Origin of the sequence: Rhodococcus koreensis (assembly GCF_017068375.1) — a bacterium.
In the GTDB taxonomy this organism is placed as follows: Bacteria; Actinomycetota; Actinomycetes; order Mycobacteriales; family Mycobacteriaceae; genus Rhodococcus_F; species Rhodococcus_F koreensis.
The window spans coordinates 7,459,215-7,689,900 of the sequence record NZ_CP070609.1 but is presented as its reverse complement, the minus strand read 5'-3'; the positions used below and the strand labels follow the sequence as shown (position 1 = coordinate 7,689,900).

Sequence of the window (230,686 nt, the reverse complement as noted above, 5' to 3'; positions counted from 1 at the left end):
CCACCACACGGACTGCGGGATGCTCACGTTCACCGACGACGACTTCAAGAAGTCCATCCAGGACGAGGTCGGGATCAAACCGGCCTGGTCAGCCGAGGCGTTCTCCGACCTCGACGAGGACGTCCGGCAGTCGCTGCGCCGCATCCAGGCCAGTCCCTTCGTCACGGCGACCACCTCTCTCCGCGGGTTCGTCTTCGACGTCGCCACCGGCAAGCTCGCCGAAGTGAAGATCGACTGAGGTCCGCGCGGGCGCGGTACGACCGCGCGGTACGAGTAATCTGTGCGACCGTGACCGATCTCGACGCCGACCTGCAGCTCGCCCTCCGAATCGCCGACGAGGCGGATGCGATCACGAGGGCCCGCTTCGGGGCACTCGACCTGTCGGTGGACGACAAACCCGACCTCACCCCGGTCACGGACGCGGACCTGGCGGTGGAACGGGCGGTCCGGGCGACGCTGGAATCCGAGCGGCCCGCCGACGCCGTCCTCGGTGAGGAGTTCGGCGGCGACGCGCAGTTCTCGGGTCGGCAGTGGGTGGTCGACCCGATCGACGGCACCAAGAACTTCGTGCGGGGCGTCCCCATCTGGGCCACGCTGATCGCGCTGCTCGAGGACGGCGTTCCCACCGTCGGCGTCGTGAGCGCCCCGGCACTCGCGCGCCGCTGGTGGGCGGCATCGGGTCGCGGCGCCTGGTCGACGTTCGACGGCTCCGAGCCCACTCGGATCGCCGTCTCGGCCGTCGACCGTCTCGGTTCGGCCAGCCTCACGTTCTCGAGCCTGTCCGGATGGAAGGAACTCGGCATCCGCGAGCAGTTCCTCTCCCTCACCGACGACGTGTGGCGGGTCCGCGGATTCGGTGACTTCTTCTCCTACTGCCTGCTCGCCGAGGGCGCCGTCGACATCGCCGCCGAGCCCGAGGTGTCGTTGTGGGACCTCGCGCCCCTCGACGTCCTGGTGCGCGAGGCCGGCGGCCGGTTCACCAATCTCGCCGGCGCCGACGGCCCGCACGGCGGCAGTGCGCTGGCCACCAATACTCTGCTGCACGACGAGGCGCTGTCCCGACTGCGCTGATGCAGTAATACAGGCAGCAGTCCTGACAAGGCCTCCGCCCTCCTCGGCTCCCGAGGAGGGCGGATTTCGTATGTCCGCTGTCTGCACCCCCCGCCCCCGAGAATCGGGCTCGAACCCGACGCGGTGGGGAGCTCGTGGGCACCGGAACTTACTCGATAGTAGACACCCACCTTACTGCTAAGTAAGATAGTTGGTGTCCACGCCCGAACACCGAGAAACAGCTGGTGATCATGAGCAAGCAAGACACTGTTGCCCCCAACGGCAGAGCGAAGCGGAACCCCCGTGACACGTCCGCCGTCGGACTGAATCCCGTCAAGCGCGACGCCATGGGTGCCGCGATGCGCGTGCTGACCAAGATCACCGGATCCGATCTGGCCGAGAAGTACAACCTGCGCCAGACGATCGACCGGGTGACCTACGAAGGCACGAAGACCGGTTTCAAGACGCTCGGCGCCGCGACCCGCGGATTCCAGAAGGTGTCCGGCGGCGGCGCACCGAAACGCCTGCCCGACAACCCGACCGCCAAGGCCGGCTACTTCGACCTGACCCCGAGCGACGAGCAGCAGATGATCGTCGAGACCGTGCGCGAGTTCGCCGCCGAGATCCTGCGGCCCGCCGGCCACGACGCCGACGCTGCCGCCGCCGCACCGGCGGATCTCGTGAAGCGCGCCGCCGAACTCGGCATCACCCTGATCAACGTTCCCGAGGAACTCGACGGGGCCGCCAGCGAGCGCGGGGCCGTCACCAACTCCCTCGTCGCCGAGGCCCTCGCCCACGGCGACATGGGGCTCGCGCTGCCGATTCTCGCGCCGAGTGGCGTCGCGGTCGCCCTCACCCAGTGGGGCACCGACTCCCAGCAGAAGACCTACCTACCCTCGTTCACGGGCGAGCAGGTTCCGAACGCGGCCGTGGTCGTCAACGAGCCCCGCGCACTGTTCGATCCATTCGCGTTGCAGACCAAGGCAGTCCGCTCCCCCAGCGGCTACAGGCTCAACGGCGTCAAGAGCCTCGTTCCCGCCGCGGCCTCGTCGGAACTGTTCATCGTGGCGGCCGAACTCGACGGCAAGCCCTCCTTCTTCATCGTCGAGGCCGACACCAAGGGACTCGTCGTGGAGTCGGACCCGAGCATGGGCCTGCGCGCCGCGGGGCTCGGCCGGCTCAACCTCACCGATGTCGCCGTGCCCGAGTCGGGTCTGCTCGGCGCCGCCGACGCCGACGCGCGGAAGGCCGAATACGCCGACGCCATCCGGCTGGCCCGCCTCGGCTGGGCGTCGCTCGCGATCGGCACCGGGCAGGCCGTTCTCGACTACGTGATCCCCTACGTCAACGAGCGGGTCGCGTTCGGTGAGCCGATCAGCAACCGTCAGGCGGTCGCGTTCATGGTCGCGAACATCGGCATCGAACTCGACGGCCTGCGCCTGGTCACGTTGCGCGGCGCCTCCCGCGCCGAGCAGGGGCTCTCGTTCGCCCGCGAATCGGCCCTCGCCCGAAAGCTGGCGTCCGAGAAGGGCATGCAGATCGGTCTCGACGGCGTCCAGCTGCTCGGTGGCCACGGTTACACCAAGGAACATCCCGTGGAGCGCTGGTACCGCGATCTGCGCGCCATCGGCGTCGCCGAGGGCATCGTCCTGATCTGAGCGGCCGGATTCGAACTAAGGAAACAGTCATGATCAACCTCGAACTTCCCAAGAAGCTCAAAGCCTCCGCGAACCAGGCGCACCAGGTTGCGGCAGAAATCTTCCGGCCGATCTCCCGCAAGTACGATCTCGCGGAGCACGCCTACCCCAAGGAACTCGACACCATGGCCGCCATGGTGGAGGGCCTCAACGACTCCGGTAAGGGGGCGGCGGGAGCCGCCCTCGGACGCGGCGACGAACCGAAGGTCATCGGGAACGTCAACGGCGGCAACATGTCCTCGCTGATGAATGTCATCGAAACCTGCTGGGGCGACGTGGGCCTCACACTGGCGATCCCGTACCAGGGTCTCGGCAACTCGGCGATCGCGGCGGTCGCCACCGACGAGCAGCTCGAGCGTTTCGGCAAGGTGTGGGCGTCGATGGCGATCACCGAACCCGGTTTCGGTTCCGACTCCGCCGCCGTCACCACCACCGCGGTCCTCGACGGCGACGAATACGTCCTCAACGGTGAGAAGATCTTCGTCACCGCCGGCGAGCGGTCCACCCACATCGTCGTGTGGGCCACCGTCGACAAGACCAAGGGCCGCGCCGCGATCAAGTCGTTCGTCGTCCCGCGCGACGCCCCGGGCCTGAGCGTCGCCCGCCTCGAGCACAAGCTGGGCGTCAAGGCGTCGGACACCGCAGTGCTGCTGCTGCAGGACTGCCGGATCCCGAAGGACAACCTGCTCGGCACGCCGGAGGTCAACGTCGAGAAGGGCTTTGCCGGCGTCATGCAGACGTTCGACAACACCCGCCCGATCGTCGCCGGCATGGCCGTCGGCCTGGGCCGCGCCGCGCTCGAGGAACTGCGCAGCATCCTCTCCGACGCCGGTGTGGAGATCTCGTACGACACCCCCGCATACAACCAGCACGCGGCCGCCGCCGAGTTCCTGCAACTCGAGGCCGACTGGGAAGCCGCCTACCTGCTCGCCCTGCGGGCAACGTGGATGGCGGACAACAAGAAGCCGAACTCACTCGAGGCGTCGATGTCGAAGGCGAAGGCCGGCCGCACCGGAACCGCCATCTCCCTCAAGGCCGTCGAACTCGCAGGCACATGGGGATACTCGGAGCGACCGCTGCTCGAGAAATGGGCACGCGACTCGAAGATCCTCGACATCTTCGAGGGCACGCAGCAGATCCAGCAGCTGATCGTGGCCCGCCGTCTACTCGGGAAGTCGTCGGCAGAGCTGAAGTAGCACCGGCGCACGGCTCATGCCGTCCGGAAACGGGATTCACGCGAGATCGCGCCACCGGACGAGAACCTCGTGCACCGCCTCGGCGCCCTGCAGAGGGTTCGGTGGCGCGGGCAGGTCCGCGGGATACAGCAGGAACGGCGTGTTCTGGGGTCCACCGAGCCCGCCGTGCGATCCGACCTGGTCTTCGAACGCGGCGACCTCCCGGGTGTCCGGCCAGTACCGCCCGCCCACCATCAGGTCGGCGACGTTGTCGAACGTGTCCGTGCGGCGGACCCGGTCGAGGGCGCCGGGCCCGAAATCGGCGAGCGGATCGACGCCGTCGACCTCACCGGTGGCGACGTCGGCGCTGCCGGCAGATCCGAGCACGACCGAGCCGTCGTCGTCGCGGGCCACGAGCACGAACCCGATACCGGGATGTGTGACGAGCGCCGGAATCAGGTCCGGGTAACGGGCGTCGATCCATTCGCGGGTGGCCCGGCCCGGCACCCGCGGGAAGCTGACCAGCCCGAGATTGCCGGACGCGAGAACCACCGGATTCTCGCCCGGGGTGACGACGTCGGGACTCGCTTCCGACCGGAGGCTGGCCTCGGCATAGCCGAGGCCCTCGGCGCCGCGCCCTCGGCTGCCGAGCGTGACGGAGTCGCCCTCACGGCGACCCGGGGCGTGGCAGGCGTCGAGCACGACGTCCTCGAGGCCCTTGCCGTAGCGGTCGCGGAACGTGGAACCCTGACTCTGCCCGTGATCCGACAGCACGACGATGCGGTAGGGCCTGCCCGCCTGGGCGGCGACGGCGGCGATCATCCCGATCTCGTCGTCGAGTGTGCGCAGGACCTTACGCGTCTCGGGGCGTTCGACACCGGAATGGTGGGCGACCTCGTCGTACCCGACCAGGTCGACGTACACGGGGCTGCGGCCCGCGATGAGATCACCGACGACCGCGGCGACGACGACGTCCGTCTCGACGACCGTCGTGAACGCACGGACCAGCGGATACAGCCCACCCCGCCGGACGCGCGGGGTGACGTCGGCGCGGCGTTGCCGGTACGCCTGCACGTTCTCCCGCAGCACCTCGGCGACGAGCCGAACCGCGGTGCGCACGGCGCTCGCCGGGTCGACGAAGTAGTCGGCGTATCCGGTTGCCCTGCCCCCCATCCGGGCGCCTCGCATACGGCTGACCACGAGGACGTTGTCGTCGGCGCCGCCGGTGACCAGGTTGCCGCGGCTGGCGCCCCCGGTGAGGAGACCGGGCCGGTGCGCGCGCTCGAGTTCGCGGGCGGCGTTGTCGGCGGGATTGCTGAAGACGGCGACGGTGCCGCGGGGCTTGTCGTACCACCGGAACGCGGGCACGTTGTGGTTGTCACCGTGCAGGATCCCGAGCTGGCTCGCACCGGTCTGACTGCTCCAGTCCGTGTGCCAGGACGTCAGGACGTGGGAGCCCCGGTGCACGAGCCCGGCGAGGTGCGGCGTGACGCCGTCGCGGATCGCGCGTTGCAGCACCGCGTGGCCGAGGCCGTCGATCTGGATGCAGAGCAGTCCGGGTTCCCCCGCCGCCGCGTCCGCACCGCCGCGACGTCGTAGCCGGGACCGGTTGCGGCGCACCAGCATCAAACGGTACGTGTCGTCGCGCCTGGCCGCGATGGCTCCGGCGACACCGGAACCGACGACGGACATCACCAGGGCCAGCACCAGCACGTCGGCGACCCGTTCCGTGGTGGCGACCGGTACGACCCGCACGGCGAGCACCATGATCAGCCAGTTCCCGGCGAACACGCCCAGGAACAGCAGCGCCGGACCGACCCACAGCATCGCGCGCACGAGCAACGGCCACAGGGTGACCGACAGCAGTCCGTACACGAGGGCGAGGAACAATGCTGCCGGGATGGTGTCGAAGGGGCCGCCCGCAGGTGTCGGACGCAGCCGGACCCCCGGCAGGATCAGGTCGGTCAGGACCAGTGCGACGGCGGAGACGAGCCACAGCACGAGAAATTCGGTGACCGTCCTGGCCGCCGAGCCCAGAGAGCGCATCGCAGACCTCCCTTTTGGGGGATCGTAAGGTCTGACAGGGAGTGGCGCGGCGGAACTCATCGCAGCAGCGTCACCGCGACGAGCGAACGGGACCGCCATGACCGAGAACGCAGGGGTGCTCATCCGGTGGCGGGGGCATGCGACGGTCGAGATCACGGACAGCGGGACGACGATCCTGACGGACCCGGTGCTGACGGCACGGGTGGCGCACCTGCGGCGTCGCCGCGGCCCAGACCCGATGGCCGACCCGGTGCGGCCGGACGCCGTGCTGCTGTCCCATCTGCACGCCGACCACACCCACCTGCCCTCGCTCGCCCTGATCGGGAACGACATTCCGATCGTCGTTCCCCGCGGCGCGGTGGACGCGTTTGCGGGACTGCGGGTGTTCGGCGACCGGCTGATCGAGATGTCGCCCGGGCAGGACGTGCGACTCGGTTCGGTGACGGTGCGCGCGGTGCCGGCCGTGCACGACGGCAGACGGTGGCGCCGTGGCCCACAGCGGGCGCAGGCGCTGGGGTACGTCGTCGACGGCGCGGCGTCCACGTATTTCGCCGGTGACACCGCCCTCGATCCCGCGATGGCGGAGTGGGTTCCGCGCTGCGACGTCGCGCTGCTGCCGGTCGGAGGGTGGGGGCCGAATCTCGGACCGGGACACATGGATCCGGAATCGGCCGCCGCCGCGGCGAGGTCCGTGGCCGCCGTGGTGTCGATCCCGATCCACTTCGGCACGCTGTGGCCGATCGGAATGGACGCGGTCCGGCCTCGCCGGTTCCACGGCCCCGGTCGCGAGTTCGTCCGTCGCGCGGACGCGGACGGCCTGAGGGCCGTCGAACTGGACCCGGGCGAGGCATTCCGGTGACTTTCGGTTACGACCGGCACCGGTGCCGCTGTCCTCTACCCTGACTGGTGACACGGTCCGCCTATCCGAAGGGTTCGACATGTCAGTGCAGCACGTTCTCACCAAGCTGACGGACGCCGTGGGAGCTGTACGGGTGATGAACCGCGCAGGCCTCGTTCCGTTTCCCCGCGTCGACCAGGGTGTCCGATCGATTCTGGCGGTGCGGAAGTACGGCCCGTTCGCAGGACCCGTCCACGCGAACGCCGAGGCGGGCCTGGATGCGGTGGCCATCATCGACGAGCGCGGCGCCCTCACCTACGCCGACATCGAGGAACAGTCCAACGCCCTGGTGCGTGCGTGGCAGACCGACGGCATCACTGCGGGCTCCGTCATGGGATGCATGTGCCGCAATCATCGTGGCCTGGTGCTCACGATGCTCGCCGCCGCCAAGAACGGCACCAAGCTGGTGCTGATGAACACCGGTTTCGCCCGGCCGCAACTCGTCGACGTCGCCGCCCGCGAGCAGGTGCAGGCCTTCGTGTACGACGACGAATTCCACCAGGTCGCCGAGGCCCTCCCGGACGAGGTGATCGTCTATCGTTCGTGGGCGGAGGAAAATTCGACGTCCCGGGTCCGCACGCTCGACGACGCGATGGAGGGCCGAGACCGCGCTTCGCTGCCCGCACCGTCCGCGCTCGGTGGATTCGTCCTCCTCACCAGTGGCACCACCGGCACACCGAAGGGCGCTCCCCGCGGACACACGTCGCCGCTCGCGTCGGCACAGTTCCTCGACCGGGTTCCGCTGCGGCGCGGCCAGACGATGATGATGGCGGCCCCCGCCTTCCACGGGACGGGAGTCTCCCAGTTCGCACTCGCGCTGGCGCTGGGCCAGACCGTGGTGATGCATCGGAAGTTCGATCCGGAGAACACGATTCGCCTGGTCGAGAAGCACCGGTGCGACACGCTGGTCGTCGTTCCCACCATGCTGCAGCGCATCATCGATCTCGGACCGGAGACCTTGGCGAAGTACGACACGTCGAGCCTGAAGATCATCTTCGCGGCCGGGTCCGCGCTCTCCCCCGACCTCTGCAAGCGCACCACCGCCGCGTTCGGCACGGTGCTCCACAACCTGTACGGCTCCACCGAGGTCGCCGTCGCCACCGTCGCGACACCCGCCGACCTCGAACTGGCGCCGGGTACCGCGGGACGGGCACCCGTCACGTGCCACGTGGAGCTGTACGACGAGTCGGGTCGGCGGATCACCGAACCCGAGACCGTCGGACGCATCTTCGTCGCCAGCGGTCTCAGCTTCTCCGGATACACCGACGGTCGCGACAAGGAGCGCATCAACGGCCTGCTGTCGACCGGCGACGTCGGGCACTTCGACCGCAACGGCCTGCTCTTCGTGGACGGCCGCGACGACGACATGATCGTCTCCGGCGGCGAGAACGTCTACCCGCTCGAGGTCGAGAACCTGCTCGCGGACCGCGAGGACGTGCTCGAGGCCGCCGTGATCGGTATCGAGGACTCCGAGTTCGGCCATCGACTCAGGGCTTTCGTCGTGCCCGCCCCCGGGTCCGCGAAGGACGCCGAGGAAATGAAGGCTCACGTCAAGTCGAACCTGGCGCGGTACAAGGTGCCCCGCGAGATCATCTTCATCGAGGAACTACCCCGCAACGCGACGGGCAAGTTGCTGCGCCGCGTCCTGATCGAGATGGACGTCACGGAAAGCTGATCCACCGGCCTGCGCCCCACCCGGCGCTCCGTCGCCGGCCACGGAACTGAATACGGAAACAAAAAAGAACCGGTGCCCTGGATTCCAGGACACCGGTTCTTCGGTGGTAGCGGGGACAGGATTTGAACCTGCGACCTCTGGGTTATGAGCCCAGCGAGCTACCGAGCTGCTCCACCCCGCGCTGCATGAACAAAGTTACACGAGCGAACGAACGGATTGCAAATCGCCCGGAAAGAGGCCGACTAGCAACCTTTCAGCACCACCCGAGTCACATCCGTTACCTAAAAGTTATGACCTGCGTCACACTTTTGGGAAAATCTGTAACGTTTTCGGAATCCGCAACTAGTGGGTCGACCTGCGAAAACACCGTGCGTTCATCCCAGTATTTGGACGCCCGTCACAGAAAATCGGCCCGTGACCATTCCGTGATCGCCGCGTACGTTCGTTGCCAGCCCGAAACCAACGGGCAACGCCGACCCGCCGCAGCTCGACCTGCCCCAGCGGGATCCGGAATCCCGACACCTCGAGGGGCAGGACGAGGACAGATCGACCAGCGGGTCGGCACACCAGCCGTCATCCACACGACCACCTCGTCGGCAGGCGCGGAGAGGAATCAACCACATGTTCAATTCCAGCATCGTCAAGCGGACCATGGGCGCAGTCGCACTCACCGGAGCAGTCATCGGAGTGCCGCTCGGCCTGAGCACCGGCACCGCTTCGGCCGCTTCCGGAGACTGGGACGCTGTCGCAGCATGCGAGAGCAGCGGCAACTGGGGCGCCGACACCGGAAACGGCTTCTCGGGCGGCCTGCAGTTCACCGACAGCACCTGGGCCGCGAACGGCGGCTCCGGCTCGCCTTCGAACGCCTCGCGCGAGGAGCAGATTCGGGTTGCCGAGAACGTCCTGGCGACCCAGGGACCCGGCGCCTGGCCGGTCTGCGGACAGTACCTCTGATCTGCACCCCACACTTGCCCGAGCGCCCTGGCGCGCAGCACGACTGCGCGCAGGGCGCTCGGGCATTGCACGGCATCGACCTACACCACCGAGATCCGTTTCCCCGCCATTTACGCGTGAGCCGCTGCACAAATTAGCAGTGATCCCCGCCACATAACAACGGTGTAACGAATCGACTCCGAAACGATATCAAGCGCTTCTGAACTGCGGAAACAGGGAAAATTCGCCCTCGACGCCGGACACCTGTCCACCATTTTCGCCAGGTGAACTGCGGGCGAAGCTCCCGTACGGTCGCTCTCGGCCCGAAACAACCGGGCGAAAGCCGGCCCGCCGCTGCTAGCTCTGCCCCGCGGGTTCGGAATCCCCGAAACCTTCGAGGGGCAGGGACGCGGCACAGAATCGCAGCCCGGCGCGACGACGCGAACGTCGTCGCCCGCAGGCCGGCCACGCCAGCAAGCGCGGAGAGGATTGACCCCGCATGACCAATCACAGCATCAGCAAGCGTGCCCTCGGATGGATCGCCGTCACCGGAGCCGTCGTCGCCGTTCCGCTCGGCCTGAGCACCGGCACCGCCTCCGCCGCCTCCCACAACTGGGACGGCGTCGCAGCGTGCGAGAGCGGCGGCAACTGGGGAATCAACACCGGAAACGGCTACTACGGCGGCCTGCAGTTCTCGCAGAGCACCTGGGAGGCCAACGGCGGCAGCGGCTCGGCGTCGAACGCCAGCAAGGCCGAGCAGGTCCGTGTCGCCGAGAATGTTCTCGCGACGCAGGGCCAGGGTGCCTGGCCGGTGTGCGGTCAGTACCTGACCACCGGTGGCGGCGCCGTCGCCGAGGCCCCCGCGCCCGCTCCGGCGCCCACCCCTGCGCCCGCCCCCGCGGCACCGGCACAGGTCCAGGCGCCCGCTCCGGTCCAGCCCGCCGCGCAGCAGGCACTGGACGCCGCGCGTCAGGTCGCCGAGCAGAACGGCTACGGACAGCAGTTCCAGCAGCTGGTGAACGCCAACCCGCAGCTGGTCGACGCACTGCGCTGATCTTCCGCTCGTATACGACGAGGCCCTGTCATCCGGTTCGGATGACAGGGCCTCGTTCGCTCTCCGGTGAAACGCCTCTACTTCGGGATCGCCTCGTACGCGGCGACCGCCTTCTGCACCCGGGCGAGGGCCGCACCGTACGCCGCGAAGTCACCGCTGCGCTGCGCCGACGTCAACGCGTCGAGCGACGCATCCAGCTCCGCCACAGCCGCCGAGACGTCCGTGCCGGACGGCGGAGTCGCCGGTGCGGTGGGCGCTGCCGGGGCCGCACCCTGGGCGACGGGCGGCGTCGTGCCGGTCTCCGGAGGTGTCCCCTCCTCGGCGCTGGGCGCCGTGGCCACCGAGCCCGTTCCCGCACCGAACACCTGGTCGAGCGCCTGTGCCAGAGTCGGGGCGTACCCGACGCGCACACTGTTACTCGGCGGCGGCTCGCGGTAGCTCACCAGCACTCGGGACAGCTGCGGGAACGTCGACGTGTTCGGGCCCGTCGAACTTCGCTCCGTGTACATCGGTTCGACGTACAGGATGCCGCCGTTCGCGATCGGCAGTGTCAGCAGGTTGCCGTACTGAATCTTGTTCGATCTCTCGAGCAGCGTTCTCTCCGACGCCACCCGCGGATCGGAGATCATCGAGTTCTGCGTCTGCTGCGGACCCTGGGTCTGGGTGTCCGTCGGCAATTGGAGCACCGTGAACTTGCCGTAGTTCTCCGGGTCCGATTTCACCGACAGATAGGCGGACAGGAACTCGCGGCTGTAACCCACCATCGCACTGGTCAGGTTGAACGACGGTTTTCCGGTCTCGGGATCACCGACCAGCACGTAGTACGGCGGCTGGTTCGCGCTCGTGTCGATCGTGGGATCGCTCGGCACCGACCAGAACGCGTTGTTGGTGAAGAACTCCTTCGGATCGTCCACGTGGTACTTGGCGAGCATCTCGCGCTGCACCTTGAACAGGTCCTCGGGATAACGGAAGTGCGCGCGCAGTTCGTCCGGAATCGAGTCCGCAGGCTGAACCGCGTCGGGGAACACACCCATCCACGCGTCGAGCACGGGATCGTTCTGGTCCACCTGGTAGAGCTTCACGGTGCCGTCGTACGCGTCGACGGTGGCCTTCACCGAGTTGCGGATGTAGGACACCTCCTTGCGGGGCAGCAGGCGGCCGGTGTTCTGGTCGATGCTGTCCTCCACCAGTCCGTCGAGCGAACTGCGCTGAGCGTACGGGTAGTCCTGCAGCGTGGTGTAGGCGTCCACGATCCACACGACCTTGCCGTCGACGACGGCCGGGTAGGAGTCGCCGTCCGCGGTCAGCCACGGTGCGACGTGCGTGACCCGGTCCCGGGGGTCCCGGTTGTAGATGATCTTCGAATCCGAACCGATGGCACCGGAGAACAATATGTTGCGTTCGGTGTACTTCGCCGCGAACGCCAGCCGGTTGAACCAGTTGCCGATCGGCACACCACCCGAACCGGTGTACGTGTAGCGCGAGGTGTCGGTGTCGTACTCCCGCGGATCCGAACCCTGGGAACCACCGACGATCGCGTAGTCGGCATCGGTGTCGGCGATGACCTCGCCGTAGTAGATGCGCGGCTGCTCGACCGGGATGACCTGATTTCCCGCGGCCTGTGAGGCGATGTCGCTCACCATGTAGACGGGGTAACCGCTGTTGCTGTTGGCGGCTTCCTCCGCGGACTCGCCTGCGGCGGCGTTCACCCGGTTCGCGGGGGCCGCGACCAGTCCGTTGCCGTGCGTGTAGACGGTGTGCTTGTTGATCCAGTCCGTCTGGTTGCCCGTCAGGCTCTTCGACGACAACTCGCGGGCCGCGACGATGTAGTCACGCATCTCCCCGTCGATGTCGTACCGGTCGATGTCGAGCGTCGGCGGGAAACCGTAGAAGTTCTTCAGCTGCTGCTGCTGGGTGAACGTCCGCGACAGGATGTTCGGGTCGAGCAGTCGCGTGTTCGCGATCGTCGTCACGTCGGCGGGCACGTCGCGCGGCGGCGTCGTCCCGTACCCCTGGTAGTCCTGGTACTCGACCTTGTCGTCGGTGATGCCGTACGCCTGCCGGGTGGCGGCGATGTTCCGCTCGATGTACGCGCTCTCCTTGTCGGCGGCGTTGGGGCGCACCGAGAACTGCTCCACCACGAGCGGCCACACCGCGCCGACCAGGATCGACGAGAGCACGAGAAGGGCTGTGGCCATTGCGGGAATCCGCAGATCGCGCAAGAAGATCGCCGCGAAGAACGCGCCCGCGCAGATGACCGCGATGGCCAGCAGGATCAGCTTCGCCTGCAGCACCGCGTTCATGTCGGTGTAGCTACCACCGGTGAACGTGGGCTCCTTGCGGCTGCTCGACAGCAGGGAATACCGGTCGAACCAGTACGCGACGGCCTTGAGGAGAATGAACGTTCCCGCCAGCACTGCCAACTGGACTCGCGCCGCATTGGTCAGCGCGCCGCCCCGGCCCGCGAGCTTGAGCCCACCGAAGATGTAGTGCGTCACCAGGCTCGCGAAGAACGCCAGCAGCACCGCCACGAACAGCCAATTGAGGACGAAACGGTAGAACGGCAGATCGAACGTGTAGAAGCCGACGTCGAGGCCGAATTCGGGATCGGCGACGCCGAACGCGCCGCCGTTGACGAACAACTGCACCGTCACCCAACTGGACTGGGCGATCAGGCCGGCGAGCAGTCCCACCGCGATCGGAATCGCGAGGCCGAACAGACGCAGCCGGGTCATCACCGTGGTGCGGTACCGCGCCACCGGATCGTTGGGACCCGACACCGGGACGAACACCGGCCGCGAACGGTACGCGAGCAGCAGTGCCAGCCAGACGATTCCGCCGACCACCACCCCCACCACGAGGAAGAGCAGCAGACGGGTGACGAGGACCGTGGTGAAGACACCACGGAATCCGACCTCACCGAACCACAACCAGTCCGTGTACGTGCTGATCAGCCGAGGACCCACCAGCAGCAGGGCCGCGACGACAAGCGCCAGCACCAGCAGCACTCGACTGCGTTTGGACAACGACGGTAAACCTGCGGGGGGCCGCATGCCCACGTGCCACACTCCAAGAACTCGGCGACGTTCTCACGCCGCGGTCAACTGCACCGTTCGGTCGTCCACACCCCGAACAGCGAGGGCGTGACCGTTTCGTCCCACTCTACGTAACAACCGAGAGTTGGCGCCGTCGGTCCTGTTCCGGGGGTGCGAAGATGGGTCCTGTGAGTGAAGAGAATGTGAACCGAGAGACGGACGCCCTCGCCCGCTGCGTGCGTGAGGTGGTCGAATTCGTCGATGCCGGAGGGTGGGATCAGCCGCCCCAGATGTTCGCACTCGTCCCGACCGAACTCCTCGCGGCCGCCGAACCGAGCCTGCTCGACCAACTCGCCGACGGTGCGGAATTGACCCCGGTGGAACAGGATCCGTTCCCCGGCGACATCGACGGCGGGTCACGCGCACTCGACGAATTCCTCGCCACCACCAGCTGGCCCGAGTCCGTGGTCGGGTGCGCCCTCGTCCAGGAGATCGTGGTCCTGCCTCCCGAGGCGGAATCCGATCTCGACGACGCGCTCGTCCCCCTCCTGTCCGACCGCGACGCCGCCGACGACGCCGCACGGGCCGCGGCCGAGTCGCATCCCGACCGCCGGGCCGCCCGGCTCATCGCCGCCGTGCTGCGCGACGGACCGTCGCTGTGCCTGATGCAGTTGCGCCCCGACGAGGACGCCGACCCGTACGCCGGAATCGAACTGCTCACCTACGAGGACCTGGCGCCGAATCTCGTCAGCGCGCTGTACGCCACCCTCGACGCGACCGAAGAGGACTGACCGCTCCGCAGTCGAGAAGGACCGACCGCGCCGCAGTCAGCAGTGCGGCGCGTCGGCTCCGGCGTTGACGGCCTCGAGCGCGTCGACGGCCCCGTCGAGGTTCTCGACCTTCACCAGCCGGAGCCCGTCGGGTGCCCCCTGGCGTGCCTCGTCGCAGTTCTTCGCCGGCACGAGGAATGTCTCGGCGCCCGCTTCGGACGCGGCGATCAACTTGTACTTGATGCCGCCGATGGGGCCGACGTCGCCGTCGGAGTCGATCGTGCCGGTGCCGGCGACGAACTTGCCGCCGTTGAGTTCGCCCGGGCTGAGTTTGTCGATCACGGCGAGCGTGAACATGAGTCCCGCCGAGGGGCCGCCCACGTCGGCGAGGTTGAAGTCGATCGTGAACGGGACGTCCGGGACCTCCTCCGGCGTGATCCCCAGGTAGCCCTTGGCCTCGTCGTCCGGGCGGGCACCGAGCACCACCCGCACCGTGGTCTCGGCGCCGTCACGCCGGATCACGATCGGCACCTCGGTGTTCGGGGGCACGTCGGCCACCGCCTCCTGCACGCCGCCGACAGTCGACACCGGCTTTCCGTCGACACTGACCAGCACGTCGCCTTCGCGCAGCAGCCCCTGGGAGGGGCCGTCCTCACCGACCTTGGCGATCCGCAGGTCCACCGGCTTGCCCAGGAAGTGGAGCGCCGCGAGTTCGGCGCTGTCCTCCGACTGCTGGAAGTCGGCGTCGTTCTCCTGCTTGACCTCGTCCTTCGACTTGTCCGGCGGGTACACCTCCTCGCGGGGCACGATGCCCTGGCGTCCACTCGCCCACAGTCCGAACGCTTCGAACACGTTGAGGTCGTCGCGGACGGCGACCGTCGTCATGTTGAGGTGGCCGGTGGTGTCGTCCACGTCCGTCCCCGCGATGGCGACGACCTGCTCACCACCCACTTCGCCGAGGGTGTTGAACGTGGGTCCCGGCCCGAGAGCCACGAACGGCACCGTGATCACGGTGCCGAGAATGCCGAGTACCACGATCGGGGCCAGCGCAGCCAGAAGCGTCACGATCCGTCGATTCACCTGGACCAGCGTAGAGCGCGAACCGGCGGGCACCGCTGTCGGCCGTCCGCGTGTTCGCCGTCAGCGTGACGCGGTCGGCAGCCACCGAACCATGCGCCTTGTACCGTTGAGTCATGAGCAATCCGCCCTTCGGCTTCTCCAAACCCGACGACGATCCCGATCGTGACAAGAACACGGGGGATCAGAACGGGCCCGACCGCGACAAGAACGCGGGCGGTTCCGGCGACTTCGGTTTCGGGGCGGGTGGTTTCCCCGCCGGGGGCTTCGACCCGGCCGCCCTCGGCCAGATGCTCACCCAGTTCGGCCAGATGCTGAGCGGGATGGGCACGTCGATGGGGTCCGGGGAGCAGACCGGCCCGGTCAACTACGAGGTCGCGAAGAAGCTCGCCCGCCAGCAGATGGGGTCCGTCGCTCCGATCACGCAGGGCAATTCCGAGGCGATCGCCGACGCCTCGCGGCTCGCCGAACTGTGGCTGGACGCCGCGACGACGCTGCCTGCGGGCGCGTCGAAGACCGTCGCGTGGACGCCCAACGACTGGCTCGACAACACCCTCGACACCTGGAAGCGGTTGTGCGACCCGGTGGCGGAGAAGGTGTCGGGCATGTGGGTGCAGGGGCTGCCCGAAGAGGCGCAGCAGATGGCAGGACCGATGCTCGGCATGATGAGCCAGATGGGTGGCCTCGCGTTCGGCTCCCAGCTCGGCCAGGCGCTGGGCCAGCTGTCGAAGGAGGTCCTCACCTCCACCGACATCGGTCTCCCCCTCGGTCCGGCGGGCACGGGCGCATTGCTTCCCGCAGCGGTGGAACGGTTCAGCAAGGGGCTCGAACAGCCCGACCGGGAGATCCTCGTCTTCCTCGCCGCACGTGAGGCCGCCTACCAGCGCCTGTACAGCCACGTCCCGTGGCTGCGTCAGCGTCTCCTCGCCACCGTCGAGGAGTACGCCCGCGGCATCACCATGGACTTCTCCGCCATCGAGGACATGGCGAAGGGGCTCGATCCGTCCGCGCTGACCGATCCGTCGCAGCTCGAGAACATCCTGCAGCAGGGTGCCTTCGAACCGCAGACCACACCCGAGCAGAAGCAGGCCCTCGAGCGACTCGAGACACTGCTCGCCCTCATCGAGGGCTGGGTCGAGGTCGTCGTCGCGTCGGCGTTGAACGACCGCCTCCCCGGCGTCGCGGCACTCAGCGAGACGCTCCGCCGCAGGCGCGCGACCGGCGGACCCGCCGAGCAGACGTTCGCGACACTCGTCGGACTCGAACTGCGTCCCCGCAAGGTCCGGGAGGCGGCGCAGCTGTGGACGCGCCTGACGTCCGAGTCGACCGTCGACGCCCGTGACGGCGTGTGGGCCCACCCCGACCTGCTGCCCGACTCGTCCGACCTCGACAGCCCGGACGCGTTCGTCGAACGGGTACTCGGGGGCGGCGACGGCGGCGACTTCGACAATCCGATGGCGCAGCTGGAGGCGACGGAGGCCCGCGAGCGGGCCGAGGAGGCCGAACGCGGCAAGTCCGGTAAGGACGACGAGCCGGAGTCCTGACCCCCTGATCGCACCAATGTGTCGGTAGCGGGAAGTCCGCAGGTCGGAGCACGTTTCGACCTGTGGACAACTCGCCTTTTCCGGGCCGGCGACCAGTCGTGGCCTGGAATCCTCGGTGCGTGACCATCTCGCACCCGCACCCCGTCGGTGTCACCCTCGATCCTCGGATCGCCGTGCTCGTCCGCCCCGACGGGCGGGTGCAGTTCGGCTGGGATCCCGAGCGCGCACTCGTCCTCTCCCCACCGCCCGGAGTCCGGACCGAGCAACTCCTCGCCGTCGTCCGACTGCTCGACGGCAAGAACACGCGGCCGTACATCCTGTGGACGGCCGTCGGATACGGCCTGGCGCCCACGGACGTGTCGAAGCTGCTCGGCGATCTGGACCGCGCCGGTCTGATCGACGTCGCGGGCACCTCCCCCGTCGCGGACACGATCACCATCCGCGTACACGGGCGCGGACCGCTGTCGGATGCGGTGTCCACCGGGCTCACCGACGGCGGCATCCGGGTCTCCCGCTCGTTCCGCTACTCCGCCGACGGCGATGTCCGGCGGTGGAACGCCCTGTGCGTCGTGCTCGCGGACGACCTGGTGGCGGACCCTCGCCTCGCTGCGGATCTGGTCCAGAACGGGATACCGCACCTGCAGGTCCGGCTGCGGGACGGTCGCGGTGTGGTCGGTCCGCTCGTGCTGCCGGGCCACACGAGTTGCCTGCGGTGCGCCGATCTCCTCCGCGCCGCGTACGACGAGGACTGGCCGCACCTGTCCGCTCAGCTCCTGGGGACGGTCGGGCATGCGAGTCCCGCCGTGATCATGGCCACGGCCGCAGTCGCCCTCGGCCAACTCGAGGCCGTGCTGTCCGCCCCGCGCGGCGCGCCGCCCAGCAGTCTCGACGCCACGCTCGAGATCGATCTGGGGGCGCACCGTCTGGTGACGCGGCGCTGGCCGAGGCAGGCGAGTTGCAGCTGCACGTATCTGGCGCCCGCCGTGGGCGAATCGAACCGGCATCGGTGATGATGCATGATGGTGGGGTGCCCGACATCCCCCGCAGGAGTTCTGCCCGCACCGCGAAACTCGCGAGCATCCCGTTGGGGATCGCGGGGCGTGCCGCGATGGGGTTCGGCCGGAAGCTGACCGGCGGCGACAGGGACGAGATCGACGCCCAGCTGAGCGCGAAGGCCGCCGAGCAATTATTCGCCGTCCTCGGCGAACTCAAGGGCGGCGCCATGAAACTGGGCCAGGCGCTCAGCGTCATGGAGGCGGCAATCCCCGAGGAGTTCGCGGAACCCTACCGTGAATCGCTGAACAAGCTGCAGGCGCAGGCACCTCCGCTGCCCGCGAAGGCGGTCCACCGGATGCTCGACCAGCAACTGGGCACCAAGTGGCGGGAGCGGTTCCAGTCGTTCGACGACACCCCGACCGCGTCGGCCAGCATCGGCCAGGTGCATCGCGCCGTGTGGGCCGACGGCCGCGACGTGGCCGTCAAGGTTCAGTACCCCGGCGCCGACGAAGCGCTGCGCGCCGACCTGAAGACACTGGGACGATTCGCGGGTCTGTTCGCTTCGGTCATGCCCGGGGTCGACGTGCGGCCGGTCATCGACGAATTCACCGCCCGCACCGAAGAAGAACTCGACTACCGGATCGAGGCGAACAATCAGCGCCGCTTCGCGAAGGTGTTCGACGGGGACCCGCAGTTCGCGATTCCGCACGTCGTCGCCAGCGCCCCCAAGGTGGTGGTCACCGAATGGATGTCGGCGAAACCGCTGTCGGCCATCATCGCCGACGGCACCCCCGAGGAACGCAACACTGCCGGCGCACTGCTCGCGGAGTTCCACTTCGCCTCCCCCACCCGCGTCGGCCTGCTCCACTGCGACCCGCATCCGGGTAACTTCATGCTGCACAGCGACGGCCGCCTGGGGGTCATCGATTTCGGTGCCGCGGCACCGTTTCCGCACGGTCTCCCACCGGTGCTCGGGGCGATGGTCCGGCTGGCAGTCCACGAGCAGTTCGACGAACTGACGGAGTTGCTGCACGCCAACGGATTCGTCCTGCCGGGCAGGACGGTGACCGACAAGGAGATCGCCGACTACCTGCGTCCCGTCACCGATCCGATCCGTACCGAATCGTTCCACTTCACCCGCGCCTGGCTGCAGAAGGCGGCGGGTTCCGCGACCGACTTCAACAGTGCGCAGTTCCGGACCGCCCGGGCGCTGAATCTGCCCGCCGAGTATCTGATGATCTTCCGGGTTCTCGTCGGCTCGGTGGGGATCTGCGCCCAACTGGACGCGTACGCGCCGTACATGGCGATCCTCACCCGGTGGCTCCCCGGGTTCGTGGCCCCCGACCTGTGAGTACTTGTTAACCGCGGGGGGGCTGTTGCAAAATTCCGGGTCGGGGTGTCCGCGTGTCACCATGGTCTGACCTGGGGTTTCCTGGATAATGTGTTGGTGGCCAAGGGATATCGACCGGTGAATCGTGATCAGCAGTTCCTGTTGCCGCCGGACATGCGGGAGTGGGTGCCGCCCACGCATCCGGTGTGGACGGTGATCGAGATCGTCGACGAGCACCTCGACACCTCGGCGTTCCACGCTTCTCGTCGCACCGGGGGCGCCGGCCGGGCCGGGTACGACCCGGACATGCTGGTGACCCTGCTGATCTGGGCGTGGTCGCGGGGGATGCGGTCCTCCCGGCAGATCGAGCGGGCCTGCACCGAGGTGGTGTCCTACCGGGTGATCTGCGCCGGCGACACCCCCGACCACGTGACGATCTCCCGGTTCCGCAAGGACAACCACACCGCCTGTCAGGACCTGTTCACGCAGGTCCTGATCCTGGCGGCGTCGCTGGGGTTGGGGCGGCTCGAAACGATCGCGTTGGACGGGGTGAAGATCGCCTCGAACGCCTCGAAGGACGCCAACCGCACCGAGGCCGGGCTCCGCAAGGCCGCCGCCGCCGAGGCCGCGCGGATCGCCGCGGCCGCCGCGGCGGCGCACGCGGCCACCGATGACGCCGAGGACGACCTCTACGGCGAGGACGATCCGGGCCCGGGCCAGGTGCCGGCGGAGTTGGCCGATCCGGGCACCCGGTCGGCGCGGATCGCGGAGGCGTTGGCGCAGCTCGACGCGGACAAGCAGGCCGAGCAGGCCGAGCGGGACGGGAAGTCACGGCACTACCTGGCCCGGCTCGACGCCGGCCAGACGGTGATGGGCCGGGTCCCGGTCGGGGCCGAGGTCGCCGCCGCACGCCGGCGGCTGGACGCGGCGGTCACCGCCCAGCAGGCGGTGCTCGACCGATACGAGGAGCGCACCGCGTCCGGGGCCCGGGGCGGGTTCGTCCCGAAACCGGTCGACGAGCACCACCTGGTCCGGCGGCGGCGCACCGAACTCGACACCGCCCTGCGCAAGCAGGCCGCACGCGATGCCACCGCCGGGCAGCGTCGCCGCAACACCACCGACCCCGACTCGCGGCTGCAGCCACTACGCGGCGGCGGCTGGCTGCAGGGCTACAACTGCCAGGCCTTCACCAGCGTGGACGGGGTGATCCTGGCCACCGGGGTCGGGACCGGCCCCGCCGACTACGACTACTTCCCCGAGATGGTCGACAAGGCCGGTAAGGCCGCGCAACTGATCGACACCACCCGCCGCCACACCAACCCGAACCCCGCCCCCGCTCCGGCCCCGGCCCCGGCTCCGGCCCCGGCTCCGGCCCCGGCTCCGGCTCCGGCTCCGGAGGAGTTGATCGGGGTGATGCTCTTCGACGCCGGCTACTGCTCCCGCGAGAATCTGACCGCCCCGGGCCCGGACCGGTTGATCGCCACCGGCAAAGCCCGTGACCTCGAAACCGCGGCGGCCGAGAACCCGGTCACCGGATCCCCACCACCACAAGCCGATCCGATCGCAGCGATGACCCACCGACTGCGCACCGAGGCCGGCATCGCCACCTACCGCCAACGCTCACCCATCGCCGAAACCGTGTTCGGGCACGCCAAACACAACCTCGGATTCCGCCGGTTCACCAGCCGCGGCCTCGACCGGGCCCGCAGCGAATGGGCCTTCCACGCCGCGGTCCACAACATCGGCAAGATCCTCACCCACCTGACCGCAGGAAACACCCTCCCGGCCACCACCTGACCAGGCGGGGCCACCCCCGCCCGCACCGGCACCCGCCCAACGCGCCGAACACAGCCACACCACCGTCACTCAATTCCGCAACATCCCCCGGGCGGTTAACAAGTACTCACAGGTGCTACGCACACACCAGAGCCGGCGTCTTGCGCGGACGTCCACGGGGACGCTTGCGGGCGATCACGACACCCTGGTCGAAGATCTCCCCACCCCACACGCCCCACGGCTCACCTCGATCGAGAGCGGCGTCGAGGCAGCGGGAGCGGATCGGGCAGGACGCGCACAGCGCCTTCGCCTGCTCCAGCTCGGTGGGAGAGTCCGCAAACCACAGGTCGGGGTCGTCGACCCGGCACGGCAGGTCACCACGTGCGGTAGCGATCTGAACAAATCCGCTTGTGGCGGTTGAGGTTTCGGATACCCCTCGGCATGTCACGGTAGACACGTCGTTCTCCTCTGCTCTCATTGCGACGGTTATTCTCTTCGGTTCGTTGAAATGGATGCGAACCAGAGCCGAGGCTGCGAGCGGGAAGGGTGCTCGAACTACGAAGGCCACGGTCCGCGATGCGGGTCCGTGGCCTTGAAAAGACGGTGGGAGTTGATCTATCGAGGAATTCCTCGACAACTCCGATACACGGACTCGACTGCTGTTGCGGGACGACGACGGGCTGCCGACCAGACGATCGCCGGTGCCTGTTCCGCCGCGTTCATGCCGAACAACGCGGAGGCAGCAGCGACTGCCGTCTCATGTGCTTGGAACTTCGTCATTTCACTGCCACCTCCATTTCTTCTCGATCCGATGTGAACCACACGGGTCTCCCCGCGCACTGAAACCACAGTAGGCAATTCTCCAGAACCGCACAACCTATTTTTGACCTGCAGTGATGCGTGCTACTTCGCCCGTGTGCGGGAGTCGTTCAGCGAGTACCGCTTCCCTTGATCACACCGAGGACGTCTTCGCCGAACTGCTCGAGCTTCTTCGCACCGATCCCGGGGATCGCGACGAGCCCGCGATCGTCCTGCGGGCGCTGCTCGGCGAGAGCCGTCAACGTGTTGTCGCTGAACACCACGTACGCCGGGACCTTCAGCTCCCTCGACTTCTCGAGCCGCCACGACCGCAGCGATTCGAGCAGTTCCACGTCGACGTTCGACGGGCACCCCTCGCAGCGACCGAGCATGGTCGCGGTCGTCCCGATCAGCTGTTTTCCGCACAGCCGGCACCGGGGACGCTTCTTGTTGCTCTTGACGGGCGCCGCGATCCGCGAGGCCGGTGAGTCTTCGGGGATGAGCCCGTGCAGGAACCGCGAACGGCGCCGCGACTTGCGGCCGCCCTCGTTCCGGGACAGCGCCCACGACATCTGCAGGTGCTCACGGGCGCGGGTGACGCCGACGTACAGCAACCGGCGTTCCTCCTCGACGGCCGCGTCGTCGGGTGCCGAGTTGGAGTCGCCGAGCACGTGCTGGATGGGCAGTGTTCCGTCGGTGAGGCCGACGAGGAACACGGCGTCCCATTCGAGACCCTTCGCGGCGTGCAGGGACGCGAGGGTCACGCCCTGCACGACGGGTGGGTGCCGCGCCTCCGCCCGCAGACTCAGCTCGCGCAACAGTGCGTCGAGGGTCAACTCCGGATCCTGGGTCAGCTGTTCCTCGGTGAGCGCGACGAGCGCCGACAGGGAGGCCCAGCGCTCGCGGGCCTGCGCACCCGCCGGTTCGGCGTCCGTCAGCCCCAGCGGAACGAGGACGGCGCGGACGAGCGTGACGAGGTCGGCGCCGACCGCGTCGGGCAGGTCGTCGCGGCCCGCGGCCTGGCGCAGCGCCGCCACGGCCTGACGCACCTCGGTGCGGGTGAAGAAACCCTCACCGCCACGCACCTGGTACGGGATGTCGAGTTTCGTCAGCGCCTGCTCGTGCACCTCGGACTGGGCGTTGATCCGGTACAGGACCGCGATCTCCGCCGCCGGGGTGCCGGACGCGATGAGCCGCTTGATCGTGCGCGCCACCCCGGCGGCCTCGGCCGGTTCGTCGTCGAACTCGACGAAACTCGGTTCCGGCCCGGAGTCGCGCTGCCCGATCAGTTGCAGACGGGTGCCCGCGATCCGGCCGCGCGCCGCTCCGATCACCCGGTTCGCCATCGACACGACCTCGGGGGTCGAACGATAGTCGCGCTCGAGGCGCACGACGGTGGCCTCGGGGAACCGGCGCGAGAAGTCGAGCAGGTAGTTCGGGGTGGCGCCGGTGAACGAGTAGATGGTCTGGTTGGCGTCGCCGACGACGGTGAGGTCGTCCCGCTCGCCGAGCCAGGCATCGAGGACACGCTGCTGCAGCGGGGTGACGTCCTGGTATTCGTCGACGACGAAGCAGCGGTAGCGGTCGCGGAACTCCTCCGCGACGGCCGAATGCTCTTCGAGTGCCGCCGCCGTGTGGAGCAGGAGGTCGTCGAAATCGAGGAGCATCCCGTCCTGGCCGCGGGCCTTGAGCTGTTCGTAGCCGTGATAAACCTCGGCGACCTTGGCGGCGTCGACCGGCGCTTCCCGGCGTAACTTCGCCACCGCCCGCGGGTAGTCCTCGGGCGCGATCAGCGAGGCCTTGGCCCACTCGATCTCACTCGCCAGGTCCCGGATGCTCTCCGTGCTGGTGGACAGGCCGACCCGTCCGGCTGCGGACGACACGACCGCGAACTTGCGGTCCAGCAGCCGCCATTCCGTGTCGCCGACCACCTGCGGCCAGAAGTACCGCAGCTGCCGCAGCGCGGCGGCGTGGAAAGTACGTGCCTGGACCTGCGCTCCCCCGTCGCCGATGCCCAGGCTGCGCAGCCGCCCGCGCATCTCGCCTGCCGCGCGCGCCGTGAACGTCACCGCCAGCACCTGCCCCGCGGCGACGTGCCCACTGGCGACGAGGTGCGCGATCCGCCGGGTGATGGTCCGGGTCTTGCCTGTTCCGGCACCGGCCAGCACACACACCGGCCCCCGGGGAGCGAGGACCGCTGCGGACTGTTCGGGATCGAGACCGGTAGTCGTCACCTCTGCTGCGCCGGCTGCTGACATGGCGTCCATCATGACAGGGGCGACCGACACGGCGCGAAGCGGACGAACACCGCAGTGGGAACACACGGCGGACTCGTGGTGTTATATCCGCCGTGACTGCTACCCACACCCCGGCCCTGACCATCTACTCCACCACCTGGTGCGGCTACTGCCGGCGCCTGAAGACGCAGCTGGACGAATCCGGCATCGGCTACGTGGAGATCGACATCGAGGACGATCCGGCGTCGGCGGAGTTCGTCGGCAGCGTCAACGGCGGCAACCACGTCGTGCCCACCGTCAAGTTCGCCGACGGCAGCACCGCCACCAACCCGTCGTTGGCGCAGGTCAAGCAGCTTCTCGGCGTCTAGGACCCCGTCGCTGCCGCAGCCCAGGACTCGATGATTCCGCGCGCGATGGATATCGAGCCCGGCAGCAGCAGCGTGGCGTCGGTATCCGACGCCCAGTCACCGAGTTCGAGTGCCGTGCGCACCTCGTCCCGGGTGAACCACCGGGCCTCGGCGATCTCGCCGTCCGCGAACGTCAGCGGGGCGTCGGGATCGCCGACGGCCGCGAACCCGATCATCACCGAACGGGGGAACGGCCACGGCTGGCTGCCGAGGTAGCGCACGTCACGGACGTCGACGCCCACCTCTTCCTTGATCTCGCGGACGACGCACGTCTCGAGGGATTCTCCGGCCTCGACGAATCCGGCCAGGATCGAAAACCGCCGCGGCGGCCACGTGGGCTGCCGGGCCAGGAGCACACGGTCTCCGCCGTCGTGCACGAGGCAGATGACCGCCGGATCGGTGCGGGGAAATTCCTCGTGACCGGTGCTCGTCGAGATCCGCGACCATCCCGACATCGTCGGTTCCGACGCCGCGCCGTCGAGCGCGCTGAAGCCGGCACTGTCGTGCCAGTTGAGCATCGCGAGGGCGCCGGTGAGTACACCGGCGTCGGCGTCGTCCAGCGTGCCGCCCAGAATCCGGAGATCGGCCAGCTCGCCGGTCAGCGCCTGCACCCGCACCGCCCACACGTGCCGGTCCTTGCGAATGCCGAGGAACACCGCCCCCGGTTTCGGTTCGGGGCCGAGTTCGGTGGCCTCCGCGAACACCAGACCGTCGTCCCCCACCCGCACCTGTCCGCGGTGATTGACGCGCAGCAGCAGCGCATCCCGCCAGCCCGCACGCAGCGCGTCCGTGTCCGAACGCAATTCCTCGGCCCGCCCGACGGCGGAGCGGGACAGGAGCGGGGTGTCGTTGAGCCGGAATGCAGTCACGCCGTCGACACTACTGCCGATCAGTTGGCGACCCGACGGATGTACAGCAGTCGGTCGTTCTCCTCGATCGAATCGACCTCCGGCGAGCCGACCCGGATCAACCGGCCGTCCCGCACCACACCGAGCACGATGTCCGCGAGGTGGCGTGGGGAGCCGCCGATCTCGTCCCGCTCCACGGGACGTTCCGCGATCGCGAAACCCGCCTCCGGAGTCAGGAGGTCCTCCATCATCTCGACGACGCTCGGCGTCTTCGTGGCGATGCCGAGGAGCCGGCCCGCGGTCTCGGAGGACACGACCACCGAGTCGGCGCCGGACTGGCGGAGCAGATGCGTGTTCTCGGATTCGCGGATCGCGGCGACGATCTTCGCCTTCGGTGCGATCTCGCGCGCCGTCAGCGTCACCAGCACCGCGGTGTCGTCGCGGTTGGCGGCGACGATGATCGCCGACGCGTTCTGCGCGCCCGCCAACCGCAGCACGTCCGATTTGGTGGCGGACCCGTGGACCGTGACGAGGCCCTTGCTGGCCGCCGAGTCGAGCACGGCGTGGTCGGTATCGACCACCACGATCTCCGACGGCGGAACGTCGTCGCCGAGCATCGCGTCGATCGCGGTGCGTCCCTTGGTTCCGTAGCCGATCACCACGGTGTGATTGCGCACGTGCTGCCTCCAACGCTGAATTTTGAACGCCTGCCGGGAGCTCGCCGTGAGCGCGGAGAGAGTCGTACCGACCAGGACGATGAGGAAGAAGATTCGAAGGGGCGTGATCAGGAGGACGTTGACGAGCCTCGCCGACGGTGTGAACGGCGTGATGTCGCCGTATCCCGTCGTCGACAACGACACCGTCGCGTAGTAGATGCAGTCGAGCAACGACAGTTCGTTGTCCTGCACGTCGCGATAGCCCGCCCGGTCGATGTAGACGATGAGGACCGCCAACGCCAACGCCGCCAGGGCGATCCCCACCCGGCGGTAGATCGCCCGCGCCGGACTCGTCTGCAACTCCGGAATCCGCAGCACACCCACCAACGCGAAGTCCGGCCGGTCGGTGAGGGTGTCCGACCTGCTCAATCTCTCACGCAGCCTACCGGCCATATGTTCGTCTCCACGTTGCACTGAACTCCGACATCGGCTGGCAGCCTAACCCCGATTGTCCCACCGGACACACGTCGGAGCCTCGTTGTCGCGAACAGGGTGGTTCGGGCAAGCTGGCGTCATGCAACGAGAGAGCGTCACACCACGACCGAGCCAGAAGCCCGCACTCCGTCTCGCCGCACTGCTGCTGGGCGCGGGCACGATGCACTTCGCCGCCCCGAAGTTCTTCGATTCCACGGTCCCCACACAGTTGCCGGGCGACGCCCGCACCTACACCTATGTGTCCGGGGTCGCCGAGCTCGCGATCGGCACCGCGCTGGCCGTGCCGCGCACGCGCAGGCTCGGCGGCGGTCTCGCCGCACTGCTGTTCGTCGCCGTCTTCCCCGCCAACATCAACATGGCAGTGGACTGGCTGAAGAGCCCGAAGACGACGACCGTGCAGAAAACCGGTGCGCTGCTGCGTCTTCCGCTGCAGATCCCGTTGATCACCGAGGCCCTCAAAGCTCGGCGTCACGCCTGAGCTCGTCTTCGGGACCTCCGTCGGCGGGATCCGGTTCGCCGGCGCCGGCGGTACGGAGGAGTCGGGCGAGCGCGTCGGCGCCGGGGAGGCGGTCCGGCGCGATCGTCCGTCCGGTCCGCACGTAATGGAATGCGGCGCGCACCCGCTCGATCGGAACGTCCATCAGTTCGGCCCACGCCAGCCGGTACGCGGCGAGCTGCATCACGACGGCCTTCTCGTTGGCCGCGCTCGGTTCGGCGCCGGTCTTCCAGTCGATCACCGTCCACCCGCCGTCGGGGTCGGTGAACACCGCGTCGATCCGGCCCCTCAGCACGGTCCCCGCCACCGAGGTCTCGAACGGCACCTCGACCTCCGTCGGGTTGCGGTCGGCCCACGGCGAGCGCAGGAACGCGTCCTGCAAGGTCGCGAGATCGGCGTCCGGGCCCGCACCCGTGTCTGCGGCACCGGGCAGCTCGTCGAGATCGAGCAGCCGGGTGGCCCCGAAGCGGCGCTCCACCCATGCGTGGAACGCGGTGCCGCGCCGCGCGAGCGGATTCGGCGGGAACGGCAGCGGCCGCCGCAGCCGGGCGGCCAGGGCGTCCGGGTCGGCCTCGAGTTCGACGAGCTGGCTCACCGAAAGCTGGCCGGGTAACACCACCTCGGTCCGGGCGTTCGCCCGCGCTTCCCGCTCCGCGAGGAGGGCGTCGACGTCGGCTGCCCAGTTCTCGGGGTCGTCCTCCTCGTCCGCCGGCGCCTGCTTGCCGACGTTCTTCAGTGCCGCGACGACCAGCGCCGCACCACGCTCGACCGCCTCCCGGCGGAGACCGAGCGGATCCCGCGGCCACACAGCCGACTTGGGAGTGCTGGTCAGCGGGTTCTGCTCCTCAGGTTCGGGCGTGGGCGCCCAGAGATCGACGATCCCGATACCCTCGTGCTCCTCGTCCGTCACCGTGTCGCGCAGTTCGGTGAGGAACTCCGACGGCCCCTTCGGCTCGGTTCCCGATTCTGCCCAGTGGTGACCCGAAGCGAACAGCACCCGTTCGGTGCGGGTGAGGGCGACGTAGAACAGCCGGCGGTCCTCGTCCAGTCTGCGGGCCGCCAGCGCCGACTTGTGCGCCTTCACGGCCTCCTCGAGGTCTTTCCGGTCGTACAGGTTCTCGAGTTCGAGGACGGGTACACCGTCTGCCGACTCACCCGGCCGCTCCCGGTCTCCGCGCAGCGACGGCGGCAGTTCGCCGAGCGCACCGAGCCAGGACCCGGACGCGGTCCGCGACGGAAAGACACCGGCCGTGAGGTGCGGCACCGCCACCACTTCCCACTCCAGCCCCTTCGCGGAGTGCACGGTCAGCACCTGGACGCGGTGCGGGTCCACTTCGACTTCGCCGGGCGCCAGGCCTTTTTCGACCGATTCCGCGGCGGACAGGAAGGCGAGCAGTCCGGTGACGGTGGCCGACGTGCGGTTCGCGTAACCGGCGACGACGTCGGCGAAGGCGTCGAGATGTTCCCGGCCCGCACTCCCCCGCGCCGACTGCCGCGTCCGGGCCTGCGCTTCGATGCCGATCCCCAGCACCCGTTCGACCTCCGCCACCAGTTCGGTGAGCGGCTGCCCGATCCGCTCGCGCAGGGACGCCAACTCCGCCGCCACCGCGGTGATCCGTGCGTAGCCGACCTGCGAATAGCGTTCTGCGGGGCCGGGATCCGCCAGCGCGTCCGCCAGCCCCGCCTGCTCCGCGTGTTCACCGGGCAGCGCCTCGCCGACGGCGTCGGCGAGGGCGGCCGAATCCGTGACGGCGCCGGTGGTTCCGTAGCCCGTTCCGATGGCCAGTTCGGACGCTCGCCGCGACAGCGCCGTCAGGTCGGCGGCCCCGATCTGCCATCTCGCGCCGGTCAGCATCCGGACGGCGGCACTGCCCGCCATCGGGTCGGCGACGACCCGGAGCATCGCGATAACGTCGGCCACCTCGGGCGTGTGGAGCAGACCGCCGAGACCGACCACCTCGACCGGCAGACCCCGCGACCGCAGCACCTCCGCGACCGGTGCCGCGTCGGCGTTGCGGCGGATCAGCACCGCGGCGGTCGGCGGATCCTCGCCCCGGTTCGCGGCGTCCGCGTACTGTTCGGCGATGCGGTCGGCCACCCATTCCCGTTCCTGCACGACGTCACCGGTGAGGGCCAGCCGCACGTCCCCGGGTACGGCCTGCGGTCGCGCCCGCAGCATGCTGACCGCCACGCCCCGCTCCCGCAGGGACGCCGACGCCATGTTGGCCAGCGCCAGGGCCTCCGGCGGGTTGCGCCAGCTGGTGAGCAGTTCCAGCGTCGGCGCCGGATCCCCGTTCGTCAGCGGGAAATCCGTGGCGAAGCGGGGCAGGTTGGCCGCCGACGCACCGCGCCAGCCGTAGATCGACTGCATGGGATCGCCCACCGCGGTCAGCGCAAGTTCGCCGTCGAGTCCGCCGCCGAACAGCGACGACAGCAGCACCCGCTGCGCGTGTCCCGTGTCCTGGTACTCGTCGAGCAGCACCACCCGGAAACGGGTGCGCTCGGTGAGGCCGACCTCGGGGTGGTCCGCGGCGACGCGTGCCGCCAGCGACATCTGACTGCCGAAGTCGAGCGCGCCTTCCCGTCGCAGGGTGTCCGCGAGCCGCTGCACCAGCGGCAAGAGTTCCACCCGGCGGTGCTGGGTGTCGAGGATGTCGAGCAGTTCCTTACCGGGACCACCGCGCTGCCGCGGTCCGGCGGGCAGGGTGTGGACGAGCTTGTCGAGTTCGGTGTGCGCCTCCCGCAGGTCGTCCGGTTCGACGAGGTGCTCGGCGAGCTGCCCGGCCAGCGCGAGGACCGCCTCGGTGACGGACGCCGGATTTCTATCGGTGTCGAGGTCGCCGTCCCACGAGCTGACCACCCGGTGCGCCAGCTGCCACAGTTCCGTCTCCGACAGCAGCGTCGCCGACGGTTCGATGGGCAACAGGAGCCCGTGCTCGGACAGCAGTCGCCCGGCGTAGGAGTGATACGTGCTGACCTCCGGTTCGCCGGCGAGGATGCGCGACCGGAGGTCACCGCTCGGGTCGACCCGGCGGAGCAGGTCCGAACCCGCCAGACGGGCAAGGCGTTTCCTGATCCGGGCGGTAAGCTGCTGCGCCGCCTTGCGGGTGAACGTCAGACCCAGCACCGCCTCGGGGTCGACGACCCCGTTGGCCACCAGCCACACGACGCGGGCGGCCATCGTCTCGGTCTTGCCCGCGCCTGCCCCCGCGACGACGAGGGTCGGGCCGAGGGGGGCCGCGATGACGGCGGCCTGTTCCGGGGTCGGCGGATGCTGCCCCAGTCCGATCGCGAGTTCCACCGGGTCGATTCGGATGGTCATTCCGACGTCACCTGCCGTCCCTCGTCGTGCGCGGGACAACTCGTCCGCACCGGGCAGTGCCTGCATCCGTCGTTGACGCGGGCGAGGAACTCCGGCCCCTTGGTGGCGGCCGCCGCCGCATGGATGACCGCGAGCCACGTCTCGAGGTCCTCCTCCGACAGCGGTGCCTGCACCCGCTGCGTCGCGCCTTCCTTCTTGTGTGGTTTGGCGACGAAGACCAGCCGCGCCCCACCGGGTTTCGACGCCGGCTCCCCGTCGATCGCACCGGTGGCCGCCGCCACCTGGTACGCCGCCAGCTGGGCGTGCTGCTGGGCGTCGTCCTTGGTGACGGGTGAGCGGGCGGTCTTCACGTCGACGATCACGGGCCTGCCCTCGGCGTCGCGTTCGAGCCGGTCGATCCGCCCCCGCAGCCGGATTTGCGGGGAACCCTCCTCCCGCGGCTCGAGGACGCCGTCGACGGCCACCTCGACTCCGACCTCGGTGAGTTCGGACCGGGTGTTCCCGAGCCAGGCGGTGAACGTGGCGAGCATGTCCCGGGTGCGGTCGAGTTCGCGCCGCGAGTACCACTGGGAGCCGAGATCGATCGACTCCCAGGCGTTCTCGAGCGCACGTTCCACCTGATCGGGTGGGATGCGGCCTGCGAGCGCCTGCACCAGCGTGTGCACGAGCGTTCCGGCGATGGCGTGGGTGTTGTCGCCGTCCCGGCCGCCGTGGCGTTCGAGCAGCCACCGCAACGGGCAGGTGTTGAGCAGGTCGACGGTGGACGGCGACAGCGACACCGGTCCGTCCTCCGCGTTCCACAACGCCACGCCGGTGCTCGGTTCGGCCGTGCCGTACCACTGGTCCGGGTGGGCGCCGCGCACCCCGGCTTCGGCGAGCCGGGCGAGTTGGCGAGCGGCGCGTTCCTGGCGGGCGGGGTCGGATTCGGCGACGTCCGGATCGCAGACCACGCTGCGCAATTCGGCGACGAGGGCGGGCAGGGCCAGGACCCGGGTCGCCGGATCCTCCGCAGGAACCACCACCTCTTCGGCGTCCGAATCCTGTTCTCCGGCGAGCAGTTCGTCGACGAAACGGGAGTGGACGAGATCGGCGTCGCCGCTGGCCGAGTCGACCGCGGTGACCAGCAGACTCCGCCTCGCCCGGCTGCACGCCACCAGGAACAGCCTGCGTTCCTCGGCCAGCAGCGGTGCGGTGCGCGACATCCGGTCGGCGGCGGTCTCGCTGCCGTCGGACACGCCGCCCGTGAGGTCGATCAGCGCCTCGGTGCCGAGCAGGCTTCCGCGCGCCCGCAGGCTCGGCCACAGCCCTTCCTGCACACCCGCGACCGCGACGACGTCCCACTCCCGGCCGGCCGCCGAGTGGGCGCTGAGCACCGACACGGCGTCGCCCGGAACGACGGAGACGGTGCGCGCGGTGGGAATCGCCTGCCCGGTCAGGTAGTCGACGAACCCGGCGAGCTGCGCGCGAGGGAGACGGTCGACGTAACTCGCCGCGGCGTCGAACAGGGCGACCACGGCGTCGAGGTCGCGGTCGGCCTGCGCCCCGATCGGACCGCCGCGGGCGGAGGCCGCCGACCAGCGACGTTCGAGTCCGGTGGCCTGCCACGCCGCCCACAGCACGTCCTCGATGCCGCGCCCCCGCTCGAGCGGAACCCTCGCCTTGCGCAGCACGGACAGCACCCGGTTCAGGGACGCCGCTTCGACGTCGGTCAGCTTCGCCGTGACCCTGCGGGTGCTGCCCGTCTCGCCGACCAGCAGGAGACGGAGCAGTTCCGCGGAGTCACGGTCGCCGCCGGAGGCCAGCTCGGCGCGCCGCAGACCCCGGCGAAGACGCCGGAGCGCCACGGGTTCCGCGCCGCCGACCGGGCCTGCGAGCAGGGCGAGCGCGTCCTCGCCCGTGAATTCCTGCCCCGACAGTGCCCGCAGCACCAGCATCAGCCCCGACACCCCGTGCTGACGAGCCAGCGGCAACTCGGACGCCGCGGTGGTGACCGGCACACCCGCACCGAGCAGCGCCCGCCGGAGCGGAGCCAGCGCCCGCGGAACCGAGCGCACGATCACCGCCATCTCCGACCACGGCACCCCGTCGAGGAGGTGGGCGCGGCGCAGGGTGTCGGCGATCAGCGCCGCCTCCTTCGCCGCGGTGCCCAGGACCCGGACCGACGTCCTGCCGCCGTCCTGAGACGGGGTCCAGATCCGGTGGGGCAGATGCCCTGGCAGGCGGGACGTGATCCGGGCCGCAGTGGTCGCGACCTCCGCCGAACTGCGGAAGTTGACCGGTAACAGCACCTGCCGGGGATCGCCCTTGTCGGCCAGGTCGGCGAGGAACGTGGGGTCGGCCCCGCGGAACCCGTAGATCGACTGGTCGGGGTCGCCGGCCACGACCGTGGTGCGGGTACCGGTGCCGACGAGCCGGACCAGTTCCGCGGCCTGCGGATCGAGGTGCTGGGCGTCGTCGACGAGCAGGTGCCGCACCCGGTCCCGTTCCGCGCGCAGCAGGTCCGGGTCGGTGGCGAACGCGGTGAGGGCCGCACCGATGAGTTCGGCCGCGTCCAGCGCCGGCGCCGTGGCCTCGGGGGCCTCGACACCCACCGCTCCGCGCAGCAGCATGCCGTGCTCGTACCGGGCGGCGAACATGCCCGCCGCCACCCACTCGGAGCGGTCGTGCCGCCGGCCCAGCGTGATCAGATCTTCCGGGCCGAGGCCCCGCTCGCTCGCGCGCAACATGAGGTCGCGCAGTTCGACGGCGAAGCCGCCCAGCGCCAGTGCGGGACGCAGCCGTTCGGGCCACATCTCGCCGCCGTCCGCGATGTCGCCCTGCAGCATCTCGCGGAGCACGGCGTCCTGCTCGGCGCCGGTGATGAGGCGCGGCGGCGGATTGCCGTGGGCGGCGGCCTGCAACCGCAGCACCGCGAACGCGTAGGAGTGGACGGTGCGGACGAGCGGTTCGCGCGTGGCCCGGGGCCCGTGGTGCTCGTCGTGGCCGATGAGGGCGGCGGTCACCTCTTCGCGCACCCGGCCCGCCGCTCGCTTCGACTGCGTCAGGACGAGCACCGACTCCGGGTCCTCGCCGCCGGCGATCCGGTCCACCGCGACGTCGACGAGTAGCGACGTCTTGCCGGTTCCCGGGCCGCCGAGCACCTGCCAGGGATTCCAGCCCATGCCGAGGGGCGGTGCGGTGAGGACCCGCTGCGTGGAGTCGTCCCACACCCGGGCCGGGCGGTCGGGGCTCGGGCGGTGCACGAGCCGGGCCCGGGGAGCCGACGTCCTGGTGCGCACCGCCGATTCCGTCATGGGCAGCATTCCACCAGAACGGTCCGACATCTCCTGCGGCGGCCCGATCCGGCATCATGGGTCACGTGTCAGCACTGAATACGTACCTGTTCGGCGCCGAGGACGGCACGGAGATCCTCGCCCTGCACGGACTCACCGGCCACGGCAGACGGTGGGAGGCGCTGGCCACCGACCAGCTGCCCGACGCCCGGTGGATCTCCCCCGACCTGCTCGGGCACGGCCGCTCGACGTGGTCGCCGCCGTGGAACCTCGAGGCCCACGTCGCGAGCCTCGTCGACACCCTCGACGCGCACGCCCGGGGACCGGTCCTGGTGGTGGGCCACTCGTTCGGTTGCGCCCTGGCGCTGCACCTGGCACGCGCGGTCCCCGACCGGATCCGCGGCCTCGTGCTGCTCGACCCGGCGATCGGGCTCGACCCCGCGCAGATGCAGTCGGTGGCCGATCTCACCATCTCCTCCCCCGACTACACCGACGTCGAGGAGGCCCGGTCCGACAAGCTGCACGGCTCGTGGGGCGAGGTGGCCCGCGACGTCCTCGAGGACGAGATCGCCGAACACCTGGTGCCCCTCGAGAACGGCCGGGTCAACTGGCGACTGTCCACCCCCGCCGTCGTCACGGCGTGGGGCGAACTGGCCCGCGAGGCGGTCCTGCCGCCCGCGCATCTGCCGACCGTGCTCGTGCAGGCGTCGAAGGTGCAGCCGCCGTACGTCACACCCGCGTTCCGCAAGGCCCTCGTCGACCACCTGGGCGGCAACCTCACCGCCGTCGACCTCGACTGCGATCACATGGTGCCGCAGGCCCGGCCCGACGAGGTGGCCGAGCTCATCCGCACACTTCTCTGATGGTCGCGACGACGGAGGAACAGGTCGAGGCGGTGCGCGCGCTGGTCGCGTCGATTCCGCCCGGCCGGGTGGCCACCTACGGCGACATCGCCGCGGCGGCCGGGCTGTCCAGTGCGCGGACGGTGGGCTGGATCATGCGCACCGACTCCGCCGACCTCCCCTGGCACCGCGTGCTGGGCGCCTCGGGGCGGCCGGCGCCGCACCTCGCGCACAAGCAGATCGCGAAGCTCGAACTCGAGGGCGTGCCCATCCGGGACGGCCGCGTGGATCTCGCGGCGGCGCGGTACCGGTTCGATCCGCCCGGCTGACGGTTCCACCCGCCTCAGCAGGTGCTCGGCGCGGGGTCGCCGCGGAACCGGGCGTCCATCCAGTCCAGCCCCTGGGGCAGTCCCAGCGCCGCCGCCGACAGATGGTCGGGTGTCGGCGTGAGCAGCGTCTGCACCGGGGTGCCCGCGTCGCAGTACCGCCGCAGGGTGGTGTCGATCGAATCGACAGGGATCAGCGCGTCCGTCGGACTGTGCCATTCGAAGATCGGTACGGTGGGCACGCCCGGGTACAGCTCCAGGCTGTTCTCCTCCATCACCTTCCACGCTTCCGGGTCGTCCATGAAGTTCTGGTTGTCGGTCATTTCCGAAGCGCTGTGCCCGATTCCGAACAGCATGATCTCGTTCGTGCATCCGTTGCCGATCATCTGCTTCATCCGGCGGCCCTCGTCGTTGAGTTGGCCGCTGACGTCGACGCGATCCGGGTATTCGCGTTCGAGACCCAGTGCGGCGGCCATCGCGAGACCGAACGCGGGGTGCGGATTGGTGCCCAGCGCCTCCGCCATCTTCACCAGGTTCATCGGGGTTCCACCCTCGGCGGCGCCGACGAGGTTCAGTTCGGGGGCGTAGCTCGGCGCCAGCGCCGCCGCCCATGCCGTCGCCATGCCGCCACCGGAGTACCCGCCCAGTCCGACCTTGCTGTTCTGTACCTGCAGTTCGGGGACCCGCTGGACGGCACGGATGCCGTCGAGCGTGATCTGGCCGCCGAGTTTGGCTGCGCCGTACGCCATCCGCGGTCCCAGATGGTCGGGCAGCGCCACCGCCCACCCGCGCGCGAGAGCGATGTTGAGGCCTGCCGCCTCCCGGATCTGGTGCAGGGGGTCGGTGGTGTACAGCTCGGTGACGATCTTGCACTTGTTGCCCAGTGAATTGATGATGTGCTGGTACGACACCAGCGGGCCGTCCGGGACGTGGTTCGGGGGCAGCACATACGTGGTGTTCGCCGCGATCGGTCTGCCCTCGGAGTCGGTGGTCCGGAACAGCAACTCCCACATCGCACTACCGGGGAAGTAGTACGACGGCGGCAGCTGGCGGATCTTCAGCACGTCACCCGGGGCGTGGTCGGCGATGTCCGTGGGCTGGATGTAGAAGGGGTCCGGGTCGGCGACCGGGAAGATCACGTCGGCAGCGGGCGGGGTCGGCAAGGGCGGCAACGGCACCAGCGGTTGTGCCGCGGAAATTCCTGCGCCGACGAGGGCGGCAGTCAGGGCGAGGACCGGGCCGACTACGGCGGTGCCGAAGGATCTGCGGAACAACGAGCCCATGACATACCCCACATTTCAGCGACGGGTCGACGGCATCACTATGCCAGAGCGTCGATAAAGATCCGCCCCTTTCCCGGTACCGAACAGGTCTCTGACCGATACTTCGATTTACAGATACTTTTCCGTGACACACCCGCGCGTCACACGACGAGCGTCGGCGTCACGGACATCGAGGCGTTGGCGGACACGACCAGCGTGGCAAGGACATTCACGGCGGCGGTCAGTTCGGACACCGGCCGTGTGAACGGCATCCGCTGATGGTCGTCGAACAGATGGCCGGTGCCGAACCGCGGCCCCGGCGCCAGCAGCAGCCCCCGCGACCGCGCGGCCGCGACGAGGTCCGTCGAACTCGTATCGGCAGGCAGCCTGCACCACAGGGACAGTCCCCCGGCGGGCAGCACGTAACTCCACCCGGGCAACCGCTCGTCGACCGCCGCCGCGAGCGCGTCCCGCTGCACCCGGAGGTCGCGGCGGCGCTGCGCGACCAGTCGATCGTGCCAGGCGAACAGGCGCACGGCCGCAAGCTGATCCAGCACGGAGACCGACAGCTGCCTGCGGGCCATGATCTTGGCCAGCTGCGCGGTGCGGGCAGCCTCCGCACGCACCCAGCCGATGCGGATACCTCCCCACACGGTCTTGCTGAGGCTGCCGATCGCCACCGTCGCCGATTCCGGGACCGGGACACCGAACGGCTCCAGGTCGTCCGGACCGTCCAGCACGATGTCCGCCGCCACTTCGTCCACGACAGTCACCACTCCGTGGCGGGCGAGGGTCGCGGCCAGCCGCCGTCTGCCCTCCGGAGTTGCCCTGGCTCCCGAGGGATTGGAGAAGTCCGGCATCACGTACGCCACCGTGGGGGCACTCTGCCGGGCGGCCCGGTCCGCGTCGGCGACGAACGCGTCCGGGTCGGTCGCGTCGATCGGCACCGGAACGGGTCTGCCGCCGGCCGCCTGCACGGATTCGACCGCGCCGGGGTAGGTCGGGTGCTCGATCAGGACACGGTCGCCCGCCTCGACCAGTGCCTCGAACACCACCTCGGTGGCGTCACCCGCGCCCCCGGTGACGAGGATCTGGTCCGCGATGGTCGGGCGACCGCGGCGCCTGTAGCGGTCTGCTATCGCCGCCCGGAGTGTGGTCAGTCCGCCGGGGTGGTAGCCGTGCTGGGGCATGAAGCGGGGCAACTCGTCGACGGCGTCGAGGTACGCCTCCTTGAGTTCAGGAGCGGCCGCCGGTGCGGCGTTGACGAGGTCGATCACGCCGTCGACCGGCGCCCCGACCATGGTTCCCCAGGCGGGCGGACCCGACGGCATCGCCACGAATGTCCCCGATCCGTGCCGCGCCGACGCCCAACCGGCCTCTCGCAGTTCGCGATAGGCGGCGCTGACGGTCACCCGGCTGAGCCGGAGTTCCTCCGCGAGGGCCCGTTCGGCGGGCAGCCGGACTCCGACGGCCATGGACCCGTCGGCGACCCTCTCGCGCAGGGCGTCGGCGAGCCCGCGGTACAGGGGCTGCCCGCCGGCGGGCGCCGCACCGAGCAGCACCGCCAACTCGGCCGCGGAGACGGTTCGGACCGGTTCGCTACTCATACAGGCCACTTTTCCACAGAGGACTGGAAATCGCGGTCCACTTCCGGCCGACAATCGATTCATGTTGGTAATTGGAATCCTCTCGGCCCTCAGTCTGGCGTCGGTGGCCTGGCTCTGCGTCAGCACGGCGCAGGGCGGACGGTCCGGGCCGGCAGGCCCTCCGCGCAGCCACCTGCACAGCGACTGAGGGAGTGCGGCAGCATGAGGGAATGAACTCTGCCGCGCCCGTTCACGCGATAGTCCTCGCCGGTGGACGAGCCACTCGGATGGGCGGCGTCGACAAACCGGCCGTAGTGGTCGGCGGACGCCGGATGCTCGACACCGCCCTCGACGCCGTCGACGACTGTGAGCGCATCGTCGTCGTGGGACCTCGCCGCGCCGACCTCGATTCGACGGTGCTCCAGACGCAGGAGACGCCGCCGGGCGCAGGCCCGGTCGCGGGGGTGGCCGCCGGGCTGGCCGTGCTCGACGCCGACCCGGCCGACCGGGTGATCCTGCTCGCGTCGGACCTGCCGTTCGCGGAACCGGCGATGGCCGAGGCCCTCGCCGCCGCCGTGCAGGACGCCGACACCGTGTTCGCGGTCGACGAGTCGGGCCGCCTGCAGTTCCTGTTGTCCGCGTGGCGCGTCGGCGCGCTCACCGACCGGCTCCGCGCGCTCGGCTCCGCCGTGAACCAGCCCATGAAGGCCCTCGTTCCGGAATCGTTCGGAACGGTGCTCTTCCGCGGCGTCACCGACTGCGACACACCGGAGGACGTCGAGCGGGCCCGGAGCACGTCCGCGGCGGCGCCGGTCACCATCGCCGAGGCCCGCACCGCGATCCAGGCCGCGGTCCCCCCACTGCCACCGCGCGCCGCGGCGCTCGGCACGTCGCTCGGCGCCACGCTCGCCGAGCCGCTGCTCGCCGCCGACGCCCTGCCGCGCATCGCGGTGTCCGCCATGGACGGGTACGCCGTCGCGGGCGACGGTCCGTGGGTGCTGCGCGACGCCATCCGGTACGCCGGCAGCGACGAGGAACTCGAACTGGCAGAGGGCGAGGCGGCGCGGATCGCGACCGGTGCACATCTGCCCAGCGGCGCCTCCACCGTCGTGCGGGACGAATTCGCCGTGACGACAGACACTTCCGAGGGGCCGCGACTGTCCCGCAGACACGGCGTTCCCGTGCGCGACGACGCGCGGCGTCGCGGTGAGGACTGGCACGAGGGGTACCGGCTCGCGGCGGAGGGAACGGCCGTCACGCCCGCGCTCGTCTCCGCGGCCGCGAGCGCGGAGGTGACCACCGCCGGGGTCCGCGGACCGGTCCGCGCGCACGTCGTGGTCACGGGCGACGAGATCCGGCGCGACGGCCCGCTGCGCCACGGGCAGACCCGGGATGCACTGGGACCCGTTCTCCCCCAGTTCCTCTCGTGGTGCGGCATCCACACGGTCGCCGACACGCACCTGCGGGACACGTCCGACAGCTTCGATGAGCTGTTCCGGGAAGTCCGCCGGCCCGACCTGATCGTGATCGTGGGGGCCACCGGCGGCGGCGCGGCCGACCAGCTGCGTGCGGCGCTCGACCGTGCGGACGCCCGGATCGTGGTGGGGAGGGTGCGGTGCCGCCCGGGCGGTTCGCAGGTGACCGCCCTGCTGCCCGACGGCCGGGTGGTCCTCGGGCTGCCCGGCAACCCGTACGCCGCGGTCGTGACACTGCTGACCACGGTTCCGTTCATCGCAGCCGCGCTCACCGGTCGCACCCCGGCACCGATTCAGCTGGGGCGCATCGCGAATGCGTCCGAGGTCAGCGGCGACGCCACCCGCATCCTGCCCGCCGTCCCGCAACCGGACGGCACGTGGCGCGTGGACCCCGGAATCCGGACGGCGCATCTCGCGGGCCTGATCGACCGCGAGGCGCTGGCGCTGGTCCCGGCGGGGGCCGCCGACGGTGATCTCGCCGAGCTGGTGCCCCTACCGCGCTGACCGGACGGTTCAGCGCTGGTACGACAGCGCGCGGACCGCGGCCGGGATTCCGCTGCGGTAGCGGTCCGCGACGAGATCGACGATCGCCGGATCGACGCCGAGCGGCTCGGCCACCCCGTCCGCACCGGCATCGGCGAGGCGGGCGTGGAACAGTCCGTGGGCCAGGAGGTACGACGCGACGAACACCCGCTTCTCGCCGCCGGCCCGCAATCCTTCGACCACGTCCGGGACGCGCGGCTGCGCGGTCGCGACGTAGCCGATCCGGACCCGCGACGCGACGAGTTCCGACAGCATCGCCGCGGCGCGCCGGACGTCGCGCAGCGCCCGCGGGTCGGACGAGCCTGCCGCGGCGAGCACGACCGCGTCGCCGGGCCGCCAGCCCGCGTCGACGAGACGCCGCAGCAGGACGTCCGCGAGAACGGGGTCCGGTCCCAGCGCCCGGGTCACGGCCACGGAGGGATGGCCGCTGTCGGCGACCTCCCGCGGAACGTCGGTGTGGACGTGGTAGCCCGACGCGAGGAACGCCGGCACCACGACGGCGGGCCCGGTGATGTCGCGGAGCACCTCGGCGGGTGACGGCCCGAGTACATCCACGAAGGACACCCGGGTCGGTCCGACCTGCTCGGCGACGGCGTCGGCGAGCGCGGCGATCATTTCCACGCCTCGGGGACTCCGCGTTCCGTGTGCCACCAGTACCAGTGCTGTCTCGTTCATTGCTGTCCCTCCTCACGTGAATCGGCGCAGTCGACGGGATCGAGCGCGAGGCGGTATCCGCGCTTGACCACCGTCTGGACTGCCTTCGGTGCGCCCAGGGACGCGCGCAGTCTGGCCACCGCCGTCTCCACGGCGTGGGTGTCGCCGCCGCCGCCGGGCAGTGCCGCGAGCAGTTCGTCCCGGGGGACGACCCGGCCGGGCCGGGCGCCGAGCGTGCGCATCAGCGACATCGCGGCGGGCGGCAGCTGGCGCACCTCGCCGTCGACGACGACGCATCCGCCGCGGATGCTCAACTCGTGTCCGGCGGTGTGGATCTTGTTCGCCCGCCGCGGCAGCTCGTCGGCGATGTGCCGGGCGAGCGCACCCAGTCGCGAGCGTGCCGGCATCGTCGTGGGGACCTCGAGTTCGCGGAGCGGTCCGGCGGTGACCGGTCCGACGCAGGCCGCGAGAACCCGGTGCCGGAACGAGTGCAGCACCATCTCGATCATTCCGGTCTCCTTGGCGCGGGTCAGCAGCGAGGCCACCGCCGGTGCGCTGGTGAAGCTGACCGCGTCGAGACCGCCGGAGGCGATCAGTTCGATCATCCGGTCCATCGGGGCCTGGTCCTCGAGCGGCGTCCACCGGTAGACGGGGACTGCGATCACGTCGGCGCCCGCGCAGCGCAGCACCTCGCAGAAGTCCGCGACCGGCTCCCATTCCGTGGTGGCGCCGTGCAACTGGACCGCGATGCGCTTGCCTTCGACGCCCTCGCCGAGCAGGTGATCGAGCACTTCGGCCGACGACTCCGACGCGGGCGACCACTCCTCCCGCAGGTCCGCCGCCCGGATCGCGCCCTTCGCCTTGGGTCCGCGGGCCAGCAGGCGGCTCGCGGCCAGGGCCCGGCCCAGCTCCTCCGCTTCACCCCAGCCGTCCGCCGCCTCCATCCAGCCGCGGAAACCGATCCCGGTGGTCGCGACGACGATCTCCGGCGGGTTGTCGATGATCTGGCGCGTGACCCGCTCGAGTTCCGTGTCGTCGGCCAACGGGATGATGCGGATGGCCGGAGCGTGCACCACGGTGGCACCGCGCCGCGTCAGCAGCGTGGCGAACTCTTCCGCACGCCGGGACGCCGTGATCCCGATCGTGAACCCGCACAGCGGCGCCGCGTCGTTCACGCGTGCGTGCTGTGGACCTGGACGACGCCGGCCCACACCCGCACGTCGTACACGGGCAGCCGCACCGACTCGTCGTCGAGGCAGCGACCGTCGACCAGCGAGAACACCTGCTTGAGCAGGGGCGACGCCACGGTGGGCTCTCCTGCCCGGTCACCCACGAGGCCGCGGGACATCACGGCCGCGCGCCCGAACGGGTCGATGTTGCCGACGGCGTGCAGGGACCCGTCCTCGAGAAGGAACAGTGCCACCTGCTCTCCGCCCCGCAGCAGCACCGCCACCCCGAGACCGGGGATCAGCTGGCTGAGCGGACACGCGGACGTCCATTCGAGACGGCCTGACTTGACGCTTTCGAACCTGGTTCCACTGGCACTGTGGACGTTCATGTCGACGACGGTCATCACAGTCCTCCTTCGGGCTGGTGTGTATCCGTGCTTGGATACATAGTTCGTGGTGGGTGTTTCCGCAGCGTTAAGCGGGGATTACTCCGATGTAGAAGCTGCGAATTTCGGCATTCCCATCAACACCGGGACCTTCCGGACACCCGTGTCGTCGAACGCGACGGTCGGATCGGCCTCGTCGGGCGCGTTGACGAACGAGACGAACCGCGACAGCTTCTCCGGGTCCTCGAGCACACCCGCCCACTCGTCCTTGTATCCCAGAACGTGCTTGGCCATGGCCGCCTCGAGATCGGCGGCGATGCCCAGGCTGTCCTCGCACACCACGGCCTTGAGGTGGTCGAGCCCGCCTTCGAGGGACTCGACCCACGGCGCGGTGCGCTGGAGCCGGTCCGCGGTGCGGATGTAGAACATCAGGTACCGGTCGATGTACCGGATCAGGGTCTCGTCGTCGAGCCCGCCTGCGAGCAGCTGGGCGTGCTTCGGGGACTGGCCACCGTTGCCGCCGACGTACAGGTTCCAGCCGTTCTCGGTGGCGATGACGCCGACGTCCTTGCCGCGCGCCTCGGCGCATTCACGGGCACAGCCCGACACACCGAACTTGATCTTGTGCGGGGACCGCAGGCCGCGATACCGGTTCTCCAGGTCGACCGCCATACCCACGGAGTCCTGCACGCCGTACCGGCACCAGGTGGATCCGACGCAGCTCTTCACGGTGCGCAGCGACTTGCCGTACGCCTGGCCCGACTCCATGCCGGCGTCGACGAGGCGCTTCCAGATCGCGGGCAGCTGCTCGACGCGGGCGCCGAACAGGTCGATGCGCTGACCGCCGGTGACCTTCGTGTAGAGGCCGAAGTCGCGGGCCACCTCGCCGATGACGATGAGCTGTTCGGGCGTGCATTCGCCGCCGGGCATCCGCGGCACCACCGAGTAGGTGCCGTTCTTCTGGATGTTGGCCAGGAAGTGGTCGTTCGTGTCCTGCAGTCCCGCCTGGTTGCGGTGCAGAATGTGGTCCGAGTCGGTGGACGCCAGGATCGACGCGACGACGGGCTTGCAGATGTCGCAGCCCGAGCCCGTTCCGTACTTCGAGATCAGCGCGGAGAACGTGCGCGTGTCGGTGGCCTGCACGATCTCGAACAGCTCGGCACGGGACTGCTCGAAGTGCTCGCACAGCGCCTTCGACATCACCACTCCGGACGACGCGAGCAGCTGCTTGATGGTCGGCAGGCAGCCACCGCACGTGGTGCCGGCGTTGGTGCAGCTCTTGACCAGCGCGATGTCGCAGGCGCCGTCGGCGATGGCCCCGCAGATCGCGCCCTTGGTGACACCGTTGCAGGAGCACACCTCGGCGTCGTCGGGCAGGGATCCGGCGCCGGGCTTCTCCCCCGCGGGCGAGATGAGCGAGGCCGGATCGCCGGGCAGTTCGCGGCCGACGAGGGGACGCAGCGACGCGTACGCGGAGGCGTCACCGACGAGGATGCCGCCGAGCAGCGTCTTCGCGTCGTCGGACACGACGAGCTTGGCGTAGGTGCCCTTGGCGGCGTCGCTGAGAACCACCTCCAGCGCGCCGGGGGTCTGAGCGTGGGCGTCGCCGAAGCTGGCGACGTCCACACCCATCAGCTTGAGCTTGGTGGACAGGTCGGCGCCGGGGAACTCCGCCGCCCCGCCGAGCAACCGGTCCGCGACGATCTCCGCGGTGGTGTACCCGGGAGCGACGAGGCCGTAGCACCTGCCCTCCACCGCGGCGCACTCGCCGACCGCGTAGATGTTCTCGTCCGACGTGCGGCACCCGAGGTCGGTGATGATCCCACCGCGCTCACCGACCTCGAGTCCCGCGTCGCGGGCCAGCTGGTCCTGCGGCCGCACACCCGCGGAGAACACCAGCAGCGCGGCCTCGATCACCGAGCCGTCGGACAGTTCGACGCTGATCCCGTCCGGGCCCTCGGTGATGCCTGCGGTGCCGACACCCGCGTGGACGGTGAGACCCAGGTCGGTGACGAGGTTGGCGAGCAGCGCGCCGCCGCCCTCGTCGACCTGCAGCGGCATCAGCCGGGGAGCGAACTCGACCACGTGCGGGGTCATGCCCATCAATTTGAGGGCGTTCGCGGCCTCGAGTCCGAGCAGACCACCGCCGACCACGACACCGACGGCGCCGGGCCCGGCCGCGTCGGCACGCTTCCGGATGCCGTCCAGGTCGGCGAGCGTGCGGTAGACGAAGCACTCCGGCCGGTCGTGGCCGGGGATCGGCGGCACGAACGGATACGAACCGGTGGCCATCACGAGAGCGTCGTACCCGACGACCTCACCCGAATCGGTGGTGACCTTGCGGGCCTCCCGATCGATGGTCGCGGCCCGGCGGCCGATCCGGAGGTCGACGAGCGCGTCGTCCGGGTAGTCGTTACCCGCGAGCGCAAGCTCCTTGGGGTCCCACGCCCCCACGTAGGAGGACAGTCCCACCCGGTCGTACGCGGGGAGGGGCTCCTCGCAGAGCACCGTCACCGACCAGTCGTCCGACTCGTCGCGTGCACGCAACGCCTCGACGAATCGATGTCCGACCATTCCGTGTCCGATGACCACTGCTGACTTGCGGCTCATGCCGTCGCTCCTTCTAGCTGAATTACTCGAGTTCATGCGGTACTGCGGGAGGTCACGCCGAGACCGACACCTTTTCGTCGTCGCCGTCGGTGACGGTGAGCGCACGAGTGACGGACGGGCGGCGCAGGAAGACGAACCAGGTGACGAGGATGCAGGCGAGGTAGAAGGCGAGGAACACCCAGAACGCCATGGTCGCCGACTTCGCGGTGCCGCCGTAGGACGCGCGGAGCACCAGGTTGATTCCGACGCCGCCGAGGCCGCCGATGGCGCCGGCGAAGCCGATGAGGGCCCCGGACATCGCCCGCGACCACGCCGCCTTGGCGTCGCGGCTCAGTCCTTCGAGCCCCTGCGCCTTGGCCTCGAAGATCGACGGGATCATCTTGTAGACCGAGCCGTTGCCGATGCCTGCCAGCAGGATCAGGGTGATGAAGCCGACCACGAACGCCACCAGCACTCCGGCCGTGGCCGCGCCGGGCGTGCCGTCGTCGACGGTGCCCGCGGTCACCAGCACCGCGGCGGCGAGCGCCATGGCGACGAAGGTGTACAGCGTGATCTTGCCGCCGCCGATGCGGTCGGCGAGCTTGCCGCCCATCGGCCGGGCGATGGAGCCGAGCAGCGGTCCGATGAAGGCGATCTGCGCGGCGTGCAGGGCGGCCGCCGCGGGGGTGGCGCCACCGGCGAGGAAGTTGATCTGCAGCACCTGGCCGAACGCGAAGCTGAATCCGATGAACGATCCGAACGTGCCGATGTAGAGGAAGCTGATGACCCACGAGTCGGAGAACTTCAGCGCCTTGGCCATCGCCCGGAGATCGGACTTCTGGTTGCCGAGGTTGTCCATGAACAGGGCCGCGCCGACCGCGGCGACGGCGATGAAGACCAGGTAGACGGCGCACACGATCCAGGGGTCCGTGTTGCCCACGGTGGCGATCACGAGCAGACCGACCACCTGGATCACCGGGACACCGATGTTGCCGCCGCCCGCGTTGAGACCGAGTGCCCAGCCCTTGAGCCGCTGCGGGTAGAACGCGTTGATGTTGGTCATCGACGACGCGAAGTTTCCACCGCCGACGCCGGCGAGTGCCGCGACGAGGATGAACGTCGTGTACGACGCCCCCGGGTTCATCATCAGGTAGAGGGTGAACAGTGTCGGGACGAACAGGACGAGGGCGCTGAAGACGGTCCAGTTGCGGCCACCGAAGCGGGCCGTCGCGACCGTGTACGGGATCCGCAGGATCGAGCCGACGAGAGTGGGGACGGCGACGAGGAAGAACTTGCCCGCCGCGTCGATCCCGTAGATGTCGGTCGGCATGAACAGCACCATGACGGACCAGATCGACCAGACGGAGAAGCCGACGTGCTCAGCGACTACCGACCAGATCAGGTTCCGCTTGGCGATGTCCTTGCCGCCCGCCTCCCAGGCGTCGACGTCTTCCGCGTCCCAGTGCTCGATGTAGTGCTTCTTCACCCGGGCCTCCTCGTTGTGTGGGAGACCCAAAGGTAGAAAACCGGTGTTGCGGCGGTGCTGCGGTCGGTGACCGGGGCGTCAACTGATCCTCACTTTTCAACTGGGGCGATGTGAGGTTTCCTGCATGTTTCCTAGACGTGTCGAAGAGCGTTCTCAGGCTCCTTTTCGACGTGCCAGCTGTCCTCGAGCATGCGCGGCTTGCACGCCTGGAACGCCGCTATGAGGAGGATCACCACGCCGAACGTCAGGAATCCGAACGACACGGTCCATCCGCCGGAGGCGTCGTGGAACACCCCGAACAGCAGCGGTCCGAGGCACGCGACGGCGTAGCCCACACCCTGGGTGAAACCGGACAGCGTCGCCGAGCCGAGGTGGCTGCGCGTGCGCAGATTGATGAGCGTCAGCGACATGGGGAACGTGCTCGGCCCGAGCCCCAGCAGCACGATCCACAGGATCGGTGCGCTCATCGGAGCGAACAGCAGTCCACTGAAGGCCACCAGGTAGCAGACCGCGCATCCGATCACGATCGGGAACGGATTGCGCATGCGGGCGCACAGCGTGGGGGCGCCGAACGCGGCGACGAGACCCATGAACGAGAACAGTCCCACCATGGCACCGCCGAACGCTTCGCTCGCCCCGGCGTCGGACAGGATGTCGGGAATCCAGGTGAACATCGAGTACGTGATCATCGACGTCATTCCGAACATGCCGGCCATCCCCCAGCCGACGGGCGAACGCCAGGCCTTCCCGTGCGGGCGTTCGGCCTGCACACCCGCGGGCGGTTCCGCCGCGACGACCACGGTGCGACGTCGTTCGCGGGTGAGCAGGAGGATCCACGGGAGCGCCGCGGCGAAGCCGAGGAGCGCCCAGACCCCGATCGAGAACCGCCAGCCGAACGCCTCGGCGAGCGGGACGGCCACGAAGGCGGGCACGATGGTGCCGATCTGCACCCCGACGATGTACACCGAACTCATCACGGCCAACCGGTCGGAGAAGTAGCGCTTGACCAGCGGCGGAATCACCACGTTGCCGATTCCCATGCCGGCCAGCGCGAGGGCCGACAGCGCCAGCAACGACCAGGTGTCGCTCATCAGCGCTCTCGTGAGCATGCCGACTCCGGCCATCACCATCGCCACGAGCGCGGTCCGTTCCAGGCCCCACCGCTTGGCGATGAGCGGCGTTCCCAGGCCGAACAGCGCGAACATCGCCGTGGGCACCATCCCGAACACTCCGACCACGGTGGGCGAGAATCCGATGTCCTCCCGGATCTGCGAGGCCAGCGGGGTGAACGAGGTGACCGCGAGCCTCAGGACGAGAGCCGACACGGCGATCGCGCAGAAGACGAGGAGGCGGCCGCGTAGAAGAGTCACGAGAGAAATCATAGGATGACAGGATGACCTTTGGAAAACCCGTACGTCGCTCGAGTCTCATCTCACAGGTGACCGAGCAGCTACGCGACGAGATCTGCAGTGGCCGGTGGGCGGTGGGCGCGAAGATCCCCACCGAGACCGCGCTGTCCGAACTCACCGGAACGGGACGCAACACCGTCCGTGAGGCAGTGCAGGCCCTCGTCCACACCGGACTGCTGGAACGGCGGCAGGGATCGGGCACGTACGTCGTCGCCACCTCGGACGTCGGCGGCACACTCGGCAAATACTTCGCAGGCGCGCACGAGCGCGACGTCACGGAACTGCGGCAGGCGCTCGACGTCACCGCCGCCGCGCTCGCCGCCCGCCGACGCACCCCGGACGACATCACACGACTGCAGAGCATGCTCGACGAGCGGTTCCGATGCTGGGCCGAGTCCGACACCGAGGCCGCCGTCGCGGCCGACATCACCCTGCACCGCGCGATCGTCGAGGCGAGCCACAACGCCGTGTATCTCGAGTTCTACGACTCGCTGCTGCCGTCGATCGCCCAGACCGTCGACCGGCACGTGCACGCGACAGGGGCGGGATTCCACGACGAGCACCGGCACCTGATCCAGGCGATCGTCGACGGCGACGAGACCGCGGCGACCACCGCCGCCCGCGACCTGTTCGCCGAGCTGCTCACCACCTAGAGCAGGAGGCGCACCACGTCGGCGGTGCGGGCGAGTCCGGGGAACGCCTCCGCGGTCGACCGCGGGTGCAGCACGTGGACGGCGAGCCGGAACAGCACCGCCCGCAGCAGCATCTGCGGCCACTCGGGCAGGTCTTCCCACCGCCCGATGAGGGCCTCGTCGGCCCCGCCCCAGGAGATGGCGTCCACCACCGCCACGGCCGCCGCCCAGGACGCGGGGCGCCAGTACGGCGTGATGTCGGTGATCCCCGGCGCGAGCGCACCGGCGAACAGGACGGTGCCGAACAGGTCGCCGTGGACGAGCTGATCCGGGCACGTGACGGGCTTGCGCAATGTCGCCAGCCCGGTGATCAGCTCGAGACTCTTGCGACCGTCCGGCGACGGGGTCTCGAGCTGTTCGGCGCCCTTCGCGCTGCGCAACGGGATCTTCTCCCAGGCCGCCCGGTCCGCCGCGACGAACACGTCGACCTCCGCCCACGGCGCGACCGGGGGCTGCACCAGGAACCGGGGACGGTCGAGTTGCGAGGTGGCGGCGTGCAGTCGCCCCGACATCGACACGACCTCGTCGTGACGCGGTTCGGGTGTGCCCTCGATGAACGTGTCGGCGCGCCACCCGGACACCACGTACCTGCCGTCGGTGGATCGCACGGGACGGGCGAGCCGAACGCCTTCCACCTCGAGCGTCTCGCGGACCTTGGCGGACCACGCGGCGCGCGCGTGGTCGGCGACGGCTGACAGGACTACGTCTCCACAGAGCCACCCGCCGTCCCAGTCCGCACCGAGTGGGATGGGCTCGACTTCCCGGAGGCCGAACGTGGAGCACACGTGCTGAGGGGGTTGGCCGGTGCTCACGTACTCAACGCTACCGCCGGGTGGGCCGGTGACAGCGCAAGGCGCGCTGGCCCGAAGACGTCAATCACGCCGCGACCGGGCCGGCAGACAGGCAGTGGTCAGTAGACGGGCAGGCTCGTGTCCACCTGCTTCGCCCACGCGATCACGCCGCCCTGCAGATGGGTGGCGTCGGAGAAGCCGGCCTTCTTCAGCGCTGCCAGCGCCTCCGCCGACCGGACGCCGGTCTTGCAGTGCAGCACGATCGGCTTGTTCTGCGGAAGCTCCGACAGCGCCTCCCCCGACAGGATGCGGTCCTTGGGGATCAGCACCGCACCGGGCAGGTGGACGATGTCCCATTCGACGGGCTCGCGCACGTCGACGAGTTCGATCTCCTTGCCGGAGTCGAGGAGGTCGCGCAGCTCCGTGGCCGTGATCGTCGAACCGGCCGCCGCGGCCTGCCCCTCGTCGGACACCACCCCGCAGAACGCGTCGTAGTCGATCAGTTCGGTGACCGGAGTCCGCGCCGGATCCCGGCGCAACGCGATGGTGCGGTATGTCATGTCGAGCGCGTCGTAGACCATCAGCCGTCCGAGCAGCGATTCGCCGATGCCGGTGATCAGCTTGACCGCCTCGGTGGCCATGATCGAGCCGATCGACGCGCAGAGCACACCGAGCACGCCGCCCTCGGCGCAGGACGGCACCATGCCCGGCGGCGGCGCCTCCGGGTACAGGTCGCGGTAGTTGAGTCCGCGGCCGTTCGGCGCGTCCTCCCAGAACACGGACGCCTGGCCTTCGAAGCGGTAGATCGAGCCCCACACGTACGGCTTGTGCGCGAGGACGGCGGCGTCGTTGACGAGGTACCGGGTGGCGAAGTTGTCGGTGCCGTCGAGGATCAGGTCGTACTGCTCGAACAGTTCGACGGCGTTGTCGGGCTCGAGCCGGAACTCGTGCAACCGGACGTCGACGTTGTCGTTGATCTCGCGGATCGAGTCGCGCGCGCTCTCGCCCTTCGGACGGCCCACGTCGGAGCGTCCGTGGATCACCTGGCGTTGCAGGTTCGACATGTCGACCTCGTCGAACTCGACGATGCCGAGGGTCCCGACCCCCGCGGCCGCGAGGTACAGCAGGGCCGGTGAGCCGAGGCCACCCGCCCCGATGACGAGGACCTTCGCGTTCTTCAGGCGCTTCTGGCCGGCCATGCCGACGTCGGGGATGATCAGGTGCCTGCTGTACCGCGCCACCTCGTCGCGGGAAAGTTCGGCGTCCGGTTCCACCAGCGGCGGCAGCGCCTCGGTGGTCTTCACAGAACGGTCAAGCGACACGGCCCACTCCTGACGATTGCGCGACGGCTTCCGATGTGTCGGACAGCATTGACTTCAACGCCCCGACAGGGTCCATTCTTCCCCTCCTGCCCGCAGTCGCGCGGGACCGGTCCAGACTCATGCCCGCGGGAAGGGCCAGGGATTGAAATGGCAGGTCAGCCCGTTCATCGGCACGATGCCCTCGGGGTCGAGCTGGGCGATGTCGTTGTTGGCCGTCCCGAACGTCTGCTGCATCATCACCGGCGCGAGGCCGCCTTCGGTCTCGCACGGCTGGTGGTCCTGGTAGCCGATGGCGTGCCCGACCTCGTGGTTGATCTGGTACTGCCGGTACGACCCGATGTCGCCCTGGAACGCGATGGCGCCGCGCACCCAGCGCGGCTCGTTGAGGACGACGCGGTCGATGCCCGGGTTGTAACAGGACACTTCCAACTGGATGTCGTAGCCACACGCCTCGCGAATGGTCATCTGCGACGTCAGCGACACCCGGAAGTCGGGATCCCCCTGGTCGACGCGGCGAAAGGCGAACCGCGGGTCCTTCGTCCAGCTCTTCGGATTCGACAGCGTCTGGTCGACCATCCGGCCGAACGACTCGTCGCCGCCGAATCCGGACGTGTCGACGCCGTCCTCGATCTCGACGCTGTACGTGAATTCACGTTCGGTGCCCTGCCCGACCTTGGCCCCGTTGCCGGGAACCACGTGCCAGGTGCCGGCGCCCACCGCCGTGAACGGACCACCCTCGGGCAACGCGCCCGAGGGAAGTTCGGCGGCGAAGTTTCCGTCAGCCTCCGGCGGGACCCCGATGACGCTGGAACCGTCGGTGTCGCGGGACAGAGTGCCGAATCCGGGGGAATCGGTCTCCGCCGTCGTCTCGCCGCCGCCGGTGTCCCGGACCGCGTCGACCACGACGAGCACGGTGACCACCAGGAGGATCGGGATCGCGTACGCCCGCCAGCCGTAGGTGGAGACGAACCGGCCGATGCGGCTCTGCTTCCGGGCCTGCCGCTCGGGGCGCGGGTTGCGGGGACGGCCCACGTCGCGGCTCGTCGGGTCCCATTGCGCGCGGAGCGGTTGATGCGACTGCGACTGCGGTGCCGACTGCGAGGCGCGGGGACCGACGTCACGCTGGTCGATGCTTCGCGATCGTCGCTCCCCGTCCTCGGAACTCTGGGGAGCCCGGCCGCGAACACGCGGTCCTCCTCGGTCAGTCACGCAGCCCAGAATCTCACAGTCCGGCACCGCCTCGTCCCAGTGCATCGTCCGCAGGTCATTCGGCGTGTCACCTGGATGCGGCCCGCAACGTCGCGGCTACCCAGGTCACCAGGTGTCCCGAACCCCTGCGGTACCCCAGTTACCGGACAGGCAATATCCTTGACCGGGCGAGTCCTGCGAGTCCACCATGAACGGTTCACTACGCGCGGGTATCGTTCACACAGTTACACAGAATGTGACGCGGAATACTTGTGCAGATTGGAAGCGCTATGACTGAACTCGCGGATCGGACGAACTCCGATCGCGATGCCAACACCGGAAAGGGCACCGGGGCCCGTCGCAGCACGCGACTCCCCCGCGATGCCCGGCGACTGCAGCTACTCGCCGCAGCCAGCGAGGTCTTCGTCACACGCGGATACCACGCTGCCGGTATGGACGAGATCGCCGAGTGCGCCGGTGTGAGCAAGCCCGTCCTCTACCAGCACTTCCCCGGCAAGCTCGAGCTGTACGTGGCCGTGCTGCAGAGCTATGTCGACAGCCTGATCTCGGGTGTCCGGCAGGCGCTGCGCTCGACCACCGACAACAAGCAGCGTGTCCGCGCCGCGGTGCAGGCGTTCTTCGACTTCGTCGACAACGACTCGCAGGGCTTCCGGCTCGTGTTCGAGTCCGACCTCATGGGTGAGCCGCAGGTGCAGAGCCGCGTCGAGCAGGCCACCGAGGCGTGCGTCGACGCCGTGTTCGACCTCGTCAGCCACGACTCCGGTCTCGACCCCTACCGGGCCCGCATCCTCGCCGTCGGCCTCGTCGGCGCCAGCCAGTTCACCGCGCGGTACTGGCTCGAGGCGGCGCGCCCGATCCCGAAGGAAGAAGCGGTCGACACGACGGTCACGCTCGCGTGGGGCGGTCTGTCCCGCGTGCCGCTGCATCCCGAACAGCGCTGACACCCACGAGAAAGGGCCCGACAGTCTATTCGACTGCGGGCCCTTTCTCGTGTGTTCACGTGGTCGGAGCGAATCCGACTGCGTTCACTTCGTCGGTGCGAATCCGACCTTGCGGATATCGGACGGGCCGATCTCCACGTAGGCGATCTTGCTGGACTGAATGAGGTACTTACGCCCCTTGTCGTCCTCCAGGGACAAGATCCCGTCGCCACCGGTGAGGGCGCCCGAGACCAATGTCTCGACCTCGTCCGGGGTCTGCTCGCTGCTGACGATGAGCTCACGCGGGCTGTCGATTACACCGATCTTGACCTCCACGGTCAACCTCCGAACTCTCCGAGAAACATCAGCTGTCCTGGCCAGGCTAATGCAGTGGCCGCCGCCGGTGCGCGTCTGTGGGCTGTGCCCTGAGCGAACACACCGACGGACCTGCCCCGACGACGGTGCCGCCTAGACCAGGCCCAGCACGGCCATGCGTTCGGCGTGCATCTCCTGCATGCGGTCGAACAGTGCGACGACGCCGTTGAGGTCACCGGATGCGGAGATGACGAGTTCGGTCAGGGCCTCCCGCTGCGCCAGGACGAACTGCGCCTGGGTAATGGCCTCGCCGAGCAGTCGCCTGCCCCACAGCATGAGGCGGTCCTTGTCGCGGTTGCTGGCCTTGATCGCCTGCTGCACCTCGTGGACGACGAACTCGGAGTGGCCGGTCTGCGAGAGCACCTCCTCGACGGTGCGCGACACCTCGGCGGGCAGCGAGTGCCCGATCTCGCGGTAGAAGTCCGCGGCGATCCCGTCACCGACGTACGCCTTCACCAGCGCCTCGAGCCACGTCGAGGGGGTGGTGGACGCGTGGTAGTTGTCGAGGGCGCGGACGAACGGATCCATTGCCTCGAAGATGTCGAAGCCGCGCGCGGTCAGCGCCTTCTCGAGCATCTCGAAGTGGCCCATCTCGGCGGCCGCCATGCTCGCGAGCGCCACCTTGCCCTGCAGGGTCCGCGCCATCTGCGCGTCCTCGGACAGCCGGTAGAACGCGGAGATCTCGCCGTATGCGAGGACCGCGAAGAGTTCACCGACGCCGGGGTGATCAGCGGGAATCGTGGAATCAGTGGATGCAGGGGTGTTGGGCTCCATGGCGCCACAGCCTAATGCGTCGAGCAGTGATGTTTGCCATGCGTAACCAGTTGTGGAGCGTTCTCCGGCTACAATGATCGTGGGCAACCGCTCGTCACCACGTTCGTCTCCGCAGAGAACGCGGTTCGAGTGATGATCGATCACGATCCGATCGGCGGTTCCCACCGATAATGTGCGCGCACCTGATCGACGGTCCCAGCCGCGCCTCGCCGAAATCTTCGATTTCTGCGCTGAGGCAGAGGCAGGATCGACTCGGAAGAGGACATCGACGAGCGTCGACTGGGAAATCGGGCCGACCAGCGGCCTGGCCCTTACCTCGTGCGTGCGTGCAGCTACGAGGAAGGCCAGACCCCTGAGCAAGATCACTGTCGACCATGAAGACGACGCCACCGAGACCACGCTGTCGGCGCAACTCGACTCCACACACGTCGCCCCCACTTTCGCCGAACTCGGAGTGCGTGACGAGATCGTCCGCTCTCTCGACGAGATCGGCATCGAGCGCACGTTCGCCATCCAGGAGCTGACGCTCCCCCTCGCCCTCGCCGGCGACGACCTGATCGGTCAGGCCCGCACGGGCATGGGCAAGACATTCGGTTTCGGCGTCCCGCTGCTTCACCGCATCTCCTCCGGCACCACCGGGACGGCCGCGCTCGACGGCACTCCCCGCGCGCTGGTCATCGTCCCCACCCGCGAGCTGTGCATCCAGGTCACCAAGGACCTCGAGGGCGCCGCGAAGTACCTGAAGGGCGAGAAGAACAAGCCCCTCGAGGTCCTCGCCATCTACGGCGGCCGCCCGTACGAGACCCAGATCGCGACGCTCCAGAAGGGCGCCGACGTCGTCGTGGGCACCCCCGGCCGTCTGCTCGACCTCGCCAACCAGGGCCATCTGATCCTCGGCAAGGTGGAGGTGCTCGTTCTCGACGAGGCCGACGAAATGCTCGACCTCGGCTTCCTGCCCGACATCGAGCGCATCCTGAACATGGTGCCGGACAAGCGCCAGACGATGCTGTTCTCGGCGACCATGCCGGGCCCGATCATCACGCTCGCCCGCACGTTCCTCACCCAGCCGACGCACATCCGCGCCGAGCAGGCCGACGACTCGGCGGTCCACGACCGCACGAGCCAGCACATCTACCGGGCTCACGCGCTCGACAAGGCGGAGATGGTGGCCCGCGTGCTGCAGGCCGACGGCCGCGGCGCGACGATGATCTTCACCCGCACCAAGCGGACCGCGCAGAAGGTGTCCGACGAACTCGCCGAGCGCGGTTTCGCCGTCGGTTCCGTGCACGGCGACCTCAACCAGATTGCCCGCGAGAAGGCACTCAAGGCGTTCCGCTCGGGCAAGATCGACGTGCTCGTCGCGACGGACGTCGCGGCCCGCGGTATCGACATCGACGATGTCACGCACGTCATCAACTACCAGTGCCCGGAGGACGAGAAGACGTACGTCCACCGGATCGGCCGCACCGGCCGCGCGGGGCGTACCGGCATCGCCGTTACGCTCGTGGACTGGGACGACATCCCCCGCTGGCAGCTCATCGACAAGGCTCTGGGCCTCGGTATCCCGGATCCGGTCGAGACGTACTCGAGCTCCCCGCACCTGTACGAGGAACTGTCGATCCCGGCCGAGGCGACCGGCACGATCAAGCCCCCCCGGGTCGAGAAGGCTGCGCCCGCACAGAGCGAGAACACCGACACCGAGCGGCGCGAGAACACCGACACCGACAACGGTGAGAAGGCCGAGCGCACGGAGCGTCCGGCACGCACCCGCACCCGTCGCCGCACCCGTGGTGGCCGTCCCGCGGACTCGGTGGGCCCCAAGTCGCCGGAGCCGACCGCACCCGAATCGGCAGCTCCGAGCACGGACGCCGACGGCGAGAATTCCAAGCCCCGCCGCCGCCGTCGCCGCCGGACCACGAAGGTCGGCGCCGCCGCGACGAACGCGGAGTAACCAACCACCGTGCTCGCACCTGAGCGGCGCTCACGCGCCGATCTCGTCGTCGCCGCCGGAATCGCTGTCGCGGTCGTGGTCGCCCTCACCGTGGTGTGGTTCCGCAGCGATGCCCGGGGCACCACCTCGGTCACCGCCGCCGAGCCGCCGCCAGCGCTCGTCACGGCCCTGACGGTCCCGGAAACACTGAGCCCGATCTGGGACTCCGCCAGTTCCGCCACCACCGCGCCCCTCGTCGTCGGTGGTGCTGTCGTCACCGCCGAGGGCGGCGACGTCGTGGGCCGGGACCGGATGTCGGGCGCCGAGCTGTGGCGGTACGAGCGTGATCTCGACCTGTGCGGTGTGACGGCGTCGTGGGAGAAGGTCGTGGCCGTCTACCGCGACGACCGCGGATGCTCCCAGGTCACCGAACTCGACGGCGGCACCGGTGAGCGTCTGGCGCAGCGGAACAGCGACGCCGATCCCGCGGTGACGCTGACGGCCGACGGAACCTATGTCGCGTCCCGCGGCGACCGCCGTCTCGAACTGTGGCGCTCCGACCTCGTCCGCACCGTCGAGTACGGGCGGGTGGACGCGCCGGTGAACCCCAAGAAGCAACCCCGCAGTGGATGCGCGCTGATCGACGCCGGTTCGAGCAGCAGCAGGCTGTCCGTGCTCGAGCGCTGCCCAGGCGAGGTGGCCGATCGTCTGACGGTCATGAACCCCTCGCCGAAGGACAATCAGGAACCCGAGGAGTACGGGTCGAGCGTCCTGGCGGGTGTCGACGCCGGCGTCGAGGGTGCGCGCATCCTCGGGGTGTCGGGCGAGACCACGGCCGTCTATCTGCCCGCGGGCAGGACGACCGGACCGCGGATCGGCCTGTTCGACGGCACCGGCAACGCCGTGTCCGAATACGCGCTCGCCCTGAAGATCGGACCGGATCCGGTCACGTCCGCGAGCAGTTCGGTGGTCACCTGGTGGACCGGTTCGGATGTCGTCTCGCTCGGCGCGTCCGATCTCGTTCCCCGCTGGACCTTCCCGGGCGCTCTCGGCCCCGGCGCCGTGATGGCCGGAAACCTACTGGTTCCGGTGGAGTCCGGGATCGCAGTGCTCGATCTGTCGAACGGCGCGTTGCTGCGCACGATCCCGGTCGCGCGGGACACCACGACCGGGCCGATCACCACGACAGTGGCCGGCGACGTCGTGCTCGAACAGCGCGGCGACGGTGTGGTGGCGCTGCGCTGAGGTCGCCGCTCAGGCGGGTTCGGCGAACACCACGAGGTAGCCGTCGAGATCGCGGAGCCAGATCTCGCGATGTCCCGCATTGGGATTGACGTGCACGTCCGTGACCACGTCGGCTCCCGCCTCCCGCGCCCGCGCGACGGTGCCGTCGAAGTCGGTCGTCTCGAACCAGATCGCCACCCCGTTTCCGCGCGCGAGTGACGGATCGCCGAGGGGGCCGTGGTGGTGGCCTTCGTCGAGTCGGTGCAGTTGCAGGATCATGTGCCCGTCGACGAGGAGTTGCTCGTAGTCCTGCCCACCGTGACCGCTGCGTGCGTTCAGGACCTTCCGGTACCACTCGCCTGCAGGTTCGACGTCGTCGACGGCGAGGAGCGGCTGAGCCCGCATCGTCAGCGTGTTGTTCCGAGCTGTGTCCGAGACCGTCATGCGCCGAACGTTAGCGCCGGACGCTCCCCCGCTCTTGGACGAATGGGCACCGCGCGCCCGTCAGCGGAAGGTGGCGCGGTACGCGGAGGGTGAGACGCCGACGGTGCGCGCAAGGTGTTGCCGCAAGGAGGTCGCGGTGCCGAATCCCGCGGCCCCGGCCACGTCGTCGACGGGCAGGTCGGTGTTCTCCAGCAGTTCACGGGCGCGGGTGATCCGCTGCTCGAGAATCCACTGCGTCGGCGACATCCCCGTCTCGGCGCGGAATCGACGGGTGAACGTGCGCACGCTCATCGACTCCCCCGCCGCCAGTTCCCGCAGCGACAGCGGCTGATCGAGGCGGGCCAGCGCCCGCACCCGCGCACCCGACGTCGACGCACCGTCGGCCTCCGGGACAGGCGCGGTGACGAACTGCGCCTGACCGCCGCTGCGATGAGGCGGTACGACCGTTCCCCGCGCCACCTCGTTGGCCACCGACGCACCGTGGTCGACACGAATCATGTACAGGCACAAATCGATTCCGGATGCGACACCGGCGGCGGTGAGCACGGTGCCGTCGTGGGTGTAGAGCACGCCGGGGTCGAGGTGCACGTCCGGGTAGAGCCTCCGGAACGCGTCCGCCGACTTCCAGTGCGTCGTGGCTCGCCGGTTCTCCAGCAGGCCGGCGGCGGCGAGAACGAACGATCCCGTGCAGATCGAGGCCACCCGGGTGCCCGGCCGGATGTGTGCGAAAGCGTCCGAGAGGTGGCGGGGCAGTCGGCCGTCCTCCGGTGGGTCGTAGTCCTGATCGGACGCCGGAACCACGACCGTGTCGGCGGTGCCGAGCAGCGCCGGGCCGTGCTCGACCGACAGCGTCACGTCGGTGTCGGTCCGGACGGTGCCGGGCTCGAGGGCGCACGTGAGGACCTCGTACAGCGGTTCGCCGTCCCGCGATCGCGCTTCGCCGAACAATCGGTGGACGATTCCGAATTCAATGGGAAGCAGGCCGTCGCGCACGAACACGACGACGCGGTGGCGTCGCCCGGGCCGGTTGCCGCTCGATTCGGACATGGCCCGATTATTTCACATAGTGTCTCACCGGCCACTGGTGCGGCGACGCACGCCGATCCATGATCGGAAGGGTCGACGGCGACCGAGCGAAAGGTGGACCATGAAGATCCTCTGGGTGTCGGCACATCCCGAGCCGAAGTCCCTGAACGCGGCACTGCGCAGTGATGCCCTCGCGGCACTGCGCGGCGCCCGCCACGAGATCCGGACCTCCGACCTGTACGAGATGCGATGGAATCCGGTCGTGACCGCGGACGACTTCGCGCACGATCCGAGCGGCCGCCTCCTGGTGGGAGCGAGGTCCGGGCAGGCACTGGCCGAGGGCACCCTGGCCCCCGACATCCTCGCCGAACAGCGCAAACTCGGGTGGGCCGACGCGGTGATCGTGCAGTTCCCGCTGTGGTGGTACGGCATGCCCGCGATCCTCAAGGGCTGGTTCGACCGGGTGTTCGTCGAGGGCTACGGATACGGGGTGCGCCGCGAGGACGGCTCCACCCGGCGGTACGGCGAGGGGACCCTCGCCGGCAAGCGGGCGATGACCGTCGTCAGTTTCGGCGGCAGCGCCGACAGCGCAGGCCCGCGCGGAATCAACGGCCAGATGGACGAGGTCCTGTTCCCCATCCACCACGGAATCTTCTGGTACACGGGGATGTCCGTGCTGCCCCCGGTCCTGATCGACAGCGCGGACCGGTTGCGCGCCGAGCACTACCCCGGCGTCGCGGCCCGCGTGATCGATCGCGTGTCCGGCCTGTTCACCGACGCGCCGTTGCCCTTCCGCTCACAGAACGGCGGCGACTACGACGAACGGTTCGTGCTGCGCGAGGACCGGGCACCCGGCGTCACGGGACTGCGCGCCCACTACGCCGACGCGGATTCCGCGGCGCACGGACCGGAGGCCGAAGTCCCCACCCGCTGCGCGGTGTAACGTGTTCTAATTCACGGCATGGCAACCTACGTGATCACCGGCGCGGCCTCGGGCATCGGGGCGGCGAGCCGCCACACCCTCGAGGCCGGCGGCCACACCGTCATCGGCGTCGACCTCGGCCACACCGACGTGACAGCCGACCTGTCGACCCCCGGCGGCCGGGCCGCGGCGGCGGCCGCAGTGACCGAAAGGAGCGGCGGCGTCGTGGACGGCCTCGTCTGCTGCGCCGGACTCGGATCGCTGTCCCACGTCCCGGGCGGCAAGCTGATCGCCGTCAACTATTTCGGGGCCGTGGAACTCGTGACGGCCCTGAAGCCCGCCCTCGAGCGCGCGGACGGCGCTTCGGTGGTGGTGATCTCGTCGAGCAGCACCACCACCCAGCCCGGAGTTCCCGAAAATCTGGTGACGGCGTGCCTGCGAGGCGACGAGGCGGAGGCGGTGCGCATCGGCGACGAGGTGACCGCCATTCCCGCGTATCCGGCGTCCAAGCTCGCGCTGGCCTGGTGGGTTCGGCGAGAAGCGGTGCGGCCCGAATGGATCGGCAGCGGAATTCGGCTCAACGCGATCGCCCCGGGCATGATCGACACGCCGATGACCAGCGGGGACGACCTCGACCCCGAACTGGCCAAGGCCCTGGACTTCTATCCGGTGCCGCTCGGCAGGCGCGGACGCCCGGACGAGATCGCGGCGCTCGTCGAATTCCTGCTCGGACCGGGGTCGACACTGTTCTGCGGAAGCGTCGTCTTCGCCGACGGGGGCACGGATGCCCAGCTACGCCAACAGGATTGGCCCGCCGCGTGGAATCCCACGCCGGAGGAACTTACTCGCCACTTCCAGGCGAGAACGTAGCGAGCTCGGATCCCGCCCAGTGCTTGGCGAGGTTCTCGGCCAGGTCCCGGTACGCCTGGGCGCCCTTGTTCTTGCGCCCCGCCAGGACCGTCGCACCCGACGCCGTCGCCTCCGCGAACCGCACCGTCCGCGGGATCGGCGGCGCGAGGACCGGCAGGTTGTAGCGGTCGGACACGTCGGACAGCACGTCCCGGCTGTGGGTGGTGCGCGCGTCGTACAGCGTCGGCAGCGCACCGAGCAGCACCAGGTCGGGGTTGGTGATCTGCTGCACCTCGGTGACCGTCCGCAGCAACTGCCCCACACCGCGGTGCGCGAGCGTCTCGCACTGCAGCGGAACCAGTACCGACTGCGCCGCCGTGAGCCCGTTGAGCGTGAGCACACCGAGCGACGGCGGACAGTCGATGATGACCGTGTCGTAGTCGTCCAGCAGCGGCGCCAGAGCGCGCTTGAGGGCGAACTCACGACCGGGACGCATGAGCAGCAACGCTTCCGCGCCCGCGAGGTCGATCGTCGCGGGCAGGAGCGCGACACCGTCCTCGGTGTCGATCACCGCTTCGCGCGCCCCCAGGTCACCCGTCAGCACCTCGTGGACGGAGGCGTCCAGGCGGTCCGGGTTGTGCCCCAGGGAGAAGGTCAGGCACCCCTGCGGGTCGAGATCCACCACCAGAACCTTCTGGCCCAGCCCGACGAGAGCTGCGCCGAGTGAGGCGACCGTGGTGGTCTTCGCGACCCCACCCTTCTGATTTGCCACTGCAAGAACCGTTGTCACGGCTCGATCCTTACCTACTTCGTCGCCGGAGGCGAGCCATACACGCAGATTGACTGACATGATGGATGGATGCCACCCAGTGATTCGCCGCGCGGCCGTCGGATCGTCCTCCTCCGGCACGGCGAAACGGAATGGGCCCGTTGGGGTAAACACACCGGCCGGACCGACGTCCACCTCACCGAACTGGGTGAATCCCAGGCACGGCAGGTAGGCCCGGCGATGGACGCCCTCGCGCTACGCGACCCCCTCGTCATCGTCAGCCCGCGGCAACGCGCCCAGGAGACGGCGGAACTGGCGGGTTTGAAGATCCAGCGCACCTGGGACGCGCTCGCCGAATGGGACTACGGGATCTACGAGGGCATGACGACGCCCGAGATCCGGCAGCAGGTGCCGGACTGGACAGTGTGGACGCACCCGTGCCCGCGCGGCGAACAGGCCGAGCAGGTGCACACCCGCTGCGACCTCGTCCTGTCCGTCGCGCATTCCCAACTGGTCGACCGTGACGTGATCCTCGTCGGGCACGGCCACTTCTCCCGCGCGCTGATCGCGCGCTGGGCGGAGCTTCCCGTCAGCGAGGGGCGCCGGTTCGCGATGTCGCCGGGCGCGTACTCCGTCCTCGGCTTCGAGCACGGGGCGCAACAGGTGGTCAGCCACAACGTGACGACGGAAGGTGCCCGATGATCAGACGCGCAGTACCCGAGGACGTCTCCGCGATCACCGCGATGATCTACGAACTGGCCGAATACCAGAAGGCACGGGACGAGTGCACCGTCACCGCCGACCAGATAGACGACGCCCTGTTCGGTCCGCAGCCGTCCACGTTCGCCCACGTCGCGACGAACGACGACGACCGGGTCGTCGGGATCGCGGTGTGGTTCCGGAACTTCTCCACGTGGGACGGAACGCACGGCATCTATCTCGAGGACCTGTTCGTCAGCCCGTCCGAACGCGGTTCCGGTCACGGCAAAGCCCTGCTCGCCACGCTCGCGAAGGAGTGCGTCGACAACGGCTACACGCGGCTGTCGTGGTCGGTGGTCAACTGGAACAAGCCGTCGATCGCGTTCTACGAGTCACTCGACGCGCGACCGCAGGACGAGTGGACGACGTACCGGCTCACCGGGGGTCCGCTCGGCCGCCTCGCGTCCGAGGTGAGTTAGCGCTCGGACGGGTTGTCGGCGTCGGCTTCCTGGCCGTACTCGGCGGCCATCCATTTCGACGTCGGGCTGCTGAACAGGCACCCGAGGGCTCCCACCACGACGACGCCGAGCACCACGCCGAAGAACGGCTGGTGGGAATCGGTGAGCAGCGACCACGCCACCGGAAGCAGCAGCAGTTGGGCGACGATCGCGATCGCCCGCCCCCAGCGCCTGCCGAAGATCAGGGCGAGCCCGGCGGCGAGCACGGCGCCACCGAGAATGGCGAACCAGGCGGCGGTGCCGTATCCGCTGCTGACGCTCTGGTCGTGCCCCAGCAGCCCCCGGACCACCAGCACCACGGCGACACCGACCGCCACCGCGCCCTCGAGCGACACCAGGGCGCCCGCCGCGCGGACCGTGGTGGGCGTGGACTTGCTGAGAGACGGCTTCGGCACGTCGGCCAGCCTAGAACACCCCGCCGCCGGCGGCCTCGGACGGTGACACGTGCCGCCCCGGCTAGGCTTGGGCCCCGTGCGCGCGCTGCTGATCGTCAACCCCAATGCCACATCGACGACCCCGGCCGGGCGGGACCTGCTCGCGCACGCGCTGTCGAGCCGGGTGCGGTTGACGGTCGCGCACACGACGCACCGCGGCCACGCCGCCGAACTGGCGCAGCAGGCCTGCGTCGACGGGATGGGCCTGATCATCGTCCACGGCGGCGACGGCACCGTGAACGAGGTGGTCAACGGGCTGCTCGGCACCCCGGACCCGAAGTCGATGAGCGCGGTGACGGTGGGGCCGATACCCCCGATCGCCGTCGTCCCCGGCGGATCGGCGAACGTGTTCGCCCGCTCGCTCGGCATCGCTCCCGACCCGGTGGACGCCACCAACCAGCTCATCGATCTCCTCTCCCACCGGCAGCGGCGCAGGATCGGGCTCGCCCACTGTGACCACCGCTGGTTCACGTTCAACGCGGGCGTCGGCTGGGACGCCCAGGTGTGTGAGGCGGTCGACATGCACCGCAAGAACGGGCGCCCCGCCACACCGGCGCAATACGTCCGCGCGGCGGTGCGCGTGTTCTTCCGGTCGAAGTACGCGGAGCCGACCCTCACCGTCGAGGTTCCCGATCGCGATCCGGTCGAGGGCGTTCATTACGCCTTCGTGTCGAACGCGAGTCCCTGGACGTATCTGAACAAGCGGGAAGTCCACACCAATCCCGACACCACCTATGACACCGGCCTCGGGGTGTTCGCGATGCGATCCACCGCGATCCTCACCACTCTGCGGGTGGCCCGCCAGCTGCTGACCCCCGGCACCCGGCCGAAAGCGAAGAAACTCGTCCGGGTCGACGACGTCCCGTGCGTGCGGATCTCCGCGTCGGAGCCGATCGGACTGCAGATGGACGGCGACTACATCGGACTTCGCAACGTGGTGGAGTTCGTGTCGGTGCCCGACGCGCTGGATGTCGTCGCGCCGCCGCGACCCTGAGCAATTCTCGAGAATCCCCGTTTTCACCTAGCGGGAAGCGCCGGCGCGAGGTAAAAAGGACGGCGCGCCTCGAAGGGCAGCCTAACTACGTGAGCTCCCCCACGGTGCGGCGGTTTTCTATTGACATCCCGCCAGTTCGTGAAAGCATTCACAAGCAACAGTGCGGAAACATTCTCTACGCACACATGAACTCATGAAGACGAAACGGTGCATGACGCACCCAGTTAAGGAGCAGAAGGATGGACTGGCGCCACAAGGCAATCTGTCGCGACGAAGACCCCGAGTTGTTCTTCCCCGTGGGCAACAGCGGTCCGGCTCTCGCGCAGATTGCTGATGCCAAGGTTGTCTGCAACCGCTGCCCGGTGACCGCCGAATGCCTCTCGTGGGCACTCGAGTCGGGCCAGGACGCCGGTGTGTGGGGCGGCATGAGCGAAGACGAGCGTCGCGCACTCAAGCGCCGGAACGCTCGGACGCGTGCACGCACCACCGTCTGATACTTCAGAAGGAGACGGGCCCGGCACCACATGGTGCCGGGCCTTTTGCTTGCCCGCCGGTCAGTACCGCGGTCCACGACGGCCCAGCGGTACGCGTAACACGGCATCCGTTCCACCCTCCGCCCCCGGGTGCAGACCCAGCGAACCGTTCAGTTCGGCGGCCACCAGGGTCCGGACGATCTGCAGACCGAGCCGGTCGGACCGCTCGAGGCTGAAACCGGGCGGCAGTCCCCTGCCGTTGTCGTGAATCACGACGTCCAGCCAGCGCGCCGACCGTTCCGCCCTCATCGTGACGGTGCCCGCGGCGCCCGGTTCGAAGGCGTGCTCGATCGCGTTCTGCACGAGTTCGGTCAGCACCATCACCAGCGGTGTGGCCCGCTCCGCGGAGAACACCCCGAAGCTGCCCTCCCGGCGGACCTTGATCGGGGTGCTCACCGTCGCCACATCGGACAGGATCGGCACGAGCCGGTCGACGACCTCGTCGAGGTTCACCTCCTCGTCCACCGACATCGACAGCGTGTCGTGCACGAGGGCGATCGACGTGACGCGGCGCACCGATTCGCTGAGCGCCTGACGGGCCTCCTCGTTGTTGGTGCGGCGGGCCTGCAACCGCAGCAACGCCGCCACGGTCTGCAGATTGTTCTTCACCCGGTGATGGATCTCGCGGATCGTCGCATCCTTGCTGAGCAGGGCACGATCCCGCCTCTTCACCTCCGTGACGTCCCGCACGACGACGGCGGCGCCGACCCGCTTGCCGCCGGGTTTGAGTACCAGGGCCCGCAGCAGGACGGTCGCTCCCCGGGCCTCGATCTCCATGCGGCGGCCCGGCTTGTCGGCGATCGTGTCGCGGATGTATCCGGCGACCTCCTGCGACTCGAACGGATCCGTCACGAGTGATCGTGTGGTGGCGGCGAGGTTCTGGCCGATCAGGTCCGAGCTCAGACCCATCCGGTGGTACGCCGACAGCGCGTTCGGACTCGCGTAGACCACGCTGCCGTCGGTGTCCAGGCGGATGAAGCCGTCGCCGGCGCGGGGGCTCGAGTTAGTGTCCGAGCGGGCCTCACGGATCGGGAACGTGCCGTCGCTGATCATCTGGCACAGGTCCTCCGCGCAGTCGAGATACGCCACCTCGAGCGGACTCTGCGCCCGCTGGTGCGACAGGTTGGTGTCGCGGCTCAGGACGGCGATCACCTCGCCGTTCCACCGCACCGGGACCGCGTCGCCGCGCGGCGGCAGACCCGCGTGCCCGCCGCCGTCCTCGGGGCGCACGACGTTGCCCTCCAGCAGCGCCTGCAGCACCTGCGGGTGTTCCGACTCCGACACGACGGTCCCGACGACGTCCTCCGGGAACGCGGTCGACGCGGTGGTGGGCCTGCAGTGCGCGACGCAGATCACGGTGCCGGTCGGGTTGGTGACCGCGGAGTCCGCTCCGACCCACAGCAGAACGTCCGCGAAGGAGAGGTCGGCGAGCAACTGCCATTCGCCGACGACGCGCTGGAGGTGGTCGACGGCCTCGCCGGGCAGGTCGGTGTGTTCGGCGAGCAGATCGCTCAGGGTCGACATCGTGGGGTGTGTCAGTCAGCTCAGGAGATGACCGCGATCAGGTCGCCCTGCTGGATCACGTCGCCGACCTTGACGTCCACGGAGGTGACCGTGCCGGGTTCTTCGGCGATGACGGGGATCTCCATCTTCATCGACTCGAGGATGACGAGGGTGTCGCCTTCCTTCACCTCGTCACCCGCGCTCACCACAACCTGATACACCGTCGAAACCATTTCGGCGCGCACGTCTTCTGCCATTGTGATCCTTCACTCCCGGGTGTCGAGAAAGCCCTGTTGCAAGGACACCCAACCACACGTGGAAGACTGTGGTGAAAAGAAGGGAGATCTACTCATGGGTAAGCGTGGTCGCAAGAAGCGCAGTCGCAAGGGCAACGCCGCAAACCACGGCAAGCGTCCCAACGCCTGACGCGCCGTAGAACGCACCAGGGGCCGGAAAGCAGCGATGCTTTCCGGCCCCTGATTGCTGTTCTGACGGGTTACGACTCGGGTTCGGTATTCGTGATGAGGATCGTCCGCCGCAACTCGATGGAGAGCCTCTGACGCAGGCTCTCGGGTGCGTGCTCACCGCCGCACTTGCGGTTCACGAGGCTCTTGACCTTCTCCTCGATGCCGTACGCCTCGAGGCACGACCCGCACTCGTCGAGGTGCCGCTGCAGCCGCGCCCGCGAGGCCTCGTCGCATTCACTGTCCAGCATCAGCCAGACGTCCGCGATGACGGCGGAGCAGTCGAGCTGCTCGAATTCGTCCTGCTCGCTCACCGAGAAACCTCCTGCTCCGCACTCACTACACTGTCGCCGGCCACCTCGTCGGTGCCGCCACGGTTGAATCCTCGTTCGCGTGCGACGTCGGCGAGCAGACCCCGGAGCTGCTTGCGCCCGCGGTGCAGTCGCGACATCACGGTCCCGATCGGGGTGCCCATGATCTCGGCGATCTCCTTGTAGGGAAAGCCCTCGACATCGGCGTAGTAGACGGCCATCCGGAACTCCTCGGGCAGGGCCTGAAGGGCTTCCTTGATGTCGTCGTCGGGGAGCGCGTCCAGTGCCTCGACCTCGGCGGACCGCAGCCCGGTCGACGAATGCTCCGCCGTCGCCGCCAGCTGCCAGTCGGTGATCTCGTCGGTCGGGTACTGCGCGGGCTGCCGCTGCTTCTTGCGGTACGAGTTGATGTACGTGTTCGTGAGAATCCGGTACAGCCACGCCTTGAGGTTGGTGCCCTCGCGGAACGACCGGAACGCCGTGTAGGCCTTCACGTACGTTTCCTGCACGAGGTCCTCGGCGTCCGCCGGGTTCCGGGTCATCCTCAGAGCAGCGCCGTACAGCTGATCCAGAAGTGGGAGCGCATCCCTTTCGAAACGCGCGATCAACTCGTCCTGTGGCTCGGCCTTCTCTGCCGTCGGACGGTCATGTTCCTGCACGCTGATCCCTTCGGTCGCCGTGGGCGTCAACGTTACCGCCAACTGCAGACGCGACGTGGGCTCGATTACCGAGGACATCACGATACGGACCACTCCCTTCGATGCACGGGTCTTCTGCAGGTACCAACACGACTCCCGCCCGCGGTGTTCCCGCACCGCGTGGCAGAGTGTTCGTCCATGGCCGGAACTGCCACTCCCGCGACGAAGTTGCTCGTCACACAGCGCATCGACCACACCGTGCACAGCTACGCGCACGACGAGCGGGCGGAGTCGTACGGTTCGGAGGCCGTCGACGCGCTGGGCGAGACGGTCGGCGTCACCGCCCACCAGGTGTTCAAGACGCTCGTGATCAAACTCGACACGGGCAAGCTGGCGGTGGCGGTCCTGCCGGTGCCGGAGAAACTGTCCCTGAAGGCGGCGGCCGCGGCGCTGGGCGCAGGCAAGGCCGTGATGGCGGACCGCACCGAGGCCGAGCGCTCCACCGGTTACGTGTTCGGCGGCATCTCCCCGCTCGGACAGCGGAAAACACTTCCGACGGTCGTCGACGCGTCGGCGCTCGACTGGGACCGGGTGCTGTGCAGCGCGGGCAGGCGCGGACTCGAGATCGAACTCGCACCCGCCGATCTGGTGCGGCTCAGCGGAGCTGTCACCGCGGCGGTCACAGCAGGCTGATCTGCTCCCCCACCTGCGCGTCGTCGCGACCGGCCGCGTCGGGGTCGAGGAGTTCCGGACCGTTGTTCTTCACGCTGTTCACCAGCGTGGACACCCGCCGGACCGTGATGTCGGCGATGGCGTCGGGTGACACCTCGAGCAGGTCCGTGGACGCGGGGTGCTCGGGATCGAGCCACGCGGCCCAGCGGTCGCGGGGCATCACGAGCGGCATCCGGTCGTGCACGTTCTCGAGCTGGGCGGCGGAGTCGACCGTGATGATGCTGCAGCTCAGGACGGGCGGCGACTCCTCGACCGCGGGATCGTGCCAGACCGACCACAGCCCGGCCATGTACAGGCGCGAGCCGTCCTCCGGCGACATGTAGTACGGAATCTTCTTCGCCTTGCCCGCCTTCTTCCCGGCGGCCGCCGGCTCGGTCTCGGTCTGCCACTCGTACCAGCCGTCCATCGGCACGAGGCAGCGCTTGTACTTGAACGAGGTCCGGAAGGCGGGCTTGTTGTCGACCGAATCCGCCCGGGCGTTGAACAGCACCGGGCCCTTGCCGAGCTCCTTCGTCCACGACGGCACGAGACCCCACCGCATCCGCCGGATCCGACGGGCGTCGTGCCGGTCGACCACCGTGAGGACCTGCGTGGTGGGCGCCACGTTGAAGTCGGGCGGACTCTCGTCCTCGCCGGCCTCGTTGATCGCGTCGAGGTCGGCCGCGAGTGTCGCCGGATTCGCAGTGGTCGCATACCTGCCGCACATGCCCACCAGAGTGGCACGAACCACCGACACCCGCGACACGCCGCCCACCCCGCCCGGCGACCCGCCCGATAGGCGAAGATGGAGACCGTGAGCCTGAGCCTGTGGAACGCCCCCCGTGCCGAAGCGCCCGTCGTCGCGACGGTCGCCCTCCCCGGATCGAAGTCGATCACCAATCGCGCGCTGATCCTCGCCGCACTCGCGGACGCTCCGTCCACCCTCACCGGGGCACTGCGCAGCCGGGACACCGACCTCATGATCGACGCACTCCGGACGCTGGGGATCGGCATCGAGACGGCCGGCGCCGACACGACGCTGCGGGTCACTCCCGGACGCCTCCGGGGCGGTGCGGTCGACTGCGGCCTGGCGGGCACCGTCATGCGGTTCCTTCCGCCGGTCGCCGCGCTCGCCGAGGGAACGGTCGACTTCGACGGCGACGAGCAGGCGCGTACCCGCCCGCTCGACACGATCCTGAACGCGCTGCGCGGTCTCGGCGCGGACATCGACGGCGACTCCCTGCCGTTCACCGTCCGCGGCGCGGGCTCCCTGCGCGGTGGCCGGGTCACGATCGACGCGTCCGGTTCTTCGCAGTTCGTGTCCGGGCTGCTGCTGTCTGCCGCCGCGTTCGACGAGGGCGTCACGGTTCATCACGACGGCAAGACGGTCCCGTCGATGCCGCACATCGACATGACGGTCGAGATGCTGCGCGAGTCGGGTGTCGAGGTCTCCACCCCGGCGACGGGCGGGGAGGCCGACACGTGGCGGGTGAGCCCCGGTCCGGTGCGGGCCGTCGACCGGGTGATCGAGCCCGACCTGTCGAATGCCACCGCCTTCCTCGCCGCCGCCGCCGTCACCGGCGGTGAGGTGACCGTTCCGCTGTGGCCTGCCGAGACGACGCAGCCCGGCGACGCGATTCGCGAGATCCTGCTGGCGATGGGCGCCGACGTCCGGCGGGACGGGGCGAACCTCACCGTCCGCGGCCCCCAGCAGCTGACCGGCATCGACATCGACCTGCACGACGTCGGCGAACTCACCCCGACCGTCGCGGCGCTCGCGGCACTCGCGGACGGCCCGTCCCGCCTGCGCGGCATCGCGCATCTGCGCGGACACGAGACCGACCGGCTGGCCGCGCTCGCGCACGAGATCAACTCGCTCGGCGGAAACGTCACCGAGACCGAGGACGGCCTCACGATCGTGCCCGCCGACCTGCACGGCGGGAGGTGGCGTTCCTACGCCGACCACCGGATGGCGACGGCCGGAGCCATCGTCGGGCTGCGGGTCGACGGCATCGAGATCGAGGACATCGACACCACGGCGAAGACGCTGCCCGGTTTCGAGAACCTGTGGGCCACAATGCTGTCCGCGGCTGCGGGCACCGGTCGGAAGGCGAGCTTCTGAGTCGCAGGCAGTACGACGAGTCCGACGTCCGGGTGCGCCCGGGCCGAGGAACGCGCCCGCGCACGAAAACCCGGCCGGAGCACCTCGCCGCCGAGTCGGCGATGGTCGTCGCCGTCGACCGCGGCCGGTGGGGTTGCGTTCTGGGCGGCGACCCCGAGCGTCCCCTTGTCACCATGCGCGCCCGCGAACTGGGCCGCACCCCCATCGTGGTGGGCGACGAGGTGAGCGTCGTCGGCGATCTGTCCGGCAAACCCGACACCCTGGCGCGGATCGTGCGGGTGGCCGAGCGCGCCACGGTGCTGCGGCGCACCGCCGACGACACCGACCCGTACGAGCGGATCGTGGTGGCCAACGCGCAGCAGTTGCTGATCGTCGTGGCGCTCGCCGACCCGCCGCCGCGGACGGGATTCGTCGAACGCGCGCTCGTCGCCGCGTACGCGGGCGGGCTGAGCCCCATCGTGTGCCTGACGAAGAGCGACCTCGAGCCGCCCGAGGAGTTCGCGAGCGCGTTCGCCGACCTCGACGTCCCCGTGGTCGTGGCAGGCCGCGACGATCCGGTCGACGAGGTCCTGTCCATGCTGTCCGGCAGGCTCACCGCGCTGATCGGGCATTCGGGGGTCGGGAAGTCGACTCTCGTCAACCGTCTCGTGCCCGACGCCGACCGGGCCGTCGGCGTGGTGTCCGGCGTGGGCAAGGGCCGGCACACGTCCACGCAATCGGTCGCGCTGCCGCTCCCGTCGGGCGGCTGGGTGATCGACACCCCGGGCATCCGGTCGTTCGGACTGGCCCACATCTCCCCGGAGAACGTGGTTGCCGCGTTCTCCGATCTGGCCGCGGCCATCGAGGACTGCCCGCGAGGGTGTACCCACCTCGGCCCGCCCGCGGACCCCGAATGCGCGCTCGACCACCTCGAGGGCAAGGCCGCCAAACGCGTCGACGCGGTCCGTCACCTCCTCACGGCCATCGCGTCCAACGAGGCCTGGTGAGGGACGAACCGCGCCGTGGCGGAACTGTCTAGCGGGAAAGCAGCGCGCGCAGACCGCGACGCTTGCGGGTGCGCTTGATCGCGGAACTCAACCCCTGACGGCGGCCGGTCACGGGATCGATTGTCGCCGTGGTGTTTCCACCGAACTTGCGCTCCGACGCCGTCTCCGGCGCGTCGTCCGTGGTCGCCTTGAGGTACTTGTTCGGCAACGACAGCTTGGCGATGGTGCGCCACGACTTCGCGTACTGCACCAGGAACGGGCCGGAGGTGTACGGCAAGTCGTACTTCTCGCACAACTCCCGCACCCGGACGGCGATCTCCGCGTAGCGGTTGCTCGGCAGGTCGGGGAACAGGTGGTGCTCGATCTGGTAGCTCAGGTTGCCGGACATGAAGTCCATCAGCCTGCCGCCGTCGATGTTCGCGCTACCGAGCATCTGGCGCAGGTACCACTCGGGCTGCGTCTCGTTGTCGATGTCGGCCTTCGTGAACTTCTCGGCGCCGTCCGGGAAGTGCCCGCAGAAGATGATCGCGTTGGTCCACACGTTGCGGATCATGTTCGCGGCGATATTGGCAGTGAGCGTGCTCTTCCACGCGGGACCGGTGACCGCGGGGTGGATCACGTAGTCCTTGAGGATCTGCTTGCCGATCTTCTCGCCGACCTCGCGAAGCTTGCGCTGGGTTTCCTCGCTCGGTACGCGCCCCTTGGCGACCTTGCCGAGTTCGAGGTGCTGCGCCGCGATGCCGTACTCGAAGAACAGCGCCAGCAGGGTGTTGTAGAGGAGATTGCCGGTATTGAACGGCTTCCACCGCTGGTCACGTGTGACGCGCAGCAGTCCGTATCCGACGTCGTCGTCCATGCCGAGGACGTTGGTGTACTTGTGGTGGATGTAGTTGTGCGTCTGCTTCCAGTGAGCGGACGGTCCCGTCACGTCCCACTCCCACGAGGTGGAGTGGATCTCCGGATCGTTCATCCAGTCCCACTGGCCGTGCATGACGTTGTGGCCGAGTTCCATGTTCTCGATGATCTTCGAGAGGGAGAGCAAGGCCGTGCCCGCCAGCCAGGCAGGGCGCCGCTTGCTCGCGAACAGCACTGCGCGGCCGCCGATCTCGAGTCCACGCTGCAACCTGATGGTGTTCCGCACGTAGCGCGCGTCGCGCTCCCCGCGAGATTCTTCGATATCGCGGCGGATCGCATCCAACTCGCGCCCGAGCGCCTCGACATCGGCTTCGGTGAGATGTGCGTATTCCTTGACATCTGCAATCGCCATGGGGGACCTCCTCCTGGCTGGGTCGACAGTTCACACCGGATAGGCGCTGACATGACCTACCGTACCGTAAGTTACGACACCGTAGGTTACTTGAGTGTAGGTGTGAGTGAAATCACCGACGACGGCGCGAGATCTTGGCCTCCGCGTGGGCGCGCAGCGCCGACAGCAGACCCCGGCGCTGTCCGGTCACGGGATCCGTGCGCAGCGTCTCGACCATCGCGGCACCCGCGTCGCGAGCATCGCGGAACTTCCGTTCCGAGGACGTCTCGGGGGCGTCGTCCGCCGTCGCGCGCAGGAAGCGGTCGGGCAGGGCGAGTTTGTGGATCGTGCGCAGGGCCAGCAGGTACTGCTTGGCGAGCGACCCCGTGGTGTAGGGGAGGTCGTACTTCTCGCACAGCGCCCGCACTTTCACGGCGATCTCCGGGTACCGGTTGCTCGGCAGATCGGGGAACAGATGATGCTCGATCTGGTAGCTGAGATTCCCGCTCATGAAACCCATGATCTTGCCGGAGTCGAAGTTGGCGCTGCCGAGCATCTGCCGGAGGTACCACTCGTGCCGGGTCTCGTTCTCGTATTCGTCCACGGTGAACTTCTCGGCACCGTCCGGGAAGTGCCCACAGAAGATCACCACATACGCCCACAGGTTCCGCACGAGATTGGCGGTGGTGTTCGCCGTCAGCGTCGACTTCCACGCCGGTCCCGCGAGCACCGGGAACAGGAGGAAGTCCTTGCCGACCTGACGGAAGATCTTGCGGGCGAAATCCTTGTTGGCCTGCGAGTTGAGCTGCCCCTTCTCCGCGCCCTCCAACTCGGCCGCGAACGTGAGGTCGTGGAGCGCGATCCCCCACTCGAACGTGGCGGCCAGGACGATGTTGGCGAACGGCTGCAGCAGGTTGATCGGCCGCCACTCCTCGTCGCGGGTCATCCGGAGGATGCCGAAACCGACGTCGGAATCCATTCCCACGATGTTGGTGAACGTGTGATGGGAGTAGTTGTGGGCCCGCTTCCAGTGCTCGGACGGGCCGGTCTGGTCCCACTCCCACGACATCGAGTGGATCTCCGGATCGTTCATCCAGTCCCACTGGCCGTGCATCACGTTGTGGCCGAGTTCCATGTTCTCGATGATCTTCGAGAGGGAGAGCATCGCGGTGCCCGCCAGCCAGGCCGGCCGGTACCGGCTCCCGAACAGTGCGAGCCGGCCACCGAGCTCCAGCAGTCGTTGCGCCCTGATGGCCCGGCGGATGTATCGGGCGTCGCGGACGCCGCGCGAATCCTCCACGTCGAGCCGGATCGCATCCAACTCACGCCCGAGCGATTCGATGTCCGCTTCGGTCAGATGCGCGAACTCTTTGATGTCGGTGATCGCCACCGTGCTCCTCCGTCTGGTGAGAGTCCGAGAATAGCGGAGTCAGGTGAACAACACGCTCACGCTCACGCGTCGAGCGTGCAGTCCCCTGCCGCCGCCGAGATACAAGTCTGGACTCGGTCACCTTCGGCATGCTGCTTGCCGGACCTCAGGTCGATAGCGTGCCCGGCGAGGATCGGCACGACACAGGTCTGGCAGATCCCCATCCGGCAACCGAACGGCATGAGCGCCCCGACCTGCTCACCGGCCTCGAGGAGAGTGGTGGCACCGTCGATCGTGACGGTCTTGTCGGCCTTGGCGAACGTCACCGTTCCGCCCTCGCCGGACGTGTCCGCGCGGGAGACGGCGAAACGCTCGAGGTGCAGCTTGCCCTCGATGTTCTCGTCGCGCCACAGCGTCTCGATCTCGTCGAGCATCGGCAGCGGCCCGCAAGCCCACGTCTGCCGTTCGCGCCAGTCCGGGCACACCTCGTCGAGCGAGGACAACGCGAACTTGCCCTGGCTGCGGGTGAGCTGGATCTTGCACCGGAAGTCGTCGTGCTCCTCGTGGAGCTGGGTGAGTTCGTCGGCGAACATCACGTCGGCGTCGGTGGGCGCCGAGTGGACATGGAAGACGTCGGGGAGCTGGCCGCGCCGGTTCATCGTGCGCAGCATCGCCATGACGGGAGTGATGCCACTGCCCGCGGTGAGGAACAGGATGCGCTGCGGCGGCGGGTCGGGCAACGCGAAGTTGCCCGTGGGCGTCGCGAGCCGGACGATCGTCCCGGACGGCACACCGTTGACGAGGTGACTCGACAGGAATCCCTCAGGCATCGCCTTGACTGCGATGGAGATGCGCTTGTCGTCCCAGTTCGGCGGCGAGGTGAGGGAGTACGAACGCCAGTGCCAGCGTCCGTCGATGTGCAGGCCGATGCCGATGTACTGGCCGGGCTCGTAGTCGAAGTCGAATCCCCAGCCCGGCTTGATGACGATCGTGGCGGAGTCCGCCGTCTCCGCGCGCACGTCCACGATCTGTCCACGCAGCTCGCGGGCGGACCACAGCGGGTTGGCCAGGTGCAGGTAGTCGTCGGGCAGCAACGGCGTCGTCAGACGTGCCGCCGCACCGCGCAACCAATTGAGCTTGGACCGCTTGGCGGGCACGACCGCTGCTGCGGGCGCCTCGATCCAATCCTTCAGACCCATCCGACCTCCACCTTTTCCGTCACGACCTACGCTACCGTAGGTTTTCAAGTTACGGTACCGTAGGTTACCCCAAGGTAAGAGGACGCACCGGTCAGAGCAGTTCGAGCAGGAACGGAAGCTCCTGGGTGGCGTACCACGCCAGAACGTGATCCTCGGCGTCACCGAGAACGAACTCGGCGTCCGGATCCCCGAGATCCGCCTCGTCGATCGCCGACACGGCCCGTTCGATGTCGCGCTCGGCCTCCGCGAGGTCCACGTGCACCGACGCGACCCGGCCGATAGTCACCGGACCGGGCAACCGGACGACGGCGTCGTCGAGGTCCGGACGGGGTGTCACGTCGTCGATGTCCGCGGCGACCACGGCGCGGCGGAAGCGGACCCCGTCGCGCCCGCTCTCCCCCACCCGGCCCGCGATCAGACGCAGCGACGCCCGGGCGGCCTCGGCCATCGCGACCTCGGCCAGTTCGTCGTCGTCGCCCGACGAGTACGCCTCGCGGAGCGTGGCGGTGACGGCGAAGGCGGTACGGCTCATCGGATCGAACTCCTGGTCGGCGACGAGCCGCTGCAGGATCTCGATCGTCGCGGGAACGTACACCCTCGTCATGCGTCACCCGTCATTCGCACCGCGGACTTCTCACCGGCTGGCATCCAACAACTCCTCGAGAGATTCGTACAGCAGCGCCGCCACCACGTCCACGTCGGCCATGGCGTCACGGTCTGCATTCAAACCGTAGTAGACGTTGCCGTCGTAGGACGTGAGGCCGATGCTCAAAGTCTGGTTTTTCAGCAGGGGCGACACCGGGTACATCTCGAGCATCCGCGCTCCCCCGACGTACAACGGCATCTGCGGACCCGGAGCATTGGTGATCATCAGATTGAACATGCGCTGCGAGAAGCTGCTCGCGACACGGGCACTCATCGCGTGCAGCGTGGCGGGCGCGAACCCCGACAACCGCACCAGGGTCTCCGCGGTGACCCGCTGACTCTGCTTCGCGTGCGCCTCCATGGCGTGCGCCACGTGCGACAGCCGCACCACCGCGTTCGGTTCCCCGACCGGCAGGTCGATGAGGAAGGACGACACCATGCTCCGCGGATCCGCCCACTCGCCGCGGCGGGACGCCTCGTCGTCGGCCTCGGGATCCGTCGCGTACACGGACATCGGGACCATGGCCCGGACCGTGGTCGACTCGGCCACCGGTTCACCGCGGGACAGCAGCCAGTACCGCATCGCACCCGACACGACGGCGAGGATGACGTCGTTGACCTCGCACCCGTACTGCGCGCGGATCTTCCGGTAGTCGCCCAGTTCGGTCTTGACCACCGCGAACCGCCGATTGCGGGAGATCGTCGCATTGAGCGGACTCGACGGCGCCACCTGCGTCGCGGTGCGGACCACGGCGGCGAGCTTACCGACGGTGCGCACGGTCTCGCCGAGCGCAGACGCCATGTCACCCAACGTCATCCGCAGCGCGGCCAGACCCTCGCCCGGCCTCGACACCATCTCCGCCAGCGCCCCCGCGATGAGAGTGGACTCACTGGGGGCGGGGCTCGGCATCCACAGTTCCTCGGCCATCGGCCGCCGGGTCTTCGCCGGGTCCAGGATCACCTGACCGATCTCGAGCGCCGTCTCGCCGTCGACCAGCGAGGAATGAGACTTCGTGAAGATCGCGAAGCGGTTGTTCGACAACCCCTCCACCAGATACATCTCCCACAGGGGACGCGTGTTGTCGAGGGGCCGGGACGTGAGCCGTGCGACCAGGTCGTGCAACTGGGCGTCCGATCCGGGCTTCGGCAGCGCCGACCGCCGGACGTGGTACTCGATGTCGAAGTCCTGGTCGTCCACCCACACCGGCCGCGACAGTCCCAGCGCCACCTCCCGCACCTTTTGCCGGTAGCGCGGCACCAGGCTCAACCGCTCCTCGACCAGGCTCAGTAATTCCTCGTAGGACAACCCGTTTCGCGGCTTCCGGAAGATCGCCAGCGATCCCACGTGCATCGGCGTACTGCTCGCCTCGAGGAAGTAGAACGATGCATCCTGCGTAGTCAGTCTCGTCACCATGTCGGCGCCTGTCCCCCTTGCATCCCGTCTCGATCCACCTCGAGAAGTATCGCTATCTCGTCCGCCGTGGCCGCGCCGTCGACGTGGTGGATGCCCACCATCCCGACAGCCACTGCGCCCCGGACGTTGGCCGGCAGGTCGTCGACGAAGATACAGTCGCCCGGCTCCAGACCGAGCGCGCCGGCCGTCAGCCGGTAGATCCGCGGATCAGGTTTGGCGACACCGACATCCCCGGACAGCACGACCTGATCGACCAGCCGGCCGTCGCCGAGTTCCCGCAACCACTGCGCGCCGGGACCGCCGGGATCGTTGCTGAGGATCGCGGTCCGCACACCACGGGTCCGGGCACCGGCGAGGACGGACGACAGGCCGTCCATGTCCGAACCGGGACCCGCGAGAACTCCGCCGAAGTCCAATATCAATCCCCGCACGTCCCCACCCTAGGGTCCGCTCCACGGTTCGGCGACACGAGTCCGCTCCGCGGTACGGCGACACGACGCCGGGATCCGTGCGATTATGACCGCTACGACGGCTGTCTCATGCCGAAACCGGGGGGTAAGAAATGAGTGAGTCCTACACGTTCCTGTCACGGGTGCCGCGCTTCGAGCCGGCGGCCGGCGACGACGCCGCGCCGATCCTGCCGGGAGGTTCGGCGGCGCAGTCGGGTGCGCGGCACCCGCTCGGGCACGGCAGACACCGGTCGTCGCCGCACTCGGGGGCGTCGCCGCGCACCGCCGCGACGCACCCGGGAACACTGCCGATTCCGTCGCCGGACGTTCAGCGGTTCACGGAGCAGGCGTTCCGGCTCGTTCTCGAAGTGCTGGATCGGCGGCGCAACGTCCGGCAACTGCGGCCGCTGGTGGCGCCGTCGCTCGTCGACGTGGTGCGCACGTTCGCGCTCGCGGAGTCGCCTGCCCGGCGACTCGGTGTGGCGGCGCTCGTCCGCGTGCATCTGCGCGCGGTGGAGCCCTGCGTCTTCGAGGCCTTCGGCACGTACGGCCGGGGGCCACGGATCTTCGTGATCGCTGCCCGTGTCGAACAACAGTCCGACACGGGCTGGACCGTCACCTCGCTGGTGATCGGCTGATCGTCCCCGCTGCGGTCAGCGCTTGCGCTTGGTACGCGGGGCCTTCTTGCCCTTCGACTGCGACCGCGCGGCCTCGCGCCGCTGGCGACGGGTTCCGGCGTCGGCGGAATCGTCCGATTCGGCCGCTCCGCGGCGGCTGAGCTGGGCGTTGCCGTCTTCGGCGGGCCCGGAATACGTGAGCCCACGGGGCTCACCGTCGTCCAGTCCCTTCGCGCGGAGGGCCGACGGTGCCGCCGTGCCCTGCGCCTGCTGCGCTGCCTCCTGGGTGGGCAGCGGTCGCGGTGCCGCCGGAGCGGGTGCAGCCGACGCCGTCGCCGCGGCGGAAGCCGCGGTGACGCTGACACCCGGGGCCTGCGCCGCCTGCGGGGCGGCCGCCTCGACCTGGAGGTTGAACAGGAATCCGACCGACTCCTCCTTCAGGCCCTCGAGCATCCCACCGAACATGTCGAAACCTTCGCGCTGGTACTCGACGAGCGGATCACGCTGGGCCATCGCCCGCAGGCCGATGCCCTCCTTCAGGTAGTCCATCTCGTAGAGGTGCTCACGCCACTTCCGGTCGAGGACGCTCAGCAGGACCCGGCGCTCGAGTTCGCGCATCGATCCCTCACCGGCGACGCCGTCGATCTCGGCCTCACGCCGCGCGTAGGCGTCGTGCGCATCCTTCAGCAGGGTCTCGCGCAGCTCGTCGGCGGTGATGTCCTTCGTCTCGTCGTCGCCGTCGCCGACCAGTTCCTTGTAGTCGACACCGATCGGGTACAGCGTCTTGAGCGCCGTCCACAGTTGTTCGAGATCCCAGTCCTCGACATAGCCCTCCGCGGTGGCGCCGTCGACGTAGGCGGTGACCACGTCGGTGATCATCTTCTCGACCTGGCCCTCCATGTCCTTGCCTTCGAGGATCTGACGGCGCTCGTTGTAGATGACCGTGCGCTGCTGATTCATCACCTCGTCGTACTTGAGGACGTTCTTGCGGATCTCGAAGTTCTGCTGCTCGACCTGCGTCTGAGCGCTCTTGATGGCCTTCGAGACCATCTTCGCCTCGATCGGGACGTCGTCGGGCAGATTGAGCCGGGTCATGATCGACTCGAGCGCCGCACCGTTGAACCGTCGCATCAACTCGTCGCCGAGTGACAGGTAGAACCGCGACTCACCCGGATCGCCCTGACGACCCGACCGGCCGCGCAACTGGTTGTCGATGCGCCGGGACTCGTGCCGCTCGGTGCCGAGGACGTACAGCCCGCCGGCCTCGCGGACCTTGTCGGCGTCGGCCTTCACCTCGGCCTTGACCTGGTCGAGGACGTCGTCCCACGCCGCCTCGTAGTCGTCGGGGGTGTGGACGGGGTCGAGGCCCTGCTTGCGCAGCGCGATGTCCGCGATGATGTCGGGGTTGCCGCCGAGCACGACGTCGGTACCACGACCGGCCATGTTGGTGGCCACCGTGACCGCGCCCGACCGGCCGGCCTCGGCGATGATCTGGGCTTCCTGCTCGTGGAACTTCGCGTTCAGGACGTTGTGTGCCACCCCGCGCTTGGTGAACTGCTTCGACAGGTACTCGGACCGCTCGACGCTGGTGGTGCCGATGAGGACCGGCTGGCCCTTCTCGTGCCGCTCCACCACGTCGTCGACGACGGCGTCGAACTTGGCTTCCTCCGTCTTGTAGATCAGGTCGCCGTTGTCGACGCGGACCATCGGCCGGTTGGTGGGGATCGGGATGACGCCGAGGTTGTAGATCTGGTGCAGCTCTGCGGCCTCGGTCTCGGCCGTACCCGTCATGCCCGACAGCTTGTCGTACAGGCGGAAGTAGTTCTGCAGCGTGATCGTGGCGAGGGTCTGGTTCTCGGCCTTGATCTCGACCTTCTCCTTGGCCTCGATCGCCTGGTGCATGCCCTCGTTGTACCGGCGGCCGACGAGGACGCGGCCGGTGAACTCGTCGACGATGATCACTTCGCCGTCGCGGACGATGTAGTCCTTGTCCTTCGTGTACAGTTCCTTGGCCTTGATGGCGTTGTTCAGGTAGCTCACGAGCGGCGAGTTGGCGGCCTCGTACAGGTTGTCGATGCCGAGCTGGTCCTCGACGAGCTCGACGCCGGCCTCGTGGACGCCGATGGTGCGCTTGCGGATGTCGACCTCGTAATGCACGTCACGCTTGAGCAGCGGCGCGATGCGGGCGAACTCCGCGTACCACTTGCTCGACGCATCGGCGGGGCCGGAGATGATGAGCGGGGTCCGGGCCTCGTCGATGAGGATGGAGTCGACCTCGTCGACCACGGCGAAGCTGTGACCGCGCTGGACGAGATCGTCCAGGGAGTGCGTCATGTTGTCGCGCAGGTAGTCGAACCCGAACTCGTTGTTGGTGCCGTACGTGATGTCCGCCGCATAGGCCGCGCGACGCTCGGCGGGCGACATGCCGGACAGGATCACGCTGGTGTCGAGTCCGAGGAAGCGGTGGACGCGGCCCATCCATTCGGAGTCGCGCTTGGCGAGGTAGTCGTTGACCGTGACCACGTGCACGCCGTCCCCGGCGATCGCGTTGAGGTATGCGGGCAACACGCAGGTCAGGGTCTTGCCCTCACCCGTCTTCATCTCGGCGATGTTGCCGAAGTGGAGGGCGGCGCCGCCCATGATCTGCACGTGGAAGTGCCGCTGGTCGATGACCCGCCAGGACGCCTCGCGGGCGACCGCGAACGCCTCGGGCAGCAGCTCGTCGAGCGTCTCGCCGTCACGGTAGCGGGCGCGGAACTCCTCGGTCTTCGCGCGGAGTTGCTCGTCGGTCAGGTCTTCGACCTCGGGCGACAGCGAGGAAACGTGGTCGGCGATGTGCTTGAGCCGCTTGACCATGCGACCTTCACCAACACGGAGCAGCTTCGATAGCGACAGCGACGGCACAGTCTTGTTCGTCCTCAATCTTCGGCAGTGGATGGGTGACACACAAAATCCGGCCGGAGGTCCGAGAACCCCGGCCGGATTCCATGGTAGGCGCTTCCGCGATCGGACGAGTAGACCGACCGCTCGGATCGTCAGGCGGAACGGGAGTACATCACGCCAGACGGATCAATCCGTAGTCGAACGCGTGCCGCCGGTAGACGACGGTCGCCTTGTCCGACTCCTTGTCGTGGAACAGGAAGAAATCGTGTCCTACCAGCTCCATCTCGTACAAAGCGTCGTCGACGGTCATCGGCGTGGCCTTGTGTTCCTTGGTACGCACGACATGACCCGGTGTGTGCTCGTCCGACACCTGACCGTCCAGGGAGATGTCGGGACTGATGCCGAGACTGTCGTCCTCGGCGAGTGCGGCGGTGGCCTCCGCCACCGACACCGGGGTCTTTTCCCCGTAATGGACCTTCTTGCGATCCTTCGTGCGGCGGAGCCTGCTCTCGAGCTTGGCGGTCACCGACTCGAATGCTGCATAGAAACTGTCGGCGCATGCCTCGGCTCGGGCTACCGGCCCCTTGCCTCGGGCAGTGATCTCGACGCGCTGGCAGTTCTTCCTCTGGCGCCGATTGGGTTCGTGGTGAAGTTCGACATCGAACAGGAATATGGAGGGATCGAAGCGCTCGAGGCGCGACAGCTTCTCGGAGACGTACACGCGGAAGTGGTCGGGTACCTCGACGTTGCGTCCCTTGACGACGATCTCGGCGGTGGGGGTATCCGTCTTCTCTTGTGCTTCCGTGGTGCGGTCGTCGACGAAAACCGAGGCTTGCGAAGGGGTCGTCACTCGTACCTCCCGATTACGGCCCCGCCCCTTGATGGGCGGCGGCGAGTTTGAGCAATGCCGGAAGGGGGTCCGCCCGGCACCAGGTTCGAAGTTCCACCTCCTACCTGTGTTTTCGGGTGTGTCCGCGACGCTAGTACGTAACGCGCGCGAGTGCCACTGTTCGGCAGAATTTCATCCAACACCCGCCACCACGACCACCGCGCTGATCCGGATACCCACTCTCGACAACACCCGAACCGACTCGGTCGCGGTCGCGCCGGTGGTCGACACGTCGTCCAGAAGAACCACCGAAACCCTGTGCAATGACGGCGATTCCGACTCGAGATGTCGCGCGAATGCTGCGCCGCTGCGCGTCAACCGAACGCCACCCTCTAGGTTTACTCGACGTTGATCTGCGTTCAGTCCGACCGAATCACGCACGGCGCGCCGCATCACGAGCGCGGGACACACGCGCCTGTCCCCTACCGCGGCGACGGCGATCCGCGTGACGGGGTCACCGCCGCGTGCACGGGCCGCCCGCGGACGCGTCGGAGCCGGCACGAGGACCACCGGGGCGACGTCCGGCGGGTCGAGTTCACCCCACTGTTGCAGACGGCTCAGAGCGCCCGCTACGGCGGATCCGAGCGGCGCGGCGAGATCGCGCCGCCCACGCTCCTTCGCGGCGATGACGGCCCGGCGGCGGGCACCCGAGTACGGCCCGAGCGCCCACACCCCGACGCCGGGGTCCACCCGCGGCCGGAGCAGCACGGGATCGTCGGCCAACTCCGTGGCGCAGCGGGCACACCACTGGGTGCCCGGCACCCCGCACCCGCCGCACTCGGCGGGCAGGATCAGGTCGAGCAGGGTGCGGAGACCGGGCAGGGCGCGCATGCGGGCAGTATCCGCGTTCGCACCGACAGCCGGCCCGCAGCGGCGGCCTCAGCCCGGCAGGACCGGGATCGCCTTCACACCCGTCAACCCGGGAACCTCCCGCCAGTACCGGTCGCCGGCCGGATCGTTGTTGTTCAACTGGAACACCGCCCGGGAGTCGGCGACGAACTCCGTGGTCGTCGACGCGTCCACGGCCACCACCGGCGCGGTCAGGTTGCGACTCGGCAGCGCGTCCATCCGCGAACCGTCGACGGCCACCTGCACCACCGGGATGTCCGACGCCGCACGCGCGACGACGATCGTGTCACTCGTGCTCCAGTCCAGGGACAGCGCCGGGCTGCCCAGCCCGATCGCGACCGCACGGGGATTCGTCAACGCGTACTGACCACCCGGCGTCTGGGTGACGATGGCGAGATAGACCTTGCCGTCGACGATCAGTGCCGCACGCACCCCGTCGCGGGACAGGCGCAACTCGGTGATCGTGGCGCCCAGTGCGGTGACGGCGCCTGCGTCGACGTTGACCACCGACGTCCGGCCGGTGCCGGGCTCGCGCAACACCCGAATGACCGTGTTGCCGTTGACCGCTGCCCAGATCGCCGAGTTGTCGGGCGCCCACGTGGGGCGGGTGATCGCGCCACCCTCGAGCACCGATGCGGCACCGTCCTCGTACGCCCCGACCATCAGCGAACTCGCGGGTTCCGGCGCGGGACGCCCGGTGTCCGCGACCGCGGCGACCAGTTTCCCGTCCTGCGACAGCGCGAGCGACCGCATGTTGCGGGCCGAACCGAAGTACCCGGGCACCGGGGTGACGCCGGTCTCGGTGACGCTCACCATCGACCCCTCGCGCAGCGCGTGCAGGCCGACGGTGGCGCTGGACGTCGCGAACGGGTTCATGGACGCGACGTCGGCGGTGGTCCACCCGTTCGGGAACCGCTCGTCGAACGGCTCGCCGTCGGCGAGCAGCACGTAGGGGCCCGAGATCTCCGCGTTGGCCAGCGTCCAGATCACCTGCGCCGCGAACAGCTGCTTCTGCTGCGCGTCCATCGGCGGCACGCCGGCGAAGTCGATCCGGATCCCGCCGAGCCCCACCCCGACCTGCGCGGTGCGGCCGTCGGCCTTCGTGATCGGGCCGCGCACCGAGACCCCGTCACCGAGCTCGTTGCGGACGGCTGGGGCGAGCGCGGCCTTGGGCCCGTCGATCAGCAGGCCGATCAGCTGCGACGCCATCTGGTCCTGGGCGCCCGACACCCAGCGCGGGTCCGGCACGACCGTCGTCCCGGCCGGGTCGAGGAAGTACAGCGACTTGCGCTGGTACGTGTTCAGGAACTGCGCCCGATCGAGGATCACGCCTGCGGGGAGTTCGGAGATCCGCCATTCGCCGCCCTGCAGCTCGAGACTGATCTTCGTCTCGAAACTGCCCTCCTCCGCAACGTACAGCCCACCGGGCTCGAGCTGACCCACCTTGTTGGCGCGGATCGTGTACGTCGCCTGGTCGGCCGACCGGGTCTCCGGGAGCACGTCGACCTTGTCGACGATCGTGGCGCTGGCCGCGTCGTCCCACCTGCCGGACACACCGGGGGTGAGGAACTGGCGGGCCGCGAGGTGCCGGTCGGTCGGATCGGTGCTGGCCTTGAAGAAGTCGCGCAGCAGCAGGTCTGGTTCGCGTCCCGGCGCCGGGGCCGCGACACTCGAGCCCGGCGAGTCACGGTTGATCGTGCCGATCGCCTGCGGGGTGGACGAATCCGGGAGGCTCGCGCACCCGCTGACGGTCACGAGCACCGCGAGGGCGATCGCACCGCACACCGACCGCGACTGCAGGGCGGATCGCCGGCCGGGCGTCACAGGTCCGACTCCGGCACGTGCGCACCGTCCCGGTCACCGACGTGCGCACGCTCACGTTGCTGGGGAATCGTGCGGGACTCGTCGGCCGCCGCCTCCGGGGCCTCGTTGCGCACCGGCAACGTGTCGTCGCCCGGAACCGGCTGTCCTTGAACGTATTTCACGGTTCCTGGTTTCAGCGGCAGCGGGCTCGACACGACCTTGCGTCCCCGCACCCGGGGCAGCGTCAACCGGAAGCAGGCGCCCTGGCCGGGTTCACCCCACGCCTCGAGCCTGCCGTCGTGGAGATTCGCGTCCTCCACGCTGATCGCGAGTCCGAGGCCGGTACCGCCCGACCGCCGCACGCGCGACGGATCGGACCGCCAGAACCTGTTGAACACCAGCTTCTCCTCGCCCGGCCGCAGGCCCACGCCCTGGTCGCGCACGATGAACGCCGCAGCGCTGTCGTCGGCGCGCACGCGCAGCAGCACCGGCTTGCCTTCTCCGTGATCGATCGCGTTCGCCAGCAGGTTCCGCAGGATGCGCTCCACCCGACGCGGATCCACCTCGGCCATCACCGCCTGATCGGGCAGGTCCACGATCAGTTCGGTCCCACTCTCGCGCGCGAGGTGGCGGACGGTCGAGATCGCCGCACGCGCACACATCCGGACGTCGAGTTGCTCGGCGGCCAGTTCCGCGACGCCGGCGTCGTGCCTGCTGATCTCGAGGAGGTCGGCCAGCAGCCCCTCGAATCGGTCCAGTTCCGCGACCAGCAACTCCGAGGACCGCCGCAGCACGGGGTCGAGATCGTCGCTGCCGTCGTGAATGAGGTCGGCCGCCATGCGCACGGTCGTCAGCGGCGTCCGTAGTTCGTGGCTCACGTCGGAGGTGAATCGCTTCTGGAGATTTCCGAACTCCTCGAGCTGGGTGATCTGCTTGGACAGACTCTCCGCCATCTCGTTGAACGACATCGCCAGCCGGGCCATGTCGTCCTCGCCGCGCACGGGCATCCGTTCCTTCAACCGGCCGTCCGCGAAACGCACCGCGATCCGTGACGCCGACCGGATGGGCAGGACCACCTGCCGGGCGACGAGGAGCGCGATGGCCGCGAGCAGCACGGCGAGCACGGCGCCACCCACCAGCAGCGTGCCGCGGACCAGCGACAGGCTGCGGTCCTCACTGGCCAGCGGGAACACGAGGTACAGCTCGAGTGTGGAGATCGCCGACGCGGTCGGGCTCCCGACGATCAGCGCCGGCCCCGAATAGCCTTCCGGATCGTTCACGGTGGCGAACTGGTACGCCACCTGACCGGCCTGGACGAACGCCCGCAGCGACTCCGGGATCTGGTCCGCCGGACCACTCGACGTCGGCGCACGGGGGCCGTCACCGGGCACGATCAGCACCGGGTCGAACGTCCCCGCCGAACCCGACGCCTGCCCGGCGTCGGGTTCACGGTTCGTCAGGGCGGCCCTGGCGCCGTCGAGCTGCGTGGTGGGCGAACTACTGTCGTCCGCGCCTGCCAGCTGCCCCTCCACCGTGCTCCGGGCACGGTCCATCTCCTCGGTGGCCGCGTTGATCTTCGTCTCGAGCAGACGGTCGGTGATCTGACTCGTCAGCACGACGCCGAGCACGACGATGACGATGAGCGACAACGTCAACGTCGAGACGACGACCCTCAGCTGCAGCGAACGACGCCACGTGTGCGCGAGGGTATTGCTCAGTGAGTGACCCCACCGAAGGATCGGCGAAACGCGTCGGTTGACACGACGCCGCCATCGGGAAACACCTGTCACGGCGGTCCGGCCTTGTAGCCGACCCCCCTGACCGTCAAAACCACTTCGGGATTCTCGGGATCAGTCTCGACCTTGGCGCGCAGGCGCTGCACGTGCACGTTGACCAGTCGGGTGTCGGCCGCATGTCGGTAACCCCACACCTGCTCGAGCAGCACCTCACGGGTGAACACCTGTCGCGGCTTGCGCGCCAGAGCCACCAGCAGGTCGAACTCGAGGGGGGTGAGGGAGATCAGTTCTTCGCCCCGGCTCACCTTGTGGGCGGGGACGTCGATGACGATGTCGGCGATGCTGAGCAGCTCGGCCGGCTCGTCCTCGGTCCGGCGAAGCCGAGCGCGGACCCGAGCCACCAGCTCCTTGGGCTTGAACGGCTTCATGATGTAGTCGTCCGCGCCGGATTCCAATCCGAGGACCACGTCGACGGTGTCCGTCTTCGCGGTCAGCATCACGATGGGAACACCGGAATCGGCCCGCAGGACACGGCACACGTCGATGCCGTTCATGCCGGGCAGCATCAGGTCGAGCAGCACCAGGTCGGGGCGTGTCTCCCGGACCGCGGTGAGCGCCTGGGTCCCGTCCCCCACCACATACGGATCGAATCCTTCGCCGCGGAGCACGATCGTGAGCATCTCCGCGAGCGCAGTGTCGTCGTCGACAACCAGAATCCTTGGCTTCATGTCCCTATCGTTGCATCTTCGGAGGCCGTAACAGCCCGTTCGCCGTTACGGCGTGCCGTGTTCTTTCTCGTCACGGCGTGCCGTGTCGTCACTCAAGAGTGCCAGGTTTTCGGCGAGCGTGACCGGATCGGTGTCCGGGGTGAGCACCCACCACGGCGAAATCCAGTCCTTCACGGCCAGCTCGCGGTACACCTCACCGGTGCGTTCCTGCAGCCCACGGTCGCGTTCGTAGGCGTCGAGCGACCGGCTGGCATCCGCCGATTCGCGGCCACGGGCGCGTTGCGCGGCGAGCGCCACGGGAACATCCAGGTACAGCTGCAGGTCGGGTCGGGGCAGCCCCAGCCGCTCGAATTCGAGGTTCGCCACCCAGCCGACGAACTCCCCGTCCGCCGCCTGGTGCAACCGGGCCGCGCCGTACGCGGCGTTGGACGCCACATAGCGGTCGAGGATTACCAGGTCGTGGCCGGCGAGCAGCGCGGACAGCTCGCCGACGGCACCGGACCGGTCCAGCGCGAACATGACGGCCATCGCGTGCACGGAGTCGGCGAGGTCCCCGTGCGCGCCCTTGAGCGCCTCGGATGCCAGATCGGCGTGCACGGACCGGCCGTACCGCGGAAAGTCGAGGGTGCCGACCGTCAGACCCCGTTCGGCGAGGCGGGCCACGACCGCTCCGACGAGTGTTCGCTTGCCCGCGCCGTCCAGGCCTTCCAGCGCAATCAGTGTTCCCACGGGGAGAAAGGCTATCCCCCGGCCCGCACGCGACGGACCGGGGGACGCCGCGGCCTCTAGTACCGGTAGTGCTCGGGCTTGAACGGGCCCTCGACGTCGACGCCGATGTACTCCGCCTGCTCCTTGGTGAGCTTGGTGAGGGTGCCACCGAGGGCCTCGACGTGGATCTTCGCGACCTTCTCGTCGAGGTGCTTCGGAAGGCGGTACACCTCGTTGTCGTACTCTTCCGGCTTCGTCCACAGCTCGATCTGGGCGATCACCTGGTTGGAGAAGCTGTTGCTCATCACGAACGAGGGGTGGCCGGTCGCGTTGCCGAGGTTCAGCAGGCGCCCCTCGGACAGCACGATGATCGAGTGGCCGTCCTTGAACCGGAACTCGTCCACCTGCGGCTTGATGTTGATGCGGGTGATCTCACCGGAACGCTCGAGGCCGGCCATGTCGATCTCGTTGTCGAAGTGACCGATGTTGCCCAGGATGGCCTGGTGCTTCATCTGCTTCATGTGATCGAACGTGATGATGTCCTTGTTGCCCGTGGACGTGATGATGATGTCGGCCCAGCCGATGGCCTGCTCGACCGTCTTCACCTCGAAGCCGTCCATCAGTGCCTGGAGGGCGTTGATGGGGTCGACCTCGGTGACCGCGACGCGGGCACCCTGCCCGCGCAGCGCCTCTGCGCAACCCTTGCCGACGTCGCCGTAACCGCAGACGAGCGCGGCCTTGCCGCCGATCAGCACGTCGGTGCCGCGGTTGATGCCGTCGAGCAGCGAGTGGCGGGTGCCGTACTTGTTGTCGAACTTGCTCTTGGTGACCGAGTCGTTGACGTTGATGGCCGGGAAGACGAGTTCACCGGCAGCAGCGACCTGGTACAGACGCAGGACACCGGTCGTGGTCTCCTCGGTGACGCCCTGGACCGACTCCGCAACCTTCGTCCACTTGGTCTTGTCTGCTTCGAGGGACTGACGCAGCAGGGCGAGGAACACCTTGTACTCGTCGGAATCCTGGTCGTCGTCGGTGGGCGGCACGACGCCCGCCTTCTCGAACTGCGCGCCCTTGAGGACGAGCATCGTGGCGTCGCCGCCGTCGTCGAGGATCATGTTCGCCGGCTTGTCGGCGTCCGGCCAGGTGAGCATCCGCTCGGCGGCCCACCAGTACTCCTCGAGCGTCTCGCCCTTCCACGCGAAGACCGGGGTGCCCTGCGGCTCCTCCGGTGTGCCGTGGGGGCCGACGACGATCGCGGCGGCGGCGTGATCCTGCGTCGAGAAGATGTTGCACGAGGCCCAGCGGACCTCGGCGCCCAGCGCGGTGAGCGTCTCGATGAGCACGGCCGTCTGGATGGTCATGTGCAGCGAACCGGAGATGCGAGCACCCTTGAGCGGCAGCACCTCTGCGTACTCGCGACGGAGGGCCATCAGTCCCGGCATCTCGTGCTCGGCGAGCCGGATCTCCTTGCGGCCGAACTCGGCGAGCGAAAGGTCCGCCACCTTGAAATCGATCCCGTTACGGCTCTCGGCCACGGGCGTGGTTGAAACTGAGGTCGTCATCTGCCTCTCCTGGTTGACTGCTGTTTCGGTCAAGGCTATCGGTACTGCGGCCCGGGGGTCACACTCACGTGACGCTGCGCGGCCGGGCGATCACTCCCGATCGGCTCCGCCGACCGCCTCGTCCACGAAAGGACCCAGAAGAGCACCCAGATCCTCGGCGACGTTGGCCTCGGATTCGGGTGGCATCGAGATGTAACTCATAGCGAGACGCACGATGGCGCGGCTGAGGATCCCCGCGTCCGACGGGTTCGCCCGCACCCAGCCCCGCTGGAACACCTCGGCGAGCCGCGTCGACGCCCGCTCGATGATCGGGGCGCTCTCGGTCGTGATCAGCCGCAGCAGGTCGGGCTTGGTCTCGCCGCGCAGAAGTGACTGCACCAGAGGGTCGGACAGGCTGGCCGCGAAGAACGCGGTGAAACCGGCGAGCAGCGCGGCGCGGCCCTGCCCGACGTTCGTCACCAGCGCCTCGTCGACCGCGTCGACCAGTTCGTCGGCGAGCCGGAGGGCGTACGCCTCCGCCAGCCCCTGCCTGGACTTGAACTCGTTGTAGAGCGTCTGCCTGCTCACCCCGGCACCGGCCGCGACATCCGACATCGTGATGTCGGACCAGTCCTTCTCGAACAGGAGATCCCGCATCGCGTCCAGCACCGACTGACGCAGCAGCAGCCGCGCAGCCTCCTGATAGGGCACCCGGACACGCGACGAAGTCATGGCGACGACCTTAGTGCCCCGCTTTCGCCGCACCGTAATCCGGTCGGCTCCGCTCGTCCGGGGAGTCGTCCCAACGAATTACGGCGGCACACCACCGCGAGGCACCGAAACCCCCTGCGCCCCAGCAGGACACCCTCCGGCGTGTCAGACCTCGCCGCGGCTCCGCCGCTCCATCATCGAGTGACGGCGACTGTAGGCGAAATAGATGATCACACCGAGCACCATCCACACGATGAACCGGATCCACGTCTCGACGGACAGGTTGACCATCAGCCACACGCAGGCGAGAACCGCGAGGATGGGCACCACCGGCACGAACGGGACCCGGAATCCGCGGGGCAGGTCCGGGCGGGTGCGGCGCAGCACGATCACGCCGATCGACACGAGGACGAACGCGAACAGCGTTCCGATGTTCACCATCTCCTCGAGGGTGCCGATCGGGAAGACGCCCGCCAGCACGGCCACCACGACACCGACGAGCACGGTGATCCGAACGGGGGTGCCGTGCTTGCCGGTCGGCGCCAGCCGCCTCGGCATCAGCCCGTCCCGGGACATGGCGAACAGCACGCGGGTCTGCCCGAGCATGAGGACCATCACCACGGTGGTCAGGCCGGCCAGTGCACCGAACGAGATCAGGTTCTTCGCCCACGTGATCCCGTGAATGCCGAAGGCGGTGGCCAGATTGGAACTGTCCCCGGCCAATTCGTGGTAGTCGACCATGCCGGTGAGCACCAGCGTCACCGCCACGTACAGGATCGTCACGATCAGCAGGGAGCCCAGGATTCCGCGGGGCAGCGCCTTCTGCGGATTCTTCGTCTCCTCGGCGGTGGTGGCGACGATGTCGAACCCGATGAACGCGAAGAATACGAGGCTGGCCGCCGCGAGCAGCCCGTACCAGCCGAACGTGCTGCCGCCCGCGCCCGTGGCGTACGAGAACAGGGACTGATGGATACCCTCGCCCGTGCTGCCCGCCTCGGACGGCGGAATGTACGGCGAGTAGTTGTCGGGGTCGATGTAGAACGCGCCGACGACCACGACGACCAGGACGACGGCCACCTTGATCGAGGTGATCACGAGTGAGACGCGCGACGACAGCTTGGTGCCCGTCGCCAGCACGACGGTGATGATCGCGACGATGAGTACCGCGCCCCAGTCGAATTTGACCGAGCCGATCTGCGCGATCGGCGAATGGTTGCCGATCACCTCACCGAGATAGAGCGACCAGCCCTTCGCCACGACCGACGCGGCGAGCGCGAATTCGAGGATGAGGTCCCAGCCGATGATCCACGCGACCAGTTCACCGAACGTCGCATAGGAGAACGTGTACGCGCTGCCCGCGACCGGAACGGTCGAGGCGAACTCCGCGTAGCAGAGCGCGGCGAGGCCGCACGCGATGGCGGCGATGACGAACGCCGCCGACACCGAGGGACCCGCGACGTTGCCTGCGGTGCGCGCGGTGAGCGTGAAGATGCCGGCACCGATGACGACTGCGACACCGAAGACGGTCAGGTCCCACGCCGTCAGATCCTTGCGGAGTTTGGTCTCCGGTTCGTCGGTGTCGCGGATCGACTGCTCGATCGACTTGGTGCGGAACAATCCGGTCGGCCTGCCGCCGATATCCGGTCCTCCGCTGCCTTTGTCCTGGATGGCCACATCAGCCTCCTCAATCGAAAGTTGCCGTTCAGCCTATGCCTTCGGTTGCCCGGAACAGGTCGGGTTCGATGTAGATGCGGCGAGCCGCCGGGACGGCGCCCCGCACCCGCGCCTCGGCCTCGTCGATGGCCTCGGCGATCGTGCCGATGTCCGAACCGGGGGCCATCGCCACTTTCGCCGCCACGAGGATTTCCTCGGGCCCGAGGTACTGCGTCTTGCAGTGGATGACGCGCTCGATCTTCTCGCCGTCGGCGAGGGCGGCGAGGATCTTCGCCTCCTCGTCGGCGGTGGCGCCCTCACCGATCAGCAGGCTCTGCATCTCGACGATGAGGATGATCGCGATGACGCCGAGCAAGGCGCCGATGCAGAGGGTGCCGACCCCGTCCCACACCGGATCGCCGGTGAGCATCGTCAGACCGACACCGCCGAGCGCGAGCACGAGACCGACCAGTGCGCCGGTGTCCTCGAGAAGCACGACGGGTAGCTCCGGGCTGCGCGACGTGCGGATGAATCCCCACCAGCTCGCCTGCCCCTTGAGCGGACGCGACTCCCGCATGGCGGTGAGGAAGCTGAACCCCTCGAGCGCGATGGCGATCACCAGGATGACCACCGCCACGAGTGGCGACGACAGTTCCTCGGGATGCTGGATCTTGTGGATGCCCTCGTAGATCGCGAACAGCGAACCGAGGCTGAACAACACGAGCGCGACGACGAACGAATAGAAGTAGCGGCTGCGCCCGTAGCCGAACTGGTGCAGATCGTCGGCGGCGCGTTCGGCCTTCCTCTGGCCGAGCAGGAGCAGGCCCTGATTGGAGGTATCGGCCACCGAGTGCACGGATTCCGCCAGCATGGACGACGAGCCGGTGATCAGGAAGCCGGCGAACTTGGCAACCGCGATGCCGGCATTGGCACCGAGCGCGGCGAGAATCGCCTTCTTTCCCCCATGAGCCGACAACTGACTCCTCCTCTCGGTCGCACACGACCCTCACGACGACGGGCCGCGGAGGCCTTCCCGGATCGCAGGGCGGCTCACAGGCTACGCGCGATCGGGGAGCCGACCCTCGCACTGAACAACTGGGCACACTCGGTGCCCGCCGTCACCACCACTTCGGGGTCCTCGGCCGCGATCCAGACGGCGTTTCCCTGGGAGAGTTCGAGGCCGTCGGTTCCGCACCGCAGCTCCACCGAACCCGAGGTGCACAACAGAATGTGCGGCCCCTCCGAGTCGAGCCGGTGCTCCGCCGGGCCGGCCGGTGACAGATCGATCCGCGCGAGGACGAATTCCGGCGCCGGCGTCGAATACACGAATTCGCCCCCGCCTGGACGCTCCCGAGCCTCCAGGATCGGAATGTCGACGGTGTCGAAATCGAGGACACGCAGCAATTCCGGTACGTCCACGTGCTTCGGCGTCAGTCCCCCGCGCAGCACGTTGTCGGAGTTGGCCATGATCTCGACCGCCATCCCGTGCAGGTAGGCGTGGAGGTTGCCGGCGTCGAGGTACAGACCCTGCCCCGGTTCGAGGGTGACCCGGTTCAGCAGGAGCGCGGCGAGCACACCCGCATCCCCCGGGTACACCTCGCTCAGTTCGAGGGCAGTGCGGACCTCCGCCGCGAATTCACCGTCCTTGGTGTTCGACAGATAGTCGACGCATCCGTCGAGCACCCTCGGCATCAGCGCACCGAGCACGGGCTGCGGCAACGTGATCCACGTGGTGAACAGCGCGCGGAGACCGTCCGAGTCGGGTTGGCCGGCGATCAGGCCCACGTAGGGCTGCAGTTCCGGAACGGCGATCGCCTCGAGCAGCTTGACCGTGCGCTGAGGGTCCCGGAAGCCGGCGAGCGCGTGGAACCTGCTGAGGGCCACGACGAGTTCGGGTTTGTGGCTGGCGTCCTTGTAGTTGCGCACGGAGGACTCGAGGGGGATTCCCACCTCGTTCTCCCGGGCGAAGCCCTCCCACGCCTGCTCGGCGCTCGGGTGCGCCTGCAACGACAGCGGCTCCTCCGACGCGAGCAACTTCAGGAGGAACGGGAGGCGCTCGCCGAACGTCTCGACACTTCGCTTCCCGAGCTGACGTTCGGGCTCCGCGTGCACCAGGTCCAGAAGAGACCGGGGCCCCTCGTCGGTGATGACGCGGGCGGGATCACCGGGGTGCGCGCCCAGCCACAGTTCCGCCTCCGGATGGGCCGTGGGAACCGGAAGTCCGCGCAGCTGTGCGATGGCGGTGCGCGATCCCCACGCGTAGGACCGGAGCGCACCTTCGAGTCGGTGCACTAGATACCGCCGATCAACTGTAGATACGCGGCAGTCATGTCGAGCCTGCCGACCAGGACCGCCGCCTGTTCCAATTCGGGGCGCTGCGAGGGGACCTGCCCCTCGTCGGACGACGCGACGACGAGGTCGACGTCGCCCAGGACCGCGATCCTGCGTTCGACGAGCATCCGGTCGGCATCGGCCGACAGCACGAACGTGCGCACCGGGCTCGCCGGCGGCGGACCGTCCAGTTCGGGATCGTGGAAGATCGAGTCGTGCGCGGAGAGCGCCTGGTCGACGCGGAACGTGCCCGCCGCGCTCAGCACGTCCGGAAGCTCCGACGCCGTCGCCACGCGGCCGGCGTGCAGCAGCGCCTCGGCGCCGTGCCGGGCCAACTCCACCGTGCTCTCCGTATCACCGGTCAGCACGATGCGGCGTCCCTGCATGCGGGAGGCCAGAGACTTCGCCGGGTTGTGGAACACCTCGCTGTTCGGCCGGTCGCGCAGCGCCTCACCGTCGACCGCGTCGGCGAGTTGCTCGAGGTCGGGGACCTCGTCGCCCCAGCGTTCCGAACCGACCACCCGCAGGACGGCCAGCAGAACCGCGAAGTACCGGAGCAGACCGTGCCGGGTCAGTGCCCGGACCCGCGGCGCGAACATGACGACGCGTCCGGCCGCTGCCGCTTGCAAGGGTCCCTCGTCCGGTGCTGCGACCACCACTTCGGCGCCGCGCCGGACCGCCGCGTCGACGGCCTGCACGAGACGGGGGTCGCCTGCGTCGTCGCCGGCCACCACGACCACATCGAGCGGACCCACCCAGACGGGGGTCCGGGTGGCGCGCACCAGCGGGAATCCGATCCGTTCGGCGAGGACCGCCGTCAGGATCCCGGCACCGCGACTGGCCCGCCCCGCGCCGGTGACCACCACCACGCTGCGCGGACGCAGCCCCTGCAGTCGTTCGAGAGCCCCTTCCTCGACCGCGGACCGGGTGGCCCGGATCTGGGCACCCCCCATTGCGGCGGAACGGAGTACGCCCTCGGTGTCCGCGGAAACCAGTGCGTCCCCGTCGTCCAGATCGAGCAGGGGCGTCGGCGCTGTCATGACACCGCACCCCCTTTCTTCGTCAGTGCAAGCCTCATCAGTGCAAGCCACATTCGCAGCACGAGCAGAACCTTGTTATTCCAACTATGGCAGTCAGGCTCGGACGATGCCCAATATCTCGGTAACGAGTGCATCTACGTCTGCCGTCGTGGGCGCTTCGACGTTGAGTCGCAGCAGCGGTTCGGTGTTGGAGGCGCGCAGGTTGAACCACGCGTCGCCCTGCAATTCGACCGTGACACCGTCGAGCCGGTCGACACCCGCGGTGCGATCGGCGAACGCCGCCACCACCGCGTCGGTCCGCTCGACGGCGTCCGACACCGTCGAATTGATCTCTCCGGACGCCGCGTACCGCTCGTACTTGGCCATCAGTTCGGACAGCGGACGGTCCTGCTCCCCCAGTGCCGCGAGGACGTGCAACCCGGCGAGCATGCCGGAGTCGGCGCCCCAGAAATCGCGGAAGTAGTAGTGAGCGGAGTGCTCGCCACCGAAGATCGCCCCCGTCTCGGCCATCTGCTGCTTGATGAACGAATGCCCGACCCGGGTGCGCACCGGGTGTCCACCCAGTTCGGTGACCAGTTCCGGCACGGCGCGGGAGGTGATGAGGTTGTGGATGACGGTTGCGCCCGGCTCCTTGGCCAGCTCACGCTCGGCCACCAGGGCCGTCACTGCGGACGGCGACACCGGGTTGCCGAGCTCGTCGACCACGAAGCAGCGGTCGGCGTCACCGTCGAAAGCCAGACCGATGTCGGCACCGGTCTCCCGGACGTACCGCTGCAGATCCACCAGGTTGGCCGGGTCGAGCGGATTCGCCTCGTGGTTCGGGAACGTGCCGTCGAGTTCGAAGTACAGCGGCTGCAGCTTCACCGGCATCGGCTCGAACACTGCGGGGACGGTGTGCCCGCCCATGCCGTTGCCCGCGTCCACGGCCACCGTCAGCGGCCGGAGGCCGGACAGGTTCACCAGCCCGCGGACGAAACTCGCGTACTGCTCGAGCACGTCCTCCTCGGACACCTCACCCGCGGCGCCGACGTACGCGGGCACCCCGTCGACGACCTCCGCGGCGATCGCGGCGAGGCCCGTCTCCTGCCCCACCGGCTTCGCGCCCGCGCGGCACAGCTTGATGCCGTTGTACTTCGCCGGGTTGTGGCTCGCGGTGAACATCGCACCCGGGCAGTCGAACAGTCCCGAAGCGAAATACAGCTGATCGGTGGACGCGAGTCCGATGAGCACGACGTCCAGACCCTGGGCGGTGACACCGTCGGCGAACGCGCGGGCGAGTTCCGGGGACGACGCACGCATGTCGTAACCGATCACGACCTTCGTGGCACTCTCCGCACGGACGAGTCGTGCGAACGCGCCACCCACGTCCTGCACGAACGCGGCATCGATTTGTTCACCGACGACACCCCGCACGTCGTAAGCCTTGATCACGGCATGTACGGACTCGGCTGATCGCGCCACTTCTGTTTTCTCCTTTACGAGCACCAGTGCTGGCGCAAGCCTAATGCCTGCCCGTCGCGGGCACGGCACGCCGCGGACCGCAGGCCCGGGACGAGCTGGGACGTCAGTTGGCAGGGTCGGGAAGAACCCGCAGGTGGCCACGCCGGCCGGTACGAGCCGGGCCGGGCTGGGTGCCGGTTTCGGCGCGCTCCTCGGTGGACACGGTCCGCTCGGACCGCCCACGATCGCCGAGGCCCGCCTCCCGCACGGCCTCCGCCAGCGCGGTCAGATCGTCCTCGTCCGGGGTGCTCGACGAAAATCCGCCCTCGTACCGAACCAGTTCCCAGCCCTTGGGTGCGGTGATCCTCGACGCGTGCGTTTCGCACAGATCCCACGAGTGCGGCTCGTCGACAGTTGCGAGCGGGCCGACGACGGCGGTGGAGTCCGAGTAGACGTACGTGAGCGTCGCGACAGCGGGGTTCTTGCACCCGGGGCGGCAGCATCGACGCAGAGATCTCACAGCTAAGAAGCCTAGCCCCACGAAGGCCCGACACCTACTCGGACACACCGACAGTGTCCGGCTGTCGTAATGTCCACTCCATGTCCAGAGCACGACGCAGGCGTCCCGTCACCACCCGATCCGTCGACCGACGGGGACGTGGGATCCGCGGGTCCGTGTTCCCCCCGGACGCGCCGGCGCGACGCAGCCGCGCGGAGAAATTCGATCTGGTGGTTCTGGAGGCGTTCGCGCCGATCGACTCACGCTGGCGTGAACGCCTCACGAAGTTGGACATCGCTGTCGACGAAGTCCCGAAGATTCATGCGCTCGACCCGGATTCGGTCAACTGGCCCGCCGAGGTCGTGGCGGACGGGCCCGTGCCGCTGTCCCGGTTGATCCCGGCAGGCATCGACCGGCACGGATCCACGACGCGGGCGCGAGTCGTCCTGTTCCGGCGACCGCTGGAACAGCGCGCCAAGGATCCGGACGATCTCACCGACCTGGTGCACGACGTGCTCGTACAGCAGGTGAGTACCTACCTCGGAGTCGAACCCGAGGTCATCGACCCGGATCTGCCGGGCGATGATGACTGACTAAACGATTCCCCGCTTCAGCCGCCGGCGCTCACGCTCCGACAGACCACCCCAGATACCGAACCGCTCGTCATTGGCCAGTGCGTAGTCGAGGCATTCGTCCCGCACCTCGCAGCCGAGGCAGATGCGCTTCGCTTCTCGGGTGGAGCCCCCCTTTTCGGGGAAGAAGGCCTCAGGGTCGGTCTGCGCGCAAAGTGCACGTTCCTGCCACTGATCCTCGATGGTGTCGAACAATTCGTCGAAACCGGTCACCAGACTCAACACCGGGCGGGGGCCCGCCGTCTCGACTTCCTGCGCGACGAGTTCCGGCACAGGAATTTCTTTCACACCGCTGTCTTGCGCACTGCTTTCTTGCACACTGCTTTCTTGCACACTGATTTGTTGCACACTGATTTGTTGCACACCGTCTTCTTGCACACAGACTTCTTGAACACAGACGCCGTCCGCTGCGCCTGCTTCGGAATTGGTCTGCGGTTCGTCGCTTACTGTGCTCCAGCGAGTCTCCGACTCGAGCTGCTCATTGGGCATCGTTCCGCCTCCTCACCTGTGATAGCGCAGAAAATTTTGATCGATCATGTACCCCGAACCGAACACCCCTGCCACCCCGTTCGAACAACCGTTCGAATTGATCCCCGCTGCAAGTGATTCCACGTCCGCAACGTTGGAATGACATATTTGTGATTAGACACGCCCAGCGTGTCGCGGTCAAGCTAACGGCAAAAAGTCGATTACTATTTCGCGCTCTCCAATCACCCTGGGGAAGCAGCCCACCGGACGCCGACGGCCACCGCCTAGGCTTGCACCGTGAACGTGACTGTATTGGTTGGCGGGGTCGGTGGGGCCCGGTTCCTGCAAGGGGTGCGGCGGCTTCTCGGTGTTGATGCGCCGGATGGTGGGGGTTCGTCGCATCGGATCACGGCGGTGGTCAATGTCGGTGACGATGTGTGGATGCACGGGTTGCGGATCTGCCCGGATCTGGACACCTGCATGTACACCCTCGGTGGGGGGATCGACACCGCGCGGGGGTGGGGGCATGCGGGTGAAACCTGGAACGCGAAGGAAGAACTCGCCGCGTACGGGGCGAAGCCGGAGTGGTTCGGGCTCGGCGACCGGGACATCGCGACGCATCTGATCCGCTCCCAGATGCTGCGGACGGGGTATCCGTTGTCGGCGGTCACCGAGGCGTTGTGCAACCGGTGGCGGCCGGGGGTGACGTTGCTGCCGGTCACCGACGATCGGAGTGAGACTCACGTGGTGATCACCGACCCGGAGGACGGGGAGCAGCGGGCGATCCACTTCCAGGAGTGGTGGGTTCGGCACCGCGCGCAGGTCCCGACGCACAGCTTCGCGCACATCGGCGCCGAGCAGGCGTCCCCGGCGCCGGGGGTGCTGGAGGCGATCGAGGGCGCCGACATCGTGTTGCTGGCGCCGTCGAATCCGGTGGTCAGCGTCGGGGCGATCCTGGCGGTGCCGGGGATCCGGGGGGCGCTGCGCACCACCACCGCGCGGGTGGTCGGGGTGTCGCCGATCGTGGGTGGGAAACCGTTGCGCGGCATGGCCGACGAATGTTTGGACGTGATCGGGGTGGAAACCTCCGCGGAGGCGATCGGGCGCTGGTACGGGGCGCGCAGTGGCACGGGGATCCTCGACGGGTGGCTGGTCCACGACACCGACACCGCCGACGTCCCCGGGGTGGCCGTGGCCAGTGTGCCGTTGCTGATGTCCGACCCGGATGCCACCGCCGCGATGGTGCGGGCGGCGCTGGACGTGGCCGGGGTGACCCTGTGAGCGCACCGACCGGTGCATCCCGGGTGGATCACGCGCCGGGTGGGGCGATCGAGATCCTGCCGGTGACCGGGTTGCCGGAGTTCCGGCCGGACGACGACCTGGCCGCCGCGATCGTCGCGGCGGCGCCGTGGCTGCGCGGTGGTGACGTGCTGGTGGTGACGAGCAAGGTGTTCTCGAAGGTGGAGGGCCGGATCGTGCCGTCCCCGGCCGATCCGGAGGAGCGGGACGCAGCCCGCCGGCGGCTGGTGGAGCAGGAAGCGGTCCGGGTGGTCGCCCGCAGGGGCCGGACGTTGATCACCGAGAACCGGTTGGGGATCGTGCAGGCCGCGTCCGGTATCGACGGCTCGAATGTGGAGGGTACGGAACTGGCGTTGCTGCCGGAGGATCCGGACGGCAGCGCCCGCGGGCTGCGGGAGGCGATCGCGGCGGCGCTCGGTGTGACGGTGGCGGTGGTGGTCACCGACACCATGGGCCGGGCATGGCGCAACGGCCAGATCGACGCCGCGATCGGTGCGGCCGGGTTGCCGGTGCTGCACGGGTACGCCGGGGCCCGGGACTCGCAGGGCAACGAACTCATGGTGACGGAGGTCGCGGTGGCCGACGAGATCGCCGCGGCCGGGGATCTGGTGAAGGGCAAGCTCGGTGGGGTGCCGGTCGCGGTGGTCCGCGGTCTGGGTGTGGCCGACGACGGGTCGCGGGCGCGGGATCTGATCCGGGCCGGTGAGGAGGACCTGTTCTGGCTCGGGACCGCCGAGTCGGTGGAGCGGGGGCGGGCGGAGGCGGTGCTGCTGCGCCGCTCGGTCCGGGAGTTCGCCGACGATCCGGTCGACCCGGGTGCGGTGCGGACGGCGATCGGAGAGGCGTTGACCGCCCCGGCGCCGCATCACACCCGGCCGGTGCGGTTCGTGTGGGTCCGCACCCGCACGGTGCGCGAGGAATTGCTGACCGCGATGCGGGAGCGGTGGCAGGCCGACCTGACCGCGGACGGTATGGACGGGGCGGCGGTGGCGGCGCGGGTGGCGCGGGGGAACATCCTGTTCGACGCGCCGGAGGTGATCGTCCCGTTCTGCGTGCCCGACGGTGCGCACCCCTACCCGGATCCGCGTCGGCGGGCGGCGGAGGCGACGATGTTCACCGTCGCGGTCGGTGCGGCCGTGCAGGGGCTGCTGGTGTCGCTGGCGACCAAGGGGATCGGCAGCTGCTGGATCGGTTCGACGATCTTCGCCCCGGACACGGTGCGCGGTGTCCTCGACCTGCCCGACGACTGGCAGCCGCTCGGCGCGATCGCCGTCGGCTACCCCCTCGAACCACTCACACCCCGCCGGCCCACCGACCCCGGCGACGCCCTCATCGAGAAATGACCCACACACCATGAGCGCCGAATCACTGCACCGCACCGCGACCGCCGCGCTCGAGGGCTGGAAGACGCTCGACGAGAACGACGAATCGTTGCGGCACACCATGCTTGCGTTCCTCGCCTCCGCGCCGCTCGGGTGCCTGCGTGAGTACGCGCCCGGACACATCACGGCCTCCTCCCTCGTCCTGGACGAGGGAGGGTGTCATGTGCTGCTCACCCTGCATCCCCGGGTCGGCCGGTGGATCCAATTGGGTGGGCACTGTGAGCCTTCCGACGACACCGTCGTCGACGCCGCACTGCGGGAGGCGTGCGAGGAATCGGGGATTCCCGACCTGCGGATCGACCCCGAACTGCTGTCGGCGCACACCCACCCGATCACGTGCTCACTCGGACAACCCACCCGGCACCTGGATCTCCGGTTCCTCGTCCGCTCGCGTGCAGGCGCCCACATCGTGCGAAGCTCCGAATCGACGGATCTGCGCTGGTGGCCGGTGGACGCACTGCCGCCGAACGCGGAGAAGTCCACGATCGACCACCTCGTGCACCTCGCCGGATTGCGCTAGGGGCGCTTCATCTCTCACACGTCCGTGCTGAACCGCACCCCGCCGTCGGGCAGCGTCACGCCCGGCCACACCCGGGCCCCGCGCAGCAGTTCGCACCGGGCGCCGATGTCTGCGCCGTCACCGATCACCGCGTCCCGCACGAGGGCCCGCGGACCGATGCGCGCGCCGAAACCGATGATGGACCGTTCGACGGTCGCACCGGCCTCTACGACGGCGCCGTCGAACAGCACTGCGCCGTCGAGTCGTGCGCCCGCACCCACCTCGGCGCCGCGGCCGACGACGGTTCCGCCGATCAGCAGCGCGCCCGGCGCGACACCCGCCCCGGGGTGGACGAGCGATTCGCCGCGCGGCCCGTCGAGCGCAGGCGACGGAGCGATGCCGCGCACCAGGTCCGCGGAACCGCGCACGAAGTCCTCGGGAGTGCCCATGTCGCGCCAGTACGACGAGTCGACGTGCCCGTAGACGCGGGCGTCCTCGGCCAGCAGCGACGGGAACACCTCACGCTCCACCGACACCGGACGGCCCTCGGGGATCCGTTCGATGATCTCGCGCTTGAAGACGTAGCAGCCGGCGTTGATCTGGTCGGTCGGCGGGTCCTGCGTCTTCTCGAGGAACGCGGTGACCCGGCCGTCGGCGTCGGTTGGCACGCAGCCGAACGCCCGCGGATCCCCCACCCGCACGAGGTGCAGGGTGACGTCCGCGTCCCGGTTGCGGTGGGTGTCGAGGATCGCCCCCAGATCGGTGCCGCCGAGGACGTCGCCGTTGAAGACCATGGCGTGGTCGCCGCGCAGCTTCGGCAGAACGTTGCGGATGCCGCCACCGGTGCCGAGCGGTTCGGTCTCTGTGACGTAGTCGATCTCGAGCCCCAGCTTGGAACCGTCCCCGAAGTACTCCTCGAAGACCTCCGCCTTGAAGGACGTGCCGAGCACGACGTGCGTGATCCCGGCCGCCCCGATCCGCGCCAGCAGATGCTGGAGGAACGGCAGACCCGCCGTCGGCAGCATCGGTTTGGGCGCCGACAGGGTCAGCGGGCGAAGCCTCGTTCCCTGACCGCCGACCAGCACCACTGCATCGGTCGTCTTCTCAATTGCCATGAGTCGTTCCCCCCTCGTTCTGGTTTCTGCGTTGTTCCCGGACTGCGGCAGCCACGGCGATCTTCGACCGCACTGCCAATCCTCCCCGAAGTGCCCACCGCAGTGGCGCCTGCCACCAGTGGGGATGACGATCGGCCTGGAACCGGTACGCGCTCTGATGGTGAGCGGGCAGCATCAGTTCCGGATGCTTGCCCGCGGCGTGCCCCTTCGCGTGGGTGACCTCGGCGGAGGGCACGTACACGTTGAGCCACCCGGCCTTGCCCAGGCGGTCGCCGAGGTCGACGTCCTCCATGTACATGAAGTAGCGGGAATCGAAGCCGTTGATCGAGTCGAAGGCGACGCGACGCATCAGCAGGCACGAACCGGACAACCAGCCGACGGACCGCTCGCTGACCGTCTCGTTCTCCTGGCGGTAGCCGGCAGTCCACGGGTTGGACGGCCATACCGTGCCCAGCACCGCATGCCCGGCTCCCGACACGAGGTCGGGGACCTGGCGCGCCGATGGGTAGATGCTTCCGTCGGGTTCCAGAACGAGAGGTCCGAGCGCCCCCGCACGCGGCCAGCGCTCGGCGGCCGCGAGGAGAACGTCGATCGATCCGGGCGCCCAGCGAACATCCGGATTGGCGATGACGACGAACTCGATGTCCTCGTCGATCTCCGCCACAGCCCTGTTGATGGCACCGCCGTAGCCGATGTTCCCGCCGGTGCGCAGCAGGCGCACGTGCTCGTGCGCCGCGTCCGCGGCCTCGGGGGCGCCGTCCGTCGATCCGTTGTCGGCCATCACGACCTGCGGATCTTCTTTCGTCGCCTCGGCGAGAGTGCCCAGGAATTGCTCCAGATGCTCACCTGGCGAATAGGTCACCGTCACCACGGCCAGCTTCGAACTCACGCGGGCAAGCGTAGCCGTTGAAAGAGGGTCCCCCTCACACCGCGGCATGCAGAGCGGCGCGCAACCCGTCCCGCCACGGCCGCAACGGGGTCAGCCCGGCGTCGGCCCACGCGCGGCCGGACAGCACCGAGAACGCCGGTCGCGGGGCGGGGCGCACGAACTGGGCACTCGTGCACGGGTGCACGCGCTGTGGGTCCGCACCTGCTTCCTCGAACACGGCCCGCGCGAGGTCGAACCAACTTGCCCGGCCCGAGTTGGTGGCGTGCAGTACCGGCGCTCCGATGTCGCTGCGACCGGCCAGTTCGAGCAGCGCATCGGCCAGGTCGCCGGCGAATGTGGGCGAGCCCACCTGATCGTCCACGACGTCGACCGTGTCACGTTCACGCTCGAGGCGGCGCATGGTGGAGACGAAGTCGGAACCCACCCCGCTGTACACCCAGGCGGTGCGCACGACGTGCGCGGACGGAAGGGCAGCGTGGACGGCACGCTCGCCGGCGAGTTTGGTGCGTCCGTACACCGTCGCGGGACCGGTCGGGGCGTCCACCTCGTACGGCGTGTCGCCGTCCCCGGCGAACACGTAGTCGGTGGAGACGTGGATCAGCCGGGCACCCACCCGGGCGCACGCCGCCGCCAGGTTCGCAGGACCGTCCTCGTTCACCGCCCGCGCAGTGTCCTCGTCCGACTCCGCGGCGTCCACCGCGGTGTACGCGGCGCAGTTGATCACCACCGAACCGGCTTCGATCTGCGCAAGCACCGCGTCGCGGTCGGTGATGTCGAGCTCGTCCGAGCCCAGTCCCCGGGCCGGAATCCCGGAGGCCTCGGCTCGTCGGAGAAGGTGCCCACCCAGCTGTCCCCGGGCGCCGGTCACAAGGATGTTCGTCACGGCGCCCAGTCTGGCACGCCGATCCACGCCTCCCTGCTCCAGCCGCGTCGACCAGTAGCCTGGTTTCCGTGTCACACGAGCAACCCGCACCAGACGCACCCCCGAGCACCGCTCGGCGGCCGATTCACATCGCTGTCGCGGTGCTGTCGGTGCTCGCACTCGTCGTCACGGGATTCGCGTGGCGGAGCATCGACTCGCTGCGCAACAATCTGGCAACCGCGGGCGGTCTCGGACTCGGCGGAAGCGCCGACGGCGCCGTCGACATCCTCATGGTCGGCACCGACAGCCGCACCGACGCCCACGGCAACCCGCTGTCCCAGGAGGAACTCGACTCGCTGCGGGCCGGCGAGGAGGTGGCGTCCAACACCGACACCATCGTCCTCATCCGCGTGCCGAACGACGGCAGTTCCGCCACCGCCATCTCGATCCCCCGCGACTCGTACGTCGACGTGCCGGGGATCGGCATGTCGAAGATCAACGCCGCCTACGGCGCCACCAAGGAAACCGAGCGGCTGAAACTCGTCGAGGACGGAGCCACCGACAAGGAGGCCGAGGAGGAGTCGACGAAGGCAGGCCGCGAGGCGCTCATCCACTCGGTGGCAGACCTCACCGGCATCACCGTCGACCACTACGCCGAGGTCGGGCTGCTCGGATTCGTCCTCCTCACCAACGCGGTCGGCGGTGTCGACGTCTGCCTCAACGAACCGGTGGACGAGGACATGTCCGGCGCCCACTTCCCCGCCGGGGAGCAGACGCTGAAGGGCGCGGACGCACTGAGCTTCGTCCGCCAGCGCCACGACCTCCCCCGCGGCGACCTCGACCGCATCGTGCGCCAGCAGGTGTTCATGGCCTCGCTCGTCGGCAAGGTGCTGTCCGCGAAGACTCTCAGCGACCCGGGCAAGCTGAACGAACTCAGCGGCGCGGTGCAGCGCTCGGTCGTGCTCGACGACGACTGGGACATCATCGAATTCGCCACCCAGCTGCAGGACCTCGCCGGCGGCAAGGTGCAGTTCGAGACCATTCCGGTCGCAGATCTCAACGGCATGACCGACTACGGCGAGTCCATCGTCGAGGTCAAGCCGAAGGACGTGAAGAAGTACGTGGCCGGTCTCGTCGGCGAGGAGCCCACCGACTCGGAGGACACCACCACCAAGTCCGAGACACCCGACATCGACGCATCGACCGTCACCGTCGACGTCGCGAACGCGAGCGACGTCGGTGGCCTCGCGAACGGTGTGGCCGACGCCCTGACATCACTCGGCTACGGACAGGGTGAGATCGGCAACTACACGGGCAAAGCGGTGAGCAAGACCACCGTCTTCGCGCATTCCGCGGACGACGACAGCGCCAAGGCGGTCGCGGCCGCGCTCGGCGGGCTCCCCACCGATACCGATTCGACCCTGCCGAAAGGCTCGGTCCGGGTGGTGCTGGCCGGTGACTACCAGGGGCCGACGTCCGCGGAGACCATCAGCACCACCTCGTCGTCCGAGTCCTCGGAGACGGGCCTCGAACCCGTCTCCACGGCAGGAACGACACCCACCCCGGCACCGCCCGGCCCGCCCATCGATGCCGGCTCGTCGGGCCCGCGTTGTGTGAACTAGAAAACGAGAGACGGACTGTGTCCATGAACCATGCGTCCCGCACGCTGACCGACGCCCTGCTCGACCCCATCCTGAAGAACGACCCGGCCGGACCGCGCGTCACGTTCTACGACGACGCGACGGGCGAACGGGTCGAGCTCTCGGCCCTCACCCTCGCCAACTGGGCGGCCAAGACCGCCAACCTGCTGCGCGACGAATTCGCCGTCGAACCCGGCGCCCGCGTCGCAGTGCTCCTGCCTGCGCACTGGCAGACCGCCGCGGTCCTCCTCGGCGCCTGGTGGGCCGGCGCCGACGTCGTCCTCGAACCCGATGCGGACGCCGAGATCGCACTCGTCTCCGCTGAGCACCTGGGCGACGTCGAGGACGTTCCGGAGGTCGCGGCGCTGTCGCTGGACGCGTTCGGCCGCCCCGTTCCCGACCTTCCCGTCGGCATCACCGACTACGCCACCTCGGTGCGCGTTCACGGCGACCAGTTCCGGCCGACGGTCGCCGGACCCGCACTGGCGGGCAAGAGCGTCGACGACGTTCTCGCCGCAGCCCTGGCGTCCGCCGAGTCGCACGGGATCACCGGCACCGACCGGGTGCTGTCCGTCGAGGCGTGGGACTCCCCCGACGCCCTGATCGACGGTCTGGTGGCGGTGTTCGCGGCCGGCGCGTCACTGGTGCAGGTCGCCAACGCCGACACCGCGGCTCAGGCGCGGCGCGTGGACACCGAGAAGATCACCCGTCAGCTGTCCCGGTAGCCGCCGTCCGCGAGGCCCGCGGCGATCTCGAACCTGTTCGAGGCGCCGCGGCGCCTCGACTCCTCGAACAGGTACCGCAGCGCGAAGGCCCACCCGTACGTCGCCCACTGGTCGGCGTGGACCGCTTCGTGTCGCAGGAGCGATCTCGCCGGTTCCCGGCCGGTGAGAAACGCACCGCCTATCGTCGTCCCGCCCCGCGCGTACCCACCGCGCATGCCGTTGCACACGAAGAGGCCGAACTCGGCGTCGAAACAGATGCGCGCACCCCACAGCCGGGCATACGCCAACGCCAGCCGAGTGATCGCCGCCGACTGAGGATTCCCCCGCGAAGCCCGGATCATCGGCACCCCGCGGCTACGTTTCATGTGCGCAGGATAAGCGCTCGCGGCAGCGTTCATCCACAACCTCGTGCCCATCCACAGGCGAACCCGAAGTCCCAGTTCGCGCGCCGGAAAGGTGACATGCGCCACCCCATGCTGTCGATCATGAGTGCACACATACGAACCCTGAAAGAACTGACCGACGCGGGAATCCCGCGTAGCACCATCGCCTCCCGGTGCCGGAGCGGCCGCTACCACCGTCTGCTGCCCACGGTGTACTCCCTCGCCGAACCCGACATGTACGACCGGTGTGCCGCGGTGTCCGCGTGGCGGTCGGCTGCGGTGCTGAGTCACCGCACAGCGGCCTGGCTCTACGGGTGGCTGCCCGAACCGACCGTCGTCGAAGCGTCGATCCCGACGAGTTCCGTGACCTCTGCCTCACCCACCGCGGTCGGCATGGGACGCCCGCGGCGCAGCGACTCCTGCGACACGCTTCCCTCCGCGCGGCGTCGGAACCCGAGCGCGTACTCGGCCGCGAGCTCAACCTTCGCGGATTCGCACTCGCACCCAACCTGCCGATCGGTCCGTACGTGGGTGATTTCGTGGACGAACGTGCGCGGATCGTCGTCGAGGTCGACGGCCGCGAATTCCACAGTGAGCCCGACGTGTTCAGAGGCGACCGTCGGCGTCAGAATTGGCTCGTCCGGGAGGGGTGGATGGTGCTCCGCTTCGCGGCCTACGACGTGCTGGCCCATCCCGATGCGATCGCCGACGAGATCATCGCCGCCGTGCGTAGACGGCGTCGCAGTCGGCGCCGGAAGTGAACTCAGCCGCCACTCGTTGCCCGCCGCGGGCTGTTTCGGCCCTGAAAGAGCGAAGAGTGGCGGCTGAGTACGACGTCAGCCCAGCAGCTTGTCGCGGAGGGCCTGATCCTTGCCCAGGACCATCTTCTCGAGCCCGTCCTGGAATGCGACCATCTGCTGCTGCAGGGCGGGGTCGGCGGCACCGAGGATGCGGACGGCGAGCAGGCCGGCGTTGCGGGCGCCGCCGATGGACACGGTCGCGACGGGGACGCCTGCCGGCATCTGCACGATCGAGAGCAGCGAGTCCATGCCGTCGAGGTACTTCAGCGGGACCGGCACACCGATGACGGGCAGCGGTGTGGCCGACGCGACCATGCCCGGCAGGTGGGCGGCGCCACCGGCGCCGGCGATGATCACCTGGATGCCGCGGCCGGCGGCGTCCTTCGCGTAGTCGAGCATGCGCTGCGGTGTGCGGTGTGCGGAGACGACACCGACCTCGAAGCGCACCCCGAATTCGGCGAGCGCCTCGGCGGCGGCCTCCATGGTGGGCCAGTCGGAGTCGCTGCCCATGATGAGCCCGACCTGTGCGCCCTGCCGTGCTGCCGTGTCACTCACCGTGTTCATCCCATCCGTCGGTCCATTCAGCGTGCGAGAGCCAGTGCGCGGCGCGTTCGGCGCGCTCGCGGACCCGTGCCACGTACTCGGGGTCGTCGATCGAGCCGGGTCCGCCGACGATGTTCACGTGCCCGATCTTCCGGTCCTCACGTTCACCCTTGCCGTACAGGTGGATCTTCGCGTCGGGCATCCGGGCGAAGAGGTGGTGGACGCGTTCGTCCATGCTCATCTCGGGCGCGGCCGGCGCGCCGAGCACGTTCGCCATCACCGTGATCGGTGCGAGGGGTGCGGTGTCGCCGAGCGGGTAGTCGAGGACGGCGCGCAGGTGCTGCTCGAACTGTGAGGTGCGGGCGCCGTCCATGGTCCAGTGGCCGGAGTTGTGCGGGCGCATCGCGAGTTCGTTGACGACGAGCGTGCCGTCGGTGGTCTCGAACAGTTCGACGGCCATGGCGCCGACGACACCGAGTTCGGACGCGATACGGAGCGCCAGTTCCTCGGCGGCCTCGGCGACGGCGTCGGGCAGCGCGGGGGCGGGGGCGAGGACCACGGCGCACTGTCCGTGGCGTTGCACGGTCTCCACGACCGGCCACGTGGCGCCCTGGCCGAACGGTGACCGCGCCACCATCGCGGACAGTTCACGCCGCATCTCGACCTTCTCCTCGACCAGGAGGGAGACACCCTTGTCGAGTTGCTGGGTGACGATGCGCTCGGCCTCGTCGGAATCGCCGGTGATCCACACGCCGCGACCGTCGTATCCGCCGCGGACGGCTTTGATGACGACGGGCCAGCCGTGTTCGGCGCCGAACTTCACGACGTCCTCGGCCCAGGTCACCTCGGCGAACGCCGGGACTGGGGCGCCGAGTTCGCCGAGCTTGCGGCGCATCGCGAGTTTGTCCTGCGCGTAGATGAGCGCCGTCGGCGGCGGCTGCACGTTGACACCCTCGGCGACCAGGACGTCGAGGTGCTCGGTGGGCACGTGCTCGTGGTCGAAGGTCAGCGCGTGCGACCCGACCGCGGCCCTGCGGAGCGCGTCGAGGTCGGTGTGGCTCCCGAGGACGACGTCGGGGCTCACCTGCGCTGCGGGTTCGTCGGCGGTGCCGGAGAGCACCCGCAGTGTCTGGCCGAGCGCGATTGCAGCCTGGTGGGTCATCCGCGCGAGTTGGCCGCCACCGATCATCGTCACGACGGGTTGCCCGGCGGTCAGATCGCGGGGTGTCGTGGGACGCGGTGTGGAGTCAGAGTTGCCGGTCACGGGTCACTAGTTTGTCACGTCCTGTGCCGGGTTCCGCCGCCGAGGTGGCCGGTCGGCAGTTTCTGTGATTCTCCTGATGATCTCGCCGCCAATTGGTGGTATCCGGTCCGACTTTCGTAAACTCATCCGTTGTGTCATTTGTCGACGGCGTCCTTGCACGCGTTCCCCAGCCTTTCCGGGCTCTCGCGTTGCGCCATCACGAACTGATCAAGTTCGCGATTGTGGGCGGCACCACCATGATCTTCGACCTCGCGATCTTCTATTCGCTGAGCCTCACGATCCTGGAAGAGAAGCCGGTAGTCGCCAAGGTTCTGTCCGGAATTCTCGCGACGGTCCTCAGTTACATTCTCAACCGCGAATGGTCGTTCAAGAACCGCGGCGGACGGGAACGCCACCACGAGGCCCTGCTGTTCTTCACGATCAGCGGAATCGGCGTCCTCCTCGCCGCCGCGCCCCTGTGGATCGCCAACAACGTGTTCGACATCCGCGAGACGCAGGACAACCTGACCACGCTGGTGATCGTCGACTTCGTGCTCAACTACATCATCGGAAACCTGCTGCAGATGGTGTTCCGCTTCTGGGCCCTCCGCCGGTTCGCCTTCCCCGACGAGAACGTGCATCTCATCGATCCGGACCTCCTCGACGAGACCGCCGAGGAAGAAATCGGCCAACCCTGAGTATCAGCGCGGTTCCCGGGTCCCGGTGACCCGCGTCGGCACGTGTTCCCGGGCGATGGGAACGAAGATCGCGAACAGGGCCGGCCGGCGCCGCTGAAGTTCCAGCCGGCCGCCGTCCGCTTCGATGAGCGCGCGGGCCAGCGCCAGGCCCACACCGGTCGAACCGGCCCCCGAGAAACCGCGGTCGAAGATGTGCGGCGCGAGGTCGTTGCTGACGCCGACACCCTCGTCCGACACCTCCACACACACCATCGCCTCGCGCGGCGACAGTTCCTTGCCCGGCGCCCTCTGATTCTGTCCCTGGATCAGCCGCACCGAGACGGTGCACGTCCCCGACCCGTGCATGAGCGCGTTGTCGACGAGGACCGCCACGGCCTCACGGAGCCGGGAACCGGTGGTCGACGCCATCACGTTCGTGTCTCCGCGCAGCAGCAACTCGCGGTCGGCGTCCTCGAACGGCCGTTTCCAGTCCGCGATGACCACACTGAGTTCCCGGATGACCGACACCTGGGTCTCCGTGCCGCTGCTGCGGGAGGAACGGACCAGTTCGTCGATCGCGACGGTCAGCCGGTCCACCTGCGCCATGGCCTCGTCGGCCTCGACGACGACGGCCGGATCCGGATGCACGGACAGCTCGTCGAGCCGGAGGCGGACGGCCGTGAGTCGGCTGCGGAGCTGGTGGGAGACGTCGGCGACGAGTGCGTGTTCGCGCTGCAACCGTCCCGCGATCTCGACGGTCGCCGAGTCGAGAACGTCGGAGACGCGGTCGAGTTCGGGGATGCCGTGTCGTCGCACGTCCGGCCGGAAGTCGCCCTCCGCGAGCCGGGCCGCCCGGTTCGCGACGTCCCGTAGCGGATCGGCGAGCCGCTTCGCCGTGACGTAGGCCACGACGGTGCCTGCGGCGATGGACACGAGTACCAGCAGCGCGACGGCACCGACGGCCTGGCGTTGCTGGGTGCGCATCTCGTCGGACGGCACCTCGAGGCGGAGCGAACCGGACGTGCCCATCGCGAGAGACTCCACCAGGGGCGACGGCACGGACGATTCGCCGATGTCGACGCGCGCGGCGCCGTCGTCGGTGGTCGGGTACACCACGACGAGTCGGCCCCCGGCGGGCGTCAGCAGTCGCAGAGAGTTCGTGTCGAGGTCGCCCTCGACGACGCCGTTGATGCCCTCCTGGGTGATGATCTCCGTCGCCATCCGATCCAGCCGGACCTGCAGGTCGCTCCGATTGAAGTCCTCGACCCACAACCAGGCCGTGTAGATCAGCGGCACACCGAGCAGCAGCGCCGTCAGGATCACGACTGCGAGGATCGACTGGAGAATTCTGCGGCGCACTGGCCCGCCTAGTCGGTGTTGATGCGGAAACCGACGCCGCGGACCGTCGCGATGCGACGTTCGGCGGCGGGGCCCTCGTCACCGATCTTCCGGCGAAGCCACGACATGTGCATGTCGAGGGTCTTCGAGCCGCGCAGTTCCACGTCGCCCCACACTTCCGCGAGGATCGTGTCGCGCGACACCACCTGTCCCGCGTGTTCGAGCAGCACCCGCAGAAGCTCGTACTCCTTGTTGGCGAGGGCGATCTCGGTTCCGTTCACGAGCACCCGGCGGGCCGCCGGCTCGAGCCGGATGCCCCCGACCTCGACGACCGAATCCTCGCCGCCGCCGCGACGGCGCAGCAGCGCACGCACCCGGGCCATCAACTCCGCCAACCGGAACGGCTTCCCTACGTAGTCGTCGGCTCCGGCGTCGAGTCCGACGACGAAGTCGACCTCGTCGGTGCGCGCGGTGAGCATGAGCACCGCCAGTTCCGAACTGTGGGCACGCACTTGCCTGCACACCTCGAGCCCGTCCATCCCCGGGAGTCCGAGGTCCAGGATCAGCAGGTCGTAGGCCCCGTCGAGCGCCTGTTCCAGCGCTGCCGGGCCGGTCTGCTCGATGGTGACGTCGTACCCTTCCCGGCCCAGTGCCCGCGACAGCGGGGCGGCGATGGCTTCGTCATCTTCGGCAAGCAATACAGCAGTCACCTCCACAGCGTACGGAGGTGCGGAGACGGCCGTGACCGGTTACCAGCCTTTGCCGGTGTCGGCGTCACCGCGCGGGTCTTCCCGCTCCTGTTCGCGGTGGAGATCCATCGCGTCGAACACCTGGTGGTAGAGCAGCGAGTGGACGCGCTGAACGTCGGGGATGTCGTCGAATTCCAGCGGGTCGTCGGAGGACGACACGATGACCAGCGTTCCGGTGCGGAGCATCCGGTCGAGGAGGCCGTGCCGGAACTGCACGTTGCTGATGCGCCCCATCGGAATGTCGATCCCCGTGTGCGTCATCACACCCTGGCGGATGAGGACGCGTCGGTCGGTGACGATGAAGTGGGTGAACTTCCAGCTGAGAAACGGCGCGACGCAGCGCCATCCGACGAGTCCCAGCCACAGCACGAGGACGACGACGAGCACGACGGTCAGCGCGGAGCCGTCCAGCTTGTTCTCGGCGAAGCCCGACGCGAAACCCGCGACCGCCGTCGCCAGCAGAAAGGTGACGGCGGGGAGCAGCAACATCTTCCAGTGCGGATGGCGGTGAAGCAGTAGTTCCTCGTCCTCGGCGAGCGCGTCCTCCGGATATCCCATGCGACGAGTGTGCCTCTACCTCATGCGGCTGAGCACGATCGGGGTGATCACGATGATGATGCCGTACAGCACCATCCACACTCCGACCACGATCACGAACACCTCGAGCGACAGTTCGGGCTGCAGGAGCACGAAGGCCCCGGCGACCACGCTGATCACTCCGAGCACGATGGTCAGACCGCGATTCGCGACCGACCCGGAGGCACCCTCGACGATTTCGAGGACACCCCGGAACACCCACCACGCACCGACGACGAGCGCGATGATGACGACGGTCTGGAGCGGGCTCCTCAGCACGAGGAACGCGAGAAGTATTGCCAGGGCGCCGGATACGCCCACGAGGGTGCGCGCGCCTCCACTGGCCTCGACGTCGGCGAACGCCCGGATGATCTGGACGATCCCGAATCCGAAGAACTGGATGGCGATCAGGACGGCCAGCACCGTGAGTGTCACGTGCGGCCACACGAGCACGGCGATGCCCAGGCCCAGGGTGAGCAGACCGAGCACCACCGTGAGGCCGGTCAACGTGCGCCGGGCTGCGGTGACGGAGGACTCCGGAATTGAGGTACTCATGTACCACAGTGTGGCACTACTCGGTGCGCACCGGGCGTAAATGTGTGATGTCACCTGCGGCGACGGCGACCGTGCCGGGCTGTCCGTCCGGGGCGATCACGACCCGGCCCTCCGCGTCGACGTCCGTTGCGATGCCGATCAGTTCACGCCCGCCGGGCAGTTCGGCGCGCACCCGTTGGCCGAGCGTGCCGCAGCGCTCACGGTAGGCCGCGGCGAGTTCCGTGACGTCCCAGTTCGAGTCGTGCCACTGCCGCCAGCGATCGGCGATGGCGCGCAGCACCGCCCGCACCAGGGTGTCGCGGTCACTGACCTCGGCGCCCTCGAGGACGAGCGACGTCGCGTGCTCGACGGGCAGTTCGTCTCTCGTGAGGCTCACGTTGAGTCCGATCCCCACGACGACCGCGGGATCCGGTGCCGTGGCGGACACCTCGGCGAGGATCCCGGCGACCTTGCGTCCATCGATCAGCACATCGTTGGGCCACTTCAGTTCCGCGGGCACCTTGGCGGTGGCGCGCAGCGCGTCCACGACGGCGACGCCGGTCAGCAGCGGCAGCCACCCCATGTCCTGGAGGCTCATCCCCGGCATCGTCAGCAACGCCGAGACGGCGATCTGCGCCTGCGGCGGGCTCACCCAGGCGCGGGAGTGGCGGCCCCGGCCGCTGCCCTGGAATTCGGCGAGCAGCACGTGCCGGTCGCAGTCCGACGACGCGGCGCGCGCGAGAAGGTCCGCATTGGTGGACCCGGTCTCCTGCACCACGTCGAGCCGAGACCAGAACTTGCGGGTGTCGCTGTCGTCGTCACCGCGGACGAGTGCCGCCCGCAGATTGTCGGCGTTGAGAGGGGGTCGGTTCAGGTCGGTCCACATCACCACAGCCTAGGACCAGCAGGAAAAGGTACTGGTCAGTAGCCGGGTCCGGGCAACCCGCCGCCTGACCACCTCCCTTGGCAGAAGGTCGCCGGCGCTCGTTAAGCTGACCTGTCATGACCACTGTTCAGGAGCCGAGCGCGGCGGAGTCGGCGAGTACGCCCGATATTCACACGACGGCGGGAAAGCTCGCCGACCTGCGTAATCGTCAGGCCGAGGCGCAGCACCCGAGCGGTGAAGCCGCGGTCGACAAGGTCCACGCCAAGGGCAAGCTCACCGCCCGCGAACGCATCACCGCGTTGTTGGACGAGGGCTCCTTCGTCGAACTCGACGCCCTCGCCCGGCACCGCTCGGTGAACTTCGGCCTCGCCGACAACCGCCCCGTCGGCGACGGCGTCGTCACCGGCTACGGCACCGTCGACGGCCGCGACGTCTGCGTGTTCTCGCAGGACGCCACCGTGTTCGGCGGCTCCCTCGGCGAAATCTACGGCGAAAAAATCGTCAAGGTCATGGACCTCGCCCTCAAAACCGGGCGCCCCCTGATCGGCATCAACGAAGGCGCCGGCGCCCGCATCCAGGAAGGCGTCGTCTCCCTCGGCCTCTACGGCGAAATCTTCCACCGCAACGTCCAGGCCTCCGGCGTCATCCCCCAGATCTCCCTGATCATGGGCCCCGCCGCCGGCGGCCACGTCTACTCCCCCGCCCTGACCGACTTCGTCGTCATGGTCGACCAGACCTCCCAGATGTTCGTCACCGGCCCCGACGTCATCAAGACCGTCACCGGCGAAGACGTCACCATGGAAGACCTCGGTGGCGCGCACACCCACATGGTCAAGTCCGGCGTCGCCCACTACGTCGCCTCCGGCGAACAGGACGCCCTCGACTACGTCAAGGACCTCCTCTCCTACCTGCCGTCGAACAATCAGGCCGCCGCCCCCCGGATGCTGCCCACCGACCCGATCACCGGCGCCATCGAGGACTCCCTCACCGCCGAGGACCTCGAACTCGACACCCTGATCCCGGACTCGGCGAACCAGCCCTACGACATGCACGAGGTCATCCGCCGCATCCTCGACGACGACGAATTCCTCGAGGTCCAGGCCGAACGCGCCGGCAACATCGTCGTCGGCTTCGGCCGCGTCGACGGCCGCTCCGTCGGCATCGTCGCGAACCAGCCCACCGTCTTCGCCGGCTGCCTCGACATCGACGCCTCCGAAAAAGCCGCCCGCTTCGTGCGCACCTGCGACGCGTTCAACGTCCCGATCATCACCCTCGTCGACGTCCCCGGCTTCCTGCCCGGCACCGACCAGGAATACAACGGCATCATCCGCCGCGGCGCCAAACTCCTCTACGCCTACGGCGAGGCCACCGTCGGCAAGATCACCGTCATCACCCGCAAGGCCTACGGCGGCGCCTACGACGTGATGGGCTCCAAGCACATGGGCGCCGACGTCAACCTGGCCTGGCCCACCGCCCAGATCGCCGTGATGGGCGCCTCCGGCGCCGTCGGGTTCGTCTACCGCAAACGCCTGCTCGAGGCCGCCAAGAACGGTGACGACGTCGATGCGCTGCGCCTGCAACTGCAACAGGAGTACGAGGACACCCTCGTCAACCCGTACGTCGCCGCCGAACGCGGCTACGTCGACGCCGTCATCCCCCCGTCCCACACCCGCGGGCAGATCGTGGCCGCCCTGCGCCTGCTCGAACGCAAAATGGTCACCCTCCCGCCCAAGAAGCATGGGAACATCCCGCTATGAGCGTCGGCGAATCATTGGACAGAGTGACTGCTATCACCGAGGACGACGTGCGCACCGAGACCAGCCCGGACGCGACGTCGCCAGTCAACGGTTCCGCAGCGGGCACCACGCTCGAGGAGGGCGCGGTCACCGACCTCCCCGCCGACAGTGCAGCGGCCGACGCGGCCCGTGAGCCGTTCCTGAAGGTGGTCAAGGGTTCTCCCTCCGACGAGGAGATCGCGGCGCTCGTCGCGGTGCTGTCCGCGGCCGCCGCCGCAGGCAGCGGTGATCCGGATTCGGGTATCCCGCCCGAGTCCTGGGGTGCTCCCACCCGGATGCACCGGAGCGTCGCCCCGTTCTCGCCGTACGCGTTCCCGAACGTGTCGGCGTACCGGCGTTGATCCGGGCCTCGTGACGTCGTTCGTTCTCGCCTCGGCGTCCCCGGCGCGGCTGGCCGTGCTGCGCAGCGCCGGGGTGGAACCGGTGGTGCGAGTCTCCGGGGTCGACGAGGACGCCCTCATCGCGGCACTCGGTGCCGACGCCGCCCCCGAGCACGTCGTCACCGAATTGGCCCGCGCCAAGGCAAAGGACGTCCTCCCCGTTCTCGCACGGGACGGGATCTCGGATGCCGTGATCGTCGGATGCGACTCCATGCTGCTGATCGACGGCGCCCTGCAGGGCAAGCCCGGGACCGTCGACGTCGCGCGCGAGCGCTGGTCGTCGATGGCCGGCCGTAGCGCGACCCTGCTCACCGGGCACAGCGTCCTGCGGATCACCGAGGGCACCGTGGTGGGTGACGCACACGACCACAGCGCCACCGTGGTCCATTTCGCGAGCCCACCGGACGCCGATCTGGAGGCCTACCTCGCGACCGGGGAACCACTCCAGGTCGCGGGTGCGTTCACCCTCGACAGCCTCGGCGGATGGTTCGTGGACCGCATCGAGGGCGACCCGTCCAGCGTGATCGGGATCGGTCTGCCACTCGTCCGGAGGTTGCTCGCGGACGTCGGGGTCGGCGTCGCCGAGTTGTGGGCGACGTCAGGCCGCGGCGACTGACCCGTCGTCGACCGGCTGGTTCCGGCGCGGCAGGGTCAGCGACGCCACCCCGATGGCAGCGGCGACCGCCGCGATGATCCAGAGGATGCGGCGTTCCGCCTGCAGAAACGCCTCGCCTGCCGCATTGCGGGTCGATTCCCGCGCCGCGACCACCGCGGAGTCGGCGATCTGCTGCTGGGCAGCACCGCGCGGGGTTCCTCCCGATACCGGTGAGCGGCACTCGTCGGGCACCTTCATCGGGGACGTGGACCCGAGCTGTTCCGACGCGCACCGCACGAACGTCTCCTCCGCGCGCGGGATCAGCCCCGGCGGCACCCCGACCTCGGCGAGCTGAGCGGTCAGCGCCGGCCGCTCGGCCTGCACCGCGTCCGCCGACTGCGTCGCGACGAGGTTGAAGAACACCACGCCGATCACCGCGAGCCCGATCGAACTGCCCACCTGCTGGACCGTCGGCAGCAGCCCGGACACCGAGCCCGCGTTCTGCGGTCGCACGGTCGCGAGGATCGCCGTCTGGAGCGGCGCTACGAACAATCCGAGCCCGGCTCCCCCGATGAACAGGGGCCCGGCCAGCGCCGACCACCTCGGATCGGTGCCCTCGTGCTGCAGTTGCGCTGCGAGCACGACGAGGGAGCCTGCGAACAGCACCATCCCCAACGGCAGGACGAGGTTGCCGATGCGCCGGTAGACGGCGGCGGAGGCCAGCGCGGCGAGACCGGTGCCGAGCGCCCACGGCAGCGTCATCATCCCGGCCCGCAGCGGGGAGAACCCGAACCCGAACTGCAGGGTGAGAGAGATGGTGAAGATCAGCGACGTGAGCGTGCCGAAGAATACGAACGCGATGGCGGCGCCCAGCGAGAACGCGCGGTCGGTGAACAACTCCAGGCGCAGGACCGGGTCGCCGCCGCGGCGCCCGAGCCGCCACTCGTAGACGACGAAGGCGATCAGCACCGGCACCGAGCACAGCAGCATCACCACGATCGACGTCGGCCAGCCGCGTTCACGTCCTTCCGCGAGCGGAAAGATCAGGAGGAACAGCCCGACTGCCGACAGCACGGCGCCGCCCAGGTCGAGTTGGCGAACACCGTCCGGCTTCGCGTCGACGAGGTAGAAGTAGCCGAGGACCAGGGCGGCGAGACCGAGCGGGAGGTTGACGAAGAAGATGAGCCGCCAGCCCCAGCCGAAGAGGTCCCACTGGATGAGAAGTCCGCCGACGAGCGGGCCGCAGATCGTGGCGAGCCCGATGGTCGCGCCGTAGATCCCGAACACCCGCGGATGGGCGCGTTTCGGGAAGAGCCCCGAGATGATGGCGAACGTCTGAGCCGACATCGACCCCGCCGCGAGGCCCTGCAACGCCCGCGACACGACGAGAGCGGTCGGCGACTGGGCCAGTCCACAGAGCAGTGAGGCCACGATGAAGACGGCCAGCGCGGTGAGGAAGACCCGTCGCCTGCCGAGCAGATCCCCCAGTCGCGCCGCCGTGATCAGGGAACATGCGAAAGACAGCGTGTAGACGCTCACCATCAGCAGCTGCGCCGACACCGAGGCGCCCAGATCGACTGCGATGCTCGGAAGCGCGACGTTGACGATGGTCGCGTCCAGGAGTTGCATGAAGACGGCGGCGAGACTGGTGGCCAGACCCAGCCACGGGACCCACCGACCGAGTTCGCCTCGGTAGAGTGCGTCACGCTGAGTCACAGGCATCCGGACAGGTTAGCCGCTCGAACCTCACAGAAAGCTGTGAGGTTGTTCAAAGATTGCTGGATGCTACGCGAAGAACTTGCAGCGTGGAACCCTTTTGCCCGACACTTGACTGGACCGGGACCGACCTGTAATCAGTCTCATACTTCGTTACCTCTCGCGGTAAGGCACTCGGTGCCGCATCCTGTTGCGAGAAGTCCGTGCCACACCCGATCGACCTCGCAACTCGAATTCGACACCAGGAGCCGCTCGATGGACTTGAACTTGATCACCCACTGGAAGCCAGAGCCTGGGCGGGTCGTCGAGTGGAAAGTCACGGACGCGAGTGCACGTGCGGCTGCCGGGGCGCCGGTTGATCCGGCACTGCCGACCACCATGCAGGAACGGCATCTGCGGCGGGCCCGTCTGGCGGCGAACAACGGCGAGACCCAGTCCCCGTGGATCGGCATCGCCTTCGACTTTCCGGGCCGCCTCGACACCGCCGCGATGACCCGCACCCTGGAGCGTTACGTCCTGCGGCACGACACGCTGCACAGCTGGTTCTCGTTCGAGAACGCGGACGCCGACCCCACGGACACCACCAACGCCGTCCGACGGCACGTCGTGCCTGCCGACTCCATCGCGCTCACGGCACACGAGGGTGAGACCCTCACCACCCCTGAACAGGTCCGCGACCACATCGCCGCGCGCTTCGCGAACGACACGAGCGCGCTCGCCTGGCCCGCATTCGTGTTCGGGGTGGTGGAGCACTACGACACGGGGGCTCCCGGGAGCGAGGACAGCTTCACCCTGTTCCACGCCGTCGATCACGCGCACACCGACATGCAGTCGATGATCCTCACGTTTGCCGAGACCCGGATCCTCTATCAGGCCGAAGTCGACGGCGCGGAGCCCGAACTGCCGGACCCGGGAAGCTACGTGGAGTACAGCCGGCGGGAACGGGAGAAGGCGGCGACGCTGACCCTCGCCTCCCCCGAGGTCCACGGCTGGATCGGCCACCTCACCCGCAACGGCGGAACCTTCCCGAGCTTTCCCCTCGACCTCGGCGCCTCCGACGAACCCAAACCGGCCATCGGCAGCCGGTTCGACCTCGCCGACGCCGACGAGTGCGAGCGGTTCGGTGCCGTGTGCAAGGCCCACGGTTCCAACTTCATCGGCGGCGTGTTCGCGGCCCTTGCCATCACCGAACACGAGTTGGTCGGGCGCGACCGCTACATGGCGCTGTCCCCCCTCACCACCCGCAACGATCCGCAGTTCTACTGGTCCCAGGGGTGGTTCATCAACCTCATTCCGGTCGGGTTCGCCCTGGAGGACGCCACCACGTTCACGGGACTCGCTCAGCGCGCGCAGGACGCCTACCGTTCGGGCAAGGCTCTCGGTGAGGTGTCCGTGCAGCAGGTGATCGACACCGTGCTCGCTCAGGCCGGCCCCGAGGCGACGTCGCAGCACACCACGCTCGCACCGCCGCCGATCGTGTCGTACATCGACGGCCGGCGGTTGCCGCAGACCGAGAATTTCACGTCGACCCGCGCGACCGGCATCGTGGGTGGCAAGGCCACCCAGATCGCGTCGATCTGGATCAATCGCGTCTTCGAGGGCACGTGGATGGCCGTCTCGCATCCGGACACCGAGGAGGCGCACCGATCGGTGACGGCGTATGCCGAACGATTGTCGACCATCATGAAAACCGTGGCACGCGACGGCGATTACACGGTGACGCCCTTCGCGCCGGCGGCCGCGGAATCCGCGACTGCCACAGGGGCGGAGTAGTGCACGTCACGTCCATCGACCGGTACATGCTCGAACCCGGCCTGGTGACGGAATGGTCCGTCGCGCCGGGCGAAGTGTCGGCCTCGGCGGTGCCGCCGTCGTACAACCAGCAGTTCCATCTCGATACCGCGCGCACGCACGGTGTCGGCCGAAGCGTCTGGATGGCAGCGGCTTTCGACCTCCCCGGCCGACTCGACCGGGACGCGCTCGCGGAGGCGCTGGTGCATTTCATCCGGCGTCACGACACGCTGCAGACCGGCTTCGACGTGAGCCCGGACGCGATGGCACGGGTGGATCTCGACCCCGACGACATCACCGTCGTCGCGTCCGAGTCCTCGGTGACGACGTCACCGCACGAGCTCCGCGACCATCTGCGGTACCGGTTCACCGAGGCGTGCGATCCGCTGACGTTCCCCGCCTACTTGTTCGCGACCATCGAGCGCGACTCGCACTACACCGTGGTCAGTGCGTTCGATCACACGCTCGTCGACGGGTATTCGCTCGTCATCGCGCTGGGCGAACTCCGGCAGATCTATCAGCGAATCATCGGGCTGGGCCGCTCGGGTGTACTCACCGAAGCGGAGCTGACGGAGGAACTCGGTGATCCGGGGAGCTTCCTGCGGTACTGCGAACTCGAGGCCGAGGCGCCGGTCACCGAGATCGGCGACCCCCGGGTGCGGGAATGGGCCCGCTTCTACGAGCGCTGCGGCGGCACCGCGCCCAGTTTCCCGCTCGATCTGGGTGTCGAGGCCGGTAGGCCCGCCCCGCAGGGCGCCGACGTGCGTCCCCTCCTCGATGCCGCGGACACCGACCGGTTCGAGGAGATCTGCCTGGACTCCGGGGGAAGCCTGTTCACGGGGACGCTCACCGCGATGGGCCTGGCCGTGCAGTCGATCGATGGCACCGACCGGATGCCGTTGCAATTTCCGCTGCACATCCGCCAGGACCCGCAGTGGGCCAACGCGATCGGGTGGCTCACGACGAGCGCGCCGCTGACGGTCGAACTGACGCCCGACTGCGACTTCCAAGCCTCGCTGGCGCACACCCACGCCTCGTTCCGCACGGCGCTCACGCTCAAGGGCGTCACGATGGCCCAGGTGCGGGAGGCGCTCGGTGACGGATATCGCCGGACCCGCACCGATGTGTTCATGGTCTCCTACATCGACTACCGCAAGCTGCCGGGCACCGACGACCACGACGAACTGAACGCCCATCACATCAGCAACGTGACGGTCGCGGACGATGCCCAGTTCTGGATCTCACGCACCCAGCGGGGTCTCGCGCTGCGGTCGCGGTTCCCCGAGACGCCGACGGCACGGCGCGCGGTCACGGAGTTCCTGGTACGGCTGCGGGAGATCATGCACGACGTCTGCGAGAACGGTGTCACTCCCATCGCGGAGCTCACCAGTCAGCTGAGCCTGGAGGGCACTCCGGTCGTCTGACCACCGGAGGGCTCGAACAGCCGTAGCCGCATCCCGACTGCGATCCTGGCCGCCTCGACTTTGGCCTGCTGCGCGACGTCGCCGAGGAACAACTCGTCGACGCTGGACGTCCACAGCTCGACCCAGCGGTCGAAGTGCCGGTCGGTGAATCCGTGCCTGCCGTGCAGCGCCCGGTGCACGGCACCGACGCTGCCGCGGTAGATGCCGGTGCGCAGCAGGATCGTCTCCCAGAAGTCGCACATGACGGGCAGGTGGTCGTCCAGGCCGATCACCATGAGCGTCTCGAATACCGGTTCGAGGACCGGGTCGGCGAATGCCCGGCCGTAGAAGTGCCGGAGCAGCAGTTCCAGGTCGGCGCGCGTCGCGATGTCGGGCATGGGGCCTCCGTTCGGGTGCGAATCTACGCGCCCGCCCTCACGTCCTCACCCTGTGCGGAAGGTAAGTGTGAACGCCGGTCGGAAGAACTTCCGGCGTCCGCCTAGAATTGATCCGTCCCCGTCGCATCTGCCCCAGGAGCCCACCCGTGCCCGTAGCGCCAGATCCCACCCAGTCCTTCGCCGAGTACGCCAATCCCGGTCGGCTCGTGTCGACGGAGTGGCTGTCCGCGAATCTGGGCACACCCGGCCTCAAGGTCGTGGAATCGGACGAGGATGTGCTCCTCTACGACGTCGGTCACATCCCCGGCGCCGTCAAGGTCGACTGGCACCTCGATCTCAACGATCCGGTGACGCGTGACTACATCAACGGGGAGCAGTTCGCCGAGCTGATGAGCCGCAAGGGCATCAGCCGCGACGACACCGTCGTGATCTACGGCGACAAGAGCAACTGGTGGGCGGCGTACGCCCTGTGGGTGTTCACGCTGTTCGGACACGAGGACGTCCGTCTCCTCGACGGCGGCCGCGACGCGTGGATCGCCGAGAACCGGGACACCGCGTTCGACGTCCCCGAGACCTCCCCCACCGACTACCCGGTGGTCGAGCGCAACGACGCCCCGATCCGCGCGTTCAAGGACGACGTCCTCGATCACCTCGGCAAGGGACCGCTGATCGACGTCCGTTCGCCGCAGGAGTACACCGGCGAGCGCACCCACATGCCCGACTACCCGGAAGAGGGCGCCCTCCGCGGCGGCCACATCCCGAGCGCGCAGAGCATTCCGTGGGCCAAGGCCGCGGCACCCGACAGCCGTTTCCGTTCGCGCGGTGAACTGAACGAGATCTACGGCGGGGTGTCCGCCGACGACGACATCGTGGCGTACTGCCGGATCGGTGAGCGTTCCAGTCACACCTGGTTCGTCCTCACCCACCTGCTCGGTTACCCCAATGTCCGCAACTACGACGGTTCGTGGACGGAATGGGGCAACATGGTTCGCGTTCCGATCGTCAGGGGTGAAGAGCCGGGAGACGTTCCCGGCGCAACGTCATGACCGAACTACCCGATTCGCTTGCCGAGATCGTCGACGACTTCGCCGCCGTCGACGGCTCGGACAAGCTGCAGTTGCTGCTGGAATTCAGCCGCGAACTGGCGGCCCTGCCTGCCGAGCTCGAGCAGGACGCGATGGAACCGGTGCCGGAGTGCCAGTCTCCGCTGTTCCTTTCGGTCGACGACTCCGATCCGGAGCACGTGCGACTGCACTTCAGCGCGCCCGCGGAGGCACCGACGACGCGGGGTTTCGCGTCGATCCTCCACCAGGGCCTGGATGGGCACAGTGCTGTCACCATCCTCGGCGTTCCGGACGATTTCTACTCCGCGCTCGGGCTCGCCGACGCCGTCAGTCCGCTGCGGCTGCGCGGCATGTCGGCGATGCTCGCGCGAATCAAGCGGCATCTTCGCGGCTAGGCAGGGTCTGAACACATACCGATGGAATTCACCGAACTTGCCGACTACCCCGTTCCGGTGGGTGCGCTCACCGAATGGCTGCCGTGCGCCCGCTCGGAGTGGGTGGACGATCCCCGTCCGGCTTCGTACATCCACGAGGCGCATCTGCGCCGGTGCGCCGATGCCGAGGGTCGCGAATCCTGGCTGGGCACCGCATTCGAGATCCACGGCGCACTGAACGTCACCGCGTTCCGGGCCGCGCTGGAGAAGTGGACCGATCGTCACGAGGTGCTGCGCTCGCACACGACGTTCGACACGGAGACCGAGCGGGTGTGCCGGCGGACCGTGCCGCAGGGCGGGCTGCACGTGGGGGTCGTCAGCCACGGTTACGACGCCGCCGGGGGCGACAACTTCGCGCACCTGCAGCAACTGTTCGACGAGTACGCCTCGCCGCACAGTTGGCCGTCTTATGTCTTCGCGACGCTGGAAACCGTGCAACGCGACCGGTTCACGGTGTTCTTCGCGGCGGATCACTCGATCATCGACGGGTTCTCCATCGTGCTCGTCGCCCACGAGTTGACCGCCCTGTACGAGCAGGCGCTGTCCGGTCGCACAGCCAACCTGTTCCCCGTCGGCAGCTACATCGACTTCGGCCGCGAGGAGCGTGAGACCTCCACCGACGCCGAGGTGAAGCGTGAGGCGCTCGACGTGTGGCGGTCCGCACTCGAGGGGCCGGGACTCCCCGAGTTCCCCCTGAAAGTCGGCCCGCGCACGTCGTATGCGCAGCAGAACCTGTCCGCCTGGATACTCGACGCCGACCAGGCGGCGGCGTTCAATTCGGCGTGCCGCGAGGCGGATGTGGGGTTCTTCCCCGGCCTGCTCGCGTGCCTCGGCCTGGCCGGCGCGGAAGTGGCGGGCGATGACCGCTTTCGGACGGTCACCCCGGTCCATACCCGGCACTCCCCGCAGTGGGCGTCCGCACTGGGCTGGTTCGTGGGTCTGAGCCCGATCGACTTCGAGGTGACCTCGGACGACTTCGCCGCCGTCGCCCGCGAGGCCGCCGACAGCGTGGCCCGGACGAAACCGATCTCGGTGGTCCCGTTCGACCAGATCGAGAAGGAACTCGACATCCCCATCCGGCCGCGCTTCGTCGTCTCCTACATGGACGTCCGGTTCGTGCCCGAAGCGGGCCGCTGGCACGAGCGCAACGCCCGGGCGCTGCGGAGCCGGCAGTACACCCACGACGTGTACGCCTGGATCAATCGCACCCCCCGCGGCGTCAATCTGGCGGTCCGATATCCGGGCAACGACATCGCCGCCGCGAGCGTCCACACGTGGGTCGCGAGCCTCCGCCGGCAACTGGAACAGGTTTCAACCAGCTACCCTTCGGTAGGGTTGCGGAGCGTCGGACAGGCCTGACGGCAATATTCGGTCCGGTGGCAACACCGATCGGTTCGGTGCCTAGACTCCGAAGTGATGCCGTAACCCACCGCCGGTGAACACCCCCGGGGACCACCGCGGAGACAGACCATGCGAACCACAGGAGGCTCAGTGCCCAGTCATGCCAGCGCGCACATCACGAAGGTGCTCGTCGCGAACCGCGGTGAGATCGCAGTGCGGGTGATCCGGGCCGCCGCCGACGCCGGGTACGGCAGCGTCGCCGTCTACGCCGAACCCGACGCCGACGCCCCGTTCGTGCACCTGGCCGACGAAGCCTTCGCCCTCGGCGGACAGACCTCCGCCGAGTCCTACCTGGTGTTCGACAAAATTTTGGACGCCGCCAACAAGTCCGGCGCCGACGCCATCCACCCCGGCTACGGCTTCCTCTCCGAAAACGCCGACTTCGCCCAGGCCGTCCTCGACGCCGGCCTGATCTGGATCGGCCCCTCCCCGCAATCGATCCGCGACCTCGGCGACAAGGTCACCGCCCGCCACATCGCCGAAAAGGCGAAGGCCCCGATGGCCGCCGGCACCAAGGACCCCGTCCGCAACGCCGACGAGGTCGTCGCCTTCGCGAAGGAATACGGCGTCCCCGTCGCCATCAAGGCCGCCTTCGGCGGCGGCGGCCGCGGCATGAAGGTCGCGCACACCATCGAGGAAATCCCCGAACTGTTCGACTCCGCCACCCGCGAGGCCGTCGCCGCGTTCGGCCGCGGCGAATGCTTCGTCGAACAGTATCTGGACAAGGCCCGGCACGTCGAAGCGCAGGTCATCGCCGACCAGCACGGCAACGTCATCGTCGCCGGCACCCGCGACTGCTCCCTGCAGCGCCGCTTCCAGAAACTCGTCGAGGAGGCCCCCGCCCCGTTCCTCACCGACGACCAACGCAACCGCATCCACAGCTCCGCCAAGGCCATCTGCACAGAGGCCGGCTACTACGGCGCCGGCACCGTCGAATACCTCGTCCAGGGCGACACCGTCTCCTTCCTCGAGGTCAACACCCGCCTGCAGGTCGAACACCCCGTCACCGAAGAAACCGCCGGCATCGACCTGGTGCTGCAACAGTTCAAGATCGCCAACGGCGACCACCTCGACATCCTCGAGGACCCCACCCCCCGCGGCCACGCCTTCGAATTCCGCATCAACGGTGAGGACGCCGGCCGCGGCTTCCTGCCCGCCCCCGGACCGGTCACCAAGTTCGTGCCCCCCACCGGCCCCGGCGTCCGGATGGACTCCGGCGTCGAAACCGGATCCGTGATCGGCGGCCAGTTCGACTCCATGCTCGCCAAACTGATCGTCACCGGCGCCACCCGCGACGAAGCCCTCGCCCGGGCCCGCCGCGCCCTCGCCGAATTCCAGGTCGAAGGCCTCGCCACCGTCATCCCGTTCCACCGGGCCATCGTCTCCGACCCCGCCTTCATCGGCGACGGCACCTCATTCGACGTCTACACCAAGTGGATCGAAACCGAATGGGACAACCAGATCGAACCCTTCACCGGCGCAGCCCCGCTCGACGACGAGGACACCCTGCCCCGGCAGAACGTCGTCGTCGAGGTCGGCGGCCGCCGCGTCGAGGTGTCGCTGCCCGGCCAGTTCACCCTCGGCACCGGCGGCGCGGGTGCCCCGGCCGGTGCGGTCCGTAAGAAGCCCAAGGCCCGCACCCGCGGCGGCGCCCACGGCGGCGCCGCCTCCGGTGACGCCGTCACCGCCCCCATGCAGGGCACCGTCGTCAAGGTCGCCGTCGAAGAAGGCCAGCAAGTCGAAGAGGGCGACCTCATCGCCGTCCTCGAGGCCATGAAAATGGAAAACCCCGTCAACGCCCACAAGGCCGGCACCGTCACCGGCCTCGCCGTCGAACCCGGCTCCGCCATCACCCAGGGCACCGTCCTCGCCGAGCTCAAGTAGGCGCCTGCACCACTCGTGAGTCCTTCTCGGCCCCGGGGTCGAGAAGGACTCACAGTAGTCTGTACGCATGTCTGACGTTCCCGAGATCCGTATCGGCACAGCCGAACGTGAGCAGGCCCTGAACTCGTTGAGCGAACACTTCGCCGCGGGCCGTCTGACGGTCCCCGAGTTCGACGAGCGCAGTCTCGCGGTCACGAATGCCACCACCCGCGGCGAACTCGATCGAGTGTTCACCGACCTTCCCGCGACCACGGCCGCCGCGCCCGCCAAGGCCGACGGAGCGGACACCGGCCACGACCAGAACTGGCGTCGCATCGTGATGTCGGTGATCCCGCTCATCGCCCTCGTGCTGTTCTTCGTCGTCCCCGTCGACAACAGCTGGCTGTTCTTCCTGATGATCCCTGCCGCCGGCGCCATCCTGTTCGGCACCCGCGACGACCGGCACGATCGAGATCGTCGCCGCGGCCGCCGCGACCGGGACCGCTGACATGGAACCGGTGGAGGTCAATGCAGGCGGCTGGTATCTGCGCGCACTGCGCGAGGACGAGCGCGTCAACGACCGTCCGGCGCTCGCGGACGGTGGAATTACCGAACCCGGCTACATCGCCCGCCGCACGGCGCAGTGGCTGAGCGACGAGCACTATTCGTGGGCGATCTGCCAGCCCAACACCGGCGAACTGCTCGCCGAGGTGGGGCTCACTCCGTCCGGTGAATCCGCGACCCTCACCGGGTGGGCGCGGGCCGGTCACGAGGACGCGCTCGCGAGCGGATCGGATGCGGTGCAACGGTTTGCGGAGGGCGCACTGGGGTTCACGGTCCAGCGGTGATCATGCGTTCCGTTCCGGTGGCGGCCCTCACCGTGCTGGCGCTGGTGATGTTGTTGTCTCCCGCGTCCGCGACACCGTCGGGTCCCGAACATGCCGACAAGGTGGTGCACACGCTGCTGTTCGCGGCGCTGGCGGCCGCCTCCCGGTATGCCCTTCTGACGCCACGGATCACGGTGCTCTGGCTCGCGGCGTTCGCGGTGATCACCGAGATACTGCAGGGCGTGCTGCCGATCGGCAGGCACGGTTCGGTCTGGGATCTCTGCGCGGACATGGTGGGTGTGGCGATCGGGTTGTCCGCTCAGTCCGCGATCATGCGCTCCCGCAGCAGAGTCTGAACTCCCGCGTCGAGGCCGAGTCCGTCGGAGAAGTACCGCTCGACCGTCCCGTAACGCTCGCGCATGACGGCCAGCGACACCTGCAGATACTGCTCGCGGACCCCGAGCACGGGCTCGAGCAGCGCCGGATCTCCACCCGCGTCGACGAATTTCTCGAACACGCCCGCGAACGCCGGCAGCAGGAGTTCGTTGGTCAGCAGGTAGTCGTGGAACACGTCGTCCTCGGCGACCCCGAGGAGCAGCAGCAGCGCCGCCGTGGCCCACCCCGTCCGGTCCTTCCCCGTGGTGCAGTGTACGAGGGCCGGCGTGTTGCCGTTCGACGCCAGACCGCCGAACAGTTCCCGGTACGAGGACACCGCACTGGGCATCGCGACGAAATCGCGGTAGCTGCCCTCGAAATACTCGATGGCGCGTCCACCGCCGAGTTCGCGTTCGGCGATCATCGGGTCGGCGATCACCTGCAGCATCTGCGCGGGGATCGAGCGGATCCCCTTGTCGGCGAGCACGTCCAACGCGACTGCGCGGGCCCCGTTCGGGAGTATGTCGGGGGCCGCGTCACGCTCGTCGGCGGTCCGCAGGTCGTACACCGTCCGGATCCCGAGGCCGTCGAGCAGCGGCATGTCCGCGTCCGCGACCCGGCTGAGATCGGTCGAACGGTAGAACACACCGGTGCGCACCTTCGCGCCGTCCCCGGTTCGGTATCCGCCGACGTCTCGCAGATTGGGCACGGACGTGAGCGGAATCGGCGTCATGCGTCGACGGTACCGCCCAGCACCCGTGCCAGTGCATCCACGGCGGCGTCGAGTTCCGCGGTCGTCACCGTCAGCGGTGGACGGAACCTGATCCCGCACTTGCCGGTGGGCAGGATCAGCACCCGCTCCCGGTCCCTCAGGTCCGCGACGACCCGGTCCCGCCGCTGCGGGGTGGGAAGCGTGATCGCGCACATCAGGCCCCGCCCCCGCGGCTCGGTCACGTCGGCGTTCGCCCGCGCGAGTTCCCGGAGCCGTCCGAGAAGGTGCGCCCCCGTCATCCGGGCCCGGTCGACGAGCCTGTCCTCCTCGACGATCTCGAGGATCCGGCGGGACCGCACCATGTCGGTAAGGTTGCCGCCCCAGGTCGAGTTGATCCGCGAGCTGACGGCGAACACGTTGTCGGGGATCTCGTCCACCCTGCCGCCGGCCATGATTCCGCAGACCTGGGTCTTCTTGCCGAACGCGACGACGTCGGGGTGCACCCCCAGTTGCTGGTACGCCCAGGCGGTTCCGGTGAGACCGCAGCCGGTCTGCACCTCGTCGAAGACGAAGAGGGCGTCGTTCTCGCGGCAGAGTGCCTCCATCGCCTGGAAGAATTCCGGGCGGAAGTGGTGGTCTCCACCCTCACCCTGGATCGGCTCGGCGATGAAACAGGCCACGTCCGAGGGGTTCTCGGCGAACGCGCGACGCGCCTGATCCAGTGCGTGCCGTTCGGCTTCCTCGACGTCCCGCCCGTCCGCGAGGTACGGGGAGTCGATACGCGGCCAGTCGAACTTCGGGTACCGCGCCACCTTGCCGGGCTCGGTGTTGGTGAGCGACATGGTGTATCCGCTGCGCCCGTGGAAGGCCTCGGTCAGATGGAGCACCTTCGTGCCGAGTGCCGGGTCGAGGCCCCGGCTCTCGTTGAGCCTGCTCTTCCAGTCGAACGCCGCCTTCAGCGCGTTCTCGACGGCGAGCGCGCCACCGTCGATGAAGAAGAGGTGCGGTAGTGCGGGATCGCCCAGCACCCGGGCGAACGTCTCGACGAACCGTGCCATCGGGACGGTGTAGATGTCGGAGTTGCTCGGTTTGTTGATCGCCGCCGCCGCCAGTTCCCGGCGAAACGCGTCGTCGTCCGCCAGTGCGGGGTGGTTCATCCCGAGGGCCGATGACGCGAAGAATCCGAACATGTCCAGATAGCTGGTGCCGTCCCGCAGGTCGACGAGATGCGTGCCGCGTGAGCGGTCCAGGTCGAGCACCAGGTCGAACCCGTCGACCAGAATGCGCTCGCGCAGCACGTCGTGCACCTGGCTCGCCGGCAGCTCGCCCCCATCTCCGGTAAAACGAATCGCTGTGCTCATACCGAGAGATTACGTCAAAATTCCTGTCTGCCGGCGACGATTCGGCAACATATCCGGTACGGGGCTCACTTGTCGTAAAATGTTTGCAAGATGATGGTGCTGCGCGTATGCACGTTGGCGGTGGCGCGGATCTCCTGCAGCAGGTGTTCCAGCTCCCGCGGCGAGGCGACGCGCACCAGCAGCACGTAGCTCTCCTCCCCCGCGACCGAGTGGCACGCCTCGATCGCGGGGAGGTTCCGCAATCGGGCGGGCGCGTCGTCGGGCTGCGACGGATCGAGAGGGGTGATCGCGACGAATGCGGACAGACCGTGCCCGAGCGCATCCGGATCGATCTTCGCGGTGTACCCGCGGATCACTTTGCGGGCCTCGAGCCTGCGTACCCTCGACTGCACCGCGGAGATCGACAGCCCGGCCTTCTCGGCGAGTGTCGCCAGGGTCGCCCGGCCGTCGGCCACCAGCTCCTGCATCAGTACCCGATCGATGTCGTCGAGAGGAGTATGGGGTGCGTCGCTACGGAAAGATTCCACCACCAGCGCAGGCTAGCCCAGCGGAGGTGCATCATGGTTGAAACGTGGGAGCTCCGCGCCCGCTTCGCCCGCGCACTGGGCGCGGCGTACGGCCGGACGGTGCCCGCCTACGACACGCTGGTCGAGGTGGCCGAAGAGGTCAACGCGGACTTCGCAGCGAGAAACCCGGCCGGCGCCGAACGCCGGGGTGGCCTTGCCCGGATCACCGTGGAGCGCCACGGCGCGATCCGCTTGGGCGGACCCACGGAGCTTCATCAGGCCGCCATCCTGTTCTCGGGCTTCGGGATGCACCCCGTCGGCTGCTACGACCGGCGCGACGCACCCGAGCCGGCGCCCGTCGTCTCGACGGGGTTCCGTCCCGTCGACCCGATCGAACTGGCCCGCAACCCGTTCGGGATGTTCACGTCGATGCTCACCACGGCCGATCGCCGGTTCTTCGACGGTGATCTGCAGCACCGCCTCGAGAATGTCCTCGCCGCCCGCAGCGTGTTTCCCACGGAGCTGTTGCACCTGGCCGCACTCGCGACCGAGGAGGGCGGGCTGACCGCGCCGACGGCGGAACGGTTCGTCGCGCTCGCGGTCACGGCGTTCGCACCGTCGGACACCGCGGCCGACCGATCCTGGCTCTCCGCGCTCGAACGCGTCGCACCCGTCGCCGCCGGCCTCGGTGGGCGCACGGGCGTGCGGGTCGTGCACCTCGCACCGCGAGTCTTCGACATCGACGACCTGTGCCGTCGGTCGGCGCGGCACGGCCTGAGAAGGATCGACGGCACCGGCCCTCGGCCCGCACGGGGCGGCCCGGACGTCCTGGTGCGACGGGTGTCGTTCGGCGCCGCCGGCACACCGGGCGGCGTCCTCGTGGCGGAATCACGTGGCATGGCACTGACACCCGAAGGACAGGAACTGTACGCCGCCCACGGCGACGACGAAATTCCGCAGACGGAAGCGGAACTGGAGGCCGGCGGGCTGGCGTACTTCACGCACCGCCGCACCGGCGCGGAGCCGATCCTCTATGAGGACTTCCCGCCGATGCCGGTCGGCTCCGGCCCCGACCACCTACCGTGGCTCTCCGAGACACTCGGCCGGGCCGTGCACGACCCGTTCATGCTCTACCGACAGCAGCAGGACCATTCCCGAGAGAGGACAGCATCGTGAACCTTCCCGCCCCCGAGGAGTTGTGCCGACGCGCCGAGCAAGCACTGATCAGGTGCGGTGCCGAGATCACCGACGGCGGGGGACCGCTCGTCGCGCGCACACCGATCACCGGGACCGAACTGCGCACGGTGACGGCGAGCAGCGCGGAGGACGTGGACCGGGCGATCACCGCGGCCCACGAGGCCTTCCTCGAATGGCGTTCCGTCCCTGCCCCCCAGCGCGGCGCCGTGGTGCGCCGTCTGGGTCAGCTCCTGACGGAACACAAGACCGATCTGGCGGAACTGGTCACCCTCGAGGCAGGCAAGATTCCGTCCGAGGCGCAGGGCGAAGTGCAGGAGATGATCGACATCTGCGAATTCGCGGTCGGACTGTCCCGCCAGTTGTACGGCAAGACGATGGCGTCGGAACGTCCGGGACATCGGCTGATGGAGACGTGGCATCCGCTGGGAGTCGTCGGGGTGATCTCGGCGTTCAACTTCCCGGTGGCCGTGTGGTCGTGGAACACCGCGGTCGCGCTGGTCTGCGGTGACACGGTGGTGTGGAAGCCGTCGGACCGGACGCCGCTGACGGCGATCGCGTGCGACGCCCTGCTGGCGCGCGCCGCCCGGGACGTCGGTGCACCCGCCGGGATCCACGCCCTGATCCAGGGTGCGGGGGACGTCGGCGAACGGCTCGTCGACGACGCACGCGTCGCGTTGGTCAGCGCCACCGGTTCGGTGCGGATGGGTCGCGCCGTGGGACCGCGCGTCGCCGCGCGCTTCGGTAAATGCCTGCTCGAACTGGGCGGCAACAATGCGGCGGTGGTGGCACCGTCCGCCGATCTCGATCTGACCGTGCGGGGCGTCGTGTTCTCCGCCGCGGGCACCGCGGGACAACGCTGCACGTCGCTGCGACGGCTGATCGTGCACTCGTCCGTCGCCGACGAACTGGTGGAGCGCATCTCTTCGGCGTACGGCCAGCTGAAGGTCGGGAACCCGTTCGACGACGGCGTCCTCGTCGGTCCGCTGGTGAACCGCTCCGCGTTCGACGCCATGCAGACCGCGTTGGACAAGGCCCGCGCCGACGGCGGGACCGTCGTCTGCGGTGGCGAACGCAGCGGTGGCAGCGACTCCGCCTACTACGTCTCGCCCGCCCTCGTCCGGATGCCCGCGCAGACGTCGGTGGTGCAGGAGGAGACGTTCGCACCGATCCTCTACGTGCTCACCTACGAAGACTTCGACCAGGCGATCGCGTTGCACAACGAAGTGCCCCAGGGACTCTCGTCGTCGATCTTCACCACCGATCAGCGCGAGGCCGAGAGGTTCCTGGCGGCAGACGGTTCCGACTGCGGCATCGCGAACGTCAACATCGGCACGTCGGGGGCGGAGATCGGCGGGGCGTTCGGCGGCGAGAAGGAGACGGGCGGCGGACGCGAGTCCGGATCCGACGCGTGGAAGGCCTACATGCGCCGCGCGACGAACACCGTCAATTACTCCGATCGACTCCCGCTCGCGCAGGGGGTGGAGTTCACCTGATCGGCAGCGTCGACCGGCTACTCTCGGGGCGTGAGCAACTGGACCGAGATGGCGCGTGAGATCGCCGAGAACGTGCTGTTCCCGGTGGCCGACAGCGTCGATGCCGACGGCGAGATTCCCGACAGTCACTTCGAGACTCTCGCCGCCGACGGCTTCTACGGACTCGCGGCACCCGGCGAAGAGGGAGTGACGCCGTCGGTGCTGGTCGACGTGATGGAGACGTTGTGCGGCGGTTGCCTCGCGACGGCGTTCACGTGGATGCAGCATCACGGCGTCGTCGCCGGTCTCGCCGGTTCACCGAACACGACCCTGCAGGATCGGTACCTCGACGGACTCGTCGACGGCACGGTGCGGGCCGGCGTCGCTCTGGCCGGAGCGATTCCCGTCCCGCCCACCCTGTGGGCGCGCAGCGTCGACGACGGCTACGTGCTCGACGGGGTGTCGCCGTTCGTCACCGGCTGGGGCATCGTCGATCTGCTCCAGGTATCGGCGCGCGACGAATTCGACGACTCCATCGTGCACGTCATCATTCCCGCACAACCTTTGCGCGGACTCACCGCCGAGGAACTCCCGCTGATCGCGGCGCGGGGGTCGAACACGGTCCGGCTGAAATTCGACGGGCTCGCCGTACCGCGGGATCTGGTGAGCGCCGTCGTCTCCCCCGAGGACTTCGCGAAGAGCCAACTGTTCGGGTCGTGGATCAACGGATGCATGGCGATGGGAATCACCCGGCGGGCGATCAGCGAACTGGAAGCCCTCGGCGTCGACGCGGACCCGTTCGAGGAGCAGGCTGCCCGGGCACGTCTCGACCTGAACGCGGCACTCGAAGGCCGGGCGGAGATCGCCGAAGCGCGCGCCCGTGCTTCGGAACTCGCCATCCGTACCGCCACCGCCCTCGTCACCGCGAAGGGCAGTTCCGCACTGCTCGTGGGAAATACGGCGGAACGACTGATGCGTGAAGCCACCTTCACACTCGTCGCAGCGGGACGTCCGGCGATCAAGTCCGCGTTGCTGCAGCGCCTCGGCCGCGACTAGCGCGTGGCTCCGCGTATCCCGACAGATCCAAGCTGAAAGTGGGTTTCGTCCATGGCATGCCGCATCAGTGAACTCGTGCTCGGTTGCCGCGACCCCGAGGTGCTGGCCCGGTTCTGGTGCGAGGTCCTGGACTTCGTGGTGCTCGACCGCGAGGGCGACGGAAGCATCGAGATCGGGCCACGCGAAGGGTTCGGCGGCCCGCAGCCGACGATCATCCTCAGCCGCCGCGACGTACCGGAGCCCGGGAAACCCCGGCTGCACATCGACGTCAACGCCACCGACCGCGATCAGGACGCCGAACTCGAACGCCTCCTGAAACTCGGCGCCCGCCCCGCCGACATCGGCCAGACCGGGGAAGAGCCCTGGCACGTCCTCGCCGATCCCGAAGGCAACGAATTCTGCCTGCTCCGGGCCCGCCTCGCTCCCCTCTGACGGTCCTGGCCGGGCGGGATCCCGTGCACGGGCATCGTGTTCGCGGTCGCCGGAGCTTCGCGTGCGTGCCTGTCGGTGCCGTCGTCTACTGTCTGACGGCTCCACCCGTGGCGCACCGCCCTTCGACCGAAGCGAGACAACGTGTTCAGGATGATCCGCGTCGTTGCGGTGGCGCTACTCGCCGTCGGCGCGTATGTGGCGCTGTCCGAGCACGAGCCGTCGACGGTCGAGGTGCCATTGCCGTCGTTCGCGCCGGCAGCAGTACCCGCCGCGGATCTCGCGACGGTGTGAACACAGGCCTGGGCTAGGGCCCTCGGTCCTCGGCGCGCACCCGGTCACGGAGCCTCCGGCGAGCACGATCGATCTGCTCACCGGTGTGGTGCCGGTGATTGATTCGCGGTTTCCCCTCCGGGTCGATGTGCGGTGGCGGTATCCATTCGGTGCGTCCCGCGTAGCCCGCTCGTGTGCATCCACCTTCGGCGGCAATGAGAGCGAGGCGTTGGTCCGCGCTGGCCACCCGTCGGAGCCGTCCGAGATGCAGGGGCCTGCCGTCATGGTCGAACAGGACGAGCACCGGGTGGGCGTTTTCAGCAAGTTTCAGCGCGTCGTCGAGGGGAAGGAGACCTCCCGTCGCCGTGGTCGCCATTCCGCCCGCAGCCTTCTCGAGTTGATCGAGCGTCATGATGATGATCGCCGTGACGGGCAGACCCCGGTGCGGACCCAGGATCCGAGATTCGAGCACGACCCTGAACATCGCACTCAGGGCGTCATGGTTCCGCTGCGCCGCGGTGCGCGTGTCCCGCGCCGCCGCCGCGACCAGCGCTTCACGATCGATGAGCGGATCCTCGGCGTCGCCGCGTGGTGACTCCGGGTCGTCCGGATTGTTCATGCCGGGGCGGGCCCACTTCGCGAGGATCGGGTCGAGGAGGGCGCGCGCGGTGGGGTCGAGTTCGCCGGAGATCTTCGACATCAGTTCGGTGTCCTGACGACCGAGGGAGATGCCGCGTCGGCCCGCCCGATCGCGATCGTCCGTGAGACGACCGTCGGGATCGAGGTAGGCGAGCAGTCGGTGACCGGCACTCTCGACGTCTTCCGGGGTGCCGCCACGCGCGCACCCGGCCAGGATCGCTTCGGCTGCGGCGACGTCCGCGTTCGACACGGCGTGCGGGATCTTGCGCATGATCTTCGAGACTGCCCGGGCGTGATCGGAGCCGATGGCACCGTCGCGTTGCGCGACCGCCGTTTCCGGAAGTGCCGCCGGCAGGTCGTCGCCCGACAGCGTGTGCCAGGCGCCGAGGTTGCGGGCAGCCGACACCCGGGCCGACGCGTCCGACGCCGACACGCGCAGCACGTCGACCAGCAGCTTGTTCGGTGAGTTGTAGCCGAGCGTCGCGGGCAGCGAGTGTTCGACACTCTCGACGATCAGCCGCTGCGAGACCGCGCCTGCGCGGCGGAGGGAAGTCTCGAGTTGCTGCATCGTCAGCATCACGTCGGAATCCGACACACCCGTGAGGTCCACGTCGAGCAATCCCGTGACGGCAGCAGCCAGCGCAGTCAGGTGTTCCGTCACCTGATCTGCCGCCCCCCGGTCGAACTCATGTTCGAATCATACTGTGCCCCACCGACACATTCAGCGGACCGCAGGGAGACCGCACAGCATGTGCCCGCCGCCTGTCGGACCCCCGGTGCAGTATGGAACGGTGACCGACGTCCTGGGCAGGTTCACCGCTGCCACCCGCGAGTGGTTCGGCGGCGCGTTTCCCGCGCCGACGGCCGCGCAGCTCGGTGCGTGGGAGTCGATCGCCAGCCGAGCGCACACGCTGGTCGTCGCCCCGACCGGTTCGGGCAAGACGCTGTCCGCGTTCCTGTGGTCCCTCGACCAACTCGCCGCAACGGACGGGAAGGACCGCAAGACCAAGGTCCTCTACATCTCCCCGCTCAAGGCGCTCGGTGTCGACGTCGAGCGCAACCTGCGGGCCCCGCTCGTCGGGATAACGCAGACGGCCAAGCGGCTCGGTCTCACGCCGCCGGAGATCTCGGTGGGTGTCCGCTCCGGCGACACACCGGCCGGCGACCGGCGCGCGCTGATCAAGAATCCGCCTGACATCCTCATCACCACCCCCGAGTCGCTGTTCCTCATGCTGACGTCCGCCGCGCGCGAGACGCTGACGCAGGTCGACACGGTCATCGTCGACGAGGTGCACGCGGTGGCCGGCACGAAGCGCGGCGCGCACCTGGCGTTGTCGCTCGAACGCCTCGACCGGCTTCTCGACACCCCGGCGCAGCGCATCGGGCTGTCGGCGACGGTGCGGCCACACGAGGAGGTGGGCCGGTTCCTGTCCGGCTCGGCGCCCATCCGTATCGTGGCACCGCCGTCGCCGAAGACGTTCGACCTCACCGTGCAGGTTCCGGTGGAAGACATGACCGAACTCGGTCTCGCCGAGCCCGCCGAAGGTTCGGCCTCGGCGACCCCGCAGGCGGGGTCGATCTGGCCGCACGTGGAGGAACAGATCGTCGATCTCGTCCTGGCGCACCGGTCGTCCATCGTGTTCGCGAACTCGCGGCGGCTCGCCGAGCGCCTGACCGCACGACTCAACGAGATCTACGCCGAACGCGCCGGGACAGCGGTCGACAAGAACCCGAAACCGGCCTCGCAGATCGGCACCCCGTCCGAGGTCAACTTCGGTGCGGACCCGCTGCTCGCCCGCGCCCACCACGGGTCGGTCAGCAAGGACCAGCGGGCCCTGATCGAGGACGACCTGAAGTCGGGGCGGCTGCGGTGCGTGGTCGCGACGAGCAGCCTCGAACTCGGAATCGACATGGGCGCCGTCGATCTGGTGATCCAGGTGGAGGCGCCCCCGTCCGTGGCGAACGGTCTGCAGCGCGTCGGCCGCGCCGGACACCAGGTCGGGGAGATCTCCCGGGGTGTGGTGTTCCCGAAGCACCGCACCGATCTCGTGCACTGCGCCGTCACCGTCGAGCGGATGGTCACCGGCAAGATCGAGGCGCTCGCCGTTCCCGCCAACCCGCTCGACATCCTCGCCCAGCACACAGTGGCGGCCACCGCGCTCGAACCGCTCGACGTGGACGACTGGTTCGAGACGGTACGGCGCAGCGGTTCCTTCGCGACGCTGCCGCGCTCGGCGTACGAGTCCACCCTCGACCTTCTCGCGGGCCTCTACCCGTCCGACGAGTTCGCCGAACTCCGGCCCCGCCTCGTCTGGGACCGCGAGGCCAACACGCTCACCGGACGCCCCGGCGCGCAGCGGCTGGCGGTCACGTCGGGCGGCGCCATCCCCGACCGCGGTCTGTTCACCGTCTACATGGTCGGTGAGAAGGCGTCCCGGGTCGGCGAACTCGACGAGGAGATGGTGTACGAGTCGCGGGTCGGTGACGTCTTCGCGCTCGGTGCCACCAGTTGGCGGATCGAGGAGATCACGTTCGACCGGGTGCTGGTCAGTCCCGCCTACGGCCAGCCGGGTCGGCTGCCGTTCTGGCACGGCGACGGTCTGGGCAGGCCTGCGGAGCTGGGCGAGGCGCTGGGACAGTTCCTGCGGGAGATCTCGCTCGGGCACGAGACCGAGGTGCAGGAGCGCTGCCGGACCGGTGGGCTCGACGAGAACGCCACGAACAATCTCGTGCAACTCGTCACCGAGCAGAAGACAGCCACCGGGCAGGTCCCCACCGACCGCACCCTGGTGGTCGAACGGTTCCGCGACGAACTCGGCGACTGGCGGCTGATCCTGCATTCGCCGTACGGCCAGCGCGTTCACGCTCCGTGGGCGCTGGCCGTGAGTGCCCGGCTGAGCGAGCGTTACGGCCTCGACTCGAACGCGACGGCGTCCGACGACGGCATCATCGTGCGCCTTCCCGACACCGAGGACACCCCGCCCGGCGCCGACCTCTTCGTCTTCGACACCGACGAGATCGAGGACATCGTCACCGAACAGGTCGGCGGGTCGGCGCTGTTCGCGTCCCGGTTCCGTGAGTGCGCGGCCCGGGCGCTGCTGCTGCCCCGACGAACCCCGGGAAAGCGCGCACCGCTGTGGCAGCAGCGGCAGCGGTCCGCCCAGTTGCTCGATGTGGCCCGCCGGTATCCGACGTTCCCGATCCTGCTCGAGACCGTCCGCGAGTGCCTGCAGGACGTGTACGACCTACCGGCCCTGAAGGACCTGCTCCGCCGGCTGGCGCGTCGCCAGATCCGGATCGTCGAGGTGGAGACGCAGTCGCCGTCACCGTTCGCCGGCGCCCTGCTGTTCAACTACGTCGGCGAGTTCATGTACGAGGGCGACAGCCCGCTCGCCGAACGCCGGGCCGCTGCGCTGTCCCTGGACTCGACGCTGCTGGCGGAACTGCTCGGCCGGGTGGAACTGCGCGAACTGCTCGACGCCGACGTCATCGCCCGCGCCGAACTCGAACTCCAGCGACTGCTCCCCGACCGCAAGGCGAAGGACCTCGAGGGCGTCGCCGACCTGCTGCGTCTCCTGGGGCCGCTGACCTCCGACGAGGTCGCCGCACGGTCGACCGCCGATCCGGCCCCCTGGCTCGACGAACTCGTGCGTGCGAAGCGGGCGCTCAGCGTGTCCTTCGCCGGTCGCGAATGGTGGACGGCCATCGAGGATGCGGCACGTCTGCGCGACGGGCTCGGGGTGCCGCTGCCCATCGGGGTTCCCGCCGCGTTCATCGAACCCGTCGACGATCCGCTCGCCGATCTGATCAGCCGGTACGCCCGCACCCACGGCCCGTTCACGATCACCGACGCCGCGGCCCGTTTCGGTCTCGGTTCGGCGGTGGCCCGCGACGTCCTGCAGCGGCTCGCACAGGGCAAGCGGGTGGTCGAGGGCGAGTTCCGCCCCGGCGCGACGGGCAGCGAATGGTGCGATGCCGAGGTCCTGCGACGTCTGCGCAGGCGCTCGCTGGCTGCGGCGCGTCAGGAGGTCGAGCCGGTCAGCACGGCGACGCTCGGCCGCTTCCTCCCGGCCTGGCAGCACGTCGGGGGCACACTGCGCGGTATCGACGGCGTCGCGACCGTCGTGGAACAGCTTGCCGGCGTTCCGGTTCCCGCGTCGGCACTCGAATCACTGATCCTGCCGTCGCGGGTGGCCGACTACTCCCCCGCCATGCTCGACGAACTCACGTCCACCGGTGAGGTGTTGTGGTCGGGGGCGGGCAGCATCTCCGGGAAGGACGGGTGGGTGTGCCTCCACCCCGCCGACGCCGCACCGCTCACGCTGACCACGCCCGCGGAATCGGACCTGTCCGACGTGCAGCGCCGGGTGCTCGACACGCTGTCCGGCGGCGGCGCGTTCTTCTTCCGGCAACTTGCGGACACCCTCGAGATGTCCGACGACAGCACGCTGGCCACCGCTTTGTGGGATCTGGTGTGGCTGGGCCACATCGGCAACGACACCCTTGCTCCGGTGCGCGCCCTGCTGTCGGACACGTCCAGGACCACCACGAGCCACCGGTCGCCACGACGTCCCCCGCGCGCCCGGGCGTATCGCAGTCTGACGGTCCCGGTGCGCACCGCACCGCCCACGGCCGGGGGACGGTGGTCGATTCTCCCCGCCGCCGAATCCGATGCCACGCTGCGGGCCAGCGCCACCGCCGAACTGCTGCTGGAGCGGTACGGGGTGGTGACCCGCGGGTCCGTGATGACCGAGAACGTTCCGGGCGGCTTCGCGCTGATGTACAAGGTGCTGGGCACGTTCGAGGACAACGGCCGCTGCCGGCGGGGACACTTCGTCGAGTCGCTCGGCGGTGCCCAGTTCTCCACTCCCCCCGTGGTGGACCGGCTCCGGAGCTACGGCGATTCGCTCGAGGGCAGGCACACCACACTGCCTGCCGTGACGCTCGCCGCCAGCGATCCCGCCAACCCGTACGGTGCGGCCCTGCCGTGGCCGCGGCGCGGCGACGACGCGCCCGCGCACCGGCCCGGACGCAAGGCCGGCGGACTGGTGGTGCTGGTGGAGGGCGAGCTGACCCTGTTCGTCGAACGCGGCGGACGCACCGTCCTCACGTTCACCGACGACCCGGGTGTGCTCCGCACCGCGGCCGTCACGCTCGCCGGGGTCGTCAAGCGCGGTGGGATCGACAGGATCGTGGTCGAGAAGGTGGACGGCGACACCATCCACGGCAGCGACTTCGCACCGATCCTGACCGAGGCCGGGTTCTCGCCCACTCCACGCGGTTTCCGGTTGCGAGCCTGACATGCCCGAAGGCGACACCGTCTGGCGCACCGCCAACTCGCTGCGCGACGCCCTCGAAGGCAAGGTGCTGACCCGGTGCGACGTGCGGGTCCCGCGGTACGCCACCGTCGACCTGTCCGGCCAGCTCGTCGACGAGGTGGTCAGCCGGGGAAAGCACCTCCTCATCCGGGTCGGCGACCACTCCATCCACACGCACCTGAAGATGGAGGGTGCGTGGCACATCTACGCGCCGGACTCGAGGTGGCGGCGTCCGGCGCACCAGGCGCGCATCGTGCTGGCCACCGAGGACCGGGTGGCGGTCGGGTTCTCGCTGGGCATCACCGAGATCCTCCAGCGTGACGACGAGGAGTTCGCGGTCGGCCACCTCGGCCCCGACCTGCTGGGGCCGGACTGGGATGCAGGCACGGCGGTCCGCAATCTGCGGGCGGCCGGCGAGCAGCCCATCGGTCTCGCCCTCACCGATCAACGCAATCTGGCCGGTCTCGGCAACGTGTACCGCAACGAAGTCTGCTTCCTCCGCGGCGTCCACCCGTACACTCCGGCGGCCGAGGTGACCGACCTGCCCGCAATGGTCACGCTCGCGCATCGCATGATTCACGCCGACAAGAACAACTCGATCCGTCACCGGCCGTGGGTGTACGGGCGGGCCGGACAACGGTGCCGCCGCTGCGGGACGGTGATCGAAGGCCACGACCTCGGCCGCCAGGAGATCTTCTTCTGCACGTACTGCCAACCGCCAAAAGTGGTTTAGCGGAGGACCGTCGTCGGCGGCCCGAGCGGCGGGGGTCGGCGCGTGCGCCTGCGGCCGAGCAGCCAGGCGGCACCGTCCGGCACCCACAGCACCGCGGCTGTGCCGATCGTCAGCAGATACGTGGGCGCGATCAGGGGCAGCAGGATGCAGCCCAGCAGGGCGACGGGAAAGTCTCTGCGCCACAACAGCGATAGCAGCACCGGCACCGCGAGCAGGAGGGCGGCCAGGCCTAAATGCGAGGTCGCCACGGCCCACGGCACGCCCACCACCCAGCACAGCATCCCGAGCACCTGGTGGGTGATCAGCAGGAACCGGACGACGTCGGTGAACGTCCAGAACCGGCCGACCTCGACGCCGACCCAGAAGATGCGGCTGCGGAACGGTCCGACGCCTTCGTCGAGCAGGGCGAGCCGGAACAGTTCGTCCGCGTGGCGTCGCAGCGTGTTTCCCTCCTGCCCCAGCGCGCTCGCACGTTTGCAGAGGTCGTCGTGCATGATCGCGGGAAGCAGTTGCCGGCCGTACGGCGTGAGCAGACCCTGCAGCGGCGCGGGGATCGACGCGAGATCCGTGCGGAGCAGGCACGGCATCGGGGCGCAGCCGGGCACCGTCACCACCGTGTCGCCGTGGACGTAGACGAATTCGCCGACGAGTTGGAAGAACTTGCGGTCGAGTACCCGGAGTTCGGGTTGCGGGCGAGTCGGATCGTCCACGGACACCTGGAACGGCATGCGCACCTCACTCGTGGCCGGCCTTGTTTGCCTCCACCACCAGAGTGACGCAATGCGCGACGAATTGCTCGCGCGACGCGGCAACAGTTCCGTCGAGATATCCGATGAACAGGGTCGTGAGGGCGCCCACCACTCCGACGGCGACGAGTTGCTTCGTCACCTCGTCGTCGACGGCGGAGAGCTGGTCGTGCACGAGTCCGACGAAGCCGGGCATCAGGTCGATGCCCCGCCTGCTCAGCGCGGGTTCGGACAAGGGCGCCAGCAGCAGGACGCGGCCCATGGCGGGATCGTCGACCATCAGCTTCACGAACGCGTCCACGGCCGCCTCGGCGCGCTCGCGTGCGGTCTCGGTGGACGCCACCGCCGCCACGAGCGCGGCCTGCGCCTCGTCTCCCACCGCGGTGTAGACCGCGCGCACGAATTCGTCCCGGTCCCGGAACGACTCGTAGAAGTACCGTTCGGTCAGCGATGCCGCACGGCAGACGGCGCGCACGTTCACGGCGGGCCCGTCCGCCGCACCGAGCAGGGCGACGCCCGCCCGCAGCAGCGAATTCCGACGTGCTTCCCGCCGGTCCTCCAGCGTCACTCTTCTCGCCCCAATCCTTGACTACACGTGTTGTCAGATCCTAGTCTGACAACGTGCGTAGTCACTTGAACGCGGACGGTACGCCCGTCCCGGCCTCCGCTCCCGTTCCCCTCGGCCCCGATTCGCTGACCTGGAAGTATTTCGGCGACTGGCGCGGAATGCTGCAGGGCGTGTGGGCCGGGTCGATGCAGAACATGCACCCCGGTCTCGGCGCCGGCGTCGAGGAACACTCCCGCTTCTTCGACGAGCGGTGGGAGCGGCTCTACCGGTCGCTGTACCCGATCGGCGGCGTCGTCTTCGACGGCGACCGCGCCCAGCAGACCGCGGAGCAGGTCCGGGGATACCACGACAACATCAAGGGAATCGACAAACACGGCCGCAGGTACCACGCCCTCGACCCCGACACGTTCTACTGGGCGCACGCCACGTTCTTCATGGGCACCATCCTCACCGGCGACAATTTCATGGGTGGCCTCACCGAAGACCAGAAGCGCCGCCTCTTCACCGAGCACATTCAGTGGTACCGCCTGTACGGGATGAGCATGCGCCCCGTCCCGGAGACGTGGGAGGCGTTTTGTGAGTACTGGGATCACATGTGCCGCAACGTGCTCGAGGACAACAAGGCCACCCGCGACGTCCTCGACCTGTCCGGGCTCGGCGCTCCCCCGTTCCTGTCGTGGCTGCCCGGCCCGGTGTGGGCGATCCTCCGCATCCCGGTGGCGAAAGGCTTCGTGTGGCTGACGGTCGGCATGTACGACCCATCGGTCCGCGACCTCCTCGGCTACCGCTGGACCACACGCGACGAGCGCCTGCACACTCTCGTCGGCCGCGCCGTGAGCGCCGTCTTCCGCCTCGTCCCCTGGCGGTACCGGTACCACCCGCGTGCCCGCGCCGGCTGGGACCGCGAGACCGGACGCGCCCCCACGCACGCGCCGCTCGTCCACACCCCGCGGCGCAATCTTCCCCCGGTCGACCGGCGCGACGACCCCCAGCACTACAGCCCGAAAGACTGAGTTCCCAGCGAGCTCACAGACAACGCCCACACTGCTCACGGGTTCCGGGACGACGCTGAATCACATGGAATTCATCGCTGTTTCAGCCCTCGTCGTCATGGCGCTCTCCGGGGTCGTCGCCGCACACGCACCGAAATCGCTCGTCCACACTCGCTGACCGCGTGCGCGTGGAATGCTCGGGGCCATGGAGTGGGACCTTCCGAAGCTCTTCAACCGCCCCGCGCAGCTAACCGACGCCCCGATCGACACCGAGCGTGTCGCCCGGCGCATCAGCGCCTACATCTACGGCAACATCCTCGTCCTCGCGGCGCTGATCCCCGTCACCAAGGCGCAGGAAACCGTCGGCATCGCGATCGTCGTCGGAGCCGCTCTGTCCACCTTCCTCGCGCACATATTCGCCGAGTCCGTCGGCCAGACACTGCGTCTCGACCGCACCCTCACCCGAGCCGAACGCAGCGGCGAACTCCGCGACAGCCTGCCCATCCTCACGTCGGCCGTCGTCCCCAGCATCATCCTGTGCACCGCGCTGATCGGCTGGCTCGAGCCGAGGACGGCGCAGTTGATCGCCGAGCTGGTGATGATCACCCGGATCGCGTCGATCAGTTACGTGATCAGCCATCTCCGCCGCGAGAAGGTCACGTCCGGCACCCACTGGGCGGCGATCGGCCTCGCCGCCGTCGCAGCGGCCGTCGTGGTGATCAAGGTATTTCTGACACACTGACCGGCGGTTCGAGCAGTTCGACCCGCGATTCCGGTGCTGCCGCCCGCAACGCGTCGGCGGACAGGTCGTCCGGCTGCGCCTGCGACTGCACCTCCGCCTCCACCCGCGCCTGGTACGTCTTCACCTCGCGGTCGATGTCGTCGGCGTCCCAGCCGAGGACCGGAGCCACCAGTTGCGCCACCTGCTCGGCGCAGTTCACACCCCGATGCGAGTACTCGATCGCGATGCGGGTGCGCCGGGCGAGGATGTCGTCGAGATGCAGCGCACCCTCCGCCGCCGCCGCGTACACGACCTCGACCTGCAGGTAGGCGGGCGCGTCGGTGAGGGGCTGGAGAAGTTCCGGCTTCTCGGACGCCAGGTCGAGCACCTCGCCGATCAGCGAGCCGTAACGGTCCAGCAGGTGCTTCACCCGATACGGGTGCAGCCCGTACAGCTGGCCGAGGTGCACGGTCTGGTTGACCAGCGCGAAGTACCCGTCCGCACCCACGAGCGGCACCTTCTCGGTGATGGACGGCGCCATCCGCGCCGGAATGTCCTCGGCCGCGAGATCCACGGCGTCCTCGGCCATCACACGGTAGGTGGTGTACTTGCCGCCCGCGATGGCGACGAGGCCCGGTGCCACGCGCGCGACGGCGTGCTCGCGCGACAGCTTCGACGTCTCGTCGCTCTCCCCGGCGAGCAGCGGACGCAGACCGGCATAGACACCGTCGATGTCGTCGTGGGTCAGCGACGTCACCAGCACCTTGTTGACGTGACCGAGGATGTAGTCGATGTCGGCCTTGGTGGCCGCCGGATGCGCGAGGTCGAGGTTCCAGTCCGTGTCGGTGGTGCCGATGATCCAGTGACTGCCCCACGGGATGACGAACAGCACCGACTTCTCGGTGCGGAGGATGATCGCGGCGTCGCTGACGATCCGGTCGCGGGGCACCACGATGTGGACGCCCTTGGACGCGCGGACGCGGAACCGGCCGCGTTGCCGCGACAGCGCCTGGATCTCGTCGGTCCACACCCCGGTCGCGTTGATGACGACGTGCGCCTTCACGTCGGCGGTGCGCCCGTCCTCGCAGTCCCGGATGCGCACCCCGGACACCCGGTCCGCCTCCCGCAGGAAACCGACCACCTGCGTCGACGTCCGCACGACCGCACCGTAGTGGGCGGCGGTGCGGGCGACGGTCATGGTGTGCCGGGCGTCGTCGACGACGGTGTCGTAGTACTGGATGCCGCCGGACAGCGAGTTGCGCTTGAGCCCGGGCGCCATCCGCAGCGCACCCGCGCGGGTCAGATGCTTCTGCGGTGGAACCGATTTGGCGCCGCCCATCCGGTCGTAGAGGAAGATGCCTGCCGCCATGTAGGGCCGCTCCCACAGCCTGTGGGTGATCGGGAACAGGAACTTGAGCGGCTTCACCAGGTGCGGCGCGAGGGTGGTCAGCGACAGCTCACGCTCCCGGAGCGCCTCCCGGACCAGTCCGAACTCGAGCTGCTCGAGATAGCGCAGCCCGCCGTGGAACATCTTCGACGAGCGACTCGACGTTCCGGACGCGTAGTCGCGCGCCTCCACCAACGCCACCTTCAGCCCGCGGGTGGCCGCGTCCAGGGCCGCACCGGCACCGACCACACCACCGCCGATCACGACGACGTCGAACTGTTCGGTCTGCAGCTCGTCCCAGGCGGCATCGCGCTGCCGGGGACCGAGGAACTGCACACCAGGCTGACTACTCAACTCGGGCTCCTGTGAGATGACGACGGATTCATGCCCAGGCTAGTAGCTTCATGCGTGTGATTCAGTACATCGCCGCGATAGACCAGGGCACCACCTCCAGCCGCTGCATGATCTTCGATCACGACGGCGCCGTGGTGAGCGTCGCCCAGAAGGAACACGAGCAGTTCTTTCCGCGCGCAGGCTGGGTGGAGCACGACCCGCAGCAGCTGTGGATCAACACCCGCGAGGTGGTGGCGTCCGCGCTCGCGAAGGCCGACCTCACCAAACGCGACATCGCCGCGATCGGCATCACCAATCAGCGCGAGACGGCGGTCGTGTGGGACCGGAACACCGGAGAACCCGTGTACAACGCCATCGTCTGGCAGGACACGCGCACCGACGAGCTGTGCACGCAGCTCGGCGGCGACGAGGGCCCGGGCCGCTACCAGAAGCGCACCGGTCTACCGCTGTCCACGTATTTCTCGGGGCCGAAGGTCCGCTGGATTCTCGACAACGTCGACGGCGCCCGCGAGAGGGCGGAGGCGGGTGAGCTCTGCTTCGGCACGATCGACAGCTGGATTCTGTGGCACATCACCGAGGGCACCCACGTGACGGATGTCACCAACGCGTCCCGCACTCTGTTGATGAATCTCGAGACCCTCGACTGGGATCCGGAGATCTGCGCCGATTTCGGCATCCCGATGTCGATGCTGCCGGAGATCCGCAGCTCGTCAGAGATCTACGGCGTCGGACGCGAACGGGGAACGCTGCCGGGAGTGCCCGTCGCGGGGATCCTCGGCGATCAGCAGGCCGCGACGTTCGGGCAGGCCTGCCTGTCCGAAGGCGAAGCGAAGAACACGTACGGGACCGGGAACTTCCTGCTGCTCAACACGGGAACCACACCCGTGCACAGCAAGCACGGCCTTCTCACCACCGTCTGCTACAAGATCGGCGACGCACCTGCCGTCTACGCGCTCGAGGGGTCCGTGGCCGTCACCGGTTCGCTGGTGCAGTGGCTGCGCGACAACCTGGGAATCATCAGTTCGGCCAAGGACATCGAGGATCTGGCGAAGTCCGTCGACGACAACGGCGGCGCCTACTTCGTGCCCGCGTTCTCCGGGTTGTTCGCCCCCCGCTGGCGGCCCGACGCCCGCGGGGCGATCGTCGGGCTCACCCGGTTCGTGAACAAGGGCCACCTCGCCAGGGCCGCCCTCGAGGCCACCGCGTATCAGACCCGTGAGGTGATCGAGGCAATGCGCGCCGATTCGGGCGTCGAACTCGCCTCGCTCAAGGTGGATGGCGGCATGGTCGTCAACGAGACGCTCATGCAGTTCCAGTCCGACATCCTCGCGGTGCCCGTCATCCGGCCCGTCGTCAACGAGACGACGGCGCTGGGCGCCGCGTACGCCGCGGGCCTGGCCGTCGGCTTCTGGGAGAGCGAGGACGACATCCGCGCGAACTGGGCCGTCGACAAGACCTGGGAGCCCGGGATGGACGAGGCCGAGTGCACCCGGCTGTACGCCGAGTGGAACAAGGCGGTCGAGCGGACCTACGACTGGGCGTGATCGGCGTACGCGTCGCCGAGCCTCGCCGCCGCACCCGTCAGCACGTCTTCCGAACAGGTCGCGAAGCACAGCCGCAGAGCGCTCCGGTGCTCCGCGGCGACGCCGAACGCCGATCCGGGGACGAAGGCCACGCCGTGCTCGACGGCGGTCTGCAGCAGCGCCGCCGTGTCGACGTCGGCGCTTGTGAACTCGGTCCAGCAGAACATTCCGCCCACGGCCGAGGATACGCCGGCGCGGTCGCCGAACGTCGAGGCGACACCGTCGGCGAGTGCCCGGGCCCGGGATCCGTAGCGGGCGCGCAGCATCTCCAGGTGCAGGTCCAGCCACGACTCGTCCGACAGCAGTCCGGCGGCGATCTGGTGGGTCAGTGACGAACCGCAGAGGTCCGCACCCTGCTTGAGCAGTTCGACGGCCTCGCACACCCGCCGGTCGCCGTGCAGCCATCCGACCCGCAGCGCGGGTGCCAGGATCTTCGAGGCGCTCGACAACCGGATCACCCGGTCCGACAGCGCCGCGACGGGCGCGGGCGGCGGCCCGTCGAAGAAGAGTTCGCCGTACGGGTCGTCCTCGATCACCCAGAAGCCGAAGCGATCGGCCAGTGCGGCGAGGTGTTCCCGGCGACCGGCCGCCAGGACGACGCCGCGCGGGTTGTGGAAATTGCTCACCGTGTGGACGACCGTGGGCCGCAGTCCGGTCTCGAGCATGCCCTGCAGGGCGGCGGTGTCGATGCCGTCGGCGTCGAGTGGGACGGACCGGACGTCGGCCTCCGCGGCACGGAACACCTGCAGCGCTCCGGTGTATGCGGGTTCCTCGACGATCACGACGTCGCCGGGGTCGAGCAGCACCTGTGCGAGCAGGCTCAGCGCCTGCTGCGAGCCGTGCGTGACGACGACGTCTGCGGCGTCGAGCGGCCGGCCGATCTTCGCGCCCTCGCGGGCGGCGAGCACGTCGCGGAGCTTGCGCAGCCCGGTGGTCTCGCCGTACTGGACGGACGCCGGATCCGCGAGCGCGAGTTCGGCTTCCTTCCGGATCCGTTCCCGCGGAATGAATTCGGGATCCGGCAGCCCGCCCGCGAGACTGACCACGTCGGGCCGGGCGGTGAGGGTGAGAAGGTCACGGATGGCGGAGCTGTGCAGCCCCTCCATGCGGCGGGCAAGTGATTGCGGCATGTCGACTCCCAGGAGGCACGTCAAAGCGGAGATCAGGTGAGGAACACCCTGTCCGTCCTGGGTCTGCGGGGCGGGAGAGCGCCGAGGCACGGCCGATGATTTCGGACCGTGCCTCGACTATCTCACCGCGGGAGCCACTATGTGAAATGCGATTCTCACATTTCGGGATCAGTCCAGGTCGTCGTGCCGCATCAGCTGGCGAGCCGCCTCGGTGATCGACCCCGTCAGCGACGGGTACACCGAGAACGTCGCGGCGAGATCATTGACGGTGAGGTTGTTCTGGACGGCGATCGCGATGGGCAGGATCAGCTCCGACCCGTTGGGGGCCACCACCACGCCGCCGATCACCACACCGGTGGCCGGACGGCAGAAGATCTTCACGAAACCGCGGCGCAGCCCGGACATCTTCGCGCGCGGGTTGGTGTTGAGCGGGAGCATGACGGTGCGGGCCGGGACCTCGCCGTCGTCGATCGCGGCCTGGCTGACGCCGACGGTGGCGATCTCGGGGCGGGTGAACACGGCCGACGCCACCGTCTTCAGCTTGATGGGGCTGACGCCCTCACCGAGCGCGTGGTACATCGCGATGCGGCCCTGCATGGCGGCGACCGACGCCAGCGGCAGCAGGCCGGTGCAGTCACCCGCGGCGTAGATCCCGGACACCGGCGTCCGCGACACCCGGTCCACGCGCAGGTATCCGCCCTTGTCGAGCTCGATGCCGACCTTCTCCAGCCCGAGGCCCTGCGTGTTGGGCACCGAACCGACGGTCATCAGGGCGTGGCTGCCCTCGACGGTGCGGCCGTCCGCGAGGACGACGACGATGCCGTCCTCGGTGCGCTTGACGGCGTCGGCCCTGGCGTGCTTGACGAGGGTGACGCCGCGTTCGGCGAGGACGTCCTCGAGAACGAGGGCGGCGTCGGCGTCCTCACCGGGCAGGACGCGGTCGCGGCTGGACACCAGGGTGACCTTGACACCCATCTCGGTGTAGGCGGACACGAACTCGGCACCGGTCACACCGGAACCGACGACGACGAGGTGCGTGGGCAGCTCGTCGAGGTCGTAGAGGTCGCGCCACGTCAGGATCCGCTCGCCGTCCGGCTCCGCCCCGGGGATCACCCGGGGGCTCGCGCCTGTGGCAATGAGGACGACGTCGGCGTCGAGCGTCTTCTTCTCGCCGTTCTCAAGGGTCGCACACACCTGATGCGACGCCATGCCGAGCCGCTGGTCGGTGAGCTCGGCGGTGCCCGACAGCAGTTCGACACCCACGGTCTGCAGCCGCGTGCGGATGTCGGAGGACTGCGCCTGGGCGAGGCTCTTCACACGGGCGTGGATCTTCGGCAGGGCGACCGTGGCCTGCTCGGGATCGAGCGCAATCCCCAGGTCGGTGGCGCGCCGCATGTCGGTGCGCACTCCGGTGGAGGCGATGAAGGTCTTGGACGGCACGCAGTCGAACAGAACGCAGGCGCCGCCCACCCCGTCCGAATCGATCAAGGAGACGGAGGCGCCGTGCTGTGCGGCCACCAACGCTGCCTCGTATCCGGCAGGCCCGCCACCAATGATCACGATTCGGGTCATCTGTCCTCCAATTCACCTGTCGACCGGGGTCTCCGGCCAGCTTTTCCTACGATCGCAGCGCGTCGTGTCGTGCACTGCATGCAACAGATTACTAGCCACCGTTTAGGCTTGCCGCCGTGTCGATCTATGCCGCCTACGGGTCCAACATGCATCCCGAGCAGATGTTGCAGCGCTGCCCTCATTCGCCGATGGCGGGGACGGGCTGGCTGCACGGCTGGCGACTGACGTTCAGTGGCGGGGACATCGGCTGGGAGGGCGCACTCGCCACCGTGGTCGAGGACCCCGATTCCAAGGTGTTCGTCGTGCTGTACGACGTCCCCGAGGAGGACGAGGTCAGCCTCGACCGATGGGAGGGCTCCGAACTCGGCATCCACCGCAAGATCCGCGTCCGCGTGGACACCGTCGGCGAACCGGAACTCGCCTGGTTGTACGTGCTCGACGCGTACGAGGGCGGCCTGCCGTCGGCCCGCTACCTCGGGGTGATGGCCGACGCCGCGGAGATCGCCGGGGCCCCCGCCGACTACGTGCGCGACCTGCGTACCCGCAACAGCCGCAACGTCGGACCGGGCACCGAATAGCACCGCCTGTCAGAACCGCCTGGTGCTGCGCCTCAGCCCAGCACCAGGCTCGACAGCACCCGCACCCCGACGCCGAGCGCCCGCTCGTCCAGATCGAACGTGGGCTGGTGGATGTCGAGTTGCTCGCCGACGCCCGACCAGACGCCGAGCCGGGCCATCGCGCCGGGCACCTCTTCGAGATACCAGGAGAAGTCCTCGCCGCCGCCCGACTGCGGCGTGTCGGCGAGGGCGTCCGGGCCGACGGTGCGGATCGCGTCCTCGAACATGCGCGTCGACACCTCGTCGTTGACGACGGGCGGGACGCCGCGGCGGTAGTTCAGCTGATACCGCACCCCGGTGGGCGCCAGGAGTCCGTGGACGATCTCCCGGACCAGCGGCTCGAGCATCTCCCACGTCTCGTGATCGCCGGTCCGCACGGTGCCGGTCATCATGCCGGTCTGCGGGATGGCGTTCGGGGCCCGGCCGGCGCTCACGGCGCCCCACACCATGACGGTGCCGGTCCGCGGGTCGATCCGCCTGCTGAGCATGCCCGGCAGTCCGGTGACGACGGTTCCCAGTGCGAACACGAGGTCGGTGGTCAGGTGCGGACGCGACGTGTGGCCGCCCGGCGAGTCGAGCACGACCTCGATCGTGTCGGCCGCGGACGTGATCGCGCCGAGTCGCACCCCGACCCGCCCGGCCGCGAGCCGCGGATCGCAGTGGAGGGCGAAGATCCGCGACACACCCTCGAGCCGTCCGGCCGCGACGACCTCCAGCGCACCGCCCGGCATGACCTCCTCGGCCGGCTGGAAGATGAGCCGGACACCCACCGGCAGGTCGGGGATCTCGCTGAGGGCGAGACCGGTTCCCAGCAGGATGGTGGTGTGCGCGTCGTGCCCGCACGCGTGCGACACGCCCGGCACCGTCGACGAGTACGTGGCACCGGTGAGTTCCTGGAGCGGGAGCGCGTCCATGTCGGCGCGCAACGCGATGCGGGGACCGTCCGACGGCCCGAGATCGCACGTGAGCCCCGTTCCCCCGGGCAGCAGTTCGGGTGACAGTCCCGCCGCGGCCAGGCGGGTCGCCACGAATTCCGTCGTCGCGTACTCGTGTCGCGCGAGTTCGGGATTGGCGTGGATGTGCCGCCGCCACTGGGACAGTTCGTCGGTGTGAGCGAGAATCCATTTGTCGACTGCCGCGTTCACCGGCGATCAACTCCTTCCAACAGCCGCACCCGCTGTTCGTCGTCCGTCGCAGCGCGAACCGCCGTGCGAGCCAGGGCAATCGCTCCGTCGATCACGGCCAGGTCGGCGGATTCGGTGATGCACGCCGCCGCGAACTGCGGCTGATGCGTCACCGCACCTCCCGAGTCGAGGCCGATGATCGGGTGAATTCCGGGCAGGACGTTGGTGACGTTGCCCATGTCGGTGCTGCCCAGCGGGCGGACACCTTCCCATTCGAGCGGCAACGGCGTCCGTCCCATGTCGAGGATCTGCTCCCGGTACGTCGCCACCAGCCAGGGGTCCGGTGTCAGTTCCGTGTACGTGGGCGACACCGTGCGGATCTCGTGGGTACACCCGGTGGCGAGTGCCCCGGCCGCGAAGCACGCTTCCGCGCGGGCCGTCAGCTCGGACAGCGCCCACGCCGTCTCGGCGCGCAGGTAGTACAGCATTTCGGAGCGGGCGGGAACGATGTTGGGCGCGGTGCCGCCGTCGGAGACGATGCCGTGGATCTGCTGTCCCGGCGAGAGATGTTGGCGCAGCAGGCCGATACCGACCTGGGCGACGGTCGCGGCGTCGGCGGCGTTGCGCCCGAACTCCGGCGCCGCCGAGGCGTGCGCTTCGCGGCCGTTGAACGTGACCGCGATGTCGGCCAGCGCGAGCGACGTCGCTCCTGTGATGTCGATCGGACCCGGATGCACCATCAGTGCGGCCGCGACCCCGTCGAAGACACCCTTCTCGAGCATGGCGATCTTCCCGCCGCCGCTCTCCTCCGCGGGCGTCCCGATGACCCGCACCGTGATCCCGAGCCGTTCGGCCACCGTGGCGAGCGCGACTCCGGCGCCGACCGCGGACGCCGCGATGATGTTGTGCCCGCACGCGTGCCCGATCTCCGGCAGCGCGTCGTATTCGGCGCAGATGCCGATGACGAGGTCGCCGCTGCCGAATGTGGCGTCGAACGCCGTCGGCAGGTCCGCGATGCCCGTGCGCACGTCGAACCCGCTGCGTTTGAGCAGTTCGGTGATCTTCGCGACGCTCCGGAACTCCTCGAACGCGAGTTCCGGTTCGCTGTGGATCGAATGGGACAGCGCGATCAGATCGGTCTCGATTGACCTGACCGCCGCCTCGACATCCGCATTCACGTGCTCATTCTCTCACCCGAAGCTGAAGTTGCTCTTGTCCGTCGCCGTGGCGAGCGCGGCGAGGGCGTCGTGATGGATTCCGCGCTTGATCCCGGCCAGGTTGGCGCCGCGGGTCGCGGTGAGCGCGGCGGCCCGTGTCACAGCGGCGGAGAGGACGGCGTCCCCCTCCTCGATCTGGTCGACGATGCCCGCGGCGAGCGCGTCGGAACCGCCGTAGCGGCGACCGGTCGTCATCGCCTCGACCGCGGTCTGCTTGGGCAGGCGCGTGTTCAGGAGCGCAGACATCCCGACGGTGAACGGCATGTTCAGCGACACCTCGGGAAGGCAGTAGAAGCCGCGGTCGGCGCGCATCGCCCGGAAGTCGTGCGACGTGGCGAGCATTGCGCCGGCACCGAAAGCGTGCCCCTGGACGGCGGCGACGGTGGCCATCGGGAACGCGAGCAGGCGGCTGTAGATCGTGTGCACGCGGTCGAGGTAGTCCGGGAGCTTGTCCGTGTTGGTAAAGATCCACGTGGTGTCCAGACCGTTCGTGAAGAATTTGCCCGTCGCGGTCGTCACCAGCGCTGCGGGACCCTCGTGGGCTTCGACCTCGTCGAGCGCGGCGTGGGTGGCGTCGATCCAATCCGGGTGGAAGCGGTTCTCGTTGTCCGTCTCGCCCTCGGTACCGAGGTACAGGATGAATACGTCGCCGTCGCGATCGAGATAGGGCATGAGTGGAAGACTATCGCCTCATGGGAACGCCAGACGCCGCGGCCGCCGCGCTCGCCGCGCACACGAACTGCGCCGAACACTCGATCGCCGTCGTCCTCGGATCGGGGTGGAATGCCGCCGCCGACCGGTTCGGCGAATCACTCTGCACCGTCCCGATGGCCGACCTCCCGGGGTTCACCCCGCCGTCCGCCGCGGGACACGCCGGAACGATCCGCTCCGTGGAGGTGGGCGGCAAACGGATCCTCGTCCTGCTCGGCCGCACCCACGCCTACGAGGGCCATCCGCTGTCGTCCGTCGTCCACCCGGTGCGCACGGCCATCGCCGCCGGGGCGTCGACCGTCATCCTGACGAACGCCGCAGGCGGGATCCGCGAGGACTTCACCGTCGGACAGCCGGTGCTGATCAGCGATCACCTCAACCTCACGGCCCGGTCACCACTCGTGGGCGCCGAGTTCGTGGACCTCGTCGACGCGTACGACCCCGAACTGCGGGCCCTCGCCCGCGACATCGACGGTTCGCTCAGCGAAGGCGTCTACGCCGGTCTGCCGGGCCCGCACTACGAGACCCCGGCCGAGATCCGCATGCTGCGGACGATCGGCGCCGACCTCGTCGGCATGTCCACGGTCCACGAGACGATCGCAGCGCGGGCGCTCGGCGCCCGGGTCCTCGGGATCTCGATGGTGACGAACCTCGCGGCGGGCATCACCGGCGAGCACCTGAACCACGAGGAGGTCCTCGCCGCCGGCCGGGCGTCCGCCGATCGCATGGGCGGGCTCCTGCGAGAACTGGTGGAGCGCTTGTGAACGATCCGATCGCGGACTGGATCGACGCCGACCCCGACCCCGGCACGCGGGCGGAACTCGCGAACCTGTCCGCCGACGAGCTCGCCGACCGCTTCGCCGCGCCGCTGAGTTTCGGGACCGCAGGACTGCGCGGGCCGGTGCGGGCGGGCCCGAACGGCATGAACCTCGCCGTCGTGATTCGCACGACCGCCGGGCTGGGCGCATGGCTGAAAGATCGCTGCCTGGGCGGCTCCACCGTCGTCGTCGGGCGCGACGCGCGGCACGGATCGGAGAAGTTCGCCGTCGCCGCCGCGGAAGTGCTGGCGGGCGCGGGATTCTCGGTCGTCCTCCTCCCCCGGCCCCTGCCCACCCCGATCGTCGCGTTTGCGGTCCGCCGCCTCCGGGCCGCCGCCGGCGTGCAGATCACCGCCTCCCACAATCCCGCCGCCGACAACGGGTACAAGGTCTACCTCGACGGCGGCGCCCAGTTGATCTCGCCGTCCGACCGGGAGATCGAGGCGGCGATCACAAGGATCGGGCGGGCGGATCTCGTTCCCCGGATCCCGGTGACCCCGGCGTCCGAGGAACTCCTCGACCGTTACGTCGACCGGGTCGCGTCCCTGCCGAGGGGCGGGTCGCGATCCGTGCGGATCGCGCTCACCGCCATGCACGGCGTCGGCGGCGAGACCGCGCTCGCCGCACTGAAATCCGCCGGGTTCACCGACGTCCACACCGTCGCCGCGCAGTTCGACCCCGACCCGGACTTCCCGACCGTCGAGTTCCCCAATCCCGAGGAGCCGGGCGCTTCGGACGCCGTACTCGCGCTCGCCGCAGACGTCGACGCCGACCTCGCGCTGGCCCTCGACCCCGACGCGGACCGATGCGCGGTCGGTGTACGCGGGCCGGACGGCTGGCGGATGCTCCGCGGAGACGAGACGGGGGTCCTGCTCGGCGACCACGTCCTCGCATCCGCCCCGGCGGATTCACTCGTCGCGACGACGATCGTCTCGTCGGCACTCCTCGGGAAGCTCGCCGCGGCCCGCGGCGCCCGCTTCGCCCGGACTCTCACCGGCTTCAAGTGGCTCGTCCGGGCGGGCGAGGGTCTCGTGTACGCATACGAGGAGGCGATCGGTCACTGCGTCGACCCGGAGTCGGTGCGCGACAAGGACGGTATCTCCGCGGCGGTGGTGGCCGCCGACCTCGCGGCCACCCTGCGGGCGGACGGGGCGACACTCCTCGACCGGCTGGACGAGTACGCGCTCGAATTCGGGTTGCACGCCGGAGACCAGGTGTCGCGCCGCGTCACCGACCTCGCCGACATCACCGCGATGATGCGCCGGCTGCGGGCGGACCTGCCGGCCGAACTGGCCGGTGAGCCCGTCGAGGCCACCGATCTGGCGGAACTGCGCGGGCAGTCCCGGACCGACGCCGTCGTCCTCGCCGGGTCGACGGTCCGGGTGGTCGTGCGCCCCTCCGGGACCGAACCCAAGCTCAAGTGCTACCTGGAGGTGGTCGTCCCGGTGCCGGATCGGTCGGCGCTACCCACGGCGCGCGAGACGGCCGCGACGCGGTTGAACCTGTTGCGCGAGTTCGCCGAAGCCCTGTAGCCGAGGCGTCAGCGCGGCCCGAACTGGCGGTCACCGGCGTCGCCGAGGCCGGGCACGATGAACGCGTCCCCGTTCAGTCCCTCGTCGACTGCCGCGGTGACGAGTCGCACGGGATGGCCGGACGCCGTGAGGGCGGCAACCCCTTCGGGCGCCGCGACGACGCACACGGCGGTGACGTCCGTGGCGCCGCGGGCGACGAGCAGGTCGATCGTGTGCACCATCGAACCGCCGGTGGCCAGCATGGGGTCGAGGACGTACACCGGGATGCCGGACAGGTCCGCGGGGAGCGACTCGAGATACGGCACCGGCAGATGCGTATCTTCGTCGCGGGCCATGCCGACGAAACCGACTCGCGCCTGCGGGATCAGGCTGCTGGCCTGCTCGACCATGCCCAGCCCGGCGCGCAGGACAGGAACGAGTAGCGGCGGATGGCTGAGCCGCACCCCGTCGGTGGTCGCGATGGGGGTGACCACGTCGAACGTGTCGACCGGAGCCTCGCGCATCGCCTCGTACACCAGCATGTGCGTCAGCCTTCGCAAGGCGGCACGAAATGTGGCATTGTCGCTGCGCGCATCGCGCATCGTGGTCAGGAGGACTGCTGCGAGCGGGTGGTCGACGACGTGCGTGTTCATGCTCGAAGAATAAGGGGGCGCGCGTCGAGATTTCGCAGGAGCGCAATTCTCGGCGAATCGGGGGGTGGAACCGGATCGGTGTCCCCCCGCGTCCAATATGGTGACCGGTTTGACGTCCTCTCGGCCGTGAACGACCGAGATTCCCCTCGGGACTCACGTCTCGAGGTTCCTGTTTCACCGACAGTCGCCGCCCCACACGTTATGTGCGGGGCGGTCTCACACCGTCTCCGCAGGCTGCCACCGTCAGTCCGACGGCCAAAATGTTCTTCGCAGCGTTCACATCGCGGTCGTGGACGGCGCCGCAGCGGCACGTCCACTCCCGCACGTTCAGCGGCATCGCCCCGGCGATTGCCCCGCACACCGAGCAGGTCTTCGACGACGGACAGAACCGGTCGATCGCCACCACCCGGCGCCCGTACCAGTCGGCCTTGTACTCGAGCATCGACCGGAACTCGGACCACCCCGCATCCGAGATCGCCCGAGACAACGACCGATTCTTCACCATGTTCCGCACACTCAGATCGTCGATGGCGATCACTTGATTTTCGCGCACCAGTCGAGTGGAGAGTGTGTGCAGATAATCGCGGCGCCGATCGGCGATCCGGCCATGAATCTTCGCGACCTTCAGTCGGGCCTTGGCCCGGTTCCGGGACCCCTTCTGCTTCCTGGCCAGCACATGCCTTCGCCAGCCGCTCACGATCCGTGCGTTCATGGCGCGGGTTGGTGATCTTCTCCCCCGTCGAGAGTGTGTAGAGGCTGGTGATCCCGGCATCGAGCCCGACCACCCGATCGGTCGGCTCGAGTTCGCTGATGGTGTCCTCGACGAGGATCGAGATGTGGTACTGACCGCGGGCATTGCGCGACACCGTCACCTGCGACGGCACGGCCCCCTCAGGTAAGGGCCTCGACCACCGAATGTCCAGGGGTTCGGACTGCTTGGCCAACCGGATCTGCCCGCCGCGGTAGGTGAAGCAGTTCGAGTAGTAGGTCGCCGAATCCTTCGACTGGCCCTTCCTCTTGAATTGCGGGTAGCGGGTCTGCTTGCGCCAGAACTTCTCGAACGCGCCCTGCAACTGCCGCAGCGATTCCTGCAGCGGCCCCTTCGACGGCTCCGCCAACCACGCGGTCTCGGGGTCCCGCTTCCATCCGGTGAGCATCTTCGAGGTGTCCGCGTAGGTGACCCGTCGCTGCTCCTGCGACCAGGCACGCGTCCGCTCGGCCAACGCCCGGTTGTAGACATACCGGGTGCACCCGAACGTCTGAGCAAGCTGTTCGGCCTGCACCGCAGTCGGATAGAAACGGTACTTGAACGCCCGCTTCACCACCCTCCCCGCCATAACCCAGACACTAGCCACACAGTCCGACAAAACCAGATCGGCTATCCCGGACCTGAAGGACCGGGTTTGCGCCGAAAGACTCACGGATCAAATCCGACTGGGGGGATGACGATGAACGACTTGAGGGCGGATACCGCGAGTATTGCCGAGTTCGCCGCCATAGCCGCGACCATGTCCGTGGAGATGCAGGCCGCGGGTCTCGGGGCCGCCGCCGCGGGACCGCTGCTGCTCGGTCCGGTCTTCGGGGTGATCGGCCGGCGATTTCGTCGCCGCCTTCGCGACAGCGCACGCCGCGCACCTGGCCTCCATCGAGAAGCTGTCCGGCGTGCTCGGCGGAATCAGCGCGACCGCGCTCGCGAATGCCGCCGCGTACGAGGGCACCGAGGCGGCCACCACGGCCGCGCTCGCCGCGGACGCGGTCGGGCTGGAGGCCTGACCGTGATCCCCATCGACCTCCTCACCCGCCCGATCCTCGATCTGCTCGGCGCGTTCGGCAGCGGAGTCCTTCCCGCAGGCGGACCCGCCGACGCCCTGCGCGCGTCCTCGATCGCCATCGACGCGGTGCACGACACCGGGCGCACAGGCATCAGCTCGATCTACGGCGACTGGCAGGGCAAGGGCGGCACCGGTGCGATCGTGAAGACCGAGGAGGCGCAGCGTGCGACGGTCGCGGTCTCCGATCGCGGCAACGACATGGCTGCCGTCGTCGCCGAGGCCTCCGAGATCGTCCGGGCAGGAATGCTGCAGTTGCAGGAGATCCTGCAGTCGTTCATCTCCCTCGCGGTCGCGGCCGGACCCGCCCTCGTCACCCCGCCCGGTCAGGCGATGATCGTCGCGGCGGCACTCGACCACCTCGGCCGGGCCACCGCGGTCGTCGCGAAGGTGCGGGCCGAACTCGCCGAGCAGACCGGTAAGATGGTCACCCTCACACCGGCCGAAGACATCCCGTCCGCGCCCGCCGCCACCGCACCCGCGAGCACGACCGCAGCGAGCACGGCGCCCGCCTCCGCGGCCCCCGTCGCACCCGCGGCTCCGACGTGGTCGGCCGTGCGGCGTCCGGGTTCGTGAGTTCCTCGGGTTCGTCGCCGATGTCGGGCCTGACGAGCATCTCCGCCCCGGCCACGCACTCGTCGGGCGGATGCGCGGCGGGCGGATTCCCTCACGGGCAGATCGGGAGGAGCCGGTCAGGCGCCGTCCACCTCGGATCCCGCCCACGGCGGCGAGGGCGTCGAGGTGGTCCTGCCCGACGGCAGCACCGCCGTCGCCCCCAACAAGGCAAGGAGGCGGCCGACGCCGTCCGCAACGCGCTGTCGCAGCAGGGTGTCCCGTACGTCTGGGGCGGGACGTCGCCCGGCGAGGGCCTCGACTGCAGCGGGCTGACGCAGTGGGCGTACGGCGAAGCGGGCGTGGGTCTTCCGCGCCTGGCGCAGGAGCAGAACGTCGGCACCGCCGTCGACCCGGGCGACCTGATGCCCGGCGACCTCGCCGTGTGGGACGGCCACGTGGCGATGGTGATCGGCAACGGCCAGCTCGTCGAGGCCGGTGATCCCGTGCAGGTCGGTCCGATCCGAACCAGCAACAGCGGCATGGGCTTCTACGGCTTCTACCGACCCACGGAATGACAGGAATCATGTTTCCCCCCACCCCGCCCCCGGCCGGCATCACGGCCGCAGTCAGCAATCGCTCCGGCACCGTCTCGGTCCGGACCACCGAGCAGGGTTTGCCGCTCGAACTCCGCATCGATCCGCGCGAACTCCGCTACGGCGGCCAGCGGCTCGCGGACGAGATCCTGACGCTCTGCAGGCGCTCGGCGATGGAGGCCGGCGCGCGCCGCCGCGACGAACTCGCCCGTGACGGCATGCCCGCCGAGATCCTCGACAAGCTCGGGCTGCCCACACGCGCCGACGTCGCCGCCGCGCAGGCGATCGAGGACGAGGAAGAACCCACCCCGACGAGCTGGATGCGACCACTGTGAGCGAACACGACATGGATGCGATCGTCGGCCGGGCCACCGAACAGGTGAACCTGCTCGAGGAGGCCCTCGCCGGGCTGCAGTCGATCGCGGCGCGGGCGTCGAGCGAGTCCGATCAGGTGACGGCCGAGGTCGACGGGAACGGCACGTTGACCGGTCTGTGGATGGACGACTCCATCTCGAGCCTCGACGCCCGCACCCTCGCGGCCATGATCACGAGTACCACCCAGGAGGCGGCCCGGCTCGCCACCGAACAGCGGACCCGGGTCATGGCGGCGCTGCAGGACGGGTTCGGGAGGGTGTGACCCTCACTGTCCGGCGAAGTCGCGGACCGTGGCGTGCCGGGTCGAAGGTTCCGGGGAGCGTCGCCGACCGCGTCGCGGCCGCTGCGGCACGGCGGCGACGGGCGTCGGAAACGGTCCGCACACAGCCCGGGTATAACTTTGGCCGCGGGGTCGATAGGCTTCGCGCCATGGCTGGAGACATCGTCCCGATCGAACTCGGTCTCACCGACGGCGACCTCGTGACACTGTGGGCACCACGGTGGCGTGAAGGCGACGACGAGTGGGAAGCATTCCTTGGTCACGAGGAAGACCTCTACGGGTTCGAATCAGTGGCAGAACTCGCTGCCTTCATCCGCACCAATACCGACAATGACCTCGTCGAGCACCCCGCGTGGGGCGTGGTGTCCGGGCTCTCCGCCGCCGAACTCGAGCCCGACGAGAACTTCTGCTTCGATCTGATCGGTGTGCCCGAACTGGCGGCGAGTGACCCCGACGCCGTCGTCGTGAGCGAACTCGAAGACACGCTCAACATGGTGCGCAACATCGGTGAGGTCTGCGAACTGGACGCGGTCACCAAGTTCTTCAGCGCGAATCCCATTCTCGGTGCGCTCCCGGCAGGCGCCAGCGCTTTCGAGGGACGCGAGGGCGAGGAGCTGTGGGCGCAGATCGGGACTGCGATCGCGAAGGGCTGGGATGACGTCCTCGACGCCGTCGACAACATCGTCGCCACCCCCGAGGTGGACGCCGAGGCGGTAGCCGTGGCCGAGGCCGAACTGGTGGCCGCCGACGAGAACACCGTCGACGTGGACGACGTCGCCGAGGAGGCCGAGGAAGACGAGGAGTTCGTCGCACTCGACCTGAACACCGAGGACGACGAGGAGGAAGACGACTCGTTCTGGGGTGCGGTGGGTGTCGACCCCGTCAAGATCATCACGTCCGGGGAGACGTACTTCACGCTCCGGTGCTACCTCGACGACGACGCGATCTTCCTCGGGCGTGACGGCGCGATCTTCGTATTCACGTCCGAGCGGGCACTGGCCCGGTACCTCGCCGACAACCACGAGCACGCCCTCGCTCAGGTCAGCACGTACGAGGAGATCCAGGTGGCGGCGGTCGACGGGTCGCTCGAGGTCGAGGTCACCGACGAGAACGTGTACGTCCTGCCCGGTCTCGCCGACGACCTGGCCGCAGGCCCGGAGTCCGTCGACGCGGACCAGCTGGACCTCGCCGTCGAATTGTTCACCGATGCAGCCGATTTCGCCGACGACGACTCGGTGGAAACCGCGCTCGTGTCGTCCGACCCGCTGGGCTGGTACGTCTCGTTCGTCCTCAACCCGGACCCGACGCGGATGGCGCCGAGCGCGCCCTTCGACGCGGAGGCCGAGGCGTGGCGGACGCTCGAGCGGGAGTTCGAGGCCCGCCTGCGGAAGGTCTGAGCGCCCGCCGACGGGACGCTCAGCCGACCAGCACGGCGAATCCCGGCTTGATCACCTCGTCGATCAGCTGCAGCCGCTGATCGAACGGGATGAACGCCGACTTCATCGCGTTGATGGTGTAGCGCTCGAGATCCGTCCAGCCGTAGCCGAACGTCTCGACCAGGCGGAGCATCTCCTGGCTCATGCTGGTGTCGCTCATCAGCCGGTTGTCGGTGTTGACCGTCACGCGGAACCGCAGCCGGGCGAGCAGGTCGAACGGATGGTTCTCTAGCGCGTCCACGGCCCCGGTCTGGACATTGGAGCTGGGACACAACTCCAGGGGAATCCTCTTGTCCCGCACATAGTTCGCGAGCTTGCCGAGCACCGGGACGCCGTCGGTGCCGATCGTGATGTCGTCGGTGATCCGGACCCCGTGGCCGAGGCGGTCCGTGCCGCAGAACGCAATGGCCTCGTGAATGGACGGCAGGCCGAACGCCTCACCCGCGTGAATGGTGAAGTGCGCATTGCTGCCCCGCATGTACTCGAAGGCGTCGAGGTGGCGACTGGGCGGATTCCCGGCCTCGGCGCCTGCGATGTCGAATCCGACGACGCCTCGGTCCCGGAACCGGATCGCCAGTTCCGCGATCTCCCGGGACCGCGCCGCGTGCCGCATCGCGGTGAGCAGGACGCCGATCCGGATGTTCTGGCCGCGCACCTCCGCCGCGGACTCCCCCGCCTCGAATCCGAGCAGGACCTGTTCCACCACCTCGTCGAGGGTCAGCCCCTCTTCGAGGTGCTGCTCCGGGGCGAACCGGACCTCGGCGTAGACCACGCCGTCGGCGGCGAGGTCCTCGGCGCATTCACGGGCGACGCGTTCGAGCCCTGCAGGTGTCTGCATGACGGCGACGGTGTGGGCGAACGTCTCGAGGTACCGCTCGAGGGAACCGCTGTCCGCGGCCTCCCGGAACCACTTCGCGAGCGCGGGCGCGGTGTCGGCGGGCAGCGCGTCGTAGCCGCAGTCGCGGGCGAGTTCGAGAACCGTCTCGGGCCGGAGACCTCCGTCGAGATGGTCGTGCAGCAACACCTTCGGCGCTCGGCGCAGGGCCGACAGATCCAGTGCGGTCATGGGACGACGTTAGCGTGAGGGATCCTCTATCCGCTCGATGACGAGCGGTGTCGTCACCGGCGGCGCGTCAGCCACGACGGTCCAGGCTTCGGAAAGTGCGGCTTTCGCCGCGGCGAACCGTTCGGGCGTGTCGGTGTGCAGCGTGACGAGCGGGGTGCCGACCGACACCGTCTCCCCCGGCTTCGCGTGCAGTTCGATGCCGGCCCCGGCCTGCACCGGCTCGCCCTGCCGTGCGCGGCCCGCACCGAGCCGCCACGCGGCGAGCCCGACGGCCATGGCGTCGAGACCGCACACCACACCGTCGGACTCGGAGAGCAGCACCTCGGTGTGCCGGGCCGTCGGCAGCGGGGCGTAGGGGTCGCCGCCCTGGGCGGCGATCATTCTCCGCCAGCGGTCCATGGCGGAGCCGTCCCGCAGCTTGTCGGCCGGGTCGACGCCGTCGATTCCGGCTGCCTTCAACATTTCTCGGGCGAGCTCGAGGGTCAGCTCCACGACGTCGGACGGGCCGCCCCCGGCGAGCACCTCCAGCGATTCCCGCACCTCCAGCGCATTGCCCGCGGTGTGACCGAGGGGCGCGTCCATCGCCGTGAGCAATGCCATCGTCCGCACCCCGGCGTCGTTCCCGAGGTCGACCATCGTCTGGGCCAGCTCGCGTGCGTCGTCGAGCTTCTTCATGAACGCGCCCGAACCGACCTTCACGTCGAGGACCAGCGCGCCGGTGCCCTCGGCGATCTTCTTGCTCATGATCGAGCTGGCGATCAGGGGAATCGACTCGACCGTCCCGGTGACGTCCCGCAGTGCGTACAACCGCCGGTCCGCCGGCGCCAGGTCCGAGCTTGCCGCGCACACGACGGCGCCGACCTCGGGGTCGGACAGGATCTCGGCCATCTCCGACGTGTCGAGGTCGGCGCGCCAGCCCGGGATCGACTCGAGCTTGTCGAGGGTTCCGCCGGTGTGGCCCAGCCCCCGCCCCGACAGCTGCGGCACCGCGGCGCCGCACGCGGCGACCAGTGGTGCGAGCGGGAGCGTGATCTTGTCGCCCACACCACCCGTCGAGTGCTTGTCCACGGTGGGGCGGCCGAGGTGAGTGAAGTCGAGGCGGTGACCGGACGAGATCATCGCCGTGGTCCAGCGACTCACCTCCTCGCGCGTCATCCCGCGGAAGAAGATCGCCATCGCCAGAGCCGACATCTGCTCGTCGGCCACGACACCTCGGGTGAATGCCTCCACCACCCAGTCGATCTCTGCACCGGACAGTTCTCGGCCGTCGCGTTTGGCGGCGATGATCGACGACGCGTCATGCATGGGTGATTCTCCCCTTCTCCTCCGGACCGAAAGCGTCCGGCAGCAGCTGTTCCAATGGGCGCACGCCGGCCCGGTGGTCGACGAGCAGTCCGGGGCCGCCGTGCTCGAAGAGAATCTGCCGGCAGCGTCCGCACGGCATGAGTATGTCGCCACTCGCGTCACAGCAGGTGAAGGCGATTAATCGCCCGCCGCCGCTCGCAAACAAGTTACCGACCAGTACGCATTCGGCGCAGAGCCCCAAACCGTATGAGACATTTTCCACATTGCATCCGACGACGATTCGTCCATCGTCCACCAGCGCCGCCGATCCCACCGCGAACCCGGAGTAGGGCGCGTAGGCCCTACCCATCACCTCATGCGCGTTGGCGCGCAACAGTTTCCAATCGATCTCGACCATGGTTACCCATCCAATCACGTGGGCTGAATGGATGCAGAGAATCGCCCGGGACGGCCCGGTCCGTATTGGAGAGGCAAACCTAAGTTCATTTGCAGGGGCGGTACGAACCCCGACTCGAATTAGTTCCCGCGTTTCTGTTGGGTTTAGAGTTCAGAGAAGTCGGTTCAGGATCACGTCGGGTCCCCAGTTGTGGTATGTCCGCAACGCTGCGCAGACTCGACACGTCCACCAATGACGTTGGAGGCACAGCACTCGATGAGTACTACGACTGAAGCCGCTCCGGCCAAGGAGCGCACACGGTCGCTTTACCGGGGCGACCCCGGAATGTGGTCCTGGGTTTTGCACCGGATCACAGGCGTAATGACGTTCTTCTTCCTATTCGTGCACGTGCTGGACACCGCGCTCGTGCGGGTGAATCCCGACACGTACGACAGTGTCATCGAGACCTACAAGAACCCGATCGTCGGGCTCATGGAGCTCGCTCTCGTCGCCGCGGTGCTGTACCACGCACTGAACGGTGTCCGGGTGATGCTGGTGGACTTCTGGTCCAAGGGACCGCAGTACCAGCGCCTGATGCTCTGGGTAATCCTCGCGATCTGGTTCCTGGTGATGATCCCGGGCGCAGGCCGCATCTTCTACAACATGTTTGCGGGGCACTGACATGACGACAGAAGCCAAGAGTCTCGGCAAGACCTACGACCGTCCCGCCAGCCTGGACAACCCGCGCTCTCCGCGCCGGACCTCGAAGAACAACTTCGAGCTGTACGCCTGGCTGTTCATGCGGTTCTCCGGTCTCGCACTGATCTTCCTCGTGCTCGGCCACCTCTTCATCATGCTGATGCTCGACGACGGTGTGCACCGCATCAACTTCGCGTTCGTCGCAGGCCGCTGGTCCAGCCCGTTCTGGCAGTTCTGGGACCTCACCATGCTGTGGCTTGCCCAGCTGCACGGCGGAAACGGACTCCGCACGGTCATCGCGGACTACTCCCGCAAGGACTCCACGCGCTTCTGGCTGACCACGATCCTCGTTCTCTCGATGATCCTGATCATGGGCCTCGGCACGTACGTCATCTTCACCTTCGACCCCAATATCTCGGCGAGCTAGGGGAGCACAGACTTCATGCAGGAACACCGTTATGACGTGGTCATCGTCGGTGCCGGCGGCGCCGGCATGCGCGCAGCGATCGAGGCCGGTCCCCGCGCCCGCACCGCGGTACTGACCAAGCTCTACCCCACCCGCAGCCACACCGGCGCGGCCCAGGGCGGCATGTGCGCCGCGCTGGCGAACGTGGAGGAAGACAACTGGGAGTGGCACACCTTCGACACGGTCAAGGGCGGCGACTACCTCGCCGACCAGGACGCCGTCGAGATCATGGCCAAGGAGGCCATCGACGCGGTGCTCGACCTCGAGAAGATGGGTCTGCCGTTCAACCGCACGCCCGAGGGCAAGATCGACCAGCGTCGTTTCGGTGGTCACACCCGCGATCACGGTAAGGCCCCCGTGCGCCGCGCATGTTATGCCGCGGACCGCACCGGTCACATGATCCTGCAGACGCTCTACCAGAACTGCGTCAAGCACGACGTCGAGTTCTTCAACGAGTTCTACGCCCTCGACATCGCGATCACCGAGACGGAGAACGGCCCGGTCGCCACCGGCGTCATCGCCTACGAGCTGGCCACCGGCGAGATCCACGTCTTCCACGCGAAGTCCATCGTGTTCGCCACCGGCGGCTCGGGACGCATGTACAAGACGACGTCCAACGCGCACACCCTCACCGGTGACGGCATGGGCATCATCTTCCGCAAGGGCCTCCCGCTGGAGGACATGGAGTTCCACCAGTTCCATCCGACAGGCCTGGCCGGGCTCGGCATCCTCATCTCCGAGGCCGTGCGCGGTGAGGGCGGCATCCTCCGCAACGCCGACGGCGAGCGGTTCATGGAGCGCTACGCCCCCACCATCAAGGACCTCGCACCCCGTGACATCGTCGCGCGGTCGATGGTTCTCGAGGTCCTCGAGGGACGCGGCGCGGGACCGAACAAGGATTACGTCTACATCGACGTGACCCACATCCCCGAGGAAGTCCTCGACGAGAAGCTCCCCGACATCATGGAGTTCTCCCGCACGTATCTCGGTGTGGATCCGGTCAAGGAACCCGTGCCGGTGTACCCCACCTGCCACTACGTCATGGGCGGCATCCCCACCAGGATCAACGGTGAGGTCCTCCGCAACAACGACGAGATCGTCCAGGGCCTGTACGCCGCGGGCGAGTGCGCCTGCGTGTCCGTCCACGGCGCGAACCGTCTCGGCACCAACTCGCTGCTCGACATCAACGTCTTCGGACGCCGCGCCGGCATCGCCGCCGCCGAGCACGCCAACAACAGCGAGTTCGTCGCCCTGCCGGAGACGCCCGAGAAGATGGTCGACGAGTGGATGGCCACCATCCTGTCGGACCACGGTCACGAGCGGGTCGCGGACATCCGCACCGAGCTGCAGCAGTCGATGGACAACAACGCCTCGGTGTTCCGCACGGAAGAGCGCCTCACCCAGGCACTCAAGGACGTGCGTGCACTGAAGGAGCGCTACAACCACATCACGGTGCAGGACAAGGGCAAGCGCTACAACAGCGACCTGCTCGAGGCCGTCGAGCTCGGCTTCCTCCTCGAAATGGCGGAGGTCACGGTCGTCGGCGCGCTGAACCGCAAGGAATCGCGCGGCGGCCACGCCCGCGAGGACTTCCCGGACCGCAACGACGCCGAGTACATGAAGCACACGATGGCATACAAGGAGGGCGACGGCCTGCTCTCCGACATCCGTCTCGACTACAAGCCGGTAGTCCAGACCCGCTACGAGCCGATGGAGCGTAAGTACTGATGAGCGCACCTGCAGTCGACAAGAGCGAGAACAAGTCGGATCTCCCTCCCGTTCCCGAGGGCGCCGTCATGGTCACCCTCAAGATCGCGCGGATGAACCCGGAATCCGGCGAGGGTCAGCACTGGGACAGCTTCCAGGTTCCGGCGCTGCCGACGGACCGCATGCTGAACCTGCTTCTGTACGTGAAGGGCTACCTCGACGGCACGCTGACGTTCCGCCGCAGCTGCGCCCACGGCGTGTGCGGTTCGGACGCGATGCGGATCAACGGCGTCAACCGTCTGGCCTGCAAGCTCCTCATGAAGGACATGCTGCCCAAGGACGGCAAGCCGGTGACGATCACCGTCGAGCCCATCAAGGGCCTGCCGGTGGAGAAGGACCTCGTCGTCGACATGGAGCCGTTCTTCGACGCGTTCCGCGCCGTGAAGCCGTTCCTCATCACCACCGGCAACGAGCCCACCCGTGAGCGCATCCAGTCGCAGCACGACCGGGCCCGTTTCGACGACACCACCAAGTGCATCCTGTGTGCCTGCTGCACCACGTCGTGCCCGGTGTACTGGAGCGACGGCAGCTACTTCGGTCCCGCCGCCATCGTCAACGCGCACCGCTTCATCTTCGACAGCCGTGACGAGGGTGCGTCGGAGCGTCTCGACATCCTCAACGACAAGGACGGCGTCTGGCGGTGCCGGACCACGTTCAACTGCACCGACGCGTGCCCCCGCGGCATCCAGGTGACGAAGGCGATCCAGGAAGTCAAGCGCGCGCTGCTCTTCGCACGCTGACCCGAGGTCTTCTCAGCACGTTCCAGGGCGCCCCCGGCCACTTCGGCCGGGGGCGCCCTGCGTCGTGTCCAAGCTCACTGTCCGAGCCGTCCCACGGTGAGATCCCCGCGCTAGTGTCGAGAACGGATGCTCCCGACGAACAGCGAGGTTCACACATGACGCAGTCGCCCACTCCCGCAGTGGTCACGGTCACCGGAGCGGCAGGAAGTATCGGTTACGCGGCGCTGTTCCGGATCGCCGCGGGCGCGATGCTCGGCCCCGACACTCCGATTCGACTGCGGCTCTTGGAAATTCCGTCCGCCGTGTCCGCGGCCGAAGGCACCGCGATGGAGCTCGACGACAGCGCCTTCCCTCTCCTTCGCGACGTCGAGGTGCACGACGACCCGAAGCGGGGTTTCGACGGCACCGACGTGGCCCTGCTCATCGGCTCGCGTCCCCGGTCCAAGGGGATGGAGCGCGGCGACCTGCTGGCCGCGAACGGGCAGATCTTCACCGTGCAGGGTCGCGCGATCAATCAGGTTGCCGCGGAAGGCGTCCGGGTGCTGGTCGTGGGCAACCCGGCCAACACCAACGCGCTCGTCGCCGCGAACAACGCCCCCGACGTACCCGCGGAGCGGTTCACGGCGCTGACCCGGCTCGACCACAACCGCGCGATCGCCCAGCTCGCACGGCACTCCGGCGCCGCGGTGAAGGACATCAGCCGCGTCACGATCTGGGGCAACCACTCCGGCACCCAGTACCCCGACATCTTCCACGCGCGGGTCGGGGACCGGTCCGGCGCCGAGTTCGCCGCGGACCGCGAATGGCTCACCGGCGACTTCATTCCCACCGTCGCGAACCGGGGCAGCGCGATCATCGAGGCCCGCGGCGCATCGTCCGCGGCCTCCGCCGCCAACGCCGCGATCGACCACGTGCACGACTGGGTGCTCGGCACCCCGGACGGCGATTGGACGTCCGTGGCGCTGCCCTCCACCGGCGCCTACGGGGTGCCGGAGGGGCTCGTCAGCTCGTTCCCGGTCCGGTCGGTCGACGGGGCCTGGCAGGTCGTGGAGGGGCTGGAGATCGACGAGTTCTCGCGGAAACGGATCGACGCGTCGGTGGCCGAACTCGAATCCGAACGCGACGCCGTCCGGGGCATGGGTTTCCTCTGATCCGGCGTCACTCTTCCGGAACGGTCGCAACGACGTCACGAAAGCGTGTCGACACGTGTCCGTTTTCGGAAGTCGACCGGTCGTCGCATACGCTGCCTCTTCGATGATGTGGCGTCGAGTGTGTACCGCGGTTGTGTCCGGAACCCTGCTGGCCGGACTCTCGGTGAGCGCTGCCGGGGCGATCCCGCCTCCGGTCCCCTCCTCCCCCATCTCGGCGCCGTTCACCATCCCGAACACCGACGACTGCCCGCACCGGTCGGCCCCGGCCCCCGCGATCGACCTGTCCGAGGTGCCGCAGCCCGGTGATCCGGCACCGACCGCCGTGTCCGTGCCCGACCAGCCGGTGGGCGGGCCGAAGCTCGCCGAATGCGGGGTGACGCTCCCCGACGGCGCCCCCGCGCTGCCCGCCGACATCGTGGCGTCCGGCTGGGTGCTGGCCGACATCGACAGCGGCGACGTGCTCGCGGCGAAGGACCCGCACGGCCGGTACCGCCCGGCCAGCACCATCAAGATGCTGCTCGCGCTCGTGGCGCTGGGCGAACTGGACCTCGACAAGACCGTGACCGCCACCGCCGAGGACGCCGCGGTGGAGGGCAGCGCGGTCGGGATCGGCAAGAACGGTCAGTACACGAACCGGCAGCTGATGCAGGGCCTCGTCATGGCGTCGGGGAACGACGCCGCCCACCTCCTCGCCCGGCAACTCGGCGGCGACGCCGCGACGGTCGAGAAGATGAACCGTCTCGCCGACACCCTCGGCGCTCACGACACGAGGACCGCGACCCCGTCCGGACTCGACGGTCCCGGCATGAGCAGTTCGCCGTACGACCTCGCGCTGATCTTCCACAACGCGATGAAGAACCCGACGTTCGCGGAGCTGATCTCCACGGAAACCGTTCAGTTCCCGGGCTTCCCGAAGGATCCCGCGATCCCGGAAGACCAGGACCGGCCGCCGTTCGCGCTCGCCAACGACAATCAACTGCTCTACAACTACCCGGGCGCGCTGGGCGGCAAGACCGGATTCACCGACGATGCGCGCCATACGTACGTCGGCGGCGCCGACCACGACGGCCGCCGCCTGATGGTGACGCTGATGGGAGCCGAGGCGCAGCCGATCCGCCCGTGGGAACAGGCAGCGCGACTGCTGGACTACGGTTTCGCCCTCGACCGCGACGCCCGGGTGGGTTCGCTGGAGGACCTGTACCCGGCCGAGGACGGCTCGTCCGCGGTGCTCGCCGCACCGCCGCAACAGGATTCGGCCGCTGCCACGAGTTCCGTCGTCGCCTCGGGTTCCGACCATCCCGACAACACGCTGGCCCTGCGGGCGGGTGTGGGGATCGTCGGGGCGGCCGTCGTCCTCGTGCTGGTGCTCTGCGCACGCCGGCTGTCCCGCAGGCGCTGACGCTCCCGGATCAGCGCTTGTTGCGGGTGAACAGTCCGGACAACCCGAGCGCGGCAAGGGCCCCCACACCGACCAGGGCGAGTCCCCCACGCACACCCGGACCCTCGTGGACCTCGATCCGCGGCGTGATGACGGCCGGATCCGGCGGAGGCACGAACGCGAGCGCCATGCTGGCCCTGGTGGTCGCGGCCCACGCCGTCGAGAAGAGCAGCATCCGGCAGGTCAGGTAGATGAACACGAGCAGACCGATGATCGGGCCGAACGCCACTCCTGCCGGACCCGCGGTGACCGCAGTGAGATAGATGGCACCGACCTGCTTGAAGATCTCGAACACCACGGCCGCGAGCAGGGCCGCCTTGATCGCACTGCGGAACGTCACGGGCTCCCGGGGCAGTCGGGCAATCACCCAGGCGAACACCGCCCACGTCGCGACCAGCGAGAGCACGGTCGACAGTGCGCGCAGTCCGGCGTCGACGCCGGTCACCTCGTCGAGGTTGAGCACCTCGACGACCGTGCGGGCCACCGGACCGCTGCTCAGCGCGGACGATCCGATCGAGACGATCATCGCCAGGCCCAGTCCGAGCAGAGCGCCCGCGTCGCCGAGCTTGGTGCGCACGAAACCCTTCGTTTCGCGCTGGCTCTCCCACATCGCCGTGAGCGCGTCGCGCAGGTTCGCCATCCATCCCAGACCGGCGTAGGCGGCACCGAGCAGACCGAGGACACCCACGCTGGCGCGGGACGCGATGGCCGAATCGATGATGGTGTTGAGCGTGTCACCGAGACTTCCGGGCACGTTCTTCGTGATGCCGTCCTGCAGTTCCTGCAGCAACTCCGGCTGCCCGGCGAGCACGAAACCGGCGATGGCGAACGCGACCATCAGGATCGGAATCAGTGCGAGCACACTGAAATACGTGATACCCGCCGCGTAGTAGTCACCCTTCTGATTCTGGTACCGCTGAGCGGCCCGCATCAGATGGTCGAACCAGGGGCGCGCTGCCCGCTGCTTGTCGAGAAAACTCGGTTCGTCAGCCACAGTGCTATCCCTTCGGTGTCAGGAACCCTACCTTCTCGTACACGGCCGCCAACGTCTGCGACGACACTTCACGGGCCCGGTGGGCACCGGCCGCGATGACACGATCGAGTTCCGCCTCGTCCGAGAGGTACCCCTCCACTTTCGCTTTCAACGGTGTCACGAATTCGGCGAGAACGTCGGCCGTATCGGTTTTCAGGTCGCCGTAGCCCTTGCCCTCGTACCCGGCAACCAACGTCTCCACGGGGGTGCCGGACAACGCCGACTGGATGGTGAGCAGGTTGCTCACACCGGGCTTGGCCTGCGGGTCGTACCGGATCTCCCGCTCGTTGTCGGTGACGGCGGACTTGATCTTCTTCGCCGACACCTTGGGGTCGTCGAGCAGGTTGATCAGACCGGCCGGGCTCGGACCGGACTTGCTCATCTTCGACGTCGGATCCTGCAGGTCGAAGATCTTGGCGGTGCCCTTGATGATCTGGGCCTCGGGAATGACGAACGCCTTCCCGAACCGGGTGTTGAACCGCTGAGCGAGGTCGCGGGCCAGTTCGAGGTGCTGACGCTGGTCCTCGCCGACGGGGACCCGCTGTGGGCGGTACAGCAGGATGTCGGCGGCCATCAGCACCGGATACGTGAACAGCCCGACGCTGGCGTTCTCACTGCCCTGCTTCGACGACTTGTCCTTGAACTGCGTCATGCGACTGGCCTCACCGAAACCGGTGATGCAGTTGAGAACCCACGCCAGCTGCGCGTGCTCGGGGACCTGGCTCTGGACGAACAGCGTGGCGCGGTCGGGGTCGATGCCCAGCGCCAGCAACTGTGCCGCCGCGATCTTCGTGCGGCGGCGGAGTTCCTTCGGGTCCTGCGCCACCGTGATCGCGTGCAGGTCGGGGATGAAGTAGAACGCGTCGAAGTCGTCCTGCAGAGGCACCCACTGCTGCAGAGCACCCAGGAAATTGCCGAGGTGGAACGAGTCGGCGGTGGGCTGGATGCCGGAGAGCACCCGCGGTTTCGCGGTGGGTTTCTGAGCTGCAGGGGTCGACATGAGTATTGATCTTTTCACGTGTGCCGTGACGACACGAATCAGATACCGCCCGTCACCGGTACTGGACGGTGACCGGCGCGTGATCGGACCACCGCTGGTCGTAGGTTTCGGCGCGCTCGACGACGGCCTGCTTGGCGCGCTCCGCCAGTTCGCGGGTGGCGATCTGGTAGTCGATGCGCCAGCCGGAGTCGTTGTCGAACGCCTTCCCGCGGTACGACCACCACGAGTACGGTCCGGCGACGTCCGGTTCGAGCAGGCGCACGACGTCGGACCAGTGCGCGTCCTCGGCGAACAGCGCGGACATCCATTCCCGCTCGTGGGGCAGGAACCCGGAGTTCTTCTTGTTCGTCTTCCAGTTCTTCAGGTCGAGTTCGGTGTGGGCGATGTTCCAGTCGCCGCAGACCACGACGTGCCTGCCTGCCGCGACGGCGGCCTCGGCGGTGGCGGTGAGGTACCGGGCGAAGGAGTCCATGAACCGCTCCTTCTCCTCCTGCCGGGGTGTCTGGGCCTCCCCCGAAGGCAGGTACAGACTCGCCACCGTGAGGTCGTCGAAGTCCGCCTCGATGTAGCGGCCCGCGGCCGCGAACTCCTCGTCACCGTGGCCGACGCGGACGGCGTCGGCCGGCTTCCGGGACAGGATCGCGACGCCGTTGCGCCCCTTCGACGACGGTTCCGCGGACGCCAGGTTCCATCCGCCCTCCAGGGCGGGCGCGAGGGTCTCCGCGAGCTGCTCGTCCGACGCCCGCGTCTCCTGCAGGCAGACGACGTCGGCCTCCGTGCGCTCCATCCACTCGGTGAGCCCCTTGCGGGCGGCCGCGCGGACTCCGTTGACATTGACGGTGGTGATGATGTGTGGCACGGCAAGCACCGTAGCGGACGCGTACGACAGCGCGGCTACCGAGACGAACGGGCGCTGCGGCGTTCCATCGCGACGGCCACGGTGAGGACCACGAGGCCCGCGACGGCGAGCAGCGCACCCACCGCGGCGGGTGCCGTGTAGCCGTAGCCGGCGGCGATGACGACGCCACCGATCCACGCCCCGAACGCGTTCGCGATGTTGAGGGCCGCGTGGTTGAGCGACGCGGCGAGGGTCTGGGCGTCGGCGGCGACGTCCATCAGCCGGGTCTGCAGGCCGGGAACCATCGACGCGCCCGCGGCGCCGACGAAGAACACCAGCAGCAGCGCCGTGTACGGGTTGTGCGAGGCCATCACGAAGATGCCGAGCACCACCCCGAGCGCCGTCATCGCGGCGAACAGACCGGGAATCAGCGCCCTGTCGGCGAGCGCGCCGCCGATCAGATTGCCCGCGACCATGCCCAGCCCGTAGATCATCAGGGCCAGCGGCACCAGCGACCGCGACAGCCCGGCGACGTCGGTGAGGGTCGTGCTGATGTAGGTGTAGACGGCGAACATGCCACCGAACCCGACCATGCCGATGATCAGCGTCATCCACACCTGCGCACGGCGCAGGGCACCGAGTTCGGTGAGCGGATTCGTCATCCGCATCGCGGCGAGCGCGGGAACCCAGGACCAGATCGCGCCCAGCGTCACGACACCGATCAGTGCGACGAGGGCGAAGGCGCTGCGCCAGCCGAAGGCCTGGCCCAGCCACGAGGCGGCGGGAACACCGACGACGTTGGCCACCGACAGTCCCATCATGACGAGCGCGACCGCCCTGGCGCGCTGGCCGCGCTCGGCGAGGTGCGCCGCCACCAGGGCCGCGACGCCGAAGTAGGCGCCGTGCGGGAGGCCCGCGACGAACCGCGCGGCCATCAGCACCCCGTAGTTCGGTGCGAACACGGTGGCGGCGTTGCCGATCGTGAACGCCGCCATCAACGCGATCAGCAGCGTCTTGCGGGGCACCCGCGCGGTGAGCGCGGCGATGAGCGGCGCGCCCACGACCACGCCCAGGGCGTACGCCGAGATGACGTGCCCGGCCGTCGGCTCGGTGATCCCGAGGCTCGACGCCATCTCGGGAAGCAGTCCCATCGCCACGAACTCGGTGGTGCCGATCCCGAAGCCGCCGAGCGCGAGCGCGATCATGGCGAGCTTGCGGACGGACGGATGTTGCGCGATGACACCGAGGTGCTCGGGGCGGACCGGGGTGGAAGTGCTCACAGCAGGACTTTCGACTAGGCAGCAATACGACTACGCGGCGCACGGCGCCTCGTAGCGCAACGACCCACACCGGAATTCTCTTCCCCGGATTCCGCGTTTCGCGCCGCGAGCGGCCGTGAGATGACTCACCCGGCCCCGGAGACGCGAAACGGGACGACCCCGGCGAGGGGCGTCCCGTTTCGTACTGCTGCGGCGTCGGTGCCTACTGCTCGGCGATGGCCTTCTGGAGGTTGATGTCCAGTGCACCGAGGAATTCCTCGGTGGTCAGGTAGCCCTGGTCGCCGCCGACCAGCATCGCGAGGTCCTTGGTCATCTGGCCACCCTCGACGGTCTTGATGACCACGTCTTCGAGCTTCTGCGCGAAGCCGATGACGTCGGGGGTGCTGTCCAGCTTGCCGCGGTGCTCGAGTCCACGGGTCCACGCGAAGATCGACGCGATGGGGTTGGTGGACGTCGGCTTGCCCTGCTGGTGCTGACGGAAGTGACGCGTCACGGTGCCGTGTGCGGCCTCGGCCTCACACGTCTTTCCGTCCGGGGTCAGCAGCACGGAGGTCATGAGGCCGAGCGATCCGAAGCCCTGCGCGACGGTGTCGGACTGGACGTCGCCGTCGTAGTTCTTGCAGGCCCAGACGTAGCCGCCCTCCCACTTGAGCGCCGACGCGACCATGTCGTCGATGAGGCGGTGCTCGTAGGTGAGTCCTGCCGCGTCGAATTCCGGCTTGAACTCGGTCTCGTAGACGTGCTGGAAGATGTCCTTGAACGCGCCGTCGTACGCCTTGAGGATGGTGTTCTTGGTCGACAGGTACACCGGGTAATTCTGCTGCAGGCCGTAGTTGAGCGAGGCGCGCGCGAAGTCCTCGATGGACTTGGTGAAGTTGTACTGACCCTGGACGACGCCGCCGCCGTCGGGGAAGTTCACCAGTTCGTGCTCGATCGGCTCGCTGCCGTCCTCGGGCGTGTAGGTGATCATCACCTTGCCGGGGCCGGGGACCTTGAAGTCGGTGGCGCGGTACTGGTCGCCGAAGGCGTGACGGCCGATGATGATCGGCTTCGTCCAGCCCGGAACCAGTCGCGGGACGTTGGAGATGATGATCGGCGCGCGGAAGATCGTGCCACCGAGGATGTTGCGGATGGTGCCGTTGGGCGACCGCCACATCTTCTTGAGGCCGAACTCCTCGACGCGTGCCTCGTCCGGGGTGATCGTCGCGCACTTGACGCCGACGCCGTGCTTCTTGATGGCGTTGGCCGCGTCGACGGTGACCTGGTCGTCGGTCTCGTCCCGGTACTCGATACCGAGGTCGTAGTACTCCAGGTTCACATCCAAGTAGGGATGGATCAGCTTGTCTTTGATGAACTGCCAGATGATGCGTGTCATCTCGTCGCCGTCGAGTTCGACGACGGTGCCCTCAACCTTGATTTTGGACATGGGTGCTTCGCGTCCTCCTAGGAAGATTCCCTGGTTACACGGTTGCGGGCGCACTTCGTGAGTGGGTCCGCGAACGGTTCGCTTGTCAAACGTAGACGGTCGATGCGGCCGCTGGAGAGACCGCACTTAAACAAGACAAGCGTACTGCTATGCCCGGGGCGCGCAAGATGTGGGTGCGAAATCCCCCTCCCTACCAGCTGGTAACTTTTCGCTGCCAGCGGGCCTGATCGGTGCCGTTTCCGGTCGCTTCGCCGCAGCCGCTAAGATTCAACAGAGGTCATGAGTGCCAGCAACGAGCCCCGGCTAGCTGGCCGGCAACCCTCCGCCGCGGTGGGGTGCCCCGGGTGATGACCTGGTTCCCTGATTCATACAACAGTCGGGTGACAAGCGCGGGTCCGACATCGGAGGTTCATGATGCGTTGTTGTTGTCGTAGATAGACCCCAGACAGCCCTGTGCGCGAACGAACCAGTTCCTCGTCCGCGCCTCGTCAGACCACTGGAGTAGACAGCACATGACCGAGAACTGGTCGTTCGAGACCAAGCAGATCCACGCCGGGCAGACGTCCGACGCGACCACCAAGGCGCGGGCGCTGCCGATCTACCAGACCACCTCGTACACGTTCGACAGCACCGATCACGCTGCCGCGCTGTTCGGTCTGGCCGAGCCCGGCAACATCTACACCCGCATCATGAACCCCACCCAGGACGCCGTCGAGCAGCGCATCGCCGCCCTCGAAGGCGGCGTCGCCGCCCTCATGCTGTCGTCCGGGCAGGCCGCCGAGACGTTCGCGATCCTGAACCTCGCCGAGGCGGGCGACCACATCGTCTCCAGCCCGCGCCTGTACGGCGGCACCTACAACCTCTTCCACTACACGCTGCCCAAGCTCGGCATCGAGGTCTCGTTCGTCGAAGACCCCGACGACCTCGAGCAGTGGAAGAACGCGATCCGGGACAACACGAGGGCGTTCTACGGCGAGACCATCTCCAATCCCCGCAACGACGTGCTCGACCTGCCCGGCATCTCCGGCGTCGCACACCAGCACGGACTCCCGCTGATCGTCGACAACACCGTGGCCACCCCCTACCTGATCCGCCCGCTCGAGCACGGCGCGGACATCGTGGTGCACTCGGCCACCAAGTACCTCGGCGGTCACGGCACGGCCATCGCGGGCGTCATCGTCGACGGCGGCACGTTCGACTGGACCCAGGGCCGGCACAGCAGCTTCACCACCCCGGACCCGAGTTACCACGGCGTCGTCTACTCCGAACTCGGACCGCCCGCGTTCGCCCTCAAAGCCCGCGTGCAGTTGCTCCGCGACCTCGGTTCCGCGATCTCCCCGTTCAACGCGTTCCTCATCGCGCAGGGCCTCGAGACGCTGAGCCTGCGGATGGAACGGCACGTGTCCAATGCGACCGCCGTCGCCCAGTACCTGGAGGCACGGCCGGAGATCGTGTCCGTCGGATACGCCGGGCTCCCGTCGTCACCGTGGTACGACCGGGCGAAGCAGATCGCGCCGAGGGGTGCGGGTGCCATCGTGACGTTCGAACTCGCCGGCGGCATCGACGCGGGCAAGAAGTTCGTCAACGCACTCACCCTCCACAGCCACGTCGCGAACATCGGTGACGTCCGCTCGCTGGTGATCCACCCGGCGTCCACCACACACTCCCAGCTGACCCCGGAGGAGCAGGCCGCCAGCGGCGTCACCCCCGGACTGGTCCGCCTGGCGGTCGGCATCGAAGGGATCGACGACATCATCGCCGATATCGAGTCCGGAATTACGGCGGCGGCATCTTGACCGTGAGCGCAGTGCAGAACCTCCCCGTGGCCGACGGACGTCTCGGCACCGTCGACATCGGATCGCTCGAACTCGAGAACGGCGCGGTGATCCCGTCCGTGACTCTCGCCGTGCAGCGGTGGGGCGAACTGTCCCCGAACCGTGACAACGTGGTGCTCGTCGAGCACGCCCTCACCGGCGACTCCCACGTCACCGGCCCCGTCACCGACGAGCACCCCTCCCCCGGATGGTGGAGCGGAATGGTCGGTCCGGGTGCGCCGATCGACACCGACGAGTGGTGCGTCGTCGCGACCAACGTCCTCGGTGGCTGCCGCGGCACCACCGGTCCCGGTTCGGTCGCGGAGGACGGGCGCCCGTGGGGCAGCCGCTTCCCGGAGATCACCATCCGCGACCAGATCGCGGCCGAGAAGAAGTTCACCGACCTTCTGGGGATCGACAAGCTGGCGTCCGTGGTCGGTGGTTCGATGGGCGGCATGCGCGCGCTCGAGTGGGCCGTGACGTACCCGGACCAGGTTGCGTCGGCGCTCGTTCTCGCGGTCGGCGCCCGTGCGACCGCGGATCAGATCGGCACGCAGACCACGCAGATCGAGGCCATCACCAGCGACCCCGACTGGCTGGGCGGCGACTACCACGGCACCGGCCGGACCCCCCGGACCGGACTGCGCATCGCCCGCAGGATCGCGCACCTCACGTACCGCACCGAGAGCGAACTCGACTCTCGGTTCGCGAACTCGCCGCAGGACGGCGAGGACCCCTGGCGCGGCGGGCGGTACTCCGTCGAGAGCTACCTCCAGCACCAGGCCGACAAGCTGGTCGGCAGGTTCGACCCGGGCACGTACGTGCTGCTGTCCGAGGCCATGAACCGGCACGACGTGGGCCGCGGCCGCGGGGGTATCTCGGCGGCGCTGGGGGCGATCACCGCACCCGTCATCGTGGGCGGCGTCGACTCCGACCGCCTGTACCCGATCCGCCTGCAGGAGGATCTGGCCGAGGACATCCCCACCTGCGACGGCCTGCGGGTACTCAACTCGCGGGACGGCCACGACGGGTTCCTCACCGAGGCTGCCGCCGTCGCGAAACTGCTGTCCGAAACGATGCAACTGGCACGCGCCGGGCGCTGATCCCGCGCCGGGCGACGCCCGCTCGGACCGTCAGTCGGTTCCGAGCGGGTCGATCGACACGGCCAGCCAGACAATCGCGCCGCCGACGGCCACGAGTGCGCCCACGTCGAAGGCCTTGCTGCGCACCGCGAGCAGTCCGACGCGCTCCGACGGCATCGTCAACCGGAACGCTGCCGCGAGCAGGGTGGCGATACCGAACACGAACGCTCCCCGCCGCCACCGGTCCGCGAGCACGAACACCACGGCCACGACGATGACGACGAGGACTGCCAGCATCGGCAGGTTCTTCTTCGCGAACTGCCCCCAGTCGGCCATCTCAGCCGAGAGACGCTGCGACACGCTCAGCCCGCTCCACGACGTTGGTCAGCAGGAACGCGCGGGTCAGCGGTCCGACCCCGCCGGGGTTCGGGGACAGGAAACCGGCGACCTCGGCGACGTCCGCCGCCACGTCGCCGCGCAGCCCGTCCTCGGTGCGGCTCACGCCCACGTCGAGTACCGCGGCGCCGGGCTTGACCATGTCGGCCGTCACCAGCCCGGGAACACCCGCCGCCGCGATGACAATGTCGGCGCGCCGGACCTCCGCTCCGAGGTCCCGCGTGCGGGTGTGGCAGAGGGTGACGGTGGCGTTCTCGCTGCGCCGGGTGAACAGCAGGCCGATCGGGCGGCCCACGGTGACACCGCGACCGACGACGACGACGTGCGCCCCCTCGATCGGGACCTCGTAGCGGCGCAGCAGGTGCAGGATTCCGCGCGGCGTGCACGGCAGCGGCGCTTCCTTGCCCAGCACCAGGCGGCCGAGGTTGACCGGGTGCAGGCCGTCGGCGTCCTTGTCGGGGTCGATGCGCTCGAGCGCGGCGTTCTCGTCGAGCTGCTTCGGCACCGGGAGCTGCACGATGTACCCGGTGCAGTCGGGGTTGGCGTTGAGCTCGTCGATGGTGGCGTCGAGCTTCTCCTGCGTGATGTCCGCGGGCAGGTCGCGGCGGATCGAGGTGATCCCGACCTTCGCGCAGTCGTTGTGCTTGCCGCGCACGTAAGCGGCCGACCCCGGGTCGTCCCCCACCAGAACGGTGCCGAGACCGGGCGTGATGCCCTTGTCCTTCAGGGCGCTCACCCGCACCTTCAGGTCTTCGAAAATCTCGTCGCGGGTCGCCTTGCCATCGAGGATCGTTGCAGTCACGTGCCCCATTCTCTCAGGTTCGCCGAACCAGTGTCAGGCAGGTTCGCCGAACCAGTGTCAGGTCGGTTCCACCACGAGCCCGTTGGCCGTCGCGTACGCGATGGCCTGGGTGAGTTCGATCTGCGCCTTGTCCAGTGAGGCCGCCGTCCACAGGTTCGCGTCGACGTGCGCCCCGCGCAGGTCCGCGCCGTCGAATTTCGCGCCGCCCGTGCGGGCCCCGAACAGGTCCGCCGAGCGGAGCACGGCCCGGCGGAGGTCCGTGCGGACGAGGTTGGCTTCCCGGAACCGGCAGTCCGTGAAATCGAGTCCGCGCAGGTCGGCACCGCCCAGCGACACGAGCGTGAAGTCGCACTCGTCGAAGACCATCGGGCGCAGCCGGCAGTTGTCGAACTCCGAACCGAGGAAGCTGCAATTGCGGAACTCGCTGTGCCACAGCGTCGTTCTGGTGAACGCGCACGAGCGGAACGCCGTCCCCACGTGGTGCGACTCGGCGAGGTCGGCGCCCGTGAAATCGCATTCGGTGAAGATCACCGACTCGGTGCGGAGTTCGCTCAGGTCGGCGTCACGGAAGTTGCATTTCGTGTAGTGCCGCCGCTGCCAGTTCTGCGCGGGGAGTCGTGCGTCGCCGTAGTCCTCACCCACCACCTCTTCGACCGGATCCATGCGTCCATCATGCCGCCTCCCGGTGTGGCCCTAAGCTGTGCGGGTGTTCCGAGTGATGTTCCACGAACCCCGAATCCCACCCAACACCGGCAACGCCATCCGCATGGTGGCGGGCACCGGTTGCGAACTGCACCTCGTGGGACCACTCGGGTTCGACCTGTCCGAGCCGAAACTCAAACGGGCCGGGCTCGACTACCACGACCTGGCGTCGGTGACCGTGCACGAGAACCTGGAGGCGGCCTGGGCCGCGGTGGAACCGGCGCGGGTGTTCGCGTTCACCGCGCACGCCACCGTGTCGTACGCCGACATCGCCTACCGGCCAGGCGACGTCCTACTGTTCGGTCCGGAGCCCACCGGACTGTCGGCGGAGGTGCTGGCCGATCCGCATGTGACGGAGCGGCTCCGCATCCCGATGCTGCCCGGCCGTCGGTCGCTGAACCTGTCCAACGCCGCGGCCCTCGTGACGTACGAGGCGTGGCGCCAGCACGGATTCAGCGGGGCTGCGCTGTAGCTCCGGCAGCCATGGCCCCGACGCCCGCGGCGGCGCCCGCACCGAGGGCGATGTCGAGGAAGTCGCGGGCCGCACCCTGCACCCCGCGCACCGGGTCCCAGACGGCCGACAACCGCCGCGGCAGCGTCAGCCCCTCCACCTGAACGGAGGCGAGCCGGCCGTCCGTCAGGTCGGCGGCGACCGCCAGCGAGGACAGCACCGCCGGAGCGTTGCCCGCCACGACGGCCGCCTTCACCGCCGTGCACGACGTCAGCTCCAGCAGCGGCGGGACGCACTGCGGGACCGCATTCTCGAGGGTGGTGCGTGTTCCGGACCCGGATTCCCGCTGGATCATCGGCGTCGCCGCGAGTTCGGACACCGGAATCGGCGACCGGCGCACCCATTCGTGCCCCGGCGGCACCACGACCACCAGGTGGTCGCGGCCGATCTCCCGCACCTGCAGTCCCGCCGGAATGTCCGGGCCCTCGACGAACCCGAGATCGGCCTCGCCCGACAGCACCCGGGCGGTCACCTCCGACGAGTTCAGCAGCCGGACGTTCGTGACCACATTCGGGTACTTGCGCCGCATCGCGACGGTCCACCCGGGAACCAGATACTCGGCGATCGTCATGCTGGCCGCGACCGTCAGGCCGGCCTGCCGTTCCCCTCGCAGCGCCGCGACTCCCGACGCCAGCTCCTCCGCCGTGGCGAGGATGTGACTCGCCCATTCGAGGATGAGCGCACCCTCCGACGTGGGCCGCACCCCGCTGGCGCCGCGGCTGAACACCTTGATGCCGAACTGGCGCTCGGCCGACCGCACCCGGGCGCTGACGGCCTGCTGGCTGAGCCCGTGCTCGCGCCCCGCCGCACCCATGCTTCCGAGCCGCTCGACGGACAACAGGACGTCGAGGGCACTGAGTTCGGGTACTCGGGGAGACAGCGGCACAACCCAAGGCTAGTCCCACAAACGTGATTTGTGGGCATTCAACGACAAGCCTTCTACCGGCCACGACGATGCGACGGCAAGCTCTGGGTATGACCCCGAATTGGTTCGCAGCAGTGATGGGCACCGGCATCCTCGCAGTCGTCGCCGCCGCATTTCCGGCCGGCGTTCCGGTGGTCCGGACGGCCTCCGAGGTCTTCTGGCTGATCGCCGTGACGCTGCTCGTGCTGCTGACGACCGCACTGGTTCGGCACTGGATCCGCCGCCGCGACGACGCACTCGCCGACGCGCGCAGCCACACGATGTTCCCGTTCTACGGCGCCGTGTCGATGGCAGTGCTGACCGTCGGCGCCGGCACCGGATCCGCGGGTCACGCACTTCTCGGCGACGTCGCCGTCCCCGCCTCGGCCACACTCTGGGCGATCGGGACCGGCATCGGGCTCGTCACCTACGCCGTCATGGCCCGCAGGCTGACCCGGCCCCACCAGGTGACACCGGTGCCGTCCTGGCTCATGCCCGTAGTACCGCCCATGGTGTCGGCCGCCTCCGGATCCGCACTGGTCAAACACCTTCCCGAGGGCGCACCTCAGATCGCGATGCTGGTGGTCTGCTACTCGCTGTTCGCGCTGGCGCTGAGCGCCGCAGTGACCGTCGCCGTCGTCGTCGGCCGCCATCTGCTGAGCAACGGGCTCCCCGCCAACCCGCTCGTGCCGACGCTCTGGATTCCGCTCGGCGTGATCGGGCAGTCGGTGGCGGCGATCAATCTGCTCGGCGCGGCGTCCGGCCACGCCTGGCTCCACGCGGTGGGCGTCGTCTACGGGACCACCGTCGGCGCGCTCGGCGTCCTCGCCCTCGCGGCCGTGGTCACCGTGACCGCCAGGGCCTTTCGCCGCGGGTTGACGTTCACCCCCAGCTGGTGGAGTTTCACGTTCCCCGTCGGAACCTGCGCGCTGGGAGCGAACTCCCTCGGCCTGGCGACGGACTCCGTCGTGATCGTCGGCGCAGGCGTGACCCTGTGGTGCGCGCTGGTCGTCATCTGGGGCACCGTCGCGGTCCACACACTGCGGCACGCCGCCGGGCGACTGGGTGAGCGCGGCGCCCGGGACGATTCCGCAGCCCACGCCTTCAGCTCGGCGCGCTGACCACGAACCGTGACTCGGGAGTCAGGCGCCCGACTCGACGGGGCGTCCGGACTGCATCCACGCGGACGTCCCGCCCGCCACCGACACGGCGTTGATCCCCCGCGCATTCAGGTACTCCGCCGCCTGCAGGCTCCGGCCGCCGACCGCGCAGATCACGTAGACGACGTCGGCCTCCGGGATCTCGTCCACGCGCGCGACGAACTCGCTGAGCGGAATCAGTGTCACTCCCGGAACCCGGGCCTGGGCGTATTCGTCGGCCTCGCGCACGTCGATGACGGGGGCACCCGACGCCAACGCGCCGTCCAGGGCATTCAGGTCGACTTCGATCATTGCGTCTTCGCCTCTTCTCGTTCCGGCGCCGGTCCCGACGGGGGTCCGGGCGGCCTGTTGTACATCCGGCGCAGACGGTACGCGCCGTACACGACCAGTGCGATGACGGCCACGAAACCGAACCAGGGAATCAGCGCCCCGACGACCACGGCGCCGGCCGCGATCGCCGACAGCAGGGCGTTCCAGCCCGCGACGACGCCTTCCCAGAAGTTGTCCGGACCGGGACTGGGCGGCTCGACATCGGTGGAGGTGACGTCGACCATGAGTGTGGCCAGTGCCACCTGGTCGCTCAGCGTCCGCTTCTGGGCGGTGAGGCTGTCCAGTTCGCCCTGCCGCTCCGACAACGCTTTCTCGGCCTCGATCAGATCCGCGGTGTTCGCGGCCGACGTGATGAGCCCCTGCAGACGGGTGACGGACGCCGTCAATGCGTTGATCCGGGCGTCGAGATCCTGCGACTGCATCGTCACGTCGCTCTTCGTGACGCTGACGCTGGTGACCTTGCCCAGTTCCCGCAGATCGTCCAACGTCCGGGTGAGCGAGTCGGCGGGCACCCGGATGGTCAGGGAACTGCTGGCGTCCTGGTCGTCGGAGCCCGGCTGTTCGGTGAGCTGGTCGACGCGCCCGCCCAGATCGTCGACCTTGTCCACGATCTGCCTGCCGACGGCCACCGGGTCGTCCGCGGTGAGCGCGACCTGACCGGTGATGATCTCCTGGCGGTCGGTGGGGGCCTGGTCTTTCGCGGGCGCCTGCACTGCCCCGCCGATTTCCATCTGACTCGAGTCCCCGGGCGACGGGGCGGGTGTCTGCTGGGAGGAGTCGCTGTCGGTCTCACCACACCCCGCGAGCGTCAGCGTAGCCACGACGATCGCCGACAACACGTATCTCCTCATGACCAGATGCTAGCGGTGCGGGGCTCATCGGAAGTCCCTGGATTTGGCGGACACCCGCAAATCCATCAGCTGCAACCGATCCGCCACCACCGTCACCGCGCCTTCGGCGTTCTGCACCTTGCCGCGGACCAGCAGTGCGGGTGCCGTGTTGGCGAGTTTGCGGTACTTCGCCCACAACCCCACCGAACAGACGACATTGACCATGCCGGTCTCGTCCTCGAGGTTGATGAACGTGACCCCCGCCGCCGTCGCCGGGCGCTGCCGGTGCGTCACCGCCCCACCCACCAGAACCCGGTCGCCGTCGGGAACGTCGAGCAGGTGCGCCGCCGGGATCACCCCGAGCGCATCGAGTTGCGGGCGCAGGAACTCGGTGGGATACGTGTCCGGTGACACCCCGGTGGCCCACACGTCCGCCGCGGCCAGTTCGAGATCGCTCATCCCCGGCAGGGTCGGCGCGCGGGTGGACGCCCCGATCCCCGGCAGCCGGTCGCGACGCTCTCCCGCCGCGGCGCCCGCCGCCCACAGCGCCTCCCGCCGGGACAACCCGAAACTGTCGAGAGCACCTGCGGTGGCCAGCGATTCGGCCTGTGCCGTGCTCAGTTCCACCCGGCCGGTGAGGTCGAGGAAGGACGTGTACGGCCCGCCGTCGCCGCGGGACTCGACGATCCGCTCGGCCAGCGCGGTCCCGATGTGCCGCACCTCCCCGAGCCCGAGCCGCACCTCCGTCCCGCCCGCCTCGACGGTGGCGTGCGCGAGGCTCGCATTGACGTCCGCGCCGTGCACCCGCACCCCGTGCCTGCGGGCGTCGGCCACCAGCGACTGCGGCGAGTAGAACCCCATCGGCTGCGCCCGCAGCAGACCGGCGCAGAACGCCGCCGGGTGATGCAGCTTGAACCACGACGAATAGAACACCAGGGCCGCGAAACTCTGCGAATGACTTTCGGGGAAACCGAAATTCGCGAAAGCGTACAGCTTCTCGTAGATCCGGTCGGCGACGTCCTCGCCGATTCCGTGCAGGTCCCGCATGCCCTGGTAGAGCCGCCCCCTCAGCCGTTCCATCTTCTCGGGCGACCGCTTGGACCCCATGGCCCGGCGGAGCTGGTCGGCCTCGGCCGGGCTGAAACCCGCCACGTCGACCGCCATCTGCATCAGCTGTTCCTGGAACAGCGGCACACCCAGCGTCCGCTTCAGCGCCTTCTCCAGAGACGGGTGGTCGTAGGTCACCGGTTCGAGCTTGTTGCGGCGGCGGATGTACGGGTGCACCGATCCGCCCTGGATCGGGCCGGGGCGGATGAGCGCCACCTCCACCACCAGGTCGTAGAAGTTCCGCGGTTTCAGCCTCGGCAGGGTGGCCATCTGGGCCCGCGACTCCACCTGGAACACCCCCACCGAGTCTGCCCGCTGCAGCATCTCGTAGACGGCCTCCTCGGAGAGGTCCAGCTGCGCCAGATCGACCTCGATCCCCTTGTGCTCGGCCACGAGGTCGATCATGTAGTGCAGCGCGGAGAGCATGCCGAGGCCCAGCATGTCGAATTTCACCAGACCCACCGCAGCGCAATCGTCCTTGTCCCACTGCAGAACACTGCGGTTCGCCATGCGCGCCCACTCCACCGGGCACACGTCGGCGATCGGCCGGTCGCAGATCACCATGCCACCCGAGTGGATGCCGAGGTGCCGCGGAAACCCCTCGATCTGAGCGGCCAGTTCGAGGACGGCGGGCGGGATGTCGGTGCCGGCCTCCTTCCCGATCCCACCCCAGCGGCTGACCTGCTTGCTCCACGCGTCCTGCTGCCCCTGCGAGAAACCCAGCGCCCGGGCCATGTCCCGGACCGAGGACTTTCCGCGGTATGTGATGACGTTCGCCACCTGCGCCGCGTACTGGCGTCCGTACTTGGTGTAGACGTGCTGGATGGCCTCCTCGCGGCGGTCGGATTCGATGTCGACGTCGATGTCCGGGGGGCCGTCGCGTTCGGGTGAGAGGAAACGTTCGAACAGCAATTTGTTGCGGACGGGATCCACGTTGGTGATGCCGATGGCGTAGCAGACGGCGGAGTTGGCCGCCGAACCCCTTCCCTGGCAGAGGATATCGTTGTTCTTGCAGAACGACACGATGTCGTGGACCACCAGGAAGTAACCCGGGAAGTTCAGCCCGGTGATGATGTCCAGTTCGTGCTCGATCTGCCGGTAGGCCTCCGGCCGGTCCGCAGGCGCGCCGTAGCGGCGACGGGCCCCGTCCATCGTGAGCCTGCGCAGCCAGCCGGCCTCGGTGTGTCCGTCGGGAACGTCGAACGGGGGCAGTTGCGGCGCGATGAGCCGCAGGTCGAACGCACACTCCAGGCCGAGCTCCGCCGCACCGCGGACGGCGTCCGGGTACGCGGCGAAGAGGTGCGCCATCTCCTCACCGGACCGCAGGTGCGCTCCCCCGGCGGGCGCCAGGTGCCCGGCCGCGTCGTCGAGACTCTGCCGGGCCCGGACGGCGGCCATCGCCATGGCCAGTCTCCTTCGCGGCGGTCCCGCGAAGTGTGCCGCCGTGGACGCGATCACCCGAAGTCCGTACTGCTGTGCGAGTTCGGCGAGGCAGGCGTTGCGCTCAGCGTCCTCCGCGACGCCGTGATGGGTGAGCTCCACCGTGACCCGGTCGGCCCCGAATCGGTCGATCAGGTCCCGGAGCCGGACGGCCGCGGCGTCCGGGCCGCCACCGGCCAGCGCCTGACGCACATGCCCCTTCCGGCAGCCGGTCAGGATCTGCCAGTGCCCGCCGGCGGCATCGGCGAGGCCGTCGAGGTCGTAGCGCAGCCTGCCCTTCTCCCCTCCCGCGAGATGCGCCGCCGCGATCTCCCGGGAGAGTCGCCGGTACCCCTCCTGGCCTCGCGCCAGCACCAGCAGGTGCGCGTCGTCCAACGTCAGTTCGGACCCGAACACGGTGCGCATGTTCAGTTCCTTCGCCGCCTCGGCGAACCGGACCACACCGTAGAACCCGTCGTGGTCGGTGAGCGCGATGGCCTCGAGACCGAGCCGGACGGCCTCCTCCACCAGCTCTTCCGGCGGGGAGGCGCCGTCGAGGAAGCTGAACGCCGAGTGCGCGTGCAGTTCGGCGTACGGCACGGTGGAACCGGGACGCTCCTGACGGCCCGCCCGGTACTCCCCCCGTTTACGCGACCATGCGGGACTGTCGCCGCCGTCGCCCGGATACATCGACTCCGGGTCGACCCGCCCCGGCCTGCCCGACAGGACGCGTTCCATCTCGGACCACGTCGGCGGACCGTTTCCCCAACCCATCTGATTACACCTCTTCTACCCGCGCACGTGCGTGCCGAGATCACAGAAGATGCCGCTGGGGAAGGCGCATCATTCGAACGGGAGTTCGAATGCTGTCAGTGTGCCATCACCCTCGCGGACCGGTCAATGCGGGTCACCTCACCAGCGCGGCCAGACCTCTCAGACGGTCCTCGGCAGGCCTTCGCGGGCAGCTCACGCACTTGCCCGAGCCGGGGGTCTCGTAGATCAGGCAGCACGACGCCCGTTGCGTGAACCGGCGCGACAGCGCCCCGGCCCGGACGTCGACGAACCGCGGGTCCGGCAGCACGACACCGGCGCGGCGAAGTGCGTCCACCAGACCCCGGGCGAAGATGCTGCCGCGGGCGCGGTCGCCGCACGCCGTTCCCGCGTCGAGGGCCCGGTTGGCGATCGAATCCGTGGTGATCGCCCACATCGCGGCGTGCCGCACCCCGGACACCGCGGCGAGCGCATCGACGATCGGCGTCAGTGCCGCGGCCATCTCGGCCGCGAGTTCGGACAGCCCCTCGGTGACCGGCAGCCCCGACGACGCGGTGATGCCCCCGAGGTACCCGTCGTCGCGGAGGAATGCCACGGCGTCGCCGAGCCCCGGGTGGGCGGCGACACCCGTGACGAGCGCGGTCGCGATCGGGATCCCGGTCAGCGTCGAACTGGCCGAGTACCACCACAGCGTCCCGTTGACCCGGGGATCGTCGCTGCCCCACCGCCTCGCCGTGTCCGCGACCCGGTCCGCGAGCCAGCCGGGATCGGTCAGGCGCACGGCCGGGAACGAGGCTGCGCCGGGGTGTGCGATCTGGTCGGCGATCATCGGGACGCGGCGTGCGGTCAGCTCGTACGCGCGCCGCAGTTGCTCATCCATCGGCCAGCCCCAGGATCTCCATCGTCAGCCGCGGACTCGACCGCACGACGGCGCGGATGCCGAACACCCCGCCGAGCACGGTGTCGTCCAGGACGTCGGCGGGCGGACCGGTGCTGATCACCCGTCCATCGTGCAGCACGGCAAGGGTGTCGCAGTACTCCACGGCAAGCCGGAGGTCGTGCATGGTCACGACGATCGCGAGACCGTCGCGCGCGAGGTCGCGCAGCAGGTTCATCACCGTCAGCTGATGCCGCAGGTCGAGGTGGTTGGTGGGTTCGTCGAGCAGCAGGACCCGCGGCTGCTGCGCGAGAGCCCGGGCGATCGACACCCGCTGGCGTTCCCCACCGGACAGCGCCTGCACGTCGCGGCCGGCGAGTTCGGCCAGCCCCACCTGCCGTATACACGTCTCCACGATTTCGCCGTCGACCCCGTTCGCCCGTTCGAACCAGCCCCGGTGCGGGACGCGTCCGAGCGACACGGATTCGCGCACGGTCAGTCCCGCGGACACCCGCGGTTCCTGGGTGCTCGCGCCGATCGTGCGGGCGAGTTCTCGTCTGCCCAGATCGGCGCTGTCCGTTCCGTCGACGACGACGGCGCCCGCGGTCGGGGTGAGCGCGCGGTAGCAGCAGCGCAGCGCCGTGGTCTTCCCGGAACCGTTGGGCCCGACCAGCGCCAGCACCTCACCGGGACGGACGGCGAGGTCGACGCCGTGCAGCACTTCCCGCGATCCGAGTTCGGCGCGGACCCGGTGCAGGCTCAGCGCGGTCACTCGGCCCTCCCGTACTGCCGGTACAGCATCCACACGAAGATCGGTGCTCCCACCAGGGCGGTGACGACGCCCACCGGGACCTCGATGCTCCGCGCGACCGACCGCGCGGCCGTGTCCGCCGCGACCATCGCGATCGCGCCGAGGAACGCGGCGACGGGCAGCAGCCTGACCGCGCGGGCACCCACGACGTACCCGGCCAGGTGCGGCACGAGCAGGCCGATGAAGCCGATGCCGCCGGCGACGGACACGGCCGCCCCTGCCAGCATCGACACCCCGAGCAACTGCACGACGCGGAAGCGCCGCACGTTCATCCCCAGGGCGGCGGCGCCTTCGTCTCCCGCCTGCAGCAGGTCGACACGGCTCGCGCTCAGCATCATCGCCGCCCCCACCGTCGCGAGTGCGAGAGCCGGGAAAATCACCGTCGACCAGCGTGAGTCGCCGAAACCGCCCGCCAGCCAGTGCATCACCGAACTCAGTTGGTGCTCGTCGGCGACGACCAGGATCGAGAAGGTGATGAGGGCGGAGAACACCTGCGCCGACGCGACACCGACGAGAATGACCGCGGTCGGCTGCGGATACCGGCCGCCGATCGCCAGTGACAGGAACAGCGGCACCATGGCGCCCAGGAACGCCGCGGCGGGAATCGTGAACACGCCGCGCGCTCCCACTCCGAGCCCGAGCACCGTCACCACCACCACGCCGAAACCCGCACCCGAGGACACGCCGAGCAGATACGGATCGGCCAGCGGATTACGTGTCACCGCCTGCGCCACGGCTCCTGCCAGGGCGAGCGCCGCCCCGACGACCGCGGCGGTCAGCGCCCGCGGCAACCGGGAGTCCAGCACGATCGATTCCCGGGCCTGCGACCACCAGGGCTCGAACGCACCCGGGGCCACCCGGTGCGCGACGATCGCCCAGACGTCGCCGACCGGGATGCGCACCGAACCGAACGACACGGCGAGGCCAAGGACGAACAGGGTCGTCAGGGCGAGCAGCATCACCAGGCCCGCGAACCCGACGCGCGCCCGGGAGGGGTGCGTGGGCGACGCGTGTGGCGCCGCACGTTCGGCGGTCGTGGTCATCGCGCGCCGACGGCGTCCGGATGCAGCGCCCGCGCGATCGTCTCCACCGACCGCACCAGGCGCGGGCTCTCGAAGAAGTCGTCGAGCGGCACCACCACGAAACGGCCGGCTTTCACTGCGGGCGTCGTCGACATGATCGGGTGCGACTTCAGGAAGTCGATCTTCGCCTGCGCGCTCGTCGTGCCGTAGTCGAGGACGACGATCGCCTCCGGGGCGCGTTCACCGATGATCTCCCACGTGGACTTCGAATACGGCTTCTCCCCCTCCGCGAAGAGGTTGGCCGCACCCGCGTGGTCCGCGATGAGCTGGCCGACACCCACACCGCCGATCGTCAGCGGAACGTCCTCGCCGGAATCGTAGAAGAACGTCGGAACCGGGGCGGTGCCTGCGATCTCGTCCCGCACGGCCTGCAACCCGGACGTCACCCGTTCGCTGACGGCGACTGCCTCGTCCGGGACGCCGAGGATCTCACCGAGCTGCGTGTAATCGCTGCGCAGCAGTCCGATGTCGGGGAAACCCTGCCCGCAGTACTCGGAGAACAGGAAGGTGGGGATGCCCTGTTCGCCGAGGGATTCGCGCGAGCGTCCCTCCTTCTCGTCGAACGCGCTGCGCATGCCGCCGACCACCAGGTCGGGGTCGAGGTCGAGGATCTGTTCCCGGGTCGGGTATTCCTTCGCGAGTTTCGGGATCTTCGCGAAGGCATCCGCGAACTCCGGCAGCGGGGTCGCGTCGCCGTACCCCGTGCCGACGATGCGATCACCGGCCCCCATCTCGATCAGCACCTCGGTGACGTGATCGTTCATGCTGACGATGCGCTGCGGCGGCGCGTCGAACGTCTCCGTTCGCGCGCAGTTGGTGACGGACACCGGCTCGGCGAAGGATTCGGCGGAAGCGGTCTGCCCCACGGACTCCCCGCGCGAACATCCGGCGACCACCAGCGCGGCCACGGCGAGCGTGACCAGAGCGGAACTTCGGAACAACTGACAGTGCATGTAAACCTCATTGCGGCTCAGAGCCACGAATGAGAAGCCGGCAGACGCCCACGTGCAGGCGCGCCTGCGGGACTCCGCTTCGTAGACCACGACGAAAAGGATGTCGCACACCACACGCCGGGTAATCGGGCTCGCCACCGAAATGCTCTGGTGGCCTACCGTTGCGGGTCAGCGCCGGATTCGGACCGGCTTCCCCCGTGCGTGTGACTGCAAGTGCACTGCCGAGTATGCACGATTTGCCGGGACCAGCGTCACACCCCCACCGGCAATCCCTCGATCCGCACTACAGTCGGCAGTCGCAGCCGACCGCCCCCGATCACCCGGAGTTGACGCATGACACGTTGGGCCTCGACCGTTGTTTCACGCAAATGGTGGGTCCTGACCCTCGCCGTGTTCGCCGTTGTGGTGAGCGGCGTGTGGGGCACCGGTGTGTTCGCAAAGCTCAGCTCCGGCGGATTCATCGACCCCGGTAGCGAATCCGCCGAGGTGGCGCGAATCGTCGAGGACAATCTGGGTCCGCAAACGCCGGACATCATCGCCATCTACACCGCACCCGACGGGAAGACCCTCGACGACATCGGCCCCCAGGTCACCGCGAGTCTCGACCGGTTCGCCGCCGAGGTGCCGACGTATTCGGTGACGTCGTACTGGACGGCGGACGCGACGAGGAAGCACCTGATGGTGTCGGAGGACGGCACCAAGGCGTCGGCCGCGATCACCGTCGACCCGGATGCCGGGATCACCGCCGCCACGTTCAACGATCTGCTGCCGAAGCTCGAGGTGGAGGGCGTCGACACCGAGTTCGCGGGCAACTCGGTGGTGGGTGTGGCGTTCAACAACCGGCTGCAGCAGGACCTGGTGCTGGCCGAGGCGATCGCGCTGCCGATCACTCTCGTGTTGCTGGTCTTCATCTTCGGCGGACTGGTCGCCGCCGCCGTTCCGGTGTTCGTCGGGCTGCTCTCGATCTTCAGCGCCCTCGCGACGCTGCGCCTGCTGACCCTGTTCACCGACGTCAGTTCGTTCGCGATCAATGTGGCGTCCCTGCTCGGCCTGGGGCTCGCGATCGACTACGGCCTGTTCATCGTCGGCCGTTTCCGCGAGGAACTGGAGTCCGGCGCCGACGTGGCCGAGGCGACCCGGCGCACCGTCCTGACCGCGGGTCGCACCGTGTTGTTCTCCGGTCTGCTTCTGGTGTGCGCGTTCTCGGGGATGCTGGTGTTTCCGCAGGACGTGATCAAGTCGCTCGGGTTCGGTGCGATGGCCGCGGTCGCGAGTGCGGCGCTGCTGTCCCTCACCGCGGTGCCCGCGCTGCTCGCGATCCTCGGTCACCGCATCAACGCGCTGAGCTGGCGCAAGGACGCGGCGCAGCGCGGTGAGGTGCGCGCCCGCAAGTTCTGGGGCTCCGTCGTCACCTGGGTGATGCGTCGGCCGGTCGCCATCGCGGTCGGAATCGTCGCGGGTCTGATGGTCCTGGCCGCGCCGCTGCTCAGCGCGTCACTCGGCGAGGTCACGTACACGGCGCTGCCCGAGAACGATCCCGCCCGTATCGCCACCGACACCCTCACCACCGAATTTCCCACCACCGGGAACGGCGCCACCCTGATCCTCCGCGGCACCGACGGCACCGCGCCGACCGCCGCCGACGGAGCCGCGGTGGCACAGGCCGCCGGCCAGGTGCCGGGCATCGGCGCCGCCACCGTCGTCGCGTCCAACGGCGAACTGGTGGCGGTGCAGGCCGTCTACTCCGAGGGAGTGACCACCGACGACCAGAGCGCGGCGGTGGACGGTCTCCGCGCCATCTCCGTCCCCGAGGGAACCGAACTGCTCGTCGGCGGCGGCCAGGCGACCGTCGACGACGGCAACGCGGCGATCGTGCACTGGATGCCGGTCATGATCGCGATCATGGTGGGTTCGACGCTGGTCCTGCTGTTCCTGGCGTTCGGCTCGGTGGTGCTGCCGATCAAAGCGGTCGCGATGGCGGGGCTGAGTCTCGCCGCCACGTTCGGGGTGCTCACCTGGATCTTCGAGCTGGGACACGGCGCGGGCCTGCTCGGGGTCAGTCCGGCACCGCTCGAGGCGACGTTCGTGGTCCTCATTCTCGCCGTCGTCTTCGGCCTGTCCACCGACTACGAGGTGTTCCTGATGTCGCGCATGGTCGAGGCGCACGAGGCGGGCGCGACGACGGAGGAAGCGGTGCGTTTCGGCACCGAGCGCACCGGCCGGATCGTGACGGCCGCCGCGCTGCTGCTCGTGGTGGTGACCGGGGCGTTCACGATCTCCGGTCTGTCGATCATGCGGTTCCTCGGCGTGGGCATGATCGTCGCGCTGCTCGTCGACGCGACGGTGGTCCGGATGCTCCTCGTTCCGTCCCTGGTGAAGCTGATGGGCGAGGCCAACTGGTGGGCTCCGGCCTGGATGAAAAAGGTGCACGCCAAGGTGGGTCTCGGCCACTAGTACATCATCTTACTTTGGAGTAAGTTCGGGGCATGGCCACCTACCTCGTCACCGGCGGTACCGGATTCCTGGGTCGGCACGTGCTGCCCCTGATCCTCGACCGCGATGCATCAGCCGAGATCCACGTCCTCGTCCGGCGCGCGTCCGTCGCGCGGCTGGAGGCACTCGTCGACAGCATGCCCGGCGGCGAACGCGTGCATCCCCTGATCGGTGACCTGACCGAGCCCGGCCTCGGACTCGGGTCCGTGCCCACGGCCGACCACGTCCTGCACCTCGGCGCGATCTACGACCTCACGGCCGGCGACGAGCAGGCCGCCACGAACGTCGACGGCACCCGTTCTGTCATCGCGCTGGCCCGGGAACTGGATGCGACTCTCCACCACGTCTCCTCCATCGCCGTCGCGGGAGATCACGAGGGGCCGTTCAGGGAAACCGATTTCGATCTCGGCCAGAGCTTCCCCACCCCGTATCACCGCACCAAGTTCGAGGCCGAGAAACTGGTCCGCAACGCCGAGGGCCTGCGCACACGCATCTACCGCCCCGCCGCGGTGGTCGGCAGTTCGGTCACCGGCGAGATGGACAAGATCGACGGCCCGTACTACCTCTTCCCCGCCATCGCGGCGCTCGCGAAACTCCCCGCCGCGCTGCCCGTGGCCGTCCCGCGGATCGGCGCGACCAACGTCGTGCCCGTCGACTACGTCGCCGCGGCCGTCGTGGAACTGATGACGGCGCCGGGACGGGACGGCCAGACGTTCCACCTCGTCAATCCGCGCCCCCAGCCGGTCCGGGAGATCTACGCCGCGCTCGCCGAGGCGGCAGGCGCACCGCACCCCGCGATCGGACTGCCCGGCGAACTCGTCCGCCCGTTCCTCACCCCCACCCCCGACTCCGCCCTCGACGCGGGCCGCAAGGCCGTGCTCGGCGCACTCGGCATCCCGCCGGCGCTCGTCGAGAACCTGACCCTGCCCACGGTGTTCGACGACCGCGACACCCGGGAGGCGCTGCGCGGCACCGGCATCGAGGTGCCGCCTTTCGCCTCGTACGCCGGCACGCTGTGGTCGTACTGGCGCGAGAACCTCGACCCCGACCGGGCGCGCAGGCCCCACCCCGCCGGACCGCTCGTGGGCAGGCATGTCGTGATCACCGGGGCGTCGTCCGGGATCGGCCGGAGTTCCGCGATCGCGACGGCCCGTAAGGGCGCGAAGGTCATCCTGCTCGCCCGACGCACCGCGGAACTCGACGCCGTCGTCGCGGAGATCCGCGCGGCGGGCGGCGAGGCCTACGGCTACCCCTGCGACATCACCGACGACGAGTCGGTCGAACACACCGTCAAAGCCGTTCTCGCCGAACATGATCACGTCGACATGCTCGTCAACAACGCGGGTCGTTCGATTCGCCGGGGGCTGTACCACTCGACGGACCGGTTCCACGATTTCGAACGGACCATGGCCGTCAACTACTTCGGCGCGGTCCGACTCGTTCTCGCCTTCCTCCCGCAGATGCGCGAGCGGCGGTTCGGCCACATCGTCAACATCAGCAGCGCCGGGGTCCAGGGCGCGACCCCGCGGTTCGCCGCCTACGTCGCCAGCAAATCGGCCCTCGACGGATTCACCGACGTCGCGGCATCCGAAACCCTCTCGGACGGAATCACGTTCACCACCATCCACATGCCGCTGGTCGAGACGCCGATGATCGCGCCCACCGGCCGGTACAACATCGGGCCGATCACGTCCCCGGAGAAGGCGGCCGCCATGGTCGTTCGTGCGCTGATCGAACGCCCCAAACGCATCGACGTCCCGACCGGCACGCTCGGTGAACTCGGCCACGTCTTCGCACCGGCGGTCAAGGACCGCGTGATGCACCAGATGTATCGCATGTTCCCCGATTCACCGGCCGCGAAGGGAACGAGCACGGACGACGCGACGCCGGCCCCTCGGCGCACGCCGGAACCCCGGCACCACACGTCGTCGGTGCTCGGCCGCGCCGCCCGGAAGGTCGGAAGGCTGGTGCCCGGCACCCACTGGTGACCGCCTCAGGGGGTGAGGGCGCGAACTCCGGTGGCAATGACGGGCCGCACCGGCTTCGGCGCCGCCCCGCAACTCGCCGGCCGCGGCGGCAGTTCCCACTCCTCGAGGTCGACGACCCAGCGACGCCCGTCGCGATGGGTGACAACCGAATTCGCGTCCACCGTCAGCTCGTCGGCGGTGGCGTCCACCAGATCGCGGACGGCGAGTTCCGCCACCTGCCCCTGGGTGTCCCAGCAACTGCGGCCGCGCAGCCCGGTCCGGTACACCTCGCCCCGGGCGGCGGCGCGGACCGCGTCGATGCTCTGCTGCACCGACAGCCGGCCGTACGTGTAGCCCGTCGGCAGCAGGATCAGCGACGGCGCGAAACGATGCCCGCCCGTGTGCGAGCACTCCCACACCGCGTCGCCGAACTCCGCGGTCAGACCGGCCGCGACCGGCCGCCCGAGCACGGCGCAGCACTGATCTCTCTTCCCGTGCGCGCACACCAGGGCGACGGGGTCCGTCACCGGCGTGCCCAGACCGGGTGCGGGCCCCGCGACCAGACCGAGGTCCAGGTCGAGCAGGTCCTCCGGGTAGCCGATCTCGAGCCGCTCGCACCACGACCGCGTGGGGTGCGACTGTGCCAGCAGCACCGTTCGCCGATCCGGTGACGCGGTGCCGCGGCCAGGCCTCCGGATGAACATGATCCGCACCCCGGCGGCGTCGGCGCGGGCGTCGAGTTCGCGGGCCAGGTCCGTGCCGAGCGCCGCGCCGTCGAGCACGTCCCGGCCCCACGCTCCGGGGAATTCCAGGCACACCCAGCCCCTGACGTGCGCAGCGGTGCCCGCGAGGGGTTCGTCGGTCGCGGACAGCGCGGAGCAGGTGGCGGTGATCGTGTCAGGCACGCTGCCATTGTGTCAGTAGCGGAAATCGGTCAGTCGTGGAACTTCCTGCGCTCCGCCAGCTGCTGGACGAACTTCTCGATGCGGCGGGCACGCGTCTCCGGGCGTTTGGCGTCCTGCAGGCGGTAGTAGACGGCGTACCGGTTGTGGCTGTCGAGTGTCGCGTAGAAGGCCTCGGCCTCGGGATTCCGCGCGAGGGCGTCCAGGAAGTCCTGCGGCATCTCCGCCGCCTTCTGTCCTGCGTACGCGCGGTCCCAGCGGCCGTCCGCCCTGGCCCGCTCGACTTCGGCCACGCCCGCGGGCTCGAGGAGACCGGCCTCGGCGAGTTTCTCCGCGAACTCGCGGTTCCGCTTGGACCACGGACTCCGCGACGACCGCGGGGTGAACCGCTGCACGAAGAAGTCGTCGTCGACACGGCGCACCTGGCTGTCGATCCAGCCGTAGCACAGCGCGACCTCCAGAGCCCGGTCGTAGTCGATCGACGACTGCGCCGATCCCTTCTTGGCCATCTTCAGCCAGATACCGGGCGAGGAGGCGTGATGGGCGGCGAGCCACTCCCGGAACTCGGCCTGGCCGGTGAAGTACTCGACGCTCAACTCGGCAGCACCCATGCGCCTGAATCTAGCGGGAGAACAGCTTTCCCGCCCAGACCCTCACGAATCCCTGGGACAGGTACCCGAGCGCACCGAGCGCCAGCACCCATTTGGTGACGCTGACCGCGGTGGTGGCCCGCACGGTCGCGTCGGTGATGTGCTCACGGTGGGACAGCAGGTATAGCCCGACGACGTTCTCGGCGTAGTCGCCCGCCGCCGAGATCACCGGCACCGCCGCCAGCACCTTCCGCGTTCTCGGCGACAGCGGGGTCAGTTCCGCCAACCGCCGGGCGCCCGTGCGCAGCGCGACGGCGTAGATCAGCGGGTGGACGAAGTCCGGGTAGTAGTGGCTGCGGTAGCGCGCCGTGTCGGAGTCGGTCATTCCGTCGAGGATCGCCGTGTAGTCCCGGGCGGAGCGGGCCGTCTGGATCTCGGCGAGCCGGGGTGCCACGGGACCGAGCAGGCGGATGATGTTCGCCTGCGAGATCACGAATGCTGCGGACCAGCCGAGGAGTCTGCGGTCGAGTGCGGTGAGCGCCATGAGCAGATCCTGCCATTGCCACCGCGCAGTGTGTCTCAGCCGGCGGCCTCGGACATCGCCTTGGCGTCCTCCTCGCCGAACTTCTCCTCGAGCGCCTCGGGCGAGTAGTCCAGGTCGATCTCCTCGACCGGGCGTCCGCGCGCGGATTCGATCGCCCCCAGCCTGCGCTGCGCCCGGTCCGCGGCATACGCAATGAACTCCTGTTCGTCGAGCCCGTACGGCTGGACCTCGAATTGCTTGTTGACCCAGTCGATCATGCCCAGCGCCAACGGCATCAACTCCGCCATCCGCTCCTGGACCACGCCCCAGTTGCCGTCGTCGGCGGCGACGTGCCTGCGGCAGGTGAACGTCCCCCACGCCATGTGGCGTCGTTCGTCGTCGCCGATCCTGCGGACGAGTTCCTGCATTCCCGGCAGGATTCCGCGCGTCGTGCACACCTTCTGCCACGCGTAGTACCCGGTGAGCGCGAGGCTGCCCTCGATGACGTGGTTGTAGGTGACGCTGGCCCGCACCTGATTGGCCGGGCTGGGATCGGTCTCGAGGACCTTCAGCGATCCCGGCAACTCCTCGTAGAACAACTGCCGGTAAAACGGGTTCTCGGCGACGAAGGGGTGCAGGTCCCGGGTCAGGCCCACCGCATCCATCCACAACCGGAACACCTGGGTGTGCTTGGCCTCCTCGAAACAGAACTGCGTCAGATACATCTCGTCGCCGAAACGCCCCTCGGCGGCCATCGCCTTCATGAACGGCTGGATGTCCTCGGTGACCGCTTCCTCACCGGCGATGAACTGCGCGACCAGATACGTGGAGTTGCGCTGCTGCTCCGAGTTCAGCCCCTCCCAGTCCTCCGCGTCCCGGCTGAAGTCGAGGTCCGTGGGGTTCCAGAACTTGGCGTTGCCCTTCGTGAACAGCCGCAACGGGAACGCGTCCCAGTTGAGTCCCCCGTCGCGGAGCGAGCTGAACCCTTGCCTGCCGGGCGCGTAGGGACGTCCGGGCGTGAGTGTCGACATCGTGGGTCCTTCTTCCTCGTTCCGAGCCCCCGCTTTCCGTTTCCACGCTAGTCCTGTCGAGGCCGCTGCGGTTTACATTTTCGGACTTTTTGTCAGCTCGTCTGGGGCTGCATCAGAAACGGCAGGACCTGCGCCGCGAACTCGCCGTACCGGTCGCGGTGAATGCTGTGCCCGCCGGGAAACACCACCACCCGGCACTTCGGTATCGCCGCGACCGCGGACTCGAGCTTGTGCGGGTCGACCATCCCGCCCGGTCCACCGCGCAGGATGAGCGTGTCGGCCTCGATGCCCGGCAATCGGTCCCACCACAACGGATCCGGGCGGCGGAACTGTTCGATCGCGGAGCCCGTCATCGACCGGTCGAAGGCGAACACGGCCCGCGGATGCCGGATGACGCTCGTCGTCGCGTGCCAGAGTTCCGGCAGCGACGGCAGCCGGTTCGCGAACACCTGTTCCGGGTCACCGGGACGCAACGGGAGCGGGGCCTCCTCGATCACCAGCCGGCGGACCAGTCCGGGTCGGGCCTGCGCCGCGAGCGACGCGGCATGACCGCCGAGCGAGTGCCCCACGAGATCCACTCTCGTCAGCCCCAGGTTGTCGCACACCTCCACCACGTCGGCGCCGAACTCCTCGAACTGGTACGACGCGGCGCGGGCACTGCGACCGTGCCCCCGCAGATCCGGGACGAGAACGCGTCGCCCGCGGGCGACGAGTGCGCGGGCGAATCTGTGCCAGGTGCCGCCGTCACCGCCCATCCCGTGCACCAGCACCACCGGCACGGGAGGGACGTCCGCCGACCCCGCCACCGACGGCTCACCGCTGTCCCGGTAGGCGATCTCGATGCCGGTGCGCGTCGGGGTAGTCCTGCTCGTCTCCACGAGAGTCCAGACTAGCGAGCACCGGCAACCCGGCCGCGACTACCGGCCCGACCCGTACGGGCGGGTGATGATCTCCAGGTAGTGTCCGGACGGGTCGAGGAAGTAGACGCCCCGGCCGCCGTCGTTGGTGTTGATGGTGCCCGGCAGCGTCTGCCGCGGATCCGCCCAGTGGTCGAGACCCCACTCGACGATCAGGCCGTAGATCCGGTCGAAGTCGTCCTCCCCGACGAGGAACGCGTAGTGCTGCGGCTGGAATTCGATCGGTGGTTCCGCGAAGTCGAGAGACACCCCGTTGTCGAGGGCGACCGCCAGGAAATGTCCGGCGGGCACGGCGTCCGGCAGCCCGAACAGCGTGGTGAAGAAGGTCGCCGACTCCTGCTTGTCCTTGGCGGCGACGATGGTGTGGTTAAAGGAAATGGTCACATTCGACCCTTTCGGGATATGCCACGAGCCGACGACGCGACTGTGGCCGGCCTCCATGCCTGACGCTGTCCGCCACCGGCACGCGACCCTCTGCACAGCAAAGCATTTCGGACGGCCGGTCCGCAAGCGATGCCTGCGCGCGTCCTGTGTCACTCATGGAGGTGTCACTCGTAGATTCCCTCCACCGACCAGCGGCCTGCCGTGCAGATCACCAGCAGCGCCCGCGACTCCTCCAGCAGCACCTGCGCCCTGGCCGCCGTCCGCGCCGCCGGAGGGTCCCACCACCGCTCGTCCACCGACCACGGTCCGGCCCATCCGCACACCGCCCACTCTCTGCTCCCCCACCGCAGCCGCGCGGGAGGCGCGCTGAACACACCACGTTCCGTGACCGTCACAGCGATACCCCGCTCGTCCGACATCCACACCTCCGGATACGCGGTCAGCACCGCGGCGGGCGCCGGTTCCGGCAACGTGCCCGGCCACGGCTCCGACGGATCGTTGCGAGGAATCAACTCGTCGCCCAACGGCAGCAACGTGATGCGCTCCGCCGGTCCCCGCCCACCGCTGAGGACCCCCACCTGCACGGCTTCCCCGCCGAGCAGGCCCTGCACCCGCACCAGGGCCCGCCGGGCCCGTTTGTCCTGGTCGCCGACCCCACCCCACAGCCCCAACTGCAGGGCGCCTGCCGCCACCACCTCCACCGGTTCGAGCCGCAGGACGGCGATACCGGCGGTGGGCCGCTTCTCGCTGCGCCCGGTCAGCCACCCGTCCAGCTGCCACCGCACCCGGTCCGCCGTCGCCTCGGGGGTCAGCGGTTCCGCGCACCTCCAGATCCGGGACAGTTGTTCACCGTTGCCGGTGCTCGCCGAGATCGACAGCCGGGTGCAGGCCACCGCGGCGTCCGACAGCGTGCGATGAAGCTTCTCCGCCAACGCCCGTCCCGCGAAGGCGGCGGCGTCGACCCGTTCGATGACGGGATCGCACCGTTCCTCGACATCCAGGTCCGGAGGCAGCGACCGCCCCGACGGGGGACGCTCCGGCTCACCGCGCGCGGCCCGATGCGCCAGCACCGCATCGGTTCCGAACCGCGACGCCACGTCGCCCGCCGACAGCGCGGCGAAACTACCGATTGTGCGCAACCCGAGCCGGTGCAGCAGATCGACCAGCTCCCCGCGATGCGGCGCCGCGAGGCTCGGCTCCGCGGCAAGTTCCCGCATCGGGAGCGGCGCCAGGAAGGCCGCCCCCTCGCCGGGTGGCACGAGAGTTGCTCTGCGCGCGGCGATCACGGCCATGGACAGCTGATCAGCTATACCGACCTGGCATTCCACCCCCACCGCCGACACCTGGTCCACCAGCCGTTCCGCGGCGGCCTCCTCCGAACCGAAATACCGGGCGACGCCGCGAGCGGACAGCACCACGAGACCGGGCCGCAACACCTCGACGCCGGGTGCCACCGCGTCGACTGCCGAGGCGACCGGCTCGAACAGTCGCGCGTCGCGGTCGGGATCGGCTGCCACCACATGCAACCGGGGGCACCGGGCCTGGGACTCGCGGCGGCGCAGACCTCGCCGCACCCCGTCCGCGCGGGCCGGTGCCGAGCAGGCGATCACCCGGTTGCCCGACGTCACCGCCACCGGATGGGTGGGCGGGAGATCCGCGGCGGCGGCCGCCGCGACCGCGGGCCAGTCGGGGCACCACAACGCCAGCACCCGGCTCACAGGCCCACCACCTCCACCGGATCCGGGAAGGGGACGTTCCCGAGGGACACCATCGGTTCCGGAGCACTCACCCATTCCACCCGGCCCTGCGCCGACCGCACGTCCAGCCGGGTGGTGCGCGGCTGGAACGACCGCCCCCGGGCGTACACTGCCAGGCTGAGGGACCGCAATCGCCTGCAGCCCCCGTCCTGAGATCCGTTGCCCAGCCCGGCATAACCGTGCACCCGCGCCTCCAGACGCATCTCCGCGCCGTCCCAGTGCCCGTCCGTGACGACCAGGGTCGCCCCCTTGCTCCGGGCGCGGGCCACCACCGCACGCGCCCGGGACGGCGCCACCGACGCCCCTCCCAGCCCGAGCACCACCAGGTCCATTCCGTCCAGCAGCACCGCGGCGATCTCCACCGGATCGGCGCCCGGGTCCGGGATCAGGGCCAGCCGTTCCAGTTGCGCGCCCATCTCGACCGCGGCCAGCACCCCGAGCCGGGGATGCCCGATCACCGCGACGTGACCGCCGCCCGCGGTCACGGACGCAACCAACCCCAGCAGGAGCGAGGTGGCACCCGACACCGACACCACCGAACCGCGCACCAGCCCGCCCCGGGGAAGGAGGCCTGCCAGCGCGGCCGGAACCGGAAGCACCCCGGCGGCGTGGGAATCGGGAGCCGCGGACGTGCCCGTCGCAGGAAATCCGCCCTCCACCGGGGCCCGGCTCGCCACCGATTCCCCGCGTGCGGGAACGGCGGCCATCCGTCGCCGGAGGTAGTCCAGACGCTCCTGCCGGGACAGCCCGGACAACTCGGGAGCCCCCGGCACCGGCAACCCCGGCTCGCCGGCCACTTCAACCAACTCGACACCCCTGACACTCGGCACCAACAGCGGTCGGCAACCACGGGGAAGACGCGGCTCGAACAGACGCTTTGTTCGAACATATTTTCGAACCCGTTCCCAGTAAAGCGGGTCCGTGCATGCCCGTCAAGTGGACGCCGAACGACCAGGTCAGGACGGCCGCGCGTCCCGTGTCCGCACAATCCTCTAACCTGAACGCGTGATGGAGCAGGAGCAGAGCGAAAGGGGCATCGGACCCGAATACCTGGTGGCCGGAAGGTACCGCCTGCGGTCCAAACTGGGTGGCGGCGGAATGGGCGCGGTCTGGCTCGCACGGGACACCCTGCTGCACCGCGAAGTCGCTATCAAACAGGTCACCACGACAGCCGGACTCGACCCCGACGAGGCCCGCCGGGTCCGCGACCGCACCATGCGGGAAGGCCGCAACGCCGCCAAACTCGCGCACCGGCATTCCATCGCGATGTACGACGTGGCGCTCGAGGCCGGGGAGCCCTGGCTCGTCATGGAATACCTGCCGTCCCGCAGCCTCGCCCAGGCGATGAACATCGCCGACACCCTGCCCCCGCTCGAGGTCGCCCAGATCGGCGCACAGGTGGCCGACGCGCTCACCGCCGCCCACGCCGCGGGGATCGTGCACCGGGACATCAAGCCGGGCAACATCCTCGTCGCCGACCGCGGCCGGGAACTCGGCACCGTCAAGATCAGCGACTTCGGTATCGCCCGGGCCAAGGGCGACTCCGCGGACACCGCGAACGGGGTCATCACCGGCACGCCCGCGTACTTCTCCCCCGAGGTCGCCCGCGGCCAGGACCCCACCGAGGCCAGCGACGTCTTCTCGCTCGGGTCCACGCTGTACACCGTCGTCGAAGGGCAGCCGCCGTTCGGGATCGACTCCGATTCCATCGCACTCCTGCACCGGGTCGCGAAGGCCGAGATCTACCGACCGAGCAAGGCCGGACCCCTCACCGACACGCTGCTGCATCTTCTCGAACCCGACCCGGCGCGTCGTCCGACGATGGCCGAGGCCCGCGACGCCCTGGCCCGGGTGGCCATGGCCGGGGACGGCAACGTCGCGCACCTCGTCGGCTCGCCCGTCTATTCCGCGGACGGCACCATCCCGGCGTGGGCTCACCGTTCGACACCGTTGCCCGACTCACGGCGCCGCGGCAAACTGGTCGGTTCCACGCAGGCCGGTCTGCCCGCCGTGCATCAGAGCACCCCGCTCAAGAACGTGCCGCGTCCGCTCGGCCGGTTGCAGTGGCCTCCGCGCCCGGCGAAGCCCGCTCCGGGTTCGCCGGCCCCCACCGTCCGCGACCAGGTGGTCGCGTGGGCGCCGATCGCCATGGGTGTCATGGTCGCGATCCTGATCCTGGCCGTGCTCGTGGCCGTGATCGTCCTGCTCGCGCAGCCCTGACCCCCGGGGACGTCAGTCGATCCGCCTGCGGTGCGCCCACCTCGTGAGCGCATTCCGGTTGGACTGCTGCGTCTTCCGCAGCACGTTCGACGCATGCGTTTCGACCGTCTTCACCGAGATCACCAGTTCCTCGGCGATCTCGCGGTACGTGTAACCGCGGGCGAGGAGGCGCAGCACTTCCAGCTCCCGCGGCGTCAGCGAATCCAGCTCCGGATCCAGCTGCGGCTCAGGAGCATTGGAACGTCCGGTGAAGGAGTCCAGCACGAAACCCGCGAGCCGCGGACTGAACACGGCGTCACCGCCGGCGACCCTGCGGACGCCGTCGGCCAGCTCGGCCCCCGAGATCGTCTTGGTGACGTACCCGCGGGCGCCCGCGCGAATCACGGCGATCACGTCCTCGGCGGCGTCGGACACACTCAGCGCCAGGCACACCGGACCCGACTCGATGCCCCGCAGCACCGCGACACCGCCGCCGTCGGGCATGTGGACGTCGAGTAGGACGACGTGCGGCGAGGTGGCGTTGATCCCGGACACCGCCTCCGCGACACCGCCCGCCTCGCCCACCACCTCCATGTCCGCTTCCCTACCGAGCTCGGCACGGACACCGGAGCGGAACACGGCATGATCGTCGACGAGAAAGACACGGTACGGGGGTGTTTCAGGCAAAGTCACTGCGGCTGTTCCTCGGCGTGGGCGGTAGTGTCACCCCACTGTAGAGCGTGTCGCACGATTCACCAGATCGCCGCACCACCGCGGGCATCCCGTCTTCGCCGTCCGTGGCGATATCCGATTCGACGATGGCAAAGACACTTCGGAACCAGGCCTTCACCAGATATCCGAAGCTCGGCCACGTTCCGTCCTCCGGCCGCACGACGCACAGACCCGTCATCCACATGCCGAACGTCGCATGGAATCGCGCCTGGAATCGGTCCGGTGGGCGAAAGAGACGACGATCCACGCCGGTACCGCGGCGAGCCCCGCAGTCCCCCCGGCCACACTCGACGACGGCGTCGCCGAACCTCGGTGTGCCCACGGTCTCCTCCTGCACGTAGGAGCCGAGCATGCCGTTCATGCTGAGTGCCGTTCAGTGCACTGGGTCGTCGGCCGACCAGTCCAGGGTGTCACCGAGTTCGTGGAACAACCCCGACAACTCACGCAACGCACCGTCCGCGCCGATCCACTCCTTCGCCATCGCGGTCTCGACGTCACCACTGACACCGGACAACGCCGACCGGATCGCGGCATCGGCCTCGTCGATGGCCCATCAGAACAGCCCGGCGAGGCTGGACGCGGTGCCGTGGTCGGTGTCGTCGAACGAGTCGGCGGTACTCCGGAGCTTCGACCCGACCGCTGCCAGCGCCGCGACGGCGAACCCCAGCGAGTGTTCGGCCGCGTCCGCGGACGGCAGATACCCGCTCGCGAACGTCGTCCCGGTCTCGTCGGCGCCCCAGCACTCGCCCTCACCGTCGAGGGTCGCGGTCAGGGTGGCGGCGACCTCGGCCATCCGCTGCGACAGGGCATCGAATCGGGGTGCGACGCCGCGCAGATGCGCCGGGTCCACCCACAGCTGCGCGCTCACTGCCAGCCGTCCCGCAGCAGCGGCCGATTCCACGACCCGTCGTCGGGGTCGGGAACGAGGTCCGGCAGATCCGGCAGGGTCTCGGTCGCGGACACGATCGATCCCATGATGCGCATCGACTCGGCGTGCGCGGCCTCGCCGGCGCGGCGGCGGCGTCGGTCATCGCGCGTCCCAGCGATTCGGGGGTGGAGCGCTGGAACGCGTCCGGTGCCAGGTGCACCTCGACCACCCCGCCGACCGAGTTCACCACCACCTGCACCAGCCCGTCGGCGGACTCACCCGTAACGCGCAGCTGTGCCACCTGTCGCTGAGCGGCATGCAGATCCTGCGTCTGCCGGTCGAGCGTGGCCAGCATCGAATCGATCTGACCCTGCAGTTCCTGCTCACGCACCCGCAGGCGTTCACGGTCGAACATGAATCCCCCCTTGACGTCTCGCGTCGCACCCCGCCGCAGCACGGTGTGACCGCACGACCCCCACAGTCGCGTCGCGGGCGAACACTACCCCTCACGAGGACAGCAGCGAGCAGGCGCTGCGCACGAGGGGAACCGACACGACGAAAGTAGTGCTCACGCGCCCTGACTGAACGGCACGTCCTCGACGCCGGTGTCCGCGCTGTCGGCGGCCCCCGCTCCCGCGCGCGTCCGGCCGTTCCGCGGCATGTGGATTCGCACCTCGGTGCCCTTGCCTGGCGTGGACCGCACGTCGACGTGCCCGCCTCGCCGTTCGATCCGCCCGCGAATCGACTTCGCCAGCCCCTGACGGTCCGGCGACACCTCGTCGACGTCGAATCCGACGCCGCGGTCCCGGACGAACACGCTGACCTGCTCGCGCTCGGACTCGGCGAACAGATTGATGTCGGTCTCCCCGGAATGCTTGGCCGCGTTGACCAGAGCCTCCCGCGTCGCGCCGAGCACCGCCGTGAAACTCTCCTTCGACAGTCCCTCGCCGGTGCCGTCGACATCGAGGGCCACGTCGCCGACCGTCACCGGCCGCACGGTGACGCCGTGGTGGTCCTCCACCTCGCCCGCGATGATGCGCAACGCCTCCGCCAGGCTCGAATGGTCGGTGTCTCCCCCACCGAACAACCACTTGCGCAGTTCCCGTTCCTGCCCCCGGGCGAGCCGCGCGACCTCCTGGGGATGGTCGGCCTGTTTCTGGATCAGCGCCAGGGTCTGCAGGACGGAGTCGTGCAGGTGTGACGCGATCTCCTCGCGCTCGTCGTTGCGGATCCTCGCGGCGCGCTCCGCCCCCAGCGCCCGCCACAGCCGCAACCACAGGGGCACGGTCAGCAGTCCGGCGCCGACCAGGGTGACCACCACGGCCAGCAACGACGAACGCAGCGCGGCGAAGTCGACCTGCGCGAGGATCACCACGCCGAGACCCGACACGATCAGTGTCACGCCACCGAGGACCCGCGCCCAGGTGAGGACGGTGGGGCGCTGCGGCAGCCCGATGACGGTGCGCGGCCCCTCCGAATCGAATTCGCGCCACACCAGGGCCGCGCCGACCGCCACCACGATGATCGGTGCGATCACCGAACCGACCCGGCCGCTGAACAACCACGACAACGCGGACGCACCGGCCAGACCGATCGCGATCAGCCCGTACGCTCTGCGCCGCTCGGACGCACTGGGCTTCTCCGTGTCCGAACCCGCGGCCGTGAAGATCCACAACAGCCCGTAGCCGACGATGCCCGCGCCGGCGAGCGCGGCGAGACAGGCGAACGCGACCCGCACCTTCATCACGTCGACATCCAGCTGGTCGGCGATACCACCTGCGACGCCGCCGACGATGCGGCCACCGGTCCGGCGTTCGAGCCGCGGCATGGGGAGACCGCCGGGCGGTACCGGCGCGGTGACGGCGCCCGCGTACTGGGCGCCGCCCGCGGACGTGTTCACAGGTTGCACACCTTCGATACTGGCACGATCCCCGGGCCGCGGCATCAGGGTCCGACCCTGACTTGGGGCCGCGTTCCGGCCCACCCCGACCGGAAAGATCAGGGTACTTCCCGATGTACGCGCGATGCGGCGACCGGAACGATGGTGGTATGAGCAATGGGAGCTTCCAAGAGCAGATACAGGATCTGTGGCGGACCCGACCGGTGCGGTTGCCCGGCCGTGGCCACGTCGCCGGTGTCTGTGCGGGAATCGGCTACCGCTACGGCGTCGATCCCGTACTGATACGAGTCGCGTTCGTCGTGTCCACCATTTTCGGCGGCGCCGGCGTGCTCCTCTACCTGGCGTGCTGGCTCGCCCTCACGAAGTCGGGCGACCCGGCCTCCCCCGCGGAGTCGTTGATGGGACGCGGTCACAGCTCCGACTCGGGCACCAAAACCATCGTCCTTCTCGTCGCACTGGCGATCGCGGTGAGCACCGTCGGCCCCTTCGGCGTCGGCCTCGGCGGCTCCGGGCTGATCAGCATGGCGCTGATGCTCGGCGGCCTGTGGCTGCTGTACCAGCGGCAGCCGATCCCCCCGCCGTCGCCCGTCGGAGCCGTCGCCCCCGGTGTCGGCACCGGCTATCCCGGGACGAGTTTCTCGCCCGGACAGTTCGGCGCCAACCCGTTCGGCCCGGGCACGTACGGTTCGGGTGCGTACGGTCCGTACACGAAGCTTCCCGACTCCTACACGCCGAGCACGCCTCCCACCACGGGGCAGCCGGCGGACGCGACCGGCGAGGCCCCCACCGAGGCACTGAAACCCGAAACCGCTGCCGCCCAGACCGATCCGGTGTCGTTCGAGAAGTCCCCGACCGCCGGTCCGCGGGTCGACGCACCGTCGGCGCCGTTCGCGCCGCTCGAACCGCGTCCCCCCGCATGGGACCCGCTCGGTGTCGCTCCGTTCGCGTGGGACCTGCCCGAGCCGGCCAGAACCAGCACTCCCGCAGTGCAACCGGAGCGCACGCATTCCCGCCTGACCACCATGGTGATCGGACTGGCCATCCTCGCAGCCGCGGCAGCGACGGCGCTGGCGGTCGCCACCGGATCCGACTGGCTGAATCCCGGTCGCATCGGCGCGGTCGCGCTCGCCGTCATCGGAGTGGGGCTGCTGATCGGCGGCTTCCTGCGCAAGGGCTACGGGCTTCTCGTCGTCGCAGGCCCGCTGATCGGTTTCGTGATCCTCGCCTCGCTCGTCGGGTCACTCGACCTGAACAGCGAGAACATGGGCGACCGGACCTGGGTGCCCCTGACGGCCGCCGACATCGAACCCGCCTACTCCGGTGGGTTCGGCAGCTTCACGCTCGACCTCCGGAACGTCACGCTCACCGAGGACAAGACGGTCGACGTCAGCGGTCAGTTCGGTGAGGTCGTGGTGCTCCTGCCGCCCGGCATGAACGTCGAGAACCACTGCACCGCACAGTTCGGCGACGCACAGTGTCTCCCAGACGGTCTCGACGGCGGTGCCGACGGAACGGACGGTCACGTCCTGACCCTCAATGCAGATGTCCGGTTCGGAAGTATGGAGGTGCGCCGTGGATGACGTCGACGACACTCAGGACGGCGAGCAGACCCGGACGCGCAAGCGCCCGTCACCGCTCCTGCTCCTCGCGGGGGTGGCAGCACTGCTGGTGAGTGGATGGGCGCTCGCGGGGCCGTTCTCGCTGGAGCCGCTCGCGAACGTCGAATTCCGCTGGCTGTTCGTGGTGGTCGCGGTGCTGGTCGGCGTGGTACTCGTGTTCGCACCCAACCGGCGACGATAGGCGCTGACGCGCACTGTGCGCGGTGAGCGAGTCAGGCGACTCGCCCACCGCGCACAGTGCGTCACTCCCACTCGATGGTGCCCGGCGGCTTGCTCGTGATGTCCAGCACGACCCGGTTGACGTCGTGAACCTCGTTGGTGATCCGGGTGGAGATCCGCTCGAGAACGTCGTAGGGCAGTCGCGTCCAGTCCGCGGTCATCGCGTCCTCGCTGGACACAGGGCGGAGCACGATCGGGTGCCCGTAGGTGCGTCCGTCGCCCTGGACGCCGACGCTGCGGACGTCGGCGAGCAGCACCACCGGGCACTGCCAGATCTGGCCGTCGAGCCCGGCGGCCGTCAACTCTTCGCGCGCAATGGAATCCGCGTGACGCAGCAGGTCGAGCCGCTCCTGGGTGACCTCGCCGATGATGCGGATGCCGAGCCCGGGGCCGGGGAACGGCTGGCGTCCCACGATCTCCTCCGGCAGGCCCAGCTCGCGCCCCACCGCGCGGACCTCGTCCTTGAACAGCAGGCGCAGCGGTTCCACGAGCGTGAACTGCAGGTCTTCGGGCAGGCCGCCGACGTTGTGGTGGCTCTTGATGTTGGCCGTGCCGGTGCCGCCGCCGGATTCCACGACGTCGGGGTACAGCGTGCCCTGCACGAGGAATTCGACCGTGTCGCCGTGCGCGGCATTCTCACCGAGCACGTCGCTGACGGCACCCTCGAAGCTGCGGATGAACTCGCGGCCGATGATCTTGCGCTTGGTCTCCGGATCGGACACCCCGGCCAGTTCACCGATGAAGGTGTCGGCCGCGTCGACCGTGATGAGCCGGGCGCCGGTGGCGGCGACGAAATCCTGCTCGACCTGCGCACGCTCCCCGGCCCGCATCAGGCCGTGGTCGACGAACACACACGTCAGGTTGTCGCCGATCGCGCGCTGCACGAGCGCCGCCGCGACAGCGGAGTCCACACCGCCCGAGAGTCCGCAGATCGCCTTGCCGTCGCCGACCTGCTCGCGGACCTGCTCGACGAGGGCGTCGGCGATGTTCGCGGCCGTCCAGGCGGGGGGAATGCCGGCGATCTCGTGGAGGAACCGGCTGAGCACCTGCTGGCCGTGCGGCGAGTGCAGAACCTCCGGGTGGTACTGCACGCCGGCGAGCCTGCGGGCCCGGTCCTCGAATGCGGCGACGGGTGCGCCCTCGCTGGTGGCCGTCACCTCGAAGCCTTCGGGGGCCTCGGTGACCGCGTCGCCGTGACTCATCCACACGGGCTGATTGGACGGCAGCCCCTCGTGCAGCAGACCGCCCTGCACCTTCAGGTCGGTGCGGCCGTACTCACGAGTGCCGGTGTGGGCGACCGTCCCGCCCAGCGCACCGGCCATGGCCTGGAATCCGTAGCAGATGCCGAACACCGGAACGTCCAGATCGAACAGGGCCGGATCGAGCTGCGGCGCCCCGTCGGCGTAGACGCTCGACGGCCCGCCGGACAGCACCACGGCGAGCGGATTCTTGGCCGCGATCTCCTCGACGGTCGCGGTGTGCGGGACCACCTCGGAATAGACCTTGGCCTCACGCACCCGCCGGGCGATCAGCTGCGCGTACTGCGCGCCGAAGTCGACGACGAGGACCGGTCTCTGTTGCTCGATATCTGCCACCGGATCAGTCTAATCGGCGCAGCTCTGTGGTCTGCGCGACCCCACGACCCGGCCCTCGCCGGCGCTATGCAACGCCGTGCTTCCGGGTGTCGGGCAGCACCGAGCCGTTTCGGATCTCGACGATCGGCAGCACCAGCGCGGCGGGCGCGCCTTCCGGGACGACCGGCTTGATCGGCGCGACCGGGTTCAGGCGCCGGTATCCCTCCCCCTGCGCCGGACGCAGATCCACTTCACCCTTGTTCGGCCACAGCGACGCCGCACGCTCGGCCTGCGCCGAGATCGTCAGCGACGGGTTGACGCCCAGGTTCGCGGACACGGCCGAACCGTCGACCACGCTCAGCGTCGGGTAACCCCACACCCGGTGGTACGGGTCGATGACGCCGTTCGACGGTTCCGACGCGATCGTGCAGCCGCCGAGGAAGTGCGCAGTGAGCGGGATGTTGAACACGTCGCCCCAGGTGCCGCCTGCGCGACCGTCGATCTTCTCCGCGATCCGCCGGGTCGCCTCGTTGCCGGCCGGGATCCAGCTGGGGTTCGGCTGACCGTGTCCCTGCTTGCTGGTGACCTTGCGCCGGCCGAACAGGCCCTTCTTCGTGTACGTGGTGATGGAGTTGTCGAGGTTCTGCATGACCAGCGCGATGATGGTGCGCTCGCTCCATTTGTACGGGGTGAGGACCTTCAGTGCCGTCGGATCGTTCGCGAGTTCCCTGAGGAACGTCATCCACCGCCTGCCGCCGCCGTCGGTCAGCAGCGTCTGCAGCATCGCCATCGAGTTCGACCCCTTGCCGTAGCGCACCGGCTCCACGTGGGTGTCGGGCGTCGGGTGGAACGACGACGTGATCGCGACGCCCTTCGTGAGCTCGAGCGCGGGGTCCACCTTGTTCTTGGCGGCGCCGAGGATCGACTCCGAGTTGGTGCGGGTGAGCACACCCAGCCGGTCGGAGATCTTCGGCAGCGCGCCCGACTCCTTCTGGTCGAACAGCAGATGCTGCGTGCCCCACGTGCCGGCGGCCAGGACGACGTTCGCCGCGGTGTACGTTTTGCGGTTCCGGTTCTTCCGCGGCCCGCTGCGCCGGGTGAACACGTCCCAGGTGCCGTCGGACGCCTCGCGCAGCCCCTTGACCGTTGTCATCGGGATGATCTCCGCGCCGGCCTTCTCCGCGAGGCCCAGGTAGTTCTTGAGCAGGGTGTTCTTGGCGCCGTGCCGGCATCCGGTCATGCATTCGCCGCATTCGATGCATCCGGTGCGGTCGGGGCCGACGCCGCCGAAGTACGGGTCCGGCACGGTCTTGCCCGCTTCTCCGAAGAAGACGCCGACCGGGGTCTGGACGAACGTGTCGCCCACGCCCATGTCTTCGGCGACCGACTTGATGATCTCGTCCGCGGGGGTCATGTGCGGATTCTGGACGACGCCGAGCATCTTGCGGGCCTGCTCGTAGTGCGGCGTGAGCTCGTCGTGCCAGTCCGTGATGTGCGACCACTGCTTGTCCTGGAAGAAGGAGGCAGGCGGTTTGTAGAGGGTGTTCGCGTAGTTGAGTGACCCGCCGCCGACGCCGGCGCCGGCGAGGATGAGGCAGTCGCGGAGCAAGTGGACGCGCTGGATGCCGAAGAACCCGAGGGCGGGCGCCCAGAGGAACTTCCTGAGATCCCAGCTGGTCTTCGCGAAGTCCGCGTCGGCGTAGCGACGGCCCGCCTCGAGGATGCCGACCTTGTACCCCTTCTCGACCAACCGGAGCGCGGTGACACTGCCACCGAATCCGGAACCGACGATGAGGACGTCGTAATCCGTTGTGCGCTGCTTGCTCATCACTCGACCTCCAACGAACCTGAGTTTATTACTCGCCAGTATGCACCCGGCGGTTGTGACAGCTGCCACAAGGGTTACCTTAACTGTAACGAGAGGTATCAGGAACGGTCGCGATACCCGCAAACGCACGTCGCCCGATGCCGCACCGGCGCAGTTGAACTGCACCGATGCGACATCGGGCGACGAGAGAAGCAGTGACGGACGTACGCCTCAGGCGCGGACCGTCAGGCCTACTTTCTGGAATTCCTTCAGATCGGAGTACCCCGCCTTCGCCATCGAGCGGCGCAGTCCACCGACCAGGTTCAGGGAACCGAACGGGTCGTCCGACGGGCCGGTGAGGACCCGGTCCAGCGACGGCCGGTCACCGAACGAGACCGGCAGCATCGTGCCGCGCGGCACCGACGGGTGCGCGGCGGCCGACGGCCAGTACCAGCCGCCGCCGGGAGCCTCCGCGGCAACGGCCAGCGGTGCGCCCAGGACCGCGGCGTCCGCGCCACAGGCGATCGCCTTCGCGAGGTCGCCCGAAGACGTGATGTCGCCGTCCGCGATGACGTGGACGTAGCGTCCACCCGTCTCGTCGAGGTAGTCGCGGCGGGCGGCCGCGGCGTCCGCGATGGCCGTCGCCATCGGGAGACCGATGCCGAGGACCTCACCGGTGGTCGTGGCGCCCTCGGTGGAGCCGTACCCGACGATCACCCCGGCCGCGCCCGTGCGCATCAGGTGCAGAGCGGTGCGGTGATCGCTCACCCCACCGGCCACGACGGGAACGTCCAGTTCGGAGATGAACGTCTTCAGGTTCAGCGGTTCGCTGTCGCCGTGGGCGACGTGTTCGGCGGAGATGATCGTGCCGTGCACGACCAGCAGGTCGATGCCCGCCTCCAGCAGTTGCGGGGTCAGCGCCCGCGCGTTCTGCGGACTCACCCGCACGGCGGTCGTGACACCCGCGTCGCGGACCTGCGCCACGGCAGCGGCCAGGAGCCCCGGCTGCAACGGTGCCGCGTGCAGTTCCTGCAGCTTCTTGATCGGCGCCTCGACGTCGACGTCCGACTCCGCCAGCGCGACGAGTTCCGCGAGCTTCGCCTCGACGTCCGCGTGCCGGCCCCACAGCCCCTCACCGTTGATGACGCCGAGGCCACCGCGCTTGCCGAGTTCGATCGCGAACGACGGCGACACGAGCGCGTCGGTCGGATGCGCCAGCACCGGGATGTCGAACCGGTACGCGTCGAGCTGCCAGGACGTCGACACCTCCTTGGAGGAGCGGGTCCGGCGGGAGGGGACGATGTCGATGTCGTCCAGCTCATAGGTTCGTCGGGCTGTTCGGCCCATGCCGATCTCAACGAGGTCGCGCACGCGCGCCCCTTTCTCGTGAATCGTGACTGGTTGCTAGCGAGCGGTGTAGTTGGGAGCTTCGACCGTCATCGTGATGTCGTGCGGGTGGCTCTCCTTCAGGCCCGCAGCGGTGATCTGCACGAACTGCGCGTTCTGCAGTTCCTCGATCGACGACGCTCCCGTGTAGCCCATGGCGGCCCGCAGACCACCGGTGAGCTGATGTGTGACCTGGGACAGCGGACCGCGGAACGCGACCCGGCCCTCGATGCCCTCCGGGACCAGCTTGTCCTCGGACAGCACGTCGTCCTGGAAGTAGCGGTCCTTCGAATACGACTTGGCGGCCCCACGACTCTGCATCGCGCCGAGCGACCCCATGCCGCGGTAGCTCTTGTACTGCTTGCCGTTCACCAGGATCAGCTCACCGGGCGACTCCGCGGTGCCTGCGAGCAGCGAACCGAGCATCGCCGTCGACGCGCCAGCCGCGAGGGCCTTCGCGATGTCGCCGGAGAACTGCAGCCCACCGTCGGCGATCACCGGCACACCGTGCGGCTTGGCCGCGGCGACCGCTTCGAGGATCGCGGTGATCTGCGGGGCGCCGACACCGGCGATGACGCGGGTGGTGCAGATGGAGCCGGGGCCGACACCGACCTTGACCGCGTCCACACCGGCCTCGATGAGGGCGGCCGCACCACTGCGGGTGGCGACGTTGCCGCCGATGATCTGCACGCGCTCGTCGACCTCGGCCTTGAGCTTGGAGATCATGTCCAGCACACCGGCCGAATGACCGTGGGCGCTGTCGACGACGAGCACGTCGACCCCGGCGTCGGTGAGAGCCATTGCGCGGCTCCACGCCTCGTCGCCCACACCCACGGCGGCACCGACCAGGAGCCGGCCGTCGCGGTCCTTGGTGGCGTCCGGGTGCTGCTCGGTCTTCACGAAGTCCTTGACCGTGATGAGCCCGGTGAGCTTGCCCTGGCCGTCCACGATCGGCAGCTTCTCGATCTTGTGGCGGCGCAGCAGTCCCAGCGCCACCTCGGCGGTGACACCCTCCTGGGCGGTGATCAGCGGCGCCTTCGTCATGACCTCGGACACGGCGCGGTTCTGGTCGACCTCGAAACGCATGTCGCGGTTGGTGATGATGCCGACGAGCTGTCCGGCCGCGTCGGTGACCGGGAGTCCGGAGATCCGGAACCGCGCACACTTGGCGTCGACCTCGGCGAGGGTGTCGGACGGCTTGCAGGTGACCGGGTCGGTGACCATTCCGGCCTCGGACCGCTTGACCGTCTCCACCTGCCCGGCCTGCGCCTCGACGGACAGGTTGCGGTGCAGCACGCCCATGCCGCCTGCACGGGCCATGGCGATGGCCATCCGCGCCTCGGTGACGGTGTCCATCGCGGAGCTGACGAGCGGCACCCGCAGCCGGATGTCCCTGGTCAGCTGGCTGGACGTGTCGACCTGGCCGGGGATGACATTCGACGCCGCCGGCAAGAGCAGGACGTCGTCGTACGTGAGACCCAGCATCGCGACCTTGTTCGGGTCGTCACCGCCGGTGTGTACATGCCCTGCTGAACTTGTCATGCGGTTCGGGCCCTCCATGGAACATAGGTGCAGCGCCGGTGGCGCCGTCTGCGGACATTCAGATCTTCGATCTGGTGAAACTTGCGCGAACACGGATACAGGGAAAGGCCGGAGCGACGATCGATATTCCCAGCTCCGCACACCATGATATCGGCTCGACGTGATCGCCACGGAGCCCACCCACGCTGGGCGTACGCCGAACGGCTGGCGCAGACCGGGCTGACCTGCGTACCGTGGTGCTGTGCGCGATCAACTGCCTCCAGGTCTGCCCCCGGACCCCTTCGCCGGCGACCCCGCCGACCCGTCCGCAGCTCTCGATGCGATCGAACCGGGCCAGCCACTCGACCCCCATGAGCGTCTCGCCGTGGAGGAAGATCTGGCCGACCTCGCCGTGTACGAGGCGCTGCTGGCGCATCGTGGGATCCGCGGTCTCGTCGTCTGCTGCGAAGACTGCCAGCAAGATCACTACCACGATTGGGACATGCTCCGTGCCAACCTCCTCCAGCTCCTGGTCGACGGCACCGTGCGCCCGCACGAGCCCGCCTACGACCCGACACCCGAGGCATATGTCACATGGGACTACTGCCGCGGCTACGCGGACGCCTCGATGAACGACGCTTTGCACGGAGACGGCTTCGACGCCTGATCCGGCACAACCCGATCCAAACCCTGTACTGACAGACGACTGTGGCCCGACACGCGAAGTGTCGGGCCACAGTCGTCTGTGCGGGTGGGCCGCCTAACCGCTAGCTGGTGGGCGGCAGCACCGGGACCGGGGTCGTCGTGGTGGGCAGCGGCACCGTCGAGGGCTGCTGAGACGGCTGCTGCTGAGTGGGCGGCTGCGTGGTCGGATTGTCCGGCGGCAGTATCGGCAACTGCATGATTGTCGGATCCGGGCTCGTGGACGGCATCGTCTCAGGCGGAAGCGGAAGCTGCGGCGGCGGCGGCGGCGGCAAGGTGGGCAGCTGCGGCAGCGGAATGGGCGGCAGTCCCGGAATCTGCAGATCCGTCGGCAGGGTTCCCGGCAACTGCCCGACTCCCGGCACCGTCGTGGAACCGGATGTCCCCGGCACGGTGGCAGGCAACTCGGTGGCCTGCGTCGGCGCGCCGGTTGTGGTGGTTCCCGGCGCCGTCGTCGCCGGCGGCGTGGTGGGAGCGATCTTCTCGACCTCCGCGGCCAGCTTCGCCCGCCACACGTCGAGTTCGTTGCGCATGTCGGCGTCGCGTACCCCGCCGGCACGGTCGGCGGCGCCGTCGAGCAGGTTCTTCGCCGACTCCGCGTCGCCCGCGGCGATCAGCCGTTCGGCCTCCTGCAGCTGGGACGTGGTGTCGATCTGCGCGACGGTCGAATCGGCCTGCTGGCTGAACACGACCGACTTGACGCTCCACAGCGGATCGCCGGGTTCGGCGTTGTACGAGAAGATGGTGGCGCCGCCCATGACGACCGCGATCGCGGCGGCAGCGCCTGCGATGGGTCGCAACAGCCGGAGCTTGCCGCGGGCGGCGCTGCGTGCGGAACGGGCGTTGTCCGAGGCGTCGATCGCCGCGATCACGTCGTCGAGCAGCGGCCCGGTCGGCATCGGCGTCGACACGATGTCGGCACGCCAATTGGTCAGCAGAAGCGCGAGCTCGTATTGCTCCGGCGAATCCGTTGCGACGGGACCGCCACCGGCGATCGCGTCGATCAATGCGTCGTCGCGGCGCACTGCCGCGACGTCCACCGGTGCGTCGTCTCCTGGGAGATCGGCATCGGGATTGCCGTTGCGCTTCATGCCCCTAGCCAAACCTCTCACCTGCCTTTGTCACTTCTTTTTTCAGTTTCGCGATGGCTCGGTGTTGAGCCACGCGGACAGCTCCCGCGGTACTACCCACGGCCGCGGCCGTCTCCTCGGCTGACATACCGACCACGAGCCGGAGGATCAAGATCTCCCGGTGCTTCTCCGGCAGCGTGCTCAGCAGTTCGTTCATCTGCCTGCTCGCTTCCGAGTCCAGCGCCCGCTGTTCGGGTCCGTCATCGTTGGCGACGACATCAGGTACTTCGGCGACGGGCTCCGACTTGTTACGTGCGGAGTTCCGATGCGCGTCGGCGACCTTGTGCGCGGCGATCCCGTAGACGAATGCCATGAACGGCCGGCCCTGATCCTCGTAGCGAGGTAGGGCCGTCATCACGGCGAGGCACACTTCTTGTGCCACGTCGTCCGCAGAGAGTTGTCCCCTCTCCGCAGCACCGACCCTGGCTCTGCAGTAACGCACAACCAAGGGCCGAATGTTTTCCAGGACCAGAGCTAAAGCGGCCCGGTCACCCTGCGTTGCAGCGGCGACGGCGGAGTCCAACTCCTCGCTCGTGTTAGTCATCGTTGCTGAATATCCTGGCGTTACAGTGGCACCTCCCCCGATGGGTGTGCTCCCGCTCTCAGCGGAACACTCCAAGAGTAACGGTGCGGACCGAACGGTATTCGCCCGGATTCGCACCGATTCGTGAACAACACGGGCCCACGGGGCCCGATCAGCGGTGTCAGATTCGGAAGCGCCCACCTCGCGCCCTGATGAGCGCTTCGCACTCCTCGGACACCGCCTCCGCACGTGAGTCGGACGTCACACCACTCAGCAACATCGCAGCCGCCCACTTCAGGGGTATCAGGCCGTACCGATCGCAGCGGTCGAGCACATCCGCGGCGAGCCGCGCCGCCGGACCGGAATCGGACTCCCCCGTCATCGACGCACTCCGCAGCAGGTCCGATTTGACGTGGTGCCGGACCGATCCGGCGGCCTCCGAAATTTCTGCCGCGGCCTCGGCGTGGCGGCGCGCCGCGGTGAAGTCCCCGTCCGCGAGGAACAACTCCGCGCTCACCCAGTGCCTCCGGACGTGCTGCCGCCACAGTTCGCCGTGGGCGTGCACGTCCAGGTGCTCGGCGCACCGATCGAGCAGCCGCCTGCCCAGTGCGAGCCGGCCGCACCCCAGCGCGTCGGCGGCGAGTCCCGTCATTGCGTCGCACCGCGCCTCCACGGCGAGAACACCGTCCGACGCTCCGGGACCCGTCCCGACGACGGCCAGGGCCCGGCCATCGAATCCGGACGACACGGCGTGCCAGCCGAGCTGTCTCAGCAGCGACGCCTGCGTGCTCCAGGCGAGCGAGACGACCGCGGGTTCGGCAACCCCGCCGCGCGTCAGGGCGTCCAGTTCGGCGCGGGATCGGCTGTAGTACCCGCGGGCACCCCAGGCCACCGCCCGCATCCAGCGTTCGACGGGAACGTCCGACTCCGGCAGGGGGCTCACGCCCGGATCGGCGCCGAACGCCGCGCGGATCAGTGGATTCGTGACTGCGGAACGGAGAGAGGAGTCGGGCACGCCGAGATCATCGCATCGCCCGCCCTCGCACCGGTCAGGTGACCGCAGCGACGGCGCCCACGGCCGCATCCAGCGCTCCCAGCACCGTGATCGTCCGTGGTAGCGACTGTGTCCGGCAGCCGGGACCGCCCGCCAGCACCGTCAGCCCGGTGCGCCTGCGGCGGATCGCCCGCAGCAGGGAAGGTACGTCGCATCCGGCGGCGGGCAACCAGAGGACGATCACGTCCGGTTCGGCGTTGGTCACGGCGGCGAGCAACGCCGACCGGCACAGTGGCAGCGCGATCCGCGTGTCCACCGACGCCGTGGCCAGGGCGGCGCCCAGGGCCCGGAATTCGAGACCGTACGGGTCCGCGGGAACCGCGTCCGGCGTGTCCGCGGGCACCTGCACGAGCAGGACCCGGCCACCGCCGCCGATCGGTGCATCCAGGGTCATCGTGGACAGAATCCCCGCGACACATTCGGCGAAGACACGGACGCTCACAGCGGCAGCGTCGGAATTCCTGCCGTCGTCCGCCCATTCGAGCACCGGAGCGACCACCGTCGTCCACATGGAGCTGAATCCTCGCTCCGCGACCGCCCGCACGACGATCCGGCGGATGGTCACGACGTCTCGCGCCAGCAACGCACCCGACAAATTGCGGACGGCGGCCTCCGCGTCGGCGAGGCCGGAAAAGGACGACAAAAGGTTCGACGAGCCTGTTTTCGTCCCGTTCACCGAGTTGTCATCCAGATTTTCGCCGCCCGGCCGGCGGCCGCTTTCTGACGAATATGTAGCCATTGCGTTAATCGCATATCTCGCGGCCTCCGCGGAGTTTGCACCACCGTCCAGAGCCTGTTGCATGCATTCGAGCCGGGCGACGTCGCGCGACGTGTATCGCCGGTGACTTCCCTGCGGGTGGACGGAGGGGCCGATGCCGTAGCGGCGGTCCCACGTGCGAAGCGTCGACGGTGCCACCCCGAGCCTTCTGGCCAGCGCGGATACCGACATCGTGGGTCCCTCGTCCGGAGATCCGGAGGGGGTCTGCGTTTCAGGCTCCGCGGGCTGGGGCACCCGCACATCGTTACCCGTACCCCAAGGTCTTTCAACCCGAAACGGAAACACGGAAACGCGGGAAAGTAAATATTTTCCAGGTTAACTTTCAGCTCGTGGGATATGTAAATCCCCACTGTGAACAACTATTGACGCGATTTCCGAACCGACTCTACGGTTAGCAACGTGAATGATTCAGCGGCTTGAACGTCGAGCCCACGGTCCACTCGCCGCCCGAGGCGAGCTTGCAGCTAAGGAGTCCACATGCCTGCACCCAACCACCTTCCCGGCCCGAACGCGGATATCTGGGATTGGCAGATGCACGGACTGTGCCGCGGAGTCGACTCCTCGATGTTCTTCCATCCCGACGGGGAGCGCGGCCGTGCCCGCGCACAGCGGGAAACCCGTGCGAAGGAAATGTGCAGACGCTGCCCGGTCCTCGCCCAGTGCCGCAGTCATGCGCTGAGCGTGTCCGAGCCGTACGGGATCTGGGGTGGAATGTCCGAAACGGAACGCGAGATGCACGCCCGGCACAGACGCGGCCGGATCGCCGTTTGACCGCTCGCCCACACTCACCGAGGGCCCCTCGCCGCCGTGCGAGGGTTCCTCGCGTCACTTCGATCCCCTCGCCACCCATCCACGGCGACTCGGTCTCCGAATGCCTACCGGCTGGAGGAGATGAGCGGACATGCACGCTACCGTGGTTCTCGATGAAGCGAGACGAGCGCTGGTGACGAACCACGAGGGCAAAACCCCGGCAGACGACGTGTGCTCGGCGGACGCGGCCGGGGCACACAGCGCCCGGGCCACCGAATCCGCGGAGCTCCACGACACCATGGCCCGCGTGGCGAACGGGGACGCCGACGCATTCGCCGAACTCTACGACCGGACGAGCGCCCGAGTCCACGGCATGGTCCTGCGGGTGCTGCGCGACCCCGGGTATGCGGAGGAGACGACGCAGGAAGTCTTCCTCCAGGCCTGGCGCACCGCGTCGAACTTCGACCCGGCAAAGGGTTCCGTCATGTCGTGGCTGATGACACTCGCGCACCGCCGGGCCGTCGACCGCGTGCGCTCGGAGCAGGCAGGCACCGACCGCGAATCCCTCTACGAGACCACCAACATCGCGGGGCCGTTCGACCACGTCACCGAGGAGGTGACTCGCCGGCTCGAGCATCAATCGGTGCTCGTCTGCCTCGACTCGCTCACGGACATGCAGCGTGAGTCCGTTGCGATGGCGTATTACGACGGCCGCACCTACCGGGAGGTCGCCTCCCAGCTGGGGGTCGCGCTGTCGACGGTGAAGACGCGCATCCGTGACGGATTGACGCGTCTTCGCGGCTGCCTGGGAGGTCTGTGACATGAACGACGAACTCGTGGGCATGGCCTACCCGTACGCACTCGACGCACTCGACGACACCGAGCGCCGCGAACTCGACACCGATCTCGCAGGCACCGACGAGGACACCCGCTCCACGTTCACCGACGAGGTCCGGCGGATCCGCGAAGCGTTCGCGGTGGTGAGCGCGGTGGGCGCCGTCGAACCGCCGCCACGGGTGCGGATCCGGGTCCTCGATGAGATCAGGCGTCCCGCGCCCGCGCCGACGTCGCTCGCCGAGCGTCGCTCCCGCAGGCGGCGCTGGCAGATCGCCGTCGCCGCCGCCGCGGCCGTCGGGGTGCTCGCCGGCGGAACGGTGATCGTCCGGCAGCTCACGGAAGGCCCGGCGCCCACAGTCTCGGAACAGGTGCTCGACGCCGCCGACATGCACTCGTCGACGAGTCCGATCGCGGCAGGCGGGTCCGCGACCGCCAGCTACTCGAAGTCGCAGGACGCCGTGGTGTTCGTGATGGACGGTGTCGCCCCGCCCAGCGCGGACACCGTGTATCAGCTGTGGTTGATGCCCGAATCCGGGGACGCCCCGGTGCCCGCCGGAACCATGTCGGCCGGCGACATGCAGCCGACCACGACGATCGTCCTCGACGACGTGGGGTCGATGTCGAAGCTGGCCGTCACCGTCGAACCGCCCGGAGGGTCACCCCAGCCGACGTCGGAGCCGTTCGCGGTGCTGCAACTGAGCTGATCCGGCCGCCGCCGGACACAGAGAAACCCCCGCGCGGTGATCCGCACGGGGGTTTCTCGTTCGAACGATCGGAGCCCGATCGGCCGCGACGGCAGAGCCTAGTGGCTGTGCCCGTGGCCGGTCTGCTGCTCTTCCGCTTCCGCGGGCTTCTCGACCACGGCACTCTCCGTGGTGAGGATCATCCGCGCGACCGAGGCCGCGTTGACGACCGCGGAGCGGGTGACCTTGACGGGGTCGACGACACCGTCGGCGAGCAGGTCGCCGTAGGTGAGGGTCGCGGCGTTGAAACCGTGGCCCTTGGGCTGCTCGGCAACCTTGCTGGTGACGACGGCACCGTCGAGACCGGCATTGCTGGCGATCCAGAACAGCGGCGCCTGCAGTGCTTCGCGCACCACCTTGACGCCCGTGGCCTCGTCCCCGGTCAGACCGAGGTTGTCGGCCAGCTCGGTGCTCGCCTGGACGAGGGCGGAACCGCCACCGGGGACGATGCCCTCGGCGACTGCAGCCTTCGCGGCGTTGACGGCGTCCTCGACGCGGAACTTGCGCTCCTTGAGGTCCGTCTCCGTGGCCGCGCCGACCCGGATGACGGCGACGCCACCGGCCAGCTTCGCCAGACGCTCTTCGAGCTTCTCGCGATCCCAGTCGGAGTCGGTGTTCTCGATCTCGCGGCGCAGCTGCGCGACGCGGCCCTTGATGTCGTCGTCGGTTCCTGCGCCGTCGACGATCGTGGTGTCATCCTTGCTGACCACGACGCGGCGGGCGCTGCCGAGCAGGTCCAGTCCGGCGTCCTTCAACGTGAGGCCGACGTCGGAGTTGATGACCGTGCCGCCGGTGACGACGGCGAGGTCGTCGAGGAACGCCTTCCGGCGGTCACCGAAGAACGGCGCCTTGACGGCGACGGCCTTGATGGTCTTCCGGATGGAGTTGACCACGAGCGTCGAGAGAACCTCGCCCTCGACGTCCTCCGCGATGATGAGGAGGGGCTTGCCGCTCTCGGCAACCTTCTCCAGCAGCGGCAGGAAGTCGGGCAGGGACGTGATCTTCTCGCGGAACAGCAGCACGAGTGCGTCCTCGTACACGGCCTTCTGTGCGTCGAGGTCCGTGACGAAGTACGGCGACAGGTAGCCCTTGTCGAACTGGACGCCCTCGGTGATCACGAGCTCGGTCGCCAGGGTCGAGGATTCCTCCACCGTCACGACGCCGTCGGTGCCGACGCGGGTGAGCGCCTCGCCGACCATCTCGCCGATCTCCTCGTCACGCGAGGACACGGTCGCGACCTGGGCGATGGACGTCTTGCCCTCGACCGGCCTCGCGGCGGCGAGCAGTGCCTCGACGACCTTGTCGGCCGCGGCGTTGATGCCGATGCCGAGCGCCATCGGGTTCGCACCCGCGGCGATGTTCTTCAGACCGCCCCGCACGATGGCCTGAGCCAGCACGGTCGCGGTGGTGGTGCCGTCGCCTGCGACGTCGTTGGTCTTGGTGGCGACGCTCTTGACGAGCTGCGCTCCGAGGTTCTCGAACGGGTCCTCGAGCTCGATTTCCCGGGCGATGCTGACACCGTCGTTGGTGACGGTCGGGCCGCCGAAGGCCTTCGCCAGCACTACGTGGCGGCCACGCGGACCCAAGGTCACCTTGACCGCGTCGGCAAGCTTGTCGACTCCACGCTCGAGAGACCGGCGTGCGATCTCGTTGAACTCAATCTGCTTGGACATGTGTTCTGTCTTCTCCTGGATCTCAGGGTTACGCGCGTGAACGCACTCCGCCCCGGGATCCTGTGGGGACTCCGGGGCGGATCACGTATGGCTTACTTGGAGACGACAGCCAGCACGTCGCGTGCCGACAGGATCAGGTACTCCTGGCCGGCGTACTTGATCTCGGTTCCGCCGTACTTGGAGTAGATGACCGTGTCACCCTCCTTGACGTCGACCGGGATGCGGTTGCCCTGCTCGTTGACGCGGCCTTCGCCGACTGCGACGACAGTGCCCTCCTGGGGCTTCTCCTTGGCCGTGTCGGGAATGACCAGGCCGGAGGCAGTCGTCGTCTCAGCCTCGTTGGCCTGGACGAGGATCTTGTCCTCGAGCGGCTTGATGTTGACGCTCGCCACGATGAGCCCTCCACTTTGGGGTATGCGGATCCGGAGACTTCTCCGGACTCCTGTTTGAGTGTTCCGTTTACGGCACTTCACACAGCCCCGTCGTCGCGGGTGCCGGAGCTCGATCGGCGCCACTTGGCACTCTATACGTGAGAGTGCCAACCCTCAAGGAGAAGGGGGTGGTAGATCGCGCCGCGCCGAATATCGTCCTGTCTCAGGGGTCGTCACCTAAGGTTCCTCTGGTGTCTGACATCAATAGGCGTAAATTCCTGACGTTTGCCGGGCTCGGGGCGATCGGGACGGTGGGGTTCGGAGCACGCCCGTGGGGGTTGCAGTACGCGGGCGCGGCCCCGCTCCCGACCTCCGGGGCAGGCACCACCCTCGAAGCGGTGGCCGTCCCCCTCGGAAGCTCCGGCTACCGCAGACTCGGCGCGGGACCGGGGTGGCCGACGATCGTCCGCACCGAACTCGCCGAGGCCCGCAGCGGGCGCGAGGACCGGCGCACCGCACTCGCCTCCCTCGTCCAGCTCACCGACGTCCACCTGGTCGACGCCCAGTCCCCGATGCGCTTCGAATACGTCCACCCCTTCACCGGTTCCGCGTTCCGCCCGCACGAGACGCTCACCGCGCAGGGTCTCGTCGCCCTGGTCGCCCGCGTCAACGCCCTCGCGTCCGGCCCGCACACCCAGCGCGCGTTCGATGCGGTCGTAAGTACCGGCGACAACACCGACAACAAGGAATTCGCCGAACTCGGGTGGTTCCTCACCGCGCTCAACGGCGGCACCATCGTCCCCAACACGGGCGCCCCCGACCGCTACGAAGGCGTGCAGAACTCCGGGGCCGACCTGTACTGGAACCCGGAGTCCTCCGTCCAGGACATGTACAAGAAGGCCGGGTTCCCCGAGATCCCCGGCCTGCTCGGCGCGGCGATCGCCCCCGTCACCAGCCCCGGCCTGAACACCCCCTGGTACTGCGTCTTCGGCAACCACGACGACTCGGTGGAGGGCACCGTCCCGAGCGGCATCCCCCCGCTCGAAGCCATGTACACCGGTTCGCTGAAGTTCGAGGTCCCCGGGTCGCCGGAGCAGGCGAAGGCCGTCGACATCGCCACCAAGTTCGACCCCGGCGCCATTCCCGCTGCGCTGTCCGCGTTCACCACACCCCCGCGGGTCGTCACCCCCGACCCCACGCGGGCACCGTTCACTCCCCGCCAGTTCATCGCCGCACACCTGGACCCGGCCAACACCGGCCCCGGACCGGCCGGTCACGGCTTCGCACCCGACGCCGGCGAGACCGGAATCGGCTACTACTCGTTCGAGATCGCACCCGGTGTCGTCGGAATCAGCATGGATTCCACCAACCGGGCGGGGTTCGTCGACGGCTCGCTCGGCGCCGCGCAGTTCCGGTGGATCGAGGACACCCTGGCGGCAGGCAGCAGCCGGTACTACGACACCGCGGGCAACCCTGTGTCGCAGGCACGCAGCGACACCTGGTTCGTCCTGTTCAGCCACCACACCAGCGGCAGCATGGACAACGTCGTCCCCGACCCCGCCGCCCCGGCGGAACCCCGGATCCGTGGTTCGCGACTGGTGGACCTGCTGCACCGATTCCCGAACGTCCTCGCCTGGGTCAACGGACACACCCACGAGAACCGGATCACCCCGTGGCCCGGATCCACTCCGGAGCAGTCGTTCTGGGAGATCAACACGGCCTCGCACATCGACTTCCCCCAGCACGGGCGGATCATCGAGGTGGTCGACAACGTCGACGGAACCGTGTCGCTGCTCACCACGCTGTTCGAGGCCGACAGCCCGTACGCCGTGGACCACACCGACCTCTCACCGCTCGGGCTGGCGTCGCTGTACCGGGAGTTGTCGTTCAACGACATTCACGCCGACCCCGACCTGGGCGGCGGGACGGCCGACCGGAACGTCGAACTGGTGCTGGTGTCGGGTCGCTAGTTCCGGCGCTTGCGGGCCCAGTCGACGGCCGCGACGACCGCGCGGATGCCGACGCCGAGAAGGATCAGATTTCCGATGATCTGCACACTCACGACGGCTCGCGACGCATCGGTCGTCGCGGCGATGTCGCCGAACCCGACGGTGGAGAACACGGTGAGCGAGAAGTACAGCGCACCCATCCGAGTGAGCGGTTCGGTGAAGAAACGCGGATCGCTTTCGGACATCAGGCAATATCCTGTCGCGAACCCCAGCAGGTAGAGCGGCAGGATCAGGGAGAGTGCCTCGATGGCCTGGAGCGCAGGCACGTCGGACCGGAAGATCCGGCGGATCTGCCAGACCGCCGCCGAGCCGACGACCAGCAGGCCCCCCGCCAGGAAGAGCAGAGCGGACATGTTCCCGATCGAGGTCCACGGCAGGGCGAAGTAGACCACCGCGCACAGGACGACGGTGCCCAGCGGGCGCACGAATGCGCGCACCAGAAGCCGTCGGCGCTCGCGTCTCGTGAGGTTGCGAAAATCGCTGGCGCGTCCCATGAGATTCCTTTGGACAACTGTGCAGGTGAGACCGGATATCGAGCGCCATCTTCGTCTTCGGGGGCCGGAAGTCGGGAGCGAAATCCGTTTGTTTTCTGTAACGTTCAGATAACAGTCGCCGATTCAACGGGCAGGGAATACCCGCTGAACAGGGCGTTCCGGCAGAGACAGCAGGTCACGCGTCGAAAACGTGAGGGGGTGTGTGATGGGTATGTCCCTGGGGATGTCGACCGGCGCGGCAGGTGTGAGTTCCGCGCTCGTCACCACCGCCTCCAACGGCGCGCAGAACGTCGAGTTCCGTTACCTGTCCGCCGATCAGGCCCACACCGACCTCGGTGATCTGGTCCGCTCGTCGATCTCGCTGATGACCACCCAGGTTCCCGCCGATCCCACCACCCCCGACGCGTTCGCCGTCGCGTACCGGACGCAGGAGCAGGCCCACTCGATCCGCAGCGCCGTCAGCAGGCAGCGCCATCGTGTGCACCTCGTGCCCGAGACCGCGGCCACCCTCACCTACCTGCGGCACACCGGCGAGGTCGCACAGCATGCCACCGTCGCGATCGTCGACTTCGGTGAGTCCGGGTTGTCCGTCGCCGTCGTCGATCAGGTGGACGGCACCGTCCTGCACGCCGACCGCACGAGCCACGTGAGCGGCACCGGTATCGACGACCTGATCTTCCACCACGTCGTCGGCAGCCTCACCACTCCGCATCCCCTGCGGCACCTGGACCGGGATCTGCTCTCGGCGCGGTGCCGCGTCGCCAAGGAGCAGTTGTCCTCGGAGCCGAAGTCGCACGTCGACATCGATCTGCAGGGCGTCCGCCCGATCGAGATCAGCCGCACCGGGTTCGACGAGATCGTCGCACCGACCGTCCGCGTCGCGGTGGAGTTCATCCGTGCCACGATCGCCGACTCTCCGCGCCGGCCCGAGGCCCTGGCCTTGGTCGGCGGCGGCGCGAACATTCCCGCGATCGCCGCCGCCGTCACCGACGCCGTCACCGCCCGGGTCATCGCGGTGCCCGAACCCGACACGGCGACCGCGAAGGGTGCGGCGCTGCTCGCCGTGTCCTCGGCCATCCGCGACTACCCGGCCACCGAGTCGAACCGCCCCGGTTCGGCCGCGAAGGTGTCGGGGGCTCTCGTCGGCGCGCTGGTGGTCGGCGGCCTCGTTCTCGGTTACGGCGTGAAGGAACTCGCGCCCGCACCCGATCCCAACGTCTCCCCTGCGGGGACCGACAGTTTCCAGACCGCCGAGCAGGTCGCGACCACGACGACCGACGAGCCTCCCGCCACGCGGATTCCGTCGTACGATCCGACGCCGACCTCGGAGTACTACCCGAATCAGGTTGCCCCGCCCACGTCCGAACCGCGCACCGACCAGATTCCTGCGCAGGCGCCCGATTCGACGACCGAGACGACGCCCCCGCGCACCACCACCCCCCTGCCGACCCCCACGACTCCTGCGCGTCCGACGCTGCCCGGAACGGAGCCGCCGCAGCCCTCGTGGCCGCACATCGAGTGGCCCGCGATTCCGCCGCTGTGGCCGCAGGTTCCCGGCGAATCGACGCCGAACGAACCGCGCCCCGTCGCGCCCGCACCCGGTGGTCCCGAAGTGGCACCTCCGCCCACCGGTGCACCCGGTGCACCCGCCGAATCCACCGCGCCTGCGGCGCCCGCGGCACCGACTGCGCCCGCGGAATCGGTGCCCGCCGCACCCGAAGGGCTCTTCCCGATGGTCCCGGCGCCGGGCACGGTCGCTCCGAGCGCTCCCGCCGGGGCGCAGCCGAGCGGCTCTCAACCCGGTGAGGCGCTGACTCCCCCGGCCACGCAGACCGTCACCATTCCGGTCAGCTGAACACCTGACTGGTCGCCACCGACAGCCCGGGGTCGCTGGCCACGGTGAGCAGGGAGGGCGCGGCGCCGCCGGCGATCAGATGCGCGCCGAGCGAGGCGATCATCACTCCGTTGTCGGTGCACAGGCGAGGTTTCGGGACTCGCAGGGTCAGACCGGCTTCGGCGCAGCGTTCCTCGGCGAGCGCGCGGATACGCGAGTTGGCCGTCGCGCCGCCACCGAGCACCAGAGTGTCCACGCCGGCGTCACGAGCCGCGCGTACCGCTTTCATCGTCAGCACGTCGGCCACGGCCTCCTGGAAGCTCGCGGCGATGTCGGGCACCGAGTACGACTCGTCGGCCCGTTCCTTCGATTCCACGTACCGCGCGACGGCCGTCTTCAGTCCGGAGAACGAGAAGTCGTGCCGTGCGTCCCGCGGTCCGGTCATGCCGCGCGGGAAGGCAATCGCGTTCCGGTCGCCGTCCTGCGCCGCGGCGTCGAGGGCGGGGCCACCGGGGAATCCGAGTCCGAGGAGGCGGGCCACCTTGTCGAACGCTTCGCCTGCGGCGTCGTCCACGGTCGTGCCCAGTTCGACGATGGGCTTCGCGAGGTCCTCGACGTGCAGGAGGTGGGTGTGCCCACCGGACACGAGCAGCGCCACGCAGGGCGGCATCGGTCCGTGCTCGAGGGTGTCCACCGACACGTGCCCGCCGAGGTGGTTCACCGCGTAGAACGGGACGTCCCACGCCGCCGCATAGGCTTTCGCGGCCGCGACGCCGACGAGCAGGGCTCCGGCCAGACCGGGGCCGATGGTGACGGCGAGTGCGTCCGGTTTGACGATCCCGGCGGCAGAGAGGGCCCGCCGCATCGTCGGCACGATCGCCTCGAGGTGTGCGCGGGACGCTACCTCCGGCACCACCCCGCCGTAGCGTGCGTGCTGGTCGACGCTGGATGCGACCTCGTCCGCGAGCAGCTCGCAGGTCCCGTCGCCGTTCCACCGGACGATGCCGACTCCGGTCTCGTCACAAGAGCTTTCGATCCCCATGACGATCATTGCACCGGCTCCTCACCCGTTCCGGGGCGACGCATCGTGAACGCGTCCGCACCGCTCGGTTGGTAGTACTTCTTACGGGTTCCCACGATCTCGAATCCTTCACGTCGGTACAGGGCGATCGCCGCGTCGTTGTCGGTGCGCACCTCGAGAAACACGGGGCCGCCCCGTGTGTCGGCCACGCGCAGCAGCTCGTCGAGGAGGGCCCCGCCGATCCCCCGCCGCTGGCACGCCGGGTCG

213 protein-coding genes, 1 tRNA gene, 5 pseudogenes and 2 riboswitches (2 of these 221 only partly in view) are annotated in these 230,686 nt (G+C 68.8%); of the genes and pseudogenes, 92 read left to right on the top strand and 127 right to left on the bottom strand.

Annotated features, from left to right (window positions below; translation table 11 throughout):
* The 4 genes from JWS14_RS34760 to JWS14_RS34745 all read left to right on the top strand — a co-directional run.
* Positions 1–238 carry the end of a beta-class carbonic anhydrase gene (locus JWS14_RS34760; protein WP_095860820.1) on the top strand. It extends 257 nt beyond the left edge of the window, so only the last 238 of its 495 coding nucleotides appear in the window; the start codon falls outside the window, past its left edge; the stop codon is at positions 236–238.
* A 50-nt stretch (positions 239–288) separates the two neighbouring features.
* Positions 289–1,071, top strand: a complete 783-nt coding sequence (gene hisN / locus JWS14_RS34755; RefSeq protein WP_095860821.1) for a histidinol-phosphatase — start codon at positions 289–291, stop codon at positions 1,069–1,071.
* A gap of 224 nt (positions 1,072–1,295) precedes the next feature.
* A complete protein-coding gene (locus JWS14_RS34750) occupies positions 1,296–2,708 on the top strand; it encodes an acyl-CoA dehydrogenase family protein (RefSeq protein WP_206015255.1) in 1,413 nt (470 codons plus the stop codon).
* Between the two features lie 29 nt (positions 2,709–2,737).
* On the top strand, positions 2,738–3,943 hold the full coding sequence (locus tag JWS14_RS34745; RefSeq protein WP_206015254.1) for an acyl-CoA dehydrogenase family protein: 1,206 nt from the start codon (positions 2,738–2,740) through the stop codon (positions 3,941–3,943).
* Between the two features lie 36 nt (positions 3,944–3,979).
* Here the strand turns inward: JWS14_RS34745 and JWS14_RS34740 are convergent, their stop codons facing one another.
* Complete coding sequence (locus tag JWS14_RS34740) at positions 3,980–5,968, bottom strand: phage holin family protein (RefSeq protein ID WP_206015253.1); 1,989 nt, start codon at positions 5,966–5,968, stop codon at positions 3,980–3,982.
* Positions 5,969–6,065: 97 nt separating this feature from the next.
* On the opposite strand from JWS14_RS34740, the gene JWS14_RS34735 reads away from it, so the two are divergent.
* Both JWS14_RS34735 and JWS14_RS34730 read left to right on the top strand, forming a co-directional pair.
* The gene (locus JWS14_RS34735; RefSeq protein ID WP_095860825.1) at positions 6,066–6,827 is read left to right on the top strand and encodes an MBL fold metallo-hydrolase; all 762 of its coding nucleotides are present in this window, start codon (positions 6,066–6,068) and stop codon (positions 6,825–6,827) included.
* 79 nt (positions 6,828–6,906) lie between these two features.
* On the top strand, positions 6,907–8,541 hold the full coding sequence (locus tag JWS14_RS34730) for an acyl-CoA synthetase (RefSeq protein WP_095860826.1): 1,635 nt from the start codon (positions 6,907–6,909) through the stop codon (positions 8,539–8,541).
* Between the two features lie 104 nt (positions 8,542–8,645).
* Here the strand turns inward: JWS14_RS34730 and JWS14_RS34725 are convergent.
* A tRNA-Met gene (locus tag JWS14_RS34725) sits at positions 8,646–8,722 on the bottom strand.
* A 440-nt stretch (positions 8,723–9,162) separates the two neighbouring features.
* On the opposite strand from JWS14_RS34725, the pseudogene JWS14_RS34720 reads away from it, so the two are divergent.
* Positions 9,163–9,492 (top strand): annotated as a pseudogene (locus JWS14_RS34720) (transglycosylase family protein); the annotation flags it as partial.
* A 481-nt stretch (positions 9,493–9,973) separates the two neighbouring features.
* Positions 9,974–10,528 carry a transglycosylase family protein gene (locus JWS14_RS34715; protein ID WP_072937679.1) on the top strand — a complete coding sequence of 185 codons (555 nt, stop codon included), beginning with the start codon at positions 9,974–9,976 and terminating at the stop codon, positions 10,526–10,528.
* Between the two features lie 77 nt (positions 10,529–10,605).
* On the opposite strand, the gene JWS14_RS34710 is transcribed toward JWS14_RS34715, so the two are convergent.
* On the bottom strand, positions 10,606–13,587 hold the full coding sequence (locus JWS14_RS34710; RefSeq protein WP_072937678.1) for a UPF0182 family protein: 2,982 nt from the start codon (positions 13,585–13,587) through the stop codon (positions 10,606–10,608).
* A 155-nt stretch (positions 13,588–13,742) separates the two neighbouring features.
* On the opposite strand from JWS14_RS34710, the gene JWS14_RS34705 reads away from it, so the two are divergent.
* On the top strand, positions 13,743–14,354 hold the full coding sequence (locus JWS14_RS34705) for a PPA1309 family protein (RefSeq protein WP_072937677.1): 612 nt from the start codon (positions 13,743–13,745) through the stop codon (positions 14,352–14,354).
* Between the two features lie 36 nt (positions 14,355–14,390).
* Here the strand turns inward: JWS14_RS34705 and JWS14_RS34700 are convergent, their stop codons facing one another.
* Positions 14,391–15,413, bottom strand: a complete 1,023-nt coding sequence (locus JWS14_RS34700) for a YlbL family protein (RefSeq protein WP_206015252.1) — start codon at positions 15,411–15,413, stop codon at positions 14,391–14,393.
* Positions 15,414–15,526: 113 nt separating this feature from the next.
* Here JWS14_RS34700 and JWS14_RS34695 point away from each other — a divergent pair, with 113 nt between their 5' ends.
* The 4 genes from JWS14_RS34695 to JWS14_RS34680 all read left to right on the top strand — a co-directional run bounded on the left by JWS14_RS34695 (position 15,527) and on the right by JWS14_RS34680 (position 21,077).
* A complete protein-coding gene (locus JWS14_RS34695) occupies positions 15,527–16,954 on the top strand; it encodes a zinc-dependent metalloprotease (protein WP_072937676.1) in 1,428 nt (475 codons plus the stop codon).
* Positions 16,955–17,073: 119 nt separating this feature from the next.
* A complete protein-coding gene (locus JWS14_RS34690) occupies positions 17,074–17,964 on the top strand; it encodes a hypothetical protein (protein ID WP_206015251.1) in 891 nt (296 codons plus the stop codon).
* Positions 17,964–19,301, top strand: coding sequence for an ABC1 kinase family protein (locus tag JWS14_RS34685; RefSeq protein WP_072937674.1), 1,338 nt, complete (start codon positions 17,964–17,966; stop codon positions 19,299–19,301). Before JWS14_RS34690 ends, JWS14_RS34685 begins: the two co-directional genes overlap by 1 nt.
* 90 nt (positions 19,302–19,391) lie before the next feature.
* On the top strand, positions 19,392–21,077 hold the full coding sequence (locus JWS14_RS34680; protein ID WP_420855126.1) for a transposase: 1,686 nt from the start codon (positions 19,392–19,394) through the stop codon (positions 21,075–21,077).
* A 115-nt stretch (positions 21,078–21,192) separates the two neighbouring features.
* Here the strand turns inward: JWS14_RS34680 and JWS14_RS34675 are convergent, their stop codons facing one another.
* Both JWS14_RS34675 and JWS14_RS34670 read right to left on the bottom strand, forming a co-directional pair.
* Positions 21,193–21,534 (bottom strand): WhiB family transcriptional regulator, encoded by a 342-nt coding sequence (locus tag JWS14_RS34675; RefSeq protein ID WP_072937673.1) that lies wholly within the window; start codon positions 21,532–21,534, stop codon positions 21,193–21,195.
* Positions 21,535–21,985: 451 nt separating this feature from the next.
* Complete coding sequence (locus JWS14_RS34670; RefSeq protein ID WP_083395561.1) at positions 21,986–24,124, bottom strand: ATP-dependent DNA helicase UvrD2; 2,139 nt, start codon at positions 24,122–24,124, stop codon at positions 21,986–21,988.
* An 80-nt stretch (positions 24,125–24,204) separates the two neighbouring features.
* Here JWS14_RS34670 and JWS14_RS34665 point away from each other — a divergent pair, with 80 nt between their 5' ends.
* A complete protein-coding gene (locus JWS14_RS34665; RefSeq protein WP_206015249.1) occupies positions 24,205–24,459 on the top strand; it encodes a mycoredoxin in 255 nt (84 codons plus the stop codon).
* Here JWS14_RS34665 and nudC read toward each other — a convergent pair.
* Both nudC and JWS14_RS34655 read right to left on the bottom strand, forming a co-directional pair.
* A complete protein-coding gene (gene nudC, locus JWS14_RS34660) occupies positions 24,456–25,367 on the bottom strand; it encodes an NAD(+) diphosphatase (RefSeq protein ID WP_206015248.1) in 912 nt (303 codons plus the stop codon). The two genes, JWS14_RS34665 and nudC, sit on opposite strands and share 4 nt — an antisense overlap.
* Positions 25,368–25,387: 20 nt before the next feature.
* Entirely contained in the window at positions 25,388–26,455 is a 1,068-nt protein-coding gene (locus JWS14_RS34655) for a potassium channel family protein (protein WP_072937670.1), read from the bottom strand.
* A 121-nt stretch (positions 26,456–26,576) separates the two neighbouring features.
* On the opposite strand from JWS14_RS34655, the gene JWS14_RS34650 reads away from it, so the two are divergent.
* Positions 26,577–26,975, top strand: coding sequence for a DoxX family protein (locus tag JWS14_RS34650; protein ID WP_072937669.1), 399 nt, complete (start codon positions 26,577–26,579; stop codon positions 26,973–26,975).
* Here JWS14_RS34650 and JWS14_RS34645 read toward each other — a convergent pair.
* Both JWS14_RS34645 and JWS14_RS34640 read right to left on the bottom strand, forming a co-directional pair.
* On the bottom strand, positions 26,953–30,315 hold the full coding sequence (locus JWS14_RS34645) for an ATP-dependent helicase (RefSeq protein WP_206015247.1): 3,363 nt from the start codon (positions 30,313–30,315) through the stop codon (positions 26,953–26,955). The two genes, JWS14_RS34650 and JWS14_RS34645, sit on opposite strands and share 23 nt — an antisense overlap.
* Positions 30,312–33,608, bottom strand: coding sequence for an ATP-dependent helicase (locus JWS14_RS34640; RefSeq protein WP_072937790.1), 3,297 nt, complete (start codon positions 33,606–33,608; stop codon positions 30,312–30,314). The genes JWS14_RS34645 and JWS14_RS34640 overlap by 4 nt, the downstream gene beginning before the upstream one ends.
* Positions 33,609–33,664: 56 nt before the next feature.
* Here JWS14_RS34640 and JWS14_RS34635 point away from each other — a divergent pair, with 56 nt between their 5' ends.
* Positions 33,665–34,450 (top strand): alpha/beta fold hydrolase, encoded by a 786-nt coding sequence (locus JWS14_RS34635; RefSeq protein WP_072937667.1) that lies wholly within the window; start codon positions 33,665–33,667, stop codon positions 34,448–34,450.
* Entirely contained in the window at positions 34,450–34,758 is a 309-nt protein-coding gene (locus tag JWS14_RS34630; protein WP_072937666.1) for an MGMT family protein, read from the top strand. Before JWS14_RS34635 ends, JWS14_RS34630 begins: the two co-directional genes overlap by 1 nt.
* A gap of 14 nt (positions 34,759–34,772) precedes the next feature.
* On the opposite strand, the gene JWS14_RS34625 is transcribed toward JWS14_RS34630, so the two are convergent.
* Both JWS14_RS34625 and yczR read right to left on the bottom strand, forming a co-directional pair.
* On the bottom strand, positions 34,773–36,038 hold the full coding sequence (locus JWS14_RS34625; RefSeq protein ID WP_206015246.1) for a lipase family protein: 1,266 nt from the start codon (positions 36,036–36,038) through the stop codon (positions 34,773–34,775).
* A gap of 140 nt (positions 36,039–36,178) precedes the next feature.
* Positions 36,179–37,624 (bottom strand): MocR-like transcription factor YczR, encoded by a 1,446-nt coding sequence (gene yczR / locus JWS14_RS34620; protein ID WP_206015245.1) that lies wholly within the window; start codon positions 37,622–37,624, stop codon positions 36,179–36,181.
* A 61-nt stretch (positions 37,625–37,685) separates the two neighbouring features.
* Between yczR and JWS14_RS51240 the strand changes: the two genes are divergently transcribed.
* Complete coding sequence (locus tag JWS14_RS51240) at positions 37,686–37,811, top strand: hypothetical protein (protein WP_255314956.1); 126 nt, start codon at positions 37,686–37,688, stop codon at positions 37,809–37,811.
* A 22-nt stretch (positions 37,812–37,833) separates the two neighbouring features.
* Positions 37,834–39,582 (top strand): NTP transferase domain-containing protein, encoded by a 1,749-nt coding sequence (locus tag JWS14_RS34615; protein WP_206015244.1) that lies wholly within the window; start codon positions 37,834–37,836, stop codon positions 39,580–39,582.
* A 9-nt stretch (positions 39,583–39,591) separates the two neighbouring features.
* On the opposite strand, the gene JWS14_RS34610 is transcribed toward JWS14_RS34615, so the two are convergent.
* The 6 genes from JWS14_RS34610 to JWS14_RS34585 all read right to left on the bottom strand — a co-directional run bounded on the left by JWS14_RS34610 (position 39,592) and on the right by JWS14_RS34585 (position 47,287).
* Positions 39,592–40,296 carry a sirohydrochlorin chelatase gene (locus JWS14_RS34610; protein WP_072937662.1) on the bottom strand — a complete coding sequence of 235 codons (705 nt, stop codon included), beginning with the start codon at positions 40,294–40,296 and terminating at the stop codon, positions 39,592–39,594.
* Entirely contained in the window at positions 40,293–41,450 is a 1,158-nt protein-coding gene (locus JWS14_RS34605) for a uroporphyrinogen-III synthase (protein ID WP_072937661.1), read from the bottom strand. Before JWS14_RS34605 ends, JWS14_RS34610 begins: the two co-directional genes overlap by 4 nt.
* Positions 41,447–41,848, bottom strand: coding sequence for a nitrite reductase small subunit NirD (gene nirD, locus JWS14_RS34600; protein ID WP_043825757.1), 402 nt, complete (start codon positions 41,846–41,848; stop codon positions 41,447–41,449). Before nirD ends, JWS14_RS34605 begins: the two co-directional genes overlap by 4 nt.
* 81 nt (positions 41,849–41,929) lie before the next feature.
* On the bottom strand, positions 41,930–44,440 hold the full coding sequence (gene nirB / locus JWS14_RS34595; protein ID WP_206015243.1) for a nitrite reductase large subunit NirB: 2,511 nt from the start codon (positions 44,438–44,440) through the stop codon (positions 41,930–41,932).
* Positions 44,441–44,492: 52 nt separating this feature from the next.
* Positions 44,493–45,905 carry an MFS transporter gene (locus JWS14_RS34590; RefSeq protein WP_072937659.1) on the bottom strand — a complete coding sequence of 471 codons (1,413 nt, stop codon included), beginning with the start codon at positions 45,903–45,905 and terminating at the stop codon, positions 44,493–44,495.
* 131 nt (positions 45,906–46,036) lie between these two features.
* The gene (locus JWS14_RS34585; protein ID WP_206015242.1) at positions 46,037–47,287 is read right to left on the bottom strand and encodes a CynX/NimT family MFS transporter; all 1,251 of its coding nucleotides are present in this window, start codon (positions 47,285–47,287) and stop codon (positions 46,037–46,039) included.
* 11 nt (positions 47,288–47,298) lie between these two features.
* On the opposite strand from JWS14_RS34585, the gene JWS14_RS34580 reads away from it, so the two are divergent.
* Complete coding sequence (locus tag JWS14_RS34580; protein ID WP_206015241.1) at positions 47,299–47,967, top strand: FadR/GntR family transcriptional regulator; 669 nt, start codon at positions 47,299–47,301, stop codon at positions 47,965–47,967.
* Here JWS14_RS34580 and JWS14_RS34575 read toward each other — a convergent pair.
* The 3 genes from JWS14_RS34575 to JWS14_RS34565 all read right to left on the bottom strand — a co-directional run bounded on the left by JWS14_RS34575 (position 47,964) and on the right by JWS14_RS34565 (position 51,373).
* Positions 47,964–48,818, bottom strand: coding sequence for a TIGR02569 family protein (locus JWS14_RS34575; RefSeq protein ID WP_072937656.1), 855 nt, complete (start codon positions 48,816–48,818; stop codon positions 47,964–47,966). The two genes, JWS14_RS34580 and JWS14_RS34575, sit on opposite strands and share 4 nt — an antisense overlap.
* Before the next feature lie 98 nt (positions 48,819–48,916).
* Complete coding sequence (moeZ, locus tag JWS14_RS34570) at positions 48,917–50,101, bottom strand: adenylyltransferase/sulfurtransferase MoeZ (protein ID WP_072937655.1); 1,185 nt, start codon at positions 50,099–50,101, stop codon at positions 48,917–48,919.
* 135 nt (positions 50,102–50,236) lie between these two features.
* Positions 50,237–51,373 carry a DUF3152 domain-containing protein gene (locus JWS14_RS34565; RefSeq protein WP_095860840.1) on the bottom strand — a complete coding sequence of 379 codons (1,137 nt, stop codon included), beginning with the start codon at positions 51,371–51,373 and terminating at the stop codon, positions 50,237–50,239.
* A gap of 224 nt (positions 51,374–51,597) precedes the next feature.
* On the opposite strand from JWS14_RS34565, the gene JWS14_RS34560 reads away from it, so the two are divergent.
* Positions 51,598–52,269: an HTH-type transcriptional activator FasR gene (locus tag JWS14_RS34560; RefSeq protein ID WP_015890120.1), complete on the top strand. Its 672-nt coding sequence runs from the start codon at positions 51,598–51,600 to the stop codon at positions 52,267–52,269.
* An 84-nt stretch (positions 52,270–52,353) separates the two neighbouring features.
* Here JWS14_RS34560 and JWS14_RS34555 read toward each other — a convergent pair whose 3' ends face one another.
* Together JWS14_RS34555 and JWS14_RS34550 are read right to left on the bottom strand one after the other, a co-directional pair.
* Positions 52,354–52,584, bottom strand: coding sequence for a DUF3107 domain-containing protein (locus tag JWS14_RS34555; RefSeq protein WP_015890119.1), 231 nt, complete (start codon positions 52,582–52,584; stop codon positions 52,354–52,356).
* 132 nt (positions 52,585–52,716) lie between these two features.
* On the bottom strand, positions 52,717–53,397 hold the full coding sequence (locus JWS14_RS34550; protein WP_015890118.1) for a ferritin-like fold-containing protein: 681 nt from the start codon (positions 53,395–53,397) through the stop codon (positions 52,717–52,719).
* Between the two features lie 322 nt (positions 53,398–53,719).
* Here JWS14_RS34550 and JWS14_RS34545 point away from each other — a divergent pair, with 322 nt between their 5' ends.
* Together JWS14_RS34545 and JWS14_RS34540 are read left to right on the top strand one after the other, a co-directional pair.
* Positions 53,720–55,348 carry a DEAD/DEAH box helicase gene (locus JWS14_RS34545; RefSeq protein WP_206015240.1) on the top strand — a complete coding sequence of 543 codons (1,629 nt, stop codon included), beginning with the start codon at positions 53,720–53,722 and terminating at the stop codon, positions 55,346–55,348.
* Positions 55,349–55,357: 9 nt separating this feature from the next.
* The gene (locus JWS14_RS34540) at positions 55,358–56,572 is read left to right on the top strand and encodes an Rv3212 family protein (RefSeq protein ID WP_206015239.1); all 1,215 of its coding nucleotides are present in this window, start codon (positions 55,358–55,360) and stop codon (positions 56,570–56,572) included.
* A gap of 9 nt (positions 56,573–56,581) precedes the next feature.
* Here the strand turns inward: JWS14_RS34540 and JWS14_RS34535 are convergent, their stop codons facing one another.
* Both JWS14_RS34535 and JWS14_RS34530 read right to left on the bottom strand, forming a co-directional pair.
* Complete coding sequence (locus JWS14_RS34535; protein ID WP_206015238.1) at positions 56,582–56,995, bottom strand: VOC family protein; 414 nt, start codon at positions 56,993–56,995, stop codon at positions 56,582–56,584.
* A 60-nt stretch (positions 56,996–57,055) separates the two neighbouring features.
* Entirely contained in the window at positions 57,056–58,042 is a 987-nt protein-coding gene (locus JWS14_RS34530) for a GlxA family transcriptional regulator (RefSeq protein WP_206015237.1), read from the bottom strand.
* 100 nt (positions 58,043–58,142) lie between these two features.
* On the opposite strand from JWS14_RS34530, the gene JWS14_RS34525 reads away from it, so the two are divergent.
* Positions 58,143–58,964 carry an NAD(P)H-dependent oxidoreductase gene (locus tag JWS14_RS34525; RefSeq protein WP_206015236.1) on the top strand — a complete coding sequence of 274 codons (822 nt, stop codon included), beginning with the start codon at positions 58,143–58,145 and terminating at the stop codon, positions 58,962–58,964.
* A gap of 18 nt (positions 58,965–58,982) precedes the next feature.
* On the top strand, positions 58,983–59,813 hold the full coding sequence (locus JWS14_RS34520; protein WP_072937649.1) for an SDR family oxidoreductase: 831 nt from the start codon (positions 58,983–58,985) through the stop codon (positions 59,811–59,813).
* On the opposite strand, the gene JWS14_RS34515 is transcribed toward JWS14_RS34520, so the two are convergent.
* Positions 59,785–60,582 (bottom strand): ParA family protein, encoded by a 798-nt coding sequence (locus JWS14_RS34515; RefSeq protein WP_072937648.1) that lies wholly within the window; start codon positions 60,580–60,582, stop codon positions 59,785–59,787. The genes JWS14_RS34520 and JWS14_RS34515 overlap by 29 nt on opposite strands.
* A gap of 69 nt (positions 60,583–60,651) precedes the next feature.
* On the opposite strand from JWS14_RS34515, the gene JWS14_RS34510 reads away from it, so the two are divergent.
* Complete coding sequence (locus tag JWS14_RS34510) at positions 60,652–61,263, top strand: acid phosphatase (RefSeq protein ID WP_206015235.1); 612 nt, start codon at positions 60,652–60,654, stop codon at positions 61,261–61,263.
* A complete protein-coding gene (locus tag JWS14_RS34505; protein ID WP_206015234.1) occupies positions 61,260–61,739 on the top strand; it encodes a GNAT family N-acetyltransferase in 480 nt (159 codons plus the stop codon). Before JWS14_RS34510 ends, JWS14_RS34505 begins: the two co-directional genes overlap by 4 nt.
* On the opposite strand, the gene JWS14_RS34500 is transcribed toward JWS14_RS34505, so the two are convergent.
* The gene (locus JWS14_RS34500; RefSeq protein ID WP_206015233.1) at positions 61,736–62,173 is read right to left on the bottom strand and encodes a hypothetical protein; all 438 of its coding nucleotides are present in this window, start codon (positions 62,171–62,173) and stop codon (positions 61,736–61,738) included. The genes JWS14_RS34505 and JWS14_RS34500 overlap by 4 nt on opposite strands.
* A 76-nt stretch (positions 62,174–62,249) precedes the next feature.
* Here JWS14_RS34500 and JWS14_RS34495 point away from each other — a divergent pair, with 76 nt between their 5' ends.
* The gene (locus JWS14_RS34495) at positions 62,250–63,206 is read left to right on the top strand and encodes a diacylglycerol/lipid kinase family protein (protein ID WP_072937644.1); all 957 of its coding nucleotides are present in this window, start codon (positions 62,250–62,252) and stop codon (positions 63,204–63,206) included.
* Positions 63,207–63,445: 239 nt separating this feature from the next.
* Complete coding sequence (locus tag JWS14_RS34490) at positions 63,446–63,700, top strand: WhiB family transcriptional regulator (RefSeq protein ID WP_005240099.1); 255 nt, start codon at positions 63,446–63,448, stop codon at positions 63,698–63,700.
* Positions 63,701–63,760: 60 nt separating this feature from the next.
* Here the strand turns inward: JWS14_RS34490 and JWS14_RS34485 are convergent, their stop codons facing one another.
* Together JWS14_RS34485 and JWS14_RS34480 are read right to left on the bottom strand one after the other, a co-directional pair.
* Positions 63,761–65,263 carry a sensor histidine kinase gene (locus JWS14_RS34485; RefSeq protein ID WP_206015232.1) on the bottom strand — a complete coding sequence of 501 codons (1,503 nt, stop codon included), beginning with the start codon at positions 65,261–65,263 and terminating at the stop codon, positions 63,761–63,763.
* A gap of 20 nt (positions 65,264–65,283) precedes the next feature.
* Positions 65,284–65,499 (bottom strand): biotin/lipoyl-binding carrier protein, encoded by a 216-nt coding sequence (locus JWS14_RS34480; RefSeq protein WP_005240095.1) that lies wholly within the window; start codon positions 65,497–65,499, stop codon positions 65,284–65,286.
* Positions 65,500–65,593: 94 nt separating this feature from the next.
* Between JWS14_RS34480 and JWS14_RS51850 the strand changes: the two genes are divergently transcribed.
* Complete coding sequence (locus JWS14_RS51850; RefSeq protein ID WP_022597109.1) at positions 65,594–65,668, top strand: 50S ribosomal protein bL37; 75 nt, start codon at positions 65,594–65,596, stop codon at positions 65,666–65,668.
* Positions 65,669–65,738: 70 nt separating this feature from the next.
* Here the strand turns inward: JWS14_RS51850 and rsrA are convergent, their stop codons facing one another.
* Both rsrA and JWS14_RS34470 read right to left on the bottom strand, forming a co-directional pair.
* A complete protein-coding gene (rsrA, locus tag JWS14_RS34475; RefSeq protein WP_072937642.1) occupies positions 65,739–66,020 on the bottom strand; it encodes a mycothiol system anti-sigma-R factor in 282 nt (93 codons plus the stop codon).
* On the bottom strand, positions 66,017–66,754 hold the full coding sequence (locus tag JWS14_RS34470; protein ID WP_072937788.1) for a sigma-70 family RNA polymerase sigma factor: 738 nt from the start codon (positions 66,752–66,754) through the stop codon (positions 66,017–66,019). Before JWS14_RS34470 ends, rsrA begins: the two co-directional genes overlap by 4 nt.
* Positions 66,755–66,853: 99 nt before the next feature.
* Between JWS14_RS34470 and ybaK the strand changes: the two genes are divergently transcribed.
* Positions 66,854–67,348 carry a Cys-tRNA(Pro) deacylase gene (gene ybaK, locus JWS14_RS34465; RefSeq protein WP_072937787.1) on the top strand — a complete coding sequence of 165 codons (495 nt, stop codon included), beginning with the start codon at positions 66,854–66,856 and terminating at the stop codon, positions 67,346–67,348.
* Here ybaK and JWS14_RS34460 read toward each other — a convergent pair.
* On the bottom strand, positions 67,335–68,093 hold the full coding sequence (locus JWS14_RS34460; protein ID WP_072937641.1) for an SOS response-associated peptidase: 759 nt from the start codon (positions 68,091–68,093) through the stop codon (positions 67,335–67,337). The two genes, ybaK and JWS14_RS34460, sit on opposite strands and share 14 nt — an antisense overlap.
* 78 nt (positions 68,094–68,171) lie before the next feature.
* Between JWS14_RS34460 and aroA the strand changes: the two genes are divergently transcribed.
* Positions 68,172–69,488: a 3-phosphoshikimate 1-carboxyvinyltransferase gene (aroA, locus tag JWS14_RS34455; RefSeq protein ID WP_206015231.1), complete on the top strand. Its 1,317-nt coding sequence runs from the start codon at positions 68,172–68,174 to the stop codon at positions 69,486–69,488.
* Positions 69,434–70,474, top strand: a complete 1,041-nt coding sequence (gene rsgA / locus JWS14_RS34450; RefSeq protein ID WP_083395563.1) for a ribosome small subunit-dependent GTPase A — start codon at positions 69,434–69,436, stop codon at positions 70,472–70,474. Before aroA ends, rsgA begins: the two co-directional genes overlap by 55 nt.
* A 28-nt stretch (positions 70,475–70,502) precedes the next feature.
* Here the strand turns inward: rsgA and JWS14_RS34445 are convergent, their stop codons facing one another.
* The 6 genes from JWS14_RS34445 to JWS14_RS34420 form a co-directional block, all read right to left on the bottom strand.
* On the bottom strand, positions 70,503–71,741 hold the full coding sequence (locus tag JWS14_RS34445) for a fatty acid desaturase family protein (protein WP_072937639.1): 1,239 nt from the start codon (positions 71,739–71,741) through the stop codon (positions 70,503–70,505).
* Between the two features lie 112 nt (positions 71,742–71,853).
* Positions 71,854–73,110, bottom strand: a complete 1,257-nt coding sequence (locus tag JWS14_RS34440; RefSeq protein ID WP_072937638.1) for a fatty acid desaturase family protein — start codon at positions 73,108–73,110, stop codon at positions 71,854–71,856.
* 62 nt (positions 73,111–73,172) lie between these two features.
* Positions 73,173–74,288, bottom strand: coding sequence for a ferredoxin reductase (locus tag JWS14_RS34435; RefSeq protein ID WP_072937637.1), 1,116 nt, complete (start codon positions 74,286–74,288; stop codon positions 73,173–73,175).
* A 91-nt stretch (positions 74,289–74,379) separates the two neighbouring features.
* Positions 74,380–74,892, bottom strand: coding sequence for a DUF6912 family protein (locus JWS14_RS34430; protein ID WP_206015230.1), 513 nt, complete (start codon positions 74,890–74,892; stop codon positions 74,380–74,382).
* A gap of 30 nt (positions 74,893–74,922) precedes the next feature.
* Entirely contained in the window at positions 74,923–76,347 is a 1,425-nt protein-coding gene (locus JWS14_RS34425) for a WS/DGAT/MGAT family O-acyltransferase (RefSeq protein ID WP_087556692.1), read from the bottom strand.
* The gene (locus JWS14_RS34420) at positions 76,341–76,778 is read right to left on the bottom strand and encodes an HAD-IA family hydrolase (RefSeq protein ID WP_095860849.1); all 438 of its coding nucleotides are present in this window, start codon (positions 76,776–76,778) and stop codon (positions 76,341–76,343) included. The genes JWS14_RS34425 and JWS14_RS34420 overlap by 7 nt, the downstream gene beginning before the upstream one ends.
* A gap of 131 nt (positions 76,779–76,909) precedes the next feature.
* On the opposite strand from JWS14_RS34420, the gene JWS14_RS34415 reads away from it, so the two are divergent.
* Entirely contained in the window at positions 76,910–77,434 is a 525-nt protein-coding gene (locus JWS14_RS34415) for an Rv3235 family protein (RefSeq protein ID WP_206015229.1), read from the top strand.
* Positions 77,435–77,449: 15 nt separating this feature from the next.
* On the opposite strand, the gene secA is transcribed toward JWS14_RS34415, so the two are convergent.
* The 15 genes from secA to JWS14_RS34340 all read right to left on the bottom strand — a co-directional run bounded on the left by secA (position 77,450) and on the right by JWS14_RS34340 (position 96,245).
* Positions 77,450–80,317, bottom strand: coding sequence for a preprotein translocase subunit SecA (gene secA, locus JWS14_RS34410; RefSeq protein ID WP_206016246.1), 2,868 nt, complete (start codon positions 80,315–80,317; stop codon positions 77,450–77,452).
* A gap of 151 nt (positions 80,318–80,468) precedes the next feature.
* The gene (gene hpf / locus JWS14_RS34405; RefSeq protein ID WP_072937631.1) at positions 80,469–81,146 is read right to left on the bottom strand and encodes a ribosome hibernation-promoting factor, HPF/YfiA family; all 678 of its coding nucleotides are present in this window, start codon (positions 81,144–81,146) and stop codon (positions 80,469–80,471) included.
* Positions 81,147–81,317: 171 nt separating this feature from the next.
* Positions 81,318–82,016 (bottom strand): ComF family protein, encoded by a 699-nt coding sequence (locus JWS14_RS34400; RefSeq protein WP_095860850.1) that lies wholly within the window; start codon positions 82,014–82,016, stop codon positions 81,318–81,320.
* Between the two features lie 48 nt (positions 82,017–82,064).
* Positions 82,065–83,858 (bottom strand): MtrAB system accessory lipoprotein LpqB, encoded by a 1,794-nt coding sequence (gene lpqB / locus JWS14_RS34395; RefSeq protein ID WP_072937629.1) that lies wholly within the window; start codon positions 83,856–83,858, stop codon positions 82,065–82,067.
* Positions 83,855–85,627 carry an MtrAB system histidine kinase MtrB gene (gene mtrB, locus JWS14_RS34390; protein WP_072937628.1) on the bottom strand — a complete coding sequence of 591 codons (1,773 nt, stop codon included), beginning with the start codon at positions 85,625–85,627 and terminating at the stop codon, positions 83,855–83,857. Before mtrB ends, lpqB begins: the two co-directional genes overlap by 4 nt.
* The gene (gene mtrA / locus JWS14_RS34385) at positions 85,624–86,301 is read right to left on the bottom strand and encodes an MtrAB system response regulator MtrA (RefSeq protein ID WP_005240059.1); all 678 of its coding nucleotides are present in this window, start codon (positions 86,299–86,301) and stop codon (positions 85,624–85,626) included. The genes mtrB and mtrA overlap by 4 nt, the downstream gene beginning before the upstream one ends.
* Before the next feature lie 45 nt (positions 86,302–86,346).
* Positions 86,347–87,030 (bottom strand): dTMP kinase, encoded by a 684-nt coding sequence (locus JWS14_RS34380; RefSeq protein WP_072937627.1) that lies wholly within the window; start codon positions 87,028–87,030, stop codon positions 86,347–86,349.
* 56 nt (positions 87,031–87,086) lie between these two features.
* Positions 87,087–88,571: an adenosylhomocysteinase gene (gene ahcY, locus JWS14_RS34375; protein ID WP_095860853.1), complete on the bottom strand. Its 1,485-nt coding sequence runs from the start codon at positions 88,569–88,571 to the stop codon at positions 87,087–87,089.
* A gap of 90 nt (positions 88,572–88,661) precedes the next feature.
* Positions 88,662–89,282: a TetR/AcrR family transcriptional regulator gene (locus tag JWS14_RS34370; RefSeq protein WP_072937625.1), complete on the bottom strand. Its 621-nt coding sequence runs from the start codon at positions 89,280–89,282 to the stop codon at positions 88,662–88,664.
* Between the two features lie 144 nt (positions 89,283–89,426).
* A complete protein-coding gene (locus JWS14_RS34365) occupies positions 89,427–90,935 on the bottom strand; it encodes an amino acid permease (RefSeq protein ID WP_072937624.1) in 1,509 nt (502 codons plus the stop codon).
* Between the two features lie 28 nt (positions 90,936–90,963).
* Positions 90,964–91,890 (bottom strand): cation diffusion facilitator family transporter, encoded by a 927-nt coding sequence (locus JWS14_RS34360; protein ID WP_206015228.1) that lies wholly within the window; start codon positions 91,888–91,890, stop codon positions 90,964–90,966.
* A gap of 74 nt (positions 91,891–91,964) precedes the next feature.
* Complete coding sequence (gene manA, locus JWS14_RS34355; protein WP_206015227.1) at positions 91,965–93,206, bottom strand: mannose-6-phosphate isomerase, class I; 1,242 nt, start codon at positions 93,204–93,206, stop codon at positions 91,965–91,967.
* On the bottom strand, positions 93,206–94,285 hold the full coding sequence (locus JWS14_RS34350; RefSeq protein WP_072937621.1) for a tobH protein: 1,080 nt from the start codon (positions 94,283–94,285) through the stop codon (positions 93,206–93,208). Before JWS14_RS34350 ends, manA begins: the two co-directional genes overlap by 1 nt.
* Positions 94,286–94,378: 93 nt before the next feature.
* Positions 94,379–95,746 carry a phosphomannomutase/phosphoglucomutase gene (locus tag JWS14_RS34345; RefSeq protein WP_072937620.1) on the bottom strand — a complete coding sequence of 456 codons (1,368 nt, stop codon included), beginning with the start codon at positions 95,744–95,746 and terminating at the stop codon, positions 94,379–94,381.
* A gap of 103 nt (positions 95,747–95,849) precedes the next feature.
* Positions 95,850–96,245 (bottom strand): DUF3499 domain-containing protein, encoded by a 396-nt coding sequence (locus tag JWS14_RS34340; protein ID WP_072937619.1) that lies wholly within the window; start codon positions 96,243–96,245, stop codon positions 95,850–95,852.
* Between the two features lie 80 nt (positions 96,246–96,325).
* Between JWS14_RS34340 and JWS14_RS34335 the strand changes: the two genes are divergently transcribed.
* Positions 96,326–96,817: a metallopeptidase family protein gene (locus JWS14_RS34335; protein ID WP_072937618.1), complete on the top strand. Its 492-nt coding sequence runs from the start codon at positions 96,326–96,328 to the stop codon at positions 96,815–96,817.
* Here JWS14_RS34335 and JWS14_RS34330 read toward each other — a convergent pair whose 3' ends face one another.
* Complete coding sequence (locus JWS14_RS34330) at positions 96,818–97,081, bottom strand: WhiB family transcriptional regulator (protein ID WP_206016245.1); 264 nt, start codon at positions 97,079–97,081, stop codon at positions 96,818–96,820. It lies immediately after the preceding gene.
* 540 nt (positions 97,082–97,621) lie between these two features.
* Here JWS14_RS34330 and cofD point away from each other — a divergent pair.
* The 3 genes from cofD to JWS14_RS34315 are packed head-to-tail and all read left to right on the top strand — an operon-like array spanning position 97,622 to position 100,525.
* Positions 97,622–98,605 (top strand): 2-phospho-L-lactate transferase, encoded by a 984-nt coding sequence (gene cofD / locus JWS14_RS34325; RefSeq protein WP_206015226.1) that lies wholly within the window; start codon positions 97,622–97,624, stop codon positions 98,603–98,605.
* Positions 98,602–99,966 (top strand): coenzyme F420-0:L-glutamate ligase, encoded by a 1,365-nt coding sequence (locus JWS14_RS34320; protein WP_206015225.1) that lies wholly within the window; start codon positions 98,602–98,604, stop codon positions 99,964–99,966. Before cofD ends, JWS14_RS34320 begins: the two co-directional genes overlap by 4 nt.
* Before the next feature lie 10 nt (positions 99,967–99,976).
* Complete coding sequence (locus JWS14_RS34315) at positions 99,977–100,525, top strand: NUDIX hydrolase (protein WP_072951194.1); 549 nt, start codon at positions 99,977–99,979, stop codon at positions 100,523–100,525.
* A gap of 14 nt (positions 100,526–100,539) precedes the next feature.
* Here the strand turns inward: JWS14_RS34315 and manB are convergent, their stop codons facing one another.
* From manB to rfbD, 3 genes are read right to left on the bottom strand one after another with little or no spacing between them, the layout of a single operon-like run.
* Positions 100,540–101,619 carry a mannose-1-phosphate guanylyltransferase gene (gene manB / locus JWS14_RS34310; RefSeq protein ID WP_072951197.1) on the bottom strand — a complete coding sequence of 360 codons (1,080 nt, stop codon included), beginning with the start codon at positions 101,617–101,619 and terminating at the stop codon, positions 100,540–100,542.
* On the bottom strand, positions 101,609–102,508 hold the full coding sequence (locus JWS14_RS34305; RefSeq protein ID WP_206015224.1) for a glycosyltransferase family 2 protein: 900 nt from the start codon (positions 102,506–102,508) through the stop codon (positions 101,609–101,611). The genes manB and JWS14_RS34305 overlap by 11 nt, the downstream gene beginning before the upstream one ends.
* A gap of 34 nt (positions 102,509–102,542) precedes the next feature.
* Positions 102,543–103,391 carry a dTDP-4-dehydrorhamnose reductase gene (gene rfbD, locus JWS14_RS34300; RefSeq protein WP_072951220.1) on the bottom strand — a complete coding sequence of 283 codons (849 nt, stop codon included), beginning with the start codon at positions 103,389–103,391 and terminating at the stop codon, positions 102,543–102,545.
* A gap of 68 nt (positions 103,392–103,459) precedes the next feature.
* Here rfbD and JWS14_RS34295 point away from each other — a divergent pair, with 68 nt between their 5' ends.
* Both JWS14_RS34295 and JWS14_RS34290 read left to right on the top strand, forming a co-directional pair.
* Positions 103,460–104,992, top strand: coding sequence for an LCP family protein (locus tag JWS14_RS34295; RefSeq protein WP_443096534.1), 1,533 nt, complete (start codon positions 103,460–103,462; stop codon positions 104,990–104,992).
* Between the two features lie 23 nt (positions 104,993–105,015).
* Positions 105,016–105,735, top strand: a complete 720-nt coding sequence (locus JWS14_RS34290; RefSeq protein ID WP_095860860.1) for a TIGR03089 family protein — start codon at positions 105,016–105,018, stop codon at positions 105,733–105,735.
* On the opposite strand, the gene JWS14_RS34285 is transcribed toward JWS14_RS34290, so the two are convergent.
* Complete coding sequence (locus JWS14_RS34285; protein WP_206015223.1) at positions 105,720–106,100, bottom strand: hypothetical protein; 381 nt, start codon at positions 106,098–106,100, stop codon at positions 105,720–105,722. The two genes, JWS14_RS34290 and JWS14_RS34285, sit on opposite strands and share 16 nt — an antisense overlap.
* 332 nt (positions 106,101–106,432) lie before the next feature.
* Here JWS14_RS34285 and JWS14_RS34280 point away from each other — a divergent pair, with 332 nt between their 5' ends.
* Entirely contained in the window at positions 106,433–106,879 is a 447-nt protein-coding gene (locus JWS14_RS34280) for an endonuclease domain-containing protein (protein ID WP_241031545.1), read from the top strand.
* A 75-nt stretch (positions 106,880–106,954) separates the two neighbouring features.
* Here the strand turns inward: JWS14_RS34280 and purE are convergent, their stop codons facing one another.
* Together purE and JWS14_RS34270 are read right to left on the bottom strand one after the other, a co-directional pair.
* Entirely contained in the window at positions 106,955–107,482 is a 528-nt protein-coding gene (purE, locus tag JWS14_RS34275) for a 5-(carboxyamino)imidazole ribonucleotide mutase (RefSeq protein ID WP_072951207.1), read from the bottom strand.
* Positions 107,466–108,725, bottom strand: a complete 1,260-nt coding sequence (locus tag JWS14_RS34270; protein WP_206015222.1) for a 5-(carboxyamino)imidazole ribonucleotide synthase — start codon at positions 108,723–108,725, stop codon at positions 107,466–107,468. Before JWS14_RS34270 ends, purE begins: the two co-directional genes overlap by 17 nt.
* A gap of 131 nt (positions 108,726–108,856) precedes the next feature.
* Here JWS14_RS34270 and JWS14_RS34265 point away from each other — a divergent pair, with 131 nt between their 5' ends.
* On the top strand, positions 108,857–109,402 hold the full coding sequence (locus JWS14_RS34265; RefSeq protein WP_072951212.1) for a GtrA family protein: 546 nt from the start codon (positions 108,857–108,859) through the stop codon (positions 109,400–109,402).
* A 3-nt stretch (positions 109,403–109,405) separates the two neighbouring features.
* On the opposite strand, the gene JWS14_RS34260 is transcribed toward JWS14_RS34265, so the two are convergent.
* Genes JWS14_RS34260 through JWS14_RS34240 form a run of 5 tightly spaced genes read right to left on the bottom strand, consistent with a single transcriptional unit; the run spans position 109,406 to position 113,464 of the window.
* Complete coding sequence (locus JWS14_RS34260; RefSeq protein WP_072951214.1) at positions 109,406–110,740, bottom strand: HAMP domain-containing sensor histidine kinase; 1,335 nt, start codon at positions 110,738–110,740, stop codon at positions 109,406–109,408.
* Positions 110,741–110,748: 8 nt separating this feature from the next.
* Entirely contained in the window at positions 110,749–111,429 is a 681-nt protein-coding gene (locus JWS14_RS34255; protein ID WP_025432276.1) for a response regulator transcription factor, read from the bottom strand.
* A 39-nt stretch (positions 111,430–111,468) separates the two neighbouring features.
* Positions 111,469–112,026: a PH domain-containing protein gene (locus JWS14_RS34250; protein WP_072951216.1), complete on the bottom strand. Its 558-nt coding sequence runs from the start codon at positions 112,024–112,026 to the stop codon at positions 111,469–111,471.
* 15 nt (positions 112,027–112,041) lie between these two features.
* Positions 112,042–112,599 carry an HdeD family acid-resistance protein gene (locus tag JWS14_RS34245; RefSeq protein ID WP_072951218.1) on the bottom strand — a complete coding sequence of 186 codons (558 nt, stop codon included), beginning with the start codon at positions 112,597–112,599 and terminating at the stop codon, positions 112,042–112,044.
* Between the two features lie 16 nt (positions 112,600–112,615).
* Positions 112,616–113,464, bottom strand: coding sequence for a biotin--[acetyl-CoA-carboxylase] ligase (locus JWS14_RS34240; protein WP_206015221.1), 849 nt, complete (start codon positions 113,462–113,464; stop codon positions 112,616–112,618).
* Positions 113,465–113,580: 116 nt separating this feature from the next.
* On the opposite strand from JWS14_RS34240, the gene JWS14_RS34235 reads away from it, so the two are divergent.
* From JWS14_RS34235 to JWS14_RS34225, 3 genes are read left to right on the top strand one after another with little or no spacing between them, the layout of a single operon-like run.
* On the top strand, positions 113,581–115,221 hold the full coding sequence (locus tag JWS14_RS34235; protein ID WP_074933736.1) for an acyl-CoA carboxylase subunit beta: 1,641 nt from the start codon (positions 113,581–113,583) through the stop codon (positions 115,219–115,221).
* 23 nt (positions 115,222–115,244) lie between these two features.
* On the top strand, positions 115,245–115,601 hold the full coding sequence (locus JWS14_RS34230; RefSeq protein WP_206015220.1) for an acyl-CoA carboxylase subunit epsilon: 357 nt from the start codon (positions 115,245–115,247) through the stop codon (positions 115,599–115,601).
* A 10-nt stretch (positions 115,602–115,611) separates the two neighbouring features.
* Complete coding sequence (locus JWS14_RS34225) at positions 115,612–116,256, top strand: Maf family protein (RefSeq protein WP_072951507.1); 645 nt, start codon at positions 115,612–115,614, stop codon at positions 116,254–116,256.
* On the opposite strand, the gene JWS14_RS34220 is transcribed toward JWS14_RS34225, so the two are convergent.
* Complete coding sequence (locus JWS14_RS34220) at positions 116,239–117,957, bottom strand: MFS transporter (RefSeq protein WP_206015219.1); 1,719 nt, start codon at positions 117,955–117,957, stop codon at positions 116,239–116,241. The two genes, JWS14_RS34225 and JWS14_RS34220, sit on opposite strands and share 18 nt — an antisense overlap.
* A 249-nt stretch (positions 117,958–118,206) precedes the next feature.
* Between JWS14_RS34220 and JWS14_RS34215 the strand changes: the two genes are divergently transcribed.
* On the top strand, positions 118,207–119,724 hold the full coding sequence (locus JWS14_RS34215) for a condensation domain-containing protein (protein WP_206015218.1): 1,518 nt from the start codon (positions 118,207–118,209) through the stop codon (positions 119,722–119,724).
* Positions 119,724–121,166 carry a condensation domain-containing protein gene (locus JWS14_RS34210; RefSeq protein ID WP_095860864.1) on the top strand — a complete coding sequence of 481 codons (1,443 nt, stop codon included), beginning with the start codon at positions 119,724–119,726 and terminating at the stop codon, positions 121,164–121,166. The genes JWS14_RS34215 and JWS14_RS34210 overlap by 1 nt, the downstream gene beginning before the upstream one ends.
* On the opposite strand, the gene JWS14_RS34205 is transcribed toward JWS14_RS34210, so the two are convergent.
* Positions 121,133–121,543, bottom strand: a complete 411-nt coding sequence (locus JWS14_RS34205) for a group III truncated hemoglobin (RefSeq protein WP_095860865.1) — start codon at positions 121,541–121,543, stop codon at positions 121,133–121,135. The genes JWS14_RS34210 and JWS14_RS34205 overlap by 34 nt on opposite strands.
* Before the next feature lie 146 nt (positions 121,544–121,689).
* Between JWS14_RS34205 and JWS14_RS34200 the strand changes: the two genes are divergently transcribed.
* From JWS14_RS34200 to JWS14_RS34170, 7 genes are all read left to right on the top strand, one after another.
* Positions 121,690–122,589 carry a sulfurtransferase gene (locus tag JWS14_RS34200; RefSeq protein WP_072951493.1) on the top strand — a complete coding sequence of 300 codons (900 nt, stop codon included), beginning with the start codon at positions 121,690–121,692 and terminating at the stop codon, positions 122,587–122,589.
* Positions 122,586–123,002, top strand: coding sequence for a SufE family protein (locus JWS14_RS34195; RefSeq protein WP_095860866.1), 417 nt, complete (start codon positions 122,586–122,588; stop codon positions 123,000–123,002). Before JWS14_RS34200 ends, JWS14_RS34195 begins: the two co-directional genes overlap by 4 nt.
* A gap of 21 nt (positions 123,003–123,023) precedes the next feature.
* Positions 123,024–124,400 carry a condensation domain-containing protein gene (locus JWS14_RS34190; protein WP_206015217.1) on the top strand — a complete coding sequence of 459 codons (1,377 nt, stop codon included), beginning with the start codon at positions 123,024–123,026 and terminating at the stop codon, positions 124,398–124,400.
* 132 nt (positions 124,401–124,532) lie between these two features.
* Entirely contained in the window at positions 124,533–126,326 is a 1,794-nt protein-coding gene (locus tag JWS14_RS34185; RefSeq protein WP_095860868.1) for an acetyl/propionyl/methylcrotonyl-CoA carboxylase subunit alpha, read from the top strand.
* Between the two features lie 67 nt (positions 126,327–126,393).
* Positions 126,394–126,813: a DUF1707 SHOCT-like domain-containing protein gene (locus JWS14_RS34180; RefSeq protein ID WP_072949054.1), complete on the top strand. Its 420-nt coding sequence runs from the start codon at positions 126,394–126,396 to the stop codon at positions 126,811–126,813.
* A 1-nt stretch (position 126,814) separates the two neighbouring features.
* A complete protein-coding gene (locus JWS14_RS34175; RefSeq protein ID WP_072949053.1) occupies positions 126,815–127,153 on the top strand; it encodes a hypothetical protein in 339 nt (112 codons plus the stop codon).
* A 2-nt stretch (positions 127,154–127,155) separates the two neighbouring features.
* On the top strand, positions 127,156–127,488 hold the full coding sequence (locus JWS14_RS34170; RefSeq protein ID WP_072949060.1) for a VanZ family protein: 333 nt from the start codon (positions 127,156–127,158) through the stop codon (positions 127,486–127,488).
* On the opposite strand, the gene JWS14_RS34165 is transcribed toward JWS14_RS34170, so the two are convergent.
* The 3 genes from JWS14_RS34165 to JWS14_RS34155 all read right to left on the bottom strand — a co-directional run bounded on the left by JWS14_RS34165 (position 127,452) and on the right by JWS14_RS34155 (position 130,110).
* Positions 127,452–128,240, bottom strand: coding sequence for a tyrosine-protein phosphatase (locus JWS14_RS34165; RefSeq protein WP_072949051.1), 789 nt, complete (start codon positions 128,238–128,240; stop codon positions 127,452–127,454). The two genes, JWS14_RS34170 and JWS14_RS34165, sit on opposite strands and share 37 nt — an antisense overlap.
* Positions 128,237–129,580: an L-lysine 6-transaminase gene (gene lat, locus JWS14_RS34160; RefSeq protein ID WP_072949049.1), complete on the bottom strand. Its 1,344-nt coding sequence runs from the start codon at positions 129,578–129,580 to the stop codon at positions 128,237–128,239. The genes JWS14_RS34165 and lat overlap by 4 nt, the downstream gene beginning before the upstream one ends.
* A 65-nt stretch (positions 129,581–129,645) precedes the next feature.
* Positions 129,646–130,110, bottom strand: a complete 465-nt coding sequence (locus JWS14_RS34155; protein WP_072949047.1) for an Lrp/AsnC family transcriptional regulator — start codon at positions 130,108–130,110, stop codon at positions 129,646–129,648.
* Between the two features lie 30 nt (positions 130,111–130,140).
* Here JWS14_RS34155 and JWS14_RS34150 point away from each other — a divergent pair, with 30 nt between their 5' ends.
* The 5 genes from JWS14_RS34150 (at position 130,141) to JWS14_RS34130 (ending at position 134,534) form a co-directional block, all read left to right on the top strand.
* Positions 130,141–131,262, top strand: coding sequence for a 2-oxoadipate dioxygenase/decarboxylase family protein (locus tag JWS14_RS34150; RefSeq protein ID WP_095860869.1), 1,122 nt, complete (start codon positions 130,141–130,143; stop codon positions 131,260–131,262).
* Positions 131,259–132,776: an L-piperidine-6-carboxylate dehydrogenase gene (gene amaB / locus JWS14_RS34145; RefSeq protein ID WP_072949043.1), complete on the top strand. Its 1,518-nt coding sequence runs from the start codon at positions 131,259–131,261 to the stop codon at positions 132,774–132,776. The genes JWS14_RS34150 and amaB overlap by 4 nt, the downstream gene beginning before the upstream one ends.
* Before the next feature lie 30 nt (positions 132,777–132,806).
* Positions 132,807–133,811 carry an acyl-CoA dehydrogenase family protein gene (locus JWS14_RS34140; RefSeq protein WP_083395564.1) on the top strand — a complete coding sequence of 335 codons (1,005 nt, stop codon included), beginning with the start codon at positions 132,807–132,809 and terminating at the stop codon, positions 133,809–133,811.
* Positions 133,812–133,862: 51 nt separating this feature from the next.
* The gene (locus tag JWS14_RS34135) at positions 133,863–134,243 is read left to right on the top strand and encodes a VOC family protein (RefSeq protein ID WP_072949041.1); all 381 of its coding nucleotides are present in this window, start codon (positions 133,863–133,865) and stop codon (positions 134,241–134,243) included.
* A 150-nt stretch (positions 134,244–134,393) separates the two neighbouring features.
* Entirely contained in the window at positions 134,394–134,534 is a 141-nt protein-coding gene (locus tag JWS14_RS34130) for a hypothetical protein (protein WP_167372161.1), read from the top strand.
* A 13-nt stretch (positions 134,535–134,547) separates the two neighbouring features.
* On the opposite strand, the gene JWS14_RS34125 is transcribed toward JWS14_RS34130, so the two are convergent.
* Complete coding sequence (locus JWS14_RS34125) at positions 134,548–135,813, bottom strand: DUF222 domain-containing protein (RefSeq protein ID WP_206015216.1); 1,266 nt, start codon at positions 135,811–135,813, stop codon at positions 134,548–134,550.
* 130 nt (positions 135,814–135,943) lie between these two features.
* Between JWS14_RS34125 and JWS14_RS34120 the strand changes: the two genes are divergently transcribed.
* Positions 135,944–140,452, top strand: coding sequence for an ATP-dependent helicase (locus tag JWS14_RS34120; protein ID WP_206015215.1), 4,509 nt, complete (start codon positions 135,944–135,946; stop codon positions 140,450–140,452).
* A gap of 1 nt (position 140,453) precedes the next feature.
* Positions 140,454–141,203: a DNA-formamidopyrimidine glycosylase family protein gene (locus tag JWS14_RS34115; RefSeq protein WP_095860871.1), complete on the top strand. Its 750-nt coding sequence runs from the start codon at positions 140,454–140,456 to the stop codon at positions 141,201–141,203.
* Here the strand turns inward: JWS14_RS34115 and JWS14_RS34110 are convergent.
* The gene (locus tag JWS14_RS34110; protein ID WP_072949036.1) at positions 141,200–141,931 is read right to left on the bottom strand and encodes a DUF1353 domain-containing protein; all 732 of its coding nucleotides are present in this window, start codon (positions 141,929–141,931) and stop codon (positions 141,200–141,202) included. The genes JWS14_RS34115 and JWS14_RS34110 overlap by 4 nt on opposite strands.
* A gap of 7 nt (positions 141,932–141,938) precedes the next feature.
* Positions 141,939–142,517 carry a TetR/AcrR family transcriptional regulator gene (locus tag JWS14_RS34105; protein ID WP_072949034.1) on the bottom strand — a complete coding sequence of 193 codons (579 nt, stop codon included), beginning with the start codon at positions 142,515–142,517 and terminating at the stop codon, positions 141,939–141,941.
* Positions 142,518–142,570: 53 nt separating this feature from the next.
* Between JWS14_RS34105 and JWS14_RS34100 the strand changes: the two genes are divergently transcribed.
* Both JWS14_RS34100 and JWS14_RS34095 read left to right on the top strand, forming a co-directional pair.
* Entirely contained in the window at positions 142,571–143,530 is a 960-nt protein-coding gene (locus JWS14_RS34100; RefSeq protein ID WP_072949032.1) for an oxygenase MpaB family protein, read from the top strand.
* Positions 143,531–143,714: 184 nt separating this feature from the next.
* Positions 143,715–144,251, top strand: a complete 537-nt coding sequence (locus tag JWS14_RS34095) for a hypothetical protein (RefSeq protein ID WP_095860872.1) — start codon at positions 143,715–143,717, stop codon at positions 144,249–144,251.
* Here JWS14_RS34095 and glpD read toward each other — a convergent pair.
* Complete coding sequence (gene glpD / locus JWS14_RS34090) at positions 144,229–145,971, bottom strand: glycerol-3-phosphate dehydrogenase (protein ID WP_072949028.1); 1,743 nt, start codon at positions 145,969–145,971, stop codon at positions 144,229–144,231. The two genes, JWS14_RS34095 and glpD, sit on opposite strands and share 23 nt — an antisense overlap.
* A 50-nt stretch (positions 145,972–146,021) precedes the next feature.
* Here glpD and glpK point away from each other — a divergent pair, with 50 nt between their 5' ends.
* Positions 146,022–147,515 carry a glycerol kinase GlpK gene (glpK, locus tag JWS14_RS34085; RefSeq protein ID WP_072949026.1) on the top strand — a complete coding sequence of 498 codons (1,494 nt, stop codon included), beginning with the start codon at positions 146,022–146,024 and terminating at the stop codon, positions 147,513–147,515.
* Here glpK and JWS14_RS34080 read toward each other — a convergent pair.
* Entirely contained in the window at positions 147,500–148,684 is a 1,185-nt protein-coding gene (locus JWS14_RS34080) for an aminotransferase-like domain-containing protein (protein WP_072949024.1), read from the bottom strand. The two genes, glpK and JWS14_RS34080, sit on opposite strands and share 16 nt — an antisense overlap.
* Positions 148,685–148,852: 168 nt before the next feature.
* Complete coding sequence (locus JWS14_RS34075) at positions 148,853–150,256, bottom strand: NAD(P)H-quinone dehydrogenase (protein ID WP_072949022.1); 1,404 nt, start codon at positions 150,254–150,256, stop codon at positions 148,853–148,855.
* Between the two features lie 116 nt (positions 150,257–150,372).
* On the opposite strand from JWS14_RS34075, the gene JWS14_RS34070 reads away from it, so the two are divergent.
* The gene (locus JWS14_RS34070) at positions 150,373–150,834 is read left to right on the top strand and encodes a gamma-glutamylcyclotransferase family protein (protein WP_015890025.1); all 462 of its coding nucleotides are present in this window, start codon (positions 150,373–150,375) and stop codon (positions 150,832–150,834) included.
* Positions 150,835–150,866: 32 nt separating this feature from the next.
* Here JWS14_RS34070 and JWS14_RS34065 read toward each other — a convergent pair whose 3' ends face one another.
* The 3 genes from JWS14_RS34065 to JWS14_RS34055 are packed head-to-tail and all read right to left on the bottom strand — an operon-like array spanning position 150,867 to position 153,886.
* Positions 150,867–152,018 (bottom strand): M20 family metallopeptidase, encoded by a 1,152-nt coding sequence (locus JWS14_RS34065; RefSeq protein WP_072949020.1) that lies wholly within the window; start codon positions 152,016–152,018, stop codon positions 150,867–150,869.
* Positions 152,015–153,175 (bottom strand): M20 family metallopeptidase, encoded by a 1,161-nt coding sequence (locus JWS14_RS34060; protein WP_072949019.1) that lies wholly within the window; start codon positions 153,173–153,175, stop codon positions 152,015–152,017. The genes JWS14_RS34065 and JWS14_RS34060 overlap by 4 nt, the downstream gene beginning before the upstream one ends.
* Before the next feature lie 12 nt (positions 153,176–153,187).
* Positions 153,188–153,886, bottom strand: coding sequence for an enoyl-CoA hydratase/isomerase family protein (locus tag JWS14_RS34055; RefSeq protein ID WP_095860873.1), 699 nt, complete (start codon positions 153,884–153,886; stop codon positions 153,188–153,190).
* Between the two features lie 20 nt (positions 153,887–153,906).
* Here JWS14_RS34055 and JWS14_RS34050 point away from each other — a divergent pair, with 20 nt between their 5' ends.
* Positions 153,907–154,689, top strand: a complete 783-nt coding sequence (locus JWS14_RS34050) for a purine-nucleoside phosphorylase (RefSeq protein WP_072949057.1) — start codon at positions 153,907–153,909, stop codon at positions 154,687–154,689.
* Entirely contained in the window at positions 154,686–156,275 is a 1,590-nt protein-coding gene (locus tag JWS14_RS34045) for a phospho-sugar mutase (protein WP_095860874.1), read from the top strand. The genes JWS14_RS34050 and JWS14_RS34045 overlap by 4 nt, the downstream gene beginning before the upstream one ends.
* Before the next feature lie 8 nt (positions 156,276–156,283).
* Here JWS14_RS34045 and upp read toward each other — a convergent pair whose 3' ends face one another.
* Entirely contained in the window at positions 156,284–156,907 is a 624-nt protein-coding gene (upp, locus tag JWS14_RS34040; RefSeq protein ID WP_072949014.1) for a uracil phosphoribosyltransferase, read from the bottom strand.
* Positions 156,908–157,106: 199 nt separating this feature from the next.
* Positions 157,107–158,244 (bottom strand): annotated as a pseudogene (locus tag JWS14_RS51515) (RNA-guided endonuclease InsQ/TnpB family protein).
* Positions 158,245–158,682: 438 nt separating this feature from the next.
* On the opposite strand from JWS14_RS51515, the pseudogene JWS14_RS51845 reads away from it, so the two are divergent.
* The 4 genes and pseudogenes from JWS14_RS51845 (at position 158,683) to JWS14_RS34010 (ending at position 161,936) form a co-directional block, all read left to right on the top strand.
* Positions 158,683–159,866, top strand: a pseudogene (locus JWS14_RS51845) (C40 family peptidase).
* 8 nt (positions 159,867–159,874) lie between these two features.
* Complete coding sequence (locus tag JWS14_RS34020) at positions 159,875–160,219, top strand: hypothetical protein (protein ID WP_095861068.1); 345 nt, start codon at positions 159,875–159,877, stop codon at positions 160,217–160,219.
* Positions 160,216–160,521: a YbaB/EbfC family nucleoid-associated protein gene (locus JWS14_RS34015; protein WP_095860875.1), complete on the top strand. Its 306-nt coding sequence runs from the start codon at positions 160,216–160,218 to the stop codon at positions 160,519–160,521. Before JWS14_RS34020 ends, JWS14_RS34015 begins: the two co-directional genes overlap by 4 nt.
* A gap of 167 nt (positions 160,522–160,688) precedes the next feature.
* Positions 160,689–161,936, top strand: a complete 1,248-nt coding sequence (locus JWS14_RS34010) for a primosomal protein (protein ID WP_095860876.1) — start codon at positions 160,689–160,691, stop codon at positions 161,934–161,936.
* A 19-nt stretch (positions 161,937–161,955) separates the two neighbouring features.
* On the opposite strand, the gene JWS14_RS34005 is transcribed toward JWS14_RS34010, so the two are convergent.
* The 3 genes from JWS14_RS34005 to JWS14_RS33995 are packed head-to-tail and all read right to left on the bottom strand — an operon-like array spanning position 161,956 to position 164,743.
* Positions 161,956–163,041, bottom strand: a complete 1,086-nt coding sequence (locus JWS14_RS34005) for an adenosine deaminase (protein WP_095860877.1) — start codon at positions 163,039–163,041, stop codon at positions 161,956–161,958.
* Positions 163,042–163,050: 9 nt separating this feature from the next.
* A complete protein-coding gene (locus tag JWS14_RS34000; RefSeq protein ID WP_072949004.1) occupies positions 163,051–164,346 on the bottom strand; it encodes a thymidine phosphorylase in 1,296 nt (431 codons plus the stop codon).
* Entirely contained in the window at positions 164,339–164,743 is a 405-nt protein-coding gene (locus tag JWS14_RS33995; RefSeq protein WP_095860878.1) for a cytidine deaminase, read from the bottom strand. The genes JWS14_RS34000 and JWS14_RS33995 overlap by 8 nt, the downstream gene beginning before the upstream one ends.
* Before the next feature lie 255 nt (positions 164,744–164,998).
* Here JWS14_RS33995 and sdhC point away from each other — a divergent pair, with 255 nt between their 5' ends.
* The 6 genes from sdhC (at position 164,999) to JWS14_RS33965 (ending at position 170,944) form a co-directional block, all read left to right on the top strand.
* Positions 164,999–165,403, top strand: coding sequence for a succinate dehydrogenase, cytochrome b556 subunit (sdhC, locus tag JWS14_RS33990; protein ID WP_005239889.1), 405 nt, complete (start codon positions 164,999–165,001; stop codon positions 165,401–165,403).
* A 1-nt stretch (position 165,404) separates the two neighbouring features.
* Positions 165,405–165,848, top strand: a complete 444-nt coding sequence (locus JWS14_RS33985; protein ID WP_005239887.1) for a succinate dehydrogenase hydrophobic membrane anchor subunit — start codon at positions 165,405–165,407, stop codon at positions 165,846–165,848.
* 15 nt (positions 165,849–165,863) lie between these two features.
* Entirely contained in the window at positions 165,864–167,615 is a 1,752-nt protein-coding gene (gene sdhA, locus JWS14_RS33980) for a succinate dehydrogenase flavoprotein subunit (RefSeq protein WP_095860879.1), read from the top strand.
* Complete coding sequence (locus JWS14_RS33975) at positions 167,615–168,394, top strand: succinate dehydrogenase iron-sulfur subunit (RefSeq protein ID WP_005256985.1); 780 nt, start codon at positions 167,615–167,617, stop codon at positions 168,392–168,394. The genes sdhA and JWS14_RS33975 overlap by 1 nt, the downstream gene beginning before the upstream one ends.
* 155 nt (positions 168,395–168,549) lie before the next feature.
* Complete coding sequence (locus JWS14_RS33970) at positions 168,550–169,545, top strand: malate dehydrogenase (RefSeq protein WP_095860880.1); 996 nt, start codon at positions 168,550–168,552, stop codon at positions 169,543–169,545.
* 118 nt (positions 169,546–169,663) lie between these two features.
* The gene (locus JWS14_RS33965) at positions 169,664–170,944 is read left to right on the top strand and encodes a D-alanyl-D-alanine carboxypeptidase family protein (RefSeq protein WP_072948996.1); all 1,281 of its coding nucleotides are present in this window, start codon (positions 169,664–169,666) and stop codon (positions 170,942–170,944) included.
* Between the two features lie 10 nt (positions 170,945–170,954).
* Here JWS14_RS33965 and yhjD read toward each other — a convergent pair whose 3' ends face one another.
* The 5 genes from yhjD to JWS14_RS33940 form a co-directional block, all read right to left on the bottom strand.
* Positions 170,955–171,977: an inner membrane protein YhjD gene (yhjD, locus tag JWS14_RS33960; protein ID WP_095860881.1), complete on the bottom strand. Its 1,023-nt coding sequence runs from the start codon at positions 171,975–171,977 to the stop codon at positions 170,955–170,957.
* Positions 171,978–171,981: 4 nt separating this feature from the next.
* Positions 171,982–173,016 carry a tryptophan--tRNA ligase gene (gene trpS, locus JWS14_RS33955; RefSeq protein WP_095860882.1) on the bottom strand — a complete coding sequence of 345 codons (1,035 nt, stop codon included), beginning with the start codon at positions 173,014–173,016 and terminating at the stop codon, positions 171,982–171,984.
* Between the two features lie 52 nt (positions 173,017–173,068).
* On the bottom strand, positions 173,069–173,875 hold the full coding sequence (locus JWS14_RS33950) for an exodeoxyribonuclease III (RefSeq protein WP_095861069.1): 807 nt from the start codon (positions 173,873–173,875) through the stop codon (positions 173,069–173,071).
* A 35-nt stretch (positions 173,876–173,910) separates the two neighbouring features.
* The gene (locus tag JWS14_RS33945; RefSeq protein ID WP_083395565.1) at positions 173,911–175,134 is read right to left on the bottom strand and encodes an MFS transporter; all 1,224 of its coding nucleotides are present in this window, start codon (positions 175,132–175,134) and stop codon (positions 173,911–173,913) included.
* A gap of 202 nt (positions 175,135–175,336) precedes the next feature.
* The gene (locus tag JWS14_RS33940; RefSeq protein ID WP_072948985.1) at positions 175,337–176,560 is read right to left on the bottom strand and encodes an NADP-dependent isocitrate dehydrogenase; all 1,224 of its coding nucleotides are present in this window, start codon (positions 176,558–176,560) and stop codon (positions 175,337–175,339) included.
* Positions 176,561–176,835: 275 nt separating this feature from the next.
* A riboswitch (SAM riboswitch) is annotated at positions 176,836–176,956 on the top strand.
* Positions 176,957–177,072: 116 nt separating this feature from the next.
* Between JWS14_RS33940 and JWS14_RS33935 the strand changes: the two genes are divergently transcribed.
* Both JWS14_RS33935 and metX read left to right on the top strand, forming a co-directional pair.
* Complete coding sequence (locus tag JWS14_RS33935; protein WP_072948983.1) at positions 177,073–178,356, top strand: bifunctional o-acetylhomoserine/o-acetylserine sulfhydrylase; 1,284 nt, start codon at positions 177,073–177,075, stop codon at positions 178,354–178,356.
* Positions 178,353–179,477, top strand: coding sequence for a homoserine O-acetyltransferase MetX (gene metX, locus JWS14_RS33930; RefSeq protein ID WP_072948981.1), 1,125 nt, complete (start codon positions 178,353–178,355; stop codon positions 179,475–179,477). Before JWS14_RS33935 ends, metX begins: the two co-directional genes overlap by 4 nt.
* 30 nt (positions 179,478–179,507) lie before the next feature.
* Here metX and JWS14_RS33925 read toward each other — a convergent pair whose 3' ends face one another.
* The 3 genes from JWS14_RS33925 to JWS14_RS33915 are packed head-to-tail and all read right to left on the bottom strand — an operon-like array spanning position 179,508 to position 181,317.
* A complete protein-coding gene (locus JWS14_RS33925) occupies positions 179,508–179,792 on the bottom strand; it encodes a DUF3017 domain-containing protein (RefSeq protein WP_072948979.1) in 285 nt (94 codons plus the stop codon).
* 1 nt (position 179,793) lies between these two features.
* Positions 179,794–180,654: a bifunctional methylenetetrahydrofolate dehydrogenase/methenyltetrahydrofolate cyclohydrolase gene (locus JWS14_RS33920; RefSeq protein ID WP_174705571.1), complete on the bottom strand. Its 861-nt coding sequence runs from the start codon at positions 180,652–180,654 to the stop codon at positions 179,794–179,796.
* Positions 180,655–180,711: 57 nt separating this feature from the next.
* On the bottom strand, positions 180,712–181,317 hold the full coding sequence (locus JWS14_RS33915; RefSeq protein WP_095860883.1) for a pentapeptide repeat-containing protein: 606 nt from the start codon (positions 181,315–181,317) through the stop codon (positions 180,712–180,714).
* A 43-nt stretch (positions 181,318–181,360) separates the two neighbouring features.
* Between JWS14_RS33915 and JWS14_RS33910 the strand changes: the two genes are divergently transcribed.
* On the top strand, positions 181,361–181,828 hold the full coding sequence (locus tag JWS14_RS33910; protein ID WP_095861070.1) for a tRNA (cytidine(34)-2'-O)-methyltransferase: 468 nt from the start codon (positions 181,361–181,363) through the stop codon (positions 181,826–181,828).
* On the opposite strand, the gene JWS14_RS33905 is transcribed toward JWS14_RS33910, so the two are convergent.
* A complete protein-coding gene (locus tag JWS14_RS33905) occupies positions 181,809–182,753 on the bottom strand; it encodes a LysR family transcriptional regulator (protein ID WP_072948974.1) in 945 nt (314 codons plus the stop codon). The genes JWS14_RS33910 and JWS14_RS33905 overlap by 20 nt on opposite strands.
* Positions 182,754–182,842: 89 nt before the next feature.
* Between JWS14_RS33905 and JWS14_RS33900 the strand changes: the two genes are divergently transcribed.
* On the top strand, positions 182,843–183,892 hold the full coding sequence (locus JWS14_RS33900; protein WP_095860884.1) for a TDT family transporter: 1,050 nt from the start codon (positions 182,843–182,845) through the stop codon (positions 183,890–183,892).
* A gap of 21 nt (positions 183,893–183,913) precedes the next feature.
* On the opposite strand, the gene JWS14_RS33895 is transcribed toward JWS14_RS33900, so the two are convergent.
* The 7 genes from JWS14_RS33895 to JWS14_RS33865 form a co-directional block, all read right to left on the bottom strand.
* On the bottom strand, positions 183,914–184,222 hold the full coding sequence (locus JWS14_RS33895) for a rhodanese-like domain-containing protein (protein WP_072948971.1): 309 nt from the start codon (positions 184,220–184,222) through the stop codon (positions 183,914–183,916).
* Complete coding sequence (locus JWS14_RS33890; protein ID WP_206015214.1) at positions 184,219–185,112, bottom strand: DUF4349 domain-containing protein; 894 nt, start codon at positions 185,110–185,112, stop codon at positions 184,219–184,221. Before JWS14_RS33890 ends, JWS14_RS33895 begins: the two co-directional genes overlap by 4 nt.
* 24 nt (positions 185,113–185,136) lie before the next feature.
* On the bottom strand, positions 185,137–188,391 hold the full coding sequence (locus JWS14_RS33885) for an error-prone DNA polymerase (RefSeq protein ID WP_206015213.1): 3,255 nt from the start codon (positions 188,389–188,391) through the stop codon (positions 185,137–185,139).
* Between the two features lie 133 nt (positions 188,392–188,524).
* Positions 188,525–189,268, bottom strand: coding sequence for a (2Fe-2S)-binding protein (locus JWS14_RS33880; protein WP_206015212.1), 744 nt, complete (start codon positions 189,266–189,268; stop codon positions 188,525–188,527).
* Positions 189,261–190,037 (bottom strand): ABC transporter ATP-binding protein, encoded by a 777-nt coding sequence (locus JWS14_RS33875; protein ID WP_206015211.1) that lies wholly within the window; start codon positions 190,035–190,037, stop codon positions 189,261–189,263. Before JWS14_RS33875 ends, JWS14_RS33880 begins: the two co-directional genes overlap by 8 nt.
* Positions 190,034–191,119: a FecCD family ABC transporter permease gene (locus JWS14_RS33870; RefSeq protein WP_206015210.1), complete on the bottom strand. Its 1,086-nt coding sequence runs from the start codon at positions 191,117–191,119 to the stop codon at positions 190,034–190,036. Before JWS14_RS33870 ends, JWS14_RS33875 begins: the two co-directional genes overlap by 4 nt.
* A complete protein-coding gene (locus tag JWS14_RS33865) occupies positions 191,116–192,111 on the bottom strand; it encodes an ABC transporter substrate-binding protein (RefSeq protein WP_206015209.1) in 996 nt (331 codons plus the stop codon). Before JWS14_RS33865 ends, JWS14_RS33870 begins: the two co-directional genes overlap by 4 nt.
* Positions 192,112–192,210: 99 nt before the next feature.
* Positions 192,211–192,351: riboswitch (cobalamin riboswitch) on the bottom strand.
* A gap of 93 nt (positions 192,352–192,444) precedes the next feature.
* Here JWS14_RS33865 and JWS14_RS33860 point away from each other — a divergent pair.
* The gene (locus JWS14_RS33860; RefSeq protein ID WP_095860890.1) at positions 192,445–194,565 is read left to right on the top strand and encodes an MMPL family transporter; all 2,121 of its coding nucleotides are present in this window, start codon (positions 192,445–192,447) and stop codon (positions 194,563–194,565) included.
* Positions 194,566–194,597: 32 nt separating this feature from the next.
* Complete coding sequence (locus JWS14_RS33855) at positions 194,598–196,592, top strand: SDR family oxidoreductase (RefSeq protein WP_206015208.1); 1,995 nt, start codon at positions 194,598–194,600, stop codon at positions 196,590–196,592.
* Between the two features lie 5 nt (positions 196,593–196,597).
* Here JWS14_RS33855 and JWS14_RS33850 read toward each other — a convergent pair whose 3' ends face one another.
* From JWS14_RS33850 to JWS14_RS33815, 8 genes are all read right to left on the bottom strand, one after another.
* The gene (locus JWS14_RS33850) at positions 196,598–197,476 is read right to left on the bottom strand and encodes a sucrase ferredoxin (protein ID WP_206015207.1); all 879 of its coding nucleotides are present in this window, start codon (positions 197,474–197,476) and stop codon (positions 196,598–196,600) included.
* Between the two features lie 29 nt (positions 197,477–197,505).
* The gene (locus tag JWS14_RS33845; protein ID WP_095860893.1) at positions 197,506–198,084 is read right to left on the bottom strand and encodes a YdeI/OmpD-associated family protein; all 579 of its coding nucleotides are present in this window, start codon (positions 198,082–198,084) and stop codon (positions 197,506–197,508) included.
* Between the two features lie 10 nt (positions 198,085–198,094).
* The gene (locus JWS14_RS33840) at positions 198,095–198,607 is read right to left on the bottom strand and encodes a hypothetical protein (RefSeq protein ID WP_095860894.1); all 513 of its coding nucleotides are present in this window, start codon (positions 198,605–198,607) and stop codon (positions 198,095–198,097) included.
* Positions 198,608–198,642: 35 nt separating this feature from the next.
* Positions 198,643–199,617: a R2-like ligand-binding oxidase gene (locus JWS14_RS33835; RefSeq protein WP_072945806.1), complete on the bottom strand. Its 975-nt coding sequence runs from the start codon at positions 199,615–199,617 to the stop codon at positions 198,643–198,645.
* A gap of 92 nt (positions 199,618–199,709) precedes the next feature.
* Positions 199,710–200,495, bottom strand: coding sequence for an alpha/beta fold hydrolase (locus JWS14_RS33830; RefSeq protein ID WP_206015206.1), 786 nt, complete (start codon positions 200,493–200,495; stop codon positions 199,710–199,712).
* A gap of 39 nt (positions 200,496–200,534) precedes the next feature.
* Entirely contained in the window at positions 200,535–200,918 is a 384-nt protein-coding gene (locus JWS14_RS33825) for a VOC family protein (protein ID WP_015889979.1), read from the bottom strand.
* 164 nt (positions 200,919–201,082) lie between these two features.
* Positions 201,083–202,636 carry a DNA polymerase Y family protein gene (locus JWS14_RS33820; protein WP_206015205.1) on the bottom strand — a complete coding sequence of 518 codons (1,554 nt, stop codon included), beginning with the start codon at positions 202,634–202,636 and terminating at the stop codon, positions 201,083–201,085.
* Positions 202,633–203,472 (bottom strand): hypothetical protein, encoded by an 840-nt coding sequence (locus tag JWS14_RS33815; RefSeq protein ID WP_206016244.1) that lies wholly within the window; start codon positions 203,470–203,472, stop codon positions 202,633–202,635. Before JWS14_RS33815 ends, JWS14_RS33820 begins: the two co-directional genes overlap by 4 nt.
* A gap of 211 nt (positions 203,473–203,683) precedes the next feature.
* Here JWS14_RS33815 and JWS14_RS33810 point away from each other — a divergent pair, with 211 nt between their 5' ends.
* The gene (locus JWS14_RS33810) at positions 203,684–204,895 is read left to right on the top strand and encodes a serine/threonine-protein kinase (RefSeq protein WP_206016243.1); all 1,212 of its coding nucleotides are present in this window, start codon (positions 203,684–203,686) and stop codon (positions 204,893–204,895) included.
* 12 nt (positions 204,896–204,907) lie between these two features.
* Here JWS14_RS33810 and JWS14_RS33805 read toward each other — a convergent pair whose 3' ends face one another.
* The 5 genes and pseudogenes from JWS14_RS33805 to JWS14_RS33785 form a co-directional block, all read right to left on the bottom strand.
* Positions 204,908–205,567, bottom strand: a complete 660-nt coding sequence (locus tag JWS14_RS33805) for a response regulator (RefSeq protein ID WP_015889975.1) — start codon at positions 205,565–205,567, stop codon at positions 204,908–204,910.
* Between the two features lie 412 nt (positions 205,568–205,979).
* The gene (locus JWS14_RS33800; protein WP_206015204.1) at positions 205,980–206,120 is read right to left on the bottom strand and encodes a hypothetical protein; all 141 of its coding nucleotides are present in this window, start codon (positions 206,118–206,120) and stop codon (positions 205,980–205,982) included.
* Between the two features lie 39 nt (positions 206,121–206,159).
* Complete coding sequence (locus JWS14_RS33795; RefSeq protein WP_206015203.1) at positions 206,160–206,474, bottom strand: WXG100 family type VII secretion target; 315 nt, start codon at positions 206,472–206,474, stop codon at positions 206,160–206,162.
* Between the two features lie 211 nt (positions 206,475–206,685).
* Positions 206,686–206,829, bottom strand: a pseudogene (locus JWS14_RS50295) (YbaB/EbfC family nucleoid-associated protein); the annotation flags it as partial.
* 213 nt (positions 206,830–207,042) lie between these two features.
* Positions 207,043–208,419: an ATP-binding protein gene (locus JWS14_RS33785; RefSeq protein WP_072945790.1), complete on the bottom strand. Its 1,377-nt coding sequence runs from the start codon at positions 208,417–208,419 to the stop codon at positions 207,043–207,045.
* A 68-nt stretch (positions 208,420–208,487) separates the two neighbouring features.
* Here JWS14_RS33785 and JWS14_RS33780 point away from each other — a divergent pair, with 68 nt between their 5' ends.
* Together JWS14_RS33780 and JWS14_RS33775 are read left to right on the top strand one after the other, a co-directional pair.
* Entirely contained in the window at positions 208,488–209,954 is a 1,467-nt protein-coding gene (locus tag JWS14_RS33780) for a PspC domain-containing protein (protein ID WP_206015202.1), read from the top strand.
* Positions 209,947–210,174, top strand: a complete 228-nt coding sequence (locus JWS14_RS33775) for a hypothetical protein (RefSeq protein WP_072945785.1) — start codon at positions 209,947–209,949, stop codon at positions 210,172–210,174. The genes JWS14_RS33780 and JWS14_RS33775 overlap by 8 nt, the downstream gene beginning before the upstream one ends.
* A gap of 61 nt (positions 210,175–210,235) precedes the next feature.
* On the opposite strand, the gene guaA is transcribed toward JWS14_RS33775, so the two are convergent.
* The 4 genes from guaA to guaB form a co-directional block, all read right to left on the bottom strand.
* A complete protein-coding gene (gene guaA, locus JWS14_RS33770; RefSeq protein WP_206015201.1) occupies positions 210,236–211,807 on the bottom strand; it encodes a glutamine-hydrolyzing GMP synthase in 1,572 nt (523 codons plus the stop codon).
* 64 nt (positions 211,808–211,871) lie between these two features.
* A complete protein-coding gene (locus tag JWS14_RS33765) occupies positions 211,872–213,614 on the bottom strand; it encodes a GMC family oxidoreductase N-terminal domain-containing protein (RefSeq protein WP_206015200.1) in 1,743 nt (580 codons plus the stop codon).
* Positions 213,615–213,824: 210 nt separating this feature from the next.
* Complete coding sequence (locus JWS14_RS33760; protein WP_072945780.1) at positions 213,825–214,964, bottom strand: GuaB3 family IMP dehydrogenase-related protein; 1,140 nt, start codon at positions 214,962–214,964, stop codon at positions 213,825–213,827.
* Between the two features lie 33 nt (positions 214,965–214,997).
* Positions 214,998–216,521 carry an IMP dehydrogenase gene (gene guaB, locus JWS14_RS33755; protein ID WP_005239781.1) on the bottom strand — a complete coding sequence of 508 codons (1,524 nt, stop codon included), beginning with the start codon at positions 216,519–216,521 and terminating at the stop codon, positions 214,998–215,000.
* 241 nt (positions 216,522–216,762) lie between these two features.
* On the opposite strand from guaB, the gene JWS14_RS33750 reads away from it, so the two are divergent.
* Positions 216,763–217,167 carry a DUF5319 domain-containing protein gene (locus tag JWS14_RS33750; RefSeq protein ID WP_005239778.1) on the top strand — a complete coding sequence of 135 codons (405 nt, stop codon included), beginning with the start codon at positions 216,763–216,765 and terminating at the stop codon, positions 217,165–217,167.
* A gap of 100 nt (positions 217,168–217,267) precedes the next feature.
* Here JWS14_RS33750 and JWS14_RS33745 read toward each other — a convergent pair whose 3' ends face one another.
* The 5 genes and pseudogenes from JWS14_RS33745 to JWS14_RS50290 form a co-directional block, all read right to left on the bottom strand.
* Complete coding sequence (locus JWS14_RS33745; protein WP_206015199.1) at positions 217,268–218,314, bottom strand: anti-sigma-D factor RsdA; 1,047 nt, start codon at positions 218,312–218,314, stop codon at positions 217,268–217,270.
* Positions 218,298–218,876 carry a sigma-70 family RNA polymerase sigma factor gene (locus JWS14_RS33740; RefSeq protein WP_072945778.1) on the bottom strand — a complete coding sequence of 193 codons (579 nt, stop codon included), beginning with the start codon at positions 218,874–218,876 and terminating at the stop codon, positions 218,298–218,300. Before JWS14_RS33740 ends, JWS14_RS33745 begins: the two co-directional genes overlap by 17 nt.
* Positions 218,877–219,036: 160 nt before the next feature.
* A complete protein-coding gene (locus JWS14_RS33735) occupies positions 219,037–219,870 on the bottom strand; it encodes a hypothetical protein (RefSeq protein ID WP_072945827.1) in 834 nt (277 codons plus the stop codon).
* A 34-nt stretch (positions 219,871–219,904) separates the two neighbouring features.
* Positions 219,905–220,585, bottom strand: a complete 681-nt coding sequence (locus tag JWS14_RS33730; RefSeq protein WP_241031701.1) for a transcriptional regulator — start codon at positions 220,583–220,585, stop codon at positions 219,905–219,907.
* Between the two features lie 87 nt (positions 220,586–220,672).
* Positions 220,673–220,858 (bottom strand): annotated as a pseudogene (locus JWS14_RS50290) (MerR family transcriptional regulator); the annotation flags it as partial.
* Positions 220,859–221,164: 306 nt separating this feature from the next.
* Between JWS14_RS50290 and JWS14_RS33725 the strand changes: the two are divergent.
* From JWS14_RS33725 to JWS14_RS33715, 3 genes are all read left to right on the top strand, one after another.
* On the top strand, positions 221,165–221,458 hold the full coding sequence (locus JWS14_RS33725; protein WP_073359840.1) for a WhiB family transcriptional regulator: 294 nt from the start codon (positions 221,165–221,167) through the stop codon (positions 221,456–221,458).
* 130 nt (positions 221,459–221,588) lie between these two features.
* Positions 221,589–222,257 (top strand): sigma-70 family RNA polymerase sigma factor, encoded by a 669-nt coding sequence (locus JWS14_RS33720; RefSeq protein ID WP_072945776.1) that lies wholly within the window; start codon positions 221,589–221,591, stop codon positions 222,255–222,257.
* A 1-nt stretch (position 222,258) separates the two neighbouring features.
* The gene (locus tag JWS14_RS33715) at positions 222,259–222,978 is read left to right on the top strand and encodes an anti-sigma factor (RefSeq protein WP_206015197.1); all 720 of its coding nucleotides are present in this window, start codon (positions 222,259–222,261) and stop codon (positions 222,976–222,978) included.
* A 98-nt stretch (positions 222,979–223,076) separates the two neighbouring features.
* Here JWS14_RS33715 and groL read toward each other — a convergent pair whose 3' ends face one another.
* Positions 223,077–224,690, bottom strand: a complete 1,614-nt coding sequence (gene groL / locus JWS14_RS33710; RefSeq protein ID WP_206015196.1) for a chaperonin GroEL — start codon at positions 224,688–224,690, stop codon at positions 223,077–223,079.
* A 92-nt stretch (positions 224,691–224,782) separates the two neighbouring features.
* Positions 224,783–225,082 (bottom strand): co-chaperone GroES, encoded by a 300-nt coding sequence (gene groES / locus JWS14_RS33705; RefSeq protein ID WP_003940763.1) that lies wholly within the window; start codon positions 225,080–225,082, stop codon positions 224,783–224,785.
* A gap of 230 nt (positions 225,083–225,312) precedes the next feature.
* Here groES and JWS14_RS33700 point away from each other — a divergent pair, with 230 nt between their 5' ends.
* The gene (locus tag JWS14_RS33700; protein ID WP_206015195.1) at positions 225,313–227,031 is read left to right on the top strand and encodes a TIGR03767 family metallophosphoesterase; all 1,719 of its coding nucleotides are present in this window, start codon (positions 225,313–225,315) and stop codon (positions 227,029–227,031) included.
* On the opposite strand, the gene JWS14_RS33695 is transcribed toward JWS14_RS33700, so the two are convergent.
* Positions 227,028–227,564, bottom strand: coding sequence for a potassium channel family protein (locus JWS14_RS33695; RefSeq protein WP_072945769.1), 537 nt, complete (start codon positions 227,562–227,564; stop codon positions 227,028–227,030). The two genes, JWS14_RS33700 and JWS14_RS33695, sit on opposite strands and share 4 nt — an antisense overlap.
* Before the next feature lie 205 nt (positions 227,565–227,769).
* Between JWS14_RS33695 and JWS14_RS33690 the strand changes: the two genes are divergently transcribed.
* The gene (locus tag JWS14_RS33690) at positions 227,770–229,419 is read left to right on the top strand and encodes a DUF7159 family protein (RefSeq protein ID WP_095860907.1); all 1,650 of its coding nucleotides are present in this window, start codon (positions 227,770–227,772) and stop codon (positions 229,417–229,419) included.
* Here the strand turns inward: JWS14_RS33690 and tsaD are convergent.
* The gene (gene tsaD / locus JWS14_RS33685) at positions 229,412–230,449 is read right to left on the bottom strand and encodes a tRNA (adenosine(37)-N6)-threonylcarbamoyltransferase complex transferase subunit TsaD (RefSeq protein ID WP_072945764.1); all 1,038 of its coding nucleotides are present in this window, start codon (positions 230,447–230,449) and stop codon (positions 229,412–229,414) included. The genes JWS14_RS33690 and tsaD overlap by 8 nt on opposite strands.
* Positions 230,446–230,686: the 3' portion of a ribosomal protein S18-alanine N-acetyltransferase gene (gene rimI / locus JWS14_RS33680; protein WP_072945762.1), read on the bottom strand. It continues 239 nt past the right edge of the window; only the last 241 of its 480 coding nucleotides appear in the window; the start codon falls outside the window, past its right edge — the gene reads right to left on this strand; its stop codon occupies positions 230,446–230,448. Before rimI ends, tsaD begins: the two co-directional genes overlap by 4 nt.

Excerpts from the sequence above, each read along its gene's own strand:
- JWS14_RS34745 (WP_206015254.1), top strand. The coding sequence starts at position 2,738 with ATGATCAACCTCGAACTTCCCAAGAAGCTCAAAGCCTCCGCGAACCAG.
- JWS14_RS34740 (WP_206015253.1), bottom strand. The coding sequence starts at position 5,968 with ATGCGCTCTCTGGGCTCGGCGGCCAGGACGGTCACCGAATTTCTCGTG.
- JWS14_RS34735 (WP_095860825.1), top strand. The coding sequence starts at position 6,066 with ATGACCGAGAACGCAGGGGTGCTCATCCGGTGGCGGGGGCATGCGACG.
- JWS14_RS34730 (WP_095860826.1), top strand. The coding sequence starts at position 6,907 with ATGTCAGTGCAGCACGTTCTCACCAAGCTGACGGACGCCGTGGGAGCT.
- JWS14_RS34715 (WP_072937679.1), top strand. The coding sequence starts at position 9,974 with ATGACCAATCACAGCATCAGCAAGCGTGCCCTCGGATGGATCGCCGTC.
- JWS14_RS34705 (WP_072937677.1), top strand. The coding sequence starts at position 13,743 with ATGGGTCCTGTGAGTGAAGAGAATGTGAACCGAGAGACGGACGCCCTC.
- JWS14_RS34695 (WP_072937676.1), top strand. The coding sequence starts at position 15,527 with ATGAGCAATCCGCCCTTCGGCTTCTCCAAACCCGACGACGATCCCGAT.
- JWS14_RS34685 (WP_072937674.1), top strand. The coding sequence starts at position 17,964 with ATGATGCATGATGGTGGGGTGCCCGACATCCCCCGCAGGAGTTCTGCC.
- JWS14_RS34675 (WP_072937673.1), bottom strand. The coding sequence starts at position 21,534 with ATGAGAGCAGAGGAGAACGACGTGTCTACCGTGACATGCCGAGGGGTA.
- JWS14_RS34670 (WP_083395561.1), bottom strand. The coding sequence starts at position 24,124 with ATGATGGACGCCATGTCAGCAGCCGGCGCAGCAGAGGTGACGACTACC.
- JWS14_RS34655 (WP_072937670.1), bottom strand. The coding sequence starts at position 26,455 with ATGGCCGGTAGGCTGCGTGAGAGATTGAGCAGGTCGGACACCCTCACC.
- JWS14_RS34650 (WP_072937669.1), top strand. The coding sequence starts at position 26,577 with ATGCAACGAGAGAGCGTCACACCACGACCGAGCCAGAAGCCCGCACTC.
- JWS14_RS34645 (WP_206015247.1), bottom strand. The coding sequence starts at position 30,315 with ATGACCATCCGAATCGACCCGGTGGAACTCGCGATCGGACTGGGGCAG.
- JWS14_RS34640 (WP_072937790.1), bottom strand. The coding sequence starts at position 33,608 with ATGACGGAATCGGCGGTGCGCACCAGGACGTCGGCTCCCCGGGCCCGG.
- JWS14_RS34635 (WP_072937667.1), top strand. The coding sequence starts at position 33,665 with ATGGGTCACGTGTCAGCACTGAATACGTACCTGTTCGGCGCCGAGGAC.
- JWS14_RS34630 (WP_072937666.1), top strand. The coding sequence starts at position 34,450 with ATGGTCGCGACGACGGAGGAACAGGTCGAGGCGGTGCGCGCGCTGGTC.
- JWS14_RS34625 (WP_206015246.1), bottom strand. The coding sequence starts at position 36,038 with ATGGGCTCGTTGTTCCGCAGATCCTTCGGCACCGCCGTAGTCGGCCCG.
- yczR (WP_206015245.1), bottom strand. The coding sequence starts at position 37,624 with ATGAGTAGCGAACCGGTCCGAACCGTCTCCGCGGCCGAGTTGGCGGTG.
- JWS14_RS51240 (WP_255314956.1), top strand. The coding sequence starts at position 37,686 with ATGTTGGTAATTGGAATCCTCTCGGCCCTCAGTCTGGCGTCGGTGGCC.
- JWS14_RS34615 (WP_206015244.1), top strand. The coding sequence starts at position 37,834 with ATGAACTCTGCCGCGCCCGTTCACGCGATAGTCCTCGCCGGTGGACGA.
- JWS14_RS34610 (WP_072937662.1), bottom strand. The coding sequence starts at position 40,296 with ATGAACGAGACAGCACTGGTACTGGTGGCACACGGAACGCGGAGTCCC.
- nirD (WP_043825757.1), bottom strand. The coding sequence starts at position 41,848 with ATGACCGTCGTCGACATGAACGTCCACAGTGCCAGTGGAACCAGGTTC.
- nirB (WP_206015243.1), bottom strand. The coding sequence starts at position 44,440 with ATGAGCCGCAAGTCAGCAGTGGTCATCGGACACGGAATGGTCGGACAT.
- JWS14_RS34585 (WP_206015242.1), bottom strand. The coding sequence starts at position 47,287 with ATGATTTCTCTCGTGACTCTTCTACGCGGCCGCCTCCTCGTCTTCTGC.
- JWS14_RS34580 (WP_206015241.1), top strand. The coding sequence starts at position 47,299 with ATGACCTTTGGAAAACCCGTACGTCGCTCGAGTCTCATCTCACAGGTG.
- JWS14_RS34565 (WP_095860840.1), bottom strand. The coding sequence starts at position 51,373 with ATGCACTGGGACGAGGCGGTGCCGGACTGTGAGATTCTGGGCTGCGTG.
- JWS14_RS34560 (WP_015890120.1), top strand. The coding sequence starts at position 51,598 with ATGACTGAACTCGCGGATCGGACGAACTCCGATCGCGATGCCAACACC.
- JWS14_RS34550 (WP_015890118.1), bottom strand. The coding sequence starts at position 53,397 with ATGGAGCCCAACACCCCTGCATCCACTGATTCCACGATTCCCGCTGAT.
- JWS14_RS34535 (WP_206015238.1), bottom strand. The coding sequence starts at position 56,995 with ATGACGGTCTCGGACACAGCTCGGAACAACACGCTGACGATGCGGGCT.
- JWS14_RS34530 (WP_206015237.1), bottom strand. The coding sequence starts at position 58,042 with ATGTCCGAATCGAGCGGCAACCGGCCCGGGCGACGCCACCGCGTCGTC.
- JWS14_RS34525 (WP_206015236.1), top strand. The coding sequence starts at position 58,143 with ATGAAGATCCTCTGGGTGTCGGCACATCCCGAGCCGAAGTCCCTGAAC.
- JWS14_RS34520 (WP_072937649.1), top strand. The coding sequence starts at position 58,983 with ATGGCAACCTACGTGATCACCGGCGCGGCCTCGGGCATCGGGGCGGCG.
- JWS14_RS34510 (WP_206015235.1), top strand. The coding sequence starts at position 60,652 with ATGCCACCCAGTGATTCGCCGCGCGGCCGTCGGATCGTCCTCCTCCGG.
- JWS14_RS34505 (WP_206015234.1), top strand. The coding sequence starts at position 61,260 with ATGATCAGACGCGCAGTACCCGAGGACGTCTCCGCGATCACCGCGATG.
- JWS14_RS34490 (WP_005240099.1), top strand. The coding sequence starts at position 63,446 with ATGGACTGGCGCCACAAGGCAATCTGTCGCGACGAAGACCCCGAGTTG.
- JWS14_RS34485 (WP_206015232.1), bottom strand. The coding sequence starts at position 65,263 with ATGTCGACCCTGAGCGATCTGCTCGCCGAACACACCGACCTGCCCGGC.
- JWS14_RS34480 (WP_005240095.1), bottom strand. The coding sequence starts at position 65,499 with ATGGCAGAAGACGTGCGCGCCGAAATGGTTTCGACGGTGTATCAGGTT.
- JWS14_RS34470 (WP_072937788.1), bottom strand. The coding sequence starts at position 66,754 with ATGTCCTCGGTAATCGAGCCCACGTCGCGTCTGCAGTTGGCGGTAACG.
- ybaK (WP_072937787.1), top strand. The coding sequence starts at position 66,854 with ATGGCCGGAACTGCCACTCCCGCGACGAAGTTGCTCGTCACACAGCGC.
- JWS14_RS34460 (WP_072937641.1), bottom strand. The coding sequence starts at position 68,093 with ATGTGCGGCAGGTATGCGACCACTGCGAATCCGGCGACACTCGCGGCC.
- aroA (WP_206015231.1), top strand. The coding sequence starts at position 68,172 with ATGGAGACCGTGAGCCTGAGCCTGTGGAACGCCCCCCGTGCCGAAGCG.
- JWS14_RS34445 (WP_072937639.1), bottom strand. The coding sequence starts at position 71,741 with ATGGCGATTGCAGATGTCAAGGAATACGCACATCTCACCGAAGCCGAT.
- JWS14_RS34435 (WP_072937637.1), bottom strand. The coding sequence starts at position 74,288 with ATGGGTCTGAAGGATTGGATCGAGGCGCCCGCAGCAGCGGTCGTGCCC.
- JWS14_RS34430 (WP_206015230.1), bottom strand. The coding sequence starts at position 74,892 with ATGACGAGGGTGTACGTTCCCGCGACGATCGAGATCCTGCAGCGGCTC.
- JWS14_RS34425 (WP_087556692.1), bottom strand. The coding sequence starts at position 76,347 with ATGGTGACGAGACTGACTACGCAGGATGCATCGTTCTACTTCCTCGAG.
- JWS14_RS34415 (WP_206015229.1), top strand. The coding sequence starts at position 76,910 with ATGAGTGAGTCCTACACGTTCCTGTCACGGGTGCCGCGCTTCGAGCCG.
- JWS14_RS34400 (WP_095860850.1), bottom strand. The coding sequence starts at position 82,016 with ATGCGCGCCCTGCCCGGTCTCCGCACCCTGCTCGACCTGATCCTGCCC.
- mtrA (WP_005240059.1), bottom strand. The coding sequence starts at position 86,301 with ATGAAGCCAAGGATTCTGGTTGTCGACGACGACACTGCGCTCGCGGAG.
- ahcY (WP_095860853.1), bottom strand. The coding sequence starts at position 88,571 with ATGACGACCTCAGTTTCAACCACGCCCGTGGCCGAGAGCCGTAACGGG.
- JWS14_RS34370 (WP_072937625.1), bottom strand. The coding sequence starts at position 89,282 with ATGACTTCGTCGCGTGTCCGGGTGCCCTATCAGGAGGCTGCGCGGCTG.
- JWS14_RS34350 (WP_072937621.1), bottom strand. The coding sequence starts at position 94,285 with ATGACAGCGCCGACGCCCCTGCTCGATCTGGACGACGGGGACGCACTG.
- JWS14_RS34335 (WP_072937618.1), top strand. The coding sequence starts at position 96,326 with ATGTCCAGAGCACGACGCAGGCGTCCCGTCACCACCCGATCCGTCGAC.
- JWS14_RS34315 (WP_072951194.1), top strand. The coding sequence starts at position 99,977 with ATGAGCGCCGAATCACTGCACCGCACCGCGACCGCCGCGCTCGAGGGC.
- manB (WP_072951197.1), bottom strand. The coding sequence starts at position 101,619 with ATGGCAATTGAGAAGACGACCGATGCAGTGGTGCTGGTCGGCGGTCAG.
- JWS14_RS34290 (WP_095860860.1), top strand. The coding sequence starts at position 105,016 with ATGAACCATGCGTCCCGCACGCTGACCGACGCCCTGCTCGACCCCATC.
- JWS14_RS34285 (WP_206015223.1), bottom strand. The coding sequence starts at position 106,100 with ATGAAACGTAGCCGCGGGGTGCCGATGATCCGGGCTTCGCGGGGGAAT.
- purE (WP_072951207.1), bottom strand. The coding sequence starts at position 107,482 with ATGAACACGGTGAGTGACACGGCAGCACGGCAGGGCGCACAGGTCGGG.
- JWS14_RS34250 (WP_072951216.1), bottom strand. The coding sequence starts at position 112,026 with ATGGGATATCCGGAGGACGCGCTCGCCGAGGACGAGGAACTACTGCTT.
- JWS14_RS34245 (WP_072951218.1), bottom strand. The coding sequence starts at position 112,599 with ATGAGTACCTCAATTCCGGAGTCCTCCGTCACCGCAGCCCGGCGCACG.
- JWS14_RS34240 (WP_206015221.1), bottom strand. The coding sequence starts at position 113,464 with ATGTGGACCGACCTGAACCGACCCCCTCTCAACGCCGACAATCTGCGG.
- JWS14_RS34235 (WP_074933736.1), top strand. The coding sequence starts at position 113,581 with ATGACCACTGTTCAGGAGCCGAGCGCGGCGGAGTCGGCGAGTACGCCC.
- JWS14_RS34220 (WP_206015219.1), bottom strand. The coding sequence starts at position 117,957 with ATGCCTGTGACTCAGCGTGACGCACTCTACCGAGGCGAACTCGGTCGG.
- JWS14_RS34215 (WP_206015218.1), top strand. The coding sequence starts at position 118,207 with ATGGACTTGAACTTGATCACCCACTGGAAGCCAGAGCCTGGGCGGGTC.
- JWS14_RS34205 (WP_095860865.1), bottom strand. The coding sequence starts at position 121,543 with ATGCCCGACATCGCGACGCGCGCCGACCTGGAACTGCTGCTCCGGCAC.
- JWS14_RS34195 (WP_095860866.1), top strand. The coding sequence starts at position 122,586 with ATGACCGAACTACCCGATTCGCTTGCCGAGATCGTCGACGACTTCGCC.
- JWS14_RS34190 (WP_206015217.1), top strand. The coding sequence starts at position 123,024 with ATGGAATTCACCGAACTTGCCGACTACCCCGTTCCGGTGGGTGCGCTC.
- JWS14_RS34180 (WP_072949054.1), top strand. The coding sequence starts at position 126,394 with ATGTCTGACGTTCCCGAGATCCGTATCGGCACAGCCGAACGTGAGCAG.
- JWS14_RS34175 (WP_072949053.1), top strand. The coding sequence starts at position 126,815 with ATGGAACCGGTGGAGGTCAATGCAGGCGGCTGGTATCTGCGCGCACTG.
- JWS14_RS34170 (WP_072949060.1), top strand. The coding sequence starts at position 127,156 with ATGCGTTCCGTTCCGGTGGCGGCCCTCACCGTGCTGGCGCTGGTGATG.
- JWS14_RS34165 (WP_072949051.1), bottom strand. The coding sequence starts at position 128,240 with ATGACGCCGATTCCGCTCACGTCCGTGCCCAATCTGCGAGACGTCGGC.
- lat (WP_072949049.1), bottom strand. The coding sequence starts at position 129,580 with ATGAGCACAGCGATTCGTTTTACCGGAGATGGGGGCGAGCTGCCGGCG.
- JWS14_RS34150 (WP_095860869.1), top strand. The coding sequence starts at position 130,141 with ATGGTTGAAACGTGGGAGCTCCGCGCCCGCTTCGCCCGCGCACTGGGC.
- JWS14_RS34135 (WP_072949041.1), top strand. The coding sequence starts at position 133,863 with ATGGCATGCCGCATCAGTGAACTCGTGCTCGGTTGCCGCGACCCCGAG.
- JWS14_RS34130 (WP_167372161.1), top strand. The coding sequence starts at position 134,394 with ATGATCCGCGTCGTTGCGGTGGCGCTACTCGCCGTCGGCGCGTATGTG.
- JWS14_RS34115 (WP_095860871.1), top strand. The coding sequence starts at position 140,454 with ATGCCCGAAGGCGACACCGTCTGGCGCACCGCCAACTCGCTGCGCGAC.
- JWS14_RS34110 (WP_072949036.1), bottom strand. The coding sequence starts at position 141,931 with ATGCCGTTCCAGGTGTCCGTGGACGATCCGACTCGCCCGCAACCCGAA.
- JWS14_RS34095 (WP_095860872.1), top strand. The coding sequence starts at position 143,715 with ATGGAGTGGGACCTTCCGAAGCTCTTCAACCGCCCCGCGCAGCTAACC.
- glpK (WP_072949026.1), top strand. The coding sequence starts at position 146,022 with ATGCGTGTGATTCAGTACATCGCCGCGATAGACCAGGGCACCACCTCC.
- JWS14_RS34080 (WP_072949024.1), bottom strand. The coding sequence starts at position 148,684 with ATGCCGCAATCACTTGCCCGCCGCATGGAGGGGCTGCACAGCTCCGCC.
- JWS14_RS34075 (WP_072949022.1), bottom strand. The coding sequence starts at position 150,256 with ATGACCCGAATCGTGATCATTGGTGGCGGGCCTGCCGGATACGAGGCA.
- JWS14_RS34055 (WP_095860873.1), bottom strand. The coding sequence starts at position 153,886 with ATGCCCTATCTCGATCGCGACGGCGACGTATTCATCCTGTACCTCGGT.
- JWS14_RS34050 (WP_072949057.1), top strand. The coding sequence starts at position 153,907 with ATGGGAACGCCAGACGCCGCGGCCGCCGCGCTCGCCGCGCACACGAAC.
- upp (WP_072949014.1), bottom strand. The coding sequence starts at position 156,907 with ATGAACACGCACGTCGTCGACCACCCGCTCGCAGCAGTCCTCCTGACC.
- JWS14_RS34020 (WP_095861068.1), top strand. The coding sequence starts at position 159,875 with ATGTTTCCCCCCACCCCGCCCCCGGCCGGCATCACGGCCGCAGTCAGC.
- JWS14_RS34010 (WP_095860876.1), top strand. The coding sequence starts at position 160,689 with ATGGCTGGAGACATCGTCCCGATCGAACTCGGTCTCACCGACGGCGAC.
- JWS14_RS34005 (WP_095860877.1), bottom strand. The coding sequence starts at position 163,041 with ATGACCGCACTGGATCTGTCGGCCCTGCGCCGAGCGCCGAAGGTGTTG.
- JWS14_RS34000 (WP_072949004.1), bottom strand. The coding sequence starts at position 164,346 with ATGCATGACGCGTCGTCGATCATCGCCGCCAAACGCGACGGCCGAGAA.
- JWS14_RS33995 (WP_095860878.1), bottom strand. The coding sequence starts at position 164,743 with ATGGTCGAGATCGATTGGAAACTGTTGCGCGCCAACGCGCATGAGGTG.
- sdhC (WP_005239889.1), top strand. The coding sequence starts at position 164,999 with ATGAGTACTACGACTGAAGCCGCTCCGGCCAAGGAGCGCACACGGTCG.
- JWS14_RS33985 (WP_005239887.1), top strand. The coding sequence starts at position 165,405 with ATGACGACAGAAGCCAAGAGTCTCGGCAAGACCTACGACCGTCCCGCC.
- sdhA (WP_095860879.1), top strand. The coding sequence starts at position 165,864 with ATGCAGGAACACCGTTATGACGTGGTCATCGTCGGTGCCGGCGGCGCC.
- JWS14_RS33975 (WP_005256985.1), top strand. The coding sequence starts at position 167,615 with ATGAGCGCACCTGCAGTCGACAAGAGCGAGAACAAGTCGGATCTCCCT.
- JWS14_RS33970 (WP_095860880.1), top strand. The coding sequence starts at position 168,550 with ATGACGCAGTCGCCCACTCCCGCAGTGGTCACGGTCACCGGAGCGGCA.
- trpS (WP_095860882.1), bottom strand. The coding sequence starts at position 173,016 with ATGTCGACCCCTGCAGCTCAGAAACCCACCGCGAAACCGCGGGTGCTC.
- JWS14_RS33940 (WP_072948985.1), bottom strand. The coding sequence starts at position 176,560 with ATGTCCAAAATCAAGGTTGAGGGCACCGTCGTCGAACTCGACGGCGAC.
- JWS14_RS33935 (WP_072948983.1), top strand. The coding sequence starts at position 177,073 with ATGACCGAGAACTGGTCGTTCGAGACCAAGCAGATCCACGCCGGGCAG.
- JWS14_RS33925 (WP_072948979.1), bottom strand. The coding sequence starts at position 179,792 with ATGGCCGACTGGGGGCAGTTCGCGAAGAAGAACCTGCCGATGCTGGCA.
- JWS14_RS33915 (WP_095860883.1), bottom strand. The coding sequence starts at position 181,317 with ATGGATCCGGTCGAAGAGGTGGTGGGTGAGGACTACGGCGACGCACGA.
- JWS14_RS33900 (WP_095860884.1), top strand. The coding sequence starts at position 182,843 with ATGACCCCGAATTGGTTCGCAGCAGTGATGGGCACCGGCATCCTCGCA.
- JWS14_RS33895 (WP_072948971.1), bottom strand. The coding sequence starts at position 184,222 with ATGATCGAAGTCGACCTGAATGCCCTGGACGGCGCGTTGGCGTCGGGT.
- JWS14_RS33890 (WP_206015214.1), bottom strand. The coding sequence starts at position 185,112 with ATGAGGAGATACGTGTTGTCGGCGATCGTCGTGGCTACGCTGACGCTC.
- JWS14_RS33885 (WP_206015213.1), bottom strand. The coding sequence starts at position 188,391 with ATGGGTTGGGGAAACGGTCCGCCGACGTGGTCCGAGATGGAACGCGTC.
- JWS14_RS33880 (WP_206015212.1), bottom strand. The coding sequence starts at position 189,268 with ATGGATGAGCAACTGCGGCGCGCGTACGAGCTGACCGCACGCCGCGTC.
- JWS14_RS33870 (WP_206015210.1), bottom strand. The coding sequence starts at position 191,119 with ATGACCACGACCGCCGAACGTGCGGCGCCACACGCGTCGCCCACGCAC.
- JWS14_RS33865 (WP_206015209.1), bottom strand. The coding sequence starts at position 192,111 with ATGCACTGTCAGTTGTTCCGAAGTTCCGCTCTGGTCACGCTCGCCGTG.
- JWS14_RS33860 (WP_095860890.1), top strand. The coding sequence starts at position 192,445 with ATGACACGTTGGGCCTCGACCGTTGTTTCACGCAAATGGTGGGTCCTG.
- JWS14_RS33855 (WP_206015208.1), top strand. The coding sequence starts at position 194,598 with ATGGCCACCTACCTCGTCACCGGCGGTACCGGATTCCTGGGTCGGCAC.
- JWS14_RS33845 (WP_095860893.1), bottom strand. The coding sequence starts at position 198,084 with ATGGGTGCTGCCGAGTTGAGCGTCGAGTACTTCACCGGCCAGGCCGAG.
- JWS14_RS33840 (WP_095860894.1), bottom strand. The coding sequence starts at position 198,607 with ATGGCGCTCACCGCACTCGACCGCAGACTCCTCGGCTGGTCCGCAGCA.
- JWS14_RS33835 (WP_072945806.1), bottom strand. The coding sequence starts at position 199,617 with ATGTCGACACTCACGCCCGGACGTCCCTACGCGCCCGGCAGGCAAGGG.
- JWS14_RS33810 (WP_206016243.1), top strand. The coding sequence starts at position 203,684 with ATGGAGCAGGAGCAGAGCGAAAGGGGCATCGGACCCGAATACCTGGTG.
- JWS14_RS33785 (WP_072945790.1), bottom strand. The coding sequence starts at position 208,419 with ATGCCGCGGCCCGGGGATCGTGCCAGTATCGAAGGTGTGCAACCTGTG.
- JWS14_RS33780 (WP_206015202.1), top strand. The coding sequence starts at position 208,488 with ATGTACGCGCGATGCGGCGACCGGAACGATGGTGGTATGAGCAATGGG.
- JWS14_RS33765 (WP_206015200.1), bottom strand. The coding sequence starts at position 213,614 with ATGAGCAAGCAGCGCACAACGGATTACGACGTCCTCATCGTCGGTTCC.
- guaB (WP_005239781.1), bottom strand. The coding sequence starts at position 216,521 with ATGACAAGTTCAGCAGGGCATGTACACACCGGCGGTGACGACCCGAAC.
- JWS14_RS33740 (WP_072945778.1), bottom strand. The coding sequence starts at position 218,876 with ATGACTAACACGAGCGAGGAGTTGGACTCCGCCGTCGCCGCTGCAACG.
- JWS14_RS33725 (WP_073359840.1), top strand. The coding sequence starts at position 221,165 with ATGCCTGCACCCAACCACCTTCCCGGCCCGAACGCGGATATCTGGGAT.
- JWS14_RS33720 (WP_072945776.1), top strand. The coding sequence starts at position 221,589 with ATGCACGCTACCGTGGTTCTCGATGAAGCGAGACGAGCGCTGGTGACG.
- JWS14_RS33715 (WP_206015197.1), top strand. The coding sequence starts at position 222,259 with ATGAACGACGAACTCGTGGGCATGGCCTACCCGTACGCACTCGACGCA.
- groL (WP_206015196.1), bottom strand. The coding sequence starts at position 224,690 with ATGTCCAAGCAGATTGAGTTCAACGAGATCGCACGCCGGTCTCTCGAG.
- JWS14_RS33695 (WP_072945769.1), bottom strand. The coding sequence starts at position 227,564 with ATGGGACGCGCCAGCGATTTTCGCAACCTCACGAGACGCGAGCGCCGA.
- JWS14_RS33690 (WP_095860907.1), top strand. The coding sequence starts at position 227,770 with ATGGGTATGTCCCTGGGGATGTCGACCGGCGCGGCAGGTGTGAGTTCC.
- tsaD (WP_072945764.1), bottom strand. The coding sequence starts at position 230,449 with ATGATCGTCATGGGGATCGAAAGCTCTTGTGACGAGACCGGAGTCGGC.